The following is a 230,686-nucleotide window of genomic DNA, read 5'->3' as shown; positions in this document are numbered from 1 at the left end:
AGGAAAAAATCTGGCAAAAGGCGCTGACAGACGCTCAACTTTTCGTTCAGTTGGCGAATATTATAGGCAAGCCGCAGACGTATATAGTCGTTTTGGACGTTATAAAGATGCAGCTTCTTTAGCTGAAAAGTATCTTGATAAAGGTTTAATATCGGTTTATTTTCATTCAGACGATCACTGTTCTGATGTAAGCTCAGCTTTTTCTGCTAATTATCTCTCCTTTGTCAGTTCTCCATCTGGTGCAGATATCATAATTAATGTGACTTGTAATAGCCGTTATTACTCCCCTCAACAATCGTATAACATGGAAATAAAACGCGAAAAAGTATTTGATAAATATGTAGAACAGACTGATGCTCAAGGGCATACAACTCAGGTCGAAACTTTTAAAGAAGTGTCTTACAACGAGTCAACCAGAACTTATCGCAATAGCTTAACATTATTGACTGAAATAAGCGTTACAGGACTTATTAATTCAAGTAGCTCATTTACTATAGAAAAATCTTCAGAAAAATATGAGGTTCATTATTGGGGGGGAGATGTACCTTCACATGTACATGACTATAACGAAGGTGTTTTAGAATCTCCACATGAATTAGAACAAAGAGCTAAAAGCGAACAAAGTGCTGAATTAAGATCAATACTTGATAGTATTGCTCAAGATCTTTCATACCTATAAAGGGAAACTTTATGAAAATTAAAAAATTAATGAAAATTATTTTGGCTTCTTTATCAATATTTTTATTAGTTGCTTGTGCGCACCAACGCACATTTCAAGAAGCATACGCTGAAGGAAGTTATATTGAAAGTATCAATTTATTAGCGACAAAAATAGAGAAAAAAAGTGAAGCAAACTTTAAGCAAACTGATGCCGCACAGCTGCGGCAGTTAGTTACCGATGTGATGAATAAATATGAAAATGAATTAGCTAATACCACAAAGAGCAATGATGAACAACGCCAAGAAATATATGAGAAATTATTAGAGCTTAATCAGCGTTTGAGTGATCACTTTTACAGTTCCGAATTAGCATTCTTTTTGGATAAATATCCTAGTGAACGTCTAAAACAAAATATTGCTAACTTTTATACTCAACAAGCAAATGCTATCCCAACTAATTCTGCTGGTGATTATGAAGAAAGAGCAGCGTTATATAAAAAATCTTTAGATAGATATTACGATAAAAATATCGAAAAAGCCTATATTCATGCGGATACTAAATATAGGCAGCTTGCGGCACAAACATTATACAATCTTGCTAAACAGGAAATACGGAGTGGTGATTATAATGCAGCGCTAGCTTGTTTTAGAACTATTAGTGTTATTTATAAGCCATTAGGTCAATACAAAGATACTGAAAAATTAGCTCGTTACTATGAAAAAAAAGCGAGAAACAAAGAAGCGTTTGATTCTTATTCTCAAGGTGAAAAAATAGCTAAAAATGCGACTCGAAGTTATCAATATCGACAAGCAGCAACAAATTATCAACATGCCGCGAATACTTATGCAAAATATGGTAATTATCGAGATTCGGAACAAAAAGCAATAGAATATACCACCAAGGGTCAAATAAGACTATATGTGACAGGTAATACAAATGCATTTTCTAATTTTGTTGAAGATTATTTCAAAAATGATGATGCTATTATATTAGTTAACAACAGTACTGGTAGTGACATTACTATTAATCTTAGTGAAGATGAGCGATATTCTGAAGATGGCGGTTCAGTAACAAATGACACTAAAAAGAATGGTGAAAAAGAATATAATTTACAAACTGAAACATTAGTAAATAATTATAGTTTAAATCTTAGCGTAAATATTTCTGGATTAAGTGGTTATTATGACAGATTTTCAGCTGAAAAAAGTTCAAGACAAGTTAAGTATACCTACACTGGTGATAAACCTAGTTACGAATTTGATAGTACAGACGGTAATTACTATTCTCGTAGTGAATTAAGACAACAAGCAGAAGATGATATAAAATCAAGTCTTAGCAATTACCTTTCTAGGCTTTCTTCAGCAATTCATGAATTATAAATAATAATGAATAAATATAATCCCACTCAGTTATTCTCTAGGTGGGATTTTTATTTTTAAAGATGATTAAATCTCAGTTAAATTTTTAATCAGACAATTATTCAATGCCTAATACCATACGCCCATTTTTGGTGGCAACATTTACCACATTATCTAAATCTGTATAACGACAGCCAGTGACTAATAATTTAAGCTCTTCCCACATATTACCGGTTGAAAAAGGTAACATATAATCACTGACGTTATCAGTCCCAATAGCAACAGGTATCCCGGCGGCAGCAAGTTCATCGACTGGCGTTAATGAATTGCGGGTAGGGCCATGTTCTTCACGGCGCGGGCTATCGATCCAAGCAAATGGGCAAGCAATTACCATCATTTTAGCTTCTTTCATTTTTTGGTAGAGTTTTTGACGATATTCTAAACTATGAGCGGTAATTGAAATACTATGAATAGCCACCACGCGACCATACATACCATGCTCAATGGTTTTATCAGTAAGTTGCTCGGTTTCGATTTCATCTGATGAGTTAAACTGGTCAACATGGACATGTACCATTTTGCCTAATGCTTTACCGGTCTTCATTAACACATCTAAATGTTTTAATCCCATTCCTTCACCATGATCTCGCTCATCTCGACGAGGCAAACCACCAATAATATCCACTAAATCAGCACCTTTATCAAACCAGTATCGGGCTTCTTTATCAATGACTCCTTTAAGAGTTTGATTAACTAATTTAATGATAATGTCACTCTTATAGGTTTCACGCGCTCGCAGCGCACCTCTAATTGCTCGCTCTTCGGCAATCGGATCAATATCAACAAATGAACCCATGGCAGTAACACCTTGTTCTATCATGCGTTCAACCGCCATGCTAAAATGCCGATAATAATCATCTTCAGTCATTGCTGCTTTCACTTTATCAAGCGTGTCCCATTTTTCAATTAAAGTCTGTTTTTGATAGACATCAAAACTATCTACAGTGATAGTAAAAGCACGATCAGCATGCATATGTGAATTAACCCAACCACCATTTTGTTTAATTTTGTTCATCAAATATGCTTTCAAGCTCTGATCTCGACTAGTTGATAACATTTGTTTATTATCGGTCATAATGCGCCTCTAAAATTTGGTTACTATTAAGTTTTAATAAAAAATGGATAAAAAAAATCCCCCAAAAAGGAGGATCAAAATAAACCTGTTAGGATATTTCTTATAGCAATGAAAACACAAGTTGTCATGGAAGTTTACACTTTATTATTTTTCCGAAGTGGGAAAGATTTTAATGGATTCATTGTTAAGATCAAGCATTTTAATTTTAAAAATATTTAAATAAATGAAAAGGTTAAAGTATTATTTTTTAGATTTTTCAAACTAAAAAAAGTCTATTTATACTCTTAAAGAGTAAACTTTTAAATTACATATGCCTAACTTACTATTTAATAATAAGTATAGTGGTCGAAAAAATGAGATTAGCATGGTTATTAAAAGCTGTTTATTCTTAACAGTAGGATTTCAATCATTACAAAACAAGTTTACTTATAAGGGTAGAATATGTCACAACTAAACATTATTGCCACCATTACGATAAAACCAGAGTATCATGAAGCATTTAAACCTATATTTAAACGATTAGTTATCGATAGTCGAGCTGAACATGGTTGTGTTCGCTATGAGTTGAATCAAAGTATTGAGAATCCCAATATTTATATAGTAGTAGAAACATGGCAATCACAGCAGGCGATTGACTTACATAATACAACGCCACATTTTGTTGAATTTGCTAATTTTGCTAAGGAGCAGGTTGATGGATTATCGATTTGTATAGCTAAACAGGTTAATGTCTAAGCGGATAACTAAATACCAACAAAACCACCGATATTTAATCATATCGGTGGCAAATAAGCTTACATTTTGTCAACGGTTTTAATGCCAAGCATATCTAAACCCGTTTTAAGCGTTTTGGCTGTTAATGAGGCCAGTTTCAATCTGCTAACTTTCAAACTTTCATTTTCCGCGGCCAAAATAGGGCAGTGTTCATAAAAACTTGAAAATAGGGTAGCGATATCATACAGATACGCACAAAGAACATGTGGAGTACCTTCTGCGGCAACAGTTGTGATTGTTTCATCAAATTGATTCAAACGAATTGCTAACGCTCGTTCCTTTTCAGTACCTAAATCGATATGACCATCTAGATTTTCTTCATTGATATTTGATTTTTTAAATACTGAAAGTACACGGGTATAGGCATACTGTAAATAAGGTGCTGTATTGCCTTCAAATGACAGCATATTATCCCAATCAAATATATAATCAGTTGTTCTATTTTTGGATAGATCAGCATATTTAACCGCACCAATGGCAACTGCATCAACCACTTGAGCAAGCTCGGCATCAGAAAGATCAGGATTTTTGCTTTTAATTAATGTTGCGGCTCGCTCTGTTGCTTCATCGAGTAAATCATTTAGTTTAACGGTATCACCTGAACGCGTTTTAAATGGTTTACCATCTTTACCTAACATCATACCAAACATATGATGTTCAAGTTTTAAAGATTCTGGGACATATTTTGCTTTATGCACAATCGCCCAAACTTGTTCTAAATGTTGGTGTTGGCGTGAATCGGTATAATATAAAATACGATCCGCGTGTAAGGTTTCATAACGATATTTTGCACAGGCAATATCGGTTGTTGCATAAAGATAACCACCATCTCGTTTTTGGATGATAACACCCATTGGTTCGCCTTCTTTATTTTTATACTCATCTAAGAACACAACGATAGCGCCTTCGCTTTCAACGGCTAATTTTTTCTGTTTAAGATCGGCAACAATGCCCGGTAGCATGCTGTTATAGATACTTTCACCCATGGTATCTTCTAATGAAAGTGTGACATTGAGTCGTTTATATGTGGCAATATTTTGCGTCATGGTAATATCAACCAGTTTTCGCCACATTTCACGGCAATACTCATCACCACCTTGAAGCTTAACGACATAATTACGGGCTTTTTCAGCAAAGACTTCATCTTCGTCATAATGTTTTTTGGCTGCACGATAAAAAGATTCTAGATCCGATAGATCCATATCGTTGGCCTGTTCATTTTGCATTTTTTCAAGGTAAGCGATTAACATACCAAATTGAGTTCCCCAATCACCAACGTGATTAGCTCGAATCACATTGTGACCAAGAAAATTTAAGACTCTAACACTCGCATCACCAATAATAGTTGAGCGTAAATGACCAACATGCATCTCTTTTGCTACGTTTGGTGCTGAGTAATCAACCACAATAGTTTGTGGTTTAGCTGGTAAAGTGATATTCAATTTATCGCTACTTAACGCTACTTCGTTCTGCTCGGCAATCCAACTATTTTTTAAAAAGATATTAATAAAACCCGGTCCAGCTATTTCTACTTTATCGGCAATATCTTCAATATCCAGATGTTGTAATACTTTTTCTGCCAATGCGCGTGGTGGCATAGCCAATTTTTTAGCGGTAGCCATGATACCATTTGCTTGATAATCACCAAATTGAACTTTGGCTGATTGCTTGATTAAAGCATCACAGTTTTTATCTGCACCAGCCATAATCATTGCTTGCGAAACTCGTTGCGTTAATAGTTGTTGAATGTTCACATTGTACCTAATCAATAATCATAAAATGAGGCATATAATACCGACAAACACAACAATTGTCACTGATTGCCTGTAATCTTACCTTGTTTTAATTTGTCTAAATTTGTATTTATCAACCCCTCGCCTGTTTACAATTCTATTTGCTACCACTAAACTACTCATCGTTCTCAACGGGGTGCCCTGAAGGGCTGAGAGTGTCAGAAAAACTGACATAACTCGTCGAACCTGAACTGGATAATACCAGCGGAGGGATTTGAGTTATTATATCTGCTCAAACCTTTTGTCTTTTACACATTACTTTGGAGGCAAAATGTTTCGTAAAAACTTTTTACTATCTGTTATATTTTCATTTTCACTATTTAGTCATCTAGCAAATGCACAACAACCAACTCTAACCGTTTATAGTTACAACTCATTTATGTCACAATGGGGGCCGGGTGAAGCAATTAAAAAAGGCTTCGAAGCGCAATGTAATTGCCAACTTGATGTTGTCACATTAGGGGATGGTGTATCTGTTTTAAATCGAATTCGCCTCGAAGGCGACAAAACAAATGCGGATGTTATTTTAGGATTAGATAACAATCTATTAGCACAAGCCAAGCAAGCGGATATCTTAATTCCGCATCAAATTAGTAAACCCGATAACCTCAATACCGATTGGTGGGATGATAGTTTTATACCTTACGATTTTGGCTATTTCGCTTTTATTTATAATCAAAATAAAATTAAAAATCCTCCTCATTCATTACATGAATTGGTCGAAAACAGAGCTAATTGGAAAATCATTTATCAAGATCCTAGAACCAGCACTCCAGGACTAGGTTTATTGTTTTGGATGAAAAAAGTCTATGGTGACGAGGCGGCAAATGCATGGCAACAAGTGGCTAAACATACAGTCACAGTAACTAAGGGCTGGAGTGAAGCTTATGGTATGTTCCTAAAAGATGAGGCTGATTTGGTATTAAGTTATAGCACATCGCCGATAGCACATATTATTAATGAAAATAATCATAGCTACGCAGCCGCGATTTTTGCTGAAGGTCACTATCGCCAAGTCGAAGTGGCTGGCATCATTAAATATAGCCAAGAAGTCGATTTAGCTCGACAATTTTTACGTTACTTACTAACACCTGAGATACAACGGCAATTTGCTGAAAAAAATGTGATGTATCCAATTATTAAAACCGATCTACCCGATGCCTATAAGCAAATTAATACCATTGATAAATCGCTAGAATTTACACCGGAAGAGATTGAAAAACATCAAAAAGGCTGGATTCGTGAGTGGCAGTCAGCAATAAGTAACTAGTTAAGTATTATTAATGTTAAAATTCAGATCATTATTACCAGGTATCAGTGCTGCTAGTTTAATTTTAATCATATTAAGTTCAGCACTTCTCGCTATCTGGAAATTTGCCTTGCAGTCAGGAAATTTAACCATCTATTTTGATAGTTACATATTGCATATTATATGGATAACTTTTTACCAAGCTGTATTGTCGACGTTATTATCACTAATCGCGGCTATATTAATGGCTAAAGCATTATCTTTAGTCGATTTTAAAGGTAAAAAGTTGTTATTGAAAATAATGCCTATTACCTTTATCTTACCAACACTAGTTGTTGTAACTGGTTTACTATCGGTTTACGGGCGACAAGGTTTATTATCAAATATCTGCCAAATATTACACATACCATTCTCATTTTCAATTTATGGTTTACAAGGCATTTTATTGGCGCATGTATTCCTGAATTTCCCTTATGCCTGCTGCCTATTTTATCAAACCTTACAAAGCGTACCTATTGAACAAAAACACTTAGCTGCGCAATTAAATTTTAGCAATGTAACTTTTTTTAAAATTATTGAATGGCCATTACTTCGTAGACAAATATTACCTATGGCGGCATTAATTTTTATGTTATGTTTTTCAAGTTTTGCTATTGTTTTAGCATTAGGTGGCGGGCCAAAATATACCACGCTTGAAGTTGCTATTTATCAAGCAATTCGTGATTTTGATCTGTTACAAGCAGCATTACTTGCCTGTTTACAATTAGTTTGTTGTATTGCCTTCGTTGGATTAATGCAAAAGATAAACAGAATCGATAAAAAATTAACGCTAAAATTTACTCAAACAGACTACCGTTTACCTCAACCCAAAGGATTAAAAATTGTTAGTTCAGTGCTAGTTTTGATTGGTGGATTATTTATACTGTTACCGATGCTGACCATCCTTTTTCAAGGTATCTATTTCTTTCAATTTTCACTGTTGACCTTCTCATTACAGCAAGCTTTACTTTTTTCAATCATTATTGCAATTGGTTCATCAATTATTGCCATGACACTAGGGTTACTATTACTTTGGACCAACAGTCGACTACTGATAAATAGACAACCGCGATTGAGTAATGGACTATTATTAATTGCATCACTGATTCTAGCCATACCAAGTATGGTATTGGCATCAGGATTATTTTTATTACTATTTGACTATAGTAATAATACCGTTTTTATCTGCTTATTGATGATGGTTTGTAATGGATTGATGGCTTTACCATTTATTACAAAAAATCTTACCGTTCCAATGTATGATATTACTGCTCAATATTGGCGACTTACCCAATCACTGAATATTAATGGTTTAACTCACTTTTATCTAATTGATTTTAGAGGGTTAAGAAGAACAATATTAATGAGCTTTGCATTTGCTGGCATCTTGTCATTGGGCGATTTTGGTGTAATTGCTTTATTTGGTGGGCAGTCAGTCACCACTTTACCTTATTATTTATATCAGCAGATATCGCATTATCAATACAAAGAAAGTATAGTAACAGCAGCAATTTTATTAATTTTATCATTTAGCTTATTGGTTGTTATGGATTATGATCGAACTTCAAAAAACTGAGTATCAATATGATAACTTCAACATGCACTTTGTGCTTAATATTGCTGCTAAAGAAAGAGTAGTGATTGTTGGCCCAAGTGGTGCAGGCAAAAGTACATTACTCAGTTTAATTGCCGGATTTATTTTTCCTCATTCAGGGCAAATTATCCTAAATCATCAAAACGTCACCACAACTTTACCGGGTAAACGGCCGGTATCGATGCTATTCCAAAACAATAATTTATTTAGCCATCTCACTGTCGAACAAAATATAGCGTTAGGTATTAAACCATTATTAAAACTTAGCCGAGCAGAACGGACAATAATTGGTGACATATTAGTGCGTGTCGGATTAGAAGGCTTTAACCAACGTTATCCCGAACAGCTCTCAGGTGGTCAACGGCAACGCGTTGCACTGGCACGCTGTTTAATACAACATCGTCCAATTTTACTCCTTGATGAACCATTTTCTGCCCTTGATCAAGCATTACGTTTTGAAATGCTAGCTCTTGTTAATCAAGTATGTAGCGAATTCAACCTTACTTTAATGATGGTCTCGCATTATTTAGATGATTCTCTTCACCACTTCTCACGTTGCCTTGTTATTGATAATGGAAAAATTATTTTTAATGCAGCACCAAAACAGTTATGGCATTCGGAAAATCAAAAAATTGCCAATTTATTAGGCATTGAAAGTTAGAATTTTAAGTTGAAAAATTTTGCGGAACGGGGTTTTTAAAGCCTAAAATCCCCCTAAATCTTCTTCGAAATTGGTTTTAAGCGAGTAATTAAGCGGTAATATTACATTCACCTTTACAAAAATTAACAATTAAACAGCCAAAATAAGTTGCATGGTTTTTTCCAATCACTATACTTTTATAGCATATTTATATGAATGGATAAATTTTATGTCGGTAGGCATAAAATTGTAAATAAATCATTAATTTAATTGACAGGAATGTCGGATATGTGTTATAATTTAAAACACCAAACACCAAACACCAAACCTATAATTTAACGTTAGTAAAGTTAAGCACGCACGGTCTATTATCTCATTACAATTTATTTTTCCAGCAAATTCGGCAAAATTTTTTAAAATTTCTTGGTTTAGCCTGTTTATCTCGGCCGATGGTTTTCATATTAACCGTGGTTGTTTTACTTTCTATTTCTTTTGCTAATCATGCATTAACCGCTAAAACGATTTATGTTATTCAAGGTTCAGCGCCTTATTTAACCTTCGATGGTGGTAGTACTCGGGTAACAAATACTGAAGCGCTACTCAGGATATCCCTTTCAGATGGAAGAACATTTACTCGGACAACCAATGATTCAAGTTTAGACAATCCTATCGAGTTACCGGTTGCTGGTCAGAGTTTTAATGATATTGGTATGTTGATACCAACTGATAAAAATTTAATCGAATTAAATTCTCTTATTGCATCACCCTATAATTATTGGGGGGATGATGATGGTGATGGTCAGGGGATTAATGGTGTCACTGCTACCGGTGGTTTATATTTAGATATTTTTGATAAAGACGGTTCTCGTGTTGCCCGTAATGAAGTGCTGTCTATTTGTAAAGCGCCATATAAATTAGTCTTATCTAATTTTGAAAGTAGATTAACAACACGTTATGGTGTGCCTAATGAAACTCGTTTTGAGCGAAGGAGTACCACTTATTATATTAATCCTAAGAAAGAATCATCGCCAGTGATTTGTTATGTAATGCCTAACATAAGTGGGTTTGGGTTGGGTGGTATTCCTGCTGACAAATGGTACCGTTATGGGAAGGGTTTTCTACCACAATCATTTACGCCATCGTCTTATGGTTCAAACTTCCCGACTACTGGTGCTAATAATTTGTATTTTGATTTAGTTATTGCCGGCACTAATCAGGCCTTATCTTGGGCTCCGGTTTCTCATGGTGGTATTACGGCGACGATGACCGATTCAACAAGTACCAGCGTTCGAGTCACCCTAACGGGTCCTGTTGCTACACCATCGCAATGGTCTTCAAATAATCCAGGTGAAATCGACAGACTATCTTTACCGCAGGTATTTGAGTTAGTTGGTCGTGATAGCAGTGGTAATGCGGTGGTCAAATATGGATTTGAGTTAAAGCAATGGTTTGTTAATCGTGGTGAAATTTATTATTCCTATCTTAGTACGAAATCTTGGTGTAATAATATTGGATACCGTCTCCCAACGGTCAGTGATTTAACTAATGCGACTTGTGAACCATGGCGGGACTGGCAGACTCAAGATGTGTGTGAAGGTGCAGAAGGTGCAACGCCTTCGTCACCTAATAAGTATTTCCGTCGTCACATTGGTGCAGGATTTTTCACGGAATGGGGGGATATGCGCTATTACGCTAATGCCCACTTCGGATACGCTAATCGCTACTTCGAATACGGCCATTGGACGCAAGATAGTGTGGGTGGTAATCCTTATCGTTTTTTTGTGGTTAACTCGTGGGATGGTACGATATATAACGATTATCCCTTCCCCAATTACGGACTCTGTGTCTATCCTTAACTATTATTTTTTAGTTCTTAGGTATTGAAGTTGAGGATAAAAATAACGTTAGGGCGATAAAAACGATTTTGTGGCGCGACATTGGCAATGTGCTGACAACTGAGTGAGGTTAGCATGGCAAACAGGGATGTTTGCCAAGGCTGTGATTTGTCAGGAACAAATCACAGCCGGTGCGTTAAGAGCGAACGAAGGCGGAAGGCAGTCACATCGTGACCACTTGCGTAGTCGCCGCGGGAGATTGTAAAGAGGGTTCGCGCCAACCCTCTTAACTCGGACGTAATCACCGTATAGAAACAACCACCAAACAACAAAACGTCCGAAACTCAAAGAACTAAAAAATAAAGAACCAAAAAATTTTGAGGAGAGGGGTTTTTGAAACGCTTATTCTACTTTTCTTTCACAAAAAGACAGTAATTAACCATTATTATTTGCTCTTAAGGTTTTGTTAATCTGCTTTTGTTAGTTTAGTGACCATTATTAATTGTGAATAATAGTAGCTATGCAAAAGTTAGATAATTCTGTGAGTTTTAATTGGTGTTCATTGATCTATGTGATGTTATTTTTTTGTTACTTTTCTTGTAGTTTGCAACTCTATATTGCTTTGTCTGGACATGCTAATTTTATTGGCTTACGTGATTCAATTATTTACAGCATGATTTGGCTAGTACCGGTATTATTTTTCCCTCGTTATACCAAAAAAATTGCTACTGTTTATGGCATTATAATTGGGGGATTATCTTTAATTTCTATTGGTTATTTTACCATATATCGACAAGAGTTTTCACAGAGTGTCTTTTTTGTAATGGCCGAGTCGAATTATAACGAATCACATGAATTTATCTCTCAATATTTAAGCATTAAGTTAGTTATAGTATTGCTGATCTATATTTCGCTTGGTTTTTTTCTATGGCTTAAAGTCAAACCTATTTATGTTAAAAATATGACTAAATGGTTAGTGTCGATAATCATTGTTATTTATGCATTAATGCCGCTGTGTATTAGTGTTGTAATAAAAAAAATGTCGTTTGAACAAGCAACTCAGCATTTGCTAACACGTATGGAAACCACGGTTCCGTGGCAATTAATCAATAGTTATTTAGCTTATCGTTCGCAACTTTCAAATATGGAGAATATCTTAAATCATCTGCAAACACTGCCTGAGTTTGAAAATTTAACGGATGATAATGGTGATACACCAAGAACATTAGTGTTAGTGATTGGTGAATCGACCACACGTACTCGGATGGGTATTTATGGCTATGAACGCAATACTACGCCGTTGATTGAACAATTTAAGCAAGATAATCCTGATTTTGTTGTGTTTAATGATGTGGTTTCATCAAGACCTTATACTATTGAAATATTGCAGCAAGCCCTAACTTTGGCAGATGAACAAAATCCAGATTTATATCTTAGCAAACCCTCGCTTATTCACCTTATGAAGCAGGCTGGTTATAAAACGTTTTGGATCACTAATCAACAGACGATGACAAAACGTAATACGATGTTGACTATGTTTTCTAAACAAGCTGATGAACAGTTTTATATGAATAATGATCGTAATCAAAGTTCACGCCAATATGACTCATCGGTATTTGAACCATTTAAAAAAGTATTACAGGATCCTGTTGAAAAGAAATTTATCGTCATTCATTTGTTGGGTACGCATATGAAATATGAATTGCGCTATCCTCAAAGTGCAGAGTATCAGCGTTTTAATGATAGATCGGATTTAGCGTTTAAACTAGATGATGATAAGTTAAAGGTTTATAACAGTTATGATAATGCGATCAACTATAATGATTTTGTAACAACTAAGCTATTTAATTTATTTAAAGATAGTCAAGCAAATGGTTTTATGTTGTATTTTTCTGATCATGGTGAAGATGTTTATCAAACTCCTCCGCATGATGTTTTAGGGCGTAATGAAAAAGCGCCGACTAAGGTGATGTATACCGTTCCATTTATGCTATGGCAGTCACCAAAATGGCTAGCTAGTCATCCCAATAACTATCAGTCCTATGTGAATAGAAAATTCAGTACTCAAGACTTGATTCATACTTGGTCTGATTTAGCTGGGCTTAGTTATAATTCCTATGCTCCAGAAAAAAGTATAGTAAATCCGAAATTTGAACAACCGATTCGGTGGATTGGCGATCCTCATGATAAAAAAGGCTTAACTGATTTTGATAAGTTAACTAAATAATAGTGAGTAATTTGCAGATAAAGTTAAGGTATGGTATTGTATATTTATACAGTTATTTTTAAATGCTATTACACCTATTATGCGAAAAATTATTCATGTCGATATGGATTGTTTTTATGCCGCTGTCGAAATGAGAGACAATCCCCGTTATCGCAATATACCTATTGCGGTAGGGGGTGATCCGCGTAAGCGAGGTGTGGTATCAACTGCAAATTACTTAGCTCGGCAATTTGGTGTTCATAGCGCTATGTCAATGGCACAGGCAGTTAAGCTATGTCCTAATCTTAAAGTTATCCCCGGTCGGCATGCTGTTTATAAAGAAGTTTCTACTCAAATTCAGCAAATCTTTAAACGATATGCTCAAGCTATTGAAACACTCTCCCTTGATGAAGCTTATCTAGATGTGACTGATTGTAAGCTTTTTCACGGCTCTGCCACTTTAATTGCTCAAGATATCCGTCAAGCGATATATAAAGAACTCGAACTCACTGCTTCGGCTGGTGTTGCACCACTTAAGTTCTTAGCTAAAATAGCCTCTGACATGAATAAGCCAAATGGCCAATATGTGATTACACCCGAACAAGTAGGGAGTTTTATTGAGCAGTTACCGCTAAAAAAAATTCCTGGTGTGGGTAAAGTAACTGAGAAAAAGCTAACTGAATTGGGATTGTATACTTGTAAGGATGTGGTCAATTATGACCTAACCAAATTGCTTAATCAGTTTGGTAAGTTTGGTCGAATTTTATATGAACGTTGTCAAGGTATAGATGAACGTGAAGTTTGTAATGACAGACAACGTAAATCCGTAGGCGTAGAGCGTACTTTAGTTGATGATATTCATAGTTGGGATGAGTGTTTAGCTCAATTTGATCCGTTATTTGATGAACTCGAAAAAAGATTAAGCAAAGTTCGTGCTGATTTATCGATTGCAAGGCAAGGGGTCAAATTTAAATTTGATGATTTTCAACTGACAACCCAAGAGCATGTCTGGTCAAAATTGGATAAGGATGATCTGATTGAGCAGGCTTATAAAGTGTGGACAGAAAGACGAAATAATCGAGGTATAAGATTAATTGGTTTTCATGTCACTTTGATTGATCCTCAAGTTGAAAAACAGCTAATTTTTCAATTTTGATTGCTAACTGACGATCAAATAGTTATTTTTTACTATTAGATCATGGTGAGATTTGTTAATGATTAAGGATCTGATTTAATTTTGATAAATCAGATCCTTGATTGTTATGTTGAATAGATAGCTAAATGATTATTTTAAATTTTGACCATTAGTCTTAATTACATTTTTATACCATTCAAATGATTCTTTTTTATAGCGTTTCATGCTGCCGTTACCTTCATTGTCACGATCAACATAAATTACGCCATAACGTTTTTTCATTTCACCAGTAGTGAAAGATACTACGTCGATAATTCCCCATGCTGTATAACCAATCACATCAACACCATCGTAATCCATCGCTTTTTGCATCGCTTTGATATGAGCGCCAAGGTATTCAATACGTGGTTTATCATGAATTTGGTTATCGTGTTCTAGTTCATCTATCGCACCAAAACCATTTTCAACAATGAATAGTGGTAATTGATAACGATCATATAAACGGTTAAGAGTGTAACGTAATCCTTCCGGATCGATTGGCCATCCCCAGTCACTGCTTTTAATGTATGGATTTTCAACCGCATTTGGAAGCGCACCATTGACGATATTGTCACGATGTTCATTTTTAGCATCAGCTTTTACCACTGTTGACATGTAATAACTAAAGCCGATGTAGTCAACTGTTCCTTGTTTTAAACAGGCTAAATCATCTTCAGTGATGTCAAGTTTGTAACCTTCTCGTTCAAACTCTTTTAATGCATAAGCTGGGTAATAACCACGTACATGTACATCAGGGAAGAAGAAGCGTTGATGCATAGCGATTTCTGATGCCATCATATCTTCAGGATTACAAGAATATGGATAGATTGGCACATGCGAAATCATACAACCAATTTCAAAATTAGGATTAATTTTCTTACCAGCAATTACCGCTTTAGCACTTGCTAATAATTCATAGTGTGCTACTTGATAAAGCACTTCTTGTGGATTTTCACCAGGTTTAACTTTTACACCTGAATTAGTCCAAAAGAAGATTGGATTACTAGTATCCATTTGATTATTGATTTCGTTGAATGTCATCCAATATTTGACTTTATTTTTATAGCGCTCAAAACAACTAATTGCGAAACGTTCGAAAAACTCAACCGTTTTACGATTTCTGAATCCACCATAATGACGAGCAATATGTAATGGAATTTCAAAGTGTGAAAGGGTGATAACCGGTTCAATTCCATTAGCAATAAGTTCATCAAACACGTCATCATAAAACTGTAGGCCAGCTTCATTTGGTTCTAACTCATCACCATTAGGAAAGATTCGGGTCCAAGCAATTGAAGTACGTAAACATTTCAAACCTAATTCAGCAAATAATTTAATATCCTCTTTATAATGATGATAAAAATCAATTGCAGTGTGATTTGGATAAAATTTACCAGCTTCGATATCTTGAGTGATTTGTCTTGCAACGCCATGAGCACCAGCGGTCATGACATCAACCACGCTTGGTCCTTTGCCCCCTTCATTCCAGCCGCCTTCAAATTGGTGGGCAGCTAATGCACCACCCCATAAAAATGGTTTTTTAGTCATTTTTGGTTCCTTGTTATTGCTTAATTTCAAATAAGATATCGTCAAGATTTACTTCAGTTTTATCAGTTAGTGTGATCATTTGGAACTGATCAGTATTAACAATAATAATCGGTGTAATTAATGGGTAACCAGCTTGTTTAATTGCTTGCGGATCAAAGCTAATTAGTAAATCACCCGTTTTAACTTGTTGTCCCATACTCACATGGTAACTAAATTCATTGTTAGTCAGATTAACAGTATCAATACCAACGTGAATTAATAATTCTACGCCATTATCTAAAGTTAAACCGATAGCATGTTTTGAACTTTCAAAAACGGCGGTTACTTTACCATTATAAGGTGCATAGACATGGTTCTCAGTTGGTTCTATCGCAATACCTTCACCCATTAATTTTTGAGCAAATGCGGGATCTGGAACTTCACTTAGTGGATATACTTTACCAATCATTGGACTTGTTACATCGATTTCGTCGATAACGATTTTTGGTGTATCGTCTTCAACAGGTATATTATTTGCTTTTGTTTCATTAGTCCCAAAAATTTGTAGAAGTAGGACTGGGCCAAATAACGCAATGGCTGAACCAAGTGCAACACCGATGAACGAACCATAATGTTCTGGATTAATTGCATTAACGATGGTTAATGGTCCAGGTAATGCCGCATAAGTATAGTAGTAAGGTGTAAAGAAGCCAGCAGCAATACCACCAAGTGAACCGCACACACAACCATAGATAAATGGCGTTTTGAAACGTAAGTTAACCCCGTAAATAGCCGGTTCAGTGATACCAAATAGACCAGTGATAAATGCTGATAAAGAGACACCTTTCATTTCTTTAGAACGCGTTTTGATATAGAAGCCTAGTGCAGCACCAACTTGACCGATTACGGCAATAGTTTGGTAAGCTTGGAAAGAGTCTTTACCGTATTGGCTAATATTTTCGATAATCACAGGTGTAATACCCCAATGGACGCCGAAAATAACAAGTACTTGCCAAAATGCGCCAATAATGCCACCGGCAACCCATGGAGCAAGATTAACAATCCAATTATAACCACTAGCAATATAATGTGCAGCACCAGCAGTAAGTGGACCAATCGCAACTAAAGTCAATGGCACCATAATTACTAGACTGATTAATGGCATTAATAGCGGTTTAATAATGCTGTGTAATCTAGGCTCTAAGAAACGCTCTAAATAAGACAGCAACCAAACTAAAAATAGTGGAGGTAATACGGTTGAGCTATAAGTAGTTTCAGACAGTGCTAATCCAAATAGATTAATCTCTTGCCCGGCCTCAATCATGTCTGCCAATTCGGCCCATGTTGGTGAAAGTAGGGCAGCACAGCAAGCAACTGCAATATAGATGTTGCAACGGAAATGCTGTGATGCGGTAATGGCAATAAAAATTGGTAAAAATGCGAATGGAGCCCAAGAAATAAAGTTAAATACTTGGCAAGTACCTGTTGCTTCAAATTCTGGGAAAGCTAGCTTAATTAAAATCAAGATACCTTGTAATATCCCTGCACCAGCTAATACATAAACAAATGGGGCAAAAACGGCTGACATAGTGGCAATAACACGGTTTAAAATGCTACTTTTACTATTTACATCAACTTTATTACCACCTTTAATTAATTGGGTAAAGGCATTATAGACTTTATCTACATTAGTACCGATAACAATCTGAATTTGACCACCTTTTTCAACCACAGTGATAACGCCTGGGAATTTTGCAATATTTTCTTTAGCGTGTTCAGGCGTTTGTTGCGTGACTAAACGCAAGCGAGTGGCACAACGAGCTACGGTAACAATATTATCTTCACCGCCTATCTCGTTTAATATATCAACTGCCAATTTATTATAATCTCTAATTTTAGATGACATTAATTATGCTCCTTTCAACAGGTAAGAGAGCTTATAGTAACCTTAAATTAAAAATTGTTAATGACCAATTTTATTGTTTGTGATCTAGATCCCGTTTTCTCGTAATTTTGATTTAATAATTAATTTACAGGTATAGAATAAAAACTATTTATAACAATAATAAAGAATAACAAATGTTAAAATATCAAGATATAGCGAAAAAAATCCAGCAAGCAATTTATCAGCAAGATTTGCCTAAAGATACGCAATTACCAAATATTGAAGGTTTAATTCAGCAATATCAAGTTAGCCGAACTACTATTATTAAGGCTCTAAATCGTCTTGAAAGACATGGCGTAATTTATCAAATCCAAGGTAGTGGTATCTTTGTTCGACAACCGAAAAAACAAGGTTATCTAAATTTTCTGGAAAGTCATGGTTTTAGTGTTGATCTCAATGATTTACCTGGCTCATCGCAAGTATTTAATGTTGATGTTATTCAACCTAATGCTAAAGTTAAAGAAAACCTTCAGTGTGAAGATGATGAATATGTCTATTATATAAAGCGATTACGTTTGGTTGAAGATAAAGTATACGGTTTTGAACAATCTTATTATCGAAAAAATATAATTTCTTATTTAAATAAAGAAATTGCCGAAAACTCAATCTTTAGTTATGTAAAAGATATTTGTAAGGTCAATATCGGTTTTTCAGATAAATATTTTAAAGCCATAAAATTGGATGAAGATATCGCTCCTTATTTGGGTTTAAAGGCCGGCGATCCCGCTTTATGTGTTGAAGAGATCTTTTATACTTCTTCTGGTGAACCTTTCGATTTTTCACGAATTATCTATCATTACGATAATGCGAAATTCTTTGTTCAAAGTCATTCAAAATAATCAGCAAGATTTCATTTAGTTAATCCAATATTAAGAGACGCTTGATAATGGTTATTTTCTTAATTCAGGCTAGCGAAATGGGCTTAAGTAAATTAATGTCGAAAGATAAGAAAAAATGGTAATTACTTTAATTGAAAAGTTGTCAAATAATTGTAAAAGTTTGCAAATATAAAAAAAGCGTCTTACGACGCTTGGTTATTTAATGCCATATTCAGAACGATAAGCTTCGACTTGGATTACTTGGTCTTTACGTGATGGATCACGATAAAGATATTGGATCAAATCATCTAAAGTGATAATCGAAATTACGTCACAATTATAAGTTTGTTTGATTTCTTGAATAGCGGATAATTCACCTCGACCTTTTTCTTGACGATCAAGACAGATTAATACACCAGCAAGCTTAGATTGATTATCTTCTAAGATTCGCATTGATTCACGAATTGCAGTACCAGCAGTAATTACATCATCAACTAACATGACGCGTTGTTGATAGATCGAACTACCAACTAAATTACCACCTTCACCATGATCTTTAGCTTCTTTACGGTTAAAGCAATAAGGTACATCAACATTGTGGTGCTCGGATAACGCAACAACTGTAGATGAGACAATTGGAATACCTTTGTAGGCAGGACCAAAGATGACATCATATTGTAAATTTGCATCCATTAATGCAGCAGCATAAAAACGACCTAATAACGCCAAATCCTTTCCGGTATTAAATAGTCCTGCATTAAAAAAATAGGGACTTTTCCGCCCTGATTTTAAGGTAAACTCACCAAATTTTAATGCTTGCCTATTTAAAGCAAATTCTATAAATTCACTCTTATATGATTTCATCGATCCTCTCCAATTAATCTTTTAAAGCTTGTTTTTGTGCTTCTATAATGGTTGTAATGCCATTTTTTGCCAGTTCTAATAAAGTTAATAATTCTTCATGACTAAATGGTTCACCTTCGGCAGTACCTTGAACTTCAATGATGCGACCATCATCAGTCATTACCACATTCATATCGGTTTCGGCATTAGAATCTTCAATATATTCTAAGTCGCATACCGCTTCACCATTAACAATGCCTACCGATACGGCAGCCACTAAAGATTTAATTGGGTTTTGCTTGATTTTACCACTTGCTAACATCATGTTTATTGCATCAACTAATGCCACACTAGCACCAGTTATTGATGCTGTTCTAGTGCCTCCATCAGCTTGGATAACATCACAATCTAATGTAATGGTATATTCCCCTAATAATTTTAGGTCAATCATTGCGCGTAATGAACGGGCAATAAGGCGTTGGATTTCCATCGTACGGCCAGTTTGTTTTCCTTTTGCCGCTTCACGTTGGGTTCTTGAATTGGTAGCTCGCGGCAACATACCATATTCAGCAGTTACCCATCCTTGATTTTGACCTTTTAAAAAGCGTGGTACAGATTCTTCAATTGTTGCATTACAAAGTACTTTTGTTTCACCAAACTCGACTAATACAGAACCTTCTGCATGCTTAGTGTAATGACGGGTTATTTTGATTGGGCGGACTTGTTCCGCGGATCGACCAGACGGGCGCATGCAATTCTCCAGCAGTTTTATTTTAAAATTTATCTTTGAACTTATTAAATCATTTAGGAGGACATCAACAAGAAAGCGTTGATGTTTAGCCTAAGCTAAGAGCACATTATACAGAATTTGTGATACAATGCCCAGCAAGTTTTTCATAAATTTAGGACCTATTATGATTTCTAGTATGACCGCATATGCACGAAAAGAGTTGAACCAATCATGGGGTAGTGCTTCTTGGGAGTTACGTTCGGTCAATCAACGCTACCTAGAAACCTATATTCGTTTACCCGAACAGTTTCGCTCTCTTGAACCGATTATTCGTGAACGACTTCGGGCACGATTAACGCGCGGAAAAGTCGAATGTAATTTACGTTTCGAATTAGATCCAGCGGCACAACATCAAGAACTGTCATTAAACATTGAACTGGCTAAACAAATATTAACAGCTGGTGACTGGATAAAACGTGAGTATCAAACGGGACAAATAAATCCGCTTGATGTTTTACGTTGGCCAGGTGTTATGTCAAGCAAAGAACAAAATTTAGATACCATTTCGCAAGAAATTTTGGCTTTACTTGAAACCGCAATTGATGAATTTATCGCCGTTCGGGAGCGTGAAGGTAAAGCGCTTTGTGAATTAATTACTCAGCGCTTACAAGCAATAACCGAAGAAGTTGATAAAATTCGTACTTGGATGCCGCAGATATTAGAATGGCAAAAAGAACGATTAAAAAGTAAGCTTGAAGAAGCTAATATTGATCTGGATAGCTCACGTCTAGAGCAAGAAATTGTTATGGTTGCCCAAAAAATTGATGTCGCTGAAGAACTAGATCGGTTAATGACGCATGTTAACGAAACATATTCGATCTTAAAGAAAAATGAGGCCGTAGGTCGTCGACTCGATTTTATGATGCAAGAATTTAATCGTGAATCAAATACCATTGCTTCAAAATCAATTAATGCTGATGTAACCGCTAGCGCTATCGAACTAAAAGTGTTGATTGAACAAATCCGTGAGCAAGTACAAAATATCGAATAATTTACTTGTTGATGAATCAATATCGCGGTATTTTTGCTGTTATTTTGTCATCGCTATTATGGGGCACAACTGGCACAGCAGCCACTTTTGCCCCTACTTTATCTCCTCTATTTATTGGTTCATTCGCAATGGGTATTGGTGGGATATTGCAATGCGGATTAGCTATTCATAATATTAAGCAAAACCATTCATTATTAACAGCTCATAGCCGTTTTTTAATTGTAGGTGCCTTAGCCGTGGCTATCTATCCTTTGGCATTTTATTCATCTATGCGCTTATCAGGCGTTACTATCGGTACGGTTGTTTCAATAGGATCTGCGCCAATCTTATCAGCTATGATTGAATATACTAGTCCTGATTTTCAAGTAACTAAACAATGGGTTATTGGCGCTTTATTGGGTATTATCGGCATGACTATGTTAGCATTTTCTGAAAATGCCTCGACCACAATTGAATATAATTATGTTGGTTTGGGAATTTTATTAGGACTTATTGCTGGTTTTACTTATGCACTTTACTCATGGTCAGCACGACAATTAATGTTAAAAGGTATTGATAGCAAAGCGGCCATGGGGGCTACTTTTGGTTGTGGCGGTTTATTACTGATTCCGGTAATGCTAATAACGGGAACTACGTTTTTTGCAGCATGGAATAATATTGCAGTTGGCTGTTATATGGCATTAATTCCGATGTTTTTGGGTTATCTATGTTATGGGTATGGATTATCAAAAATATCTGCCAGTTTAGCAACTACCATTAGCCTATTGGAACCCGCGGTAGCCACAATTCTGGCGATATTAATTGTTGGTGAGGATTTATCATTAATCGGTTTGGGGGGGATATTGTTGATTTTTATTTGTCTAGTAATGGTTATCTCGTCAAGCCTAAATAAAAAATTTATCTAATTCAATACATTATTCATCTTTACTTTTTCGCAAGTACCTTTAAAATGACTTCTGTCAAATTAATCATATAGTTCCTATTTTGTGGAAAACTATAAAAATTAACAATTAACATTTTAGGTTAGCTATAAATTAATTTTTTTATTTGTCATTTATTGTTAAGGGAATAAAACAATGAGTTTTACTGTTAGTTATTATCAGTCTTCAAAAAAATATGATCCACTATTAACTATTGGCTATACATTAGCAGGTATTTTGGCCGCAATAATTTTGGGTATCATCTATTCATTTATCTCTTATATTTCACCAATTGTAGTAATTAATATTGCTTTAGTTGGTGGGATGGGGTTTACATTAGCTTATATAACAAATAACCTTGCAAAGTTAGCAAAAGTAAGAAATACCATTGTTCACTTGTGTATGGCTTTTTTTATCTGTCTATTTGCCTATTATTCAAGCGTATGCACATTTGAAATTAACTTTATGTCGCTGGGTCCAAAGAGTTATATTAAGCTGTTTTTCAAACCGTTCACGGTATGTGACCTCATGTTTAATGGTATTCTTCCAATCCACAAAATAATCATCAGTAAAGGTGCAAGTACAGGTTATATTTCTGGTTCCATGTTGAAAATCTTATATTTAATCGAATTTCTTGCCTTTTTCTATCCATTACTTGCTGCATTTAAATTTAACGAATATTTTTGTGAAGATTGTCGAGTTTGGTATAGAAAATTCCGATTTTTCTCGTATAGTAATGAAAATTTAGAATCTAATATTACTAGCCATGTCACTAATAATTATGCTGATGTCTTATTGCAATCAACACTCTATGTTAATGAAAAATTACTTGCAAGCGAAGTCGACAAGTCAACAAAAACTATCGATGTTTTAGAATACCAATATTGTCAATGCCCCCAATGCAAGCAGAATAGTATTTTTAGCATAGAGAAAAAGAAATTAATGAGGAAAAATAAAAAAGAGTTTGATCTAAGAGATGTTAAAAAAGGAATTTTAGTTGAAAATGTCTATATCGATAATGAAACTAATGAATTATTAAAACAAGCTTGTGATCAATTATAATGATTTTACGGGGGCAAGGTGCCCCTTTTTAATGTTTCGGATAATGTCGACTTTTAATTGATCTATGATACCAATATAACGTAGCATAAGTGATACTGGCTGATAAACGGTTAACAGTCGGTGATGATGCCCAAACAAAATCTAAATCGAAAAATAATGATGGAATATAAAGCGTTGGTAGCAAAATTTTAATGGATGAGAAGGAATAATTAATATGAAAAAAATGCTTACAAGTGGTTTATTAATTTTATTTTTTGCATGTTCGGTTAATGCAGCTAAATATGATAATGTACCATATGATGAAGTACTAAAAATTGCCACCGAGCAAAATGATCCAGTTGCACTAAATGAGTTAGGCTATAGATACCTCAATGGGGTAGAAGGTGTTGAAAAAGATACCGTTAAAGCGAGAGAATGGTTTGATAAAGCTATTGCACAAGGCAGTGGAACAGCCGAATCCAATGTAGGTACTATGTATGATAAAGGTGATGGCGTTGAACAAGACTATGCTAAAGCGAAAGAGTGGTATGAAAAAGGTGTTGCAAAAAATGATAAGTATGCGCAATTAAATTTAGGTGGCATGTATAAAGAAGGACGAGGTGTTGAAAAAGATCCATTAAAAGCAAAAGAACTACTTGAAAAATCGGCAGAACAAGGTTTGTCTTATGCTCAATCTTTTTTAGGAGATATGTATTTTTTTGGTCAAGGTATTAAAAAAGATGTAATTAAAGCTCGATACTGGTATGAAAAAGCAGCTGAACAAGGTATACCTGAAGCCCAGTTTAATTTAGCTATCATGTATGAAAATGGCGTGGCTGACCTAAAAAAAGATCACGATAAAGCGATGGATTTATTTGAAAAAGCTTGTGAAGGCGGTGTGGAGCATCCAATTTGTCAATAATTTTTGATTAATTAAAATTTAGTTTTAGTGAGAATTAATTAAACGACAGCTAAATTGAAATTTAAAAGGCGGGCTTAGTCCGCCTTTTTCATTTTTTAGAGTTATAAAATCAATCTTCATTAACTAACTGCTTAATATAAACGAGCTTAAGCTAAACGATGTCTTCTTTTTATCGATTTGAAATACCAATATAACGCGGCATAAGCGATACCGGTTGATAAAAGGTCTGCCGTTGGTGATGCAGCCCAAACGCCATCTAAATCGAAGAATAATGGAAGAATATAAAGCGTTGGTAATAAAATTAAAAGTTGTCTTGAAAGGCTTAACAAAATAGAAATCTTTGCCATTCCGATACATTGGAAAAAACTAGTTGTTACCATTTGAAAGCCGACAAACGCAAATGAAAACGTAGTATAACGTAGTGCAATCGCGGATATTGCCACTAAATCGACATCAGAACTAAACGCTTTAACCAGCACGTCAGGCATAAAGCAACCAAATATAAAACCAACACTAGTAATTACTGTGGCAATTTTAACTGCATAGATAAACGTTTCCTTCACCCGGACATAATTTTTAGAGCCGTAATTATAACCAATAATAGGTTGCATACCTTGATTTACACCAATCACAATCATGATAATCAGTGTAATTAATCGGTTAGCGTTAGAATAACCAGCAATCGCATCATCACTTGAAACATGTGAAATGGGGGCATAACGGGTTAACTGCCAGTTTATAAAAACAACTACCACTGAGGCGGCAACTTGCATAGCAAATGGTGACATGCCAATCGACAAAATCGACTTAATATAAGTAAAATCGAGCCTAAAGTTGCGACGGTATAATTTGATATTACTGTTTTTGCTGATAAAGTGTTGCATCACAAACAGAAAGCTAATAAACATTGAGAGTGTGGTGGCAAAAGCTGCTCCTCTCATTCCCCAACCTAAACCTATAATAAAAATTGGCGCTAAAATAATGTTGGCAATTACGCTAATAAACATAGTCACCATGGCTTTAAACGGATAGCCACTGGCGCGCATCATATTGTTGTAATTAAATGTTAATGTGATAAATATACTGCCCGGTAAAAACACCTCTAAAAACTCACGAGCATAAATATGGTTGGTTGGGCTTGAACCAATAAAGTGTAAAACAGGATCGATAAAATAGAGTAGTAAGGCTAAAGTGATGCCACTAAGTACGGCAGTTAACATGAAAGAAGTTCCTGCTACTTTTTCTGCTTTATCGATTTCACCTCGGCCTAAAAAGATAGATATTCGGCTGGCAGAACCAATACCTACTAGCATGCCAATGCCCGCAGCAAGATTCATTACCGGTAAAATAATACCTGCGCCACTCAGTGCTTCACGACCAATCCAATGGCCAATAAAAATTCCATCAATAATGTTATACAACGTATTCACTGTTGTGCCGATAATAGATGGAAGCGCATATTGCCAAAACAATAAGCTGATTTTTTTATGTTTAAAATCATCATAAATATCGTGTGAGTTTGTCATTTTGATTCACATTGATAAAAGGTTAAAAGTTATATAGAAGTTTTAGAACAAGGATACGTAAAAGTATAAAATTGACAATAAGAATGTTGTTTAGTTTAGCAGAGTTATAAATTGATGATAGCACTTTTTTAGTGCTTTGTTAAAATAGATGCTATTAAATCGTCAAGCTAATTAGGAATCTCCATGAGCGTACAAATAGAAAACGTTGTTTTACATAAATTAATAAGAAAAAGCGATACGGATATCGAATTACAACTTCGTGACTCACTACTCGGTAATGAACAAGCTGTTGCTAACTTGATTGAAGATATTAATAGAATTTACAACAATAAAAGCAAAGCATATGGTTTATTTAATAGTGAAAGTCTTTTTGAACAATCACTTAAAGAGTTACGTTTAGGTAATCAAAATTTTCTTAATTTTAGTCAAGAATCAACCAAACAGTTGCGTAATGAATTAGCCAAATATCCATTTGCAGAAGGTGGTACTGTTATTTTTTGCCACTATCGATACCTTGCCGTTGAATATCTAATTATTGCTGTATTAAATAGTTGCTTAAGCATGTTAGTTAATGAGGAGCTTAATATCTCTGAAACTCAGTATCTTGATATCGATCATGCGGATATTATTGCCCGTATTGATATTACTGAATGGCAAACAGCACCAGAATCAAAACGTTATTTAACTTTCTTAAAAGGTCGAGTAGGGCGAAAAGTATCTGATTTTTTCATGGATTACTTAGGTGCTAGTGAAGGATTAGATGCAAAAGCGCAAAATAAAACTCTTGTTAAAGCGGTAGATGATTACTGTCAAGAGATGCAATTTGATAAACAAGATAAAACCAATGCTCGTGAAAATGTCTATAACTATTGTCAAGCTCAATTACAAGCAGGGGAAGAGATAGAGCTGAAAAATCTGGCTAATGAATTACCAACAAGTGACGAAAATAACTTTATGGAATTTGTAAAAAATAGCGAATATGATTTAGAAGATACATTCCCTGCTGATCGTAGTGCCTTACGTCAATTGAAAAAATTCTCCGGTAGTGGTGGTGGATTAACCCTAAGTTTTAACTCCGATCTATTAGGTGAACGTATTAAATGGGACCCACAAACTGATTCACTCGTTATTAAGGGCGTTCCACCTAATTTACGTGATCAACTTCAACGCAATAGTGGCTCAAACGAATAATTAGGGGAAAAATATGAAATACATTGGTGCACATGTGAGTGCAGCTGGTGGTGTGGATAATGCGCCAATAAATGCTCATCAAATTGGCGCAACAGCCTTCGCTCTATTTACTAAAAATCAACGACAATGGCATGCCAAACCGCTTGAAACTGCAGTGATTGATAGTTTCAAAAAACGTTGTGAACGCTATGGATTCACCAGTAAACAAATTCTACCTCATGATAGTTATCTTATTAACTTAGGTAGCCCTGATAGTGAACAACTTGAAAAATCACGTACCGCGTTTCTGGACGAAATGCAACGTTGTGAACAGTTAGGCTTAACCTTGCTAAACTTTCATCCAGGTAGTCATTTACAAAAAATTTCGGTTGATGAATGTTTATCCCGCATTTCTGAGTCAATCAATATTACCTTAGATAAAACTAAAGATGCCGTTGCGGTTATCGAAAACACTGCTGGACAAGGTTCTAACTTAGGTTATAAATTTGAACATCTTGCGCAAATTATCGATAAAGTAGAAGACAAAAGCCGTGTAGGTGTCTGTATTGATACTTGTCACGCTTTTGCTGCCGGTTATGACTTACGCAGCGAAAAAGCCTGCAAAGAGACCTTTGATGAATTTGAAAAAATTGTCGGTTTTAATTATTTATGTGGTATGCATTTAAACGATGCCAAAAGTGAACTCGCCAGTCATGTTGACCGTCATGACAGCTTAGGTAAAGGTACCATTGGTGAAACCGCATTTAAATTTATTATGCAAGACTCACGGATTGATGAAATACCTCTTATTCTTGAAACGATTAACCCAGATATTTGGGCACAGGAGATTGCTTGGTTAAAAGAACAGGAAAAATAATAAAATGCAAATAAAGAAAATAATACCGATATGTATATTGTTCTTATTAAGTTGTAGCTTTTATGCAATTGGCTATACACGAGAGCAATTAGAGATATTTAAACTTAATCTTGTTGATGGTAGCGAGCCAAAATTCTATTTTGTTAAGTTACTCCAAGGTAGTCATATTGTTATTTATGACAAAGATGGCAATAAAAAACAATCTATTCAACCAATATTTCCTGATAATGAGGATGGTTATAAAAAGGATAAATATCAATTACCTCAAAAATATCGACAAAGTTTTTTGACTGCCAGTGGCATATCCGAAACGGATAACTTATTCGTATATAATTATGAATATAATAAATTGTATAGTTTTCCCATTAGTAAATTGGAGGTATTTGCAATAAAGGATGATTGTTTTCCTACTGATGAAACAAATTATCAATTTGGATTTGCATTAGAGTTGAATCAACTACCTCAAGATTACGATCATAATGATACTTACGATCCTAGTGATACAACATTTGTTTATATTGGAAAGGAAAATCCTTTTGCTCAAGAGCAACTAACTTTATTAAACTGGCAAAAAATTAGCGATAAAGAGGATAAAGAGTATTATTATTTAGCACAAACTCATGGATTACATTACTATTTAGCGACATTAGGGAAAGTGTGGGACCACCTTGAACGAGATTATTACCCTAAAATTGGGATATTAGTGGTTAAGGATAGCAAGAATAGCATCTTATTTAATCATGACTATTTTTCAACGACGATATACAGCACTCTACCTTTAAATGGCAAAGATAAAGATCATGAATACAAAAATCAATGGACGGGAAGATTATTTAAAAATAAACCATTAGTTGTGTTTGGCTTTGTCTCAAAAATGGGTTGCCCAGTGATAAACTTTATTGATTCATCCTTTCCTAGTTATGATATAAGATTACGTTGCGATCTTCGTTTTTATATGTGTAAATGATATGCTCTACAGGGCCAGATATTGATGAATTAATACATAGGGAAGTGAATAAAATGCAAATAAAGAAAATAATATCGATATGTATATTGTTCTTATTAAGTTGTAGCTTTTATGCAATTGGTTATACACGAGAGCAATTAGAGATATTTGAACTTAATCTTGTTGATGATAGCGAGCCAAAATTCTATTTTGTTAAGTTACTCCAAGGTAGCCATATTGTTATTTATGATAAAGATGGCAATAAAAAACAATCTATCCAACCAATATTTCCTGATATAGAGGATGATTATAAAAAAAATAAATATCAATTACCTCAAAAATATCGACAAAGTTTTTTGACTGCAAGTGGCATATCCGAAACGGATAACTTATTCGTATATAATTATGAATATAATAAATTGTATAGTTTTCCCATTAGTAAATTAGAGGTATTTGCAATAAAGAGCGGTTGTGATCCTACTGATGAAACAAATTATCAATTTGGATTTGCATTAGCGTTGAATCAACTACCTCAAGATTACGATCCTAATGATACAACGTTTGTTTATATTGGAAAGGAAAATCCTTTTGCTCAACAGCAACTAACTTTATTAAACTGGCAAAAAATTAACGATAAAGAGTATGATTATTTAGCTCAATCTCATGGATTACATTACTATTTAGCGACATTAGGGAAAGTGTGGGACCCAGATCATTACCTTGAACGAGATAATTACCCTGAAATTGGGATATTAGTGGTTAAGGATGGCAAGAATAACATCTTATTTAATAGTGACTATCTTTCATCGACGATATACATCACTCTACCTTTAAATGGCACAGATAAAGAACATAAATACAAAAAGCAATGGACGAGAAGATTATTTAAAGATAAAGATCATGAATACAAAAATCAATGGACGGGAAGATTATTTAAAAATAAACCATTAGTTGTGTTTGGCTTTGTCTCAGAATTCAACTGCCCGGTGATAGACTTTATTGATTCATCTTTTCCTAGTTATGACATAAGATTACGTTGCGATCTTCGTTTTTATAGTTGTGAATAATATTGATTAAGAACAACTTTTTTAAGGGAATAAGATAAATTATTCTTAAAAATGGCAAAAACGAAGAAGATAAAACGACGATAAAGACGAGCCTATACTGAAGATTTTGAACAACAGATGGTAAGGCGTTATCAACAAGTAAAAACGCGTAATGAATTTGGTTTAGAGTATAAGTTAACGCCACCAATATTATAGCGATGGATAACTTAATGCACCATTAAACGTTCATTTACATTGTCTACATTAAATGATTCAAACTTTAGTGATATTTGGTTTTGATTCGCCTTAATAGCCAGATATTGATGAATTAATACATAAGGAAGTGAATAAAATGCCAATAAAGAAAATAATACCGATATATATATTGTTCTTATTGAGTTGTAGCTTTTATGCAATTGGCAATACACGAGAGCAATTAGAGATATTTGAACTCAATCTTATTGATAATAACGGGCCAAAATTCTATTTTGTATCGGTACTCCGAGGTAGTCATATTGTTATTTATGACAAAGATGGCAATAAAAAACAATCTATTAAACCTATATTTCCTAATATAGAGGATGATTGTAAAAATGATAAACATCAATTACCTCTAAAATATCGACAAAGTTTTTTGACTGCAAGTGGCATATCCGAAACGGATAACTTATTCGTATATAATTATGAATATAATAAATTGTATAGTTTTCCCATTAGTAAATTAGAGGTATTTGCAATAAAGAGCGACTGTTTACCTACTGATGAAACAAATTATCAATTTGGATTTGCATTAGCGTTGAATCAACTACCCCAAGATTACGATCCTAATGATACAACGTTTGTTTATATTGGAAAGGAAAATCCTTTTGCTCAACAGCAACTAACTTTAATAAACTGGCAAAAAATTAGCGACAAAGAGTATAATTATTTAGCTCAAGCTTATGGATTACATTACTATTTAAGGCAATATCCTTCTCACCGCGATGATTATCCTAAATGTGGGAGACTAATGATTATGAATGAGAAGAATAAAATCTTACGTGATGATAACTATGTTTTCAGTTCGTTATACGGTGGTCTACCTTTAAATGGCAAAGATAAAGACCATGAATACAAAAACCAATGGACGGGAAAATTATTTAAAAATAAACCATTAGTCGTGTTTGGCTTTGTCTCAGAAATGGGTTGCCCAGTAATAGACTTTATTGATTCATCTTTTTCTCGTCATGGCATAAATCTACACTGCGATCGTCTTTATATGCGTAAATGATATGCTCTACAGGGCCAGATATTGATGAATTAATACATAAGGAAGTGAATAAAATGCAAATAAAGAAAATAATACCGATATGTATGTTGTTCTTATTAAGTTGTAGCTTTTATGCAATTGGCAATACACGAGAGCAATTAGAGATATTTGAACTTAATCTTGTTGATAATAGCGAGCCAAAATTCTATTTTGTTAAGTTACTCCAAGGTAGTCATATCGTTATTTATGACAAAGATGGCAATAAAAAACAATCTATTCAACCAATATTTCCTGATATAGAGGATGATTATAAAAAAAATAAATATCAATTACCTCAAAAATATCGACAAAGTTTTTTGACTGCAAGTGGCATATCCGAAACGGATAACTTATTCGTATATAATTATGAATATAATAAATTGTATAGTTTTCCCATTAGTAAATTAGAGGTATTTGCAATAAAGGATGATTGTTTTCCTTCTGATGAAACAAATTATCAATTTGGATTTGCATTAGCGTTGAATCAAATACCTCAAGATTACGATCCTAATGATACAACGTTTGTTTATATTGGCAAGGAAAGTCCTTTTGCTCAACAGCAACTAACTTTATTAAACTGGCAAAAAATTAGCGATAAAGAGAATGAAGAGGATAATTATTTAGCACAAGCTCATGGATTACATTACTATTTAAAGCAACATCCTTCTCAACGCGATGATTATCCTAAATGTGGGAGATTAGTGATTAAGAACGAGAAGAATAAAATCTTACGTGATGATACCCATATTTACAGTTCGTTTTATGGCGGTCTACCTTTAAATGGCAAAGATAACGATCATGAATACAAAAAGCAATGGACGGGAAAATTATTTAAAAATAAACCATTAGTCGTTTTTGGCTTTTTCTTTGTAGGGGCGAGAGAGTGCCCAGTGATAGACTTTATTGATTCATCTTTTCCTAGTTATGACATAAGACTACGCTGCGATTCTCGTTTTGTATATTATAGTTGTAAATAATATTAATTAAGAACTACTTTTTTAAGGAATAAGATAAATTATTCTTAAAAATGGCAAAAACGAAGAAAATAAAACGACGATAAAGACGAGCCCATACTGAAGATTTTAATCAACAGATGGTAAGGCGTAATCAACATGTAAAAACGCGTAATGAATTTGGTTTAGAGTATAAGTTAACGCCACCAACATTATAGCGATGGATAACTTAAAGCACCACTACACGTTCATTTACATTGTCTACATTAAATTATTCAAACTTTAGTGATATTTGGTTTTGATTCGCCGTAATGGTCAGATATTGATGAATTAATACATAGGGAAGTGAATAAAATGCAAATAAAGAAAATAATATCGATATGTATATTGTTCTTACTGAGTTGTAGCTTTTATGCAATTGGCAATACACGTGAGCAATTAGAGATATTTGAACTTAATCTTGTTGATAATAGCGAGCCAAAATTCTATTTTGTATCGGTACTCTGGGGCAGTCATATTGTTATTTATGACGAAGATGGTAATAAAAAACAATCTATTCAACCAATATTTCCTGATATAGAAAATGGTTATAAAAAGGAAAAATATCAATTACCTCAAAAATATCGACAAAGTTTTTTGACTGCAAGTGGCATATCCGAAACGGATAACTTATTCGTATATAATTATGAATATAATAAATTGTATAGTTTTCCCATTAGTAAATTAGAGGTATTTGCAATAAAGGATGATTGTTTTCCTACTGATGAAACAAATTATCAATTTGGATTTGCATTAGCGTTGAATCAACTACCCCAAGATTACGATCCTAATGATACAACGTTTGTTTATATTGGCAAGGAAAATCCTTTTGCTCAACAGCAACTAACTTTATTAAACTGGCAAACAATTAGCGACAAAGAGTATAATTATTTAGCTCAAGCTTATGGATTACATTACTATTTAAGGCAATATCCTTCTCACCGCGATGATTATCCTAAATGTGGGAGACTAATGATTATGAATGAGAAGAATAAAATCTTACGTGATGATAACTATGTTTTCAGTTCGTTATACGGTGGTCTACCTTTAAATGGCAAAGATAAAGACCATGAATACAAAAAGCAATGGACGGGAAAATTATTTAAAAATAAACCATTAGTCGTGTTTGGGTTTTTCTCAAGAATGGATTGCCCAGTGATAGACTTTATTGATTCACCTTTTTCTAAATTTGACATAAAGCCACGCTGCGCTCATCGTCTTTATATGTGTAAATGATATGCTCTACAGGGCCAGATTTGGTGAATTAATACATAAGGAAGTGAATAAAATGCAAATAAAGAAAATAATACCGATATGTATGTTGCTCTTATTAAGTTGTAGCTTTTATGCAACTAGCAATACACGAGAGCAATTAGAGATATTTGAACTTAATCTTATTGATAATAACGAGCCAAAATTCTATTTTGTTGAGTTACTCCGAGGTAGTCATATTGTTATTTATGACAAAGATGGCAATAAAAAACAATCTATTAAACCTATATTTCCTAATATAGAGGATGATTGTAAAAATGATAAACATCAATTACCTCAAAAATATCGACAAAGTTTTTTGACTGCCAGTGGCATATCCGAAACGGATAACTTATTCGTATATAATTATGAATATAATAAATTATATAGTTTTCCCATTAGTAAATTGGAGGTATTTGCAATAGGAGGCGATTGTTTACCTACTGATGAAAAATATTATCTATTTGGATTTGCATTAGCATTGAATCAACTACCTCAAGATTACGATCCTAATGATACAACGTTTGTTTATATTGGAAAGGAAAGTCCTTTTGCTCAAGAGCAACTAACTTTATTAAACTGGCAAAAAATTAGGGATAAAGAGGATAATTATTTAGCACAAGCTCATGGATTACATTACAATTTATGGACATTAGGGAAATCTCCTTGGTACCCAGATTATTACCCTAAATGTGCGGGTTTAGTGGTTAAGAATGATAAGAATAAAATCTTACTTGATGAAGTTTTAACTCAGCAATACAGCCTTCTACCTTTAAATGGCAAAGATAAAGATCATGAATACAAAAAACAATGGACGGGAAAATTATTTAAAAATAAACCATTAGTCGTGTTTGGGTGTTTCTCAATAATGGGTTGCCCAGTGATAGACTTCATTGATTCACCTTTTTCTAAATTTGACATAAAGCTACACTGCATAAATAAAAACAACTGGGTTGCCCAGTGATAGACTTTATTGATTCATCTTTTTCTAAATGTGACATAAAGCTACGCTGCGATTCTCGTTTTTATAGTTGTAAATGATATTAATTAAGAACAACTTTTTTAAGAAATAAGATAAATTATTCTTAAAAATGGAAAAAACGAACAAAATAAAACGGCGAAAAAGATGAGCCCATACTTGAGATTTTAAACAATAGATTGTGAGGCGTTATCAACAAGTAAAAACGCGTAATGAATTTGGTTTAGAGTAAAAGTTACCGCCAGCAACATGGGTAAAATTTAATAATAAGTCTCAATAACGTTGAGACTTATAAAGGTAACTATTTAAAATCATTTAAAAATAATTTAATGATGGTATAGACTCCTCAATATTTTTTACAAGTTGTCGGATTTAATAGTTATATTGAAGAAATTGCATTAATATAAGGTTGTTTATTTCATTGCAAAAGATAATAACTGTTTAAAACAATCCTATTAGGCAGTCTTATTATTCAATTCACAAATAAGAGAAATTATTTCTGGCAAAATATCTAAGATTAAGGCTAATTGCTGCATAACCAGCAGATCATTATTGCTTTGGTCATCATTAATTGATAGTGATTCAATATAATCAGCAACCACTTTTTTCAATGGTTGATATTTAGAATCGATTTTTTGGTCACTTAGCATAGTAATGATATAAACCGATACATCATCAAAAATTTCCATAGTATGCGGTGAAATACTTTTATCGCGATGTGCTCCCAAAGTGGATAGATAACTAATTAAGGTGTGATTAAGGGTCAATAATCTAAAACCTTGGTCAATCACATCTTGTTTAACGTGTGGCTCTTTAGTCATTAAGCTGATTAAGGAGGATAAATCTGCATTACTATCATGAGCTGCGCGTCGTGCGACACGGTATTTGGGATCATTAGTTTTACCTGAGACATACTGACTACCTATTACTGCTAAATAGTGGCTATCTTCGTGACAGACTCGATCTAGTAATTTAGGTAAATTCCTAAACTTCCAATCTGGCCAGATAAAACTTACCGCAAACCAAGCAATAAAACAGCCAATTAAGGTAGCTATAATGCGTGAAATAGCAACAGAGATACTGCTTTCACCGATTAAGCTAAAACTGAAAAATACTAATAAGGTAATAAAGGCAGTGGCATAAGCATATTGTGAGTTTTTGAATAGGAAAAATAACCAACCAGTTATAATTATCAATACTAGTTGCGCTTCGATACTTGGAAACAAGTAAGTTAAAGGAATACCGGCAATTATCCCTAAAATAGTACCAAAAACGCGCAATTTTAAGCGATATTTTGTAGTTGAATAGTTTGGTTGGCAAACAAATAAGCTGGTTAAAATAATCCAATAACCATGTGAAAGGTTAGAAAAATATATCACCATATACCCAACAAATAACACAATACTCATACGAATAGCATGGCGAAATAGTGGCGATTTGATGGTTAAGTTTTGCTTAATTTTGGCAAAAATATCATGAAAACGGGTAAGCTCTTCATCAATTAACTGGTTATCTTCTTGGCTTTTCGATAAATGTTGCTCAGTATCGATATGGGCTAATAATAAATCAATAGCGAGCAAATTTTGATATAAATTTTGTAACGATTTAATGAGTAATAAATTAGCGTTAGTTTGTTGTTGATATTCACCTATTGCTTCTTCAAGATAGGTAAAGTAGCGAGCGAACAATGGATCATGTTGGTAAGTTTGATTTAACTTAATTGATAGTGCTAATTTAGCACAAGCTTTAGCTTGTAAATTTAAAATTCTTGCAAAGCGAAATAAAAGATCGCTATGTTTGAAATGGTGACTTAACGCTTTATAATCGCCATGTGATGAACTTGCTCGCTCATGAATATCTTGAGCGACAAAATAGTAACTGAGCATTTTTCTGATATAGGCTTGTCCACGAAAACCTTTAAGTCGATTAAATAATGATCGTTTCGCATCATTAAATACATTAATAACCTGAGTATTACAGGTCGTTAACTCAAAAGTTTGTCGCTTAAAACCATCGGTTTCATCAGGATCGAACATTGCTGCTTTTGCATCAAGATAAAAACTTAATTTCACAAAACAATTGGCTAAAGTTTGTTGTGTAGTGCGAATAGGTTGCACAATTGATTCAATTAGTGAAACAAGGTTATACCAAAGTGCTCCTAACAATAAAAAGCAAGATAGAGTGTAATTATCAGCAAATAAATTATGCCCGAGCATGGTATAAGCTGCAATTAGTAATGAGCCAAAGGCAATAACACCATACCGTTGACCTAACGAACCTAGCATAATAAATAGAAACGTTGAGCTAACTAAGCCAATAATAAACAATAGTGGCGCATCGAACAGAAATTCGACCGAAAATGTCGCAATTGCAAAACAAATTAGTGTTAATAATATATTAATACAACGACTTAATAAGCGAGTATCTATCTCAGTCAAACCTGCTGCGACTACGCCCAATGTGAGAGGGATCACTAATGGTACAGAATCAAAGTACCATGGTACTAGAGTAGATCCAGTCAAACTAACCAGCATACGAATACTAAACAGTAAATTACTGCTATAAAAAACTTTGCGTAAGGATAGGATAAATGAATGCACGTTGTTTAGTGTTTGAGTTGAGTATTCTTAATAATATTAAGAATACTATATTGTTATCATTAGCGAAAGCAAATAAGTATAATGATGATGCTAATTTAAATTAGTGGTTTACTGTTTTAGCTATCTATCTTATTTAAACTAGAAGTAATTTTATATTATCTGTTAATTTAACTGGCTGTAATTATAATCACGGCATAAGCAAATCAGATAGGCTAATAATTTTTTTTTATTATAAATAAATTTAAGAAAACGTTATATTATGCCTTTAAAAATCATTACAGGATGAAATCATGAAGAACTTATTTAAAGTGGTATCGGCGTTAGCATTGTTAAGTTGTGCTTGTCTAAGTGATGCTAAATTACCAGAATCAATCAAAATTGGTTCGGATACATCTTATGCTCCATTTGATTTTATAGATAAAAATGGTGAAATTACTGGTTTTAATATTGAAATTACCAAAGCACTTTGCGAAAAAGCTAATATTAAATGTGAATTTCAATCGACTGATTTTGATGCCTTAATTCCATCTTTATTGTCGCGTAAAATTGATATGATTTCATCGTCATTAATGATGACTGAGAAACGTAAAAAACAGATTGCTTTTTCAGATGAAATTTTTCTTACTAATTCGCGATTAATTACTAAACAAGGTGCTGATTTATTACCGACAGTTGAATCTTTAAAAGGTAAAAGAGTAGGGGTAGAACAAGGTACTTCGCAGGAACATTTTGTTAATGATAAATGGCGTCCCAATGGGGTCATTATTGTAACATATCAAAATCAATTGCAGGTGTTTTCAGATTTAGTTGCTGGTCGTTTAGATGCGGCATTACAAGATGAAGTGACGGGAAGTTATGCGTTTTTAAAACAACCGCAAGGTAAAGATTTTGCTTTTGCCGGGGAAGTTCTAAACGATAAAGGCTATTTTGATGTTGGTGTCGGTTTAGGATTCCGTAAAAAAGATGATGAACTGCGTGAAGCTTTCAATAAAGCACTAGTTGAAATTTTAAATGACGGTACCTATCAAAAAATAAATGACAAATATTTTGACTTTAACGTTTATAGTAATAAAAAATAGTTCATGCAAGGTTATCGTTCTCTAATATTACAAGGTGCCTTGATCACTATTGAATTAGCGATTTTTTCGCTAATTCTTGCCATTATTATTGGCATTATTTGTGCACTCGGTAAATTATCAAAAAGGTCAGTATTACGACTAGCTTGTCAGGCTTATACATCATTGATTCGCGGTGTGCCTGATTTGGTTTTAATGATGTTGATCTTTTTTGGTCTTCAATTTTTATTAAATAACATTACCGATTTTTTTGATGTAGATATGCTGGAAATTGATCCATTTGTGGCAGGCATTATTACGTTAGGTTTTATTTATGGTGCCTATTTTACTGAGACGTTTCGCGGTGCATTTCAAGCTGTTCCCAAAACATTAATTGAAGCTGCAACTGCATTAGGTATGAATAAATGCCACACCTTTATATATGTCAGGTTCCCATTGATGATGCGTTTTGCTTTACCTGGCATTGCTAATAATTGGTTAGTGATTTTAAAAGCCACAGCATTAGTATCGTTATTGGGATTGTTTGACCTTGTAAAAGCCACTAAAACAGCTGGTGAAGCAACATATCAACCGCTATTTTTTGCACTCATAGCTGGCGCTTTTTATCTATTTTTCACCTCTATTTCAAATATTATTCTATGGTGGCTTGAAAAGCATTATTCCACCGGTATCACTAAAGCTAAATTATAAACGAGCAATGTTATGTTAGAAATCCTTCAAGATTATTGGAAAGCACTATTATGGTCAGATGGCTATCATATTACTGGATTAGCAATGACCTTGTGGATCTTGATTTTATCCGTATCTTTAGGTGGATTATTTGCATTAGTGTTAGCGGTTGGCCGTAATTCAAAACATTTTTTTATAAAATGGCCTATTTGGCTATTTACTTATGTTTTTCGTGGTACACCATTGTATGTACAGTTATTAATTATCTACACGGGTATATACACATTAAGTTTTGTTAATCAACATCAATCTTTAAATGATTTTTTTCAAAGTGGGTTAAATTGTACTATTTTAGCTTTTGCTTTAAATACTTGTGCTTATACTACAGAGGTTTTTGCGGGTGCTATTCGCAACGTTCCTAATGGTGAAATTGAAGCAGCTACGGCACTTGGTTTTAATCGTTGCCAATTATATCGATACATTATTTTACCTAGAGCCTTTCGAATTGCATTACCTGCTTATAGTAATGAAGTCATTTTTATGTTGCATTCGACAGCTTTAGCTTTTACGGTGACGGTTCAAGATGTGATGAAAATTGCGCGTGATATCTATGCTGAAACTTATCAACCTTTTCATGCTTTTGGTATTGCGGCGGTGATCTATTTATGTGTGAGTTTTGTTTTAATTTTTGGTTTTAGACAACTTGAAAAACATTACTTGTTTTATATACATGTTGGTGGTTCAAAGACTTGTTAAAATAGTAACAGGCAATATTCAATATTGCCTGAAGTTATATGAATAAAATTAATTAATTAAATTATCAGCAGGAATTCCATTATCATTGCTGTCATGATCTTTTGAACCTGGTAATGCGCGAGTACGATCAATAGGTAAATAACTGCCATTTGTTGTTTCGATTTGACATTCACTCCAAAAGATTGAGTATTTGGTATTTGCATGCATACTTTCGCCACGGAAATAACAACGGGCTGCATTATATAAATCGCCTCGGCAAAGTATAGCAATTAACAACCAAACGCCCACAACCGCCCATGCTACCCATTTCAAATTACGCCATAAGAAAGACCAAAAACCTTTTTTACTGAAATGGCAATAAGCAAAAATTAATAGTATTACGCCAACAAATCCCAATGATTCGTACAACCAAAATAGCCACATATGGTTAACTCCTAAGCAACAGTACTTAGTATTTTATACTATCTTTGAATTTACATCCATGAACCATTACGAATAATACCAACAGCAATTCCTTCAATAGCAAAACTTTGTTGTTCTAAGTCGACATCAATTGGGGCAAATTCAGCATTTTCAGCTAATAATTTTACGTGACGACCTTTTTGCGATAATCTCTTAACAGTTACTTCGTCATCGATTCGCGCAACAACAACTTGACCATTTTTAACATTTTGAGTTTTATGAACAGCAAGCAAATCACCATCTAAAATACCAATATCTTTCATTGACATCCCTTCAACTCTTAATAAAAAATCGGCTTGAGGTTTAAATAAACTTGGCGATACTTGATAATGACTTTCGATATGTTCTTGCGCTAGAATTGGTGATCCAGCTGCGACCTTACCAATGAGTGGTAAACCTTCAAGTTCATTAGTGTCATCAGGTTGTTCTAATAATAAACGAATTCCTCGTGATGAACCGGCAATCATTTCAATAGCACCTTTTTTAGCTAAGGCTTTAAGATGTTCTTCTGCTGCGTTAGCTGAACGAAAGCCTAATTTTTGGGCAATTTCTGCTCGCGTTGGTGGCATCCCGGTGGTTTGAATATTTTCTTTAATTAAATCATAAATTTGTTGTTGGCGTTCGGTTAATGGTCTCATGGCGAATTCCTGTTTTTATATACAGATACATGTGATTATATACAGCTAAAAAAACAAAACAACTGTTTTATCTATTTTTTTTATGAATAGTGGATAAAAATGGTAACTAAAGTTAGATTTTCGATCTAAATCACATAATAGTATTGAAAATTTTCATAAAACTATTTAAAAAAACAATTTTATGCTACAAACAATCTATTTTGCTAATAAAGTAATGCTTAGCGTAAATTTAATGGCTAGTTTAGTAATTTATTGGCATGTATTCTGTTTAATAGTTGTATGATATAATTATTTTCGAAATGGTTATTTATTGGAACTAATGTATGTCTTATATTGTTGCACTTAGTGGTGGCATTGCCAGTGGTAAAAGTACCATTGCTGATCTATTTGCACAATTAGGTGTACCAATTATTGACGCTGATGTAATTGCTCGGCAAGTTGTTGCTGTGGGATCATCTGCATTGACGCAAATTGTAAAACATTTTAGTCAAGAGATCTTGTTAGAAAATGGTGAGTTAGATCGAAGTCAATTAAGAGAAATTATTTTTAATAATGAACATGAACGGTTATGGTTAAACAATTTATTGCACCCGATTATTGCACAAGAAACTCAACAACAGATTGCAAAACAAACAGCTCCTTATATTATTTGGGTGGTACCATTATTAATTGAAAATAATCTACACCAACTAGCTGATCGGGTGTTAATAATTGATACTCCAGAGGCGTTACAACTAGAGCGCTTAATTGATCGTGATAAAATAAGTGAGTCCTTAGCCAAGAGAATGATTGATTCACAAGTTTCATTAAGCGATCGTTTGGCATTTGCAGATGATATTATTATTAATGACGGTAATTTGGTGTCATTAACAATGCAAATATATGATTTAAATAAAAAATATTTGTATAACTCTAAAGTTAAGAATAGCTATGAATAACATTGTTTTTGAACATCCATTAAATGAAAAAATGCGTACTTGGTTACGGCTTGAATTTTTACTTAATCAATTAAATACACACCATCATTTCGAGAAAAATAATGCTTTATTGTTTTTTCATGCTTTATCTGAATTACTCGAAATTATTGAACGAAATGATGTCAAAGGGGATTTGATTAAAGAGATTGAAGCTCAAAAACAAAAATTACTTTCTTGGATTGATATTGACGGTGTTGATAAAGAATTGCTTGGCGAAATGATTAACAAGTATGAACTGTTTTTAACTAAATTTAACTCAAGTTTACGTTTGGGACAACCGTTAAAAGATGATCGATTTATCATGGCAATTCGCCAGCGTTTGATGATTCCAGGTGGATGTTGTAGTTTTGATTTACCATCCTTCCATTTGTGGTTAAATCAACCGCAAGAAAAACGTAATATGCAAGTTGATAAATGGCTGCAGCATATTGCAATACTTGATGAAACGTTAAAAGCATGTTTACAGTTTATTAGGCAACTAGGTGAATTTAAAACTTTTACTTGTACTAATAATTTTTTTCAAGAGACTAATGGTGATGTGAATTTGATTCGAATTCGTGTTGCTTTCGAGAAAAATGTTTACCCTCAAGTTTCCGGTCACATGTCTCGTTATAGTATTCGTTTTTTACCCCTTTATGCTGGCGATAATAGTAATATTGATGCAATTGAATTTGAACTTGCATGTTGTTAGCCCTATTACTTTAAGAGTGTTTAAATGAATAAAAATACTGTTACTATTGTAAAGTGTCCTACCTGTCAAAAAGATGTTGAATGGTCTGAAAAAAGTTTATACCGACCTTTTTGTAGTAAACGTTGTCAATTAATTGACTTAGGTGATTGGGCAACTGAAGAACATCGCATTGCTGATAAAGAACTAAGTGAACAAGATCTTTGGAGTGAAGATGATCTTTCCAATTTAGTGAGTAAACATTAATGAAGATTTTAGGTATTGAAACATCGTGTGATGAAACAGGTATTGCCATTTATGATGACAAGCAAGGGCTTATCGCTAATCAACTCTATTCACAAATAAAATTACACGCCGATTATGGTGGAGTCGTGCCAGAATTGGCCTCTCGTGATCATATTCGTAAAACAGTGCCATTGATACAAGCTGCACTAAAAGAGGCTAATTTGTGTGCAACTGATATTGATGGTGTGGCTTATACCGCAGGCCCAGGTTTGATTGGGGCTTTAATGGTTGGCGCCTCTATTGGACGCTCACTTGCATATGCATGGGACGTACCAGCCGTTGCGGTTCATCATATGGAAGGTCACTTGTTAGCCCCTATGCTAGAAGATAATCCTCCTGAGTTTCCATTTGTGGCTTTGTTAGTATCAGGAGGACATACTCAGTTAATTAAAGTAACTGGTGTTGGTAAATATCAATTACTTGGTGAATCAATTGATGATGCAGCAGGGGAAGCATTTGATAAAACCGCTAAATTGTTAGGACTTGACTATCCTGGTGGTGCGAAATTATCAAAATTAGCTGAACTCGGCGATGCCACACGGTTTCGTTTTCCTCGACCGATGACTGATAGACCTGGTCTAGATTTTAGCTTTTCAGGGCTTAAAACTGCTGCAGCAAATACTATTTATCAACAGAGCCAAGCTCAGGATCTTGACGAACAAACCAGAGCAGATATAGCTAAGGCCTTTGAGGATGCTTTAGTTGATACTTTATTAATAAAGTCACGTCGAGCTTTAGATCAAACTGGTTTTAATCGATTGGTTATTGCCGGAGGAGTGAGTGCCAATAAAACTTTACGTCGCCAACTTGCTGCACTTATGGCCCAACGCAAAGGGCAAGTTTATTTTCCTCGATTAGAATTTTGTACTGATAATGGTGCGATGATAGCCTATGCAGGTATGATTCATCTTAAAGCCTCACAATTTGCCGATCTAGCTATTGAGGTTAAACCAAGATGGCCATTAAGTGAATTAAACGCGAAAGAATAATGTCCTATTTAATTATTTATAAATGGAACATTAGCCGATTTTTATAGTGGGGTAAATTCCCCACTTGTTTTCTTAATATAAGACTTATTGATTATCGTCAGTTGATTTATCTAAAGCTAGTTTTTCGATATTTCGGTTAATATTGAATAGAACACAAATTATTTCATATCCGATGCGGGTAAATACAGTACCACCAACGATAGTTATAATGCCGGTTATTATACCTAGTAGTGCTGAGCCAAAACTATAACTAATAATTAGAAAACTTGAAAAGATGATAGTTAGACCTGAAAATACAATAAGAACTAAACTCATCCAATAAATTACAGTAATGATTTTAGGCGTGAACATTTTGTCAAAAAAGAAAAAGTCTTTAAAAGAAAGTCCACTAGTATCTACTATTTTTTTCATTTTATTTCCTTAATTAAGTTTTATTTATTTTATTGCTTTGACTTTGGTCAAAAAAACGATACATTTAATACCAAATAAATCAATAAAGCAACGTTATTTTTAAAAAGGTTTTTAAAATTTTAATATGAAAACATTTATTCCGGGTAAAGATGCAGCACTTGAAGATTCCATTAACTATTTTCAACAACAATTAGATAAATATGATTTAGCTGTTAATGAAGCCTCTTGGCTTAACCCCGTGCCCAATGTTTGGTCGGTACATATTCAAAATATAAAATGTCCTTTATGTTTTGCTAATGGCAAAGGCTCGAGTAAAAAAGCGGCGCTAGCTTCTGCTTTAGGTGAATATTTTGAGAGACTTTCAACTAACTACTTTTTTTCTGATTTTTATTTAGGTGATAAAGTCGCCAATGGTGAATTTGTTCATTATCCATCGGAAAAATGGTTTGCAATTCCTGATGATAATAGTTTACCCAAAGGTTTATTATCGCAAAAGTTACTTAATTTTTATGATCCTGAACACGAATTAACGGCAACAGATCTAATTGATTTACAGTCTAGTAATAGTGAAAGGGGTATTTGTGCTCTGCCATTTGTACAACAATCAGATGGCAAAACCATTTATGTACCAGTGAACTTAATTGCTAACTTATATGCATCAAATGGAATGTCAGCAGGCAACACACAAAATGAAGCGCGAGTACAAGCTTTATCAGAAATATTTGAACGTTATACCAAAAATAAAATTATTGCTGAAGCTATTAGTCTGCCAACTATTCCCGAAACAGTAATTAATCGTTATCCTGCTGTCTTAGCGGCTATCGAAACGCTTGAAAAGGAAGGTTTCCCTATTTATTGTTTTGATGCATCATTAGCTGGTGAATTTCCAGTGATTTGTGTTGTGCTATTTAACCCTCAAAATGGTACATGTTATGCTTCATTCGGTGCTCATCCTAATTTTGGTGTAGCACTTGAACGAACAGTGACTGAATTACTACAAGGTCGAAGTCTTAAAGATCTTGATGTTTTTTCACCGCCAAGTTTTGATAATGATGATGTAGCAGATCTTAGTAATTTAGAAACGCATTTTATTGATTCTAGTGGCTTAATTTCCTGGGATCTTTTTAATCAAAAATCGGATTATGAGTTTGTTGATTGGAATTTTTCTGGTACAACCGAGCAGGAATTTGCCAACTTGATGGCGATTTTTGAGCGTCATCAAATAGAAGTGTTAATAATGGATTATCAGCATCTTGGGGTTTATGCTTGTCGAATTTTAGCCGTTGGCATGTCAGAAATCTATCCACCAGAGGATCTGTTAATTGCTAATAACAATATGGTGATTCATCTTCGTGATTTGATTTTGTCACTACCATATCAAAAACGTACTAACAAGCAACTACTCGACATTATTGAGCAATTTGATGATGAAGGTTTAGATGATTTTGCTCGAGTTCGTGAATTACTTGGTATTGCAACAGGTAAAGATAATGCATGGTTAACATTGAGAATTGGCGAATTAAAAGCTATGCTGGCGTTAGCGGCACAGGATTTACCGCAAGCTAAATTATGGATAGATTGGACGATTGAAATGAATGAGTCTATCTTTAGTGTAGAACGCAATCACGCTTATCGTTGTTTGCAAACTTTAGTTAATTTCATTATTGAGCGTGGCGCAAACCAATTTGATGATTATCAACCTGCTTTTAATAAAATGTATGGTAGTTCCTGTGTAGCAGAAATGTGGCTTTATGCAACAGCAAAAAAACAATTTTTTGGGCTAACGGATTTAGATCACCCTATTTCAGATAGTGATAGTTTAATGGATCTATTTACCATGCACAAAAAGCTTTTAGATGTATATAATAAATTACATCAAATTATGTAATGAAAAATTTTATTAATTATCAGAAAAAACTAACTATTAATAGTTATTATTGATGGTTACAATAGTTTTTATAAAAAAATTTTAATTAATACTTATCAAATAGGGCTAAATAGAATATTATATTATCGATTCTTAATTAGATCTGTTATTTGATTAAGTTATCAAAAGTTAGATTTACATATCCAAAAGATTTTTGTTGGCATTGTTGTATTATATGAAAGCAGTAAGTTTACTTCCCTTATTGCTTTTTTCTCTCTTAATTAGTGGTAATCAATAGCACAATTACGTTCAAAATCGTTTAGTTAAATTATTTTCAATATTTGTTTTTTTTAAATTACATAATTTATTAAGGATAAATGATGACAATACTTACCGTTGGTTTTGCTTGTTTAGATCTATTGTGTTTTACCTCATCTGGTTTGGAACTGAATGGTTCAATTACTTCCGATAATGTTATTTATTCTGGTGGAGGATCATGTGCTAATACAGCATATTTATTAGCACTATGGGGTGAGGATATATATCATATTGGCCATCTCAACAATGATAATCATGGTAATCAAATTGAGACAGAGCTTGCTAATATTGGCGTTAATACGCGGCAATTTATTTTTTCAGAAAAAATGGTCACGCCATTAGAAGCTATCACCGTTGATGAGCAAAATAATAGCTATACTATTATATCGCATCGCTTGCTACAGCCGCCTAAATTGACAATAGCAGAAAAAAATAAATTAGCTCACTTTATACAAACTGTAAGCGAAAACAAACATGATATAGTTATGTTAGCTGATGGCTATGAAGCAGAATTGAGTGAGTACCTAATCGAGCATTTACCCAAAGTCAAAATGATTATGAATGTAGATAACCTGTCGGCTAATAGTTTGTACTTAGCTCAACAAGCTGATTATCTAATTGTAACAGAACAATTTGCTAGTGCTTTTGTCAAATTAAAAGCTTTCCATGGTAGCGATGAGATTAAAAGTGCATTGAAAAAATTACGCAATTTAACTAACGGTAAAATTATTATTCGTATGAATAAAAAAGATTGCGTATATCTTGATCATCAACAAGTAGTGACAATTTCTGGCTTTAACAAACAAGCTGTTGATGACATTACTGAAAATGATATTTTTCAAGGGGCTTTTGCTTACGGTATTAGTTATGGTTGGCCATTAGAGAAAACGATTTTGTTTGCCAATCTAGCCATAGTAGCAGCCAACAAACAGAAAAGAGGGCGTAGTGCAATGCCTAACTTGGTTGATATTAATCAAGCAGGTAAAGATCTTATTAAAGATTTTAAATACTTTTTTTGATCTATTACTAAAATCATTGATCATCAAAATTGTTTTATTTGAGCGATTTCTTGAATCTCTAAAATTACTTTTCTAAATATTTTTAAGCATTACAAATTTTCTGCTTTCTAATAGGATTTTATAATCAATTATGCTCATTCAATTACGTTTATAAGCTTTAAGCAAAGCGTTTTCATATAAGACCTTTTTATTAATCACTGTTATCGTTTTGATATATTTTTTAAAACAAACTACAATTTTGTTAAACGTCCTTGTTTAACATGTTAACCTGATTCTATTATTAATTCTTTGTAATGTTCTTAACCTTGTCTGGCGAATTCACCTGCTTGCTGGATCAATTCTTCACTAGGAGTAACACCGGTATATAAAATAAATTGCTCAACCGCTTGTAATACGGCGACATCAGCTCCTGAAATAATCGTTTTATTTAATTTTTTGGCAAATTTTATAAGTGGTGTCTCAACGGGTAGGGCGACAACATCAAATATAATATCTGCTTGGTTAATCATTGCTTCACTAAACGATAATTGGTCTGCCTCAATGCCACCTTGCATGCCAATTGGCGTAACATTGATAATTAATTTAGCTTGTTCTGGTGTAATGGTAGATTCATCTTTTTGCCATTGGTAATTATAACGCTTAGCTAAAGCTTCCCCTTTCTGTTGGTTTCTAGCACAGACTATGCCATGTTTAAAACCTGCATCGTAAAATGCTCCAATTACAGCATTAGCCATACCACCACTACCTTTTAAAATAAATGGTGTGTTATTACTGATATGATTAGCTTTAATTAGTTTTTCCACCGCAATATAATCAGTATTGTAGGCCTTCAAATAGTGATCGGTATTAACAATAGTGTTAACCGCTTGAATTGATTGTACTGAAACATCTAATTCATCAATAAATTCGATACATGCTTGTTTATAAGGCATTGAGATAGCACAACCACGAATTGATAATGCTTTAATTCCATAAATAGCATCTTTTAAGTTATTGGTTGTAAAAGCTTTATATAGATAATTTAAATCTAATTTTTCATATAAAAAATTGTGAAAACGAGTACCAAAATTACTTGGTCTTGCTGAAAGTGACATACAAACAATAGTATCTTTGTTGATAATTCTTGCCATTAACCAAAATCCTTGTGATCATATTAACTAATTCTTTATTCTATCATCTTTTTAACTAACGTATATTTGATTATGGTTGCAAACAATACTGGTCCGAAAATAACTCAAGAAAAAGTTACCGTAAAAGTGATGATACACCTATATTGTCACCAAAAACACCATACCCCGAAAAATCAGCTTTGTGACGAGTGTAATGATCTGTTGCAATATGCCATGCAACGTTTAACTATGTGTCGATTTGGCGAACAGAAAACCACCTGTGAACTCTGTCCAAAACATTGCTATCGCAAAGATTACAAACTAAAAATCAAAGAAGTTATGCGCTATGCCGGCCCAAGAATGATGATCCATCATCCAATTATGGCGGTTAAGCATTTGTATAAAAATTTGAAAACTATTTTGAAGGTATTTTAACGAAAGCATTTTTTCACAATTAAAAAAGTTGAGGAGAGGGGTTTTTGGCTTATTTTTATCACTTATTTTTTTGATTTCATCAATGTTGTATTCGTTTTTTCCTATCGATGCAATAATTTTCACTTATTTTAGATGTTTTTTGCAATTTACTCGCAGTTAAACGCTAAAAATGCGAATGATTATCTTTTAAAATACTGTCATTTTCTAAATACAACCTTATTTGATAGGAAGTATGATGTCTGCATTTACGCTTGATCGCCTTTCTCAAGGACGTGGAGCTGTTATTAAACGTCTGTTACCTGACTCTTTACCTTTTCGTCAAAAGCTTTTAGCTATGGGAATGACGCCCGGATGTAAGTTGACTGTGATGCAAATAGCTCCATTAGGTGATCCAATTGAAATTAATTTGCGTGGTTTTCTACTGTGTTTACGCCGTCGTGAAGCGGCGGCAATTGAAGTTGAGGTAGTCGCATGAAAATTGCATTAGTTGGTAATCCTAATTGTGGCAAAACGACATTATTTAATTTGTTAACTGGTTCAAAACAGCGTGTAGGTAATTGGCCAGGGGTAACCGTTGAGCACAAATCTGGTTCGTTTGCTTACCAAAATAAGCTCTATGATATTGTTGATTTACCGGGAACTTACTCTGTTGAGCCAGATCCAATCGGTATTGCTCAAGATGAATTTATTACTCGGCAGTTTCTATTAACTGATAACAATAGCTTGATAGTTAATGTTATTGATGCGACAAATTTACAACGCAGTTTATATTTAACATTTCAGTTAATTGATATGCAAGTACCTATGATAATTGTGCTTAATATGGTTGATGCACTTAAAGCTATGGGAGAAAGATTAAATATCGATAAATTAACCAAAGCTTTAGGTTGTCCGGTTATTGCGATTTCGTCTACGCGAAAAACTGGATTATCAAAATTTTATCAGCAAATTGAAGTTAGCTCATCGAATTTAAAGACTGCGATGCCAACCATTGATACGTTAAGTAGTGATGCACAAGCTGTATTTAATCGATATTTAGCTGAATTGCCTGTAACCAGTCGGATACAACAATTTAATCGTTGGCAGTTAATTGAAGCCTTGCTTAATGGGGCAAATCAATCTTTAGATTTTTTAGAAAACGAAAAGTTAGCTGCTTGTCGTTGTTTATTGTCTATCAATTTCGATAATCAGATTGACGTAGCACTTGCAAGTGCACGTTATGATACGATTGATACGCTTTGCAAGATGGTGATTGATAAGCCTAGAGAAGCCAATATTAATCTTACTGAAAAATTGGATAAATTAGCTTTAGGGCGTTTTACTGGTATTCCATTTTTTTTACTCGCAATGTATAGCATGTTTTTTATTGCGATTAATTTTGGTTCGGTTTTTGTTGATTTCTTTGAAGGAGTATTTAGTACCATTTTTGTTAATGGCTTTGCTTATCTCTTAAATATGCTACATACACCAACTTGGTTAACAGTTATTTTAGCTGATGGGGTCGGCAATGGCATCACTACGGTATCGACCTTTATACCGGTTATTGCGGCGATGTTTTTTGTGCTATCTTTTTTGGAAGATTCAGGTTATTTAGCGCGAGCAGCAATGATTGTTGATCGTTTTATGCGATGCATTGGTTTACCCGGTAAAGCGTTTGTACCTATGTTAATGGGCTTTGGTTGTGGAGTACCAGCAATTATGGCAACAAGGACACTTGATAGTCCGCGTGATCGTATTTTATCAATTTGTTTAATTCCGTTTATGTCTTGCAGTGCTCGATTACCCATTTATGCTTTGTTTGCTGTGATATTTTTTCCTAATCATGCATCGATTATTGTCTTTATGCTCTATTTGCTGGGTATTTTAGTAGCTATGCTAACGGGATTTATATTAAAAAATACTCTGTTACAAGGTGAATTAACGCCATTTATTATGGAAATGCCTGTTTATCGTATTCCGACATTACGGAGTATGTTGAGAATAACTTTTCAACGTTTGAAAAGCTTTGTTTTACGAGCAGGAAAAGCTATTGTCGTCATGGTAACCGTGCTTAGCTTCTTTAATTCCTTAGGAACTGATGGTTCATTTGGGAATGAAAATTCAAATCACTCTGTGTTATCAGTTATGGGGCAAAAAGTTACTCCTGTATTTACACCAATGGGAATTGATAAGCAAAATTGGCCTGCAACAGTAGGTATTTTTACCGGAATCTTTGCTAAAGAGTCAGTTGTGGCAACTTTAAATTCACTTTATTCAATGGATCATCAAACTGAACAACCAGAACATTTTTCTTTTTATGATGGCATCAAGTCAGCGTTAGAAACCATTCCAGATCGTTTTATTGATTTAACTAACTCAATCGCTGATCCGCTAGGTCTATCAAGTATTAATCAAGCTGAAAATAATCTACAAAATGAATTGTCTGTCGACTCGACGACGGTATCGAAAATAAGTAGTTCATTTGTTACATCATCTTCAGCTATTGCTTATCTTATTTTTGTGTTGCTTTATACACCTTGTGCGGCAGCATTAGGCACAATCTATCGTGAAACAGGGCTAAAATGGATGATATTTGTTGCTATTTGGACATTTGTTATAGGTTGGTTGTCAGCAACAATTTATTACCAATTTAGTTTATTAGGCCAATCTTCATGTGCGCCTTATTGGTTGATAGCTATTGGAGGATTTATGACTTTCATTTTTATCGTTATGCGTAAAATGGGACGTTTACCTTGCTTTAATCAATATTACTTACCAAAACCACGATCTCACAACAATCAATCAGCTTGTTGTGAATAAAAATTATTGGTTAATGTTAAATTTAAATATTGAATAATATGTTAATTACCGCAATTCGTGATTATATTCAGTTACAAGGACGAGCTAATCTGCAAGATGTGGCTCGTCACTTTCGCTTATCTAGCAGTGCAGTTGAACCTATGCTGAATTTTTGGGTTAAAAAAGGAGTAATAAAATTAATTAAACGTGATTTATTAACTTGTGCAGGTAAACAGTGTTCAACGTGTATAAGTTGTAATTTAGACGCTTATGCAAGCTATGTATGGATTGAGTAAAATATCGAATACAATCAATTAATGGTTAAAGTTAATTTGATTGTATCAAAAGTATTAATATCTAACCTTTGATAAATTCTTGCCAAATTATTTTAACTTTTTGCTTTTTTTAGAATTGAATTCACTTCTTTATCAGCTATTAAAAATTAAATTATCTTTTATTTACTATTTTTTTGCGACTTATGTCACAAAATTAAATTTATTTGTATCTCAAAATTACAAATGATATTAATATGAACTTATGTTCATTTTGGTGTAAATAAGTAAAAACTATAAAACCGATAACAAGTGATAAAAAGATATCCTTGATTTAAATTCGATCAACAAATTGCTAACTACTGGTTTAGATGATTACATAAATATGAAGAGTCAATTAGTTACATTATTTACCTGTTAATTTTTATGTACTAAAAAGTTAGTTAATGGCTATGAAATATCAATGTTTTTCGTTTTTATCGATAGCTTATTCTGATCAAATTGTAGTTTTATCGGTCTTGTTCATTTTAGCCAAAAAGACCTTAACCGAAACGATGAAACCTTGTCGTTTTATTACTTAATAAATGTTATTATAATTATGTTTAAAAAACATGTAGTAGAGGAAATAGAAGTATGAGTCAATTAGATGAATTCAAAAAATTAACCGTAGTGGTTGCTGATACTGGCGATATCGATTCAATTAAACAGTTTTCTCCTGAAGATGCAACAACTAATCCATCGCTTGTTTTAAAAGCTGCTCAACTTCCTCAATATCGTTATTTAATTGATTCTGCTATTGAAACAGCTAAAAAACTAGGCGGTAGTAAAGCCGAGCAATTGGTTAATGCTTGTGACCAAGTAGCGGTAAATATTGGCGCTGAAATTTTAAAATCTATCCCTGGACGAATCTCGACTGAAGTTGATGCAAGATTATCATTTGATACCCAAGCCTGTATTGAAAAAGCTCGTCGAATTGTTGAACTTTATAAACAAAAAGGCATTGATAAATCAAAAATTCTGATTAAAATTGCTTCCACATGGGAAGGTATTAAAGCTGCTGAAGTTTTAGAAAAAGAAGGTATTAACTGTAATTTAACTTTACTGTTTTCCTTTGCTCAAGCGCGAGCTTGTGCCGAGATTAATGCCTTTTTAATTTCGCCATTTGTTGGTCGTATTTATGATTGGTATCAAGCTAAGAAACCTATTGATCCTTATATTGCTGATCAAGACCCTGGTGTAGTTTCAGTACGTAATATCTATAACTACTATAAACAACATGGTTATAAGACTATTGTTATGGGGGCTAGTTTTAGACAAGTTGATCAAATCTTAGCATTAGCTGGCTGTGATCGTTTAACTATTTCCCCTAATTTATTATCTGAGATGCAAAAATCAAATGCCCCAGTTGTGCGTAAATTAGATCCAAATCAAACCTTAGTTGAGCGTCCAGCATTAATGACTGAAGCTGAGTTTAGATGGCAGCATAACAGTGATGCTATGGCTGTTGAAAAATTGGCTGAAGGCATCCGTGCATTTGCTGTCGATCAGGGTAAACTAGAAGATATGATCGGTGCGCTACTTTAATTAAAAGAATAGGGGAAATATATTCCCCTTTTTTGTTTTGGTACGAAAGCGTTTTATCTGTCTGCTGTTTGTAGACAATCAATGAATATTTAAAATATATTTTTGGAGAATATTAACATGAATGTAACCACACTATCCCACCGCGAACTAGCCAATGCGATAAGAGCATTAAGCATGGATGGCGTGCAAAAAGCAAAATCAGGCCATCCTGGTGCGCCGATGGGGATGGCCGATATGGCTGAAGTCCTTTGGCGAGGATTTTTAAAACACAATCCTACTAATCCTAATTGGGCTGATCGGGATCGATTTGTATTATCAAATGGTCATGCATCAATGTTAATTTATAGCTTGTTACATTTGACTGGATATAACGTAACCATTGATGACATAAAAAACTTTCGTCAATTAAATGCTAAAACCGCAGGTCATCCAGAATTTGGACATCTTTCAGGCATTGAAACAACAACAGGTCCTTTAGGGCAAGGAATTGCCAATGCTGTCGGTATGGCTATTGCTGAAAGAACATTAGCTGCTCAATTTAACAAACCAGCACATACTATTGTTGATCACCATACCTATGTATTTATGGGTGATGGTTGTATGATGGAAGGGATTTCTCATGAAGTATGTTCATTAGCGGGTACACTTAAATTAGGCAAATTAATTGCTTTTTATGATGATAATGGTATTTCAATTGATGGTGAAATTGAAGGTTGGTTTACCGATGATACCGCTAAACGTTTTGAAGCATATGGTTGGCATGTGATCCGAGGTATTGATGGCCATGATGCTAAGGCATTAGCTGAAGCTATTGAGCAAGCACAAGCTGTAACTGATAAACCATCATTATTAATGTGTAAAACTGTTATTGGTTTTGGTTCTCCAAACAAAGCAGGAAGTCATGATTGTCATGGCGCACCACTTGGTGATGCTGAAATAGAAGCAACGCGTAAAGCTTTAGGTTGGTCATATCCTGCATTTGAAATTCCAAAAGATTATTATGAGGCATGGGATGCAAAAGCTACTGGTAAACAACGTGAAGATGAGTGGAATGCTCGCTTTGATGCATATGCAAAAGCTTACCCAGAATTAGCAAAAGAATTCAAACGTCGTATGAATGGTGATTTACCAACTAATTGGCAACAGGTTGCTAAAGATTTTGTTAATAAGCTACAAGCAAATCCGGCAACAATTGCTACCCGCAAAGCCTCACAAAATGCCATTGAAGCTTTTGCGCCAGTGTTAACTGAATTTTTAGGTGGTTCAGCTGATTTAGCACCAAGTAATTTAACTATGTGGTCAGGCTCTAAAGAGATTTTAGCTAATCCAGATGGTAACTACATTCATTATGGTGTACGTGAATTTGGTATGTCTGCAATCATGAATGGTATTGCTTTACATGGCGGTTTTATTCCTTATGGTGCAACTTTCTTAATGTTTATGGAATATGCGCGTAACGCAGTTCGTATGGCCGCTTTAATGAAAATTCGCTCTTTATTTGTCTACACGCATGACTCAATTGGCTTAGGAGAAGATGGTCCAACTCACCAACCTGTTGAACAGATGGCAAGCTTACGTGTTACTCCAAATGTTAGTACTTGGCGTCCTTGTGACCAAGTTGAATCAGCTATTGCTTGGCAATATGCCGTTGAACGTAAAGATGGTCCAACTGCGTTAATTTTCTCAAGACAAAATCTTAAACAACAAGAACGCACTGAACAACAATTAGCCAATGTTTATCGTGGTGGCTATATTTTAAATGATTGCAGTGGCACTCCTGAACTGATTTTAATTGCCACTGGTTCTGAAGTCGAACTAGCTGTTGAGGCTTATCATAAACTTACCGAAGCTGGTAAAAAAGTACGTGTTGTTTCAATGCCATCAACCGATGCATTTGATAAACAAGACCAAGCTTATAAAGAATCAGTATTACCATCTTCAGTTACTGCACGAGTCGCTATTGAGGCAGGTATTAGTGACTATTGGTATAAATATGTTGGTCTAAATGGTAAGATTATTGGTATGACAAGCTTTGGTGAGTCAGGACCAGCAGATCAACTGTTTGCTAAATTCGGCTTTACTGTTGAGAATGTCCTAAAACAGGCCAATAGTTTATTAAAATAATAAATTTATTTAAATAGTAAAAAGCCACCTTATGGTGGCTTTTTTTAATCTAATTAAATTATCTAGAAGCGCGTTTTAATATTATTTCTGTTGGTTGTTTTTGTAGATAAACCATTCTGGCAATTAACAGAAAAGCAGCAACAGCAAGCCCTGATATAATCCCTATCCAAAATCCTGCGGCACCAATTGGTTCCATCACTAGATCAGTTAAGCCTAATATGTAACCAACTGGTAAACCAACAACCCAATAAGACAGTAAAGTAATAAAAAAGATGCTCTTAGTATCTTTATAGCCACGTAATACATTACTTGCGACTACTTGTAAATAATCTGATGCTTGATAGATGGCAAGTAAAATAATCAGTTGTAGACAGATGGTTATTACATCGATCTCATGAGTAAATATGGTTATTATTGGTGATCTAAAAATGACCAGAATTAATGCGACGATTACCGCTATCATGAAGGATATCGCTAAACTTATATAAGCAGTTTGCTTGGCTAGAATTGGTTTATTTTTACCCAATAAGTAACCGACACGAATACTGGTCGCCACGCCAAGAGATAATGGAATTGCAAATGTTAAACTACTAATAGTAAAGATAATTTGATGAGCCGCCACAGTTATTTGTCCGAGAGGAGCAATAAGTAAGGCAACTACAGCAAACAAGCTCATTTCAAAAAAGTAAGCAAGAGCTAAAGGTGTTCCTAACAGCACTATCTTTTTAATGATGGAAAAATCAACAAGCTTTGTTAATGGCGTTTTACGAATATCACGTTGGCTAGCAGTAGTTAAGGTATATATACGGATTAAACCAAACATTAACCAGAAAATTATTGCTGCAGTAATACCACAACCGACACCACCAAAAGCAGGTAAGCCTAATTTGCCATAAATTAAAATATAGTTAATTGGAATATTAGCAAGTAAGGCAATGAATATTATTACCATGGCGGGTTTTGTGTTAGATAAACCTTCACATTGATTGCGGTAAACTAAAAATAGTAGAAATGCTGGTACTCCCCACATAATTGCACGTAAAAATGAAACGGCAACTTCAATCATGTCTGGATCAATCGGATTATCAGCGGAACTTCTTAAGCTAATTATTTTATCTGAATGATATAAAATTAACATTATGATTACTGATAAAATTAATGCAATCACCACACCTTGCCGTGTATGATCGGCAACTTGCTCACGTTTAGCTGCACCATTTAAGTTTGATATAATGGGAGTTAATACAGTCAATAGACCTTGACCAAATAATACTGTGGGTAACCAAATTGATACCGCTATAGCGACACCTGATAAGGCTGTTTTACTGTAATTTCCAGCCATAATTGTATCAACAAACGTTATTGCTGTTTGTGATATTTGAGCAATCATGACAGGGATAGCTAAGGTAATTAAATTTTTAATTTCATTTCGATAATGTAAGTTCATTGATTATATTTACTGTTGTACAGTTCCCCATAAATCGTATTCATCTGAATGTTCAATATTGACCTTAACAATATCGCCAACTTTAACCGTTTTTTCTTCATTTAGATAGACTACACCATCTATTTCCGGTGCATCAGCCATACTTCGTCCAATTGCACCTTCATCATCCACTTCATCGATAAGCACGGATAATGTTTTACCAATTTTGTTTTGTAGCTTACGGGTTGAAATTGTTTGTTGCAATTGCATAAACCGATGGAATCGTTCTTGTTTTATATGCTCCGGTATTTGATTGGCTAATTGATTAGCCGCAGCGCCTTCTACTGGACTATAAGGGAAACAACCGACACGATCTAATTGTGCTTGAGATAGAAAATCGAGTAGTAATTCAAAATCTTGTTCAGTTTCGCCTGGATAACCGACAATAAAAGTTGAACGTAGAGTGATTTCAGGACAAATATCTCGCCACTTATGAATTCTTTCAAGTGTTCTTTCAATGGTTCCCGGTCGTTTCATTGATTTTAATACAGTTGGGCTAGCATGTTGTAATGGTACATCCAAATAAGGTAAGATTTTGCCATCCGCCATTAAAGGAATTAAATTATCCACACTAGGGTAAGGATACATATAATGTAGTCGTACCCAAATACCAAGGCTAGATAATTGTTCACAAAGGGTATGAATATCGGTTTTTAACGGCATACCATTCCAAAAATTGGTCCGGTTTTTTATATCAATACCATAAGCTGATGTATCTTGGGCAATAACCAATAATTCTTTCACCCCACCATCAACCAAACGCTTTGCTTCATCAAGCACATTACCGATTGGGCGACTGATCATTTCGCCACGTAATGAAGGAATAATACAGAATGAACAACTATGGTTGCAGCCTTCCGAGATTTTCAAATAAGCATAATGTTTTGGTGTTAGTTTTACCCCTTGTTCGGGTACTAAACTAGTAAATGGATTATAGGTAGGTTTAGGTGCATATTTATTAACATGCTCAAGTACAGCCTCATAACTGTGAGGTCCTGATATTTCAAGCACTTTAGGATGTACATCACGAATTTGATCTTCTTTAGCGCCAAGACAACCAGTCACAATGACTTTTCCATTTTCATTTAGCGCTTCGCCAATGGCTTCTAATGATTCTTGTACCGCGCTATCAATAAAGCCACAGGTGTTAACAATAACTAAATCTGCATTATCGTAGCTAGGTACAACTTGATAACCCTGAGTACGTAATTCAGTTAAAATTCGCTCAGAGTCAACTAAATTTTTAGGACAACCAAGGCTCACAAATCCGATAGTAGGGGATGATGTATTCATAATATTTATAGTAATTTAAAATTTATTGAGGTATTTATCGAGAATTTAAAAATTTGCCAATTTAGATTATGACAACAGGCGAGCATTTTAACATATTTAACTTGAACCAAATAAAAATTTTTAGCGCAGTTATCATCTATAAAAATATAATTTCTTATGGCATGTATGTAACATGCTATTTATTGCAAATAATTTGAAGTTTATATTTTAATTATTTGTAATAGGTAATATCGATAAACCTTATTCGACGGATCACTAATATTAATACCCTTTGCATCTATTTTTTTCCTTTCAACAGAGCTAATAATTTATATAAAGTAAAATTAGGTAATGTTATAGGAGGGTTAGGTAATTCATATATGGTCAAATCATTTTTTTCAATTATTTCTTTTGCTTTATATTTTGAAACAATGTCCGATATTGATGCACCCCATGTTAAACCTAGCGGAGCATCACGTTCATGCGTGAATCATAAAAGGAAATAATACTGCAATTAACAATAGTTTTTTTCTTAATGTTTATTCTCCTTACATTCAATTGGCGTGTAATAGTAAACAATAAAAAACACTTATCAATCATTTGATGGGGGGAATATTCTGAGGAAGGACAAGGTAAATCTGTTAATCAAAAAGCCCTTATAATGATAAGGGCTTTTGTGAAAGGAAGTTAATTTATTATAAAAAATCAATTTATTTTAATACATTAATTACTTCATCGATTTGACGATCTAAACTTTCAGCACCGCCACCAGATAAATACCAAAGGTCTGGTGTTAAATAAATAACTTCAGTTTTACTTTTTGCTAATACTTTTGTATTGAAGAAATCATTTTTCATCGCAGACAGGCCAATTGCTTTACTACGGTCTACAACATAAATAATATCTGGTTTAACTTTACTGATGTAATTATTATCAATAAAGGTTGGTTTTGGTTTACCAATACCGTTGGTCGGTTGTGGTGCTAATGGTACCGCACGTTTTACTTTTAACACATCATGAATTAATGCGGCACTAGAGCTTGCATTGATAAGGATCATTTTACCGTCATTATGAATAGCAACAATTGCTTTTTTATTACTTGCTTGAGCAACAGATTGTGCATTGCTAACTTTGGCATCTAGTGATTGAATTAGATTGTTCGCTGTTTCTTCAGTACCAGTAATATTTGCTAATATATTGATATGATTTTTGGTTGATTCAAGGTAGTTTTTGGCATCAACACTTAAATTAATTACTGGAGCAATTTTAGTGAATTCTTCCGTATGCCTTGCTTGTCTGCCGTCAATGATAATTAATTGCGGTTTAGCTTGTTTGATTGCATCAATATTTGGTTCTTTCATATTACCTGTATCAGTAATAGTCGTATTTTTATATTGTTGAAGATAAGCCGGAAGAACAGAAAGCGGTGTTGCTGTTACAATTGATCCTTTACCTAAAGCATCTAATGTATCTAAGGCTCCATAATTCATCACAACAACTTTATTTGGTGATTTAGGCACAACAACTGATTGTTTATTATCTGGATTTACTGTAATTGACGATTGACAACCAGTCAAACCTAACATTAACGCTGCTAAGCTACTTAATAATAGTTTTTTCTTAGTATTCATAATTAGTTCCTATATGTATGATGCAAATGATAACTATTATTGTTTAAAGGATTATGATTGTCTAGTAATAAATAATTTTTCGTAAGGATATTGATAATTATTCTCATATAGTATATTGTTACTCGCGGATTGCTTTGCAAAATATCAATATAATTAATAGGGTTATAACAATGAATACGAAGTTTAAGTTGGCTACACATGTCTTAAATACAAGTATTTTATTATCATTATCAGGTTTAGCGATGGCGGCTGATGATAAAAATACTGATACTATGGTGGTGACAGCATCAGGATTTTCTCAACAAATTAAGGAAGCTCCAGCAACAATTTCGGTGATCACGCCGGAAGAAATTAGCAAAAAGCCTTATCGTGATGTCACCGATGCTCTTAAGGATATTCCAGGTGTCACCATAACAGGCGGAGGTGATTCAACTGATATTAGTATTCGTGGTATGGACGCCAAATATACCTTATTATTAATTGATGGTAAAAAAGTTAGTACGCGTGAAACTAGACCAAATAGTGATAATTCTGGTTTCGAACAAGGCTGGTTACCTCCGCTAACTGCTATTGAACGTATTGAAGTTGTTCGTGGACCTATGTCTTCTTTATATGGTTCAGATGCTATGGGTGGGGTAGTCAATATCATTACTAAAAAAGTGTCCAACAAATGGCACAGTGGTTTACGAGTTGAATCAGTTATGCCTTATCGCTCTGATGAAAAAAATAGCTATGTAGGTAGTTTTTCAACGACTGGACCAATTATTGACGATATTCTCGGTATTCAATTATATGGCCAATACACAAATCGTCATGAAGATGAGTTTTTAAATGGTCATTCTGGACAGAAATTACGCAGCTTGAATGGTAAATTATCACTTAATGCTACTGATAACCAAAAATTTGATCTTGATTTTGGTCGTTCGTTACAAAATAGTACTTCAATCAGAGGTAAAACAAGAGAAAAATCAAGAGATAATGATTATAAGCGTGATAATGCTAGAAATTCTTTTGCGCTAACTCATAATGGTTTATTTGATGAACTATCGACGACTTCGTTTATTGCTTATGAAGAAAACAATAATCCAGAAAGAAAAATGAAAATTCGTAATACCGATGTAGATTCTCGAGTGACGATTCCTTTTAGTATTAATATGCTAACGATAGGGGGTAAATATAATTACCAAGAGCTTCATGATAAAGGTAATGAACTTACTAGTGATATTACTAAAATTGATCGCTGGAATTATGCATTGTTTGCGGAAGATGAAATAAGTATTTTCGATAACTGGAGCATAACAGCTGGTTTACGTTATAACAAAGATGAAAACTATGGTAGCAACTGGAATCCAAGAGTCTATAGTGTCTGGAATATTGATGATAATTTTACCCTGAAAGGCGGTTACTCAACCGGTTATGCAACGCCAAAATTGCGTCAAGTTGTTTCAGACTGGGGACAAGTAACAGGTGGGGGATATTGGGACGGTGTAGTTGTTGGTAATCCTGATTTAAAACCTGAAAAATCAGATAATTTTGAAATTGGTCTAGGATATAACAATGATTACGGTATTGATGCTTCTGCAACAGCTTTTTATACTAAATACAAAGATAAGATTCAATCTTACTCTATTTGTGATAATAAAAATATCAAAGAGAAAACATGTTCTTATAAAAACTTTAGTAAAAAATTTCATTTTATTCAGGGTTTAGAAAATGTTGATAAAGCAGATCTTAAAGGTTTAGAACTATCATTTAAAACACCATTGTTTACTGATTTCTTGCTAAGTTCTAACTATTCTTGGACTAAAACAGAACAAAAAACTGGTAAAAATAAAGGTAAACCTTTAAATCGTACTCCTAAGCAAAAATTCAATACCCAGCTTGATTGGAATTTAACCCAACAATTGGATTTATGGACTAAAGTTGCTTATTACGGAGTGGAATCGACCACGAATCGTAGTGGTAAAAAAATTGAATATCCTAGTTATACCTTCTGGGATGTGGGTACATCTTTCCAAATAAATCAAAATGCTAAGATTTATGGCGGTGTTTATAACTTGTTTGACAAAGAAGTGACGAATGATGACTTCGGTAAAACCTTAGAAGGTCGTCGCTATTTTGTTGGTACTGAAATTAATTTCTAATTAGTGTTCATCATCAAAAAATGTAATTATAAATATTGAGTGGTTGTTAATACAGCCACTTTTTTTATTTAATTAATAAACTATATATTAACATTTTAATTTATTAGTTATGATTGAGAATTACTTCACAAAAGGATTTTAAATAAGCATATGCCGAAATATGTCTATACGATTCTACTAGTTCTTGTATCTCTGCTAACCCGTTTGCCAGTATATGCTGTTATAGTATTAACTCGAATTAACTATGAAGATGGTTTCGACCCGTATGCAGCTATACTTGCAGTAGTTTCGCTTTTTGTTTTATGGCAAGTGTTTAAAATATGGTCAACATGGAAGGTTAAGCAATGGGAAAAAAAGAACAGCAACAGAAGCTGCAAAAGAAAGCTGAAAGAGATCGATTATTTGCTGAGTCAAGAGCAAGAATGCGCTTAAAAAAACAATTAACTAAACAAAAATCACGAAAGAAAAAAACACCAGAAAAGTAATATCCGCTCTTAGTCGGTATTTATTCAGTTCAGCTAATTTTTTTCATGATTAAAAATTTGAGGAAAGGGGTTTTTAGCTTAATATAAATTGAAATTTCTTCATAATTATCATAAACAACCAATCATGTATATTTGTTCCATTCTTATCAAACTTAATAAAATATCATTTTTTATCTTATTGAATTATTTATTGGTCTTAATCCATGGCATGCTAGACGATTTTGTAATATATTATCTATCATAGTGCAAGAAGTTACTACAGTGTTGAAAGGCAAACTTGATGGTTGTATTTGAAGATAAACAAGAGTCGGAATTACTTACAGAAATTGCAGTTGCATACTATGAGTATGAACAAACTCAAGAAGAAATCGCTCAGCGATTTGGTCTTTCACGCATTAAAGTTGGTCGTTTGCTAAAAAAGGCTAGAGCAGAAGGAATCGTTGAAATAAGTGTTAAATATCATCCAATATTTAGTTCGCGTATTGAACAGCAATTTGTTAATCATTTTGGTATTAAACGAGCTTTAATTGCTTTAGATCATCAAGATGAAGAGGAGCAACGTAGACAAGTTGCTGCACTGGTATCAAATTATCTGTCTAGTACTTTAAAAAATGGTATGACCGTTGCGGTGGGACAAGGGCGTAATGTTGCTGCTATTGCCAGCCATGTTGGTGTGTTTCCTGAAAAACAGTGTAAATTTATTTGTGGTATCGGTGGTACTCAGCGTGTTGGTGAAATTATTGATGCTGACCACATTAGTCGAAGTTTAGCCAGAAAATTTAGTGCAACTAGTGAGACTTTATACGCGCCAGCTTATGTAGAAAATCGTGAACTTAAACGTGCATTTATCCAGAATCGAGTTATTAAAGATACATTAGAAAGAGCGGCTAAAGCTGATATTGCTTTAGTAGGTATTGGTGATATGAATGAAAACTGTTATATGGTGCAGTTGGGCTGGTTTACTCCGCAAGAAGTGACCTATGCAACATTAAACCAAGGTGTGATTGGTGATATTGCTGGATATGGTTTTTTTGATATCAATGGTAATCCGGTCGATACAACCATGAATGATCGAGTGATTGGTTTAAGTATTGAAGAATTACGTAATATTCCATGTGTTATTGCTATTGCTTCGGAAAATACTAAAGCAACCGCAATTTTAGGTGCACTACGGTCGGGCGTAATTGATATCATTGCGACAAGTGCTTCAAATGCCAGAACTATATTAAGTTTACAACAAAACAAAATCTAATTTAGCCAATAAGCTATTTGTATACACATTACAAATAGCCTTGATTAATCTAAATCGAATTTAATTATAATAATCGCTTAATAATTCTATCCACTCTGATGCGGCTTAAACGTTTGATTAATTTATGTACCTGTTTTGGATAGAATTGGCTTGCTTGAATTTGTTGGAAATGGGTGACTAGTGCTGTTTTTTCACGAATAGTTGTGAGTTCTTGTTTAATCTGTTGTTGTAATTCATGTTTAGGATCATGAACAAGTATGGCATTTTCCAGATCTAAACGCCAAGCTCTTGGATTAAGATTATTACCTGTAATCATCATCCACTCATCATCTACCCAAATCCCTTTTAAGTGATAAGTTTGATCAGCATCTTTCCATAATCGAATGATTAACTGTTTCTTATCAATATAATTTTGTAACCGTTCAACAAAACGTCTTAAGTTTATTTCATACAAATAAGGTAATCCACCCGAGATATTAAAAGGTTGGTCTTCAGGAATATAAAAGTCATTAGCTACTTTATCACCAATAATGATTTCAACTTGTTTACCTTTTCTTAATAGACGAATGATGTCACGCACTAATATATTAGGTAAGTTGAAATAAGGTGTACAAAATGTGATTTTTTGTTCAGTCGTGTTTATTAGATGGTGAATAATTTTATTCAGCTGATTATTTCGGCCAAGACCTACAATTGGTGCTACTGATAAAGTTTCGTTATCACTATTTCCCGTATATTGATAATTAACATCCATAAGATGTTGGCGTAGTTGTTTAATTTCTGACTTAATTTGTTTACGGGTTTTATGTTCACTAACATCTAACCGTTGCACACCATCAAGTGGCAGAAAATTATCATTAACATAATTCACCATTGTATCCGCTAAAACTTTATTAGTGATAAAGTGATATCGATCATAACGGTATTTATCGAGTTTATATAAATAAACATTATTAATGCTAGCACCACTATAGATTACACTGTCATCAATTATGAATCCTTTTAAGTGTAATACACCTAAAACTTCTCGACGATTAACTGGCACACCATAAACCGGAATATCAACAGATGGATGTTGTTGTTTCAAATCATAATAGTAACGCGCATTCGTTTTGGTTTTATCTTCACCAATTCGACCCCGTTGAGCACGATGCCAATCAACAAAAATTTTGATGTCTAAGTTTGGTTGGTGGGTTTTAGCTTGATAAAGCGCATCAAGAATCTCGCGACCAGCTTCATCTTGTTCTAAATAAAGGGCAACAATATAGATACGATGTTGAGCTTTTTTTATCTGTTCAAGCAATGCAACTCTATAGGTTTTAGGATCATAAACAATCTGATATTGTTCAGCTTTCTGTTGAAGCTTGGCTAATTCGTTTAAATGTTTTTGATGATTATATTTTATAAAGGGTATTCGCATGTTCTAAATATCATTAAAACTGACACAAAGTGTAGAATACCACAATTTATGTCAGAAAATAATACTCCTATTATTTAGGGGTAATCTATAATTAAATTGATCGGTTAACTAACTCTATTATATACCTAAATATGCTTTAAGCTTGTTCATTAACCCATTGTTGAATAATTTTATAGCTTAAGGCTAAGACTACTGGGCCGATGAATAAACCCATAATTCCGAAGGCTAGAATTCCGCCAATTACCCCAAATAAGATAAGTAAGAAGGGGAGATCGGCGCCTTTCTTTATCAAATATGCTCGCATTACACTATCAAGGGTGGTCAAAATGATAGCCACAACAATTAAAACTATGCCTGATATAATATGCCCATCCCAAAATTGCCAAATGATACAACCTAACATGACAATAACAGGTCCAATTTGAGCAACGCAACAGATAAATAATATTAACGTTAAAATGCCTGGAAATGGCATTTTGGTAAAGATAAAACTCATTCCGCCAATTAATGCTAATGTAATAGCAGTGACAACTACACCTAATGCTACCGCTCGTATTGATTGACCCGCTAAGGTAACTGTTGTAGTGCCATATTGTTTAGATAAACGATTCGCCAAAACATAAACATATTTAGTGATACTTTCTCCCTTAAGGAACAGTAATAAACTAAAAATGATCATGACACCGGCATGAAAAATAAAAACGCCAATATTGGTTACTTGCTCTAAAAGCCAGCCAATCATGATGCCAATATAAGGTTGAATATCGGATATTAATTGTGAACCATCTGTTTTGATAAGCTCAAGCCATTTTTGGTGAAATTCTTCACCAAACATCGGAATATTGACCAACCAATCGAGGGTAGGTAATTCTCTATGCGATAACGTTCTAACCCATTCGACCAGATAATGACCATTTTGAGCAACACTACTAATTATTAAGATAAAAGGAATAACACAGACAAAGGCTAAAATTATCGCCATGACTAATAAAGATAACCAACGTTTATTAAAGAGTTTTTTTTGGATTTTGATCATTAATGGCCAAGTTGCAATAACCACCATTACCGCCCAAAAAAAGCCAAATAAAAATACTTCGACTACTCGATAAGTTAAAACAATTAGTAAGCCTATCAAAAGTAAATTAAGAATTAATTTTAATAAATCATCAGTTTTTTTTTCTGCTGGCATTTTTATCTCATATTCATTAATCTAGATAATGTTATTATACGCATTATGTTCTAAAAAGCATACGTTGACGTATTAAGTTAGACAATTTTATTGGAGAAATAATAATGAAAAAATTAGTGTTACTAACATTGATGGGTGTGGCATTATCTGCTTGCGCAAATACGCAAAAAACACCACAAGTCGTGCAAAAATTAAATCAAATCGCGCCATATCCTGATGCTAAAATAGGCGCTACTCGTTATGTGATTCATCTTCCAACTTTAAAAGATGAAACTAATGCTAAAGTAGAAATATTTGTTGGTAAAAATATGAACGTTGATTGTAATGTGAATCATTTAGCAGGAGTAATTAAAGAAAAGGAACTTAAAGGTTGGGGATATTCTTATTACGAAGTTGATGAAGTAAAAGGTAATATTTCAACTATGATGGCTTGCCCTGACAGTGCCAGCAAAAATCAATTTGTGACCATCAATCATAATTTAGGTTTATTAAATTATAACAGTCAATTGCCATTGGTATTTTATGTACCAAATGATGTGACCGTTAAATATCGAATTTGGCAACCTGATTTAAAAGTTCTGCAAGCCAACGCCGAATAAAAAAAGTAAATTAATTGTTAATAGCTCGCTAATAAAGGGTTGATTGATTAAAATCTAGTCACTCAGCCCACAATCTTAGAATATTTGACTTTTTAAGTGGACATCTGAAAAAAAAAAGGTATTTTATCCCTCGTAATGCAAGGTTAGCTCTACATGTTCATTAATTATATTAATGATTTGTGATTGCCTGATTACCTCGGTTTCACCATATTATTTAATGAGTAATAATGGTAAAATTTGGGGGTCCGTTGTATTTAACAATGGGCTTGTGTCTAACATGTAATATCCCTAACTAGAGGAGAAGTGGTGAGCATGTTTACTCAACGTAAAACAATTCTTTCAATCATCGCTGGTGTATCACTAGCACTATCTCAATCTGCTATAGCAAAAGACCGTGTCGTGCATTTTTATAATTGGGCAGGTCAAATTGGTAATAGCACAATCACTGATTTTGAAAAATCAACTGGTATTAAACTAGTTTATGATGTGTATGATTCCAATGAAGCGCTTGAAGGTAAATTAATGGCCGGTCATTCTGGTTTTGATGTGGTTTCACCTTCAGATAGTTTTTTAGCTAGACAGATTAAAGCTGATATTTATCTACCGTTAGATAAAAGTAAATTGCCTAATTGGAAAAATCTTGATCCTAATTTAATGAAATTAATGGCTAACCATGATCCAGATAATAAGTATGCAATCCCATATGTATGGATGACTACTGGTATTGGTTATAACATTGATAAAGTTAAAGAACGTCTTGGAGAGGATGCTCCTGTTGACAGTTGGGATTTAGTTTTCAAACCTGAAAATATGGAAAAACTTAAAGATTGTGGTGTGGCATTCTTAGATGCCCCAACTGAAATCTTAGCAAGTGCTCTTCAATATTTAGGTAAAGATCCAAATAGTACTGATGCAAAAGATTATACTGGCGCAGCTTACGAATTGTTGGAAAAAGTAAGACCAAATATCCGTTATTTCCATTCATCTCAATATATTACTGATTTAGCTAATGGTGATATTTGTGTGATTTTAGGTTGGTCAGGTGATATTTTACAATCCCGTGATAGAGCTAACGAAGCTAAAAATGGTGTGCATGTTGGATATCAAATTCCGAAAGAAGGTGCATTAGTATTCTTTGATACTTTTGCTATTCCAAAAGATTCTGCAAATCCTGATGAGGCTCATGAGTTTTTGAACTTTGTTATGAAACCTGAAATTGCAGCTCAAGTTACTAATGATGTTAATTTCGCTAGCGCTAATAAAGTTGCAAATGATCAGTTTGTTAAGCCAGAAGTGAAAAATGATCCAGCGGTTTATCCAAAACCAGAAGTGATGGAAAAATTATTCACTTTAACGGTAAAAGAACCGAAACTTGAACGTGTGATCACTCGTACATGGACAAAATTGAAAACGGGTAAATAACCGTTTGAAAATGTCAACTAATTGACTTATACATTCTAGACGGGAGGGTTTTAAATCTTTCCGTCTCGTTTTTTTTGGCTTGTTGTTATGAGGAAAAAAGCGTGAACGATAAAACAACAAATCAGGTACAGCCTAAAAAAAAGATGATAACTCCATTATTGGAGATCAAAAATTTAACCAAAGTTTTTAATGATGATTATTATGCCGTTGATGATGTCAATTTAACCATTTATACCGGAGAGATTTTTGCCTTATTAGGAGCTTCTGGTAGTGGTAAATCAACATTATTGCGGATGCTTGCCGGTTTTGAACAACCGACTTCTGGACAAATTATTTTAGATGGGAAAGATTTATCACAAGTACCACCTTATAATCGTCCGATTAATATGATGTTTCAATCGTATGCTCTTTTTCCTCACATGACGGTTGAGCAAAATATTGCCTTTGGATTAAAACAAGATAAATTAGATAAAAATGAAATTAAACATCGTGTTGAAGAGATGTTGGCGCTTGTGCATATGGAACAGTTTGGCAAACGTAAACCTCATCAACTTTCAGGTGGTCAAAGACAACGCGTTGCTTTAGCTCGAAGTTTAGCTAAAAGACCAAAATTACTACTGTTAGATGAACCAATGGGCGCATTGGACAAGCAACTTCGTGACCGAATGCAACTTGAAGTGGTTAGCATCTTAGAACAAGTTGGTGCAACCTGCGTAATGGTTACCCATGATCAAGAAGAAGCCATGACTATGGCTGGGCGTATTGCGATTATGAACAAAGGCCAATTTGTGCAAATAGGTGAGCCTGAAGAAATCTATGAACATCCAAATAGCCGTTATAGTGCAGAATTTATTGGTTCTGTAAATGTTTTTGACGGTATTTTACAAGAGACCTTAGAAGATGGATTAATTATCAGTTGTCCGATGATTAAACACCCATTAAAAGTCGATTACGATTCACCGGCGGTTGAAGGTGTGCCAATTCAAGTCGCATTACGACCGGAAAAAATTAAACTTTGTGATGAAATTCCAGCCGATGGTTACAACGTTGCCACGGGTGAAGTAGTTGAAATTGCCTATTTAGGCGATCTGTCGATTTATCACGTTAAATTACAAAGTGGACAAATTATTATTGCTCAACTACAAAACGAACATCGTTATCGTAAAGGAATGCCAACTTGGGGTGATATTGTCAACTTAAGTTGGGAAATTGATAGCTGTGTTGTGCTGACCGAATAAACACAAGAGGACAAATTGATGCGATCCATTTTATGGGGTTTGTTGTTAAATGCCTTAGTGTTACTTGGTGTTTATGTACGTTTTGTAACCATCAATGCATTTGACAATCTGTTTTTAGATGCGTTATTTACGTCAATGGTATTAAGTTTATTAGTATCATGTGTTGGCGCATATTTGGCACATTATAAACCATCTAAATTTGCTTATCGGTTGATTATAGCCGGCAGTATTTTATATATACCTGCTGGATTAGGTTTAGTGGCGATCTATTATGCTTATCGTAAGTTGCGACTACAACGTGATGATTCTGATTTGATGACACTCTATGGCCGTCTATTAGTAATAGCTATTCCATATTGTTGGATGTTGTTGCTATTTTTATTACCGTTTTTGATTGTATTTCGAATCAGTTTTTCCGAAGTAGCGATAGCTGTGCCACCTTATACTGAACTGTTTAGCTATGAAGATGGCTTAGTTAATATTGTTTTAAATTTGGGTAATTATTTTAATCTACTTGAAGATACAATCTACCTAGATTCTTATTTACAATCATTAAAAGTTGCAGCAATTTCAACGTTGTTATGTATTTTAATTGGTTACCCATTAGCATGGGCTATTTCGCAATGTAAACCATCAACCAGAAATATTTTATTACTATTAATCATATTGCCATCATGGACTTCGTTTCTAATTCGGGTTTATGCTTGGATTGGGATTTTAAATCCTAATGGTCTATTAAATAATTTCTTAATGTGGTTAGGGGTTATAGATCAGCCATTAATCATAATGAAAACTTACTTAGCTGTTTATATCGGTATTGTCTATTCTTATTTACCATTTGTGGTATTACCAATTTATACCTCATTAAGTAAAGTAGACACAACGCTGATTGAAGCGGCGTTAGATCTTGGTTGTAAACCAATTAAAACCTTCTTCAAAATTATTGTACCGCTAACCAAAAATGGCGTTATCGCCGGAGGCATGTTGGTATTTATTCCTGCAGTAGGTGAATATGTTATTCCTGAATTATTAGGTCCTTCTGATGGTCTAATGATTGGTACCCAATTATGGGCTGAATTCTTTAATAATCACGATTGGCCAGCTGCATCAGCAGTGGCAACAGTGATGTTATTGATATTAATTGTACCTATCTACTACTTTAATAAGTTCCAGAACCGAGAAATGGGAGGTAAATAAATGAATAATTTACCATTAGTCATGCGCTCAGCATTGATTGTTTTTATTGCTGCATTATTCGGTTCAATAGTGTTATCGGTTTTGATCTCTGCATCAGGATTTGCGCTATTAGGTAGTGCTAGCTTGTATGTCGGATGCTTGCTATTTAGCCTTATCTTAACAACTATTGTAACAATTGCGTTGTTAGTGAGATGTTTAAAAGGATTAATTCTATTAGTAGTTTTTTCCTTTTTATATATCCCTATGGTCATTTTAATTGTTTATTCGTTCAATAGTTCAAGGCTGGTAACGGTATGGGCAGAATTTTCAACCAAATGGTATGTTGAGTTAATACATAATGACACTTTACTCAAAGCAGTAGGATTGAGTTTGACTATCGCGGCAGGTGCAGCCTCATTAGCGATTGTACTGGGTACTTTAGCTGCTTTTACTCTCATTCGGTTTAGACGATTCCGTGGCTCTAACCTGTTCTCGTTTATGACTACGGCACCGTTAGTTATGCCTGATGTCATTACTGGTTTAGCCTTATTACTGCTATTTGTCGGAATGGGACAAGCGCTCGGTTGGCCAAAAGAACGCGGTGCATTGACTATTTGGATGGCGCATGCAACATTCTGTACTGCATATGTGACAGTTGTTATCAGTGCCAGATTGCGAGAGTTAGATAAGTCAATCGAAGAAGCGGCTTTAGATCTTGGTGCGAATCCATTGAAGGTATTTTTCATAATTACTTTACCAATGATTGCACCAGCGCTGGTTTCTGGTTGGTTATTGGCATTTACTCTATCACTTGATGATGTGGTTATTGCTAATTTTGTTACCGGACCGGGTGCAATGACATTACCGAAACTAGTATTTTCTAAGGTTCGTTTAGGTGTCGATCCACAAGTTAATGCCTTAGCAACAATTATTTTACTAATTGTTGGTATTATCGGTTTTATGTCATGGCTTTGGATGCGTCGCGCCGAAAAACGACATTTAAGAGAAATTCGCATGCGTTAATCTGATTATTAATTATTGCCGCTTTTGCGGCAATTTTTTTATCCTTATAAAATATACGTGTTTTTTTAGCCGTTTTATATTATAGTGTGCGCAGTCAGGTTACTGACAAAATTCTCAGGGCGGGGCGCAATTCCCCACCGGTGGTATAGCCCACGAGCGCTTAGTAAAATTCTATTTTATTAAGGACAGCAGATTTGGTGAGATTCCAAAGCCGACAGTTAAAGTCTGGATGAAAGAGAGTAGCTTATCTTTTCTATATTTGCGCTATAGCAAAATCACTATGGTCAAGCACTTGCCCTGATTCTGGTATTTAATATATTTATCACTTAGTAACTTTATAATAATTAAGGATAAATATAATTAGTTTAATAAAACAGGATAGGTATCTACCATGAATCAGTTTAATTTAAATGAATTTGGCACATCAATCGAACGAGTAAACAAAGCAATTGCTTCAATCAAAGCTGGATCTGGGGTGTTAGTTTTGGATGATGAAGATCGTGAAAACGAAGGTGACATTATCTGGGCAGCGCAAACTATTACCACTCAGCAAATGGCATTAACTATTCGTCATGGCAGCGGTATAGTTTGTTTATGTATGCCACAATCTTATTGTGATAAATTAGGATTGCCGATGATGGTGGCAAATAATACTAGTAAAAATCACACTGCTTTTACTATTTCTATCGAAGCGGCAAAAGGCGTTACGACAGGGGTATCAGCAGCTGATAGAGTAACGACTATCAAAGCAGCGGTAGCGGATGATGCAAAACCAACAGATTTAAATCATCCTGGTCATGTTTTCCCACTAGTTGCCAAAGAGGGTGGTGTATTAAATCGTCGAGGGCACACTGAGGCGTCGGTTGATTTAGTAACATTAGCTGGATTTAAACCTGCAGCAGTAATTTGTGAAATAACTAATGATGATGGATCAATGGCAAGAGCGCCACAAGTTGTTGCGTTTGCAAAACAGCATCAGCTACCGGTAGTCACCATTGAAGATATAGTGGCTTATCGTAAATTATTATAATGTTTTTAATAATCCGCCGAAGTAATCGGCGGATTTTTTTGTTTAACCTAAAACCTTCAAAGCACAAGTTTTAGTAATTTTTACACCATTTTCTAATGCTGATGTATCAAAAGTCATATCAGGATGATGTAAACCTGGTGTTAAATCGACACCTAAGCCCCAAAAACCAGATTTTACATCTCTTTCGCGTGGATAATTGAAGAAATCTTCGCCACCAGGTGTGAAAATAGGATCTTTCAATCCCTCTTTTCCGAGTACATCGGTAATAGATTCAGCGATGATTTTAGTTACTTCATCATCTATTTCTGCTGCTGGGATTTCTTTCGATACTTTGATATCAGCTTTAGCACCGATAGATGCCACACTTAATTCAATCGCTTTAAGCGTTTTGGCTTTTAATTCATCCATAGCAGGGTTGGTTGGTGCGCGTAAATCCCAACAAACATAAGCCTCAGAAGGAATAGCATTTGTTACACCTGCATCACATATACAACGTGTTGCTTTGACGCTATATGTTAAACTAGGAGCTAAATGAATGGTATTCACGGCTTGAATCGCCATAGTTGCCGCATCTAAAGCGTTAACGCCTAAATGAGGTCTTGCCCCATGAGCTGGTATACCATGAATATTGACTTCAACTGTGGTTGAAGCCGAATAGAACATAGCGGCTGATGCAAAGCCTTTAGGGCATTCTTCTTTAGGGCGAACATGTAAACCGATGATCATATCAACATCGTCAATTGCACCACCCTCAATCATCGCTAATGCACCAGAACCTAACTCTTCGGCAGGTTGAAAAATCAATTTTAGTTTGCCTTTTTTGATATTTCCTTCTTTGATGAGCTCTTGTGCTGCAGTCAATAACATCGATGAATGCCCATCGTGACCACAAGTGTGTCTGGCGCAATGTTGGCCATCAATTATGTGTCCTAAGGCATCCATATCCGCACGTAATGCCAGTACAGGACCTGATTTTCCACTATCATATTCTGCAACAATACCCGTAGTATTATTTATATTACGGGTTACTTTGTAGCCAGCTTCTTCTAGTTTACTTGCTATATAGTTTGATGTTTTAACTTCTTCAAATCCTAGCTCAGGAATTTGATGCAAATAGTGGTAGTGTTCGAGTACGTTCGACATAGATATCTCCTTTATCACACAATAAATCGCATAATGATCATAGCTATTAACGCATTAACAATACTATTAACCATTAATAGTGGCCAATATTTTTTAGGCACATCGGCAACACCAAGTAGACGGCCCATATATTGTAATTGTGAGCCCATTAAGAAAATAGCTGGTGCTAATATAGTGATATCAGTACCAGTGAGAATAGCACCACTAATTAAATTTACTGCAACACCCGTTCCAGCCGAGGCTGATAACCAAGCTGTCAATAAAACGGTAATCGCTTCACCTGGTAAGCCAAATAGTCCCATAACCGGGGCAAATGCTTCACCAATTAATTGCATTAAGCCAAGTCTTTTTAGGATTTCGGTAATAACAAATGCCATAATGATATTTGGCATTAAATTATTAATGGCAATATTAAAGCCCTTACGAGCACCAATGACAAAAATGTCTAATGGATTGTTAGTCTGTTTTTGATTGCTTGAATTACTCATTGATAAAATCCTTTTTATAAACTGAATTTAACACAAGGCGGACTAAAATTGCACCGACAAATTTCAATACAATCATAATGAAAAGTGGCGTAAATATTGCGACAGACATCGAAGCGAATAGTGCTGAACCAATCGAAAAATAGTTATTTATTAACCCGGCTCCAGAATATTGCCATGCACTAATAATGACCAGATCTTTTTTAGTGATCTGTTTTTCATCGTATAATTCTTTGGTTAACACTGCACCAGCATCAGTACTTTGTAAATCAGTAATTAATGCCAAACCTGTTTTACCCGGGACACCTAAGATAGGTTTAAGTAATGGTGTTAATAATTTGTGAGCAGCACGGATGGTACCATAATGGGTAAAGATTTCTAATACGCCTAATGCAAGCATAACGGTTGGGATTAATGACAGAGCGAAAATAAAGCCTGCTCTGGCGCTAACTCCACCCTCTCCAACGAAGGTATTTTTCTCTGGATGGAGCATTGTGCCAAACTTACCACTTAAACTGGTAAAATCAAATGCCCCCAACCAAGCTTTTCCATCTACATTATAAAATAGTCCGGAAAAGAACAGTATGGCCACAATAAGTGACACATAAGCCTTTATGCCGACTTTAAATTCATCGTCCGATTTTTTTGACATTGTCTATTCCTTTTAATTTATCTGACTTATTCTTTGATAAAAGTATTAAATAAGTTGTATTTAAAGTACTTAAATTATTTTGCTTTCGAAAAGAATTAAAGCACTAAGCGAAGTATTCTATATTGATTTAATTGAAAAAAAACCCCTTTCCTCAAAATATTTTATAAATTAATTTATATTAGTATATCCAATGAGAATTGATAATTTAATTAGTAACAAACTATCAAAATTAAGATTTGCAAATGTAGTTATTGTTATTTTTGGTTTTAATTAATAATAACAAGAACGGTGAGATAAAGATTTCAAGATGCTTTATGATTAATAAGAAAGTTATTTAAAAGCATTGAATTATCAATAATTATAGGCTTGCCATTTTTTTTCCATCGTTATAAAATTATCAATATAGGCTAAAAAAGATAACGAAATATTGTAAAAACTATTTCAATAGTTATCCTATAATTTATATAAGGTTGAATTGTTTCTCTGCATAAACATCATAATCTTTAGGTGGCAAGCCTTCTAGTTTGCGAACCGTCTTTTGTTTTCATTAAGCACATTAATGAAAAGACAAAATTAAGCAATATAAATTAAAAATAAAAAATAACGAGGTCGTTATGAACAGCAGGAATAAAGAGTGGGCATTTGTTGTTCTCACCTGCTTTTTTGAATTGTGTTGGGTATTTGGTTTCACTACAGCAAGTCAGTGGTGGCATTGGGTTATTATCATTCTGGTGATCATTGTTGATTTTACCTTTTTAACAAGTGCATGTAAGACTATTCCTACGGGGACCGTATATGCAATATTTTCTGGTGTTGGTGCGATTGGTTCACTAGTTATAGATATGTTTTTATTCGGTAAAGAAATCAAACCTATTGAAATATTTTTTGTTGCATTAATTATTATTGGCGTTGTGCAACTTAAACGAGCAGATAGCTAATTAACTGAAATTTGGATTATGATATGGGATGGTTATTTATTTTAACTGCTGCAATATTTGAAGTTATTGGTGCAATAGGCCTTAAGCTTTATTCACAACAAAAAAATCTATTGCGATTAACACTATATTGGGGCGGTTTTTTTGTTTCGTTTTCATTATTTTATTTTTCATTAAAGTATCTGGATTTAAGTATAGTTTATCCAGTATGGGTAGGACTAGGTACTTCAGGTGCTGTATTAGCTAATATGTTTATTTTCAAAGAACCGAAAAATTTTACTCGAATATTCGGTCTTACTGTAATTATTATTGGTATTATAGGTTTGCATTTCACGATGTGATAAAAATTAATTTATTTTTTTAAATCAATTTGTTATGTCATTTCTATTTTAGAGTATTTGCATTAAAATCTAAACTTCTGTACAATAATCAACACTTCTTTAGTGGGTTGTTAGCTCAGTCGGTAGAGCAGTTGACTCTTAATCAATTGGTCGCGGGTTCGATCCCCTCACAACCCACCATTCTTTTTTTTAACCTCATATTCAATTGTTAAAAATCCCTTTTAGAATAAGACTTTATACTATAAGCACTACTTACATTTAATTGCGTCAAATTGCATATGCATTTGTATACGTTTTTGTATACGCTAACAATATTCATATAAACGTATACAAATACGGCGGGAAGACTTACGGCAACTAACAAATTGACAGATATAAAAAATATGAAGCAAGTGATGGTAATAGTTTATCTATATTAGTAAAAAAAATGACACAAAAATTTGACGGTTTAGATATTTAAGACACGATACAAAAAAAGACTAATCAGCTAAGCTTGGTGAAATATCCTTACATTTCTCCAGCTTTTGCAAGAGAAATAAGAGATGAATTTAAAACATTAGTGTTAGGTGGTGTAGATCCCGCAAAATTTGAAAGAAGGATTTAATATAGATAGTTTGATTAATAAACAAATAGCTTTAAAAGAATTACAAAAATATAAACATAATTTTATGACAAATAAAAATTGCGTTATGTCATGTATTAAAATTGAAGAAATTGAGTTGTTTTGAACTAATAATTTAGATAAATATATCATTGCAAATAAAGTTTTATTCACAAAAGATAATTCATCTAAAAAAACTAGATTTGAAAATATGTTATAAATAAAAAAGAGAGTTAAAACTCTCTTTTTTTATTATTATTGTTAAGATTTTTTCCTCCTGAGATACTATGTCTAGTATATAACAATCGATTTTGCAGATCAATAAATTATGATATAATAGACACAAACTATCGCAAATTATATGACCGATCGTTCAAATCTTTCAAAAAAATATAAAAAAGTAACAACTTATAAATAATAAGTGTAAAAAGTGATTTTATATATGTGGAATAATTATTTATAAACATTTCAATAATTATATTTTTCTAGTGTGGGGCATTAATAACATAAAGACTTTGTGCTGAAATAGAACCCAAAAAAGTAATTAAATCCGTAATAATGAATGTCCCTAATATTTTTTATGCATCAAATAATAACCATGTAGTTAACAAAATATAACACTATAACAACATATAAATAATGCATAGATTATTAATAATAATTTTTATTGATGTGGTTGGTATCATAAAATAAACATTTCTTTTAAATAACTAGTTGTTTTTGATATAGGATTTTTTACATTATGATGGGTGATGAAGTTAATTAAAATTGTTTAATGTTATGCAGCAAGTTATATGTAGTTATTTTAGTGTTTGATAAATCCATTAATATAAATTTGTTACCTTACTAAAACACTTACCTCACAATCCAATATTTAAAACCATTAAAATAAATCATTAATCCTTACTTTTTGACTATAAAATCTTAAAATATATTAAGTGCGTTAAAATGATAGTCTTTTTTCGTTTATTTATTAATGCCTCGAATCCTACTCATTTATACGCATTTAATAAATCTTTATATGAATTAGCCTCCAGTGAGTCATAATTTTTAACTGATAGCACTATGATTGTCTTCAAAATTTTTTTACTGACTGTTTCTGCGATCTATTTATAAGATAAATGATTTCGGTTGGCATAAATTGCGATTGATACGTGATTTAGAGTCATTCTTGAGATGTAGTTGGAAAATTAAAATCTTTCAAAATTGTATATTTCCTATGATTCAGGAATCAGTCAGAACAGTCGAATTGATAATATTTTGCAGGTCAATTTGATGAGATTTTAATAAATTTATCGCAGTTTACATGTCTAGACTATAATTACATGATTCTAACAATATGATAACAAAAGCATATTGGGAAAACTTTCTAAAATGACATCGGTGGTTATGCCTTAATCTTCAAAAATAAAGGGTATTATAAAAAAAGAGGGTTATCCCTCTTTTTATTTGTGATCTGACATATAGTATTGTCATAGAAATTTATTAAAATTTTTAAGGTAAAAGATAAAAAGCTATCAAAATCCACCTTTAATCGGTTTATTTATAATGCAGTGTTCATAATTATGTTTGCTTTAAAAACTGAATATAGCTTTTTTCTATTACTGATGATACTTACTTACATTAATAAATCTATAAATAATACCATCACTACAAACTGATGTTGTATAATCTTTTCCTGACATCATTTCCTTTTTAATTTGCTCATTATCATTTTTATCACAGTTTTCTAGTACTCGGTAAAGTAACCCCGAATAACTTAAGTTTTCTATGTTTCGTGGCAAATCTATATTTGAATCAAAATCACTTAATTCGACTTTCATTTTAGCGAAATCAAAAGTTATAGTATTTTTTTCACCACAACCAGTTAGAGTAAAATTTAAAAAAATAATAAAGATAAATGTAATTATTTTATTCATTATTCAATTCCTTTATTTAGCATTAATTCTTTTCGAGGTAATATCGTTTTTACACACTTAAGTAGTATACTTACCATCGGTATTTAACTTTCTAGTAATTACGGAAAAATTTTGATTGTAATTGTTATTGGTTTATTTTGTCTCCTATATCACTTAAACCAGCCACGTTAGTGGAACAGAATGAAAAAAACATAAATACTAAAAAATATCATTTTTCGCATTTTATTGTCCTATCCCTATTTTATGGTTTATTTGAGTGGTTTTCCCTTCTTTTATTTTAGTTTTAATCGTTTGATATGTTTAATTTTCTAATGAGGTTTGACCACTTTCAGTTCTAAATCCACAGCCTGATAATAAAAATCCAGCTAATATAATGTTAATTAATAATTTATTCATTTCGTTTCCTTATTTTTAAGGCATAAACGAAGCTATGATGCCATCAATAATGACTAACTAAAAATTGCAAATAATTTCAGCAATTTTTCAGTATATAATACTGTTTTAGCAAATTTTAGTTTCTCTTTTCTGTTTGTTAAAAATATGATTATTTAAGGTTATTTTATAAATAACATTACCATGATATTAATTACTATTGAGAAAATTCCAGCAATCAATGATAGCCCACACATCATTGAACCGTGTTTGGTATAAGTTCCTCCTTTAAGCATTGCGAAAATACTCATAAAAACAGCAATAATAGCTAGAAAAGCACCAATACCCCCAAACATCATGTAACTTATGATGCTGAAAAAAAGTGCTCCTGCAGCAATCATGGCTCCAGTTTTTGCTTTTTGCTTTCTTAGTTCTGCTTGTAAATCTTTTTGTGCTTCTCTGTTGTAAAATTCTTTTTGTAATGTTTCAAGATCTTTATCTTGTTTATTCTGTTCCATTTCCTACTCCATAAATTTATTTAAAATTTTAAGTTAATAAAAAGTTATAAAATTATAATATGATCGGTTTCACAGATCAATAAAATATATTACAATAGTTTTTATCTATCATAAATTATGTAACTGATCGTTGAAATCTTTTTATTTTTCTAATATGGAATACGTCAGAATGAAAAAATAAAAAACATAATTTCAATAGTAAGTATTTTGTATTCTTATATTTTTTATCTTTTTAATGTCTGTTAGTCGAGGTGGATTATTAAATCGGTACAATTATGGAGAGATTAATCATAAAATAATTAGGTAGATCTATTTTACGGATTCAATCTTGTTATCGTATAAATAAAAGCATTTTTAATAACAGATAGCTTGAAAATAATAAATCACATCGAAAAAAGGTTATTAACCTTATTAGAGTAAAAAACATTAGACTTGTAAAAACTAAAAAGGCACTGCTAAACCACTAAATTTTAGGTATAATAACTTAGTCATATAGAAATAACTGACTTTTTGTATTTATTTTTGTAAATAGTGGCAAATTGCTATTCATATTAATTAGTTATTAATAGTTATTGTAAAGCCACCGTTTAACGCATGTAATATTTCATAAATTATTAACGATTTAGCTCGCTTAATTATCTCAATTGTTCACAAAATATATCATTATAAGTCTATATTCTATTTATAAAAATTTAACCAATTTGAGAGTAAAACTATGAACGCATATCTGCTACTTTTCGGTGCAATTATCTGTGAAGTGATTGCAACATCTTCACTCAAATTATCTAATGGATTTACTAATCTTACTTTTTCAATAATTACCATAGTTGGTTATAGTGCTTCTTTCTATATTTTATCTTTAGCTTTAAAAACGATACCTGTCGGTATTGCTTATGCGATTTGGTCGGGAATAGGAATTATCATTATTAGTTTAATCGCTTGGATTTTTTTAAAACAATCATTGGATCTTGCTGCGTTGATTGGTATGGGATTTATTATTTTTGGAGTGGTAATTATTAATCTTTTTTCAAATATTTCAGGGCATTGAGATTGGTTTAAACCCTAATCATAAAAACTATTATTAAATTTGGAGTTTTTATTAAAATAAAAAAACCGGAGTAAAACTCCGGTAAAAGTTAGAAGAAAGGTATGTAAAAATATCAACTTTGAATAAAATTAGATTTCACTTGCGTGTTGTTTTAAGTAGCTAGCAACACCATTTGGATTTGCTTGCATACCTTGCTTACCTTTAGTCCATTGAGCAGGACAAACTTCACCATGTTCTTCATGGAATTGGAATGCATCAACAATACGTAGCATTTCATCTACGTTACGTCCAATTGGAAGATCATTGATAGTTTCATGACGAACAACGCCTGATTTATCAATAAAGAATGAAGCACGAAGTGCAACGCCTGCTTCAGGATGTTCAACACCGTAAGCTTGCATAATGCTATGTTTGATATCAGCAACGATCGGGAATTTTACTTCGCCAATACCACCTTTATCTTGTGGAGTATTGCGCCATGCATTATGGACATATTCGGAATCCATTGAAACACCAATAACTTCTACACCACGTTTTTTGAATTCTTCAAGACGGTGATCAAAAGCAATGATTTCTGATGGACATACAAAAGTAAAATCCATAGGCCAAAAGAATACTACTGCATATTTACCTTTGATATGTTCGGCTAAATTAAAATTATTTACTATTTCACCAGAACCAAGCACTGCAGATGAAGTAAAGTCTGGTGCCTTACGAGTTACTAATGTCATAAAAAGTCTCCTTGTGTAACTGAATTTGTAATTTATTTGCGGTGAATTATAGCAGTATATATCAATACGCCAAGTTGTTATCAGCGATTGATTTCATAAGTTTAAACTATGATAAACAAATTATTATTCGGTTTTAATTATCATTTTCTTTGGTTTACCCTTGTTTTTAGTATCTCGATGACGCTGTTTTACTTTTTTCTTTTTCGTATCTTCTTGTTTTTTAGCTACACTTTTTTGTTTAGCTTTTTGTGATTGTTTCTTTTTAGTCACTGGTTTTGGTGCTTTGGTTTTTGGTCGTAATTCATCAATGGTTCTTAATTTAATCGGTTCACGTATATAACGTTCAATTTTTAGTAATAACTCATTATCGTGAGCTTCAACTAACATTATTGCAGTACCTTTTTTTCCAGCACGAGCTGTACGGCCAATGCGATGTAAGTAAACATCGGCGGTTTTAGGTGCATCGAAATTGATGACATGGCTTATATCGTCAATATCTATTCCTCTAGCGGCAACATCTGTTGCAACCAACACCTTAACTATGTCATTACTAATTCTTTTGATTGCTTCATTTCTTTTGGCTTGAACCATTTCGCCTTCTAGATAACAACTTTGAATACCTGCTTGATGAAGTAATGTTACTAATTCATGCACTCTTTCCCGTTTACGAACAAATACAATCGTTTTTTTCACTTCATCTTGTTTCAATAAATACGTTAATAATGCAACTTTATGGGCAAAATCATCAGCGCGATAATAAAATTGCAGAATTTTTTTTCGTTCTTTTCGCGAAGGATCGGCATTGATTTCAACTGGTTCTTCAAGAATACGATTAGCAAAGCTATGTAATCCGTCACCTTCAAGCGTAGCTGAAAATAATAACGTCTGTTTGCGCCAACGGGTTTCAGCAGAGATAGTTTCTACATCCTGAGCAAATCCCATATCTAACATACGGTCTGCTTCGTCCAATATTAACATTTCAACTGCACGACAATCGAAGTTTTCCTCTTTAATATACTGTAATAATCGACCAGTAGTGGCTATGACAATATCTTGATTTTTACTAAATACTTCAGCATGGTTCATATAAGCAACTCCACCAGTAATCGTAGCGATACTTAGGTGAGTTGACTGCGTAAGTAATTTTGCTTGCTCAGCTATTTGGATTGCGAGTTCTCGAGTAGGGGTTAGTATCAAAACTCGTGGGGGTCCTGGTTTTCGACGAGGAAAATCAAGTAAATGTTGTACCGCTGGAATCAAAAAAGCTAAGGTTTTACCGGTTCCGGTTGGCGCCGATCCTAAAACATCCTTACCATCTAATGCTACAGGTATAGTTTGTGCTTGGATTACCGTTGGTGTATTAATATTTTGTGCTTGTAGATTGTCAATTAGGATATCATCTAACTGTAAATCGGAAAAAGTTTGTGTAGTCATAATGCTCTTTTATCTATCATTTTGTCCCACATTATAACGGCAATCGCTATAACTACAATCTTTATCGACACGCAACTGATTTAGCTTTAAACAAGCATAAAACTGGTTTTGACGACAAATGCGGTAGATAATAAAGTCGTTACTCGCTTATAACCTTATCATAGGTTAGGGATTATGATAGAATTAAACACTTTATAAGATAGCGAGTACTATTCACACTTTATCTAAATTGATGATCGAATTATAAATATGACAGAATCTTTTTCTAACGACAAATATAACCAGCAGTTACAAAATAAAATAACCAATTTAAAAATATTATTATCTGATTTTTCATTACCCGATTTACAGGTTTTCTCTTCACCAATTAGTCACTATCGTATGCGAGCTGAATTTAGAATTTGGCACAACGGTGAGGAGCTTTATCATATTATGTATGATAAAAAAACTAAAAAAAGAGTAAGAATTGATAGTTTTCCAATTGCATCACAATTAATTAATCGTGCCATGCAAACAATTTTACCGTTACTTCAATATAATGATAAGTTGCGCCATCAACTTTTTCAGATTGATTATTTTTCCACGTTGAGCGGCCAGTTATTAATAACACTCTTATATCATAAAAAATTAGATGACCAATGGATAGTAGAAGCTGAGCGTTTAAAACAACAATTAGCTGAGCAGGGTATTATTGCCAATTTGGTAGGTCGAGCTAGTAATCAAAAAATTGCGGTAAATGTTGATTATGTCGATGAGGTTTTACCCATATTTGATAAGAACTTTAGTTATCGACAAGTAGAAAACAGTTTTACTCAACCTAATGCTGCTATCAACATTAAAATGTTGGAGTGGGCAATATCGGTTACTAAAGATTCTAAAGGTGATCTTCTAGAATTTTATTGTGGTAACGGTAATTTTTCGATTGCCTTGGCACAAAATTTTCGTAAGGTGTTAGCGACCGAGATTGCCAAAGCTTCGGTCTATTCAGCGCAACATAATATCAAAATCAATAATATTGATAACTTAATTATTGCCAGATTATCGGCCGAAGAATTTACCAGTGCAATTAAAAAAGAACGACAATTTAATCGATTGCAGGGCATTAATTTAGATGATTATCAATGTCAAACCGTATTAGTCGATCCACCAAGAGCAGGATTAGATGATAATACGCTTGAGATTATCCAAAGTTATCAAAGAATTATCTATATTTCTTGTAATCCGAGTACGTTAAAAAATAATTTAGAACAACTTACCAAAACGCATCATATTGAACATTTTGCCATGTTCGATCAATTTCCTTATACCGATCATATTGAAACTGGTATTGTTTTTCGTAAAAACTAATATCAACCATATTCAATTACGGTTAAATTTGCTAAAATAAAATTAGTTTTATAGTGAATTAGCCGTAATCCATAAATAAATTTACGTCAGTAAGTATTAAAGGCAAAAAAAAACCCTAGATCAACTAGGGCTGCATTAAATTGCAAGGAATGGATGAAAGGAAATAAAACAATGAAACAATACTGTCTAGCCTCATGAATCATTGTGGCGATACTATAACAAATCAAAACCGACTGATTAATGACGCTTAGGTTACAAAATAGTCATTAAATTGTCATGATGTCATTTCCCTTTTTCATATATCCTATTACTGCATTATGCAATTTCGATAACCTGATAGAACATTAAGGAATATTCAATATGAAATTGTTAGTTGTTGAAGATGAACAAAAAACAGGTGAATATCTACGCCAAGGATTAGTTGAGTCAGGATTTATTGTAGATCTCACAGATAATGGCTTAGATGGCTATCATCGCGCAATGACTGAAGATTATGATTTAATTATTCTAGATGTAATGCTCCCTGATATTGTTGGTTGGAAAATAGTTCAGTCTTTACGTGAAGCAGGTAAAGACACGCAAATTATTCTTTTAACTGCAATGGGAAGTGTTGAAGATAAAGTTAAAGGGCTCAATTTAGGCGCTGATGATTATTTAGTTAAACCATTTTCTTTTGCCGAACTATTAGCAAGAGTTAAGTCATTATTAAGACGAAATGTACCACAAGTTAATAATTATCAATTAAGTATCGCAGATCTTGTTATGGACTTACCTAAACGAACCGTAACCAGAGGTGATAAAAGAATTGATTTAACCAATAAAGAGTTTTTATTACTGGAATATTTTTTACGTTATCCTGGTGAAGTGCTCCCTAGATCACTCATCGCTTCCCAAGTATGGGATATGAATTTTGACAGTGATACCAATGTTATTGATGTAGCAATTAGGCGTTTGCGGAACAAGATCGATGCTGATTTTGAACCAAAATTGATTCATACGGTCCGAGGAATGGGATATAAATTAGATGTATTGGATGAAGAAAACTAACATCATATCATTTCGTATACCACTTATTGTATGCCTACTGACATGTGGGCTACTTTATTGTTTTAGCTATCTTATTGAACATACTTTTGAAAAAATTTCGATTCAACAAAATGTCACAGAACTGAATTCTGTCATCACCTCAATCGAGCGTGAGCTTACCTATTATTCGCCCGATGAAAACCGTGATGAATTTTTTCAAAATCTTTTACTTATTTTAACCGGTCATCATCACTTATTTGTTTATATTATTGATGATTCAGGAAAAATTGTCTATCGTACCCGAGGGCCAAATCTATCTATTGCTTTATCTCAAGAAGATTTTGATCGTTTAATTACTGAAAATAGTACTGCAATTTGGAATATTGATAAATCGTCTTATCGTATCGGAGCCTCTAGAGTACTGTTGGAGGAAGGTCGCCAATATACGACGATAGTTGCAGTAGCGCGTGATTTACAACTAGAATTTATTAAGCGATTGAGAAATGGTTTAGGTTTACTTATTGTTATTTCTTGTGTTTTGGCTTTAATAGGGTCATTAATTTCAATATATTTTACGCAAAAACCGATCAATCGTTTAATTAAAAAGATTGAAGGCATTAATATGAAAAGTTTAAATTATCGTATTTCAACCAAATCAGTACCGGTGAAATATGTTAGTTTGGTTAAAGCTTTTAATAATATGCTTCATCGAATGGAAGATGTTTTTGATCGGCAACGCAATTTTACTGCTGATATCGCTCATGAAATGCGCACGCCAATTACTAATTTAACCACACAAACGCAAATAGTATTGAATAATGCGAGGTCAACCGATGAATATCGAGAAATTTTATATTCTAATTTAGAAGAGTATGAAAAAATGTCTCAGATGATTTCTGATATGTTGTTTTTGGCTCAAGCAGATAATCATCAATTGGTTCCTAACCTTATCGATATTGATTTGCACTCCATGATCAGTTTGATGTGTGAATATTTTGAACCTCTAGCGGATGAAAAAAATATTACTTTTGATATCGAAGGTAGTTGTTCTCATATTGAAGGCGATAAAATGATGTTAGGACGAGCGATAAGTAATATCTTATCCAATGCCATTCGTTATACCCCTACAAATAAGACAATCAAAATTAGCTTGAGTCAAGTGAATCAAAAACGAATTCAAATTATTATTGCAAACCCAGGTAAAAAGATTGAAAGTCGCCATTTACCACATCTTTTTGATCGTTTCTATCGAGTCGATGAATCTCGGCATCGTAATGGTAAAGATAGCTCAGGAACAGGGATTGGTTTAGCAATCGTTAAATCTATTATCGACACGCATAAAGGTCATATTCATGTCGAATCTGATGATTTATCAACTCGATTTATTATCAAACTTCCTACCGTTATTTAACGTCAAAATCACTTATTAGTAGATTAGCTGCCGCATAGGCAGCTTTTTCTCGTAATTCAGCAGGTACTTGTTGATTATCAACTATCTCATTGAGAACTATCATTACCGCGCCCAACGCATCATCAATATAACCTAAATCATTACTACCAATTTGTGCATATTTTTCCCGAATTAGCTCACTATATTTGTTCATTTTACTATCCTACTGATTAAAATAATTTAAATATGATTTAAATAAATGTTATTAACTGTTGATAAATTTCATCAGCAGTTATGGATTGCATCGTTTTATCTGTGGAAATGATGCTATGCTGGTTTTTGCCATATCCGCCAATAAGTTTCGGATCGGTATTGCCAAATAAAGTAATATTAGGTCTATCCAATGCTGCTGTTAAGTGGCTTAGTCCTGTATCGACGGATACTACAGCTTTGGCACCAGCAATAACTGTTGCAATTTCATTAAGAGATAATTTAGGTAATACTTCAACATGTTTGAACCCTTGAGCTAAACGTAATGCACGTTCTTGTTCATGTGGAGCTCCCCATGGAAGTTTAACTTTTAGACCAGTAGGTTCAATTAGCTTAATTAAATTACGCCATGCCGATTCAGTCCAATGTTTTTCATCACGGGTAGTTGCATGTAGGAAAATCAAATATTTTTGGTTATCAGGTGGTAATGATGTTAAAAAATGATCAGCAATAGCATAGTCACCAATCGAATCTGGTTGTGAGTAGCTAAGGCTTTTAGCAAATAACATACGGACACGTTCAATGGCATGCATCTGTTTAGGAACATGATGTTTTACGTCATAAAACCAACTTGCAATTGGTTCTTTTATGCTTTGGCGATCCAAACCATGTTTGATACCTTTCGCTTTACGAGTGATTAAAAATGCACTTTTAATTAGCCCTTGAGCATCAATAATGCAATCATACTGTTGACGCTGTAAGTGTTCTATAAATTGATGGCGTTCTTGACGGATATTCTTAGCGAACCAGTTTTTTCGCCAACGTCTAATTGCAACCGGAATGACGTCATTTACTGCAAAATGCCAACTGGGAATTTGACAAAAGTTTTCTTCAACAACCCAATCAAATGTTATATCAGGTATGCAGTTAGCTGCATCAGTTAAAGCAGGTAAAGTATGCAATACATCACCCATAGATGAAGTTTTAACAATTAACACGCGCATAATTAACAGCTCTTTTCACAGCGAACGATAAGATTCATTAATGTTTCAAATACTAAATCTGGTTTTATATCAATAAGGCTTTGATGATATCCTTGTTCTGCATCACCTTTACGAACGCGATGATAGCCAGTGATTAAACGGATCACTTCAGCTTTATCGGAAAGTGGCGGGGTAAAATCAGGACTACTTGGCCCATAAAGTGCCACTAAAGGTTTATCAAGCGCTGCTGCAACATGCATTAACCCAGAATCATTTGTGACTATGGCCTTACATGCAGAAATCACATTGATTGCCTGGTCTAATTTTGTTTGACCAGCCAGATTGATACATTGATCACCATGTACCATTTTGGCAATAATTTGTTCGCCAACCGGCTTATCTTTTTCTGAACCAAAGATAATAATTTTAGCATGCTGTTTTACGATTAAATCAGCTAACGCGGCATAGTGATAATCAGGCCAACGTTTGGCTGGACCAAATTCAGCACCAGGACAGAAACCGATTAAAGGCACGTCACTAGGAATATTAAACGTTGCTAATGCTTGATCTACTTCATCTTTTTCAACACTAAGCTTTGGCCACAAAATTGGTTGAGGCAGATCTTTAGCTGAATGAATATCTTGTTTAGGGTAGGCGAGAGCGACATAGCGTTCTACCATTAATGGAAAGGCTTGTTTATCCAGCACTCTTAAATCATTTAATAAGCCATAACGCATCTCACCTTTCCAACCTGTACGTTTAGCAATTTTAGCAAAAAAAGGAATAAGTGCCGATTTAAATGAATTAGGTAAGATGATTGCTTGGTCGTATTGATTATTGCGTAATTCCTTTCCTAACTGATAACGTTTGCTTAAAGCAAACTCACCATGGCTAATAGGCATAGCAATTGATTGATTTACTTCAGGCATTTTATCTAATAAAGCTCGGCACCAAGTTGGTGCCATCACATCAATTTCAATAGATGGATCTAATTGTTTTAATGTGCGATATAAGCTTTGTGACATCATCATGTCACCAACCCATGAAGGACCAATAATCAACGTTTTCATTGCGGTTCCTTTATTGTTGGTTTAACCATTGCATATATTCAGTTGTTCCTTGAGACACTGTTTTAAACTCAATTGGACAACCTGTTTTTCTGAATTTAGTCAGATCAGCTTGAGTAAAGCTTTGATAGCGTCCTTTTAAGTGTTCAGGGAATGGAATATAATCGATTTCGCCTTTGTGATGATAGTCTAATACTGCATCAGCGACCGATTGGAATGATTCAGCACGACCAGTTCCACAATTAAAAATGCCAGAAACTTTGTTTTTCCAGAACCATAAATTAACTTCAACCACATCGCCAACGTAAATGAAATCACGTTTAAAATTATCACTGCCAGCAAATAATTTAGGCTTTTCTCCTTTAATTATTTGTTCATTCAAGTGGTAAGCAACGCTAGCCATGCTACCTTTATGGTTTTCACGAGGTCCATAGACATTGAAATAACGAAAACCACAAATTTGTGAACTTGCATTAGGTAAAATTTCTCGTACGTACTGGTCGAATAAAAACTTTGAATAACCATATACATTCAAAGGTTTTTCATAAACTCTATCTTCAATAAAATTGTCACTACGTCCTCCATAAGTTGCGGCGGAAGAAGCGTATAAAAAAGGAATATCAAAATCTAAACAATAATGCAGCAAATCTTTTGAATAGTTGTAATTATTTTCCATCATAAATTTGCCATCCCATTCAGTAGTAGATGAACAAGCTCCTTGATGAAAAATAACTTCAATATCCAGATTTTCACCGGAGACTATTGCTGAAATAAACTCATCTTTATCCATATAATCAGCAATATCTAAATCTGCTAAGTTGGCAAATTTAGTACCATCGGTTAAATCGTCTACTACTAAAATATCTTTTCGGCCTAACTCATTCAAACCTTTTACAATATTACTTCCAATAAAACCTGCACCGCCAGTAACAACTATCATAATGACACCTTTAACTAATAAAATTAATGGCACTATAATAACGATTTATTGGCAAATTTTCGAGTGCTCTTTTAGTTATCTTAATTTTGTTTGTTGTTACTTGATGATCATAAAATTTGATTTAGTGATATATATCTGTGATATGAATCATGCCAATAAATTGTTTTTTATTACCAATCACAGGTAAAACGGTTATTGGTCTAGGTTTATGTTGTTCCATTTTATGTAAAGCCTCAGATACATATTGGCTATGTTCAATAGTTATTGGTGTGGTTATCATTAACTCAGAAACTTGAATATCTAACAGATTAGAGTGATATTGTAATTGTCTACGAATATCCCCATCGGTAATTATGCCAAGTAATACATTGTTCTTATCAACTATCGCAACAGCTCCTATCCCCGAATTCGTCATAGCAAAAATAGCGTCAGAAATAGATTCTTCTGCAGTAATAGCAACATTTCTACTATGTTTTTCAACTAACTGTTGCACTGTCATTAAACGTATTTGGCCTAGATTTCCGCCTGGATGATAAAAAGCAAAATCTTGTGAGCTAAATTTCTTTGCATGCATCACTGATATTGCCAGTGCATCACTTAAGGCTAATTCTACCGTTGTACTTGTTGTTGGTGCTAAATTGAGAGGGCATGCTTCTTGGTCTACATGGGCATCTAAATTGTAGGTTGCAAAGCGAGCTAAGGTTGATAATGGATTACCACAAATTGAGATTAACGGAATATTAATTTGTTTTATTGTCGGTAAAATATTCACAATTTCGGCTGTTTCTCCACTGTTTGAGAGGGCAATAATGGTGTCATCTTTAGTAATGCAACCTAAATCACCGTGAATAGCTTCGGCTGGATGTAGATAAAAAGATGGAGTACCTGTGCTCATAAATGTAGCGGAAAGTTTACGAGCAATATAACCAGGTTTTCCCATTCCTGTCACGATAACTCTTCCTTTGGTATGCAAAATTAATTCTACAGCATGGAAAAAAGTTTCATTAATTGAGTTAACAATTTCTTCTATTGCAGCAGCCTCTTGTTTTAGAACTTGTTTGGCTAGTTGTAACGTTTCATTTTTGCATACTTGAAAATCTTCTGATTTTGTTGCCATATCCAAATTATCCTTATTTATAAATTAAATTAACTCTGATGAAGCTTGCATTAGTAGATATAGAAATTGTATGCATAAAACTGAAGATAATTTTATTGATTCACAAAAAACTAACTAAGAAAAAGTGAAAGTTTGATTCAGATCACATTTGTTAAACCCGGTTGTGAAAGTGTTAAAAGATTAACATTTTGTTGATTATTTTATTACTACAATGACGCCAACTTAATTGGGAAACTCGCTATGAAACAAGAACTACCAAGATATAAAAGAATTTTAGAGTACTTAGATGAATATGATGTTGCCAACATCAATTTACTATCTAATTTATTTTCCGTTTCTCATATGAGCATCAGACGGGACTTAAAACTTTTACAAGAAAAAGGATTAATAAAAGTATCGTATGGAGGTGAAATAAAAAGAAGTTTTTTAAATGGTACCCCCCTTTATGACATCAAACAGAATCGATTTTCTGAAGGGAAGAAAAGAGTAGGGAAAATAGCGGTAAGTTTATTACAACCAGGGATGGTAATTTTTATTGATGCAGGAACGACGATGCGTGAATTTGCCTTGAATATCAATGTTCCAATTACAGTAATTACTTTAGATTTACATGTGGCCTTGGAGTTATCTTCTCGGCCAGAAGTGAATACGATTATTTGTCCTGGTGAAATACAAACTACAAATGCCTCAGCTTATAACACTCAAGCCATGAAGTATCTTTCAGAACAGGTTATTGATTTAGCCTTTATTGGTGCGGATGGTTTTAATCTAGAAGATGGTGCATTGACCACAACACAGATTAAAGCTGACTGTAAATGGATGGCATTATCTAGATCTATTCAATCGGTTCTTTTGGTTGATAGCAGTAAATTGGGGCTTAGATGTCGTTTTAAAATCTGCGATTTAAATCGATTTAATTATCTTATAACTGAAAAACAATTTCCTAGTAATTTTGAAAAACAATTAATAAAACAGGACATTAAATATATTTATTAACTGATGTAACTAATATTTAGTTAATTTTGGTAGATGTATAAAAGTTCATTTAGTGAGCTTAATTTTTGAGAGGAAGCAAAAATATGAAAGTTGCCGTTGTAGCTGATGATTTGACAGGTGCTAATGCTACCTGTGCTTTATTAAGCAAAAAAGGGTTTAATGCAATTACATGTTTAGAAAAATTTAATGAAGATCTTTCTAGATTTGATGTGATTTCGTTTGCAACTGATTCACGTTCAATACCTTATAAAGAAGCGTATTCACGGGTTGTCGATTGCATAAGCCAGTTTAGTAAATATCAACCTTTAATTAGTAAACGTATAGACTCAACGTTGCGAGGTAATCTAGGGGCAGAAGTTGATGCGGTTATTGACAATGACCCTAATCTTATGGCTTTGGTTGTACCTGTGTATCCATCTAGTGATCGAATTTGTGTTGGCGGTTCTTTATTAGTTAATGGTGTGCCATTACAGAATACAGCAATGCGTAATGATCCTAAAAATCCGATGACGGAGTCTTCAATTTTAGAATTATTTCGTTGCCAATCTCGATATCCAGTCTCACATATTGCTCTCAAGGATGTTTTAGAAGGCAAAGATAGAATTGAGCAGCGTTTAAAACAAATATATCAACAAGGTGGTCGTATTGTCATATTTGATGCTACTACGGATACCGACATTAGTGTGATAGCGCAAGCAGCAAATAATGTTAATTTGCCTGTTTTTTGTGTTGATCCGGGACCATTTACAGCCCAATTTGCTGATCTACGTTATTCATCAGAACGAAAGATGGCCAACAAAGTGTTTGTCGCAATAGGCAGTGTGTCTGATCTTACTCAAAGACAAATAAGAAAATTGAAATATGACCGAAAAGTTTGGTTAGAAACGATATTGGTTGATGAATTGATAGAAATTTCTAAAGATATCAAGAAAGCTAAACCAATTGTAGATAAATTACTGAAAAAAGTTGAGCAATTTGATGTGATCGGCATTGATACCGTTGAAATGCCTGAGCATGTTTGTGATTTAGCTAAGTTAGCAGCTAACAATAATATGAGTATGAGTGAAATTAGTAATACCTTGAATCAAGCTATTGCCGAAATAACAGCTCAAGTTTTATTCCATCCGGAATCTATTATCAGAGGCATTTATACCAGTGGAGGGGATGTCACGGTAAATGTGGTAAATCGATTAGGAAGTAGTGGTTTTTTACTTAAAGATGAAGTTGAACCATTGACGGTTTATGGACACCTTGTCGGCGGAAAATGTGATGGTTATTCGATAGTAACTAAAGGTGGCTTTGTCGGTAATGATAATACTTTAGTTCATTGTATCGACTATTTGAGTACCAAGATTTCATCACATGAAAGCTTGAAGCATTAATACCTTATAACTAGCTCAACTTAGATAAAACAGCATAAGTTGAGCAAATTTTGAATAATTTTAAAGGAGTAATAAATGAAACGTCGTTGTTTAATCGGAGTACCTATGGGCGATCCGGCTGGTATAGGCCCTGAAATTGTTGTGAAAAGTATTGCAGCACCAGAAACATATGAATATGGATGTGTACTGGTAACTGGTGATAAAAAGGTGTTAGCTGATGCGTGTAAGTTTTCAAAAGTTAACTTACAGATTAATGAAATTACCGATCTAACTCAAATACAAGATAAACCTAACGTATTGAATCTTATTCAGTGTGGCGAATTAAATTATGATACGTTTAAAATTGGCCAAATTGAAGGGCAATGCGGTCAAGCTGCATTCAACTATATTAAAGTTATCACAGAGCTTGCTATGGAAAAAAAACTTGATGCCATTGCAACAACACCTATCAATAAAGAATCCCTTAAAGCTGGTAATGTTAACTATATTGGTCATACCGAGATATTAGCAGATCTTACTGGTAGTCAAGACCCACTTACTATGTTTCAAGTTCGAGATTTAAGAGTGTTTTTCTTAACTCGTCATTTAGCATTGGTTAAAGCCATTGAATCATTAACACCAGAAAGAGTCTGTGATTATGCTATTCGTTGTAACGATGCATTGGTTAAATTAGGGATCAATAAACCGAGAATGACGGTTGCCGGTATTAATCCACATTGCGGAGAACATGGTCTTTTTGGTCATGAGGATGATGATGTCTTATTACCCGGTATTGAAATGGCTCGTAAACAAGGAATTGATATTAATGGTCCTAAACCAGCTGATAGTGTTTTCCATTTTGCTATGGGTGGTGGCTATGATGCTGTTTTATCTCCGTATCATGACCAAGGTCATATTGCAACGAAAATGGTTGATTTTCATCGTACCATTTCTATCACTAATGGAATGCCGATTCTTCGTACATCTGTTGACCATGGGACAGCAAATGATATTGCCGGAAAAGGAATCGCTAATCCAGTGAGTTTGATTGAGGCTATACGTTTAGCTGCGCTATACGCACCAAATTTTAAACGTTAATAAGTAGCTATTATTACTTATAACAATTTATTTTTCGGTAATGATTTCGTCATTATCGAAGGAGGGTTTGCATATGTCTAAAAAAGAAAATAATAATAAATCACTTTATCCTTATGTCTTATTAAATGGCATTATTTTAGTGGTTGTCGGATTAATTGTTTTTTATCTAGGAAGTTTACATAGTATTGAGAAGAGCAGCTGGCGAATGGTTGCCGGCTTACTCGTTGCAATTACTTTGTTACTATTTATGATTTTAAAGACAAGAATTCAGGCATTTCCTGCATTGATTATATCCGCTTTAATTACTGGCTCACTGGGTGGTATGCCTGGTGAATTTATGATCGCAACGATTAGTAAAGGCTTTGGTAATACGCTCGGTAACATAGGGATCGTTATTGGTTTTGGCGTTATGATGGGGTCAGTTTTGCAGATGAGTGGTGCAGCACAAAAAATGGCTCAAGTTTTTATTAACCTTTTAGGAAAAGGCAGGGAAGAGTTAGCATTAGTCATTATCGGTTTATTAGTGAGTTTAGCTGTATTTTGTGATTCAGCATTTATCGTTCTATTACCATTAGTGAAAGCAATTTCACGTAGTACAGGTAAATCTGTGGTCGGACTTGGTTCAACATTGGCTATGGGGCTTGTTATTAGCCACAGTATGATTCCACCAGCGGTAGGACCATTTGGTGTAGTTTCACAATTTGGTATTGGCCTTGGTGAATATATGCTATGGGCAATGGTTGTTGCTATACCTATTACTATTGCTGGATTTATTTATACTCGCCATGTTGGTCGTAGTATTTATCAAATTCCAACGGAGGATGGTGAGAATTTTACCCGTGAACGTCTAACAGTTACTTCGCAAAATTTAGAAGATGATCAACAATTACCTAGTGCATTAGCATCTTTTGCACCAATTGTAACTCCGATTATTTTGATATTAACCGCTACTTTAGTAAATGAAATGAAATGGGATAGTTCGATTGCCATTATGTTAAAAACAATTGGACACCCAATTGTAGCTGTGGGCATTGGATTATTAATTGCTATCATGGCATTAACTAACTCATTTCCTCGAAAAGATGTTGTGCATCAAATGGAAAATTCAATTCGCTCTGCTGGTATTATACTGCTGGTTATTGGCGGTGGTGGCGCATTAGGAATGGTATTACGTGACTCAGGAACAGGTCAAATTATTGCTGAATATATTGTTAAAATTGGTGTGCCTGGTATTTTGTTACCATTGACGATTTCAACTTTGATTCGCTTAATTCAAGGTTCTGGTGTCGTTGCCATGATTACCGCAGCGAGTATTACTGCACCAATGATTGGCACCTTAGGTGTAAATCCAATTATGGCCGGGTTAGGGTGCTCAATTGGTTCTTTTATGTTTTCTCACTTCAATGATGCTTATTTTTGGGTAGTTAATCGTTCATTAGGGGTAACAGAAGTTAAAGAACAAATTAAAGTTTGGAGTATTACTTCAACGGTATTATGGGCCGCAGGAACAGTGACATTATTAATTGTTAATGCCATTTTCTTCTAAGAAAATAGGGGAGTGTAAAGAAATATACTTCCCCTATTATTTTCTATAAATTAGTTATTATTAATTTTTGCGGTAACTAAAATATACCTTGCCAAACTGAGATAGGGTTCAGTTTGGCAAAACTGTTTTTCAATTTCTAATAATTGTTCAAAATGTGTTTCGGCTTTTGACTTATTGGTTAAATAGTCATGGAATATCCTAATTCCTGTTTTATTGGTGATCTCAAAATTTTGTTGGTTCAACCATTGATATACTTGATTTGGATCGCGGGGATAATCAGGTGATAAGGTTTTCTTTTTGCGTTTGGCCAGTCCCGATTGAGTGTAACCAAAATTACCTAAAGTTACTGTTTTAAATAATAGCCCGTGGTAGTTATAAAACATTAAAGATAAATAGCCATCTTGTTTAAGATGTTTCTTTAAAGATTGGATTATTTGGATTGGCTCAGCTACCCATTCTAAAACAGCATGACAAATCACAATATCAAATTGCGTTTTAATGAATTGTTCGAGATCTTGAATAGAGCAATGAATAAAATTTAAGCTTAGATTTTCTTTATCGGCTTGCTTTTTTGCTAATTCGAGCATTTGCTCAGAAATATCACAAACAGTAATATTATGGCCTAATCTTGCTAATCGACAAGCAATCTGACCTTGTCCACCGCCTGCATCTAAAATAATTAATGGTTTATTTGTTGGATACTTAGCTAATATATTTTCTAGCTCTTGCCAAACGATAGCTTCGCGAATCTTACCTTTGTTTGTTCCATAAATATTTTTAGCGAATTTATGGCTGATATCATCAAAATTACGATCGATTTTAGTCATAGTAGATAATTATTATTTTAATAATTTTTTATTTAATTTAGTCGCTTCTAAATTAATTTGGGCAATTTTTTCTGACATCAGTTGATAGCACTCTTCCATTAATATTCTAGCATCTTCTTTACGTAGATTCTTAGTTTCAATTGGCGGAAGCATTTCAACGATCATATGACCATTATTAAGGCGGTTAAGTTTTATATTATTGGTATCTGATACGCAAATCGGCACAATAGGAACGCCAGCGGCTATAGCAGCTTTAAAGGCACCAGTTTTAAATGGTAATAATCCGCGTCCACGACTACGAGTACCTTCCGGAAACATCCAAATTGATATTTCACGTTTTTTTATCTCTTTAACGACGAAATTAATGGTATCTCGGGCTTTTGATTTATTGTTACGGTCAATTAAAATATTGCCGGTAAGGTAATAAAGTTGCCCAAAGAAAGGGATCAGTGCCAGACTTTTTTTGCCGACAGTGACGGTTTTCGGTTGTACAATATCAGCGGCCACAACCATATCATAATTATTTTGGTGATTGGCGATAAATACACAGCTACCTAGTTTTTCAATTTCAGGATATTTACGAGTATCAACTTTTACCCCTAATATTGGTTTAAAGAAAAAACTAAAAAGATGGGCAAATCTAGCCACATTTTTGGGATTGCGAGGATTGAATAAACAAAAAATAACGCCTAGTACACAAGTTATAATACCAATGAATAACACACTGATTAAGCGAAAAAGAAAAACCATAATTTACCTCATAAGTTAACTTAGCGTATTATATACGTAATCTATATGAATATACAGTTTGTTAAATATCGCTTTAAAGGATGTTTATGCACGAATCAACTATCATTTGGAATGATAATCAAATTCCAATTTCCCGTTACTTTGATGATGTTTATTTTAATACTGACGGTGCAGTAGATGAAACTCGTTATGTCTTTATTGAAGGGAATTGTTTATATGACAGATTTTTACAACATCAGCAAGAGACGTTTACTATTGGTGAAACTGGTTTTGGTTCTGGTTTAAGTTTTTTAATTACTTGGCAAACGTTTAAACAATTTAGACGAAAAAATCCAAATAGTAATTTGAAAAAATTAAATTTTTTTAGTGTTGAAAAATATCCTTTATCTGCCAGCGAAATGTCAAAAATTCATAATAAAGTTATTAATCACAATGATGCATTATGGCCACTAGCTAAGCAATTACAAGATTCTTTAAAAGGATCTGATGTTGATAGCTTAGAAGAAGTGAATTTATTGATATGCTATGACGATATAAGCTGCTATGCCGATTTCTTAGTTCAACAAAATAGTTTTAATGATGCATGGTTTTTTGATGGTTTTTCGCCAGCCAAAAATCCAGATATGTGGAATGAATCCCTATTTAAACATTGTTATCAATTAACAAGAGAAAAAGGAACCTTTGCAACATTTACTGCAGCAGGTTTTGTCCGACGTAATTTAATCAATGCTGGATTTAATGTCGAAAAACGTAAAGGATTTGGTAAAAAACGTGAAATGCTAATCGGCCAAAAAATCTAAATTAGTTCGCCAATTTAATTTTTGGCGAACTAATAAGAATTAACTAATATTAATTAAACTCGAATTGGTAGATTAGATCTAATGTTTGCGCAATACCAGAAGCTGCTTCAACATATAAATTTGGCAATAAACGATAGCGCAAGGTAAATGTCGCTAGTGAGTCGAATATACCTACACCATATTTTAATTGTAAATGAGGTAATATATAACCACTTACTACCACTTTTGAATTATTACCTGCCCCTTGAGTGTCTAAAGAAAGATTCTTAATGCCAAATGCATTACCAATATCACCGATGAATTGTCCTGTTTTGGCGGTTCCAACACCAACTAAAAAGGCGGTCATCATATCATTATCGCTTTGATCAGAACTATCAAGACCTTGACCTCGAATTAGGTAAGAGAGCGCTTCTTGTTGTGACATAGCTGGATCAGAGAAAATCTCAATTTTAGGATCTGTTGATGATCCCTTAACTCGAATACCAGCAGTAATATTACTGTTATCCATGGAATCAGGATTACGAATGGCTTCTATATCTAACATAGCTTGGTCCGTTGGACCAGAAAAAGTGATAATGCCTTTATTAATGATTAAGTCTTGACCATAAGCATGAAATCGACCGTTAGGAATTAATATTTCACCATGTAAATCTAGTCCTTTATTTGTCTGTGTCGCAATGAGTTTACCTTTTAATGAGGCTTGCAAACCAAAAGCATCTACCGTGACTTTATCACCGATATTGATTTCAATATGGCTATTAATTTTCATGCCAAATTTTTGAGCTTGAATCTGTTTGTGGTTTCGATCCAACATGACTTCATCAGGTGACACGTCAATACTTGATGGTGGAAGTGAATCAACGGTGATTTTGCCTTTAGGTATTGAAACTTTACCAAGAATTGTCAGTTCATCTTGTGTTGCTTCTATTTTAATATCTGGAATGACTGACATGACAATCATTGGCGGTACAGAGACATCCATGGCTGAACCATTAACATTTAATGTTGCTTGCCATTTTTCTAAATTATTCCAGCTAGCTTGACCATTAATATTAATGTTTCCTGATTTAGTGGCCAAAATTCCTTTCATTGTCGAAGTTTTGCCATTGAATTTAATATCAACCATAGCAGATTTGATATCGATTGGTAATTGGTTAGATTTTATGTCGCTATGTTTTAAATTGATACCGCCGGTTAAGCTAGGATCCATTAATGAACCAGAAAATTTAACCATTCCATTGATGGCGCCATTAGCATATTCATCTTTACTCAATAGCGGATTAATAATTGCTAGGGCTAAATTATCAATATTGAGTTGACCACTTAAATCTTTTTTTCCAGTTGGATCATTTATGGATAGATCGCCATTTATTTTGCCTAATTTATTTAAACCAAAACGCCAACTTAATTTAGCCTGCTGTTCATTAAAGTCAGCATTGATATTAAACAGATCAAATGGAATTGGTAAAGCTTGATTACTTATCATCTGTTTAATATAAACTCTATTGCTGGTTATATTGGCTTTAATACTCGGAATTTTGCTAGTATCATCGAATTTAATATCTGCTTTGCCATTAATAAAACCATCAATTTTAGTTTCACCATCATTGGGAATAGGTAATTTGGCAAGATCAATATCTTTTAATGTAATAGATGTCTGGTTATTGTTAGCTATTGATAATGATTTATCTAAACAGATACTAGAATTATTGCTACGCCAACAATGTGCCCCTATAGTTGGAACCTGGCTAGTTAAATCATATGATAGAGAAATAGGTTTAGCTAATTGCCAACGATTATTATTAGCTAATGTAAGTAAACTATGCGGTATACTTGCGGTCCAATTATTATGTTGTTTATCTAATTGTCCATTTAATGTTGTTGCCATCGATAATGGATTACCTTCAAAATTTATATTTAAAGAGTGACGAGCTTCATTGCCTGATAGTTCAATATTAGCTTTTTTAATACTTTGGTTAGCGATATCGATATTTTGACCAATTAGCTTCAATTGTCCACTAAGTTGATCTGTGTATTGGATTTTGCCTGATAGATTGGCTTTCGCGATTGAAATATTTTCATAAGTTAAGTTGCCGATATTGATATTACTTTCGATAACTGGTGAAGTTTTACTACCTGTCATCTTGACATTACCAATAATTGTGCCACTTAGATTATCAACCAATAATGATAAAGTCGTTAAATTAAGTTGGCTATTTAAATTTCCTTTATCCGTTGAACCATTAATATTTAATTGATTTTTACCCCAAAGTAGAGATAAATTTTTTGCTGATAGCGTACGATTAGAATCAACAAATAGGTCACCATTAGCTGAAAAATTAGCTTGCTTAATGTTACCTTTCAACTGTATCTCAGGAATATTTAATTGCCATAAATCACCTTCGAGCATACCCGAAGTTTTTAGTTGGCCGGCTAAGCGAATAGGGAAGGTTGGTAACTCTTTAATAATATCGACATTATTAAGGTTAATACTCGCATCCCATTTAAGTGCAGTTTGCCAATCTAGTTGGCCAGTAAGATTAATATCGCCTTGCGGAAACTTGATATTGGCATGGTCGAAAGAGGCAGATTGGTTGGTCCCAGCACCAACAATATCAACAGACGTATCAGGTAAGCCATCTCCCTTAATCAAACCTTTAGCTAGCATATTATATTTTTGCGCATTACCATTTAAGCTTATAGCAAAATTATCTAACTGATATTGTGGATCTCCTTCAATTGGCCATTGAATATGTTTACCGTCTAATTTTGTTATTAAAGGCAAATATTTCTCAATAAAATTGATTTGTCCATCAATGGTAATTTGATTCAGACCAGCAATATTAGTATAAGTAAATAATTTACCTAATAAGTTTCCTGAAAACTGTCCATTAAGATGATTTTTTTCTGTATCGACCTTAACTGAAGCTAAAATAGGCCAATTATCGCCAAGTGTAATTTCACCAGATAAATAGGCATGTCCATTGACATAAGGCGTTGTTGCATTAGTGTCCACATGTTTGACCATAATATGATTATTAATCATCTCGGTTTTTATATTCACTTGGTTAAAATGATAATCTTGCCCAGCTATATGTAATAACCAATTATTTCCGCTTAAACTTGTGACATTAATATCGAGTGGAATACTAACCTGTGGTAGTGAATTTATTAAAGGTTGATTAAATAGTTGCTTAATTTTTTGATCAAGTGCTAAATCATCTTCAAATTTGTTGTTAGAGTTTTTTGCAGGGTGATCTGCAAATATTGCCTGTAAATCCATAGCAACAGCCGGGAATACATAGATTTTTTCGTTGACCCAGTTAGCTTTTCCTGTAAAGTTTGACATACCAAATTGCATATCATTAACTTTTACATTGACATCGGAAATATGGGTTTGTTTTAACTCAATAGGTAATGGCGTTTTAATTATTCGTCGTTTTTCTGATGTTGGTTCATCAGGTGAAAGTTGCAATTCATTAGTATTGATTACAACATTAACTCCATCAGCATCAAATTGTTTAACACAAATTTTTGTTTGTATTAAACATAAACCAGACAATTTGAATGTTGCATCTTTTACCTGTACATTGACACCAGGTAGTTCAAGTAACAACCCTTTAATATGTAAATCATGGAATGTACCTTCAACTTGGGCTATTTTTAATTCAGGTAAAAATTTATTAAGAACATAGGTAGTTAGCTTTACACCTAAAGATGTGTAAATCATTAAGATTGTAAAAGTGATAAGGAAAACAAAAATGGAAAGCACTACAATGCTGCGTTTTTTCCATTTACGTATTCGTTTTATTTTTTCAACCTTTTTTGCTCTTATTGGATTTTTTGCCATTTTATAATTCGCTTCCTAAACCAATATATAGATGTATTGAGCCTTTATCTTTTCTATTTAGTGGTGTTGCTAAATCAAATTTAATTGGACCGACAGGTGAAGCCCATCGAATACCCAAGCCGGTACCAGTATAAAATTTAGCTGTATCGACTTTATCTATTGCTTCACCAGTATCAACAAAAGCAGCACCCCACCAAGAGCCAGTTAAGTTATATTGATATTCGGCTGAGCCTGTGATCATTTTTGAAGCACCTTTAAGCTTACCTTTTTTATCTTTAGGTGAAATAGATTGATAACTGTATCCTCGAATACTGCGATCGCCACCAGCAAAAAATCTAAAAGAAGGCGGCACTCGATCAAAGTTACTAGCTTGGATAATGCCAAAATTACCTCTGGCTATAAAACGATGTGATTGTTTTATTGAACGAATCCAAGTTTGTTGAGCTTGAAAACGGACTAAATTAATATCAGAGCCTAACGATTCCGCTGCCCCTTCAACTGAATAACGTTGAGAATCACCCCACATCGATAATAGCTTACCGTCATTACGAATACGTGAAATACTTAGTGATGGATAGTATAAAAAGGTCTTGAACTTTGCATCCCCTTGAGTAAAGTCATCACGCAACATATTAAAACCAAGAGCAGTTTGCCAACCATCAAAATTATCCCAATTACGCAAAGCACCTAAAGTATACGAACGTGAATAAGTATCGTTATTATCAATTTTTTTATAACCACCTTGAATGGTATAATACTGTTCAATAGGCGATTTTTTTAAAGGTATTTTGTAGCTCATTGTAATAATTTGCTCTGGTGATGAGAGCGATAAACTACTTTGAAAACTATGTCCTTTACTATTGATCCAAGGTTTATTCCAGCCAATTTTGCCATGCACGCCATTATCTGTTGAAAAACCTAAACCCAGATCCATAGCATTTTTTTTACGAGGAGTGGTAACAACATCAATTGGTAGAGCTTTATCTGCAGTTAGATGTGGAAAATCTGGTGTAACAACTACAGAATTAAACCAGTTTGTCGAACTTAGTCGTCGATTTAATAATGACAACTGTTCAGCCGAATATTCATCACCTTCTTTAAAAGGTACGATATTGGCAAGATAATCTTGACGAATTTTAGCCTCAGGAAATTTAACCATACTAAACTTATAGCGTTTACCAGTATCAAAATCGATATTCCAAAATGCTTGATGGTCGTATTTAGATACGGCTAATTGATGGGTTGGCATTACTGCATCAAAATAGCCTTTTTTTAATGACAAGCTTTCTAAGCCTTTTTTAAATGCTTCATAAGTGCCGTGATTTAAAATTTCACCAATTTTAGGTAGTTGTTTAGCTAGTAACTCTTGAAAATCTTTATCTTGTTTACCTTCGCCATTGATATTGATATTTAATTGTTTAATTCTAACCGGTTCACCAGGCGATATTTTAACAACGAGGACTTTAGGATCACTTTCGTCATAATTGAAAGTAGGAGAATAATAACCTAATGCTCGAAGTGCTTTTTGTGCTTCACTTTCAAAATATCGCTTAAAATTAGGCGAATTATTAATTTTATCTGATGTGATTAACGAAATGCGTGCATCGACATTTTCCGCAAGTTCTCCCGATAATCCTTTAATTGATAACTTCATATCAGCATAACTTGATGCAGTCGTTACCATTAAAAGTACGCATAATGAGCGAGAAAATCGTGACACATACACCTCGATAAAGTTTAGGATTCAAGTAATTTTACATGTCCAATATATGGTAAATGGCGATAATGCTGAGCATAATCTATACCATAACCTACTACAAACTCGTCAGGAATTGAAAAACCGATATATTTTACTGGTACGGCAACTTCACGGCGTGAAGGTTTATCTAATAATGTACAAATCTCTATACTACGTGGATGACGTAGTTTTAAAATAGCCATTACCTTGCTAAGAGTATTGCCGGTATCAATAATATCTTCAACAATCAGCACATCTTTGTCACGAATATCTTCGTCTAAATCTTTTAAAATTTTGACATCTCTATTACTTACCACTGCATTGCCATAACTTGAGGCAGTCATAAAATCGACTTCGTGACCAACACTAATTGCTCGGCTTAGATCAGCCATAAAGATAAAAGAACCTCTTAACAAACCAACTAAAATAAGCTCATTTTGACTGCCTGCATAATCTTTACTTATCTGTTGACCTATTTCTTTTACCCGCTTTTGGATATCTTTGGCAGATATCATGGTTTCTAATGTATGTTTTTTCATTAATAATGCTCAGTATATATCTTAAAAAATCAGAACAGATTTTAGCAATTTTCACAGGTAAAAAGAATAACTAAGCAAATTTTTTATCAAAAATTAAAAAATGATTTATAGAATGCATTTTTAAATATTAAGTCAATCGTTAACTGTACTATGACAAGAGTGTTTATTTTGTTTTATTTCTAAACGCCGTTTTTTGAAAAAGTTGCTTAACATTGAGCTACATTCACTAGCTAAAACACCACTAGTTATTTGGGCAAAATGATTAATGCCCGTTCTGGAAAGAATATTGATATAAGAACCAGCTGCACCGGTTTTATAATCACTAGCACCATACACTACACGCTTGATTCGACTATGTATAATAGCACCAGCACACATAATACAAGGTTCAAGAGTAACATACAATGTTGTATTGACTAAACGGTAGTTGTGTAAAAATTGACCTGCTTGTTCAATTGCCATGATTTCTGCATGAGCAGTTGGGTTATGTTTAATAATTGATTGATTAAAACCTTCACCAATAAGTTGTCCGTTTTCATCAACAATTACTGCGCCGACTGGAATTTCTCCTATAGATTCAGCGCATTTAGCTAATTCTAATGCATGACGCATCCAAATTTCATCTGTCATGCTTTAACATTATAAATTATTTAGATTAAGTACATCACGCATATCATAAAGTCCAACTGGTTGCTTAGCAAGCCATAATGCTGCACGTACTGCTCCATTAGCAAATGTCATTCGGCTTGAAGCTTTATGACTAATTTCAACTCGTTCTCCGACATCAGCAAAAATTGCGGTATGTTCACCGACAATATCACCAGCTCGAATAGTGGCAAAACCAATTGCCCCTTTTGGTCTTTCTCCGGTATGGCCTTCTCGGCAATAAACTGCACGCTCGTTTAAGTCACAACCAAGTGCATCGGCAATAGCTTCACCCATCGCAAGTGCGGTACCTGATGGGGCATCAACTTTATGACGATGATGAGCTTCGATAATTTCGATGTCAGTATAATCCCCCATAATTTGGGTGGCTTTTTCAAGTAATTTAAGTACTAAGTTAACACCAACGCTAAAGTTTGCGGCAAATACAATTGCAATTTGTTGTGCGGCATTAGCAATTGCCTGTTTACCAGCTTCATCAAAGCCTGTTGTGCCGATTATCATCATTTTCTTATTTTCGACACAAAAAGTTAAATGTGCTAGGGTTCCTTCTGGACGAGTAAAATCAATTAATACATCAAACTGATCTTTTGCTTTTAGTAGATTATCGGTGACTTTTACACCACAAAGACCAATTCCGGCAAGCTCACCAGCATCACTACCTATCAATGATGATCCTTCTCTTTCGAATGCAGCGCCTAAAGTCACTCCTTCAATTTGAGATACCGCTTGAATGAGTTGACGACCCATTTTACCTCCAGCGCCAGCAATAGCGATGCGAATCATATTTGTTGACATATAACTTTCCTTACATTATTACCTAATACACATAAACAAATATTATAGCGGAAAACTATTAAGTTATATACCGACTAAAAAGCAAAATGTTATACTTTGCTAGTGATTTTTTATAATAAATATAGGATACCTTATGCGTTGTAAATGGTATTTTGGATGGAACATTGTGATTGCAGCAGCGTTGTTAACGCTGCTATCTAGCGGATTACGGATGAGTATGGGGGTATTCTTTTTACCTATCGCCAACGACCTACAGTTTAGTCGTAGTACTTTATCGAGTATTATTGCTATTGGTATGCTATTTTCTGGAATCGCGATGCCAATAGCCGGTTATTTAGTTAGCAAATATGGAACACGCTTTGTATTATTATTAGGTTCACTAATTATTATTATTTCGTCTGTTTGGGCCGCTAATATAACTGATTATTGGAATTTTTTATTATCCTTTGGTATAGCGTTATCTTTTGGTACCTCGTTTGTTGGTTCGGTAAGTTTTACGCCGATTGTTGTTCGTTGGTTTAGCAAACATCGTGGCTTGGCTTTATTTATCTTATCAAGTGGTAGTATGGCTGGCATTGCGGTTATGCTACCTGTATTTGCTTATTTTATTCCGCTTTATGGATGGCAAACTACATTAATAGCATTTTCACTATTTTTTATGTTGTTAGCTTTACCGATAGCGCTTTTTATTATGAAAGATAAGCAAAGTGATATAGATACAACTGAAAATAGTCAAAATATAAGATCAGAAATGACGTTAACTCAGGTATTAAAAACTCGACCGTTTTGGTTGCTTAGTTTTGGATTATTTACTTGTGGATTTAGTATGAATTTACTTGGCACTCACGGTGTCCCTATGTTAATGGATCATGGTTTTGATTCAATAACCAGTTCTTCTGCACTAGGCTTAATTGGTTTGGTGGCAATATTTAGTACATTAGTACTCGGCTATATTTCAGATCTTGTGCCACGAAAGTTTGTTTTAGCTATGATCTATTTTGTTCGAGGGATAGGATTTATAGCATTAGTTATTGCAGCAACGCAATGGCAACTCTATACCATAGCCTTAATAGGTGGATTAGTTTGGGCTGGTGCTTTATCTTTATCAAGTGCCATTTCTGCTGATATCTATGGTGTAAAAATTGTTGGTTTACTTTCTGGTTTAACTTACCTTGGTCACCAAATTGGTGCGATGATTGGTTCGTGGTTAGGAGGGTGGGCATATGACACATGGCATAACCACTTTATTGCCTTTGGCACAGCTAGCGCTCTATTGTTGTTAGCTGCACTATGTACCTGCTTATTACCTAAAATTTACAATAGTTAATTCTGACAATAATGGACGCAAGGGCGTCCATATTTTTTTATAGAACTTTTAATAATTCAACATCGAAAATTAAAGTACTATATGGGGGGATTGACGCGCCAGCACCTTGAGATCCATAAGCTAATTCTTGAGGAATATATAATCGCCATTTTGAGCCTTCTGGCATTAATTGTAACGCTTCAACCCAGCCTCGAATAACACCATTAACAGGGAATTCAGCTGGTTGACCTCGTTCAACAGAGCTATCAAATACAGTACCATCAATTAGCTGTCCAGTATAATGAACTTGCACTCGGTCAGTTGCTTTTGGATATGCACCAGTACCTTGTTTAAGTACTTCGTATTGTAAACCTGATTCAGTTGATTTTATGTTATCTTTTTTAAGATTTTCAGTTAAAAAGTCTTTTCCTGCTTGGGCAATTTTTTCTGCTTGTTTTGCTTTTTCTTTAGAAGCTTGTTCATGAACGTGGCGAAGAGCATCATGCAATTCTTGTAAAGGTAAAGCTGGTTGGTTACCACTTAATACATCTTCCATAGCTAATTTTAATGCATTAAGTTCTAAATTGCTTAATCCTGACTCTTTTAATTGTTGGCCAATTTGTAATCCAATTGCGTAACTTGCTTTTTGCTCAATGGTATCTAATTTCATTTTTTACCCGTCATTTGTTGATATAAAGTTGCTTATTATAGTGCATTACGATTAAAGATAAGAAGAAAAATATCAGCTCTTGTTAATTATCATCAAGATAACAATGCTTTTAAGTATAAATTTATAGAAGAATTTATTATTTTTTCTAGCGCTTAGTTAAAATATCAGCGATAATATATTATATTGTATTTTTGAATGGATGATTTTAAATGCCGTTTCGTAAATCTATTTCGCTTGCTATTGTGGCCGGTATGTTACTAACTGGTTGTTCTCTTGTTGATCGTTGGGTTTATCGACCTGATATCAATCAAGGTAATTATGTAACAAAAGATGCAATAGAATTATTACAAGTTGGTCAAAGCAAAGAACAGGTGGTGTTTATTATGGGATCACCAATGTTAACCTCTTCTTTTGGGGGTAATGTTTGGTATTATGTTTTCCGCCAACAGCCACAACATGGTAATGTAAGTCAGATTACTTATGCCGTTTATTTTGATGAGATGGGCATAGTGAAAGATATTAAAACCTCTACATTAGAAGGTTCTTTATCATTAGAAGAAATGAACCAACAAGAAATTTCAGATCCTATTGAAATAAAATCAGAAGACGATAATGATCATTTACCTACTCAACAATCGTCTGAAGTTTCATCAGAAGGTGAATCAGAATAAAATTCAAAAAAAACCTCGTTATAATAACGAGGTTTTTTATATCTATGTTTAATCAATATTAAATTCGATTAAATCGGTCTATTAGTAGTGACCACCAATAGAAGAAATAAGAGCTACTATAAGAATCATATAAATAATGAAAAATACAATTGAACAAATAAAAGCAATTAAAGAAAACTTCCAATAGCCATGTAAATTTTCAATAGCTTCAATAAGATTTCGTTCATTATCAAAATTTGCAGCCATACTAAATGTGCTGCCTGATTTGAATAGTTTTACGCCAGCTAAAATTACCGGAATACCGACGATAGCAGATATGATCCCTAAACAAGATAAGGCGCCGATAATTATCATTATAACTCCATAGATTTGTTGCATTATTGCTATAAATCTCATCTGTTTTTTTAATAATTCAGTTGAAGTAATGGTAATACTTTTCGGTTGGTTAAAATCCATATTTATTCCCTATATTATATATTGTTGTACTATTAAAAAATGGCAGATAGAATAACATTTTATTTTTTTATGTCGAGGCTAATTTGCAAAAAAAATCTATATTAAATCGTTTTTCTATAGCACCCATGCTCGATTGGACTGATAAACATTGTCGTTATTTTCATCGTATATTGACCAAACAAACCTTACTCTATACCGAAATGGTCACTACCGGCGCAATTTTGTATGGTAAAGGCGATTATTTAGCTTTTAATAGCCAAGAACATCCTTTAAGTTTACAACTGGGTGGAAGTGATCCTATTGTATTGGCTGAATGTGCAAAATTAGCTGAAGAACGAGGATATGATGAAATTAATCTTAATGTCGGTTGTCCTTCTGATCGTGTACAAAACGGCATGTTTGGTGCCTGTTTAATGGCAAAAGCTGATTTAGTTGCAAATTGTATTTATGCCATGCAAAATGCTGTCAGTATTCCTGTAACGGTAAAAACACGTATTGGTATTGATAATCAAGATAGTTATGGCTTTTTATGTGAATTTATTGAAAAAGTCATGCCTCATACGGAAACATTTATTGTACATGCTCGTAAAGCTTGGCTTTCCGGACTCAGCCCAAAAGAAAATCGCGAAGTGCCACCACTTGATTATGAGCGAGTTTATCAATTAAAACGTGATTATCCTCATCTAACTATCGCCATAAATGGCGGAATTAAAACCATTGATGAAATCAAACAACATTTAACTTTTGTCGATGGTGTTATGGTTGGTCGTGAAGCTTATCAAAATCCTATTTTACTGACGCAAATTGATCAACAAATCTTTGGTTCTGATGTTCCAAGTCCTGATCCAATAGCGGCAATACAAGCACTTTATCCTTATATTGAAACCCAGTTAACTCAAGGCGCTCAACTCAATCATATTATGCGTCATACCTTAGGTATCTTTAACGGTAGAAAAGGGGCTAAACAGTGGCGACGCTATTTGAGTGAAAACGCCCATAAAAAAGGGGCAGGAATAGAAGTTGTTGAACAGGCATTAACTTTTATTCAATAGCAACAAATGTTATGAAATGTTTCGAAGCATGGCTGGATTGCGCATGCTTGATAGTTCAGTATATACTAGCGAACAATTTTACTTAGGGTTCTCTTTTGTGCGTTTAAATTCAAGTCAACAACAAGCTGTCGAATATGTTTCAGGGCCTTGTCTGGTACTAGCTGGTGCAGGTTCAGGTAAAACTCGAGTAATTATTAATAAAATCGCTTATTTAATTCGGGTAAAAGAATATTTGCCTCGACATATTGTTGCTGTGACTTTTACTAATAAAGCTGCTAGGGAAATGAAAGAACGCATAGCCCAATCCTTGAGTAAACCAGAGGCAAGAGGGCTAAAAATTTCAACCTTCCATACCTTAGGATTAGATATTGTACGCCGAGAATATAAACATCTTGGTATTAAAGCTAATTTTTCACTATTTGATGATCATGATCAATTCGCTTTGCTCAAAGAGCTTACCCAGCAATGGTTAGATGGTGATAAAGATCTTATTAATCAGTTACGTTCAACTATTTCAAATTGGAAGAATGATATTGTTGATTCAACCATTGCAATGGCGAGAGCGCAGACGAATAAAGAAAAGCTATTTGCTCACTGTTATCAACTTTATGAAAAGCAACTTAAAGCATGTAGCATATTAGATTTTGACGATCTTATTTTATTACCGACATTGCTGTTAAAAACTAATGATGAAGTTAGAGAAAAATGGCAAAACCGTATTCGTTATCTATTAATCGATGAATATCAAGATACCAATACCAGTCAATATGAATTTATTAAATTATTGGTAGGTAGCCGAGCTAAATTTACGGTTGTCGGCGATGATGATCAATCAATTTACTCCTGGCGTGGTGCTCGTCCGAAAAATTTAGTTTTACTCAAGCAGGACTTCCCTAAACTAGAAGTGATTAAGTTAGAACAAAATTACCGATCATCAGGAAGAATATTAAAAGTTGCTAATATTTTAATAGAAAATAATCCTCATATCTTTGAAAAGAAATTATTTTCCGAACTCGGTTATGGAGAACATCTAAAAGTCATTTCAGCCGATAATGAAGAACATGAAGCGGAAAAAGTGGTTAACGACTTAATCGGACATCGATTTGCTAATAATAGCCAATATGGTCAATATGCCATTTTGTATCGAGGTAATCATCAATCTCGTTTAATTGAAAAAATGCTAATGCAATATCGAATTCCTTATCGAATTTCCGGAGGAACATCCTTCTTTGCCCGAATTGAAATCAAAGATTTAATGGCTTATCTCCGTTTATTAACCAATCCTGACGATGATAATGCATTTATTCGTATTATTAATACCCCAAGACGTGAAATTGGACCAGTAACTATCCAAAAATTGGGAGAGTGGGCAAATCATCGCGGCGTTAGCTTATATCAAGCTAGTCATGATATGGGATTAACGGAATTACTTTCTGGTAAACGAATGGAAACATTACATTCCTTTATTCACTGGTTTGATTCATTGATTGAAAAATCACATCTAGAGCCGATGGCTGCCATTCATGAACTCTTACATGGTATTCATTATGAAAGTTGGATTTACGAAACTTCATCTTCGCCAACTGCTGGGCAAATGCGCATGCGTAATGTAGAACAGTTGGTGAGCTGGTTAAATGATATGTTACAGGGTGATGATATCGATGAGGGATTAACTTTAGAGCAGGCTGTAGCTAGATTTACCTTGCGTGATATGTTAGAGCGTAATGAAACAGAAGAAGAACTGGATCAAGTACAATTAATGACGTTACATGCCTCTAAGGGGCTTGAGTTTCCTTATGTATATTTAATCGGCATGTCCGAAGGGTTATTGCCACATCAAACCAGTATAGATGAAGACAATATTGAAGAAGAACGACGGCTAGCGTATGTAGGAATCACTCGAGCACAACGGGAATTAACTTTTTCATTTAGTCGACAGAGAAAACAATTTGGTGAAACAGTTTATGTAGAACCTAGCCGTTTTTTACTTGAACTTCCTCAAGACGATTTAGCATGGCAAGATCAGCGCCATGAATTATCACCTGAGAAAAAGATGCAACAAGGGCAAAGTCGTTTAGCTATGTTAAAAGCACAAATAGCCAATGCTAAATAAAAGACCAATATTTCAATTGAGATAAGAAGACAGCCATCGAACTGCTATCATAGTTTATTATTAAATCCGACCAATCAGCAATAATATAAAAAAATTGAGGAAAGGGGTTTTTTAGGCTTAAAAATAAATAAATTTTTATTTATTTTTAACAAAATACCCGATTTTTCATTAGAAAAATTTTGAACATATCAATTATGTCATTAAATTGATGATATTTTGACTATATAATCTAATAATCCATTAAAAAGCATTGACGGATCAAAATAGCTTTATATAATACTCTGCGTTATATCAATTCTGCTACTCCATGTCTCCTTAGCTCAGCTGGATAGAGCAACGGCCTTCTAAGCCGTAGGTCACAGGTTCGAATCCTGTAGGGGACGCCATTAAAATCTATGATAACTAATCGTTTACCGTCGCTAAGCTTAACTGCTGATTATCCTTGCTTTAATTCTGTGACCTCATTTTAAAATTTTACTTAATTATTTAGGGTTTTAATAAAGGTTTTTTGTATTATCTTTAATGCTTTATTATTATTTAATTTCTTTTGGTGAATTAGCTATTTTGATATTAATTTAGAGTAAGACAATTATAATTTTCGATCTGTTTTATATAGTGATTTATTTGCAATATCCATTTTGAATATGCTTTTAAATTTTCCTAACAATGATAGAATCTATGACATACAGAGATAAAACAATTTAAAAAGGAATTAAATATGGCGTTAAATGGCTGGGGAGTGTTTTTACTTACTTTGATTATTTATTGGTGGGTTTATTTCGCTGTTTTAGTTGTTGGTATATTTCTTTTATTCTCATCTCATAAATTTTTAAGAATTACTGGGATATTTTTTATAATTGTTCCTATATGTTGTTATCTCTTCATGTTTCTCTTCCTTATTTTTGCACCTAGGTTTTCAGTTGGTTAAAAAGAGCGTAACATAACCAAAATTATAATAATTAATTGGTTTATTGTTGAAAAAATTAATCAATAGTCATATCAGTTATTCTAATAAAATAACCCGCAAAAGCGGGTTATTTTTTATTCTGTGATTATTTGATTTTAGAAATCAATATCTAAACCTAGTTGGAAAGTACGGCCTGGAGCAGTAAACATATCTAGGTATTTATGATCTGATGTACTATATAATTTATTATTACTTAGATAATCCCAATATTTTTGATCGGTAAGATTGTAGATGCCACCATTTAGCTTCACATTTTTGGTGATATTGATATAACCTGTTAAATCAACAATACCATGACCAGCGATTCTAAAGTAATCATCTTTAGATTTATCAATTGGTTTACCATCATTACCATAAGTTTCACGAGATGTTGCTTCGGCCTTTTTGCCTTTTTGGAAGGTTGCAGTAATCGCTACACCGTAAAACTTGTTTGGATCGTCCCATGCTAAGCCGATAGTGCTTTTCATTGGTGCAATGGAATCCATCTCAATATATTTATCACCTAAATAACTCGATTTTGATTTGCCTTGGTTATAACCAATTGCGAATCTGGCGCTCAAACCATTAACCGGTTCAATCCATTTTCCGATATTGAATTCACTGCTTAGTTCAGCACCATAAATATAAGCCTTATTACGGTTTTCAGATTGATAAACAATACGGTTACCAATGCCAACGAAGTCTTTTTTATAGCGAGTATAAGCTATAAAGTTTTTATATTTATTATAAAAAGCTGATGATGAAAGTGTCACACCCGATACAGGTTGTCCTTTTAAACCTAATTCAAAGTTGTCACTGGTTTCAGTTTTAAGATTTGAATCGCCTACTAATACATACATGTTGCTATGCGCTAAATAAGAGCCATAAAGTTGGTTCTGATTTGGCATTTGTGCTGCACGCTTATATTGCAAATAGGCAGTGAAATCAGGGGTAATGTCATACATAAATGCCATCGAAGGTAATACTTTAAAATCACTATTACCATTGTATTGTTTACCTAATTGACTACTACTTATTTTTGATAATGACATATTTTCAAGGTTACGCGGTTTAGTATTTTGGTAAACAGCTCTGACACCAGGAACTAAATAAAAATTATTACTGTCATTAATATTAAAGCTTATCCGATCTTCGAAGAAGCCACCAAGTTGATAACTACGGCTATCGGCTTGTGGTTTACTGTAATCGCCATCAGGGAATACTCTAGTATTTGGTGATTTAGCTGATGAAAAGAATGGTGATTCATCTTCACTCCATTTACCATTTAAACCAGCACTAATGCGTTGGTTATCATAACTTTTGATTAAAGTCGTAATAAAGTTATAAGCCTTGGTATTGTAGTTCGTTTGGGTATTAAAATTACCTTTAGTTTTATGACGGAGGTCGGTATTGTCATAAACATTAGTACGTTGATAATTCAATTGTGTGGTTAAACTATCAATCCAACTGATATTTGTCGGTTTCCATTGATCTTTAATTGCAAGATTGAAACGATTATTTTTGCTTCTTTGTTTATCAAATGATTCAACCTTTTTACCATATCTATCCCAAGTATCATAATGAGAATTTTTGGTTTTATTATTGTAATCAATAGTGGTGTTGATTAAATGTTCATCCGTCATTTGCCAACCAAAACCAGCTAAGATTGAATTAGAGTGCCAATTTTCTGGATAACTATCGATTGAATCACCATAGTTACGAGTTTGTTGACCATCGCGTCGACTTAATACCAAAATACCATTTAGATACTCATCACCACCAGCCATGGTTAAACCTTGGTGATAACTTCGGTCGGCACTGTCATAGTTGTTTTGGAAACCGAAATAGCTGGTTTTTCCCGGATAGAGGTAATAACTTGCGGTTTTAGTTTGAAATGATACTGAACCACCTAAAGCATTGTTAGCGTTACTAACCGAAGTTGCACCTGATTGGATATCAACTTTATTGTACATATAAGTATCAATATAATCTCGGCCAATACCATAAGATCCAAATCCAGCTCGACCTACTGAATTAACTCGACCTTGGGCAATTGGTAATGGCATACCATCGATATCAATTGAAACACGGTTAGCATCTAACCCACGAATGTTATAACCGGTAAATCCACCACGGTCCCAACTACTTTTACCACTACCTGAGCCAGAAATGCTACCAGAAGCAGATATCAGCGGTTGATAACGCATAATGGTACCAAAGTTAGTCCCTCCATCACGGCGAATATCTTGCTCCGAAATTTCGGTATTTGTTCCGGGTTTTTTTGTTGCTTCATGAGCGGTAACGGTAATAGTATCAATATCGTTTTGATCATTATGTTTATCAGCAGCAATAGCAGGTAACGCCAATGTTAAACCTAATGCTAATGAGCTGGTATTTTTTAAATATTTAAACTTCAACATGTTAGTCCTTTCAAATCAGATACACTAAATAACAAAATGCACATCTATTACTTTAATTAATAAAAATATTATTAAACTTTTTAAAATAACTTATTGCGGATAAAAACTTTGGAAAAGTATTTTTGCCGCTTCATCAACCCTTGGACCAATGCCAAATAAGTAGCTATCATCAATAATAGTAATTCGATTATTTTTAAACGCTGCCGTTTCAGTAATACCCGGAATCGTATTAACTTTATCTAGTCCGCCTAGTTGATCAATTGAATGTTTATTCAATATGATAACTTCTGGATTTAGGGTAATTAATGATTCAGTTGTATAACTTTTAAAGCTATTATGATTTGCAAGATTTTCACCACCAGCAATAGTAATTAATGCATCAATAGTTGTGTTTTTCCCTGCAACTGAGTTATTTCCGCCCATGCTCATTAAAGCTAAAACCTTAGTTTTTTGTGCATGTGTAGCAACTTTCGCTTCAATGTCAGCAATATTCGTCTTAATTCTCTCGATGAGAGCTTGTCCTTCTTTTTGTTTATCTAACTTAACTGCAATTTTATTAATATTTTCATAAAGTAAATCAATCGTTCCAGGTATACGTTTCAAAGCTAAAACGTCTACTTTTGATTGATTAACTTGCTCAATAATATTTTCAGGTTCAACATCACTTAATGTGATAAACAGCGATGGTTTTAACGATAAAATGCCTTCAATGTTTAATAATTTCCAATAACCAATTTGTGGCAATTGTTTCACTTGTTCAGGAAAACTACTCGTTTTATCGACACCGATAACTTGATCTCCAGCGCCAAGGGCAAACACAATTTCAGTAAGAGCACCGCCAGCAATAACGATTCTTTGATTAGCTGAACTGAAATTAATTAGGCTGTTAATGCTGAAAATCAGCAAAAATAACACAAATTTTTCCGTAAACTTTTTCTTCATTACTTATTTACCTACCATGGCTTAAAAATTAGACTGGATAATATAGTGAAAATGAGAACCATTATCAACATAAAATCTGTAAGGATTTACAGCAGAAGAGCAAAAAAAAGCCAAATTTAAGAATAAAAATAAACTTTTTTTTAAATAAATAATAAATTTATAATCAATAAATTATAAACATAAAATTGAAAATTTTTTTTCAAATATTTCTAATTATTAGTTAAATAACTAACAATATACTGCTATAAAAGCAGATTAAGTACCCATTTGATAATAATTTATAATGAATTTTAATTGTTATTTTTTCTCTGAAAAAAACTATTTTTAACAACTCCAGCAATTATTTGTGGAATGATTATTTGTTTTTAGATTAAAAATCAATATCTAAACCTAGTTGGAAAGTCCAACTAGGAGCAGTAAACATATCTGGATATTTATGATCTGATGTAATATATAATTTATTATTACTTAAAAAGTAATAATGAAAAAAAACATTGATAAATGAGAATAATTATTATTTAATTCAGCAAGATTATTTTTATGAATGGATGTTATGAAATCATTTGATGTAAGTACCTATTACGCTTTAAATTCGGTTTTACCTTTTAAAGATCGTTGGGCTGTGATGCCATTACAAGCAAGTTTACCTGTTCCGCCTCAAGAATTAGAGCAACAATGGAATAACCTACAAAATTCAAATTTAGCTGGCAAAAAAAGGCTAATTTATTTACATATTCCTTTTTGCGACATTCATTGTCAGTTTTGTGGTTTTTATCAAAATCCATTACGTAAGTTTGATACCAAAACTTATATAGACTATTTGCTACAAGAAATATCTTTAGAAATCAATAGTAAAGCAATGCAGTCAGCCCCAATTCATGCTATCTATTTTGGTGGTGGAACACCTTCTGCATTGGCGTCTGGACAATTAGCACGAGTAATTAGTTATTTTAAACAACATGCCCCTTTAGCGCCTGATTGTGAGATTACCATAGAAGGGCGAATTTCTGATTTTGATGATGAAAAAATTGATAGTTATATTGAGTCAGGGGCTAATCGTTTTTCGATAGGTATACAAACATTCAATACTCAAATTAGACAAAAATTAGGACGTCTGTCATCGGAAAAAGAGATTATTCAACGTTTCGAAAATATTGCTTCTCGAGATAGTGTTGCTCTCGTTTGTGATTTGATGTTTGGATTACCTAACCAAACAACCGCTACTTGGCAAAGAGATTTAGAAATTGCTGATCAACTTCCGCTTGATGGCGTTGATCTTTACTCTTTAAATCTTTTACCAACGACTCCTTTAGCGAAAGGAGTTGAAAATAGAAGAATTGAATTACCATCGGTTATTGATAAGTGTGGTTTTTACCATAAAGGTGCTGAATATTTAGCTAAACAAGGTTGGACTCATTTAACTAATGCGCATTGGGCAAAAACCAGTCGCGAACGAAATTTATATAATTTTCTGATAAAACAAGGCTCGCATTTTTTTGGATTTGGTTCTTGTGCTGGTGGTAAATTAAATGGTCAATCCTATATGATCCATCGAGATTTGAGTCAATATTATGCTTTATTAGACCAAGGTAAAAAACCGTTGATGATGTTAACCGGTAAACCTTTAGTTGGGGACTGGTTGCACAAATTACAAGCTGGTATAGAAAAAGGGCGCATAGATTTAACGCAACTAACCAATCAAGCTGAGCTCTTTGATCCACTTATCAAACAATGGCATGAAGTCGGTTTGCTGCAAAATGAAGATCGTTGTTTACGATTAACTTTATCAGGCCGTTTTTGGTCGAGTAATATAGTTCAAGCATTGCAGCAATTGTTATTGCAACTTAATAATCCAGAACATATCGAATTACAACAGAAGATGGCTCAAGCCAGACAAGCCATGCAACAAGGTAATGGTATGCCTAAAGCTCATTCTCATATGCAAAACATCCATTTAAAAAATAAATAATTAAGGAAAATTACTATGGTAGATAAACCAACTGTTTTAAATAATCTTGCAACTTATATGCAATCAAACCCAGAAGAATTATTAGAAAAATTAGCACAAGATTATAAAGTGACACTTACACAAGTAATCCAAGCAATACCTGATGTTAAAATTGTTGATGGTAGCAATTTTGATATGATTTGGGAGGAGGTAACAACTTGGGGTGACGTATTATTTTTAATTCATACCGGAGATATTATTGCCGAGATTTCAGGAGAACTGCCTTCAGGAACGCATAGCCAAAAATACTTTAATTTACGTCATCAAAAAGGTTTGAGTGGTCATATTAAAGCGGAACATTGTCTACATATTGCATTTATCGAACGAAAATTTATGAAAATGTCGACCGCATCAATAATTTTCCTCAATCATTTAGGCCAATCAATGTTTAAAATTTTTGTTGGTCGTGATGAACAACATCAATTAAAAGCAGATCAACTTGAAAAATTTAGAGCGTTAGCAGAAAAAATTAATTAATTTGAAGAATAATAACATGAAAACAGTAATTATTTTTGGTGTTAGCGCCAAGTTAGGAACTGGTTATCAAGTATCGCAATTAATCAAACAATGCCATCCTCAGTGGCGTTGTATTGTACTAGTTCGAGATGCTGACTTTGCTAAACAATTAGCGAAACAAGGTATTGAAACTCATGTTGGTGATGCAACCAATAAAGAACTAGTTAAAAAGATCTGTCTGCAAGCAGGGCCTGAAGCTATTATTATTTCAACGCTAGGTGGTGAAACGGGGAATTATATTGCTCAACGTATTATCATCGATTGTGCTGAACAAGCTGGTGTTAAACAGATGCTTTTAGTCACTTCACTTGGTTGTGGCGACTCATGGCCAACACTATCCCTACGTGCTAAACAAGCTTTTGGTAATGCGGTGCGCGAAAAATCCTTGGCTGAAGTTTGGTTACAAACGAGTACCTTGAATTATGTGATCTTAAGACCCGGCGGTTTACGCGATGGTGAATTAACCAATAATGGTCAATGCTATTTTGCTCAAGAAGTTCACGGTTTCGTATATCGTAAAGAATTAGCCAAAATAATCATGGATAAAATAGCAAATCAACAATTTGATAATCGTGCATATAGTGTTGTTGACCCAAGCCTTACGGTAAATTATTAATTAAATTTATGAGGTTAATCGGTGCGCAAATCTAGTCCACAAATATTGTTATTGGGATTATTCGCTTTATTGTTAATCTTAATAATCTATTCAGCAAACTCGGGAGCATTAAAATTATCATTTATACAACTAATGAATATGTCATTTGATGATCCTTTATGGAATATCTGGTGCAATATTCGTCTACCAAGAATTATTTTAGCGATAATTGTTGGTATGGCATTAGCAAGTGCAGGTGCTGTGATGCAAGGATTATTCAGAAATCCTTTAGCTGATCCTGGCTTACTAGGTATTAGTAGTGGGGCGAGTCTAATGGTCGGTATAACAATTTTATTTCCTGCTGTTTTCCCGCCAATTATGATGCTTTACGGCAAAATGGTTGCCGCATTTGCTGGTAGCTTATTTATTTGTGCACTTATTTACCTTTATAGTCTTAATGAACAATGTAATCTAGCTAAAATGATTTTACTTGGCGTTGCTATTAATGCCATCATTGGGGCAGTAATGGGCGGCTTGAGTTATATCAGCGATGAATCACAACTAAGACAAATTTCTTTATGGTCAATGGGCCATTTAGGTAAAGGTTCATGGGATCTGGTGATTGTGTCGTTATCGTTAATTTTTCCAGCATTATTGTGCTTAATCAAATTGGTTCATCAGCTTAACATATTACAATTAGGTGATGAAGATGCCCATTATTTAGGCATTAATGTTGAACGTACGAAACGCTATCTGTTATTGCTTTGTGCTGTGTTAATTGGTGCATCAGTTGCAGTAAGTGGCATTATTGCTTTTGTTGGTCTAGTGGTTCCACATATGATTCGTTTGCAAATTGGAGCAAATCATAAATGGTTAATTCCTGGTTCTGCGTTAGGAGGTGCATGTTTACTTCTGTTAGCAGATACCTTAGCTAGAACATTAGTTGCCCCGACAGAAATTCCTGTTGGTCTCTTAACTAGCCTAATTGGTGGTCCATATTTTCTTTGGCTTATTCTGAGACATAAATAACGCATGGAGATTTATTGTGTTAACCGCTAAAAATTTAACCTTTGGTTATGGCAGTCGGATGATCATTAATGATGTATCTTTATCAATAAATGCGGGTGAAATTGTTATTATTATTGGTCCTAATGGTGCTGGTAAATCAACCTTGTTACGCCTATTAACTGGTTATCAAAAACCATCTTCTGGTGAATGCTATTTACTCGACCGTCCTTTGTCCCAATGGTCGCAAAAACAATTGGCTAAAACTAGAACCGTGATGCTACAACAAAGCCAACTTACTTTTCCATTCAAGGTAAAAGAAGTTATTGCTATGGGGCGAGCACCTTATGGTAAAGTCCATTTTAATGAAGCAATTGATGAAGTTATGTCACAAACAGATTGTTTGCAATTTGCTGAACGTGATTATCGAGGATTATCTGGCGGAGAACAACAAAGGGTACAATTAGCAAGAGTTTTAGCGCAATTATGGCAACCGCAACCTAGTGAAAAATTATTATTTTTAGATGAGCCAACATCAGCTCTCGACCTCTATCATCAACAACATACCTTACGATTATTAAAGCAATTAGCAGTTAAACAAAAATTGGCAGTTTGTTGTGTTTTACATGATCTCAATCTAGCAGCCTTATATGCGGATAAAATAATTTTGCTTAATAAAGGTAAAATTGTTGAACAAGGCACCCCTTCACAAGTATTGACGGTAGAAAATATTCAACGCTGGTATGGGGTTGATTTGGGTATTTTTGCTCATCCTAGCGAATCATCAATACCGCAAATTTATTTAAATCCTTAATAGTAAAAAATATCAATAGTAAAAAATATCGATTATTAATCATTCGCTGCATTTTAGCGCAAAATCAGTATATAATTAAGCAAACTTAATAAATGGGGCTGATGATGACTAACGAAAATAGCGATAACTCTATTCTGGTTTCAGATCTACTTGCAGCACAACCTGTTTTTAGTTGCCAATTGGATGGTAAAGGAAAAGCAAATCCTTTGAATGATGGATCTAAAGCTTCTATTAAGCAACCATATTGGATACATCTGGATTTTGCTAAAAGTGAAACTATTAATTGGATTAATCAAACAAATTTAATACCTGATCTTGTTAAAAATGAGTTGATTAAAGCTAATCAATTTCCAAAGGAGATCCGCTGTGATTCAGGTATTTTAGTGGTCTTGAAAGGGGTAAACTTTACTCCAAATGAACTACCTGATCCTATTGTTACTTTTCGTTTTTATATTACCGATAATTTGATCATTTCAACCAGACATCAAAAAATAGATGCAATCGTTAAATTAAAAGAAAATTTAGAAAAAGGTATTGGCCCTGTTGATGTTGCCGATTGGCTGATACAGCTTTCAGAATTAATATGTGATCAAGTGAATTTATCTTTTGATGGTGTTCACAATAAGATAATAAAATTAGAAGATTTATTACTAAATCAGCGGATTTTTTCCCATAAAGAGATCGGCAGAGTGCGCAAACAACTTTTCATACTGCGTCGTCTACTTTCGCCACAGCGTGATATTTTTGTAAAAATTTCCACCGAAAGAATATCTTGGATTGATGACAACGATCGTCAACGGCTTCATGATATCTCTAATCAACAAAATCATTATGTTTCTGAAATTGATAGTTGCCTAATCAGGATTGGTTCAGTTATGGAACAAATAAATAGTATTTTAGCTGAATCGACTAATAAGCGTATCTATTTAATGTCACTATTTACCATTATTTTTACGCCAATTACATTTATAACAAGTTTACTTGGGGTTAATTTGGCCGGTATTCCTTTTAATGAAAAAGAGTGGTCTTTCATTGGCTTAATCGTACTATTAATTGTGATTAGCATAGTATCTGTTTTATGGCTTAAGCTAAAAAAATGGTGGTAAAGGCATTAACTTTTAAAATAAATATAACTAAAATATGATAAATATTCATGAGATTAGGAGTAAACAGAATATCAAATCGTTATTTGCAAGCGTACCACAATCACTTTTAATCGCCGATAGGCAAAGCGATCCACGCAATGCTTATACAGATAACGCATTACAAGCTAATTCGATAGCAATCAATATTGGTTGCTTGTTTTTTTAGTTGTTAAACCGAAACCTGAACAGATTAGTTATATTTCACCAAGATATTCTAAGGATGATACTAACATTGTTTCAATTAAAATTTATGATTAATAATAATTATTATGCAATCTAATCAATCTTTTCGCTTATTTATTGCCGAAAAGCCCAGCTTAGCTAGGGCTATTGCTGATGTTTTGCCGAAACCTCATCAAAAAGGGAATGGATTTATAAAAGCCAGTAATGGTGATGTTGTTAGTTGGTGTATTGGCCATTTACTAGAACAAGCCACGCCTGAAGTATATGATGAACGGTATAAAAAATGGGCACTTGATGATTTGCCTATAGTACCTGATAAATGGATATTGATGCCTAAAAGTAGTACTGAAAAGCAATTCAATATTTTAGTGGATTTGATTAAATCTGCAGATCAGATTGTTCATGCTGGTGACCCAGATCGCGAAGGGCAGTTATTGGTGGACGAAGTACTAAACTATTGTCAGCTAACACCAGAAAAACGTAAAACTATTCAGCGTTGCTTGATTAGTGATTTAAATGCCAGTGCTGTTGAAAAGTCACTTGAACAGTTACGTAGTAACCAAGACTTTATTCCTTTGTCTACTTCGGCATTAGCTCGAGCGAGGGCTGATTGGCTGTATGGCATGAATATGAGCCGAGTTTGTACTCTGGTCGGTCAACGTAATGGTTATCGAGGCGTTTTATCTATTGGCCGAGTTCAAACTCCTATTTTAGGCTTAGTCGTTAGACGTGATTTAGAGATAACGCAATTTGTTCCTAAACCATTCTATGAAGTATTTGCTATATTACAAACCAAACATAACGAAATATTTAAAGCCAAATGGCAACCAAGTGAAGCTTGTGCACCTTATCAGGATGAAGAAGGTCGTGTCTTGGTTAAACGGTTGGCTGAAAATGTTTGCCAACGAATAAAAGATCAGTCGGGCATTATTGATAAAGTTAGTAACAAAAAGAAAGAATTAGCGCCACCAATGCCGTTTAATTTATCGGCTCTACAAATTGAAATGGCAAAAAGGAATGGTTTAAGTGCGCAAGAAGTGCTTGATATCTGCCAATCTTTATATGAAAAACATAAATTAATTACTTATCCTCGTTCCGATTGTCGTTTTTTACCAGAAGAGCATTTAAAACAGATTAATGGTGTAAAAGCTGCCATCGAAAACAATTGTTCAGAACTGCAAACTGCGATTAATGATGCTGATTTCACTTTACGTTCTAAAGCGTGGAATGATAAAAAAGTTGAAGCACACCATGCCATTATTCCAACTTTACGTAAAACCAAAATAGATAATTTATCGACTAACGAGAAAGCAGTATATCAAGTGATAGCAACACAATATTTGGCACAATTTTATCCTGTTTATAAATATGCCGAATTACAAATAGATGTTGATATTGGTGGTGGTAAGTTCACTTCTAAAGCCAATCAAATGTTAGATGAAGGTTGGAAAGTTTTATTTAGAAGTAAGAATTATCAAGCCGATAGTGATAAAGATAGTGACGAGAACAATGGTTTATTAACCAAACTAGTTAAAAAAGGCGAATTAGTACAATGTATTGATACAGAGTTACTCAGTAAAGAAACACAACCGCCACGACCTTTTACCGATGCAACTTTACTTTCAGCAATGACGGGTATAGCAAGATTTGTTAAAGACCCTGAGATAAAAAAAATCTTACGTGAAACTGATGGCTTGGGCACTGAAGCGACACGAGCAGGAATAATTGAACTTTTATTCAAACGACAATTTTTGACCAGACAAGGTAAATCAATACGTTCAACACCAATTGGTCAGAATTTAATTCTATCATTACCCGAAAGTGTTTCAATGCCAGATATGACAGCGCATTGGGAGTTACAACTAGAAGAAATTAGTAAAAAGGAGTTTAGCTATCAGCAGTTTATGTATCAATTAAATTCATCTTTGCTGAGTCTGGTTGAACAACTAAAACATTCACGATTGAAAATTCAATCTGCATCCCCAAATATGAAAAAAGGATAATCGATAATATCGCAATTATTGATTATCCTTTTAATTGATAAATCAAAACAATTTTAGTTACTCTGTTGATTCTTCATTTACAACTTCTTGTGAAACGATAGACTCATTTAGTTCCTGATTTTCAGCAAGTATATTCGTAAATTCTTGATTTGCTCTGTTTAAAAAGTCACTATCCTTCAAAATTAATCGATAAGTATTTAATCTTTTTAATGGTCCTTTAGCAAATTGACTAACTATAAAAATCATAATGAAAATTGTTAATAGAGAAATAATCACATTAATAATCCAAGCTGATTTAAAGATAGTATGCAAATTGGTTATTAACATAATAAATGTAAACAGACAAACAGCGGCACTTAAAATTACCTCTTTAATTAAAAAAGGTTTTAGTAGCGTAATTCGATTTTGTTCGATAGCAAAATATTGAGTGAATTGATTTAATTGTGATAGTTCAATAATGTTATGTTTATCAGCATTAACCAATGAGATAGCAATTCTCTCTTTGTTAATATTACCTGATTTATAGAAGCAGACTTTTTCCCAAATTAGTTTCTTCTTAATGTTATTTAAATAATCTTTTTGATAATTTGGTTGTGGTGTTTTTTCTAAAATATCTGCATATTTAATAATGTTGTCAAAGTAGTTTTTTGGCGTGTTTTTTTTATAAATAAAGCCAACAAAAGAGAGTGTAAAAATAAGAAATAAATTAAACCAATTATCTTGTAATAGTTGTGTAAGATCCATTCAGATTAACCAATGTTGATGACAATTGGGCAATTGTAACTGATATTATATAAAACAGGTATTAATTCTATACAATATTTTCTAATAACGGCATTATTAGTGCTGTTTTTAGGCAGTTATAAGTCTAATTTTACATATTATGTTGACTTCTCAAATTTAAAAGCGTATAAAGTGCTCGCCTTTGAGCTTTTCTTACTTTTTTAATTATAAGGTGGTTAAAAATGATGGTTAAGAAAAGTTGAAATACAAAGTGATGAGTTCAATTTACAGGAGAAATATGGACACTCAATCGGGTCACCCCAACATGTGGGGAGATAAATTAAAACACATCATTATCGGTTAATGAACCTGTCTAAATAGTAATTTTTTCAGTTCACGAGCCGAAATTGATAAAAACGGTAACGGTGAACGATATGCAATTTTCTACACGCTATCACACAAACTCAAAACATCATTGTGCTCATAAAGTACTTTTACGAGTATTGTATCTTACTGATAAACATTTAGAGCCACCTAGTTGTATCTAATTCTTAATTAAATTTATTTTTCAATAATTTTATTTCGTGCCAAGCATTAGCTTTATTGGCTACTTATTGCTTTGCATTTAAATTTTGGTCAATTAAAACTTATTAATGCCTTGTTATGTTTAACTAAGGGATAGGTTTCTTTTGTCTAAAAAATATAGATAGGTACCAACTATGATTAAAAACAAATTTAAAGTAAAGACAGAAAATACTTTAACTATAAAAGCACTTGAGGAAGCGCAAAACAGTCTAGATAACATTTTATCTAAATTTCAATCAAGCCTTTCTGGTTTAACCCAAGAAAATGCCAAATCAAGATTGGAACAATATGGTAAAAATGAAGTAGCTCGGGAAAAAGTTCCTTCGGCTTTTGTTCAGTTGTTACTAGCATTCAAAAATCCATTTATTTTTGTCTTGTTGACATTAGCTATAGTTAGTTTTGTGACTGACTATTGGTTACCACTACAAAGTGGTGAAGAGACTGATCTAACAGGCATTATTATCATTTTAACCATGGTAACATTAAGTGGCTTACTCCGTTTTTGGCAGGAGTTTCGCTCAAATAGAGCTGCTGAGGCACTCAAATCGATGATTCGAACCACAGCTACAGTTCTACGTCGGCCAAATAAAAATATGCCAGCTGAACATATCGAAGTGCCTCTAAGTGATATTGTCCCCGGTGATATTGTATTGTTATCTGCCGGCGATATGATTCCAGCGGATATTCGTTTAATCGAATCAAGAGATCTATTTGTCAGCCAAGCAGTATTAACCGGTGAATCAATTCCAGTTGAGAAATACGATACTTTAGGTGCGGTATCGCAAAAAACAACTGAAGAGATCAATCCGGCCGATATTGATAAAGATAATGTTCTTGATGTCAATAATATCTGTTTTATGGGTACCAATGTAGTTAGTGGCACTGCAAAAGCGATTGTTGTTGCTACCGGTGCAGATACGCATTTTGGCTCGTTAGCAAAATCTATTGTAGGTTCCAGAGCTGAAACTTCCTTCGATCGGGGCGTAAATAGCGTGAGTTGGTTATTGATTCGCTTCATGTTAGTAATGGTTCCAATTGTATTATTGATAAATGGTTTTACTAAAGGTGATTGGGGCGAAGCGGTATTATTTGCCTTAGCAGTGGCGGTTGGTTTAACGCCTGAAATGTTACCGATGATTGTTAGCGCCAACCTAGCCAAAGGTGCGGTAGGAATGGCAAAACGCAAAGTGGTGGTTAAAAGGTTAAACGCAATACAAAATTTTGGTGCGATGGATATTTTATGTACTGATAAAACCGGTACCTTAACCCAAGATAAAATTATTTTAGAACATCACTTAGACATTAACGGCCAAGTTGATCCAGCTGTGTTACAACTGGCGTGGCTCAATAGTTACTATCAAAGCGGAATGAAAAACTTGATGGATAAAGCAATCATCCGTTTTGCTGAAGAAAAAACCAGTGTTAAAAAAGTCGGCGTTGGTCTTTATCGTAAGATAGATGAATTACCGTTTGATTTTGTTCGTCGTCGTTTATCTGTAGTTGTGCAAGGCAATGATGATAATCACTTAATGATCTGTAAAGGTGCAGTTGAAGAAATGCTATCTATTTCGGATTTCGTTTATGAAAATGGTGAATATTTACCGTTGGATGAAAATCGCAAACAAGCATTAATTGAACTGGCTCATAATTATAATAAAGACGGTTTTAGAGTATTAGCTGTTGGTGTCAAAGAGATTTCAGCAGAACAAACTAAAACGCAATACAATGTCCAAGATGAGAAAGCATTGGCTATTCGTGGTTTCTTAACCTTCTTAGATCCACCAAAAGAGAGTGCTTATGAGGCTATTTCAGCATTAAGTGAACATGGTGTCGCGGTTAAAGTTTTAACTGGTGACAACGAAATTATCACTATTAAAGTGTGTCGTGAAGTTGGCTTAGAGCCTGGTATTCCTTTATTAGGTACTGAAATTGAAACAATGGATGATGCAGAGCTAAAAGTAGAAATTGAACAACGTACTATTTTTGCTAAGTTAACTCCGTTACAAAAATCTCGCATAATTCGATTATTACAAGATAACGGTCATACAGTTGGTTTTTTAGGCGATGGTATTAATGATGCTCCAGCGTTACGCGATGCCGATGTTGGTATTTCGGTGGATACCGCAACGGATATAGCTAAAGAATCAGCCGATATTATTTTGCTGGAAAAAAGTTTAATGGTATTAGAAGAGGGGGTAATATGTGGTCGTGAAACCTTTGGTAATATCATGAAATACCTTAATATGACGGCAAGTTCTAATTTTGGTAATATCTTCTCTGTATTAGTGGCAAGCGCGTTTTTACCGTTTTTACCAATGCTTGCGATTCATTTGCTTATCCAAAATTTATTATATGATATTTCACAACTATCATTACCTTGGGATAAAATGGATGAAGAGTTTTTACAAAAACCACGTAAATGGGATGCACCAAATATTGGACGCTTTATGATCTGGATCGGCCCAACCTCTTCCATTTTTGACATAACAACTTATGCATTAATGTGGTTTGTCTTTGGTGCTAATAGTGTAGCAGCTGAATCGCTGTTCCATTCAGGTTGGTTTATCGAAGGATTGTTATCCCAAACCTTAGTGGTACATATGCTAAGAACACAAAAAATTCCATTTATTCAAAGCACAGCAGCATTCCCAGTGATTGTTATGACAATGCTAATAATGGCGGTAGGAATTTATATTCCATTCTCACCAATTGGCAGCTTAATTGGTCTACAACCATTACCATGGTCCTATTTCCCATGGTTGGTTGCAACATTATTGAGTTACTGTGTTGTTGCCCAAATAATGAAAAAGATTTACATCAAACGCTTTGGACAATGGTTCTAAAATAATAATCTTGATGTAAGTTATGCTTACATCATTAACTAAAAAATGTATAAATATCGAACTATTATGTTATAGTAATGACATCATTGAAAAAGCGATTAAATATTATTATTAATAAACTAATATTTATACATTTAATCAGCATCTTTAAAATATTTTAAGGAGCATTCATTTAACAATAACAACAAGAGGAGTGAAAAATGAAAACCCCACACAAAAATTTAATTACACTAATCAAAAACCGTAAATTGAAAAAAGCCCAAGAACAAGTAAATAAACAATAACCGGTAGATTGGTGAAAAAAAATAAATTGAGATAAACCCCATAATTTGGGGTTTTTTTATAGCTTAAAGTAGAATTAATCAAGATTATTATTTTGAAATATCAGGCTGTTGCTTTTTTCAAAACTTCATAAATTTGGTCTTTTAATTTTAATTTTTGCTTTTTCAAACTTTCAATTGTTTCAGATGTATCAACGGCAATACCCGCTTCAATATTTTTAATTTTTTGGTCAAGTTGATTGTGTTCTTCAAATAGTTTTTGAAAATGTAAATCAGTGTTTTTTAACTTAGAGATTAAATCACGATATTCTGGAAACATACTGCCCCCTTACAAGATGAGTTAAAATAATAACAATAGCAGTTATTACTATTTCAGCTTACAATATTCTTGATTGTTTTAATAGCAATTTTTGAACGGGAGATGTTTATGAGTGAAAAGATCGTTATTGCAAAAAGTGAAGGTAATGATTTATACATCCTTGCATCGTTGGCAAATCGCCATGGTTTAATAACTGGTGCGACAGGTACCGGTAAAACTGTAACCCTACAAAAGATAGCAGAAAATTTTTCGCAAATTGGTGTACCGGTTTTTCTTGCTGATGTTAAAGGTGACTTGACTGGCTTAGGAGAAAAAGGGGTACTATCTGACAAATTACAATCACGATTGGCAAATATAGGCGTAACTGATTGGCGCCCTGATTCATCACCTTTAGCGTTATGGGATGTTTTTGCTGAAAAAGGGATCCCAGTTCGTAGTACGGTTTCCGATATTGGTCCTATTTTATTGGCTAGATTATTAAATTTGAATGATGTTCAATCAGGCGTTTTACAACTTGTATTTAAAATAGCGGATGATAACGGTCTGTTATTGCTTGATTTTAAAGATTTACGCACCTTAATACAGTTTATTGGTGATAATACTAAAAAATTTACCACGCAATATGGCAATATTAGTGCCTCATCAATCGGTGCAATACAACGAGGATTATTATCTCTTGAACAGCAAGGTGCCGAATTCTTCTTAGGCGAACCTATGTTAGATATTAACGATTTACTACAAGTTAATGAACAAGGTCGTGGCATTATCAATATTTTATCAGCAGATAAACTCTATAATTCGCCTAAACTATATTCAGTATTTTTATTATGGTTGTTATCTGAATTGTTTGAGCATTTACCGGAAGTTGGCGATCTTGATAAACCGAAACTGGTATTCTTTTTTGATGAAGCTCATTTATTATTTAATGATATTTCTCCAGCTTTATTAGAAAAAATCGAACAAGTTGTTCGTCTTATTCGCTCTAAAGGTGTTGGTATCTATTTTGCTACACAAAGTCCAACCGATATTCCTGAAACTATTCTTGGCCAACTAGGTAATCGCGTTCAACACGCATTACGAGCTTTTACACCTAAGGATCAAAAAGCGGTTAAAGTAGCAGCGCAAACCATGCGTGCCAATCCAAACTTTGATACAGAAAAAGCGATAATGGAGCTTGGAGTTGGTGAGGCATTAATTTCATTTTTAGATGAAAAAGGGCGTCCTAATGTAGTACAAAGAGGGATGGTGATTGCCCCAGAATCAAAAATGGGAACCATGGCTTTAGAAGATCAATTAGCAATAATTCATCAATCTCGCTTTTATTCTAAATATTCAAACACTATAGATCGTGAATCAGCTTTTGAAAAACTTAAACAAGGTTTCACGATTAATAGCGAAAATAACCAAAATCCTGTAGAGATAAATTCAGAGCAGAATCAATCAAATAACGACCAACATGGTGGTGTAATGGACTTTCTTGGATCACTTATTTTTGGTTGGAAAGGCGCTAAGGGCGGGCAACATGATGGTGTCGTGCAAAGTGTAGCTAAAAGTGCCACTAGACAAGTCATTAATCAAATAGGCAGGCAAATTACTCGAGGAATATTGGGTGGTTTTAAAAAGTAAACTTAATTAACAACAAATAAACTAATAAAACAATAAGGAGTTATAGATGTTAAAATTGTTTATTGAATGGTACAAAAAACGCTTTAGCGATCCTCATGTGGTATCGTTACTGTTTGTTATCATTGTGTTATTTTTTATCATCTATTTCTTCAACAAAATTTTACTGCCTATCTTAATTGCTATTGTTCTATCTTATTTACTTGATAGACCGGTTAATTATTTACAACGCAAAAAGGTTCCTCATACATTAGCCGTCGTGATTGTACTGTTACTATTTATGTTTGTCGGATTAACCGCCATTATGATTTTATTACCTTTAATTTGGCAACAAAGTGTTAGCTTAATCACTAATATTCCTAATATGTTGAATTTTGCAAATAAATTTATTACATCTTTACCAGAACACTATCCTGAATTAATTGATGTTGGTCTATTCGATTCAATAATTCAGAGTATAACCAGTAGAGTTGTGCAAACAGGCAATTCACTATTACAGTTTTCAATTAGTTCTTTATTTAGTTTAGTATCAGTCGCCATTAATGCAGTATTAGTGCCAATTATTATGTTCTTCTTATTGAAAGATAAAGCGAAAATATGGGGTTACTGTTCTAAGGCATTACCGAAGAATCGTACCATATTAAATAAAGTCGCCTCTGAAATGGATATGCAAATTTCCAATTATATAGTCGGTAATGTTTTACATATTGTTATATTAAGTATCTGTGTTTATATCCCATTTTGGTATTTTGGTTTAGATTATGGCTTATTATTAGCTGTTTTAGTTGGACTTTCCGTACTGATCCCTTATATTGGTATTATTATCTCTAGTATTCCGGTGGTGTTAATCGCACTCTTTCAATGGGGCTTCACGGCACAATTTGGTTATTTAATTTTCTTCTATATTCTAATTCAAGCCCTTGATGGTAATTTATTAGTTCCATATCTATTTTCTGAAAAACTCAATCTTCATCCATTGGTGATTATTGTTGCTGTCATTATATTTGGTGGCCTATGGGGATTTTGGGGGGTATTTTTTGCCATACCGCTTGCGACATTAGTTAAAGCCATTATTAATGCATGGCCAAATCTTGAAGAGATAAATAATATAAAAAGCGAAAAAAAAGCCGATTAATTAAATAATCGGCTTTAGTTAAAAATTAACAATGGTTTTTAAGATAATCTAAAACCACGGTATGATGATTGGCGGTTTTGAAATCATCGAAAACTTTTTCGATCTTGCCATCTTTACCAATCAAGAAACTTATGCGATGAATTCCGTCATAAGTTTTCCCCATAAATTCTTTTTCACCCCAAACGCCAAAAGCGTCACAAGTTTTATGATCTTCATCGGAAAGTAGGGTAAAATTTAATAATTCTTTATCAACAAAACGTGATAATTTTTCTGGTTTATCTGTACTAATACCAATAACAACTACATTATATTTTTTAAAATCGTCAGCACTATCACGTAAATTACACGCTTGTACTGTACAACCTGGTGTCATAGCTTTTGGGTAAAAATAGAGCAAAATTCGCTGACCTTCAAAATCATTGGAACTTACTAGTTCACCATCTTGGTCAGGTAGAGAAAATTGAGGTGCTTCTTCACCTTCTTTTATCGGATTAACCATAAATTTATTACCTATGTTTTAGTTTAAAATTTTAATCGCTATGGGTATAAATTACTTTATTTTATCAACTTAACTTAAATTTTTAAAAAAATGACTAGCTACATCAATCGTATGATTGATTTCTTTATCTGTGTGCCTAAGTGACATGAAACCTGCTTCGAAAGCGGATGGTGCAAAATAAACACCTTCAGCGAGCATATGATGATAGAATTTTTTGAATAATTCAATATCACAATTCATAACATCTTTATAACTGCTCACTTCTACAGCATTTGTAAAGAAAAAACCAAACATAGCTCCGGCATGATTGACAATAAAAGGAACATTAAAACGTTTTGCAGCAGATAACAGGCCATTAACTAAGTAAGAAGTTTTCTCTTCTAATTCCTGATAAATACCAACATCCATTAATTTTTTCAAAGTAGTATAACCGGCAGCCATTGCAACTGGATTACCAGAAAGTGTACCTGCCTGATAAATTGGGCCAGTTGGTGCTAATTTTTGCATTATTTCCGAACGACCACCAAAAGCACCGACCGGCATTCCGCCTCCAATGATTTTACCTAAACAAGTTAAATCAGGAACAACGTCATAGTATTCTTGAGCACCACCTAAAGCAACTCTGAAGCCTGTCATTACTTCATCAATAATGAGTAATGCACCATAATTGTCGCATAAGCTTCTTAGTCCTTGTAAGAATGACTTTTTAGCGGGAACACAGTTCATATTACCTGCAACAGGCTCAATGATAATCGCGGCTATCTGATCCGGAAACTGCTCAAATTGTTTTTTTACCGATTCTAAATCGTTATAATCGCAAACTAAAGTGTTTTTAACAAAATCTTCAGGAACACCCGGTGAAGTAGGGTGACCAAAAGTTAGTGCTCCTGAACCAGCCTTAACTAATAAATAATCCGCATGACCATGATAACAGCCCTCAAATTTAATAATTTTGTCACGGCCGGTATAACCTCGAGCAAGGCGAATAGCACTCATGGTTGCTTCAGTACCTGAATTTACCATACGCAACATCTCAATAGATGGCATCAGCTCTGTCACCAGATTAGCCATTTTAGTTTCAATCTCAGTTGGTGCACCATAACTTAATCCATTACGTACCGCATTAATAACAGCATCGGCAACATCAGGGTCATTATGACCTAAAATCATCGGCCCCCACGATAAAACATAATCAACATAAGCTTTTTGATCAACATCATAAATATAAGCACCATCAGCCCTTTCGATAAATAATGGCGTACCACCAACGCCATTAAAGGCTCGTACAGGTGAGTTAACGCCACCAGGCATAAAAGCTAATGCTTCACGGTAAAGTTTTTCAGATTTAAATGTATGCATAATCGAGATTATCTCTATAGGTAAGGTAGTGGTATTTATTCACAAAATTAAGTTAAATTCAAGCTAGCTAACGCAAATTTATCTAATCGACGTTTTCGCTTTGTATTTTCTTTTTTCAAGGGTATATAATATAACAGTAATAAAAGTAGGAGAATAAAATGAGCGATGCGTTACCAATTAACTTTACTGATGCGGCAGCAAATAAAGTTAAATCTCTAGTAACAGAAGAAGAAAATCCGAATCTAAAATTGAGAGTCTATATAACTGGTGGTGGTTGTAGTGGCTTTCAGTATGGTTTCACATTTGATGAAAAAGTAAATGAAGACGATCTCGCTATTGAAAAAAATGGTGTGTCTTTGATTATCGACCCAATGAGCCTGCAATATTTAGTTGGTGGTACCATAGATTATATTGAAGGTTTACAAGGTTCACGGTTTGTCGTTGATAATCCGAATGCAACTACTACTTGTGGTTGTGGTTCTTCTTTTAGTGTTTAATCTAAGTCAGATTATTAATCAAAATTTTGATTTTTAATCCTAGAAAAACTGAATTTTAAGGGAATTGATTAAAAATTCCCTTAAATGTGACAAACATTGAGCAATTAGACAATTATTTTAAATTTTCTATTGACGTAAAAATTAAGATCGGTAAAATGCACAGCATCCAAAACGCAGTTACCTTTCGGAACAAAGTTTTGCGCCCGGGTGGTGAAATCGGTAGACACAAGGGATTTAAAATCCCTCGGCCTTTTTGGCCGTGCGAGTTCAAGTCTCGCCCCGGGCACCATTTAAAACACTTCTTATGCGGGAATAGCTCAGTTGGTAGAGCGCAACCTTGCCAAGGTTGAGGTCGCGAGTTCGAACCTCGTTTCCCGCTCCAATTTCAAATATCAAAAGATTCAATAATAAAGAAATAATCCGATTATTTTATCTAATATTTTCCTTTAAAAGATTATTGAAATATTATTAATTCTATAATATTGGAATGAATAGCTTCGATTCTACAATCATATTGGACTAGTAATTCTCAATTTTTGCTTATATTTAAACATAAAAAGTTCTCTAACAAGGCGATTCTATTATTTTAATATCGTCTATGAACGTTAATTATTCTGCAATTAATCTTCTCTAAGTTCTAGATGAACAATCAATATCAAGCTCAATCCAAACAAATTTAACTAACTTGACCTTTTGTTTGTAGCAATAAAATTCTTCGTCATTATCTCCGATTATCTATTTTTTATTTTTACGAGTCACATTTTGTTTTTTATTTGTTTTTTCTCAACAAAAAGTAATCCCAATAATCATTGTCTAATATCAAGGCCTTCGTATAATCAAATTGAAATGGATTTTGTAAAAGGAGAAAACCTTTGTTAACTAAACTTATCAAAGCTTCTTATATTCAACTTGATATTGAAGCTAGTAGCTTTGAGGAAGCAATAGAATTAGCGATGTCACCATTAGTTATTGATGAAGCTGTTACGACAGATTACGTCGATAAAGTTATCTCTATATTAAGAGAAATTGGTCCTTATATTGTCATTACCAAAAATATTGCTATTCCTCATGCTCCATCAGATTCTGGCGCTAAAAAACTTGCTATAGGATTTACAAGACTGAAGAACGCTATCGTTTCAGGAAATTCAGCCAATGACCCAGTCAAGTTTTTGTTCAGCTTAAGTTCACCAACGGGAGATGATCATTTATCCGCATTATCAGAATTAGCATCTTTGTTTAGTGATGAGAAATTTTTGGCTTTTATACAAGATGTGAAAAAACCGCACGATTTTATAGATTTTTTAGAAAACTTTGAAAGGAGTATAGAAAATGATTAAAGCATTAGTTGCCTGCCGTGCAGGAGTTGGGTCAAGTTTAATGTTAAAAATTAAATTGAATGAAGTCATCAAAGAAAATGCCTTTCCAATTGCCCTTGAACACTCTTCATTAGATGGTGTTCCTGGATTTAATGGTAAATATATCATTACGTTACCTGACGTTGCCGAAGATTTAGAAAAGAAGAATCTTCCACAACGTATTATCGGAATCAAAAATATTATGGATAAAAATGAAATAAAAGAAAAATTAGAGCTTGCTCTTAAAGAAGATGGATTAATTTAATTGAGAAGAGGTCTAAAATGGATTTTATAATTAGTTTTCTTAGCACTCCAGCTGTTTTACTCGGCGTAGTTGCGTTTGTTGGCTTATTAGCCCAAAAGAAACAGTTGGTAGAAGTTTTTACTGGCACATTTAAAACAACCATTGGTTTTTTAATTTTTAGTGCTGGTGGAGCTCTTATGACAGGTGCTCTACAAAATTTTAATAAATTATTTCAAGAAGGTTTCCATATTGTTGGTATCGTTGCATCACCAGAAGCAGCTGCTGGTATGGCGCAAACAGAATATGCTTTAGTGACTTCTGTTACGCTAATATTGGGTTTTGCAATGAATTTAGTTTTTGCCAGAATCACACCATTTAAAAATATTTTCTTTACCACTGGCCATAGTCTATTCTTTGCTTGTGTTTTATCACTAATCCTAAAATCTTATGGTTTATCTAATACTGCAGCCATTTTAATTGGTGGAACGATTTTAGGTTTCGCTTCAAGTGCATTGCCACAATTATGTCAACCATTCATGCGAAGAATTACTGGCAGTGATGTGCAAGCAATCGGTCATTTTAATATGTTCGGATATGCACTTTCTGGTTTATTAGGTAAGATATTTAGCAAATATAGCGACAAAACAACAGAAGATATTCATTTCCCTAAATGGTTATCTTTCTTCCGTGATTTTTTAATGGGCGTTGCAGTTGTTATGCTCGTCTTGTTCTATATTTCGGCATTTAAAGCTGGTGAAACCTTTACTCAAGGATTAGCTGGTAAAGTACATTGGTTAGTATTTCCTTTCATTCAAGCATTTACTTTTACTGCAGGAATGTCAATTTTAATGACTGGTGTAAGAATGTTCTTAGCAGAAATCACCTCTGCATTCGTCTCTATTTCTGAAAAATTCATTCCAAACTCACGTCCTGCGTTGGATGTCCCAACTGTATTTCCTTTTGCGCCAACTGCTGTAATTATCGGTTTCCTTTGTTCTTATGCTGCTGGTTTAGTTGGTGTAACCATAATGGTTGCATTGGATTTTCCAGTTGTCATTATTCCTGCTGCTCATATCTGTTTCTTCTCTGGTGGTACCGCAGGTGTATTTGGTAATTCAACAGGTGGCTGGCGTGGCGCTATGTTAGGTTCTTTTGTGGTTGGACTCTTGTTAGCCTTTTTACCTACCGTTTTATATCCGATATTTGGCAATATGGGAATAGAAGGCTCAACCTTCCCAAATATTGACTACAACGTTGTGGGTATTTTATTGGAAAAAATACTTCATTTCACCATGTAATGTATGAGGGTTTGATTAAAGATGATTTGAAAAGTAATCATCTTTTTCAAACCATTGCGTAAGTAGAGGAATTGTATGTTAGAAAAATATATTGATTGTATCAAATCGGAATTGTCAGAATATATTAAATATATTGGTGAAGAAAATTTAAATAAAGCAAAGGATTTAATTATCAGCAAAAAAAATGAAGGCAGTCGGGTACATGTCACAGGAATCGGTAAACCTTCTTATGTTGCTCATTATATTGCTTCGTTATTCTCATCAATAGGAATACCTGCTTATTTTTTAGATGGAACTGAAACTATTCATGGTTCGGCAGGACAAGTTTTACCTGATGATATCGTGATTGCGATTTCCAATAGTGGTGAAACTGAAGAGTTAAAAAAAGCAATTTGTACTTTGCAAAAACTAGGTACAAAAATTATCGGTGTTGCTGGGAATAACAATTCTTGGTTAGCACAGCATTGTGACATATTTTTATTTGCTGGAGTAAAACAAGAAGGGGACAACTTAAATAAACCTCCTCGAATATCAATACTTGCTGAAGTCATTATTTTGCAGTGTTTATCAATAAAACTTCAAGAATCCGTAGGTCTAACCGAAAATATGTATTATCAATGGCATCCAGGTGGCAGTTTAGGTGCTTCTATAAGAGGAGGAAAAGTATGTTAAATGGAATTATAACTGCAATGGTTACACCATTCGAATCCTCTGGAAATATTGATATTAAAGCAACAGAAATTTTAATTGAAAAATTAATTGCAAATGGTGTTCAAGGTATTTTCGTATTAGGAACCAATGGCGAATTTCATGTTATAGAAAATGATATGAAAATTAAATTTGCTAAAAAAGTTGTAGAAATAGTGGCTAAAAGAGTTCCGGTTTATGCTGGCGCTGGTGGTAATTCTACTGACGAAGTCATTAAACTGGGTAAACAAATGATAGCTGTCGGGGTGGATGCGTTATCGGTAATTACGCCGTACTTTGTTTCATTAAAAGAAAATGAATTATATAATCATTATCAAATGATTGCCGAAAACCTTGCTATTCCAATAGTGCTTTATAATATACCTAAAAATACCGGAATTAATTTATCCTTTGAGCTAGTTTCTAAACTGTCTAAAATCAGTAATATCATTGGTATAAAAGATAGTAGTGGTGATATTAATAATATTGCTGGCTATATAGATAATACATCTCGAGATGAGTTTTCGGTTCTTTCTGGTTCTGACTCCCTTATTCTTAAAGCATTGAAAATAGGTGCTACTGGTGCTATTTCAGCTACATCTAATTTACTAACCACCAACAATGTTGAAATATATAAGCAATTTATTGCCGGTAATTTAGATAAAGCTGAACAATGGCAACAATCTCTTGAAGAATTTCGCCGGATTTTAAAATATGCTTCCATTCCCTCTGTTCTTAAACAAAGTTTATCTTTATCTGGTATAGATGTTGGCGTACCTCGATTACCTGTCTTACCTGTCACGAATCCAAATGATAACCAAGACATAGTCAATACGATAAAGAACTATTATCACTTATAAATAGAGCGGGGGAATTATCATGTTTAAAACCAATATACTTACTCGGTTAGAACAAAGTAAATTTTTAGTGATAGCTAGAGTTGAAACATTCAAAAGAGCACAAGAAATCATTGAGGGTATTTTAGCCGGTGGTATTGATTGTGTAGAAATTAGTTACACAAACAATAATGCTGGGCAAATAATTCAGCAACTTAACCAAGAATACGGTGACAAAATTTTAGTTGGCGCAGGGACAGTTCTGGATAGTGAAACCGCCCGATTAGCAATTCTTGCTGGCGCCAAATTTATCATAGCACCTAATTATAGTGAAGCAGTATGTAAAATATGCAATCGTTATCAAATACCCTATATGTCTGGTTGTACCACCATGACAGAAATTGTCACGGCTTTAGAGAATGGTGCGGCTATGATCAAAGCTTTTCCTATTTCAAATTATTATGGTAAATCTTTAGTTAATATCATTAAAACACCGATGCCTTATGTGCCTATTATGTCTTCGGGTGGCGTTACGTTAGAAAATGTTGATGATTGGCTAAATACGGATATTGAGTGTATTGGTATTGGTTCCTTATTAACTAAAGGATCGGTTGAGGAAATAAGTAAAAATGCAATTAGCCTTGCAAATGCATTAAAGAAATATAAGGAAAAACATCCGTGATATTACTAATAAATTATGTAATTCATTGATATTTTTAGTAAGGAAGAAGGTATGATTGACTTAAATTCAAAGAAAATTATCCTCACTTTGATTGAAAAATCTTGTGATCAGGAGTATTTATTGAATTTATTGAATATAACTAAACGACAATTACATTATTCAATTTTAAAAATTAATGCATACCTCTCTTCAAATGAACAAAGTGTGGTTGTTCAAAATGCTCTGTATTACTCTTTGCCTGATAAAAGTAAAGCGTTTCTAATTAAGAATTTAATTAACGGAAAAATTGGCAAAAATTATATTTTTTCAACAGAGGAAAGACAAAAATATATTTTTTTAATGTTGCTCTATCATGTAAATACTTATCTTTCTTCATTACATTTTTTATCAGCATTAAATATTAGTAAAACAACTTTAAATAATGATATCAAACAACTAGAACTTTTATTAAGTTCCGAAGACATTTTAATCACTTATACTAGAGAAAAAGGTTATTCGTTAGTTGGAGATGAATTATCGATCCGTAATTTTTTTCTCAGAAATTTACTCAAAGATTTATCCAATAATTTAGATGATACATTCCTATATGATCTTTTCTTAAACCAAGAGAAGGTTGACTACCTTGATATCAAAAACGATATCAATGAAATTATGCTAAAAAATGAAATTTTATTAGGTGAAAAGCGGAAAAAAGAATTTATCTATACAGTGATATTCCTATTGCCAAGAATGACTAAAAAGCTGGAATATATTCCTGTTATTTCAATGCCAAATAAAATCATAATAAAGTTGAAAGAGTATCATATATCATCAGAATTGCTGAAATTATATAAAATAGATGATAACAGTTATGAAGTGCAATACTTAACTTCTCTACTACTGGGCAATTCGGTTGGGAATCGTGATATAAAGACTGTTGATCAGGAGCTGATTTTAAATATTGTACAAATTATTCTATCGAGATTTGAGCAGCTTTTAGGCATAAAATTTGATAACAATGATGATATTTCGAAAAAACTCTATAGCCATTTTAGACCCGCGTATTACCGAATACTTTTTCGTTTGCCAATCATTAATCCAATTTTAGATAAAGTAAAAGAAGAATTTAATAAACTATTTTTGATTGTAAAAGAAACCTTAAAAGTTATCTATCCTATCATTAATAATGATATTCCAGATGATGAAATATCTTTTTTAACCATCTATTTTGCGGCAATTCTCGACGAAAATAAAATATCAACTAATCAGCAAATCGTTGCCGTAATTATTTGTCAAAATGGTATTGGCAGTTCTTCAATTGTCTATAATAGATTAAAGTTTCTTTTCCCTGATTTTCTATTTTTAGGGCCAATGGAAACAGCAGAAGCCTTAGAGCTGACCAATTTTTTCGATATAATCTTTAGTACTGTAAATAATTTGGTTTTTTATAACCAAAATAAACCGTTTTTTATCGTATCGCCAATCATGTCCGATGAAGAAGAGTATTTATTGCTGGAGCGCGTTTATTCGCAAATTAACTCTTATTTGACCTATCCAAAAATAACTGACTTGCTCGATATTTTTAAAAAATACGGTACAATTTCTAATGAAAATGGTATCAAAAAAGCGCTTTATCAGTATTTTTATAAAACAGATAAAAATACCACCATAGAAAATCAAAGTTTAGGCATTCGCCATTTGATCCAAGAAGATTTGATTCAAATAAATGTCTCTGCTAATGATTGGCAAAGTGCCTTATTTACAGCTGCATTGCCATTATTACAAAAGAACTATATCAACCGTAGTTACATAGAGAAAATTATTGAAAATGTTAATTCAAATAGAACCAGTTTTTTGATAACCAAAAATGTCTCTCTTGCTCATGCTAAACCAGAAGATGGTGTTAACTCGCTGTCGTTAAGTATAACAGTATTAAAAAAACCAATTATTTTTAAGAATGATAAAATTCCTACGCAATATATTTTTACTTTAGCAGCAGTTAATAAGACCAGCCATATCAACGCAATGTCAGAGATTGTTGCTTTGCTTGAAATGCCCGATTTTTATGAAATATTAAACACTGCAACTCAAGCAAAGGAGATCCTGACATTTATAAAATCTCGATTTCCTTAAATAATTCGAAAAAAGTATGCATGATAAGCATACTTTCTATAAGGACTCTAGTAAGTCACGATTATTGGTGTACAAAAAGTCCTACTTTGAGTTAAAACTTCCTTTGTTATATTACGCAAAATTTGACGTATCAGTGGCTCAACCCCTTAAACGATGACTATCTGGATCATTAGCAACAAACATATAACCAAAATCGAGCATTTGTTACTCAAATCGGAGACGGAGACGATTTTTATGTTATGGTCGATGATGTCAATTATTATAGATCGTTAATTTACGATTATTTATCAGACATACATCAACCCTATTTAATTAAGCATGATGATACAACTTTTTTTTATAAACAAAAAAATGGTGAATTACGACAAATACAAAATAACAATTCGAATTCGTTTTGGTGGGCGTTGTTATATAATCATGAAAATAGAAATTACCGAATTGTTGATCTTATTGATTTTAAAGAAGAGTATGAAAAATTCATGATTAACAATTAATTTAGAATATGCTATAAAAACAGTTAAATAAGGACATATCAAGATGATATTGGATAATTAGGATTTATTTATGAGAATATTAGGTTACAGTTTTTCTCTTTTAGCAACAGTAATATCATTAACTGGTTGTATTTATGGGGATATAGATAAAAGACAGCGAGACTTTATAACTATTGAGGCGGCCAGATATTGTGAAGCTAATCATTATTCATATTGTGAAATTTATGCACAATGTTATAGAGATTTTTTAGAGCAAATGCCAGCAATGACAGATTCTTTATCAGCGTTTTGGGGTATGTCTAGAGATTATCTTGATGATAAAGAAGCCCCAAAAGAAATGGATAATATTTACGCTCAAATAAAAGATAATGAAAAAAAAGGTAGAGAAGATTTAAGTTTAGATTATAGTTATCTATTATTTCCGCATAATAGATGTTCATCGATTATTAATGCTAAACAGTATGATATTAGTAATTATCAAGAAGCGATCGATAAAGGGATAAAAAGCTATAAACTCTATAATGAATAAAATGTTTTAGGATTTTCTCAATAGAGCCCGGAAAGTAATAGATATAAATTAAATTATAAAATTATACATATTTGTTGGCTAATAAAAATTAGGGAAATAACTGTTTTCATCCTTTGGGCAAAGAATGAAAATTTAAACGGAGATTAAAATGAATATATTAAGGTGTAAAATTGTTATTCTAGCACCATTGTTATTACTTAGTGCATGTAGTTCAAATTATGAAAAGTTAGAGGAAAAAGCTGGAATTGAGATTAAGGATAAATTGACTAAATCTTGTCAGGCTAGCAATTATTCTTACTGTGAAATCTATAGCAAATGCTATATCAATATTTTCAATCAATTAAATCATGACGCACAATATACACTTAGCTTACTATTAAATGTAACGTCTGAATCGGAACAAAACAAATTCAATACCCAGAAAAATCCGATGGATATCATCTATTCTAAATTAAAAGATAGTGAAGAAAAGAATGATAAATATTCTATTTTCAATTATAGCGCTATGTTATACCCCCATAATAAATGCTCATCCATAATTAATGCCCAATCATATAACATTAGTCGTCATCAGAATATCATTGATAGGTTGTTATATGAGAAAAAAAGTTTAATCATTACTAAAGAAAAATTAAATATATAATTTTTTAACATTGTGAATCAATGGTTCCATTTGATTATGTACCGAAAAATTCATATTCCTCTACTCTTTAATCAAAGAACAAAGGTCGTATGATACATGATAATAGTTAATACAAGTAACATCAGTTGTTCATCATGGCGTCTTATCTCAGTCTGAAAATAGGACTTTAGGAATAATGTGACAAGTTCAAGCAATCACTTAATTTTTGCTTGATCGTTATAAAGTTCAATTTAAGTTTGATAAAAATATATATTAACTTAATTTATTTAGGAGGAGTAATGATTAATGACGATATAATTTACCCTGGATATGAATATAAACGTAAGAAAGATAATAATATTATCCTTCCCTCTATTGAAGAACAAAGAGGTAAACACACAACTGAGTGTAAAAAACTTTGGTTGTTTTTATTGGGGGCATCTGACGACTGGGGACAACCATTATTAAAAAAGTATTTGCACCTTATGAAAAAGCTTATGGTCGCGGTAATAATCGTCGTCAAGATATAGCTTATTCCGAGTCTGATGTAGAGCATGTTCCATCATTAATGCAAAAATGGGCTAAAGCAAATCAAAAAATAGTACTTGTGGGACACGGTTGGAGAGGATATTCAGCAATTAGGCTAGCAGAAAATAAAGAAAATTCCAATATACCTATTAAATTATTAGTTACTTTAGATCCAGTTTCTTTGCGTAAAAATGGTAATCAATCTGAACCAAAGACTGTTGAACGCTGGGTTAATGTGTATGTTGATTATAATCTTGCTGACTGGAGTGTGCCGAATATAATTGCACGCGCTGGGGGTAAATGGGGAGTGTGTTATAAAGCTGATAAAAATGTTGCAATTAATTCGTTAATAAAAGACACTGGACACGGAGATGCAAATTATATGTTTTACAATACAGGAGTTGCAAATGAAGTTCTTAAATTATAATTTTTATATTTCTACAATATTATATATCTGGTAGTATTTATAGTGATCTAGATAAAAGAAAGAGAGACTTTATAACTATTGGGGCGGTCAGATATTGTGAAGCTAATCATTATTCATATTGTGAAATTTATGCACAATGTTATAGAGATTTTTTAGAGCAAATGCCAGCAAGAGCATATTCTTTATCAGCGTTTTGGGGTATGTCTAGAGATTATCTTGATGATAAAGAAGCCCCAAAAGAAATGGATAATATTTACGCTCAAATAAAAGATAATGAAAAAAAAGGTAGAGAAGATTTAAGTTTAGATTATAGTTATCTATTATTTCCGCATAATAGATGTTCATCGATTATTAATGCTAAACAGTATGATATTAGTAATTATCAAGAAGCGATCGATAAAGGGATAAAAAGCTATAAACTCTATAATGAATAAAATGTTTTAGGATTTTCTCAATAGAGCCCGGAAAGTAATAGATATAAATTAAATTATAAAATTATACATATTTGTTGGCTAATAAAAATATGCAAAATAACTGCTTGCATCCTTTGAATAAGGTTCGTTTTCTATAATCAATAATTATTCGATATTATTTAGCTCAATTATTGATAATATTTTCAGTAGATTCTAATTTATTATTCACATTCATCATTACTTGAATAGCTATAAAATTGAGTATGTTTACCTATTAGTTACAAAGAAGACTGGTAATTAAAGCAAAACTATCATTAATCATCGCATCATAAAGTGTTTTATCATCTTTGTAGACAACACTAATATTAAGTAATCCTTCTAATATTACCATTAATTGGTTCGTTAAAGTTATATGTTGTGGTGTTTGAGGGAGTTGTTGACTAATGAGTTGACGAATAAATTCTTTATGTTCAATTGCTAGTTGCTTGATAGCCTGATCATGATGAAGCTCTTCGTTTGCTCTTATAAATAAACAGCCATTAAAATTATCTTGCTTAAACCAAGTTAGGTGCCATTTGAATATCTGAATGATTGCATCATTTTGGTCGAGATCTTTAATCGCCGTGCTAAGATCTTGTTGAAAGCGCAAATTCCTTATCTTCAAAACCTCAAAAATTAAGTTATCTTTATTACCAAAATGTTTATATAGCGTTGTTTTAGAGCAACCTGATTGGTCTCGTATCTCATCAACTCCGACATTAGCAAACCCTTTTTGGTAAAAGAGTTGTTCGGCGGTATCCGCTATTAATTTAGGTGTTTTTTTCATTTTTGATCCAAAGAGTTTGATATATGAACAGATCTGTACTAATATAAAAGTGTACAGAGTTGTTCATTTTTGGTGTTGTACATATATTTTACTCATTTAATAGGATAAAAGAATAATGAAATCATTTTTTTTCAGCAAGGAAAAGTTACCGGCAAAGCCTAAAAATATTGAATTATTGCAAAGCTTAATTGGTGGTTTTGTCTCTATATTGTGTCTTATTGGCTTAAGCCATTTAACTGGTTACACTTATATCATGGCGCCATTTGGGGCTAGTTGTGTGATATTGTTTGCCGTATCTCAGTCGCCATTAGCGCAACCAAGAAATGTTATCTTTGGCCATTTGATATCGGCTTTTGTTGGGCTAGTTTTTCTTAAACTATTCGGTAACGATATAATTGTTGCTGCGTCAGCCGTGGGGGTTGCAATTGTTGCAATGCAATATTTTCGAGCGGTGCATCCACCAGCCGGTGCTAATCCATTGGTTATTTTATTGACTGCGGACAATATCGATTATGATTTTACTTTTCTTTTATTTCCGGTGTTGTCTGGCGCAGTAATATTAGTTGCTATTGCTTATATAATTAATAATCTTTTCAACAAAACTCATTGGCCAATTTATTGGTTGGCACTGTTCAGTAGTAAAAAAGAGTCTTAATCTATTGTTAGTGAACAGAAGGCTACTCAAATTTAAACAACTTAGTTTGTTGATCTAAGTAGGTAAGTAAATCTGGCATGCGATGTTTGCCTGCCATTGATTTAATGTCCTGTGCGGCTTTAGTTAACTCTATTCCTAATGACGTGACATATAAAGGTTTATTACTTTGGCCGCGAGTCACTTCTATCACATATTGGCTATTATCAGCAAAGGACTTTTTAGCAACACCAATAATCGGTATCTTTTTATCAAGAGTTTGATATAGATGACCACCTAAACCAAGCTTACCGTCATTTAAATGAACATAACCGTCAACAATAATCGCATCAATTGTATTGAGATCGACCTGAGACAATAACGCTAATATGCATGGTAATTCACGTTGATAAAATTGGCCTGATTGATATGGGGCAACATTTGATTGGTAATCAGTGATAACGGATTTTATCTCCTTAATACTATCAGTAAATTGCTCAAACAAAATACCGACCGTTTTCGCTTTATCATCTAAATAGTAAACATCTATTGCAAGTATCATTTTTTTAAATTCCTTTTTAGAGTAGAATAGCACTGCTCTCACATATATCTCTCTATTAAAAAACAATTAGTCGTTAATTTCAAATAAATAAAAATTTAGTTCCTGATACATCTTGTTAACTATTATTTATCCAATTACGCCAAAAACATTGGTCGCTTAAATTGGATCGACACTAGGAGGTTAGTAATGTATTTACTCGAAATGGCACCAAAATTTTTAGTTGCACTTATTATTTTACTGATTTACGTTAAATTATCTGGTAAAAGCCAAATAGCGCCGATGTCGCAATTAGATCAAGTTGGTAGCATGGTTATTGGTGCGTTGGTAGGGGGAACGTTACTCAATGCTAATGTTTCAGCGTGGGAATCAGCTGGCGCCGTGGCAATTTGGGCAGGACTGCTTATTTTAGTTCGATTCATCAAATCTAAAAACTCAAAATTACGCGATGCCATCGACGGTGAGCCAATACAACTAGTTAAAAATGGTCATCTACTCTCTGAAAATTTTATTAAAGCAAATCTACCGGTTAGAGATTTCGAAACGTTGGTTAATATTCAAGGAATTTGTGCTTTTAGTGAATTAAAACAAGTTTGGTACGAATTAAATGGATCACTAACCATTATCAAAAAAGGTGACAAAGATATCGCGGTATTGGTGATTGAAAATGGAGCTATTAGCCAAGACAATCTTGAACAATTACATAAAAGTGAAACTTGGCTTAAGCATGAAATTAAAAAACAAGGATATAAAGATATCAAAGATATTTTTTGTGCTGAATGGTTTGATGATAAATTATTAGTTTATCCCTATGATGAAGTGCGTAAAGCTGAACATGATAATAAAAAATAATTAATAACAGTAAACAATAATAAAGGGAGGGACCATTCTCTCCCTCCCATCAACAGATAGATTATCGAAGTTGACTATCTTTACTGCCACGACGGTTATATAAGATTGCCGACTTAGCCAATTGCTTATCCATTTCTTGTTGGCAATTAACACAGTATTGTACGCCAGGCAAAGCAAGTTGTCTTGCTTTTGCAATAGCATCACCACATTCAACACAAAACTCGGCACTTGGCTTATCGTGTTTTAGTTGGCGTCTGGCAAGTTCAATAGCATCAATAATTGTGCTTTCAATTTGTTGGTTAACTGCATCATCAGATGCCCAGCCACTAGCCATTATTTCACCTCCTAAACAATTACATTCGATTATTAATATGGTGATTATTTGACCAGTTTCAAGTAATATAACCGCATAGCTAGCAAGCAAAAGTAAGTGTTGTGTTTTAAAATAAAGATCATTTCTATTAATATCATTTAATTGGAGGTTTTTATGCAACAATATGAACAAGCAACATTTGCCGGTGGTTGTTTTTGGTGTATGGTAAAACCTTTCGACAAATATGAAGGAGTGATTAGTGTGATTTCTGGGTATACCGGAGGCCACACGGTAAATCCCACTTATCAACAAGTTTGCCAAGGCAATACTGGCCATACTGAAGCGGTACAGATAACCTTTGACCCAACTATGATCAGCTATAAAAAATTACTCGACATTTTTTGGCAACAAATAGATCCAACTGATTCACAAGGACAGTTTGCTGATCGGGGAGATTCTTATCGACCTGTAATTTTTTATCATAATAAATTTCAACAGCAGCAAGCAATCGCATCTAAACAAGCATTAGAAGAAAGTAAACGATTTAATCATCCAATTAATGTTGCTATAGAGCCGGCAACAACGTTTTATCCAGCTGAAGATTACCACCAAGATTACTATAAAAAACAACCCGAACATTACAATCGTTATTATCGCTTATCTGGACGAGCCAATTTTATTGCTGACAATTGGCAAGATAAGCCAGCAACAAAAAGTGAGTAAGCAATGCAAAGTTATCCGCAGTATAGCAATAAACAAAAATGGATCCATTGGTCATCAGCTTTGTTGATCGTGATTGTCACTTTACTGCTTTTAGCTAAAGTGACAATGTCGAATATTTTAGGTGGTATGCCAATTGTTTATTTATTGCATAAATCTTTGGGTGTTGTTGTTTGGCTATTAACGGTATGGCGAATAGTAGTAATTCGAGACCAAGGTGTACCAGATGTTTTACCTAAAGAGCAAAAACTACAACGGATATTGTCAAAATCTACTCAAGGATTTATTTATCTATTACTGCTTATTGTGCCGCTATCTGGTTATTTGATGAGTGGCCGAGATTTAAATGTCTTTGGTCTAATATCTGTTCCGGCTATAGCTATGCCAAATTCAATACATCAAATGTTTCATTCAATGCATCTAATCACTGCTTACGCTTTAGCAATATTGGTTATTATTCATATATTAGGTGCGTTGTATCATTATTTTTGGCTTAAAGATAAAGTACTACAATCAATGTTGAGCAGTAACGATTAACATAAATTTAAAATTGCTAATATTAATAGCATCTATAACGTAACGTGAGGCAGATAAATCATGAATAAATCAATGAAAGATAAGGCTATAGCAGCATTAACACCTATGCAATATCATGTTACTCAACAAAATGGCACTGAGCCCCCATTTGACAACCAATACAATGCCAACCATCGGGAAGGTATCTATGTTGATATTGTCTCAGGGGAACCTCTATTCACGTCATTAGATAAGTTTGATTCTGGCTGTGGTTGGCCCAGTTTTTCTAAACCGATTAATCAGCAACAAATTATAGAAAAAGAAGATAACAGTCACGGCATGAACCGGATAGAAGTGCGTTCATCAGAGGCTGACTCCCATCTTGGTCATGTATTCACTGATGGCCCTGCAGCGTTAGGTGGATTACGTTATTGTATTAATTCTGCTGCATTGAAATTTATCCCAAAAGAAGAACTTGAAACGCTGGGTTATGGTGAATATTTAAGGTTATTTAACTAAATTAATTTAATGAATCTCTACTTAAAATTAACAAATATATGAGTAGATTTTTCTATATTTGTTGAGAACGTTTTATTTGATTGATATGAAAGATAATATTGGCATATCTCAGATCATCGTATATGCCAATAACATTTTTAATAAGCAATGATAATTTTCATAAATAAGCTAATTTTTGCGCTTAAATAAAATATAGCTAATTAATAAAAATACTAAGCTGGTTAGCATTGAACCTACAATAGGATAGATCCCCATTACAATACTGACTTGAGCAAAAAGATTATCGGCAATATAGAAAATAAATCCAAAACTAATACCAATAATCATTCTAACACCCATCGAAACACTACGTAATGGGCCAAAAATGAAAGATAAAGCCAAAAGTAACATCACCGCTACTGACACAGGCTTAATCAGTTTTTTCCAAAACAATAGGTCATAATATTTGGTATCTTGCCCAGAATCTTTTAAATACTGCGAATATTGGTATAAACCAGATGCAGATAAAGAGTCTGGATCAAAGGCGACAATACTTAATTTATCGGGAGTAATATTGGTTTTCCATTGCATTGTTAACGAATTGATACTCGTTATTTGGTCGGGATTGGTTAAGTCATTTTTTTCAATTTCTGACAGAGTCCAAACATCATTTTCAAAGACACCTCTGTTAGCATGGGTGATAGAAAGAAGTTTATTTTTATCTACGCTATAAATATCAATATTAGATATTGAACTGTCATTATCAACATGACCAATATAGACATAGTCATTACCATCTTTAGCCCATAAACTACCTTGCCGAGCTAATAATGAATTACCATAAAGTCTTTCTGAACGCATATTGCGAGCCGTTTGCTCACTAATTGGTGCAACCCATTCGCCAATGGCCATAGTTAAAATAACTAAAGGTAAGGCTGTTTTCATGACGGCTAAAGCAATTTTAAAGCGACTAAAGCCCGATGTCTCCATGACAATTAGCTCACTGCGTGAGGCTAATATGCCTAAACCGATTAAACCTCCTAATAGAGCCGCCATAGGAAAAAATACTTCCAAATCTTTTGGCACCATAAGTAGAGAATAAAAACCAACGGAAAATGCATCATAATCTTCTTTTATTTTTCTGAGTTGATCTATAAAACGAATAATACCGGAAAGACTAATTAACAAAAATAAGCAAATTCCAATAGTATTTAAAATAGTTTTACCAATATAACGGTCTAAAATCGAAAACATCGTTTTCCCCTTATAATGCACTATATTTTAAACGAAGTTTACGCATAAATAAGTTATCCCAACAATTTAAGATTAAAGCTAGAATAAAATAACCCATATTAATGAGATAAAACCACAAAGCAGGATCTAGTCGGCCTTTGCCGGCATTAGCTCTAATCGAACTGGAAAGTAAAAAATAGACTAGATAAAGTAATAGTGCTGGTAAAATCTGTGCCAGTCTACCTTGCCTAGGATTTGAAACACTTAATGGGATGACTAAAAAAGCCATTAAAGGAACCGAAATAATTAGCGTTAAGCGCCAATAAAATTCTGCTCGGGTTTTCGCACTAGGATTCTGCAGTAATTCAAATAACCCTAATTGTTGCACATCAGCTTTATCATCATCAACATTTGTATCTAACTCTTTAGGTTTTATGATCCCCAAATAGTTATGAAAATTTGATATACGAAAATCTTTTAGCTGGGCAGTACCTTCATAACGATTAGCATCTTCAAGGGTAATAATTTGATTACCATCGGCATCTTCTGCTGTTTTTCCTTTGTTGGCAATAATAATAGAAGGGCGCTGATTATTTCTAGGATTGATCTGGGCAATAAATACATTGTCTAACTTGTTGTTATCGACATTGCCAATATAAATGACAGAATTGCCATCCGGTGTTTGTTGAAATTGTCCTGCGAGTAGGCCGGCTAAACTTGGATTAATTTTTGCATTCTCAACTAATTGATCTTGTTTTACGCTTGACCAAGGGCCAAACCAAAGACTATTAAGTGCTGTTAACGTACATGTCATTACACAAAGTAAAAATACGACTTGATAGTTAAGTCTCTTTTTTACACCACAAGCATGCATCGCGACCATCTCACTATCAGAATAAAGTCGGCCAAAGGTAACAAGCACACCTAAAAAAAGACTTAACGGCAAGATAAGGTCAGCCATATTTGATACACCTAACACTAATAATGGCATAATCAAATCTCGAGGAATGCTACCATCGATTGCGCTGGATAAAATTTTTATTAATTTTTGAGAAAAGAAAATCAGCAATAAAATAAAAAGTATTGCCCCTTGAGTTTTCATTGTCTCCTTAATTAAATATCGGCGAATTATCACGTTTTTACCTATCTATCCGTCTTATCAAATCCGACTATTATAATCCGATTTGCGCTATTTCGTTATCTTTTTGTTGCTATCGTTTAATGAACCGATAAAATGTTACTATTCACATTCAATATCTAACAAGAGAACCCTATGCAATACGCAATCAAAAATAGCCTTGTTATAACTAAACAAAAAGAAGAATGTTTAGTTATTACTGTCCAATCAGGCAAAACACAATCTAATTTAATCAAAGAGATAGATAACGTAAATAATGGTTTGATTAGCCAATTGATAAAATCAGGTGATATTAGTGGTGAGTTAGGTAAAACTACATTTTTATATTCATTGGCCAATGCTACCAAACAAAAAATATTAGTTGTAGGATGTGGTGAAGCGAAAAGTTTTGATTTAAATGCCGCTAAAAAAGTAATTCAAGCTACAATTAAAGAGCTAACTACCAAAAAAGTTAAAAATATTTGTTGGGATATTCTAACTCTCAATCCAGCTATAAGTGGTGAAATCGCTAAGCAATTACCACAAATTACCAGCGAATTAACCTACAGTTTTGACCAATTCAAATCAACAAAATCAAAACAACCGAGCCTACAAAAATTGACACTACTTTATGGCGACAAAAAGACAATCAACCAAGTTGAAGGCCAATTATCGCAAGGGCAAATTATTGCCAAAGCTATTAGTAGCACAAAAAATATAGCTAACATGCCATCGAATGTCTGTAATGCTAAATACTTAGCTGAACAGGGTAAAAGTTTAGGTCAACAACATACTAATTTAAAAGTCACCTGTTTTGGCGAAAAAGAATTAGCAAAACTCAACATGAATGCTTATTTAGCTGTAGGGCGAGGATCTGCTAATGAATCAATTATGACGGTGATTGAATACCATGGCACTAAAGATAAAAAGGCCCAGCCTTATGTCTTAGTTGGTAAAGGATTAACCTTCGATTCAGGCGGTATATCTATTAAACCTTCTGCTGGTATGGACGAAATGAAGTATGATATGTGTGGTGCAGCAACCGTATTTGGCGTAATGCAAGCAGTAGCCGAGCTCAAATTGCCAATCAATGTCGTCGGTGTAATGGCTGGTTGTGAAAATATGCCCGATGGTAATGCTTATCGCCCAGGTGATATTTTAACGACCATGTCAGGTATTACTGTAGAAGTAATTAACACTGATGCTGAAGGCCGTTTAGTCTTATGTGATACCTTAACATATGTTGAACGCTTCAAACCAAAAGCTGTCATTGATATTGCGACATTAACCGGTGCTTGTATTGTGGCTCTTGGTCATCATTACACAGGGGTAATGGGTAACAATCCACAATTGGTGGAACAACTTGTTAACTCATCAAATAAAGCCGGTGATAAAGCATGGTCTTTACCAATAGATAGTGACTTCCAAGAACAAATCAAATCGACTTGCGCTGATATTGTTAATGCTGGTGGTCGAGATGGCGGTACAATTACTGCTGCTTGTTTCTTATCTCGCTTTACTGAAAAATATCAATGGGCCCATCTTGATATTGCCGGTACAGCTTGGAAATCAGGAGCCAACAAAGGTGCGACAGGCCGACCGGTTGCCATGTTAATTCAATACTTACTTGATCAAAAATAAGTAGATAAACATCATGAAAAAAGTGATTTTCTATTTACTAGAAAACCCAACCCCAGCTAATGATGCTGGGGTATTATTTCAAGAAAAATTAGCCTGCGAAAAAATTGTTGAAGCATGGCACAGCAAACAGCGTGTGCTGGTTGCTTGCCAAGATCAAGCGCAAGCTGAGCGAATTGATGAATATTTATGGCAACTTGATAGCGATGATTTTGTTCCACATAACCTTGCTGGTGAAGGGTTAAAAGGTGGATCGCCAGTTGAAATCTGCTGGCCACAAAAGCGTAGTAGTGGTGCACGACATTTATTAATAAACCTACAACAACAATTTCCCGAATTTGCCGGTGTTTATCGTGATATTATCGATTTTGTTCCTGTCGACGACCAACAAAAATCGTTAGCTAGGGAAAGATATAAAGCTTATAAAGAAGCAGGTTTTAATCTCAAAACTATTCCAATTACATGTCGATGACCCAAGTGCCAAAAATTGACTTTAACCAACTAGTTTATAGAAATATGATACAGCTAGTTTTTAAAGTAAATTCAGGATAAATACTGCGATTATTTTCAAAAAAAAATTTGAGGAGAGGGGTTTTTGAAACGCAAAATACCTTCTAAAAACGACTATAAAATTGTCAAAATCAAAAGCCTAATCTGCAAATTATTAATGTTAAAAATAGTGATTTTTAAAGAGGGGGGGAATAGAGGGGCTATTATTTCTAATAAACAGCAAATAACCGATGCTGTTTTCGAGTTATCAGTGTTCTTCTTTACAAAAGTTAACAATTAAACCGTCAAAAAAAGTTGCATGGTTTTTTGCAATCACTATACTTTTATAGCATATTTATACGAATGGACAAATTTCATGCCGTTAGGCTTAAAATTTTAAATAAATCATAAAATTGGATTGACAAGGATATCTGATATGGATTATAATTTTCAACACGCAACACGCAACACGCAACCTGCCCAACCTATAATTTCACCTTTCTAAAGTTAAGCTCATACCGTTTATTATTTCAGCAATTTCCGAAAGTTCCGCAAAATTTTTCAAAATTTCTTGGTTTAGTCTTTTTATCTCGGCCGATGGTTTTGGTTTTAACCGTAGTTATTTTACAATCTATCTCTTTTACTAATTATGCATTAACCACTAAAACGACCAATATTATTTATGGCTCAGCACCTTATTTAACCTTTGATGGTGGTCGTACCCGGATAACAAATACCGAAGCGCTACTCGGGATATCCCTTTCTGATGGTAGAAGATTTACTCCGACAACCAATAATTCAGAAAGAAATCCTATCGAGTTACCTGTTGTTGGTCAGAGTTTTAATGATATTGGTATGTTAGTACCAACGGATACTGATTCTATTGCATTAAGCTCACTTATTGGCACACCGTATAATTATTGGGGTGATGATGATGGCGATGGCGATGGTCAGGGCGTTAATGGTATTACAGCTACCGGTCGTTTAAATTTATCGATTGTTGATAAATTTAATCAACCTGTTGCCCGTAATGAAGTACTGACTATTTGTTCCGATAAAGCTCCTTATAAACTAACCTTATCTAATACTAACGGTAGATTAAAAACACGTTATGGTGTGCCTAATGAAAGTTATTTTACGGCAGGTAATGTCACTTATTATATTAAACCTAAGGGAACGGCAGCGATTTGTTTTGCAAGACCTAATTTAAAATATGGCGGTAACAGGGGCATTGACGAAGTAAGAGATGAACGTAATTTTGCTGGTCCTGCTAACATATGGAACCGTGATAAGGGTTTTCTAACAAAATCATTTACGCCATCGTCTTATGGTTCAAACTTCCCGACTACTGGTGCTAATAATTTGTATTTTGATTTAGATATTGTTGGTAATAATCAGGCCTTATCTTGGGCTCCGGTTTCTCATGCTGGTATTACGGCGACGATGACCAATTCAACAAGTACCCGCGTTCGAGTCACCCTAACAGGTCCTGTTGCTACACCATCGCAATGGCAATCAGAAAATCCAGGTAGAATCGACAAACCATCTTTACCGCAGGTATTTGAGTTAGTCGGTCGTGATAGTCATGGTAATGCGGTGGTCAAATATGGATTTAAGTTACAAAAGTGGTTTGTTAATCGTGGTAAAGGTAGGTACGATTATTCTAGTATATCATCTTGGTGTAATAATATTGGATATCGTCTCCCAGAGGTCAAGGATTTAACTAATGCGACTTGTCGAACAGGTTCATGGGAAACAGGTGCATGGGGTTGTCAAGGTAAAGCTGAATTAGTAGGGGCAAAGCCTTCATCACCTGTTAATAGTTACATGCGTCACATTGGTGCAGGATTTTTCTCGGAATGGGGGAATATGAACGATTACACTGGTTCCAACTTCAACTTTGATTACTATATGAATTACTATTTGACGAGTGATAAGACGAATGATAGTAAATATCCCTTTTTTGGGATTAGCTGGGACATGGGTAGTGCGAATTACGATATTTTGACGATGCTCGTCGGAGTCTGTACCTATCCTTAGCTATTATTTCTTAGTTCTTAGGTATTGAAGCTAAGGATAAGAAAAATAGTGTTAGGGCGATAAAAAGCGATTTTGGGCGCGACATTCGCAACGTGCTGACAACTGAGAGAGGTTAGCATGACAAACAGGGATGTTTGCCAAGGCGGTGCTTTGTCAGGAACAAATCACAGCCGGTGCGTTAAGAGCGAACGAAGGCGGAAGGCAGTCACGTAGTGACCACTTGCGTGGTCGCCGCGGGAGATGGTAAAGAGGGTTGGCGCCAACCCTCTTAACTTGAACGTATTCACCGTATAGAACTAGTCACCAAACAACAAAACGTCCGAAACTCAAACAACCAAAAAAATTGAGGAACGGGGTTTTTGAAGCCTATAAATCCCCCTAAAGTTTCTCCTAAATTAGTTTTAAGGGCGTAATTAAGACATAATATTACATTAAACTTTACAAAAATTAACAATTTAACCGCCAAAATAAGTTGCATGGTTTTTTCCAATCACTATACTTTTATAGCATATTTATATGAATGGATAAATTTTATGCCTAACGGCATAAAATTGTAAATAAATCATCAATTTAGTTGACAGGAATGTCGAATATGTATTATAATGTACAACACCAAACACCAAACACCAAACCTGCCCAACCTATAATTTAATTTCAGCTAATTACCTCAATTCAAGTTTACTTTTTCACGATAGTCTATATTTTCACAGAAAATCCAAGTTAATATCTAATCTTAGTCCATATCAATTTAGCCAAAGAGCAGAAAAAACAAACCAATGTTTAGTTCAGCTTTCTCATTGTAGAAATTTCACCGCCAATACAATCCGTTGTATTTTGTCTGTGACAAATTCTTCATTATTATCCGTTTGTTTACCTCTGGTTAAAACGTTTATTTATATTTTATTTATTTTATGCTTTTTAGGTGTCAGTCAAAAAAGCCAAGCACTCACAGCGCATAGTATAAATGTCATTATTGGTAATAAACCAAGAGTTGTCGATATTGAAAGTGCATCGAAAAAGCATGGTTTTACTGTTAATGATGTTTTATATAGTTCATATACCAATAACTTAAGTGACACACAAATCAATCAGTTTGATAGTAATTTAACAATTAAGGACTTCATTATTAAAGACTATTCAATAAATGATTTAGATGTGACGGCTAACTATGATGATACCGATGGTGATGCCATTCGCAGTAATACGCCGTTCACCGTAGAAAAAACAACCTATACTTGGTTTGATAATAAAGGGATAAAAATCGAAAATAATGAAAAAATAATTGGCTGTGGTAGTGGCATTTCCATGCCGTTAACTTTAACTATTACAACTAAAGTTAAAACCTATTCCGAATATGGTATTCCTAATGAAAGCGAATATGTTGATATCACTCAAAAATATAAAATTATGGCTAAACCTGACATTTGTTATGCCAAACCTTATGGAATGATACTGTATCCACAATATGTTTGGGGAAGTGTTCGACCTGTACCATATAAAGGAGGTCTTGATTGTCTTTTATCTGGTTATGCTGATAATGAATTTGAATCATCACTTTTAGATGACAGTAAACATTGGATTAATGGTTGGAATAAAGATAGCAATCGAGTAAGAGATAGCTATTGTGGTGGCGGTTATAATGCTAAGGTTTTCGATCCTAATAATGGTTTTAAAGTAACGGCGGTACCGCACTTTCCAACAACTGGTTTTCCAGGCGCAAAATTTCAATTAGTCATGACTGGTCATCAAGATGATTTTGAATATACTTTGTCGGCGACGCCAAATGATAGTGTTATGGTTGATAAACAAGGTTATGTTATGTTGGTTAAAAAACCGATAGGTCCTGTCACAATAACTGCAAAATTTAAACATGATCGACAAGTTCCTGAACAAAATTATACTTTTAATTTAACCGGTATATGGGCGGTACCATATGGAAATGACTATTATACTTATCAGCAAACGGTTAATTTATGTGGTGGAGAAGCGAATATTCCCTCAAGGGCTGAAATGTCAAATTCTCCAAATGCACCAATGTCATGGACAGAATGGCCACTTGAATGGGATGCTTTTACTCGTACTATAGGACAAGGGCTTTTGAGTGAATGGGGTATGACAATTAAGAATACTTACCCTGATTCAAACTGGTTTAGTGGATTTTTGTTATTTTATTCTCGAGATAAATATATTGTTTCAGCTAGTGATTCAGACTATTTTTTGGATAGATTTACTATTGATGCTTGGATTGGTCAGATTAAAATTATCAAAAAATCAAGATACTTACATGCAGTTTGTAAACAATAAAAAAGTCTATTAATGAATATTGTTAATTAAATGAAGATATATTGGCATCCGCCAATCGAAATAGTACTTGCTACTCTCGCCAATTAAGTTATCGAAATAATGGACAATGGAACAGTGGAATTAATGGTGAATGGGTGGCATGGTTAATGACTGGAATGCGATAACGTAATATTTACTTCAGTGCTCAGGCTATCTGGGTAGTGATTGGGATCCTTATTATTACTTAACCGTTAGTCTATATTGCTTAGTCTTTCTGGTTAAAAATTGAATCTACATCAAATTAGGCTATAATGCCACTTTGCTTAAATTTTGTTATTAATGATGAATATTGGTTTTATCGGTGCAGGTAAAGTGGGTTGTACTTTGGCTAAATATTTTAGTCTTTTTGGTCTGCAAATTACTGGTTTTTATAGTCGTGATTATCAACAAACACAAGCGGCAAGTGAATTTACTGGTAGCAAAGCATATTTAACTTTATCTTGCTTAGTTGAGGATTGTGATTGTCTATTTTTGACTGTGCCGGATAGTCAAATTAGCTCAGTTTGGCAAGTGGTTAGTCGATTGCCGATTGAGAATAAATTAGTTGGTCATTGCAGTGGTTTGCTGACATCGCAGTTATTTACTGTCGATCATATTGTTCATCCTTTGGCCTTTTCGCTACATCCTTTATCGGCAATTTATGATCGTTTTACCTGCTACAAGGAGATGGCTAAGGTATCTTTCACTTTAGAAGCCAATAATCCCCTAGCATTAGCTAAATTACAACAGATGTTGTCACCTTTGGTTAATGCGATAGCAATATTATCGGCAGAACATAAAGCGCTTTATCATGCGGCTTGCGTTATGCTAAGTAATCATGTTATCGCCTTAGCGCAAGTTGGCAGTGATATGTTGGCACAGTGTGGTTTAGATCCCCATTTTTGCCAACAAGCGTGGCATGATCTATTTTTAGCGAATGCCAAAAATATTTGTAATGTTGGTACTATAAATGCATTAACTGGTCCGGTTGAACGCAATGATGCAAATACTATAAAACAACATTTACTCAATTTACCTGCTGATATAAAACCTTTATATCAACAATTATCGACAGTATTAGTTAATCTTAGTCGGCAAAAACATCCTAATAGGGACTATCATCAATTAGAACTGGAGCTGTTACCTTGAAAAATACAATTCTAACTTTACAACAACGCAAACAAAATCAACAAAAGATCACCATGTTAACTGCTTATGACTACACAACGGCAAAACTGATGGACGATAGCGGTGTAGATTGTTTATTAGTTGGTGATTCATTAGGAATGGTGATGCTAGGCTATGAAAGCACGGTTTCTGTCACCATGGAAGATATGATCCATCACTCTAAAGCAGTGGCAAAGGGCGTTAAAAACGCATTAGTTGTGACGGATTTACCGTTTATGTCTTACCATGCTTCTGTTTATGATGCTGTACATAATGCTGGTCGTTTGATTCAAGAAGGCAATGCACAGGTTGTAAAACTAGAAGGTGGGCGAGCATTTTGTGAACATATTAAGATGATCACTCAAGCATCGATTCCGGTTATTGCCCATATTGGTCTGATGCCACAATCAGTATTAGCATTAGGCGGTTACAAAGTACAAGGTAGAGATTACCAAGCGGCTAAAGATATTATTTTGGATGCATTAGCGGTTGAACAAGCTGGTGCTGCAGCTATTTTACTCGAATGTGTACCTGCTGATTTAGCTAAATTTATCACTGAACTTGTTAGCATACCAACGATCGGTATTGGTGCTGGTCATGGTTGTGATGGTCAAGTGTTAGTTTATCAAGATATGTTGTCAATGTATGATGGCGTATCATCTAAATTTGTTAAATCTTTTGCGCCAATCGGTGATCAAATGAAGCAAGCATTTGCCGATTATTGCCAAGAGGTAAAACAGCAACAATACCCAGCATTAATACATGAGTTTGCCATTGACGGTGAGATTATGACTCAACTCAAATCTGAATTTTCAAAATAGCCAGAAAGGATAATAATTGTGAAAGTTGTAACAACAATTGATGAAGTTCGTCAGCAGGTTAAATCGTGGCGTAAAAACGGTGCTAGTATTGGTTTAGTGCCAACTATGGGGTATCTGCATGAAGGTCATCAGAGCTTAATGGCTGCGGCTAAACAAGATAATCAAAAAGTGATTGTTACCATTTTTGTCAATCCAATGCAGTTTGGCCCGAAAGAAGACTTAGCCAGTTATCCACGTGACTTAGAGCGTGACAAAAACGCCTGCCAACAAATGGGAGTTGATCTGATTTTTTGTCCATCAGCCAGTGAAATGTATGATGCCAATTTTAATAGCTATGTGAATGTTAATGACCTAACTGATGCGCTTTGCGGCAAAAAGCGACCCGGCCATTTTAAAGGCGTTTGTACTGTGGTTACTAAGTTATTTAATATCACGCAACCTGATCGAGCCTATTTTGGTCAAAAAGATGCGCAACAACTAGCGGTTATTCAGCGTATGGTAAGTGATCTTAATATTGATATCGAAATTATCGGTTGCCCAATTGTGCGTGAAAGTGATGGACTAGCTAAAAGTTCTCGCAATAGCTATTTATCGCAACAAGAACGCTTAGCTGCTATCTGTTTGTATCAATCAATCGAGTGTGCCCAACAACTGATTCAAGCCGGTGAAAAATCGGTACAAACCATCTTAACCGCAATGCAGAATATTATAAATGCTCAGCCGTTAGCTAAAATTGATTATATTGAATTTGTTGATTATGCAACATTAACCGCGGTTGATCGTTTAAATCAAGATAGTTTATGTGCTTTGGCGGTTTATATTGGTAAAACCAGATTGATTGATAACTTTATCTATCATCATTAGTATTTACCATTCTAATCGTTCATAACGTTAAGACCACTTGCCAACAAGTGGTTTTTTTATGCTAATTTCATTGTTATCTGATTTAAATTTGATTTAATCAAACACTTTATTCGTCTAGTAATTTATTGTTATATCATTTTACGGTAGAATAACCACATTTTTATGCCTTGAATTAGGATTGATGCCTTTATTATGAAAAATACGACTTATAATCCACAAGAAATCGAACAACCTATCTATCAACATTGGGAAGAAAGTGGTTACTTTAAGCCTAATGGTGACAAATCTCAACCAAGTTATTGTATTGCTATTCCACCACCAAATGTAACTGGTAGTTTGCATATGGGACATGCTTTCCAACAAACTATTATGGATGCGCTAATTCGTTATCATCGTATGCAAGGCAATAACACGCTATGGCAATCAGGTAGTGACCATGCCGGTATTGCAACGCAAATGGTGGTAGAACGTAAAATTGCTGCTGAAGAAAACAAAACTCGCCATGATTATGGTCGTGAGGCGTTTATTGAAAAAATTTGGCAATGGAAAGCTGAATCAGGTGGTAGCATCACTAAACAGATGCGACGTTTAGGTGATTCGGTTGATTGGGATCGTGAACGCTTTACTATGGATGAAGGTCTTTCTAACGCGGTTAAAGAAGTTTTTGTAAGACTTTATCAAGAAGACCTAATTTATCGTGGTAAACGCTTAGTTAATTGGGATCCAAAATTACGTACCGCAATTTCTGATCTTGAAGTAGAGAATCGTGAAGTAAAAGGTTCAATGTGGCATTTGCGCTATCCATTAGCGGATGGTGTTAAAACTGCAGAAGGCAAAGATTATCTAGTTGTCGCTACAACTCGTCCTGAAACATTATTTGGTGATACCGGTGTTGCCGTTAATCCAGAAGATCCTCGTTATAAAGATTTGATTGGTAAATTTGTCATATTACCATTTGTTAATCGCCGAATTCCGATTGTTGGCGATGAACATGCGGATATGACAAAAGGTACTGGCTGTGTAAAAATTACCCCTGCGCATGACTTTAATGACTATGAAGTAGGGCGTCGTCATCAATTACCGATGATTAACATCTTAACTTTTGATGGTGATATTCGTGCTCAAGCTGAAGTGTTTGATACTAATGGAGAGCCAAGTACTGCACACGCAACCGATATTCCGGCACAATTCCAAAATTTAGAACGCTTTGCGGCGCGTAAATTAGTTGTTGCGCAGTGTGAAGCTCAAGATATTTTAGAAAAAATCGAACCGCATGACTTAACTATCCCTTATGGCGATCGTGGTGGTGTGGTAATCGAACCTATGTTAACCGATCAATGGTATGTGAGAGCTAAAGTATTAGCGGAACCGGCTATTGCGGCGGTAAAAAATGGTGATATCCAATTTGTGCCTAAACAGTATGAAAATATGTATTTTTCATGGATGAATGATATTCAAGATTGGTGTATTTCGCGACAATTATGGTGGGGACACCGAATTCCAGCTTGGTATGATAATCAAGGCAACGTCTATGTTGGTCGTGATGAGGCTGAAGTTCGCCGTGAAAATAATCTGGCAGCAGATATCGAATTGTCTCAAGATGACGATGTCCTTGATACATGGTTCTCATCAGCACTATGGACATTTTCAACTTTAGGTTGGCCAGAAAACACTGATGATTTAGCTACTTTCCATCCAACAAATGTGCTAGTGACAGGTTTTGATATTATCTTCTTCTGGGTTGCTCGAATGATTATGATGACCATGCATTTCATTAAAGATGAACATGGTAAACCACAAGTACCATTTAAAACGGTATATGTGACCGGGCTAATTCGTGATGAAGAAGGGCAAAAAATGTCGAAATCTAAAGGTAATGTTATCGATCCTTTAGATATGATTGATGGTATTTCACTTGCCGATTTATTAGAAAAACGTACCGGTAATATGATGCAGCCACAATTAGCGGAAAAAATTGCCAAACGTACAGAAAAACAGTTCCCAAATGGTATTGAAGCGCATGGTACTGATGCCTTACGTTTTACTTTAGCGGCGCTGGCATCAACTGGTCGTGATATCAATTGGGATTTAAAACGTTTAGAAGGTTATCGTAACTTCTGTAATAAACTATGGAATGCTAGCCGTTATGTATTGATGAATACCCAAGATCACGATTGTGGTTTTAAAGGTGGGGAGTTAGATTATTCATTAGCGGATAAATGGATCTTAGCGGAATTTAACCAAACTGTGAAAACCTATCGAGAAGCATTCGATACTTACCGTTTTGATTTAGCTGCTAATATCTTATATGAATTCACTTGGAATCAGTTCTGTGACTGGTATTTAGAGTTAACTAAATCAGTATTGGCAAATGGTGAACAGAATCAGCAGCGTGCTGCTCGTCACACTTTAGTCACGGTACTTGAAGCCTTATTACGTTTGGCGCATCCAATCATTCCATTTATTACTGAAGCTATTTGGCAAAGTGTCAAACCACTAATGGCAATCAAAGCGGATACCATTATGTTACAACCAATGCCAGCATTTGATAGCCAATTAGTTGATGATAAAGCGGTTGCCGATATCAATTGGATTAAAGACGCTGTCATTGCGGTTCGTAATATCCGTGCTGAAATGAATATCGCACCAAGCAAACCATTACAGCTATTGATTAGAAAAGCATCACCAGCGGTTCATCGCGTAATTAGTGACAATGTCACCTTTATCGAATCATTAGCAAGATTATCAGAAATTGTCTTGTTAGATGAGGGGGAAGCAGGGCCATTATCAGTCACTAAATTGGTTGATGGCGCTGAACTCCTTATCCCAATGGCTGGGCTTATTAATAAAGAAGATGAGCTAGCTAGACTAGAAAAAGAGATCGCTCGTATTGATGGTGAAATTGCGCGTATTGATAATAAATTATCTAATGCTAGCTTTGTCGATAAAGCCCCCGCAGCTGTTGTTGCCAAAGAGAAAGAAAAACAACAAGGCTATATTGCTGATAAAACCAAATTGCAAGAGCAGTATGCAGCCATAAAAAGTCTTTAACAACTTGAATAAAAACCCTCTCATATGAGAGGGTTTTTTATCTAATTAAACCGTTAACTAATCTTGAAGTAATCAAAATGACAATGACCAATGGCATTATCTGCTTCGGTTGTGGCAAAAATTCCTACTTTAGCCCCCACCCATTTACCTTTTCCAGCTGCGAAGCTAGGATTAATTAACATCCAGTCTGTCTTATGATCTTTATAGTAAAATTGACAGATACCATTCAAACCAACTTCGACTTTAAGTTGGCAATGCTGTGAAGATAATTGACCGACAATTTGTTGATATTCGTCAACTTGACCTGAATCTTTCATCCAGCCATATCGATAATATAGCTTATACTGGCCATTATCATAACCGACCATAATTGCTGCATAACGTTCACCATAAACGATTAAACCGCCCAAATCACCTGTTTGCTTAGCATTCAATGTAAGTTGAGTTTGCGCCGTGAATTGCCATGCTGAAAATTTTTGCAGCAATAAGTTAGCTGCAAAATAGAGTGTACGCTGTTTATTATCAATAGGTAATGGATAACAACTTAAGTTTAATCCTTGATCACTTGCTATTAGCCAATCAGGATTAGGATTTGCTTGCCATTGCCACTGTAAACCAAATTTACCATGCTGGAAATCGTCACTGGTTTGGATTTTATACTCTTCTGAGTGATGGAGCACAGTTGGTTTTTTATATGATAATACCGGTTGTCCAGTGGAATCATTATTGATACTCTCACCAATGCGAGGCCAATCATCATCACCCCAATACATAGGCTGTAAATGAACAATACGGCCATATAAATGGGCATCTTGAAAGTGTACAAACCAGCACTCATTGTTGTCCAATTCGACCCATCCACCTTGATGAGGGCCGTTAATTGTCGTATTGCCTTGAAATAGCACATTGCGTGCAGTCCAAGGACCCGTTAAATTACGGCTACGTAACACCGATTGCCAACCATTTTCAACACCGCCAGCTGGTGCAAAAATGTAATACCAACCATTGCGCTTATAAAGTTTTGGTCCTTCAAGTGTCGGTAAATCGGCAGTGCCATCGTAAATAATTTGACCTTCGCCGATTAATTTTGACCCATCATTAGCCATTTCAAATAGCTGCAACTTATGTTTTACACCACAACGACTTTGTGCAAAGGCATGCACTAACCATGCTCGACCATCATCATCCCAAAATGGGCAAGGATCAATCCAACCGAGTGCTGGTTGTAAGCAGTGTGGTTTGCTCCATTTACCCCAAGGATCAGAGGTATTAGACATAAAAATACCTTCGTCAGGAGTACTAAAAAACACCCAAAGTTTTTCATTATGATAGCGAATCGATGGCGCCCAAACTCCTTTACCGGGTTGGACTGCATCATAACCGGGTAAGTCAAGGGCATCAAAAACATGATTGATAATCTGCCAATTTACCAAGTCTTTTGAGTGGAGGATCGGTAATGCTGGCATATGGTTAAAGCTAGATGAAACCATAAAGAAATCATCATTTACTTTGACAATATCCGGATCGGAATAATCACCGCAGATTATAGGATTGTGATAATAATCTAAACTCATATAATTTACCTTTAATTGTAACTATTACTTATCGACATACTATCTTAGTCATGACTATCTTTATTTTGTTGTCTAGCCAGTAAATCACTTTGAATTTTTGCCATCATTTTGTCATCTAATTTATAAAAACGCATTAACCACCAAAGCAATAAATAGGAAAATGCTGGTCCAATAGTTAAAAGACCAATAATGCCCATTGTGGCTAATGGGGTTTGTTCATTTACACCTGCTTGATAGCCTAATAAACCTAAACAGATGCCGACTAAAGCACCAGCGATTGCCATACCGAGTTTTAAGGCAAATAAATTACCTGAGAAAGATAGACCAGTTGCTCGGCGTCCAAATTTCCATTCACCATAATCAGCCGCATTGGCCATCATATTCCATTTAAATGGTTGATACATGGAGTGGAAAAAGCCAATTAAAAAATAGAGTGGGAAAATAACCGCTAACCACACCGGTGGAACAAAAAACATCACCACACCAATAACAAATAACGTTAAATTAATATTTTTAAATAATTGAATAGCAGTAAAACGTTTAGCAAAATAACCAGCAGCCATCGCGCCTAATATAGTACCAACCACCGATGTTGACACAAAGGCTGATTTCATCGCTGTACCTGCTGCTGAGCTAACGCCACCCATCATCAAGTAAGTTGCATAGTAAAGCGTTGCTGAACTACGCATAACGCCAGCCATACTTGAAAAGAAGGTAATAAGCGCCACAATACACCACTGATCATTGCCTAATAAGCATTTTAAATCTTTTTTAACACTGACATTTTTATCTTCAATTGGTACTACTCTTTCTTCAGTGGTTGCAAAACAGAACACTAACATACCAATCGCAATAACGCCCATAACCGCCATGGTTAACTGAAATCCGAGTTGCTTATTTTCTTTTCCTAACCAATCGACTAAGAATAATGTACCTATTGATACCATAAGCCCTGATGCCGATGAAATAGTAAACCGATAGGATTGAGCGGATAGGCGATCTTTCTCATCACGAGCAATAACACCGCCAAGAGCACAATAAGGAATATTAATAAATGTATAACAAAGCATTAATAATGCATAGGTAACGTATGCGTATAAAAGTTTACCTGAATAACCAAAATCTGGTGTTGTATAAGTCATAACAGCCAGTACCGCATAAGGAATCGCAAACCAGATCAACCATGGTCTAAATCGTCCCCATCTTGTTTTAGTACGATCGGCAACCATACCTGTAATCGGATCGATAATAGCATCAAAAATTCGCGTAGCAAGGAACATTATGCCAACCGCAGCAGCAGAAAGGCCATAAATATCAGTATAAAAATAGGTCAAAAACATCGTCACCGAGGAATAGACAATACCACAGGCTGCATCGCCCATCCCAAAGCCAATTTTTTCCATGACTGATAATTTTTTATTATTATCCATCATAAACTCCTTTTAGTTATCAAAATATGATTTGCATAAAACTGTCATTATTTAATTATCGGTTGCGTTAACAACTTATTGAAAAAATAACAATAAATAGAGTTTATAAAATTCATTTTCAAAACAGTATTATGATTTTGCATACCTTAATTACGTTATATGGTTAATGTGATAGATATCACAAATCTATAGCACCATTTTTGACATAGATAATGCATTAAGAATTGATATTTGACGGGCTTTAACGGCAAGAGTAGCTGAATTGTGGATGTGTATTTTGATAATATAGATTAATTATCGAAAAGTATTAAGATGTTATAACTAACGTTAGCGATTTATTGGATGGATTTTGGCTTTAAAAACCCCGTTCCTCAATTTTTGGTTGTTTAAGATTCGGACGTTTTGTTGTTTTGTAGCTAGTTTGCTGGTTAGTTTTATATAGCGATTACGTTTGAGTAAAGAGGGTTGATGCGAACCCTCTTTACCATCTCCCGCGGCGACCACGCAAGTGGTCACGATGTGACTGCCTTTCGCCTTCGTTCGCTGGTAACGCACCGGCTGTGATTTGTTTCTGACAAAATACAACCTTGTCAAACATCCATGTTTGTCATGCTAACCTCACTCAGTTGTCAGCACATTGCTAATGTCGCTAAATTAAATACACCAAACTTATTTGCCAAAATAGAATTTTATTATTAGCGCTAACCGATTTTTTGATGACGCCATAGCCATTTACCACTAATAAGTCGATAATAAAAGAAAATACTTCTAATAATCCAATCTAAGAACATACCGAACCAAACCCCAATCACCCCAAAGCCAAAATAAACGCCAAAAATATAACCCACAACAATCCGACACATCCACATACTACCAATAGCGACCCACATGGTATAACTGGCATCTTTCGCACCTTTAAAACCGTATGGTAAAACAAAGGATGATGCCCAAAAAGGCGTAAATAAGGCATTAAACCAAAGTAAATGTTTGGAAATCTCGATGACTTCCTGATCATTAGTGTAAAGCGAACTTAATAAACCTGCGAAAGGGATCGATAAAAAAGCTAAAAAACAGAGTAACAAACTGGTTAGATGAAAAATAAATTTAAGCTGCCTTGTTGGTTGATAAATTTGCCCCATACCAATACGTTTACCAACAATAATTGTCGATGTTGCACCGAGTGTACCGCCTGGCAAATTAAGTAATCCAGCAATTGAAAACGCAATAAAATTAGCGGCTATAGTTGAGGTGCCCATACCGGCAACGAAGGTTTGCGTGAGCAATTTTCCGATATTAAACATTACCGATTCCACACTAGCAGGAATGCCGATACTTAAAATATCAATCAAAATTTTACCATTAAACGAATGAAAATAACTACGGAGAGGAATAAATAACGCTCGACTTGGTTTTATGGTTAAGACTAATAAAATAAAAAACATGCCACAATAACGTGAGATTGTTAAGCCAATACCCGCACCAATAAAACCTAATCCTTGCCAACCCAAAGCGCCGTAAATAAGCACATAACTGATCGTCAAGTTTAAAATATTCATGATAATGTTTAAGTACATTGGTAATTTGGTATTGCCGGCACCACGTAATGCACCACAACCAACTAAAATAAAGGCAAGAGTAGGGTAACCTAAAACGGTTAATCTTAGAAAGGTAAGTGTTAATTCCTTTACTTCTGGATCGGCCTTACCGGCAATAATTTCGACAATCCAATATCCTGAGAACTCGACAAACAAAAACAGTAAAATCGAAATTATAACTAATAATGTAATCGACTGCCTTGCTGCGACCACGGCTTTTTTACGATTGTGTCGTCCCAAGCTAAACGCCACCACCACTGATGTCCCTAGTGCAACCGCCATAAAGAAGGACATTATAATCATATTAAAGCTTTCCGCCAGACCGACGGCAGCCATCTCGGCCTTACCAATCCAACTCACTAAAAACGTACTGAAAATACCCATCAAAATGACTGACAAATTCTCAATCAAAATTGGCATTGCTAAAGGATAAATTTCGCGCCAGAACAGCACATTATTTGAACGTCGTTTTTTATAAAGTTGAAGATTCTTCAATCGACTAACAAGTTGAAAATCCAATTTCAGGCCTAAAAATTTATTTAGAAAATTTAGTATATTATAACGCCTTTATTTGCTAAAAATGAAATTAAGTTTTATAAAAAACTCAACATTAATAATTAGCACTACCAATAAAATATATCGCCATATCAAAGTCTACAAATTACAAAAAAATTTGAGGAAAGGGGTTTTTAAAGCCTAAAAATCCCGCCAATAAATCGCTAAGGTTAGTTATAACATCAGCTATTACTAATAATAAACGTTTATTTTTAGAAATTAGTTTAGTGCTTCCTATTTAGCGACATTCGCAATGTGCTGACAACTGAGTGAGGTTAGCATGGCAAACAGGGATGTTTGGCAAGGTGCGTTAAGAGCTAACGAAGGCGGAAGGCAGTCACATCGTGACCACTTGCGTGGTCGCCGCGGGAGATTGTAAAGAGGGTTGGCGCCAACCCTCTTAACTCGGACGTAATCACCGCATAGAAATAACCGCAAAACAACAAACGTCCGAAACTCAAACAACCAAAAAATTTTGAGGAGAGGGGTTTTTGAAACTTAAATTCCTACTTATTGCTAACCCTTTTTTTTGACTTAAAATAAAATATTTAAAAATCAATATATTAAAAAATAGCTCAAAAAAAAGGGTTTTTATTGGCAAAAATAGACTTTGCCTTTTTGCCAACTGCATTTATAGTATATTGGATTCTAGTTTACTGCCGTGTAGGTAGCCAAAAATATCAGCTGATTATCTCACTGTTGCTAACATTAGTTTACTGCCGTGTAGGTAGCCAAAAATTATACGGCAGTGCAGTTAAGTATAGAGTAATTGTTTACTGCCGTGTAGGTAGCCAAAAATTACAGCTTTAGCTTGAGCATTACAAGAAACGTGTTTACTGCCGTGTAGGTAGCCAAAAATTAATAGCAATAAAATTACCGGTATTAACATAAGTTTACTGCCGTGTAGGTAGCCAAAAATGTATAGGTAGATTTAAATTTTAAGTCATTACAGTTTACTGCCGTGTAGGTAGCCAAAAATTCAAACAAACCACCTTCGGGTGGTTTTTTATTGCACAAATCTTTTAAATAACATACCATTGCAAGAAAATATCAAGATTAAGGAGATGATATGAAGAAGATTGTGTTGTGTTTGTTATTTGTCCCTTTTTTTGTTTTTTGCGATTCAGTAAAAATCGGTGATTGGGTGGTTGATAATCAAGAAGATCCTATTACTGATCAAAAATCAGTTAGAATATTCATATTTGATAGCACAAAATCTAAGAGCGATAGTGCTGCGTTTTTATTTAATTGCAACTCAGTTAATCTCACATCGTTTGTTATAAATGATTTGCCAAAAGAAAGTGAGAGAGGCGATTCAACAAAAATCATATTAAGAGTGGACAAAAATACTCCAATTGAAATGAATTGGACTAAGGGAGAGCTAGGATATGAATATTCTGATATTAATGAAGTTAGCGATTTGATAAAAAATGGGAAAAAGTTAATCATTAGAGCCAATTATGGAAAAACTAAGGATTTTATTTTCTCTCTAGTTGGTTTTGCAAAATCTTATGAAGAATTGAAAAAAAATTGCCCTGCAAACTAATTAAAGCGAAGTTCTATAATCAATTGAGCAAACCACCTTCGGGTGGTTTTTTATTGCTCCGAATCAATAAATAAAATACTATTACAAAAAAACTCAAAGATTAAGGGAATGGTATGAAGAAGATTATGTTGTGTTTGTTGTTATTTCCACTTTTTGTATTTGCCAAAGAAATTAAGTATAAGGAATGAAGTGTTAAAATCGACACTGATCCAATAACAGATAAAAAAGATCCTTCTATACTTGCTATTGATATGACGAAAACAAAGGCTATTGATAGTGCTGCTCTTCTATTCAATTATAAGGGAGTAGGTCTTATACCTTTATCAAAAAACTGGAAAGACAATCAAGACGGTGCTATTAAAGTCATTTTTAGAGTAGATAAAGAAAAGCCAATTGAAATGGAATGGGTATTGTATGAAGGCGACGTAACCGCAAAAAGAGAAGATTTTATGAATGAAGCACTTCAAAATGGTAAAAAGCTCGTCGTAAGGGCTGGTTCTAAATTTACAAGAGATTTTACTTTTTCTCTACTAGGTTACAAAAAAGCTTATGAACATCTCGAAAAAGAATGTGCAAATTGAAGTACCCATAACTTTAAGTTCATCACAAAAAACTCTAAGAGGTTTTATTGTGTCAAAAAGTAAATAATTATTTAAAATAATCAAAACTAATTCAACCGCCTAATGGCGGTTTTTTTATGCCTGTCATTCGACCACTCAGCAGATGAAGTAACCAAACTTTTACAAAGAGCTAAAATTATCATTGATGTACAAAAAAGCAACGATAAGCTACGTAAAAATTGTAGGTAAGGATTATTTTAAAGATGATTATGAGAATGGAAATTTGTCTCAATATTGAGTGACCTTGTTTGTTGATTATGAAGCTAAAAATGATTTTGGTGTTGATTTAAAAAACACTTCAATATGTTATTTTTATTCTATTTTAATAAGAAATGATTATTTTATCTTCCCAGATTTTGATAAAATGGCGATCTCAAATAAAATATATAGTTATATTGATTTAATGACATCAATAGAACATTTTCATTCTTCTTTATTTGATATTGGAAAAATAAGTATTGTCGATAAAATATCGTACCAGATTGATAAAAATAATTTCCTCTATTATGAGAATGATTGAATTAATAACTTTTATTGCACTTGGCTAACAAATTTTATACTATCTATCAAAATTATTTATAGGAGAATGGGGTGAAAAAATTATTATTATTAACGTGTTTAGGTTTTGTTTTCTCTGGTTGTAGTGTTCATCATCAATTTAATGATAGGTTGTCTTATCAATCATTAAAGCAAATAAAATCAGAGATACATATTACTAAAAAACAAAGCTTGGATATTACATGGATTCCTAGTGATTTTACGTCACGAATTGATATACAAGGGGCCTCAGGATTTGTTGGTGGTGGGACTCGTACTAGAATTCCGATTGGAATAGGTCTTTCATCAAGAATTGAAGAAGCAATTAGCACGTACGCAGATTTAAATTCTGGCGGTAGAAAGTTAACATTAATAGTTAATAATGCTAAAACAAAATTCACTTATGGAGTAACGAATATTGATAGTGCGAGCGTAATTTTAAATGTAACATTTGAATTATCAGGCAATAGATGGACTAAAGAATTTTCTACTAAACAGAATGATAGCGGAGTAAAAGATGCAAAAGTTACTTCGGTTATTGAGTATGCGTGGGATCAGATAGCTTTAGACGTGGCTAGAGAAATAGCTACACACTTATAATCAAACCCTCTAAAAGGGTTTTATAACATGTTCCCTATATGCATAGTGATAAACCGGATCCGATATTATTGAGAAATAAAACCAATCCGAGTTCCCTATACATAAAGGGATAAAAATAAAAAAATATTACAAACTGCCTAAGTGTTAGTTTAGAAAGTTAGCGGTGATAATGATATCGTCTGTGACTAGTTCACCGCCGCATAGTTAGTCAAAAAATTCTGTTGAAACACTTTATTAAAAATGTCTAACTCATGATTTAGGCATTTGTCACTTTTTGACTGCTGCAAAATGGTGAAATTGGCATTTAAAAATTTGAGGAAAAGGGTTTTTAATAACCGCAAATTTAGCGAAAAAATTAAATGTTAATTCGGAAAAACAAAATTGTAACTTAAACTTGAACGCTTAAGCAGATCGCTATATTATACGCGCGTTAAAATTCATCAATCAGTCTGATACTGAAAGAGTCCCAATGTTAATTAATGCCAAAGATATTCTCGAAAAATTAAATCCACATAATAAAGTAAATTATGATTCAGTTTTGCAAGAGGTGATTGCTGATTGGCAGTTAGCATCAGCGCGACCAAAGTTACTAATTCATAGTTGCTGTGCCCCGTGTAGTACTTATGTACTGGAGTATTTGGCACAGTATGCCGATATTACGATTTATTTTGCTAATTCCAATATTCACCCGCGCGTGGAATATGAATATCGCAGTAAGGTTCAGCAGAAGTTTATTGCCGACTTTAATCAAAAAACCAATAACCATGTACAGTTTTTAGAAGCCCCGTATCAACCAGCAGAATTTATTAAGAAGGTTGAGCATCTACGTGATGCTCCAGAAGGCGGTGAACGTTGTCATCTTTGTTATAAGATGCGCTTAGATTTGGCAGCGATTAAAGCACAAGAGTTAGGTTTTGATTATTTCGCTAGTGCTTTAACGCTAAGTCCGAAAAAGAATAGTCAAAAAATTAACCAACTTGGTTTTGAAATTCAAGAGCTTTTTTCGGTAAATTATTTACCTTCTGATTTTAAGAAGAATAACGGTTATAAGCGTTCTATCGAACTTTGTAAGGAGTACGATGTTTATCGTCAATGTTATTGCGGTTGTATTTTTGCTGCAAAAGCACAAGGGATCGATTTAAAGAATGTTATAGCTACGGCTAAGCAAGGTTTGGCGCAGGATTAGCGCCAATAAGATTTATTTTCTTTAGTTTCTGCTAGTTAAAAAATATCCAAAAATGTCATTTTTCAAACAAATAGATTAAAAATTAGAAAGATTTCGCTATAATAATCCCATAATAAAAATATAGTTATTTAGTAATATTTGTGACCCTATTATAGGTTAAGTCTAATTTTGCAAATGTGAGTTTGTTTATGTCAAAAATGTATAGACTTGGATTGGATGTTGGTTCTACTACTGCAAAATGTGTCGTGCTTGATGAGCAAGATAATTTTGTTTATACCAATTATGTTCGCCATAATACCCATATTGTTCCTACAGTTTTATCACTATTAGATGAAATTAAACAGCAATTGGGTGAAGAGATTGTATTATCGGTCAAGGTGACTGGTTCTGCTGGGATGGGGATTTCGGAAAAAGCCGATATCGCCTTTATTCAAGAGGTAGTTGCCGCATCGGAAGTGGTGCAGCGCAAATATCCAGAGGTTAGAACGTTAATTGATATTGGCGGGGAAGATAGTAAGATGATCTTCTTTTTTCCTGATCGTCCGCCTGATATTCGAATGAATGGTAGTTGTGCTGGAGGCACAGGGGCATTTATCGATCAGATGGCGACCTTGCTTAATACCCCAGTGCAGGAGTTTGATCTGCTGGCAACTCAACATGATAAAGTCTATCCGATTGCTTCACGTTGTGGTGTATTTGCTAAGACTGATGTGCAAAATTTAATTAGTCGTAATGTCTCCAAAGAAAATATTGCTTATTCTGTATTACATGCGGTTTGTATTCAATTGGTTAATACCTTAGCCCGTGGTTATGATATTGTTCCCAAAGTAATGTTGATTGGCGGACCGTTTTCGTTTATTCCTACGTTAGGCAAGGCCGCGTTAGAGACACTAAAGTTAAATGAAGATCAGATAGTTACCACCGAACATCCTACTTTGTTGTCAGCTTGGGGCGCAGCGATTCATGCTATTGAACGTAGTCAACTTACACTCACTGAATTTATTGATAGATTAAATGCCTCAACCAAGATTCAAGTCAATCAGTCTTTTAGGTTAAAACCGCTCTTTAATCAAGCTTTGTCTTTTGATGATTGGCAACAAAAACGCAAATATATTCAAATCCCTCGTCTAGCTTTAACTGCTTATCAAAAGCAGAAAGCGTATTTGGGAATTGATAGTGGTTCAACTACCACTAAAATTACCTTAATTAGTGAGGATGACGAGCTACTTTTTACTTATTATGCACCGAATAATGGCCACTCAATTACCGCATTAATTAAAGGTTTAACGGTATTAAAAGATGAGATTGCGGCATCAGGTAAAGAGATTATTATTGCTCGCACTGGCGTTACTGGTTATGGTGAGGAACTGCTAAAAGCCGCTTTTGCCATCGATGATGGTTTAGTCGAAACAATGGCGCATTTTGCTGCCGCTAAACATATTGAGCCTAAGGTCAGTTTTATCATGGATATTGGTGGCCAAGATATGAAAGCCATCTTTATTGCTAATGGCGTGGTAAATCATATTGAGTTAAACGAAGCATGTTCTTCTGGCTGTGGTTCATTTATTGAGACTTTCGCCAAATCCCTTAATTCCAATACCATCGATTTTGCTGACGCAGCGTGTAAGTCCAATAATCCTTGTGATTTGGGTACCCGTTGCACGGTTTTTATGAACTCAAAAGTGAAACAAGCACTGCGTGAAAACGCCACTATGGGCGATATTTCAGCGGGTCTAGCTTTTTCGGTGATTAAAAATGCCATTCATAAAGTACTGAAATTACATGATATGCGCAAATTGGGCGATCATATTGTGGTGCAAGGCGGGACGTTTAAAAATCCTGCGGTGTTTCGTGCCCTAGAGCAGTTAACCGGCGCACAGATTGCCAGTTCGAATATTCCTGAACTGATGGGGGCTTATGGTGCGGCGTTAGTGGCAAAAAATCATTATGCACAACAACAAACTCCTTCGCAATTTATTGGATTGGATAATTTACATAAAGCTGAAGATAATAAAGCGAAACCATCACGCTGTAAGGGGTGTGAAAATAAATGCGATATTATGATTTATCGTTTTGCTAATGGTCAGCGTTATTATTCTGGTAATAAATGTGAACGCTTTTTGAGTAATAATCAATATCAAGATAAAAATGCATTTAATATGTTTGATTATAAAAATACGTTGTTATTTGATCGAACCAATATCCATAATGCTCAAGCTAAGCTTAATGTCGGTATTCCTCGGGTTTTAGGACAATACGAAAACTTCCCATTCTGGCACACGTTGTTAACTAATAGTGGTATTAATGTAACGTTATCACCATACTCGACGCATGAGATTTATGAAAAGGGCGCCGGTACAGTAATGTCGGATAGTATCTGTTTTCCTGCCAAATTAGTTCATGGGCATATTATGGAGTTGATCGAGCAAAAGGTTGATCGTATTTTTATGCCGATGGTGGTGTTTGAATCTGATCAGTTTACTAATGCAGTTAATAGCTATAACTGTCCAATTGTGAGTAGCTATGCAGAGGTGGTGAATAGTGCTATCAATCCTAGTCAAAAATATGATGTGCCACTGGATTATCCAGTAATCAATTTTAGTAATCAAAAATTGTTGAAAAAGGGCTGTATTAATTATTTAACTTCGCTTGGTATTGCAGAAAAGATAGCTAATCAAGCATTTTCTGATGCATTAGCGGCTCAAGCTGAATATAAGAAATCGCTGTATAATAAAGCGGTTGAAGTACTAAATAATGCTAAACAAACGGGGCGTTATGTATTTATTTTGGCAGGTCGTCCTTATCATAGTGATAGTTTAATTAATCATAAAACACCAGAGATTTTAAATGCGCTTGGTTGCGATGTAATAACCGAAGATTCAGTGTTAGGTGCGATCAGTCAATTATCGCCCGAACTACAAATTTGCTCACAATGGAGTTATCCAAATCGCTTATATGCAGCAGCTAGTTTTGTTGCTGAACAACCAAAAAATATTCAGTTTGTACAACTTAATTCGTTTGGTTGTGGGCCTGATGCGATTGTTACCGATGAGTGTAAGGCGATTTTAGAGTCGAAAGGTAAGACATGTACAATAATTCGAGTCGATGAGATCACCGCAACTGGTTCGGTGCGATTGCGTTTACGTTCGATTATTGAGTCAATCCGTATGAATCACCAACAACCGTTAAAAGTTGTTGAGCGTAAAAAGACGGCTATTTTTGCTAAACAAGATAAACAGAGAAGGACTATTTTAGCACCTTATATCTCCGATTTTTATTCACCATTATTACCACCGATTTTTGAGTTGTCAGGTTATAAACTTGAAACCTTGCCAAAACCAGATAAAAGTTCGGTTGAGTGGGGTCTTAAATATTGTAATAACGAGATATGCTATCCAGCGACCATTATTGTTGGTGATATTATTAAAGCGCTTAATTCGGGTAAATATCAACGTGATGAAGTGGCTATAGGCATTACTCAAACGGGTGGACAGTGTCGAGCGAGTAGTTATCTTTCTTTGATTAAGAAAGCAATGATTAGTAATGGTTTCGAAGATATTCCTATCGTGTCGCTCAGTACCGGTAATATTAATGAAATTGAGCAACCAGGTTTTAGAATTAATTGGCTTAAAACTTTACCAACGACGTTTTTTGCGATGTTATTTACTGATTCGATTTCGAAGATGTTTTACTCGATTGCGCCTAGAGCCAAATTTAAGCAACAAGCTAACCAAGCGAAAGATCTTTATATTAGAAAATTACAACAACTTATCAATCAACATAAAGGCAAAAAGGCGATCTTTGCGCTGTTGAAAGAGGCGGTCGATCATTTTAATCAAATCGAGACATTGAATAAAGATTGCCCACAAATTGGTATTGTTGGTGAAATTTATGTTAAATATAACAGTTTTGGTAATCAACATAGTGTTGATTGGCTAGTCGATCAGGGTATTGAACCTGTTATTCCGCCAATGATTGAATTTTTTGCGCAATGTTTTGTTAACTATGATAGTAATGTCGATAATTATATTGTTAACAAAAGTTTTGTCGCTTATTTTGTGCACTTTTTTGAAAAGGTGGCACAAAAGTATATTGATAAAACTAATCAGATTTTATCTGGCTTTAAACATTATCAACCATTTCATAATATTCGTGATATGGCGAAAAAAGCAGAGGAAATTTTGAATTTGGCCAATCAATATGGCGAGGGTTGGTTAATTCCTGCAGGAATTATGACCTTTGCTGAGCATGGCATCAATAATGTTATTAGTTTGCAACCGTTTGGCTGTATTGCTAATCATGTTGTTTCTAAAGGGGTTGAGAAGCGGATGCGCGATCTTAATCCAAAACTGAATCTGCTCTATTTGGATTTTGATGATGGTGCAGGTGAGGTCAATGTACTTAACCGTTTGCATTTTATGGTAAGTTCATTAAAGTATGCTCAACTACAACGAATTGTATAATTACCTATTAAGGGACGATCTGTGTTTTCTATTTATCAATTAAAATCTCGCTTTCAAGCATTGCTTCGTCCTTATGTGAATTCGCTTTATTATTCACGAATAACTGCTAATCAAGTTACGTTAGCTGCTTGTGCTGGGTCGATATTGATTGCTTTATTAGTTGGCTTTTTTGCCGATCATCAATGGCTATTTTTGTTAATACCCATATGGATGTTTATCCGGATGGCTCTTAATGCTATTGATGGTATGTTAGCCAGAGAATTTCGTCAGAAATCCAATTTAGGTGCCTATTTAAATGAGATTTGTGATGTGATTTCCGATTGTGCTCTGCTGTTAATCTTTACTCAAATAAATCAAGTTAATACCAATTTAATGATATTAGTGATCTTATTATCATTTCTAACCGAATACGCGGGTGTACTCGGTGTGATGATTGGTAGCTCGCGACGTTATGATGGACCTATGGGGAAAAGTGATCGAGCTTTAGCTTTTAGCCTAATTAGTTTAGGAATTGCAACCTATCTATTGCCTCTTAAATGGCTAAATGTTCTATTGTGGTTTATCTCCTTTTTGCTACTAATTACGGTGATTAATAGAGTGAGAAAAGGATTGCAAGAAGCGAAAAATAATAAGGAATAATTAATGCGCGAACAGCAGCAAAACACATTTATTAGTCATGATGGCTGTCAATTATTTTATCGTTATTGGCCAGCAGTCGATAGTGATACGAAAACAGCTTCAAAAGCAATTGTACTTTTTCATCGTGGCCATGAACATTCTGGACGAATTGCCCATTTAGCCGAAGAGCTGGAATTGCCTGATTTCCATATTTTTGCTTGGGATGCGCGAGGAAATGGCCAATCAGAAGGTGAACGTGGTGATGCCCCTAATTTTGCTACGTTAATCAAAGATGCCAACTGTTTTATAGAGCATATCATTAAAGAATATGCAATTGATATGCAAGATATTGCTATTATCGCTCAAAGTGTTGGCGCGGTAATTGCCAGCGCTTGGGTGCATGATTATGTGCCAAATATTCGTGCATTAGTATTAGGTTCACCAGCATTTAGCGTTAAATTATATGTGCCATTAGCGGTGCCTGGACTTAAGTTGTTATATAACTTGAAAGGCAATTTCTTTGTAAATAGTTATGTCAAACCGAATTTACTAACCCATGATGGCAGTCGAGCAGACTCTTTTAATAAAGATCCTTTAATTACTAAACCTATTTCGGTGAGATTACTACTTGATTTGTATGCGGTAGCGGATCGAATTGTTAAGGATGCCAATGCTATCACTGTCCCTACACAGTTATTAGTTTCTGGTTGTGATTTTGTGGTGCGACGCAAACCACAACAAGCGTTTTATGATAATTTAGGAACCAATCAAAAAGAGTTTCATATCCTCCCAAAATTTTATCATGATACCTTTGGTGAGAAAGATCGTTATATGGCAATTGATAGAGCAAGGCGATTTATTCAAGGCTGTTTTGCGAATCAACCCGATGTTCCAACGTTAACCAATGCCGATCGGGTCGGTTATACTCGATCTGAATCCGATAAGTTAGCTTTACCGCCTTCTGGTTGGCTTAAACCATGGTATTGGAAGTTAGTTAAAGCGACCTTGAAATATGCTAGTAATTTGTCGGATGGAATTAAGTTAGGCTTTGAAACCGGTTTTGACTCCGGTAGTACACTTGATTATGTTTATCGAAATGAACCGTCTGGAACATCTAAACTAGGGCGTTTTTTTGATTATCTCTATTTGCAATCTATTGGTTGGCGAGGGATTCGGCAACGAAAAATTCATCTTGAACAACTCTTAAAGCAAGCTATTGAACAGTTACAACAACAATCTACTGAAGTAAATATTGTTGATATAGCCGCAGGGCATGGTCGATATATTTTAGAAACCATTAGTCAAATCGCTAATAAACCTAATTCGGTGTTGTTGCGGGATTATAGTGATATTAATATCCGTGATGGCCAAGCACTAATTGCGCAACAAGGGTTAAGTGATATTGTCCGTTTTGAAAAAGGCGATGCCTTTAGTCGTGAAGAGCTTTCACAATTATCACCTAAACCTAATTTAGCGGTAGTATCAGGACTGTATGAATTATTTGGTGATAATCAACTGTTACAGCAATCTTTAGCTGGCTTGGCTGATGTAATACCACAAGGTGGCTATTTACTTTACACCAATCAACCTTGGCATCCGCAATTAGAATTTATTGCCAGAGCGTTAACTTCACATCGACAAGGACAACCGTGGATTATGCGACGACGAACTCAACTTGAGATGGATCAGTTAGTTGCCGAAGCAGGATTTAGTAAAGTAACCATGTTGGTCGATCAGTGGGGCATTTTTACGGTATCTGTCGCTCAGAGAAATTCGCATTGATTATGCCAAAACTAATTAACCGTCTAAATGTTTATAAATGTTTGTGGTTAGCCGGTTTATCAGTATTCTTTTTTGCCAGTTATAATTTTGCTAACTGGTTAACTTCGCAACGTCAAGATGTGCCAAGTCTATTTTTTAGTTGGGAATATTCTATTCCACTTTGGTCATGGACGATAATTCCTTATTGGTCTATCGATCTGATGTATGGATTAGCTATTCTGTTAACATCTTCTTGGCAATCACTTAAAAATCTTGGTTTACGGCTGTTAACGGCACAAGTGATTTGTATCATCTGTTTTCTAATTTTTCCGCTTAAGTTCTATTTTGAACGGCCTGCTTTGGATGGCTTTTTTGGCTTGATGTTTGATATTTTAATGGGATTTGATAAGCCGTTTAATCAAGCACCATCATTACATATCACGTTATTAGTGATTTTGTGGCAATTTTATGCGCAATATTTTCGAGGATTATGGCGTTATATATTACATTTTTGGTGTTTGTTAATTGCACTTTCGGTTTTAACCACTTGGCAGCATCATTTTTTCGATATTCCAACTGGATTATGGGTAGGCTGTTTTTCTATTTGGTTATGGCCAGATAATATGACGACGCCATTAAAACATCGACCATTAACTAAAAATTATACTTGGGCGATGTTCTATTTTTGTTTATGCCTACTGTCACTCACTGTAGCTATTTACTTTTCTGGCTGGGCACTCTGGTTGTTATGGTTGGCTGGTGCCTGGTTATTGATTGCTGCTAATTATTTATTGTTTGGCGCATCTGGTTTGCAAAAACAGCAAAATGGTCATTTTAAGTTAGCCGTTTATCTGCTCTATTTGCCATTTTTTGCTATTATGTGGCTCAATTCACGGTTATGGACAATTAAACATCCAACTGATGATTTGATTATTGATGAAGTCTATTTAGGTCGCATTCCATCCTCAAAATCGCTAAATCAAAATCATTTTATATCGGTTGTCGATCTTTGTGCCGAGTTGCCAATTGGATGTTTTGACGGTAACTATAAGCTTATTCCGGTTTTAGATATGACGCCCTTATCACAACAAGAGTGTCAGCAGGCTGCACAAGCTATCGAATATTATCGGCAGCAGGGTAAATTATTAGTCTGTTGTGCTTTAGGTTATTCGAGGAGTGCAACTGCAGTTATTGCATGGTTATTGTGGACTAAAAGAGCTAACACTCTGCAACAGGCGATAGCTATAGTAAAAGAACAGCGAAATTCAATTGTGATTTCTCGCCAGCAACAACTGATTTTATCCAATTGGTTGGCTAACTTTAAAGATGAGACAGCGATATGTTGAGTAGTAATAATAGTTGGCAAAATAGTGTAACTAAAGTAGATTTAGTAACGTTTTGTTGTTTTTTATCGATAAGTAAACAGATTGATCTTTTTTCGATGCTATTATCGCTATTAGTTGTTTTTGTTGCCTTGCTAAGTTCTTGGGCAATACCATTAACCATTATTTGTTTGATGATCTTTATTCTCGGTTTAATAAGTAAGTATTATGCAATAAGGATAGATTTTGATAGAAAATTGTTTGTATATTTATCTGAGCATGTTGATCATTTGCCAGAAGAGCTGTTAGCTATGGATAAAGCATTAGTCAATTTGCAATTAATCAAATCTCACCAATCATCAAGAACGGTCACTGAACGCCAAAAAGGGATTTTATCCTTGTTTAAAAAGCAGATAATTCTATTTTTATTACAAAATTGTTTAATCGTTTTTATGGTGATTAATGCTATTATCACAAGTTAATAGATTAATACCACAGCAATACAAGGAGCGCTGAGATGTCCCATTTCCAACATGATACGCTATTATTATTTTTGGGCATCGGCTTGTTTTTGTTAGTGGCAACAATTATTGGTCAATTGTTAAAATATCGTCTTACATCACCTAATAGTGTTATTGATAATTTAAATACTCGCATCAATGCGTGGTGGGTAATGGTTGCCATTATTGGTGTCGCGTTTTGGTTTGGACAACTGGCAGTAATTTTTTTGTTTTTTGTTATTTCAGCTTTGGCATTGCGAGAGTTTCTTATTTTAACTCCTATCAATCGCTATGACTATTTCGCCCTAATCTTTGCTTTTGCTGTTGCTTTACCCGTGCAATATATTTTGGTTGCCTTAGCATGGTATGGTCTATTCAGTATCTTTATTCCAGTTTATGCTTTCTTGTTTTTGGCGATATTTGCCACAATAACTGGTTCAACCACTAATTTTTTGGCGAGAATAGCCGATGTGCAATGGGGATTGATGATTACGGTTTATTGTATTTCGTGTGTACCGGCGTTATTAGTGTTGGATATCGAAAATTACCAAGGGCGTAATCTATTACTCATTGCTTATTTAGTGTTAATCGTTCAGTTATCTGACGTGTTGCAGTACGTATTTGGCAAATTGTTTGGTAAGCATAAAATTAGCCCAAATGTTTCACCATCAAAGACGATTGAAGGTTTTATTGGTGGCGTTTTATCTGCTAGTTTTATTGGTGCCTGTATGTGTTGGATCACTCCGTTTACTTTTATACAATCAGGACTTATTTCTTTAATGATCACTTTGTTAGGATTTATGGGTGGTCTAGTTATGTCGGCTATTAAACGTGATCGCGGGGTAAAAGATTGGGGCAAACTAATAGGTGGTCACGGTGGAATACTTGATCGTTTTGATTCTATTTGCTTTGCCGCGCCGATATTTTTTCATATCGTAAGGTATTTTTGGTTAGTATAGTTTTTTATGTGATGAAAAATTATATTAAAACTGAAATATAATCAAATAATTTCAAAAATTGATGCTAAAAAAGAGCAAAAAAAGTTAATTTATGATATAAATACATGCATTGTATTAACGTTATATATATGTAAGGACTATAATATGTTAAAAGAGCAAATGGTAGTAAAAAATGCAACTGGTTTACATGCACGACCAGTAACAACTCTGGTTAAATTAGCTGGCCGTTATAAATCATCAATTGAACTTGTTTATAACGATAAAACCATTAAATTAAAAAGCATGATGGGTTTACTTGGTGCTGGCGTTAAAGGTGGTTCAACTGTTGAAATCATTTGTGATGGTGAAGATGAACAAGCAGCAATGGATGAAATCCGTGAATTATTTGCTACAGGCTTTGGTGAATAATTTTAAGCGATTTTAATTTAGCTTATTTTATTTACTGAGAAATGAAAATTCCGTCGACCTTGGTCGACGGAATTGTTTTAAAAGGGCATCAACTAAATACTTTTAAGTAGACCTAATAGATTACTAATCTTTGATGATTGAATCCAATTCTGTATGATCAATAGAAGGTAGTGATTTGGTAAAACATCGAGTTAGATAAAGTAAATAACAAAATCCAATTACTAACCAAATTAAACCTACCGTCATCGCTGTCGCTTCAAGACTGGTCCATAGCCATAACGAAAGTGATACGCCAATTGCTGGCATTAATCCATATTTTAAAAGCATTGGTACTGTTTTTTTCGTACCACTTAGGTAGCTTTTGATTACACATAGGTTAACGAAGGTAAAGGCTACTAAGGCGCCAAAACTGATCATCGAAACGACTAAGCTTAAATCAAGTACCAAAGAGAGTAGGGAAAAACAGGAAACAAAAATAATTGATAAATAAGGTGTTCGAAAACGTGGATGAATTTTATAGAAGATCTGTTTTGGTAACACACCTTCACGTCCCATCGCATAAAAGATTCGTGACACACTAGTTTGTGCAGTCATTGTAGAGGCAAATACACCTGTCAAATAAGCGGTTTGGAAGAAATTATACATAAAATCATTTCCGTATTTGCCAAGTATATTGGTTAGATGACTTATGCTATCAACTCTACGCATTACATCTAAACTGGCGGTATCTTTATTATCAATAAAATCTGTCCATTGTGGGTAAGCTAAATGCGCACAATATGAGACAATTAAAAATATACAACCAGCAATCAATACGGTGCCGATAATTGCTCTTGGTAAGGTTTTTTTCGCATCATTGGATTCTTCTGCTAATGTTGCGATGGCATCAAAACCTAAGAAGGCAAGACATAATATGGCAGCTCCAGAAAATAAACCACTAAAATCATCGGTTGTGACTGATATTGGTTTTAACATTGTTTCTGGTGTTAAATGAACATTTGTCAATGTTAAAATAATAAACAATACGATGAATAATGCTTGAAAGAAGTTCAAAGTAATATTGGCCCAATTAATTAACTTGATTCCAAGGTAATTTAATACACTTACACCTATAATCGATGCCAATACATATACATAAGCCGGAATACTATCATAGAGTTCATGTAGATAGATCCCTAAAACCAAGTAATTTAATATTGGTAAAAATAGGTAATCAAGAATTTGTGCCCAACCAACTAGGAAACCTGCTTTTCCACCAAAAGTTCGTTGTACATAGGTATAAGCCGAACCAGCAATAGGTAGTTTATTTGCCATTCGGCAATAACTTAATGCTGTGAAAAAGATCATGGCAAGGGTGATGATATAGGCTATAGGTAAGTGTCCATTACTGACAACGGTAACTTCCCCATAAGTGGTAAAGATCCCTAAAGGAACCATATAAGCTAAACCAAATGCAATCAATGCAGGTGTGGTTAAAACTCGTTTCATTTTTATTGCGGACATGATTTAATTTGCTCCTCTGTCCCAAAAAACAATAAAAAACTACTAAGTATAGTTTTGCCTTTTTACCCGCTTAAAGCGGCAGGGAATTCTCCCACATTATTATAATTATGCAAGCTAATTTTTAGTAAAGATCATAAGTCCGCATAATTTGTGAGCTTTTCCTAAATAAAAATTCAAAACAATAGGCTCAATAGTGTATTACAAGGTTGGATTGGCAAATTTATTAGTTGATTAGTTAATTATCCGATTTTATATAAAAAAATTATATTTTTACCTAAAAATCATGTATAAAGATTGTACGGAGTAAAGTGATTAATTAGGAGGATATATTATGGAACCAATTCCTGTTTTACCTGTTGAATTAACAAGTGATGTTATTACGAATAAGTCATCGGTGATTAAATTGATGGCTGAAAAAAGTGAAGTTTATTTAACGGATGTAAATAAATTTTCTGCTGATGTTATGCAACATGAGCAAGAGATGGAAACTGATGTTTTGCCCAATATTGCATTACCGCATTCTAAAAGTGATGCAGTGAAAACACCTTTTATTGTCGTGGCGAAATATAATCAAGGTATAGTCTGGAATAATGCCAATAAAGTTAAGTTAGTGGTGCTGATCGGCGCACCAAAAAATGCTAATAAAGAGCATTTGACTATTATTGCCAAATTGGCGGCTAACTTGGCTGATGACGATTTTATTGAACTTCTATTAAATAGTGATATTCAAATAGTAGCAGAAAAAATCCGAGGTTTATATGAGTAAAGAATCCTTAAAAAATAAAAAGATTGTCGCTATATGTGCTTGTACTGCTGGTATGGCGCACACCTATATTGCTAAACAAAAAATTGAAAATGAAGCTAAAAAGCGTGGCTGGGATTGTAAAGTTGAAACCCAAGGTGCAGCTGGAATTGATAATATATTGACTGAGCAAGATCTGAAAAGTGCTGATGTAATTTTATTAGCGACAGATATTTCAATCGATAATGCTGAACGGCTCGAGCCTTTTAAAAATGTGATTAAGGTTAGCACTGGTGAAGCGGTTAAAAATACAGCTAGTATTTTTAATAATGCCGAAGCCTTATCATCCAAAAAAGAAGTGAAGGAGAGTATTGGTAAAGAGATATTTAGATCGTTAAATACTGGTATTAGTAAATTTTTACCTGTCATCATTGCTTCCGGTATTCTTTTTTCAATTGTGTTAATGACTGGGCATGTGAGTGGTGACACCATTCTACCAAGTAATCAATTCTTTGCCGATTTGCAACAAGTGGCTTTTTACGGCTTTGCAATGATGGTACCAGTGCTTGCGGCGTATATGGCTTACTCTATTGGTGGTAATGCAGCCTTGGCACCAGCGTTTATTATGGGCTATGTAGTAAATAATCCAATTGGCAGTAATCATGTATCTACCGGTTTTATTGGTGCAATGATTTTTGGTGTCCTTATTGGTTATTTTGTTAAATGGTTCAAAACTGTTAAGGTCCATCCGGTTATTGCTTCGGTTATGCCTGTGATGATCATTCCAACTGTGACATTATTGATCATGGCACCTATCTATATTTATGGTTTGTCATATCCGCTCGATTGGTTTGTAAAAGCAATGGTGGAAACCTTAAAAGGTATGTCAGAAGTTAACGCGGCATTTTTAGGTATAGGAATCGGTGTGCTGGCTGCACTTGATATGGGTGGACCTTGTAGTAAAGCAGCCACGGCCTTTACGTTAGCCGCTATGGCGGAAGGTGTTTATGGTCCTAATGGTGTGTTCCGTATGTGCTGTGCTATTCCTCCTTTAGGATTAGCAATATCCTCTTTACTGGTATCACGTTCTAAATACACCAAAGAAGAAAAAGAGTTTGGTATTACTGCGTTCTTTTTATCGTTAGCTGGTATTACCGAAGGCGCGATACCATTCGCTGCTAAAGATCCTAAACGAGTTATTCTTGCTATCGTTGTAGGTACAGCCGTTGCGGGTATGTTAGGTATGATTAATGGTATTGATTCTTTAGTTGCATTTGGTGGTTTAGTTGCACTTGGTGGTGTAACCAAAGGTGCAATGTGGTATGTGATTGATATGTTTATCGGAGCGTTTATTATTGCTGCGATTTTACACTTTACTCGAAAACCAGCAGTTGAAGATGATGTTGTTGTTGATGCTGACTAGTAATAAAAAACTACCCCGAACCATTGGCGGGGTAGTGAATTTGTTTAAGGTTTATTAGGCTTGTTGATAAACCGTTTTGCCACCAACAATTGTGGTTAGTACTTTGACGTTTTGTATATCTGTTGCCGGGATGGTAAAAGGATTACGATCTAAAATAATTACATCAGCAAACTTACCTTTCTCAATAGATCCGATATAGTCATCTTGTTTTAAAACATAAGCAGCACCAATTGTCGCACAGCGTAGTACTTCAAGAGCCGTTAAATTACGATCACTGTTTAAACGTGGATGTTCTGCATCAATCTGTCTAGTCATAGCTATTTGGAAATCATACCATTCATTAAGCGGATCAATTGGCCAATCACTACCAAAAGCACAAGTTACTCCAGCATCAATATATTGGCCATGGGCTTCTAAACCATTATAACGTTCAGCACCAAACAGAGTTTGGTATTGTTCAACCATTGCCGAACTACAGCCAGCCCATTGGAATGAGAATACCACACTGGCTTTTAATTGTTTATAACGGTCAAATTGATGCATCGCACTAAGTTCATTATGAGCCGTGCTTGGTCGAATATCCGCATTGGGTAGTGCTTTACGCATTTTTTCAATCGCATTAAGCACCACTTCAATGGCGCCTTCGCCAACGGTGTGCATGTGAGGATGAAAGCCTGCCCTTGATGATTCTAAAATTAATGCATCAAGCATTTCTATCGAATAATAGAGGTCACCATAGCGATCTTTTTCATTTTCTAATTGATAAGGTTGTAATAAACGAGCGGTCATTAGTGGCGCTTGCATTACACCATCGACAAATAATTTGGTATGAGATACTTTAATTCCTGGTTTTGGTTGCCAGTTTTGGTCATTATAACGTTCAGCAAATTGTTTAACACGATCAATAACAGCTGGGATATCTTCAATGCTACCAACATCATCAGGTGGTAATTCTCGAGCACCAAATAATCGGATTGACAGTTGATCTTGTTGTTGTAATTTTAGAAATGCATCGGCTTGGGTTTCTGTTATCCGCGCATCCATTACCGCTGTTACACCTTGCTTATTTAATTCTTCTTGTGTTAATTTAGCAATGTTTACTGCTTGTTCGTCAGTAAGTTTGGAAATACTGTCAAATGCACGCATTGCAGGGGCATCTTCTAATATACCGTTTAAATCACCATCCTCAGTACGCCCAATTTTGCCATCAGATGGTTCAGGTGTATTTCGATCAAGGCCAAATTTTTCTAAAGCAATGCTGTTGGCAACTAGGGTATGACAGTCATTTGAAAATAGAATGATAGGACGCTGAGTATTAAGTTTATCTAGATCGAATCGAGTAATATCTGTACCAATTGGTAAAACTTCTTGGCGTAACCAGCCTCGAACTTGTAACCAACTATTACTATTGTGAACGGAATCATTGTCTAAATATTGTTGAATGATGGCTAATGTATCATCTACAGTTAAACTTTGGTAATTTAGATTACATGAGGATAATTGCATGCCGCCCCAAAATGTATGTAAGTGGGCATCAATAATCCCTGGCATCATGGTTTTACCTTGTAGATCATAGATTACCGTATAATTATCAACATATTGACTGTTATTTATCTCTTGCGTGCTGCCGGTTGCCATAATATAGCCATTTTGAATTGCAATCGCTTCACAAACCGTATCGTGTTGGTCAGCAGTGTAGATGTAACCATTAATATAAATAACATCGGCTTTTGCCATTATTTTTGATTCCTTAAAAAAGATCTAAAGTTAAGGGTGAACGATAGCAGATTTATAAAAAATTTGTCAAATGCAATAATTTTCTTTATTGTGTGTCAAGATTATGTTACAACTAACATATTTAGTTACAGCGTCACAAGGTGAACCGATGAAATACCAGCAGTTAGAAAACCTTGAATGCGGTTGGAAGTGGCACTATTTAGTAAAAAGACATTTGGAAGGGGAGCTTATCACTCGTTATATTGAGAAGAGTGCAGCAGAGCAAGCCGTAAATGAATTATTGTTATTGGAACACAAACCAACTGCGGTTATTGATTGGATTAAGCAGCATTTAAATCCAGATTTAGATAATCGCATGAAGCAAACCATTCGAGCACGACGAAAACGACATTTTAATGCCGAACAGCAAAATACACGTAAAAAGTCTATTGATTTGGAATTTCTTGTCTGGCAACGATTGGCTAATTTAGCTAAACGCCGAGGATGTACGTTGTCACAAACAATTACACAACTAATTGAAGATGCTGAGCAAAAAGAACAATATGCTAGTAAAGTATCGACAATTAAAGATGATTTACTGTCATTACTTGATGTCAATATAGACGGTAAATAACTTAAACTACAGGATAAATAGGTTTAATTATGGGAAAATCCCTTGTTATTGTGGAATCACCAGCCAAAGCAAAAACGATTAATAAATATCTTGGCAAAGATTTCGTAGTTAAATCAAGTGTCGGACATATTCGCGATCTGCCAGTGAGTGGTAGTAGTCAACGCACTGAAAAAACAAGTAAAGATAAAGCCGAGAAAAAAGTTAAACGATCAGAAAAACAAGTGTTAGTCGATCGTATGAGCGTTGATCCTTACAATGGCTGGCAAGCGCATTATGAAATTTTACCTGGCAAAGAACGAGTGGTTGCCGAACTTAAAAAGTTAGCCAAAGATGCCGATATGATTTATCTCGCAACCGACTTGGATAGAGAAGGGGAAGCTATCGCGTGGCATCTAAAAGATGTTATTGGTGGTGATGATAATAAGTACCGGCGCGTCGTATTTAACGAGATCACCAAAACGGCGATTAAAAATGCTTTTAATCATCCAGCTATGTTGGATATGGATCGCGTTAATGCTCAACAAGCAAGACGATTTATGGATCGTGTGGTTGGCTTTATGCTATCACCACTACTTTGGAAAAAAGTTGCGCGTGGCTTATCAGCTGGTCGTGTTCAATCAGTTGCGGTGCGTCTAGTGGTTGAACGTGAGCGAGAAATTCATGCATTTATTCCTGAAGAGTACTGGGATCTTTATGCTGATTTAAAAACCGCTCATCAAGAGCAATTAACTATGCAAGTAACGCATTATAAAAATGATGCGTTTGAACCTAAGGATCGTGTTGCTATTGATATTGCTCTGGATGAATTGAATAAAAGCCAATATCAAGTTACTAATATTGAAGAAAAACCGACTAAAAGCAACCCAACTGCGCCGTTTATTACTTCAACTTTGCAACAAGCGGCAAGTACTCGTTTAGGTTTTGGTGTTAAAAAGACGATGATGTTAGCACAACGCCTATATGAAGCTGGTTATATTACTTATATGCGTACTGACTCGACTAATTTGAGTCAGGATGCGTTAACTATGGTTCGGGACTACATTGGACAAAACTTCGGCGAAAAGTATTTGCCTAAATCCGCTAACGTTTATAGCAGTAAGAAAAATTCGCAAGAGGCGCATGAGGCAATTCGTCCATCGGACGTGAACATTCTAGCGGATAGCCTTGGCGATGTTGAGGTAGATGCGGCTAAATTATATCAATTAATTTGGCGTCAATTTGTGGCTTGCCAAATGACATCAGCCGAATACAACTCAACAACTATTACAGTTAAAGCGGGTGATTTTACCTTAAAAGCTAAAGGTCGAACCTTACGTTTCGATGGTTGGACAAAAGTGCAACCACAATTAACTAAAAATAATGAAGATAAGCTGTTGCCGGCAGTATCTATGCAAGATATGTTGGAATTAATTGGCTTAGATCCTAATCAACACTTTACTAAGCCTCCTGCGCGTTATAACGAAGCGTCATTAGTTAAGGAACTTGAAAAACGGGAGATTGGTCGTCCTTCTACTTATGCAACGATTATCTCAACTATTCAAGATCGTGGTTATGTACGATTAGATAATCGTCGTTTTTATGCGGAAAAAATTGGCGAAATTGTCACAGATCGTTTAAGTGAAAATTTCAATGACTTAATGAGTTACGATTTTACTGCTCGCATGGAGCATGCCCTTGATGAAATTGCCAATAAAAAGCAAGAATGGCGTGAAGTTTTAGATCAATTTTTTGATGATTTCAGCCAACATTTAACAATTGCAGAACAAGATCCTGATCGTGGTGGCATGCAATTAAATCCACTCGTTTTAACGCCGGAAATTAAATGCCCTAATTGTGGCCGTGAAATGGGTATTAAAACTGCCGGCACTGGTGTATTTTTAGCGTGTTCGGGTTATGCATTACCTCCTAAAGAGCGTTGTAAGCAAACAATTAATTTAATTCCAGAATATGAAACCTTGAATATCTTGGAAGAGGCAGAGACAGCCGAAACTGACGCGTTGAGAGCACTTAAGCGTTGTCCTAAATGTCATACGGCTATGGACAGTTATTTGCTTGATAATGAGCGTAAATTACATATTTGTGGTAATAATCCAATCTGTGATGGTTCGTTGGTTGAAAAAGGCACATTTAAGGTAAAAAGCTATGAAGGTCCAATTATTGAATGTGAAAAATGTGGATCAGAAATGCATCTTAAATCAGGCCGTTTTGGACTTTATATGGGATGTACCAATCAAGATTGTAAAAACACTCGTAAGATCTTAAAAAATGGTGATGTAGCGCCACCTAAAGAAGATCCTGTTGATCTGCCTGAGTTAAAATGTACTAAGTCAGATGCACATTTTGTATTACGTGATGGTGCTTCAGGTATCTTTTTAGCTGCACATAATTTTCCGAAATCAAGAGAAACTCGTGCACCACTAATTGAAGAACTACAACGTTTTAAAGATCGTTTACCGGAAAAATTTATTTATTTAACGCAAGCGCCGAGTCAAGATCCAGAAGGTAATCCAGCTATTGTGCGATTTAGCCGTAAAAGTAAACAGCAGTATGTTACTTCGGAAGTCAATGGCAAATCGACTGGCTGGGTAATGCAATACGTTGATGGTAAGTGGGTTAATAGTAAAAAATAGGTAAGAACACCTGATGATTTTATTTAAAATCGCTTAGGTTTAGGAATCGTTTTAGTATAAAAAGCTGTTTTTTGTTTGTGCTAAAGTGTGAAAGGAATTACCTTACGATTTCCCTCTTTTTAACTTTTTGAATAGTTTTAAAAAGAGGGAAAGGTATATGGTTAAAGGAGCCTTTGTCATGAAGTTGCAACAACTGCGTTATATTGTTGAGGTCGTCAATAACGATCTAAATGTGTCTCTTACCTCTGAAAAACTCTATACCTCTCAGCCTGGGATCAGTAAGCAGATCAAATTGTTGGAAGACGAGCTCAATGTACAAATCTTTACCCGTGTAGGTAAACATCTTTCAGAAGTTACGCCAGTTGGTGAGAAGATTATTGCTTTAGCTAGAGAGATTTTAACTAAATCGCAAGATATTAAAATTATTGCTAAAGAATTTAGCCAGCCTAATCAAGGTTCATTAACCATTACAACAACCTATACTCAAGCTCGTTATACTTTACCAATTGTTATTCAGCAATTCATGCAACAGTATCCTAGTATAACACTTCATATGGAGCAAGGGTCATCGCCACAATGTCTCTTACAAGCGCAAACAGGGCAGGCTGATTTTGCTATCGTTACTGATTTATCTGAACTCAGCGATGATATGATTGCTATACCTTGCTATCATTGGAACCAAGCGGTGATTGTAATGAAAGATCATCCATTAGCTAAAAGTAGTTTAATTACTATCGAAGAATTGTCTAAATATCCTTTAGTCAGTTATGACTTTTCTAATGATGGGTCTGATTTGAATCAAGCTTTTATTAAAGCCAATCAAATTCCTAATATTGTTTTTAGTACCACTGATGCGGAACTGATTAAGACTTATGTTAAGTTAGGGGTAGGTGTTGGCATTGTCGCAAAAATGGCGGTTAACGAAAGATCTGATAGTGATTTTGTGGTACTTAATGCTGGGCATATATTTCCATATAGTACTACTTATATTGCCTTTGCTCGTTCGCTATTTCTACGCAATTATATGTATGATTTTATTAATCAGTTTTCAGCACATTTAAATAGGCAAACAGTTGATAGACTTATCTTATGTGAAAATAATGTGGCAGTACAGGCTATGTTTAATGGGATCAAGTTACCTGTTAGGTAGTAGGAAAATCTTTTGCTTATAAATTTTAAACACCAAGCACAATAGATTGTGCTTGGTGACTAATGTTATTTATGTCTAGCTTTTAAAATACCGATCACATCTTGTAGAGTAAGGTTTTGATCTTGCAGTAAAACGAGTAAGTGATAAATTAAATCGGCTGATTCATTTTTTAACTCTTCTTTGTCGTGTACTGTAGCTGCAAGTGCAGTTTCAACACCTTCTTCTCCCACTTTTTGGGCAATACGCTTGGTACCATCATGGTAGAGTTTTGCCGTATAAGATGATTTAGGATCAGCATTTTTACGAGCACCAAGTAATTGTTCTAGATCGTATAAAAAGCCCCATTCAGTTTGGTTATTGTTAAAACAGCTATTTGTTCCAGTATGGCAAGTAGGGCCAATTGGATTAACTAAAATCAGTAGGGTATCATTATCACAATCGGTCGAGATACTTACCACATTTAAAAAGTTACCTGATGTCTCACCTTTGGTCCATAAGCGTTGTTTGGTACGCGAATAGAAGGTTACTTTGCCACTCGTTTGTGTCTGAGTTAATGCCTCTTGATTCATATAGCCAAGCATCAGTACTTCACCAGAAACATAGTGTTGTATGATAACCGGCATTAAATTATCAACTTTTTGCCAATCAAGCTGTTTAAGGTCTATTTGCATTTGGGAATGTTGAGTTAACATAATCGGATTTCTACTCCATGTTGAGCTAAATATTGTTTAAGTTCACCAATATTAATTATTTGTTTGTGAAAGACGGAAGCCGCTAATGCACCATCAACATTGGCTTCTTGAAAAGCTTGCAAAAAATGCTCCATAGTACCAGCTCCGCCAGATGCAATCAGTGGTACATGGCAAACTTCTCGAATTGTTTTTAGTTGTTTTAGATCGTAACCATTACGGACACCGTCTTGATTCATCATGTTTAGGACTATTTCACCGGCACCGCGTTTTTGTACTTCTTGCACCCAATCAAGCGTATTCCATTTGGTTGCCACTGTGCGTTTTTCATCGCCAGTGAATTGATAAACGTGGTAACTATCTGAATCTTTATCATACCAAGTATCAATCCCCACAACGATACACTGCACCCCGTAACAATCGGCTAATTCAGTAATTAAGCCCGGATTAGCTAAAGCAGGGGAATTAATTGAAATTTTATCAGCACCATAAGTTAAGATTTGTCCTGCATCTTCAACCGTTTTTATACCGCCAGCGACACAAAAGGGGATATCTATTACTTCAGCAACTTTTGCTACCCAACTTTTGTCTACTACCCGACCGTCGGATGAGGCCGTAATATCATAGAATACCAATTCGTCGGCCCCTTCTTCGGCATAGCGTTTGGCTAATGGTACAATATCACCAATGATTTCATGATTACGAAATTGTACTCCTTTTACAACTTGCCCATTACGAACGTCCAAACAAGGTATTATCCTTTTTGCCAACATGCAATTGCCTCCTGAACTGTAAATTTGCCTTCTAATAATGCTCTACCAACAATAACGCCGGCAACACCGCTCTCTTGTAACGCTTTAACATCGTCCAATTGTCCAATTCCGCCAGAAGCTTGCAACGCAATTTGGGGATATTTTTGGCTGATCTCTTGATATAGTTTTACATTAGAGCCACTTAGCGTTCCATCTTTGGAAATATCTGTACATAGTACATGTTTCAAGCCATAGGGTAGATAATCATCAATAACTTGTTCCAAGGTTTGTTTAGAATCTTCTTGCCAACCATGAATAGCGACGTTTTTGTTACCTTGTTGGTCAATACGAACATCTAAGGCTAACACTAACGATTCAGGGCCATAATTATCAAACCATTTTTTTACCAAATCAGACTGTTTAATAGCGGTAGAGCCAATAACTACGCGGGTGGCACCTGCGGATAATAATGCTTTAACATCTTCTTCGGTACGAATTCCACCACCAATTTGTACTGGAACTTGTACACCATTAATCAGGGATTTTATCAATGAGATTTGTCGAGCTTGCGGATCTTTAGCGCCAGTTAAATCAACTAGATGTAATAGTTTCGCACCTTGCTTTTGATAATCTTGTAGGCGAATTAAAGGATCCTTGCCATAATCGCGTTTTTGCTCATAATCGCCTTGATGTAATCGAACCACAGTACCATCAATTAAATCAAGAGCAGGAATAATAATAGGGTAAACTGCCATTTTTACATCTCCAAAAAGTTCTTGAGCAATTTTGCACCGGCTGAGCCAGAACGCTCGGGATGAAATTGCACACCGTAAAAGTTGTCTTTTTGTACGGCAGCGGTAAAGCTTTCGCCGTAATTGGTTTCTGCGATAGTTGATGAGCATAATGGTAAGGCGTATCCATGTACAAAGTAAAAGTAAGCACCATCAGGAATATCTCTAAATAGATGATGTCCGGCTTTTGGGTTGACTTGATTCCAGCCCATATGTGGTAGTGGTAATCCACAATCAGGAATTTGCACTACTTTTTCGTGAATAATACCTAAGGTATCGACATGACCTTCATTGCTATAATCAGCTAAAAGTTGCATACCAAGGCAGATACCTAACACCGGTTGAGTGCAGACTTTGATAAGCTTAATTAAATTACGTTCTTCTAATTTTTGCATTGCAGCTGACGCTGATCCCACTCCAGGTAACAAGAGTTTGTCAGATTCAAGCACAGTATCAGGATCAAGGCTAATGATTGGATTATAGCCTAATCTCTGTATTGCATATTTGACTGAGGAAAGATTAGCACAGCCAGTATCTAGAATGACAATTTTCATCTATAACACTCCTTTCGAGCTAGGTAATCTGTCACTTTCAATTTTAATCGCTTGTTTAAGCGTACGCGCGAAAGCTTTAAATAAACTTTCGATTCGGTGATGGTCGTTGTCGCCAGTTGTTGCAATATGTAAAGTAATTGCCATAGTATAACTTAGAGAATAGAAGAAATGTTCAACCATTTGTGTACTCATATCACCAACTTTCGGATCACTGAATTGCGCCGAAAACTTGAGGTAAGGCCGACCTGAAATATCCATTGCACATTTCGCTAAACACTCATCCATTGGAATAACTGATGCATAACGAGTGATACCTCGTTTATCGCCAAGTGCTTTTTTTAGTGCTTCGCCTAAAGCAAGACCTGTATCTTCTATGGTGTGATGATCATCAACATGAAGATCGCCTGTAACTTGAATATTGAGTTTAATACCTCCGTGAGTGGCGATCTGATCTAACATATGATCAAAAAAGCCAATACCGGTATTGATTTGACTACCACCTTGTCTATCTAACCAAACTTCAACTAAAATTTTGGTTTCTTTGGTATTTCGTTCAACTTTAGCATAACGATCTGCTGTGGTTAAACGTTGGGCTATTTCATTCCAATTAAGTGATTCTGGATTATATTGTAATCCGTTTATTTGCATATTTTCAGCAAGTTGCATATCTGTGACCCTGTCACCGATAACGTAACTATTTTGTTTATCTAACTTACCACTAGTTAAATAAGGTAGAACTAAAGTGATTTTCGGCTTACGACATTCACAATTATCTTGAGGAAAATGAGGGCAGATCAGTACATCTTCAAAGTTAACACCTTGAGATTCGAATATTTGCATCATTAAATTATGCGGTCCATCAAAATCAGCTTGCGGATAACTACTGGTTCCTAATCCATCTTGATTGGTCACCATCACTAATTTGTAACCAGCTGCTTGTAGTTTTAGTAGCGCCGGGATCACATTAGGTTCAAATGCAAGTTTTGCAAAACTATCAACTTGAAAATCGATAGGCGGTTCAACTATCAATGTTCCATCACGGTCGATAAATAAATATTTTTGTAACATACTTGCTCCTATTTTATCGCTTTGAGTGCGGTTATTACTGCTTCACATTCTGCTTGTGTACCAATCGAAATTCGCACAAAACCATCTTGGCCAATTGATTTGCTTTGATCACGCAAAATAATGCCTTTATTCCATAGTTTGCTAAATACCTCTTTATTACTTTGAAATTTAACGCATAAATAATTTGATTCACTAGGATAAACTTTTTCGACAATTGGTAAAGCAGTAAGTTGTTTAGCAAACTTCTCTTTTTGATTATTTAGATTGATGACATGCAATCTCATCGTTTCGATACCTTCTTTACTCAATGCCTGAGTGGCAATGTCCGCTACAGGGGTAGCGAGAGGGTATGGAGCGATGACTTTCTGTAAAGCATCTATTACTGGTTTATTTGCTAAAGTGAAGCCACAACGTAGTCCTGCTAGCGCAAAAGCTTTCGATAAAGTTCGTAAAATAACTAGGTGAGGATAATTTGCAAGCCAGCTCACAACGGTTGAATTTGGAGAAAACTCAATATAAGCTTCATCAATAATTACTAAAGCGCGATTTTCGGCTAATTTAAGTAAAGTTTTAATATCATCTTGGTCTATCAAATTACCTGTTGGATTATTAGGTGAACATACATAGATCAATTTAACATTGTCTAGATTTTGTTTAATTCGGTCTAAATCAAGTTGCCAATTAGATTTAGTCGGGACGGTTTTGGTTTTTATACCTAGTGTTTCGGCACTGACTTGATACATACCATAAGTTGGTGGGCAGTAAAGCACTGTATCGGTTTCTGGCTCACAAAAAGCCCGCATTAACAGCTCTATCGCTTCATCGGCCCCCCGACTGACAATCACTTGCTCTGGGGTGACGCCAGCATATTGCGCATAACGATTAATTACTTGTTCGGGTTGTGCTTCAGGATAGCGGTTTAAGTTTTGTTCAGTTAACTGGAAATTGGGTGCAACTGGGTATTCATTGGCATTTAGCCATACATCACCATTACCACCTATACGTCTAGCTGATTGATATGGCGTCAATTTTTGTACGTTTTTTCTGACTAATTGATTAATGTCCATTTTATTCACCTATTTTTCAGAATCTGAGTTAAGTTTAGCTAAACGAATAGTTACGGCATTTTTGTGGGCGGTAAGTTGCTCAGCTTGAGCCATTAGCTCAACAGCATTACCGATTGCTTTTAACCCTTCAGCAGTTAATTTTTGTACTGTCATACGTTTTTGAAAATCGGCTAAGCCAAGGCTCGAGTAAGTAGCGGTATAACCATAAGTAGGTAAAACGTGATTAGTACCCGAAGCATAGTCACCTGCTGATTCCGGTGACCAATCACCTAAAAATATCGAGCCAGCGCTATTAATTTTATCAACTAATTCATCAGCATTTTGCGTTTGAATAATTAAATGCTCCGGTCCATAGCGATTACTGATATTCACACATTCTTCTAAATCTTTAGTAACAATAAGTCGGCTCTCTTGTAACGCTTTTTCAGCAATTCCTTGACGTGAAAGTTGAGCAAGTTGCTTATCAACTTCGATTGAGACTGCTTGGGCGATCTTCTCATCTGGTGTAAGTAGTACAACCTGTGAATCGGGGCCATGTTCAGCTTGAGAAAGTAGATCAGCGGCAATAAATGCTGGATTAGCAAAACTGTCAGCAATCACCAAGACTTCTGATGGGCCGGCTGGCATATCTATTGCTGCGCCATCCAATCGTTGGCTAACTTGGCGTTTCGCTTCGGTAACATAAGCATTACCGGGACCAAATATTTTATCGACTTTAGGAACTGATTGAGTACCTAATGCCATTGCTGCAATCGCTTGTGCGCCACCCAATTGATAAATTTCTGTTACACCGCAAAGTTCTGCCGCATATAAAATCTCGTCAGCAATTGGTGGCGGTGAGCATAAAATCACTTTACGACAACCGGCAATTTTAGCTGGAATGGCTAACATTAATACGGTTGATAGCAACGGAGCCGAACCACCCGGTATATACAGACCTACCGAATCAATTGGTCTATTGACTGACTGACATTTGATGCCAGGCATCGTTTCCACTGTTATAGTTTGTCTAACTTGTGCTTGGTGGAATTTTTCGATGTTACTTACAGCTAATTGCATTGCCTGTTTTAATTCTGGTTTAACACGGCTAGTTGCTGTTTTTATCTCGTCTTTAGTTAATTTGATTTGCTTAATTTGTACTTTATCAAATTTATTACTTAATTCTTTTAGAGCTTCATCGCCATTTTGTTTTACTTGCGTCAAAATATCTTTAACCGCTTGGCTAATAGTATCAGAAGCAGCTATAGCAGGACGAGTTAGTAATTCTGCTTGTTTTTCTTTAGAACATTGTTGCCAATATGATAGTTTCATTTAATTACTCCATCATTTTTTCAATTGGTAATACAAGGATTGAACTTGCACCTAATGCTTTTAGTTTTTCCATGGTTTCCCAGAATAATGATTCAGTACTCACCATATGTAGTGCTACCCGATTTTGTTCGCCAGTTAATGGTAAAATGGTTGGATTTTCTGCACCTGGTAATAGTGATACGACTTGATCTAAAACGGCTGTTGGCGCGTGCAGCATAATGTATTTGGATTCACGAGCTTGAATTACCCCTTGAATACGGGTCATCACTTTGTCGATTAACGCCTGTTTGGTGGCAGACATTTCACCTTCACGTTGAATTAAACAAGCTTTCGATTTATAAATAACTTCAATTTCTTGTAGACCATTAGCTTCAAGTGTGGCTCCACTGGATACTAAATCACAAATTACATCAGCAAGGCCAGCTCGTGGTGCAACTTCTACAGAACCATTAAGTAGACAGGTTTTAAAATTGACATTGTATTGTGAAAGGTAACGGCGGAGTAGGTGAGGATAAGTGGTTGCAATGCGTAAATTATTTAAACATTCTGGTCCGCTATAAACAAAATCACGAGGAGCAGCAATTGATAAGCGACAGCCACCAAAATCAAGGCGACGTAAGGTTTTATATTGTGGGTTTTCACCTTCGGCTTGTCTATCAAGAACTTCTTCTTCTAACACATTCTCACCGACAATACCAATATCGACAACACCATCAATAACTAGTCCAGGAATATCGTCATCGCGAACGCGTAAAATATCAATTGGCATATTTTCGGCAAAAGCAATTAAGCGTTGTTCTTGCAAATTGATTTTTATGCCACATTGAGCCAATAATTTTTTCGACTCATCGCTTAAACGTCCCGACTTTTGCATTGCTATACGTAAACGTGAATTATCCAACATATTCTTCTCCAACTTGTTTAAATAAATTTATAAACCACAAATAAAAAACCCTCGGAAGACTGATCTTCCGAGGGTTCTCTAAATGCTTTTGCGATATCACCGGAAGACCTTTTGTCTTCCAGCACCAATCGCCCGAAGACTATTCAGGAATGATGGTGATGATGATGTTTAGTAACGAAAACACAAAAACAATTCATAAAAAATAAAACCTTTAAATTTAACTGTTGTACAAAATATAATATAAATGACTAACTAGCAACTTAATTTTGTCGATTTATTAAAAAAATATAAAAAATTCAAATTTTTTTATTATTTGTTTTGTCTTAATTCATTCCGTGATCTTGAATTTAACGGTAATATTATTTCATCGTCAGATGTTCATAATAGCTTTATGTCGGCATTGATGCGATTTGCAACAGTAATGAATATTGAATCATTCATTGAAACAAATTAATAAGTTAAAATACTTTTTCTTAATTTTTGAGGATTAATAAAAAATCCTCATTTTTTGACATAAATATTTATCCGTGATAATCATAACTGAAAGGAATTTTGTTATAGCTAGTTTTATAAATTGGATTTTATATGGATCATCCTGCTAATCATATCGATAGTTACATTTTTGTTTGGTTTTTCATGCTACCATTTTTTTATGGTATTTATACGTTTTCGTTAATATTTGTTTTTGTCCGGATGCATTGGATTATCAAAGCAATTTTTACAATTCCAATGGTTGTTTGGTTAATATTTTGCTTTATGCATACCAATCTTATTATTTTTCTATTTACGTTAACCGGTATGGTTTTTCCAATAATACTTCGACTATGCCAATTACAAGCAAAAAAATCTTATGGTATAAAACGTAAATTCGCTTCAATATTTAGTTATGTATTATTACCATTATTTTGTACTTTCTTTTGGCCTGCCTATTTAATAGCTCCTATAGTTGTAGAATTTGTAGAAAGTAGACCCAGTAGTGAATGTAGAGAAAATGGACGTTTAGTTGAATTGTCTAAAGATACTATTCTGCGAGTTTATCCTAATTCCAAATATTCACCATTTTGGATTAAAAAATTACATGATTCTACTTCTGTAAATAATTCTGAAAAAGATTTTTGTGAGCAGTTTTCCCATACTCAAGCCTATCAAATTGACAAAATCAGTGAAATTAGAATTAATTCAGGGAATTTATGCATTCATCCAACATCTAAAGCAATAATCGCTTATTGCAGTAATATAAAAAATGAACTTTTAAAATTGGATAGTTTAGACATCGAATTTGTGAAAAAAAATAAAGATGAAGTTAGTGGTATTCGGCTTAAATCATTTCAGAAAAGATTAGAAAATATAAAGGAGATAAAGAGAAATAGAAATTCAGAAGATTGGTATGGAGATTGGTATGGAGATTGGCTTGAGACAAAACAATTCAATAATGGCATAGAATTACATAGATTTTATAAACATGAAAACACACTAATCATTCCTCAAGTAGATTGGTTGCCACCGCAAACAGAAGCTTTAGAAATTAATTGCTACCGTAAAAGTGTTTTAAGGTGTACTTATAATTATGAGTATAATCAAGATTGGAATGTATCAGTTTTCTATATATTCAATATTGGCGATAGTATCGAAAATGAAAATGACGATGATGATAATGATAATATGCCAATTTATGATCAAGCTTTCATTAATATGAATTTAGAAGGCGCACAAAAAGCTCATCAAATAGTTGAAGATTTCATTGAAGGTCTAAGTGTGAAATGAATTAATATTATAATTTTTAAGTCATAGTAAATATCAAAATAGGAATAAGAAAACTTGAATGCTGCATTATTTTATAGAAAATTTGGAAGACCAGAACAAGTATTAACATTCGATTAAATCATGGATATTATAATATTTTATTAATTAATAGGATTTAAATATTTATGCCATTTACCCAAGTCGCAAATTATTACCACTTAGAACTGGATGTTTGATTGATTTTTTAATTATTAAATTAAAAAATTTACAATGATGAAAAATGATAAATAAAATATTTACTTAATATAGGCAAGTAGATATTATTGCTAAAGTTTTATAGCGTCAATTACTATAAAATGCACTAAATTTGATTTAATTTAAAATAGTTGTCATAAGGAATATTAAATGGGTATATTTTCTCGTTTTTTTGGTAAAAAAACAGAATCAAAACAGATGGATAATTCGATTGTCCCAAATCCTGATATTGAAAATGCCGTTAGCTTAAGTGTTGTTTTTAGCGGTGTGCTTAATATTAATAACGATGAATTATTAGCAAAACTTAAATCGATTAATCCGATCATAAAAGATATTCGATATGAAACACCGTTCGGACAACTTGAAGAAGGTATGTCTATTTTAGTAAGTTGGGGTAAACATGTTATTAGAATAGTTGGTCTCAATGCGCCTTATCCTAAAGCTGTATTAGAAGCATGTGTTACTCCTGCTAGTTATAGTCAAGAAATAAAACAACAAGTTTATGAAAGTGATAGTCATTTATTATTATATTATGTTGGCTATGAACAAGATGTATTAGAGCAGTACTTAGCTTTAACTCGTTTAGTAGCATGCTTTGAACAATTTAATGCGTTAGCAGTAATTAATGAAGATGCTCATACTTCATTACCAGTTAACTTTATTAATTCACTAGCTTCGGAAAAAGATGGTTTATCCACTTTAGGGGAATGTTTGCCTTTATTGTTTTGTGGTTTTGTTAAATATGAAATAGAAAATATTAAAGGGATTTGGATGCGCACTTATGGCGCTAATAAATTTGGTTTACCTAATTTTGCAGCATTAGCCAATAGTTATGAGGAAAGTGAGTATTATTTTGATATGTTTAGTAACATTTTAAATTATCTGCGACAAAGTCAAGCGACAATGAATCCTGGTGATACGATGGAAATGGGTGATAATCGTATGATGTCATTACGAGCGCCTCAAGATGATGAATATTTCTTAAAAGATCAAGGTGATCTTTTAGTAATTGAAATTAATAATTAATTTTAACTATGCAATTTTTAGGAAAGGTAATAAATAATTGGCGCTACCTTTCCTAAATATTTAGCATCTTATTGTTGAGTTATTTGTGGATATTTTTTACCTGCTAAAACACTAAATCGACCAGTCCCTAATAATGCCAAACTAAAAGCAGTTAATGACATAAAAGCTGGATACTCCCAACCACCACCTGGATTAGTAAATGACCAACCATTACCCCAATGTACAATAGTTATTATTGCTAATTGAAAGAAAGCAATTAGCGCTATGGCACGGGTTAAAATACCGAGTAACAATAGTGCACCACCACCAATTTCAAAAATGATAACGATATAAGAAAAAAAACCAGGAAAGCCAAGAGTATGAAAATACTCTGCGGTACCTTCTGGGGTTAGAACAAGTAGTTTGGTAAAACCATGGGCCAAAAACATCATACCTAAAGCAATTCGTAATACAAATGCAGCTACATCAGTTTGATATTCTCTCATTTTGTGTTTCCTATATTAAGTTAGCAAAATAACAATAATGAAACTCATAAAAATTTCTTACAAACGTTATTACTTTTTTAAAACATAGGATACTGCAGTTATGATTGTCTCACAGTTAACAATCAATAGTAAAGTAGTAGACAATTATCATCAATTTTTATCACTGAAAATTAAGATGGTATAAGTATAATTTGCTTAGGTTGGAGAATAGAAAAAATAGCAGTGCGACGAATAGTCGCACCGTTATTGCTTACTTATTGTTGGTGTCGAATAGCTTTAAATCTTTCTGTCGTCTGAGTTAATGCTGTTTCTGTTGGCAAACGTTCCATTGAACTTGCGCCATAAAAACCATTACAATCAGGACAATTTTGTAAAATATATTCTGCATCTTCAGGGGATGAAATAGGTCCGCCATGGCAAAGTATGATAATATCTGGACGAATTGCTTTAGCTGCTTTGGCCCATTGATTGATTAAAGGAACACAATCAGCAAGTTTCAATGCAGTTTGGGCGCCAATGCTACCACCAGTGGTTAAGCCCATATGTGGAACCAAAATATCCGCACCTGCTTTGGTCATGTCAATAGCATCTTGTTCACTAAATACATATGGTGTAGTTAGTAGATCTTTCTCATGTGCTTTGCGAATCATCTCAACTTCTAACGCATAGCCCATGCCTGTTTCTTCAAGATTAGCTCTAAAATTACCATCAATTAAACCAACAGTAGGGAAGTTTTGTACGCCAGCAAATCCGGTAGCTTTGATTTGATCTAAAAACTGATCGAATTGGCAGAAGGGGTCGGTGCCATTAACACCAGCTAACACAGGGGTATGTTTTACAACCGGTAATACTTCTTTTGCCATATCCATAACAATTTCATTGGCATTACCATAAGCTAATAAGCCTGCTAGTGATCCACGACCTGCCATACGATAACGACCAGAATTGTAGATTACAATCAAATCAATACCACCAGCTTCTTCACATTTTGCCGATAATCCTGTACCAGCTCCTCCACCGATGATTGGTTGACCTTTAGCAATCATATCATGGAATTTTTTTAATAATTGAGCACGTTTACTACTCATAATTTTCTCCATTACTTTATTTAATTATATTTTTAAATTCGTTAATAACTAAATTACAAAATTCTGGTGAATTAATATGATGCGAGGTTTTTATTAACCGTCGTTTTTCAGTTTGAATAAAGACTTTTTCAAACTCATCTATGAAAGCTTGATCCGCTTGCGGTGACCAAAAATCCCCATTTTCAATATCAAGTGCAGAAAAACCACTTTCAGGAATAATAAAAACTACTTCGCCTTGACATTTATTTAGTTTAGTAGCGATCCAATTTGCCATGATTTTATTTTCTTCAGGCGTGGTTCGCATTAAAGTAACTTGTGGATTATGAGGATAAAACAGACGATCTCGATATTTTTCTGGAATAGTATCTGGACTACCGAAATTAACCATATCAAGGGCGCCACATGATCCAATATATGGAACTTGACTTCTTGCGATGGCTTCAAATCGGTCATCATCACAAGCAAGTACTCCATCAAATAGATGATCACAAACTTCAGTGGTTGTAATATCAAGTACACCTTTTAATAAATGGCTATCAGCTAATTTTTCCATTGCTTTACCGCCACTACCCGTTGCATGAAAAACTAAACAATCATATTTATCATTTAATTTTGCTGAAAGCGATTGAACACACGGGGTTGTAACTCCGAACATGGTTAATCCAATTGCTGGTTTATCTTCGACTTGTTCTTGTGTTTTAAATAACACTGAACCTGCGATGGAATTAGCTGCGTTGGCGAGTACCTTCCTTGATATAACATTTACGCCAGCAATATCTGTAACCGAATAGAGCATCGCAATATCACTTGCACCGATATACCCAGATATATCACCTGAGGCCATGGTTGAAACCATCAACTTTGGTACGCCAATAGGCAGTGCTTGCATAGCTGGAGTGATTAATGCGGTACCACCCGAGCCACCTAAACCGAGGATAGCGTCAACATCATTTTGCGCTATTAAAAATTGTTTAAATGCATTAGCCATTGCAACGATAGCCTTTCCTCTATCGGTGGCAAAAACCGCTTTTTCACCCTCGGGATGATATTTAGCAACAGTACTGGCGCTAATATCAGCAATGTGATTAAAAGAATGCGGTTGCTTAGTGGAGATATCAACTATTTTACTTGCAACATTTCTTTTACTAAGTAAATGTTTGACGTAAACAATCTCTTCTCCTTTTGTGTCTAGTGTCGCGACTAAGTAAACCATATTATGCGATGCCATTTATTTCTCCTTAACAGATAAAATAGAACTCGATACTTCTTACTCAACTATCAGCGATTACTACTTTGATAATTATAAGCTAAAAATGAGACATTAGTCTCATTTTTTTTAAATTTTTTTTTAAATTTTTTTAATATTATAGTTATGTTAAAAAAGTTGTATAATTTACAAAAGTTTACTAGTTGGCAATAAATAACAATATGAATATAAATAGCTTAATGAATTCTAAGAAATATTCTGGGGCCAAAAAAAGAACTTACGATCGTCTTATCGAAACTGCGATTGAGGCTTTAGAGCAGGGTAAAGATATATCTATTACTGAATTATCAGATAGAACAGGTATTTCTAGAGCTACTGCTTATCGCTATTTTCCGACTAAAACCGATTTAATATCAGCGGCTGTTGAACAATCACTTAGTCCAATATTCTTATGGCAATCAGATAGAGAAAATGTCGAAGATCGGATATATGATTTTTTAGCTTTTGCTTTGCCGCAAATGTTAAAACATGAAGGAACATTACGTGCAGCTTTAAGCCTCTCTTTAAAACAATGGGCAGATGAACGGTCACAAATAACGGAAAAGACTAAAAAACTTGTGCGAGGTAATCGTAAGGAAATTCTTACCAATTTATTACAGCCACTCAGAGCTCAATTTTCTGATGAGCTTTTTGATAAAGTTATCTACTCAATTTCAATCATATATGGTTCTGAAATATTCATGGTGTTAAAAGATATTTGGAACTTTGAGAGTGAGCAAGTGATAGATCTTTCACAATGGATTGTTAAAGCTATCATCAATCAAGCTAAACAAGAAGCGCAAGATGAATCGATGACCGAATCTTGATTGCTCTGAGTTCGATTAACAATTTTTTTCACTCATTTAACTTACAATTCCAACTAGCCGTTTAACTTGATTCAACAACTTTTATAAAAGTTCACTTATATTTTGCTAGAGTAAACAATTTAGCTTATTCGGTGATTTAACATTAATGATAGTAGTATAAATAAAAAAGACACTACCACATTAGATAGTGTCTTTTTATAACAACGGCTGTTAATAAAAAATAATTAAATTGTATGCCAAACACTATTTTTATTTGAAAGGTTAATTTTCAAATTAATGGTATTGAATAGCTGGCTGACTTTGTTCATCGTGAACTAAGAATAAACATGTATCGCTAGTTAATACGGCCTGTTGTAAACGTTGTTTGTCCTGCTCATTAAGATCGTTAATACAAGCAACCACATAACTACAGGTTTTACTTTGTAATGCCTTTTCTATAGTCGAGACTAAATTATTATTAGTTAAGTTAGCCAAATGTACGACTTTTTGTTTATCAAGCCCGGCAATATTTAGCCATGAACGTTTTAACATTGGACGATCTGATAGCCATAATTGCCATTTTTTTTCTTTATTGAATGAACGTAATAAAGGTCTCTGCTGTTGCAACACTTGTTGAAAAGGTGTTTCAAAATTTATAGCCATAAGTTGTGGTGATGAATGTTCAATAAGCATAATAACCTCTATACTGTTTACTTATACAGTGTATATTAATACAGTATTTTGCGGTTGTAAATACTATTTATGCTCATTTTTTAGATTATTATGTAGTAATATATCTTCATGAGCGAAAATATTGATAAGTCAAAACACCTAAAAAGGTCATCAATACTGAACCTGCGACATGAATCGCGATGGTAGTTAATCCCCAACCAAAACGTCCTTCCTGAAGAAAATTAACAATCTCAGCTGAAAAGGTGGAAAAAGTCGATAATCCACCACAAAAACCAGTAATTATTAACAATCGCCATTCAGGGGATAGGGGGGTGTGATTAAAAAAGGCAATGGCTAAACCGATAATATAACCAGCAATTAAATTAGCAACTAAGGTTCCTAATGGAATAGTAAAAGCAATCACATTTAACTTTAACGATAAAAACCAGCGCAATAAGCCTCCAGCAACTGAACCGACCGAGATAGCTAAAATAAGTTTTAACATAAATGGAAAACCTTTAAATCATTAATTAACCATGATCATATCAGTAGACTAATAAAATGGGTATCTTTTTACAGAGTAAATTATTTCATTTATCAGGCAGGTTAACCAAAATCATTTGATTGTAATCATTATTATTTTTTTATCGTTTGCGCTAAAATAGCTGATAATCATGATGAATAATAAAGGTTATAATAATGTTTACTGGAATCGTTCAAGGTGTTGGTCAAATTATTGATATCATCGATCAAGATAAATTACGTACTTATAAGGTAAAATTACCAGCAAAATTAACACAACATATCGAAATCGGTGCATCCATTGCTAACGATGGATGTTGTTTAACCGTGACCGATTTTCAAGATGATTGGGTTACTTTTGATATTATGCAAGAAACGTTAGCCTTAACAACTCTCGGCAGTAAAAAGTTAAATGATTTGGTTAATATTGAGCGTAGTGCAAAATACGGTGATGAAATTGGTGGCCATGTAATGTCCGGACATGTATCTTGTCGAGCCACCATTATTGACATCCAAAAAACAGCAACTAATTGTCAAATGACGTTAGCTATACCAGAAAGATTTATAAAATATGTTTTATTCAAAGGTTTTATTGGTATAGATGGTGCAAGTTTAACGGTAGGAGAAGTAAAAGATAATCAATTTAATATCCATCTAATTCCTGAAACATTAGCGATTACCACTCTAGATAGTAAAAAAATTGGTGATGAAGTAAATATTGAAATTGACTCACAAACTCAAGCTATCGTTGATACGGTAGAAAGGGTATTAGCAACAAAAAAATAAAGTTAAGCTAATTTGTACCTAAATTGGCTGATAGTGTACTGATTGTTCGTTAATAATGGTTTATTGTTAAACATTCATATGTTAATAAAAAAGGAAACAACATGTTTATAGCAAAACACTTTAAACCATTATTATTAAGCTTGGCGATGCTTGCACCTTTGATTGTTTAGCCGATCAATTAAAATTAATCATTCCAGAATTAGCTAAAGATAGATTTACTAGTAAATTTATTGCCAATCAATTTGGTTGTATTGGCGATAACATCTCACCGCAAATTGAATGGCTGAATATTCCAACTAATGCTAAAAGTTTAGTATTGACCATGTATGATCCTGATGCACCGACGGGATGCGGTTGGTGGCATTGGCAGGTGGTAAATATTCCTCTGTAAAGCTAACATATCGCCCCAATCAGTTTGGTTATACCCATTATTTCAAAAAACGTTTTGGTCTTTAGCCTAAGATGTTACGTTCTGCATAAGTTTCTATTTCAATATCTACCTATTATTGATTATCTACATTATTACAACAAATACCCCATCTTAAGCTTGATATTCAGTCAATCCCATCATTTTACATTGATTAAGATCACATTCTATTCCAGATTAATCTGGAAAAAAATGTAATCGTCTTATTTATTTAACTAACTATACTTTAAATCATCAAGTTATGAATGTATTGCAACAACAATTAGAAAAAGGAGTTGAGTAATGGAAAGACAAATCAAATTACTTAAACTACTTTTTAGCCAATCGGAATTTAAACCGGCTGCTTTTTTTAGTTCAAAATTATCTATTTCAACTAAAACGGTATATTACGATATTGAAAAACTAAATGAACAGTTAATAACGGTACCGAATACGGATATTCGAATCGAAAAGTCTCCCCGTAAAGGGCTAATGCTAGTAGGTGAAAAAACCGATATTGAGCCGATTATTAGCTATTTAGAACAAAAAAATAGTCATAGCTATTTCAATCAAAAATCACGACGCTTAAGTCCTGAATACCGTCGATTAGATATCGTCAAACGCTGTTTACTTAAAAGTGAATCAGTATCACTGGAACAATTATCGGATGATTATTTAGTCAGTAAAACATCGTTACACAAAGATATTGAATTTATTAATCGAGCTCTTGAACAAGAAAATATTCTATTAAATGTCACTCATAAAGGAATTTATGTTGACGGTAATGAAAATCAAATTCAACGAGCGATTAAACATTTCTTATCTTTGTATATTCATAAACAAGATGATTATTATCTCAATCAATTGATGAAATCATTTATTGGCGATGACTCTTTTGAACAGATAACTCAGTTATTATTTGAACGTTTTGAATCGGTAGTCGTACAATCTTCGGAACATTATTTATCTTCATTACTGATATCTATCACCATTCAGCTAAAAAGATTGTGTTTAGGTTATTCAATTCCGGAAGAGAGTGATTTCTTATTTAATCATATCCGATATATGCAATCTTATTTGATTGCCTCGGAATTGGCTAAAACGTTAGAGTTAACTTTTAATGTGACGTTTTCTACCAATGATATTAAATACCTAAGTAAATTGTTTTTTGCTCATCGTATTATTGATGAAAATGTCATTGTTGATGATAGTTTTTATGAGCAAATTATTCGTAGGATCATCAAAAAAATAGGCGATATTGAAAGTGTCGATCTCTCTGGTGATGGAAAATTATTTCACTCATTATTGTCGCATTTTCCACCGATGATTACTCGGTTGCAAAAGCAAATTCGTATTATTAATCCAATATTAGATGAAATAAAACAGGAATATTCGAAATTATTTAGTGTGTTATGGTATGCACTTTCAGACTTAGAACGTAAATTTGATATTCATTTAAATGATCATGAAATTTCATTTTTATTGATTCATTTCCAGATAGCCTTAGATAAAGCCGCTGATGCCAATAACATCGTTATTATATGTCAATATGGATGTTCATCATCAAATTTAATCTTAAATAAAGTCCGCAAATTTTTGCCATCTAAAGATAATATTGAAGTGTATTCTGTGGCTAAACTGAATTCGACTAAGCTTAGTAATGTCGACTTGATCATCACCACTCTTGATATCAAAAATATTAATAAACCGATGGTCAAAATATCATCTTTGTTGAACAAACAAGACTATCAAAATATTATTCAAGCTTACGCTAACTATGTCTTGAATAAACAATCCGATTTTTCAGACAAAGGTAATTATTACCCATCTACCGCCAAATTTGTCAATGCGGATTTAATTGAATTAAATGTTGATATTCAACATAAAAGTGACTGCCTTAATTTGCTGATAAGTAAGTTAGAAGATAAAGGCTTAGTGACTAAAAACTATCGTGACTCAGTTTTATATCGAGAAGAAATCGGCGACACTTCAATTGAAAACGGTATTGCTTTACCGCATGGCTCGCCAATGTTTGTTATTAAATCGAGTATCTCAATTATGACCTTAAAACGACCAATAAAATGGGGCATGATTGATGTCAGTATTATTATTATGGTTAGTCTTTCCGAAGATAATATCAATAGCATTAATGACGTTTTTACCGAAATTTATGAAATTGTTTCAAATAAACAAGCAATTTCATCCTTAAAAAATCTTATAAATTTTAAACAACTTAAACAATTTTTGGATAATCAAAGAGGAATCAAGAATGTACTTTGATCAACATTTATGCCTATTTAACATTGAGGCAAAAACCAAAGAAGAGATCTTAACCACAATGGCACAAATGTTATTGTCACATGGCATTGTTAAACAAGATTATTTAACAGGTATTTTAGAAAGAGAACAGCAATACCCTACAGGTTTATTAGTTAATTCGATTGGTTTTGCAATTCCCCACACCGATTCCTCAAAAGTGAATCAATCACAAATTTGTTTTGCATCGCTAAAACATCCGGTGATTTTTTCCGGTATGACCGATGATAAAGAGCAAATACCGGTCAAATTTATTTTCATGTTAGCAATGAAGCAAGCACATGAACAAGTTGAGAATTTACAAAATTTAATCGGCTTATTTCAAAATGAGGAGCAAATAAAATTATTAGAACAATGTCAATCAACTAACGAATTTATCTCTATTTTAAATAGCGCTGGTGTTAAATAGGATGGATTATTTTTATTAAGGAGTTACAAATGGATAGTGTCATTAATATTTTTCAATGGCTAATAAATTTAGGTGGGGTCGTTTTTTTACCTATCATCATTTTTATTATCGCCTTGTTTTTCAGAGTTAGCTTTTCCAAAGCGATAATGTCTGGTATTACCGTCGGTATTGGTATTGTCGGTCTTGGTTTAGTTATTGGTTTATTATCAGATACGTTAGGTGTTGCGATTCAAAAAATGGGTGAGCAATATGGAACGTCATTAAGCATCATGGATATTGGTTGTGGTGTAGGTGGTCCGTTAGCATTCTCAACTACATTGGGATTATTACTCATTCCTGCTTCATTAATTATCAACTTTTTATTTATTTCACTCGGTTGGACTAGAACTTTAAATGTCGATATTTGGAACTTCTGGTTTGCAATTTTCCTCGGCTTAGTAGCTTATTCTGTAACTGGTGAATATTGGGTTGGTATTATTGGTTGTATCACTGCAGTAATGTTGCAATGGTTTTTGGCTGATCTTTTACAAAAACCAATTAGTTCATTCTTTGGATACCCGGGTATTGCCGTTACTCACCTTATGGCATTATCAGGTGCAATTGTTGCAATACCATTAAATTGGATATTTGACCGTATTCCAGGGCTAAACAAATTAAATGCTGATTCAGAAACATTAACCAAACGATTTGGGATTTTCGGTGATACAGTGGTAATTGGTTTAATCATCGGTATTGTTGTTGGTATCTTAGCTAATTACGATGTTCCACAAATTGGTAAATTAGCAATTTCAACTGCTGCAATCATGAAAATTATGCCGAAAATGGTGGCTATGTTTATGGAAGGTTTACTTCCTGTTGCTGATGCTGCTCGTGAATTTACCAGTAAAAAACTCAATGGCAAACAAGTTAACATCGGTATGGATGCTGCGTTAACTGTTGGTCATCCTGCGGTAATGGCAACTGCGTTAATTATGGTGCCAGTTTCATTATTATTAGCCTTAATTTTACCGGGTAATAAAGTGCTACCTTTTGGTGATTTAGCTTTCTATGCCTTTGGCATCTGTTTAATGGTACCGTTTTTCAAAGGTAATATTATTCGTTCAATTTTAGGTGGCACCATCTATTTGGTCGTCTGCTTATATATGGCAACATGGCTTGCTCCAGTTATTACTGATGTATTCCATTTGGCTAATTACGATGTAGGTACTGCTGGTATTGTTACTGTCATTTTATGTGGATTATGGCCAGTAACCTTATTCGTACTATTGTTAACCCATCTTGGTTTTATTGGTTTAATTGGTTTGGCGCTGGTCATTCTTTGCTTGCTTATCTATATCAACAAAATCAAAAAAATTGAAATGTATTAAAAGGAAATAATCATATGAAGAATTTACTTATCATGTGTGGTGCAGGGCATGCAACTTCAACTATCGCAGTAAGCAAAGTGAATAAATGGCTCAGTGATGAAAAATTAACAGATCAGGTAAAAATCTATCAATCTAAGATTGCTGATGAACTTAATAAGATTGACTCTTATGATGTAGTTGTAAGTACAACGATTGTACCTGATTCAATTAAAGCGAAAGTGATTAATGGATTACCACTACTTACTGGTGTTGGATTAAATGAATTTTTTGCTGAATTGAAAAAGCGTTTAGCTATTTAAATTCAACTTTAAGTTTTGATAATGATTGCCTCATTTATTTTGTGAAGCTTAACCACAAATTAGATGGGGCTATAACAAGGAATAAACTATTATGAATATTATTCATCATGCCATTGAAATTAACACAGTTGCAGGTAGACATTCATACCACGATATTACCGAGCAATTAAAACAGTTTGTAAAGCAATCCAATATCCAAAATGGTCAATTAACTATAGCTACTAGCCATACAACATGTTCACTTTTTTTTGAAGAATGCATGCACGATACCAATTTTTTTGGTGATGAATTTCTGCAAGTGGATATCAACAATACATTAGAAAAAATTGCTCCACGGATGACCAGCGAAAATCAATATAACTCACCAGGTCCGAAGCATGTTGAATTTGGTTTAAGTCTTAGTGATCCTAATTATCCAGCTGAAAAATGGGTTATGTTAAATACCGATGCTCATATCAAATCATCACTGTTTGGTCATTTTTCAATTGTATTAATTATTAAAGATGGTCAACCGTTATTAGGGCAGTTAGGACGAATTTATTTTGTCGATTGGGATGCACTACGTGAAAGGAAACGTAATGTTAATTTTATGCTGATGGGTTGTTAATAAAAGGAGATAATTATGATACTGTCTCCATCACTATTTAATTCTGATCTTTATCAGATCAAAGAAACTCTAGAAAATCTACAAACTTTAGGTATTCGCCAACTACATATTGATGTAATGGATAATCATTATGTACCAAATCTAGGCTTTAACGCTAGCTTTGTTAAAAATCTAAAAGCGCATACTGATTTTATTTTAGATTGCCATCTAATGGTTGAAAGACCTGAATTAGCTATAGTTGATTTTATCGATGCTAAAGCTGATATTATTACCTTTCATTATGAAGCGACAGCGCATCATTCATATATTATTAATAAAATCAAAAATAGTAATATTAAAGTCGGTATAGCCATAAACCCTTGTACACCAGTTGAAAATCTGAAGCTCTTATTACCTCAGGTCGATCAGGTTTTAGTTATGACCGTCAATCCAGGCCAAAAAAATGAAAGTTTTTTACCTTTTACCTTACAAAAAATAGAACAATTAAAAAGTTTAAAGCAAATCGGTAATTACCATTACGATATTCAGGTTGATGGCAATATTAACGATCAAAACATATCGTCATGTGTTGCGGCTGGCGCCAACAGTATCGTATCGGGTGGATTTATCTTTAACAATAATCCGCTCGAAAGCAATATAGAAAGATTAAAAGCGGCAATCAAATAGGGAAATAATAATGGATACTAAAGATGTATTATCAAAAATATTAACTGAAATATCAGCACAAGTAAGCTCCATCAATGAGGAACAACTTAGCCAATTTAAAAATGCCATTATTGCAGCAAAACACATCTTTCTTGCTGGGACAGGCCGCTCTGGATTAATGATTGGGGCATTTGCTAATCGATTAATGCATTTGGGCTTGAATGTTAGTTTGATAACTGAAATTAGTAAACCAAAAGCAAATGTCGGTGATTTATTAATTTTAGGATCGAGTTCCGGTGAAACCAAAAGCTTAATTGCTTATGCTAATCAAGCAAAAGCACTTGGCGTTAAAATAATATTATTTACTACCAATGGTAACTCTAGCTTAGCTAAGTTAGCGGATAATATTGTGGCGATTCCAATAAAAGTGCTTGAACTAAATCAACCCATGGGCAGTACGTTTGAACAACTATCATTACTCACTTATGACAGCATTGTTTACAGTCTAATGACAGAATTGCAACAGACACCAGAATTAATGAAAAATCGCCATGCTAATATTGAATAGAGTACAAACTAAACTAACAAAGTTGAGATAAAATTCTACTTATTATAGTAATTCCGATGCTCGATGGGACCGATGAATACTATGTTATTAAATGTGGCTGAAAAAATTTTGAGGAAAGCACTTTTTTGAAGCAAAAAAATTGAGGAGAGGGGTTTTTTAGGTTATAAAACTCATAATTATATAAAAAAACACCGTTAATTAATCTTATCGATTTAATTAGCGGTGCTGATTTATTGGTCTAAAGCTATAAATGTAAACTATCGATTATACTTAATTAGCTGCTTTTAAATAGTGAGCAATTTGTGCAATATCATTTGGAGTTGTTTGACAGCAGCCACCAATCAATTTGGCCCCTAACTTGATCCAAACTGGCAATTGATTATCAAAGGTACAATTATGTTGATGATCTTGGTGCCATTGTTTAGTGGTTGGATCATATTGCTCGCCTGAATTAGGATAAACAATTAAGGGTTTCGCCGTGAGTGTTTGTAATTCAGTTAATGCCTGAGAGACCTTTTCTAAGGCAATGCAATTAATACCGATACTAACTACCTGATCAATCTGATTTAGATAATCAATCACTTCGACAAGTGGAGTTCCATCACTAAGGTGATTGGCATCTTTTAACGTTAACGAAAACCATGCTGTCATTGTTGGATATTGTTGTAGTAGTTTAGCTAACGCTGTTATTTCAACAAAATTGGGTAGGGTTTCACAAGCTAAAATATCAACTTTTGCATCTATAAGTGCTTGCATTCTGGCCTGATGAAAATCGATAAATTCATTTTCACTGAGTTGATAATTGCCTGTATATTCTGAACCGTCTGCCAAATAGGCTCCATAAGGCCCCACCGAACCAGCGATAACTAATAACTTATCTGACTTAATTTGATCTAGATATTGCTGCTTGGCTTGTTGAGCTAGCGTTACACTTTGTTTAATCAAATTTATTGATTCGGCAAGTGATATCCCTTTTTGGGCAAAACCTAATGGTGTCGCTTGATAACTAGCGGTAATAGCACAATCTGCCCCTGCGTTAAAATAATCAAAATGAACTTGTCTAATAAGATCGGGTTGTTCAATTAATACTTTAGCTGACCATAAGCTATCATTAAGATCACAACCACGGCGCTGTAGCTCACTTGCTAAAGCACCGTCAATAATTACGTAGTTATTTTGGTTTAATAACTGCGATATAGGATTTTCTTTTGACATTATCGATTTACTCGTTGTTGATAAGCTCGGGTAATATGATAGGCGATATAGCAAACCACTACAAATGGAATACCACAATAAAGGGCAATCCGTTGTTCAGGATCGAAAGCCAGTCCAATACAAGCAATTAAACATAATATAAACCCTAAAATAGGCACTAATGGATAAAGAGGTGCTTTATATTTTAGAGATTGTATTTCAGCGGTAGATAATTGTTTTCTAAAAAAGTAATGTGAGGCACAAATACTTAACCAAACAGCAACGACGGCAAATCCTGAAATTGCCGTTAAGCCTACAAACACAGTATCTGGCGCAATAACACTGGAAAACAGTGCTAATAAACCACCAATCATACTAACCGCAATAGCAGTAGTTGGAATACCTTTTGGATTTAATTTACCAAAGCATTTTGGTAATGTACCCTGATTAGATAGCGACCACAACATACGACCAGAAGCATATAATCCAGAGTTAGCTGCGGATAAAATGGCAGTTAAGATAACAAAATTCATAATGTCAGCAGCATAAGGTATACCGATACTTTCAAATACTTCGACAAATGGACTTTTAATAACTCCTGCTTGTTCCATTGGTAGCAGGGCAGCTAACACAAAAATGGTACCAACAAAAAAGATAATCAATCTTAGAATAGTGGTTTTAATCGCTAAGGGAATGGTTTTTTCTGGTTGATGGGTTTCGCCAGCGGCTATACCGATAAGTTCTGTCCCTGAAAATGCAAAATTCACTGATACCATGGTCATAACAATCGGAATAATACCATTAGGAAACCAGCCATGTTCAGTAATATTATGCAAAAATGGCGCAGGTAGGTTATTTTTCATTGGAATAAACCCAAAGATAGCCGCACTACCAGCGATGATAAATACAATAATGGTAATCACTTTAATAATGGAAAACCAAAATTCACTTTCGGCAAAAAATTGTGCGGTAATAATATTTAATAAGAAAATGACTACACAAAAAACTAAGCACCAAATCCAAACTGATACTTGTGGGAACCAATATTGCATACATAAACCGGCAGCAGTAAAACTTGATCCTAATGCTACAGTCCAGGTTAACCAATAAAGCCAAGCAACCGTATAGCCCGTTGCAGGACTAATAAATTTTGATGCATAAGTATGAAATGCGCCCGTTTCAGGCATCGCGACAGCCAGCTCACCCAAGCAAAGCATAACTAAATAGACAACAATTGCACCAATTAAATAAGCAATAATTGCACCGATAGCACCAGCAGTAGCAATGATATAACCAGTATTAAAAAATAATCCAGTTCCTATAACACCACCTAGTGATAACATGATTAAGTGGCGAGTCTTCATTGATCGTTTAAATTGATTTTCAGGCACGGCAGAAGAGTTTTTGTTCATATAAGTTTTGGCTCATTAAATTGTGTTTTAAATGGTATTCCGCCTGATGATAGGCGGAATTTTTTAGATTAGAAGTTTAAATTGTTTAGAAATTCTTGTTTGCTAATTTTATTGCCATTGATAGTCACTTGATCGTTTGATTTTAAGTAATCAAGTTCGCTAAATATACCAGAGGTATTACCTTTTTTAAAGGTGACTAATGGCGAAGTACTCAGTGCCATTTGTGCCATTAATTGTAAATTATTGTTTGTTTTTTGCAGCTGATTGTCGGTTATTTGTTCTGACTCAGGAGCTTCTATTTGTGACATAAATCTTGCCATTACAGCAAATGGTGCTTCAAGATTTATTGAAAGTTGGTTAATTTTGTCAATGTCTCTATCATAAATTGTCATTTGGTTAAGGTTAGCAATATCAACTAATGCACTAAAGTTGAAATCACCAGAAGCATTGTGCCAATGAAATTTTTTAATGTCTATTTTAGTATTGGTGATGTTTGAGTTATTAGCTGAATCTAATAACCAAGATATTTGCGTATAATCGTCTAAAAATGATTTATCTAACCCTTGAACATTAAGTTCAAGAGTACCATTTCCCATTTGTTGCTTGCCGTAATTAAAGGCATCAATTGCAATATCCATATTACCTTCAAGGCCAGTTGTTTTATTGGCAAGTTTATAGTCCATTACAAAATTTTTAAGCACAATTGTTGGTTTGTTGGTATTAGTCTTTAAATTAATAAATAAATCATCAACTCTATTTTGTGCTTCGAAGAAATAATTTTGATAATCAATTTTATTAATAACTTTTAAATTTTTTAGTTGAATCTCATCACCATCGTGTCTTTTATAATTTAAATTATCAATAAATATTGAAAAAGAAGGTTTTTCATAGTCTAGGTTGCTAGACACCTCATAATTTATTTGGCCTAGTTCGAGCTTACCTTCAAGAAATTGGAAAATAAGATCTTCATCACTCAAAACAATCGGTTGGGTGGTCATATTAAAGGTTAGATTATTAGAATAAGACAAATTGATATGCCCATTTACAAATGACCGGTTACCAGCAAGTTTCCATAAAATTGGGTTAGATTTTTCTGTACCTTGATACTCAAGCCACGCCATTTGTGGCGAAAAAGTACCTTGTTTTAAGGCTGCTAGTGGGAATGGGCCATGATGAATAATGATATCATCCTCGTATAGTGTAATAGGATCGAATGCATCATCTGGCTGAGCTATAATTTTTATATGTGTTTTAGTTGAAAAAATACCTTTTTCATCATTAGAATGGGTGATTTGTACTTCAACATCATTCTGTAAATTATTAACTTGTTTTGTTATGTTTTTTAATGTGTTATCTAACTCAGCTTCAATTACATTGCCTGTATGCCAAGCTATACCAACATAACCAAGGCCTAATATTGCAATAACGCCAATTGCCAGTGTACTTTTCTTCATGTTTACTCTCTTACCTTCTATTTTCTTTAAATTATTTATAAAATATATTTCATTAAAATATGATTTAGTTATTTAGTTAAATTATGACTAAGCTAGTTTAAAATAGACTAAGCATATCATCTTTGTTAAAAATATCACCATTAACGTTAGCTTGGCCACTGTTGTTAGGGATATCAATATTAGTAAATATTCCTTGCTCGTCACCTTTATTATATTTGAATAGTGGTGAATTATTTAATATCTGTTGGTATAGATTTTTAACGATTTGTTTCGATTCGTTAAGTTGTTGTTCAGTTAGTTCATTATTTTCTGGATGATGAAATTGAGCATAGCTACGGGCTAAGACTTTAAGTGGTGCATCAATATTTAATTTAAAACTATTGATTCTATTTAAATTGTCATCGTCTAACATGGTGTTATCAAAATTGTTGATAGTCGTTATGCCACTAATATTGATATCACCATCAAGATTGTGCCAATTTAGTTGTTTAAGTTCAATTTTACTGTGAATAGGTTGATTATCTGTAGCATCTCCATTTATGAATGCATCACCAAACAGTGCTTTATCTATACCTTGATAATCTATATCTATATTTGCATTACCTAAGTTCTGTTGTCCATATAAGATTGAGTCAACACTGCAAGTGAACGAGCCATTAAGAACGCGAGTATCACTTAAATCGATTTTTTGCTTAATAGATAGTTTGTCTAATTCAGTAGAGGGTAGTTGTTCATCTGATTCAGCCATTAAGCTGAATTTATCAAGATTAGTATTTAAAGTTATATTTTGATTAACGTAATCAATAATCCCATTTGCTTTTAAATTTTCAATTAAAAAGGTATTGTTATCAGGTTTGTCATAGTCATATTCATAATTGAAGTAAATATCTTTTAAATTAGTTTTTAAAGAATCTAAATTTAAATTATAACGAATCATATTTGACTGTTTTTCGCCATCAAGATCAATGTGAAGCTTATCTAATGTAATATATTGAACTGATTTTTTAGTGTGAAATCTATCTAAATTTAGTGTTATTGAAGGGATAGCCGAATCAATATTACTAATAAATGTGAAATTACCATTGCCTAATTCGGATTCGAATTTAATATGATTATCTGTTTCTCTATGATGAATTATTTTCCTGCTGAAAAGTTTTATAATTATATTATTACTATAATCTAAACTAATATAACCAGTAATAAAGGGGCGATTACCATTAGTCTTCCATAATAATGGATTAGATTCTTCGCTAGTTTCATATCCCACCCAAGCCATTTGCGGTGAAAATATGCCTTGTTTTAAGGCTGCGATTGGTAATGGACCATGATGGATTGTGAAATCTTTATCAGCTAGCGTTAAAACATCAGCAAAACTGCCATCTTTGGAAGATAGGGTCATATTAATATGAGTTTTGGTTGAAAATAGATGTTTTTCATCATTAGAATGGCTGATGTTGATTTTAAACACATTTTGACTATTGTTAAATTGCTCAGTAACTTGCATTAATGATTTATCAAGATTGCTTTCAATTAGGTTTCCTGTATGCCAGGCAATACCGACATAACTTAAACCTAATATAGCGATAACGCCAACAGCCAGTGTCGTCTTTTTCATTTTTACTCTTTATATTCTGTTATATTTTTAGCTATTTTTCTTGATGCTCTGCAAAATCAGCTAATAAATTTTTAATATAATCAATGCGATCAACTCGCTGTAGATCAGATTTAAGCAATTTTAATCGATTTGTTCCTTCTAGGCGATAATTTTTTGGCGATTTTTGAATCGTTTCGATTAAATAATCTATCGCAATTTTGTTGTTAGAGCCAAATTCTATAAAGCCGCCTTTTTCACCATATTCGATTTTTGTAATGCCCAATTTACTTGCTTGATAGCGGATTTTAGTCGTTTCTAATAAAAATAGCACTGGGTCGGGTAATTGACCAAAACGATCTCGCATTTCAACTTGTATATCGGTAAGTTCATCTAGGTTTTCAATACTAGCAATTCGTTTATATAGTGATAATCTGGTATTAACGTCAGGGATAAAATCATCTGGAATCAGTGTTGGTAAACGTAATTCAACTTCAGTTTGTTGATTATTAAGTAGTGATTCGAGGGTAGGCTCTTTGCCTTCTTTAAGTGATTTAACCGCATCATCAAGTAATTCAATGTATAAATTAAAACCTATTGTTTCAATTTGACCACTTTGATCACTACCAAGTAATTCACCGGCACCTCGTATTTCAAGATCATGGGTGGCTAAGGCAAATCCAGCACCTAAATCTTCTAAAGTAGCAATAGCGTCAAGGCGTTTTTTAGCATCTTTAGTTAATAATTTTGGATGTGGTGTCAATAAATAAGCATAGGCTTGATGATACGAACGCCCAACTCGACCTCGCAATTGATGTAATTGTGCAAGACCAAATTTATCAGCACGATCGATAATAATCGTATTGGCATTAGGAATATCGATTCCTGTTTCGACAATAGTTGTACATACTAATAAATTGAATCGTTGGTGATGAAAATCATTCATAACTCGCTCAAGATCACGTTCATGCATCTGACCATGGCCTATAGCAACACGAGCTTCAGGTACCAATTCCGTTAGTTTTTCTGCCACTTTTTCAATATCCGAGACATCATTGTGTAGATAATAAATCTGACCACCACGGAGAATTTCCCGTAGAATGGCTTCACGAATGACTAAATCATCAGATTCTCGAACAAAGGTTTTTACAGCTAATCGACGCGCAGGTGGTGTGGCAATAATTGATAGATCACGCATACCACTCATTGCCATATTTAGGGTACGTGGAATAGGGGTGGCGGTCAAAGTGAGTATATCGATATTGGCGCGCATTGCTTTGATTCGTTCTTTTTGACGAACACCAAAGCGATGTTCTTCATCAACAATCAATAAGCCTAAATCTTGCCATTTTACATCTTCTTGTAATAATTTATGGGTACCGATGACAATATCGATTTTACCTTCAGCAAGTTCTTGAATAATGGCTTGCTGCTGTTTAGCGGTTTTAAAGCGAGACAAACTTTCGATACGGATTGGCCAATTGGCAAATCTATCACAAAAACTCTCATAATGTTGCTGAGCCAGTAATGTGGTCGGAACTAATACGGCGGTCTGTTTATGGTTAATCACTGCTAAAAATGCGGCACGAATAGCCACTTCGGTTTTACCAAAACCAACATCACCACAGACTAATCGATCCATTGCGTAAGGTGAACACATATCACCAATAACTGCGCCAATGGCATTTTGTTGATCGTCGGTTTCTTGATATGGAAAAGCTTGGCAAAACAGCTCATATTGTTCACGATCTTGTTTAAATTCAAAGCCGGGCTTGCTTTCTCGTTCAGCATAAATATCAAGTAATTCAGCGGCAACATCTCGTACTTTTTCGGCAGCCTTTTGTCGTGCCTTACTCCATGTATCCGTTCCTAATTTATTTAGTGGAGCATTATCTTCATCGCCACCTGAATAACGGCTAATTAAATTTAGTGATGAAACCGGTACATAGAGTTTAGTTTCATTCGCATAGAGCAAGATAAGATACTCGGCTGTTATACCACCGGTCTCTAATGTTGTTAAACCAGCATAACGACCTACACCATGTTCTAAATGTACCACTGGTTTGCCAGGGGTTAATTCGGCTAAGCTACGAATTAAACTATCGATATTGATCGCCTGTTTGCTCTCTTTTTTTCGCCGAATAACCCTACGACCTAATAATTCATTTTCAGTGATAAAAGCGAAATTTTGTTGTTGATTGATAAAACCTTGTTCACTGGCACCGATCATTAAAAAATAGCGATTTTCGGTATTGGCTAATTCATCAAGCTGAGAGATAGTTGTCGGGTGTATTCGTATTCTGCCTAAGATCTCTTGTAAGGCATCTTTACGGCCTTCCGATTCAACTGAAAAAATGATTTTACCATGGAAATCTTGAGTAAATTGCTGAAAATGTAAATAAGGTTGTTTTTGCTGAATTTGGATCGCAATCTCTGGCAATAAACTAAAAGGTAAATTAATACTTCTGTTCGATTCACTAATTTCAGTATGTGATATTGTGATTCGAGGGTATTGTTTAAAATGAGCAAAGATTTCATCGGTTTTTGTCCAAATTACCGTTGGTGTTAACAGTGGTCGCATTGGATCGACTTTGCGACTCTCATAACGTTGCGTAATATCTTGCCAATATTTATTAGCAAATTGTTCAATATTGGCTGTGTTAATGATCAACGTATTGGATAAAAAGTAAGAAAATAGTGGCGTGAGTGGCTCGTTAAAAAATAGTGCCTGCCAATATTCGATACCTGTAGGTAAAATATTTTTACTGACTTGTTGATAGATACTTTCAGGATCAAGTCTTACCTCAAATTGTTCTCGCCATTGACTACGAAACAGTTCGATGGATGCTTTATCAAATGGAAACTCATGGGCTGGAAGAAGTTGAATTTCATTAATTTCATCCAGTGTTCGCTGGCTTTCAACATCAAAAGTGCGAATACTATCTATTTCGTCATCAAAAAAATCGATGCGATATGGTTTTTCACTGCCCATTGGAAAGATATCAAATAGTGCACCTCGAGTTGCATATTCGCCATGTTCCATGACTTGACTTACTGAACGATAACCGGCATTTTCAAGTTGTAACCGCAGATTTTCACGGCTTATAGCTAAGCCTTTCTTCATCATAAATACATGCCCACCTAAGTAGTTTTGTGGACATACTTTTTGCATAAGAGTATTAATTGGTAGGATTAAGGCACCCTTAGTTAAATGACCAAGTTGATAAAGACAAGATAGCCGCTCGGAAACAATATCTTGATGCGGTGAAAAACTATCATAAGGTAGTGTTTCCCAATCGGGAAAAAAAATCGATGGAAAAGTTGAAAATTGTTTCAACTCTTCATGAAGCCGAGTTGTTTGTTGCATGTCATCTGTAACAATCACTACTAAACCATTGTGTGCATCAATAGCCTGTGCACAAAATTGGGATAGGGAAGAACCTACAAGTTGACCGACTTGTTTTACTTCACCTGATTTTTTAGGAATGATGTTAGAAATATTGTATGTTTTTGACATGTTAGAATAATAGATAATTGCGACAAAGTTAGCCTAAGATTATAACGTAATTATATGGTTGTTTTCTATAACTGTTTAATCCTGTATGATAAGCAGTTAAAATTTAACTGGTTAAACTTAATTGAAAACTTTAGGTACTTTATAACTATTATGTCAAAAATATTTCGTCCATTAGTATTTTATATAGGTTTACGCTATGTATACGGGCAAAAAACCGATGGGTTTGGTCGCTTTGTTTCTTGGCTATCTATGATTGGCATCATGCTCGGTTCTATCGGTTTGATTGTGGTTTTGTCGGTAATGAATGGATTGGAAGATCAGATGCAAAATAGTATCTTGAAGTTTTTTCCTCAAGCGCAAATTACTTCAAAAACCGGAAGAATCGATACAACAGTCATTCATTCTAAACAATTTGAAAATATCCCAGGCGTTGAACGAATTACGCCAATAATTACCGGTGATGTGGTACTACAAAGTCAACAAAGTATTACGGTTAGTACCTTAATGGGTATCACCGCAGAGGATCATGATCCAATAGAAAATTATGTTTATACAGGTTCAATCGATTCATTACAAGCGGGTAGCTATAATGTGATACTGGGACAGACATTGGCTAATCAACTTGGTGTATTGGTTGGTGACAAAATTCGCTTAATGGTTACTGATGCTAGCCAGATTACGCCAGTTGGACGCATTCCATCACAACGTTTGTTTACTATAAGTGGTTTATTTTCGGTCAATCATGATATTAACCAAGCGTTAATCTATATCAATCAATCTGATGCCAAAAATTTATTACGTTATCCAGCGAATAATATTAGTGGTTGGCGATTATTTTTAACACATCCACTGGACATCTCATCAGTAACTAATCGTTCGTTACCCGATGATTTAGTTTTTACTGACTGGCGAGCTAAACGTGGTGAATTGTTTCAAGCAATTAAGATGGAAAAAAATGTAATGGGCTTATTAATTAGTTTGATTGTAATTGTGGCAGCTTTCAACATTATTACTTCATTAAGTTTGTTGGTTATGGAAAAACAAGGCGAAGTCGCGATTTTAAAAACGCAAGGCTTGTCACGTTTTAAAATTATGCTGATTTTTATTATTCAAGGTGCTAGTTCTGGTGTCATTGGTACTTTACTTGGTAGTGCTATAGGACTGTTACTGGCTTCATATCTTAATGAATTGATGTCAGTGCTTGGATTATCCTTTGCTGGTATTGAATTACCTAGTTTGGTTGAGCCTTCACAGATAGTATTTATTATTTTCGGATTACTTATGTTATCACTAATTTCAACACTTTATCCTGCCTACCGTGCAGCCAATATTCAACCAGCGGAGGCTTTACGTTATGAGTAATTTACAACCACTTCTTTCGGCTAAAAATCTTTATAAAACCTATAAAGAAGGCAAAATGGTCACTGAAGTACTAAAAAATGTTTCATTTGATATTTATCCGCAATCATTACTCGCTATTATTGGTAGCTCAGGATCTGGAAAGAGTACCTTATTGCATTTATTGGGTGGATTAGACAAACCAACTTCAGGTGAAATTATATTTAAATCACAACAACTTAATCAGTTATCAGAACAAGAAAAAGCACATTTACGTAATCAAGAAATTGGTTTTGTGTATCAGTTTCACCATCTACTTCCAGACTTTACTGCATTGGAAAATGTGGCGATGCCGTTATTAATTGCTGGTACCTCACCAAGTGAGGCTAAAAAACGCGCTATGGCAATGCTAGAGTCGGTAAATTTAGTTAAACGAGCTAATCACCGTCCTGCAGAATTATCTGGAGGTGAACGTCAACGAGTGGCAATAGGCAGGGCATTGATAAATAATCCGGCTTTAGTGATGGCCGATGAACCTACTGGTAACTTAGATAAATCAACCGCTGATGCCATTTTTGATCTGTTAATCAAACTTAACCGTGAACACGGCACAGCGTTTTTAGTCGTAACTCATGATTTAGTTTTAGCGAACAAACTTGATCAACAGTTGATTATGAGTGATGGTCAGTTATCTGCCAGTAATTCTGTTAATTAAGGGTGAATGGATAATTAAACATGAATTTATCATTAATTACAGCCATTAAATTTCGTAAAGGTCGCCGTAAAAGTGGCATGGTTTCATTGATATCAATTATTTCAACTTTGAGCATTGCTATCGGTATTGCCGCATTGATTATTGGTTTAAGCGCCATGAATGGTTTTGAACGAGAACTCAACGATAGGGTGTTATCGGTAGTACCACACGGCCAAATTTATTCACAATATGGCAATTTAGATAATTGGCAACAGGTACAAACCGAGTTACAAGAAAATAAAAATATATTATCGGTGACGCCTTACGTTAGCTTTACCGGATTGATTGAAAATGGCAGTAAGCTTGGTGCCGTTGAAGTACAAGGACTTGATCCTGAACAGGAACAGAAAATTAGTTCTTTACCTAGCTATGTACTTAATAATAGATGGCAAGATTTTAAAGCTGATAGCCAACAAATCATTTTAGGTGCCGGATTAGCTAAATCGTTAGCAGTTAATGAAGGGCAGTGGGTTACTTTACTTATTCCTGTATCAAACAATCCTGAGCAACTTAAGCCTCCTCGTCGTGTTCGTTTGCAAGTACACGGTATTTTAGATCTAAGTGGTACGTTAAGTAACAATGTTGCATTATTACCATTAGCTGATTCACAAAAGTTACTTGCTATTGGTGACAGTGTCACGGGGTTAATGCTTAATGTTGATAATGTCTATCAAGCTAGTGCTATTATTGGCCATGCAATATTGAATCTGGAAGAAGATCTTAGTTTTAACAGTTGGGAACATACCTTTGGCTTCATGTATCGTGATATTCAAATGATTAGACAAATTATGTATTTAGCGATGATTGTGGTTATTGGTGTGGCTTGTTTTAATATTGTGTCGACGCTGGTTATTGCGGTAAAAGATAAACAACGTGATATTGCTATTCTAAAAACACTCGGGGCGACTAATCGTCTAATAAAACGCATTTTTATTTGGTATGGTGTGCTTTCTGGATTAATTGGTAGTGTGATTGGTGTATTGCTTGGATCTATTTTGGCATGGCAACTTTCCAATATTATGGCAGCGGTTGAATCAATAATGGGGCACAAATTTTTAAACAGCAATATCTATTTTGTTGATTTTTTACCATCAGAAATTCATCTTTTGGATGTCATCTTGGTATTTATTACGGCTATGTTACTAAGTTTGATTGCCAGCTATTATCCAGCGCAAAGAGCTTGTAAAATCGATCCGGCCAGAGTGTTAAGTAGTTATTAATTTACAATTAAACAGAATATAAACAAGGCGCAATATCTGATTTGCGCCTTATTTTTAATAATATTGATAGCCACTTATCAATTGATAATGCTGATAGCCCCAATATAAAAGTAAAGATGAAACTATTAATATCGTGATAATTAATAGTGTGCAGATCTGTTTTCGATTGCGGAATTTTTCTAAACAAACACTAATTAATCCGCCTAAAATAAGCCCTGTGATTGCTCCACCAATATGCGCCATATTATCAATAGAAGGTAGCAACCCTAAACCAAAGGTCAGTAATAAACTGACTACGATTGATTTGATAGGCATCTCTTGTAAGTCAGTACGATTAATTAAGCTATAAGCAAGTAATGCGGTAATAATCCCTAAAATTGCACCTGATGCGCCACAACTAATGACATTATAATTAATAGTGGCAACATCACTGGCTAAACTACCAAATAATCCTGATAATAGATAAATGCCAATAAATGCTAATGGTGGTATCAAGCGTTCTAGAATAGTGCCAATACTCCACAATGCTAGCATATTCATGGCAAGATGAGTTAAGCTAACATGCATAAAAATATTAGTAAATAAGCGCCAATATTGCCCAGAAAAAGTTAATTGAGCAATATCAGCACCCCAATCAATCAGGAATCTATTCTGACTGAATGTTGAGAATCCCCGCTCATCAAGTAGTCGAGAAATAAAAAAACAGGCAATATTAAGCAATATCAAAATACTGGTAATTTTTGCTTGATTATAGATCGGCTGAACATATTTTAGGATAGACATATATTATGGTTTCCTTTTGAAAAACTGACATTAAATTTGATGATTAGTTTAATCAAATCGCTTACCTAAAATAATCAAGTCACGTTTAACACCATCAAGTTCAGCAATTTTAGGCAGTAATGCCCATTGTCGATAATGCATTTTTTCGAATAATTTAATACTTGGAATATTATGGCCAAAAACATAGCTCAATATAGCATCAATACCCGCTTGTTTGGCAAAAGCTTCAATCTGTGCCACCGTGGTTTGGCCAATTTTCTTACCTCGGAAATCTTGATGAAGATATAGACTGATTTCAACTGTTTTATCATAAGCTGGACGACCATAAAAAGATGACAAACTGACCCAGCCACAAGGTTGATTCTGATATTTTATTAACCAAAGCGGACGTTTTTGCGGATTATGTTGCTCAAACCAAGCAACGCGACTTTCGACTGAAACAGGTTGTAAGTCGGCGGTAATTTGACGGCTAGCAATGGTTGAATTATAAACATCAACAATAAAAGGTAAATCATCTAAAGTGGCATTAACATAAGTAATCATAGGAATAAAAGAGTTATGGTTAATTGTGCTTCATTGTAATGGCTTTGCTATTAGCAAGCAATATTTGTTAAAGTTGCTTGAATCATAAGTAATTATAAAATCGGAACAATAACTCACTCAAAAAAGCTGTTTCGCAACATTTTTATTATTGCTTAATATATTGCTTAACAAATGTTTACATAAAAAAATATTACATATCATCAATTTTAGATTAATATTCTATGTGCATTTTTTGTGATTTTAGTTTGATGGATTATTAAACTTACAAATGTAATGTTTAATACTTATCTTATTGTTTTATAGTAAATTAAATGTAAATTTCAGCAAGGATTACTGAAAATATGTTAAAATATGGTCTTAATCGGGCATCGGGCATCGGGCATCGGGCATCGGGCATCGGGCATCGGGCATCGGGCATCGGGCATCGGGCATCGGGCATCGGGCATCGGGCATC

General features: G+C 34.3%; 201 protein-coding genes, 4 tRNA genes, 3 pseudogenes, 1 CRISPR repeat array, 2 riboswitches and 1 other annotated feature (1 of these 212 running past the window's edge). Of the genes and pseudogenes, 134 read left to right on the top strand and 74 right to left on the bottom strand.

What is annotated here, in order from left to right; all coding sequences use genetic code 11:
* Both H3U96_RS02485 and H3U96_RS02480 read left to right on the top strand, forming a co-directional pair.
* Positions 1-679: the 3' end of a hypothetical protein gene (locus H3U96_RS02485; protein WP_198195463.1), read on the top strand. The gene continues 716 nt to the left of window position 1, outside the view; 679 of the gene's 1,395 nt are visible here — the last part of the coding sequence; the start codon falls outside the window, past its left edge; it ends in the stop codon at positions 677-679.
* An 11-nt stretch (positions 680-690) separates the two neighbouring features.
* Complete coding sequence (locus H3U96_RS02480; RefSeq protein ID WP_198195461.1) at positions 691-2,040, top strand: hypothetical protein; 1,350 nt, start codon at positions 691-693, stop codon at positions 2,038-2,040.
* 97 nt (positions 2,041-2,137) lie between these two features.
* Here the strand turns inward: H3U96_RS02480 and H3U96_RS02475 are convergent, their stop codons facing one another.
* A complete protein-coding gene (locus H3U96_RS02475; protein WP_198195459.1) occupies positions 2,138-3,154 on the bottom strand; it encodes an amidohydrolase family protein in 1,017 nt (338 codons plus the stop codon).
* A 441-nt stretch (positions 3,155-3,595) separates the two neighbouring features.
* Between H3U96_RS02475 and H3U96_RS02470 the strand changes: the two genes are divergently transcribed.
* On the top strand, positions 3,596-3,889 hold the full coding sequence (locus H3U96_RS02470; protein WP_198195451.1) for a putative quinol monooxygenase: 294 nt from the start codon (positions 3,596-3,598) through the stop codon (positions 3,887-3,889).
* A 59-nt stretch (positions 3,890-3,948) separates the two neighbouring features.
* Here the strand turns inward: H3U96_RS02470 and argS are convergent, their stop codons facing one another.
* Entirely contained in the window at positions 3,949-5,682 is a 1,734-nt protein-coding gene (gene argS, locus H3U96_RS02465; RefSeq protein WP_198195449.1) for an arginine--tRNA ligase, read from the bottom strand.
* Positions 5,683-5,843: 161 nt separating this feature from the next.
* Positions 5,844-5,952, top strand: a riboswitch (TPP riboswitch).
* A gap of 40 nt (positions 5,953-5,992) precedes the next feature.
* Here argS and thiB point away from each other — a divergent pair.
* From thiB to dinB, 6 genes are all read left to right on the top strand, one after another.
* Entirely contained in the window at positions 5,993-6,991 is a 999-nt protein-coding gene (gene thiB, locus H3U96_RS02460) for a thiamine ABC transporter substrate binding subunit (protein ID WP_198195447.1), read from the top strand.
* A 13-nt stretch (positions 6,992-7,004) separates the two neighbouring features.
* Positions 7,005-8,585: a thiamine/thiamine pyrophosphate ABC transporter permease gene (gene thiP / locus H3U96_RS02455; protein ID WP_198195445.1), complete on the top strand. Its 1,581-nt coding sequence runs from the start codon at positions 7,005-7,007 to the stop codon at positions 8,583-8,585.
* Positions 8,563-9,264, top strand: coding sequence for a thiamine ABC transporter ATP-binding protein ThiQ (thiQ, locus tag H3U96_RS02450; protein ID WP_086320183.1), 702 nt, complete (start codon positions 8,563-8,565; stop codon positions 9,262-9,264). The genes thiP and thiQ overlap by 23 nt, the downstream gene beginning before the upstream one ends.
* 428 nt (positions 9,265-9,692) lie before the next feature.
* Positions 9,693-11,099, top strand: coding sequence for a hypothetical protein (locus H3U96_RS02445; protein ID WP_198195443.1), 1,407 nt, complete (start codon positions 9,693-9,695; stop codon positions 11,097-11,099).
* A gap of 499 nt (positions 11,100-11,598) precedes the next feature.
* Positions 11,599-13,305: a phosphoethanolamine transferase CptA gene (gene cptA, locus H3U96_RS02440; protein ID WP_086361042.1), complete on the top strand. Its 1,707-nt coding sequence runs from the start codon at positions 11,599-11,601 to the stop codon at positions 13,303-13,305.
* A gap of 79 nt (positions 13,306-13,384) precedes the next feature.
* A complete protein-coding gene (dinB, locus tag H3U96_RS02435; RefSeq protein ID WP_198195440.1) occupies positions 13,385-14,440 on the top strand; it encodes a DNA polymerase IV in 1,056 nt (351 codons plus the stop codon).
* A gap of 129 nt (positions 14,441-14,569) precedes the next feature.
* Here the strand turns inward: dinB and H3U96_RS02430 are convergent, their stop codons facing one another.
* Entirely contained in the window at positions 14,570-16,006 is a 1,437-nt protein-coding gene (locus H3U96_RS02430) for a 6-phospho-beta-glucosidase (protein WP_086361041.1), read from the bottom strand.
* A 13-nt stretch (positions 16,007-16,019) separates the two neighbouring features.
* The gene (locus H3U96_RS02425; protein WP_198195434.1) at positions 16,020-17,891 is read right to left on the bottom strand and encodes a beta-glucoside-specific PTS transporter subunit IIABC; all 1,872 of its coding nucleotides are present in this window, start codon (positions 17,889-17,891) and stop codon (positions 16,020-16,022) included.
* A 173-nt stretch (positions 17,892-18,064) separates the two neighbouring features.
* Between H3U96_RS02425 and H3U96_RS02420 the strand changes: the two genes are divergently transcribed.
* Positions 18,065-18,769: a GntR family transcriptional regulator gene (locus tag H3U96_RS02420; RefSeq protein WP_065579224.1), complete on the top strand. Its 705-nt coding sequence runs from the start codon at positions 18,065-18,067 to the stop codon at positions 18,767-18,769.
* Positions 18,770-18,964: 195 nt separating this feature from the next.
* Here the strand turns inward: H3U96_RS02420 and pyrE are convergent, their stop codons facing one another.
* Positions 18,965-19,612 carry an orotate phosphoribosyltransferase gene (pyrE, locus tag H3U96_RS02415; protein WP_065651870.1) on the bottom strand — a complete coding sequence of 216 codons (648 nt, stop codon included), beginning with the start codon at positions 19,610-19,612 and terminating at the stop codon, positions 18,965-18,967.
* Between the two features lie 13 nt (positions 19,613-19,625).
* A complete protein-coding gene (rph, locus tag H3U96_RS02410; protein ID WP_065579222.1) occupies positions 19,626-20,342 on the bottom strand; it encodes a ribonuclease PH in 717 nt (238 codons plus the stop codon).
* Between the two features lie 163 nt (positions 20,343-20,505).
* On the opposite strand from rph, the gene H3U96_RS02405 reads away from it, so the two are divergent.
* The 4 genes from H3U96_RS02405 (at position 20,506) to H3U96_RS02390 (ending at position 24,255) form a co-directional block, all read left to right on the top strand.
* Positions 20,506-21,372, top strand: a complete 867-nt coding sequence (locus H3U96_RS02405) for a YicC/YloC family endoribonuclease (RefSeq protein ID WP_065613248.1) — start codon at positions 20,506-20,508, stop codon at positions 21,370-21,372.
* An 11-nt stretch (positions 21,373-21,383) separates the two neighbouring features.
* Positions 21,384-22,277: a DMT family transporter gene (locus H3U96_RS02400; protein WP_086361040.1), complete on the top strand. Its 894-nt coding sequence runs from the start codon at positions 21,384-21,386 to the stop codon at positions 22,275-22,277.
* Positions 22,278-22,448: 171 nt separating this feature from the next.
* On the top strand, positions 22,449-23,354 hold the full coding sequence (locus tag H3U96_RS02395) for a hypothetical protein (RefSeq protein WP_065579219.1): 906 nt from the start codon (positions 22,449-22,451) through the stop codon (positions 23,352-23,354).
* A 214-nt stretch (positions 23,355-23,568) separates the two neighbouring features.
* Complete coding sequence (locus H3U96_RS02390) at positions 23,569-24,255, top strand: tetratricopeptide repeat protein (RefSeq protein WP_086361039.1); 687 nt, start codon at positions 23,569-23,571, stop codon at positions 24,253-24,255.
* Positions 24,256-24,401: 146 nt separating this feature from the next.
* Here the strand turns inward: H3U96_RS02390 and H3U96_RS02385 are convergent, their stop codons facing one another.
* On the bottom strand, positions 24,402-25,781 hold the full coding sequence (locus tag H3U96_RS02385; RefSeq protein WP_065579217.1) for an MATE family efflux transporter: 1,380 nt from the start codon (positions 25,779-25,781) through the stop codon (positions 24,402-24,404).
* Between the two features lie 183 nt (positions 25,782-25,964).
* Here H3U96_RS02385 and yejK point away from each other — a divergent pair, with 183 nt between their 5' ends.
* From yejK to H3U96_RS02345, 8 genes are all read left to right on the top strand, one after another.
* On the top strand, positions 25,965-26,972 hold the full coding sequence (gene yejK / locus H3U96_RS02380; RefSeq protein ID WP_065579216.1) for a nucleoid-associated protein YejK: 1,008 nt from the start codon (positions 25,965-25,967) through the stop codon (positions 26,970-26,972).
* A gap of 13 nt (positions 26,973-26,985) precedes the next feature.
* On the top strand, positions 26,986-27,828 hold the full coding sequence (nfo, locus tag H3U96_RS02375) for a deoxyribonuclease IV (protein WP_065579215.1): 843 nt from the start codon (positions 26,986-26,988) through the stop codon (positions 27,826-27,828).
* Positions 27,829-27,832: 4 nt separating this feature from the next.
* Complete coding sequence (locus H3U96_RS02370; RefSeq protein ID WP_065579214.1) at positions 27,833-28,795, top strand: hypothetical protein; 963 nt, start codon at positions 27,833-27,835, stop codon at positions 28,793-28,795.
* A gap of 53 nt (positions 28,796-28,848) precedes the next feature.
* The gene (locus H3U96_RS02365; protein WP_131798852.1) at positions 28,849-29,841 is read left to right on the top strand and encodes a hypothetical protein; all 993 of its coding nucleotides are present in this window, start codon (positions 28,849-28,851) and stop codon (positions 29,839-29,841) included.
* 331 nt (positions 29,842-30,172) lie between these two features.
* Positions 30,173-31,090: a hypothetical protein gene (locus H3U96_RS02360; RefSeq protein WP_065579212.1), complete on the top strand. Its 918-nt coding sequence runs from the start codon at positions 30,173-30,175 to the stop codon at positions 31,088-31,090.
* A gap of 53 nt (positions 31,091-31,143) precedes the next feature.
* Positions 31,144-32,085, top strand: coding sequence for a hypothetical protein (locus tag H3U96_RS02355; RefSeq protein WP_198195432.1), 942 nt, complete (start codon positions 31,144-31,146; stop codon positions 32,083-32,085).
* Between the two features lie 330 nt (positions 32,086-32,415).
* Entirely contained in the window at positions 32,416-33,336 is a 921-nt protein-coding gene (locus tag H3U96_RS02350) for a hypothetical protein (protein WP_086356880.1), read from the top strand.
* Positions 33,337-33,388: 52 nt separating this feature from the next.
* The gene (locus H3U96_RS02345; protein ID WP_198195430.1) at positions 33,389-34,315 is read left to right on the top strand and encodes a hypothetical protein; all 927 of its coding nucleotides are present in this window, start codon (positions 33,389-33,391) and stop codon (positions 34,313-34,315) included.
* Positions 34,316-34,785: 470 nt separating this feature from the next.
* On the opposite strand, the gene yccS is transcribed toward H3U96_RS02345, so the two are convergent.
* Positions 34,786-36,930 (bottom strand): YccS family putative transporter, encoded by a 2,145-nt coding sequence (gene yccS / locus H3U96_RS02340; protein ID WP_086361127.1) that lies wholly within the window; start codon positions 36,928-36,930, stop codon positions 34,786-34,788.
* A 290-nt stretch (positions 36,931-37,220) separates the two neighbouring features.
* On the opposite strand from yccS, the gene H3U96_RS02335 reads away from it, so the two are divergent.
* From H3U96_RS02335 to H3U96_RS02325, 3 genes are read left to right on the top strand one after another with little or no spacing between them, the layout of a single operon-like run.
* Positions 37,221-38,009: a lysine/arginine/ornithine ABC transporter substrate-binding protein gene (locus H3U96_RS02335; RefSeq protein WP_086361126.1), complete on the top strand. Its 789-nt coding sequence runs from the start codon at positions 37,221-37,223 to the stop codon at positions 38,007-38,009.
* Positions 38,010-38,012: 3 nt separating this feature from the next.
* Positions 38,013-38,696 carry an ABC transporter permease gene (locus tag H3U96_RS02330; protein ID WP_065579206.1) on the top strand — a complete coding sequence of 228 codons (684 nt, stop codon included), beginning with the start codon at positions 38,013-38,015 and terminating at the stop codon, positions 38,694-38,696.
* 12 nt (positions 38,697-38,708) lie between these two features.
* The gene (locus H3U96_RS02325) at positions 38,709-39,431 is read left to right on the top strand and encodes an ABC transporter permease (RefSeq protein ID WP_065651879.1); all 723 of its coding nucleotides are present in this window, start codon (positions 38,709-38,711) and stop codon (positions 39,429-39,431) included.
* Positions 39,432-39,479: 48 nt separating this feature from the next.
* On the opposite strand, the gene H3U96_RS02320 is transcribed toward H3U96_RS02325, so the two are convergent.
* A complete protein-coding gene (locus H3U96_RS02320; RefSeq protein ID WP_065579204.1) occupies positions 39,480-39,854 on the bottom strand; it encodes a hypothetical protein in 375 nt (124 codons plus the stop codon).
* A 50-nt stretch (positions 39,855-39,904) separates the two neighbouring features.
* The gene (gene lexA, locus H3U96_RS02315; protein WP_065651880.1) at positions 39,905-40,531 is read right to left on the bottom strand and encodes a transcriptional repressor LexA; all 627 of its coding nucleotides are present in this window, start codon (positions 40,529-40,531) and stop codon (positions 39,905-39,907) included.
* A gap of 323 nt (positions 40,532-40,854) precedes the next feature.
* On the opposite strand from lexA, the gene coaE reads away from it, so the two are divergent.
* The 4 genes from coaE to tsaD are packed head-to-tail and all read left to right on the top strand — an operon-like array spanning position 40,855 to position 43,470.
* Positions 40,855-41,469 (top strand): dephospho-CoA kinase, encoded by a 615-nt coding sequence (gene coaE, locus H3U96_RS02310; RefSeq protein WP_198195426.1) that lies wholly within the window; start codon positions 40,855-40,857, stop codon positions 41,467-41,469.
* Positions 41,462-42,199 (top strand): cell division protein ZapD, encoded by a 738-nt coding sequence (gene zapD / locus H3U96_RS02305; RefSeq protein WP_065651882.1) that lies wholly within the window; start codon positions 41,462-41,464, stop codon positions 42,197-42,199. Before coaE ends, zapD begins: the two co-directional genes overlap by 8 nt.
* A 24-nt stretch (positions 42,200-42,223) precedes the next feature.
* Positions 42,224-42,442, top strand: a complete 219-nt coding sequence (yacG, locus tag H3U96_RS02300; RefSeq protein WP_065579200.1) for a DNA gyrase inhibitor YacG — start codon at positions 42,224-42,226, stop codon at positions 42,440-42,442.
* A complete protein-coding gene (gene tsaD, locus H3U96_RS02295; RefSeq protein ID WP_198195424.1) occupies positions 42,442-43,470 on the top strand; it encodes a tRNA (adenosine(37)-N6)-threonylcarbamoyltransferase complex transferase subunit TsaD in 1,029 nt (342 codons plus the stop codon). The genes yacG and tsaD overlap by 1 nt, the downstream gene beginning before the upstream one ends.
* Before the next feature lie 84 nt (positions 43,471-43,554).
* On the opposite strand, the gene H3U96_RS02290 is transcribed toward tsaD, so the two are convergent.
* Positions 43,555-43,881 carry a DUF4282 domain-containing protein gene (locus H3U96_RS02290; protein WP_198195422.1) on the bottom strand — a complete coding sequence of 109 codons (327 nt, stop codon included), beginning with the start codon at positions 43,879-43,881 and terminating at the stop codon, positions 43,555-43,557.
* A gap of 124 nt (positions 43,882-44,005) precedes the next feature.
* Here H3U96_RS02290 and ycaO point away from each other — a divergent pair, with 124 nt between their 5' ends.
* Together ycaO and H3U96_RS02280 are read left to right on the top strand one after the other, a co-directional pair.
* Positions 44,006-45,769, top strand: a complete 1,764-nt coding sequence (gene ycaO / locus H3U96_RS02285; protein ID WP_198195421.1) for a 30S ribosomal protein S12 methylthiotransferase accessory factor YcaO — start codon at positions 44,006-44,008, stop codon at positions 45,767-45,769.
* A gap of 359 nt (positions 45,770-46,128) precedes the next feature.
* Positions 46,129-47,085, top strand: coding sequence for a carbohydrate kinase family protein (locus H3U96_RS02280; RefSeq protein ID WP_198195420.1), 957 nt, complete (start codon positions 46,129-46,131; stop codon positions 47,083-47,085).
* A 299-nt stretch (positions 47,086-47,384) separates the two neighbouring features.
* On the opposite strand, the gene H3U96_RS02275 is transcribed toward H3U96_RS02280, so the two are convergent.
* Positions 47,385-48,215, bottom strand: coding sequence for a shikimate 5-dehydrogenase (locus tag H3U96_RS02275; RefSeq protein ID WP_086356889.1), 831 nt, complete (start codon positions 48,213-48,215; stop codon positions 47,385-47,387).
* 72 nt (positions 48,216-48,287) lie between these two features.
* Here H3U96_RS02275 and H3U96_RS02270 point away from each other — a divergent pair, with 72 nt between their 5' ends.
* The 7 genes from H3U96_RS02270 to tkt all read left to right on the top strand — a co-directional run bounded on the left by H3U96_RS02270 (position 48,288) and on the right by tkt (position 55,387).
* A complete protein-coding gene (locus H3U96_RS02270; RefSeq protein WP_086356890.1) occupies positions 48,288-48,629 on the top strand; it encodes a nitrous oxide-stimulated promoter family protein in 342 nt (113 codons plus the stop codon).
* Positions 48,630-48,864: 235 nt separating this feature from the next.
* Positions 48,865-49,104 (top strand): FeoA family protein, encoded by a 240-nt coding sequence (locus H3U96_RS02265; RefSeq protein WP_198195419.1) that lies wholly within the window; start codon positions 48,865-48,867, stop codon positions 49,102-49,104.
* A complete protein-coding gene (gene feoB, locus H3U96_RS02260) occupies positions 49,101-51,428 on the top strand; it encodes a Fe(2+) transporter permease subunit FeoB (protein WP_198195418.1) in 2,328 nt (775 codons plus the stop codon). The genes H3U96_RS02265 and feoB overlap by 4 nt, the downstream gene beginning before the upstream one ends.
* A 38-nt stretch (positions 51,429-51,466) precedes the next feature.
* Positions 51,467-51,703, top strand: coding sequence for a FeoC-like transcriptional regulator (locus H3U96_RS02255; protein ID WP_065651889.1), 237 nt, complete (start codon positions 51,467-51,469; stop codon positions 51,701-51,703).
* 422 nt (positions 51,704-52,125) lie between these two features.
* The gene (locus H3U96_RS11300; protein ID WP_255545796.1) at positions 52,126-52,260 is read left to right on the top strand and encodes a hypothetical protein; all 135 of its coding nucleotides are present in this window, start codon (positions 52,126-52,128) and stop codon (positions 52,258-52,260) included.
* A 52-nt stretch (positions 52,261-52,312) separates the two neighbouring features.
* Positions 52,313-53,263: a transaldolase gene (gene tal, locus H3U96_RS02250; RefSeq protein WP_086356893.1), complete on the top strand. Its 951-nt coding sequence runs from the start codon at positions 52,313-52,315 to the stop codon at positions 53,261-53,263.
* A gap of 117 nt (positions 53,264-53,380) precedes the next feature.
* Positions 53,381-55,387 (top strand): transketolase, encoded by a 2,007-nt coding sequence (tkt, locus tag H3U96_RS02245; protein ID WP_198195417.1) that lies wholly within the window; start codon positions 53,381-53,383, stop codon positions 55,385-55,387.
* A gap of 58 nt (positions 55,388-55,445) precedes the next feature.
* Here the strand turns inward: tkt and H3U96_RS02240 are convergent, their stop codons facing one another.
* The 3 genes from H3U96_RS02240 to H3U96_RS02230 form a co-directional block, all read right to left on the bottom strand.
* A complete protein-coding gene (locus H3U96_RS02240; RefSeq protein ID WP_086361019.1) occupies positions 55,446-56,834 on the bottom strand; it encodes an MATE family efflux transporter in 1,389 nt (462 codons plus the stop codon).
* 9 nt (positions 56,835-56,843) lie between these two features.
* Complete coding sequence (gene rimO / locus H3U96_RS02235; RefSeq protein WP_198195416.1) at positions 56,844-58,166, bottom strand: 30S ribosomal protein S12 methylthiotransferase RimO; 1,323 nt, start codon at positions 58,164-58,166, stop codon at positions 56,844-56,846.
* Positions 58,167-58,855: 689 nt separating this feature from the next.
* Positions 58,856-59,776: an ABC transporter substrate-binding protein gene (locus H3U96_RS02230; protein WP_086361018.1), complete on the bottom strand. Its 921-nt coding sequence runs from the start codon at positions 59,774-59,776 to the stop codon at positions 58,856-58,858.
* Positions 59,777-59,946: 170 nt separating this feature from the next.
* Here H3U96_RS02230 and H3U96_RS02225 point away from each other — a divergent pair, with 170 nt between their 5' ends.
* The 3 genes from H3U96_RS02225 (at position 59,947) to H3U96_RS02215 (ending at position 63,657) form a co-directional block, all read left to right on the top strand.
* On the top strand, positions 59,947-61,920 hold the full coding sequence (locus H3U96_RS02225) for a TonB-dependent receptor domain-containing protein (RefSeq protein WP_198195415.1): 1,974 nt from the start codon (positions 59,947-59,949) through the stop codon (positions 61,918-61,920).
* Positions 61,921-62,264: 344 nt separating this feature from the next.
* Complete coding sequence (locus H3U96_RS02220; protein WP_198195414.1) at positions 62,265-62,405, top strand: hypothetical protein; 141 nt, start codon at positions 62,265-62,267, stop codon at positions 62,403-62,405.
* A gap of 280 nt (positions 62,406-62,685) precedes the next feature.
* Positions 62,686-63,657, top strand: coding sequence for a sugar-binding transcriptional regulator (locus H3U96_RS02215; protein ID WP_065579183.1), 972 nt, complete (start codon positions 62,686-62,688; stop codon positions 63,655-63,657).
* A 64-nt stretch (positions 63,658-63,721) separates the two neighbouring features.
* On the opposite strand, the gene pssA is transcribed toward H3U96_RS02215, so the two are convergent.
* Complete coding sequence (gene pssA, locus H3U96_RS02210; protein WP_198195413.1) at positions 63,722-65,077, bottom strand: CDP-diacylglycerol--serine O-phosphatidyltransferase; 1,356 nt, start codon at positions 65,075-65,077, stop codon at positions 63,722-63,724.
* 136 nt (positions 65,078-65,213) lie between these two features.
* Positions 65,214-66,266 (bottom strand): AI-2E family transporter YdiK, encoded by a 1,053-nt coding sequence (gene ydiK, locus H3U96_RS02205; RefSeq protein ID WP_198192563.1) that lies wholly within the window; start codon positions 66,264-66,266, stop codon positions 65,214-65,216.
* 104 nt (positions 66,267-66,370) lie between these two features.
* On the opposite strand from ydiK, the gene eco reads away from it, so the two are divergent.
* The 6 genes and pseudogenes from eco to ribB all read left to right on the top strand — a co-directional run bounded on the left by eco (position 66,371) and on the right by ribB (position 72,754).
* Entirely contained in the window at positions 66,371-66,865 is a 495-nt protein-coding gene (gene eco / locus H3U96_RS02200) for a serine protease inhibitor ecotin (RefSeq protein WP_198195412.1), read from the top strand.
* Positions 66,866-67,177: 312 nt separating this feature from the next.
* Complete coding sequence (locus H3U96_RS02195; RefSeq protein ID WP_034902512.1) at positions 67,178-68,287, top strand: extracellular solute-binding protein; 1,110 nt, start codon at positions 67,178-67,180, stop codon at positions 68,285-68,287.
* Between the two features lie 101 nt (positions 68,288-68,388).
* Complete coding sequence (gene potG / locus H3U96_RS02190; RefSeq protein WP_034902514.1) at positions 68,389-69,525, top strand: putrescine ABC transporter ATP-binding subunit PotG; 1,137 nt, start codon at positions 68,389-68,391, stop codon at positions 69,523-69,525.
* A gap of 324 nt (positions 69,526-69,849) precedes the next feature.
* A pseudogene (potH, locus tag H3U96_RS02185) lies at positions 69,850-70,722 on the top strand (putrescine ABC transporter permease PotH); the annotation flags it as partial.
* 243 nt (positions 70,723-70,965) lie between these two features.
* Positions 70,966-71,724 (top strand): ABC transporter permease subunit, encoded by a 759-nt coding sequence (locus H3U96_RS02180; protein WP_082205211.1) that lies wholly within the window; start codon positions 70,966-70,968, stop codon positions 71,722-71,724.
* A 106-nt stretch (positions 71,725-71,830) separates the two neighbouring features.
* Positions 71,831-71,969: riboswitch (FMN riboswitch) on the top strand.
* 146 nt (positions 71,970-72,115) lie between these two features.
* Entirely contained in the window at positions 72,116-72,754 is a 639-nt protein-coding gene (ribB, locus tag H3U96_RS02175) for a 3,4-dihydroxy-2-butanone-4-phosphate synthase (protein ID WP_065613188.1), read from the top strand.
* A gap of 42 nt (positions 72,755-72,796) precedes the next feature.
* On the opposite strand, the gene H3U96_RS02170 is transcribed toward ribB, so the two are convergent.
* The 3 genes from H3U96_RS02170 to H3U96_RS02160 are packed head-to-tail and all read right to left on the bottom strand — an operon-like array spanning position 72,797 to position 75,034.
* Entirely contained in the window at positions 72,797-73,897 is a 1,101-nt protein-coding gene (locus H3U96_RS02170; protein WP_065579177.1) for a M20 peptidase aminoacylase family protein, read from the bottom strand.
* Between the two features lie 14 nt (positions 73,898-73,911).
* Positions 73,912-74,385: a YjiG family protein gene (locus tag H3U96_RS02165; RefSeq protein WP_034902524.1), complete on the bottom strand. Its 474-nt coding sequence runs from the start codon at positions 74,383-74,385 to the stop codon at positions 73,912-73,914.
* Positions 74,378-75,034 (bottom strand): nucleoside recognition domain-containing protein, encoded by a 657-nt coding sequence (locus H3U96_RS02160; protein ID WP_198195411.1) that lies wholly within the window; start codon positions 75,032-75,034, stop codon positions 74,378-74,380. Before H3U96_RS02160 ends, H3U96_RS02165 begins: the two co-directional genes overlap by 8 nt.
* 614 nt (positions 75,035-75,648) lie before the next feature.
* Here H3U96_RS02160 and H3U96_RS02155 point away from each other — a divergent pair.
* From H3U96_RS02155 to H3U96_RS02145, 3 genes are all read left to right on the top strand, one after another.
* Positions 75,649-75,972 (top strand): multidrug efflux SMR transporter, encoded by a 324-nt coding sequence (locus H3U96_RS02155; RefSeq protein WP_086356903.1) that lies wholly within the window; start codon positions 75,649-75,651, stop codon positions 75,970-75,972.
* A gap of 23 nt (positions 75,973-75,995) precedes the next feature.
* Positions 75,996-76,310 carry a multidrug efflux SMR transporter gene (locus H3U96_RS02150; protein WP_086356904.1) on the top strand — a complete coding sequence of 105 codons (315 nt, stop codon included), beginning with the start codon at positions 75,996-75,998 and terminating at the stop codon, positions 76,308-76,310.
* A gap of 104 nt (positions 76,311-76,414) precedes the next feature.
* Positions 76,415-76,490 (top strand) — tRNA-Lys (locus tag H3U96_RS02145).
* Positions 76,491-78,512: 2,022 nt separating this feature from the next.
* Here H3U96_RS02145 and H3U96_RS02140 read toward each other — a convergent pair.
* Both H3U96_RS02140 and H3U96_RS02135 read right to left on the bottom strand, forming a co-directional pair.
* Positions 78,513-78,830 carry a hypothetical protein gene (locus H3U96_RS02140; RefSeq protein WP_065613183.1) on the bottom strand — a complete coding sequence of 106 codons (318 nt, stop codon included), beginning with the start codon at positions 78,828-78,830 and terminating at the stop codon, positions 78,513-78,515.
* Between the two features lie 554 nt (positions 78,831-79,384).
* Positions 79,385-79,720 carry a hypothetical protein gene (locus H3U96_RS02135; RefSeq protein ID WP_065613180.1) on the bottom strand — a complete coding sequence of 112 codons (336 nt, stop codon included), beginning with the start codon at positions 79,718-79,720 and terminating at the stop codon, positions 79,385-79,387.
* Positions 79,721-80,426: 706 nt separating this feature from the next.
* Between H3U96_RS02135 and H3U96_RS02130 the strand changes: the two are divergent.
* A pseudogene (locus H3U96_RS02130) lies at positions 80,427-80,768 on the top strand (multidrug efflux SMR transporter); the annotation flags it as partial.
* A gap of 128 nt (positions 80,769-80,896) precedes the next feature.
* Here H3U96_RS02130 and H3U96_RS02125 read toward each other — a convergent pair.
* Together H3U96_RS02125 and srmB are read right to left on the bottom strand one after the other, a co-directional pair.
* Positions 80,897-81,499, bottom strand: a complete 603-nt coding sequence (locus H3U96_RS02125; RefSeq protein WP_034902551.1) for a peroxiredoxin C — start codon at positions 81,497-81,499, stop codon at positions 80,897-80,899.
* 123 nt (positions 81,500-81,622) lie between these two features.
* Positions 81,623-82,933: an ATP-dependent RNA helicase SrmB gene (srmB, locus tag H3U96_RS02120; RefSeq protein WP_198195410.1), complete on the bottom strand. Its 1,311-nt coding sequence runs from the start codon at positions 82,931-82,933 to the stop codon at positions 81,623-81,625.
* 249 nt (positions 82,934-83,182) lie between these two features.
* On the opposite strand from srmB, the gene trmA reads away from it, so the two are divergent.
* From trmA to H3U96_RS02105, 3 genes are all read left to right on the top strand, one after another.
* The gene (gene trmA / locus H3U96_RS02115) at positions 83,183-84,280 is read left to right on the top strand and encodes a tRNA (uridine(54)-C5)-methyltransferase TrmA (protein WP_198195409.1); all 1,098 of its coding nucleotides are present in this window, start codon (positions 83,183-83,185) and stop codon (positions 84,278-84,280) included.
* A 360-nt stretch (positions 84,281-84,640) separates the two neighbouring features.
* Positions 84,641-85,327, top strand: a complete 687-nt coding sequence (locus H3U96_RS02110; RefSeq protein WP_034902561.1) for a heavy metal response regulator transcription factor — start codon at positions 84,641-84,643, stop codon at positions 85,325-85,327.
* Complete coding sequence (locus tag H3U96_RS02105) at positions 85,314-86,717, top strand: heavy metal sensor histidine kinase (protein ID WP_165596306.1); 1,404 nt, start codon at positions 85,314-85,316, stop codon at positions 86,715-86,717. Before H3U96_RS02110 ends, H3U96_RS02105 begins: the two co-directional genes overlap by 14 nt.
* On the opposite strand, the gene H3U96_RS02100 is transcribed toward H3U96_RS02105, so the two are convergent.
* The 5 genes from H3U96_RS02100 to H3U96_RS02080 all read right to left on the bottom strand — a co-directional run bounded on the left by H3U96_RS02100 (position 86,710) and on the right by H3U96_RS02080 (position 91,013).
* Positions 86,710-86,910, bottom strand: coding sequence for a YaeP family protein (locus H3U96_RS02100; RefSeq protein WP_198195408.1), 201 nt, complete (start codon positions 86,908-86,910; stop codon positions 86,710-86,712). The genes H3U96_RS02105 and H3U96_RS02100 overlap by 8 nt on opposite strands.
* Before the next feature lie 37 nt (positions 86,911-86,947).
* A complete protein-coding gene (rfaC, locus tag H3U96_RS02095) occupies positions 86,948-87,910 on the bottom strand; it encodes a lipopolysaccharide heptosyltransferase RfaC (protein WP_086356907.1) in 963 nt (320 codons plus the stop codon).
* A gap of 2 nt (positions 87,911-87,912) precedes the next feature.
* On the bottom strand, positions 87,913-88,959 hold the full coding sequence (gene rfaF, locus H3U96_RS02090; RefSeq protein WP_086356908.1) for an ADP-heptose--LPS heptosyltransferase RfaF: 1,047 nt from the start codon (positions 88,957-88,959) through the stop codon (positions 87,913-87,915).
* 10 nt (positions 88,960-88,969) lie between these two features.
* A complete protein-coding gene (gene rfaD / locus H3U96_RS02085) occupies positions 88,970-89,896 on the bottom strand; it encodes an ADP-glyceromanno-heptose 6-epimerase (RefSeq protein WP_086320175.1) in 927 nt (308 codons plus the stop codon).
* 121 nt (positions 89,897-90,017) lie between these two features.
* Positions 90,018-91,013: an SIS domain-containing protein gene (locus tag H3U96_RS02080; RefSeq protein WP_086356909.1), complete on the bottom strand. Its 996-nt coding sequence runs from the start codon at positions 91,011-91,013 to the stop codon at positions 90,018-90,020.
* A gap of 240 nt (positions 91,014-91,253) precedes the next feature.
* Here H3U96_RS02080 and H3U96_RS02075 point away from each other — a divergent pair, with 240 nt between their 5' ends.
* The 4 genes from H3U96_RS02075 (at position 91,254) to H3U96_RS02060 (ending at position 96,014) form a co-directional block, all read left to right on the top strand.
* On the top strand, positions 91,254-92,009 hold the full coding sequence (locus H3U96_RS02075; protein ID WP_065579162.1) for a DeoR/GlpR family DNA-binding transcription regulator: 756 nt from the start codon (positions 91,254-91,256) through the stop codon (positions 92,007-92,009).
* Positions 92,010-92,092: 83 nt separating this feature from the next.
* Positions 92,093-93,391: a four-carbon acid sugar kinase family protein gene (locus H3U96_RS02070; RefSeq protein ID WP_065651907.1), complete on the top strand. Its 1,299-nt coding sequence runs from the start codon at positions 92,093-92,095 to the stop codon at positions 93,389-93,391.
* A 75-nt stretch (positions 93,392-93,466) separates the two neighbouring features.
* Positions 93,467-94,468: a 4-hydroxythreonine-4-phosphate dehydrogenase PdxA gene (gene pdxA, locus H3U96_RS02065; protein WP_065579160.1), complete on the top strand. Its 1,002-nt coding sequence runs from the start codon at positions 93,467-93,469 to the stop codon at positions 94,466-94,468.
* Positions 94,469-94,673: 205 nt separating this feature from the next.
* Positions 94,674-96,014 carry a GntP family permease gene (locus tag H3U96_RS02060; protein WP_065651964.1) on the top strand — a complete coding sequence of 447 codons (1,341 nt, stop codon included), beginning with the start codon at positions 94,674-94,676 and terminating at the stop codon, positions 96,012-96,014.
* Between the two features lie 50 nt (positions 96,015-96,064).
* On the opposite strand, the gene cmoM is transcribed toward H3U96_RS02060, so the two are convergent.
* Together cmoM and H3U96_RS02050 are read right to left on the bottom strand one after the other, a co-directional pair.
* Positions 96,065-96,841 carry a tRNA uridine 5-oxyacetic acid(34) methyltransferase CmoM gene (cmoM, locus tag H3U96_RS02055; RefSeq protein ID WP_198195407.1) on the bottom strand — a complete coding sequence of 259 codons (777 nt, stop codon included), beginning with the start codon at positions 96,839-96,841 and terminating at the stop codon, positions 96,065-96,067.
* A 12-nt stretch (positions 96,842-96,853) separates the two neighbouring features.
* Positions 96,854-97,591: a 1-acylglycerol-3-phosphate O-acyltransferase gene (locus tag H3U96_RS02050; protein WP_086356913.1), complete on the bottom strand. Its 738-nt coding sequence runs from the start codon at positions 97,589-97,591 to the stop codon at positions 96,854-96,856.
* Positions 97,592-97,677: 86 nt separating this feature from the next.
* Here H3U96_RS02050 and mnmD point away from each other — a divergent pair, with 86 nt between their 5' ends.
* Positions 97,678-98,391 (top strand): tRNA (5-methylaminomethyl-2-thiouridine)(34)-methyltransferase MnmD, encoded by a 714-nt coding sequence (gene mnmD / locus H3U96_RS02045; protein WP_198195406.1) that lies wholly within the window; start codon positions 97,678-97,680, stop codon positions 98,389-98,391.
* Positions 98,392-98,440: 49 nt separating this feature from the next.
* Here mnmD and H3U96_RS02040 read toward each other — a convergent pair whose 3' ends face one another.
* The 5 genes from H3U96_RS02040 to dapB all read right to left on the bottom strand — a co-directional run bounded on the left by H3U96_RS02040 (position 98,441) and on the right by dapB (position 105,979).
* Positions 98,441-102,241: a translocation/assembly module TamB domain-containing protein gene (locus H3U96_RS02040; RefSeq protein ID WP_198195405.1), complete on the bottom strand. Its 3,801-nt coding sequence runs from the start codon at positions 102,239-102,241 to the stop codon at positions 98,441-98,443.
* A 1-nt stretch (position 102,242) separates the two neighbouring features.
* On the bottom strand, positions 102,243-103,925 hold the full coding sequence (locus H3U96_RS02035; protein WP_174564998.1) for an autotransporter assembly complex family protein: 1,683 nt from the start codon (positions 103,923-103,925) through the stop codon (positions 102,243-102,245).
* Positions 103,926-103,978: 53 nt separating this feature from the next.
* Positions 103,979-104,518, bottom strand: coding sequence for a hypoxanthine phosphoribosyltransferase (gene hpt, locus H3U96_RS02030; protein ID WP_198195404.1), 540 nt, complete (start codon positions 104,516-104,518; stop codon positions 103,979-103,981).
* Positions 104,519-104,650: 132 nt separating this feature from the next.
* Entirely contained in the window at positions 104,651-105,148 is a 498-nt protein-coding gene (tadA, locus tag H3U96_RS02025; protein ID WP_065651915.1) for a tRNA adenosine(34) deaminase TadA, read from the bottom strand.
* Between the two features lie 9 nt (positions 105,149-105,157).
* Positions 105,158-105,979, bottom strand: coding sequence for a 4-hydroxy-tetrahydrodipicolinate reductase (gene dapB, locus H3U96_RS02020; RefSeq protein ID WP_065651916.1), 822 nt, complete (start codon positions 105,977-105,979; stop codon positions 105,158-105,160).
* A gap of 133 nt (positions 105,980-106,112) precedes the next feature.
* On the opposite strand from dapB, the gene H3U96_RS02015 reads away from it, so the two are divergent.
* Entirely contained in the window at positions 106,113-107,306 is a 1,194-nt protein-coding gene (locus tag H3U96_RS02015; RefSeq protein ID WP_198195403.1) for an MFS transporter, read from the top strand.
* A 37-nt stretch (positions 107,307-107,343) separates the two neighbouring features.
* On the opposite strand, the gene H3U96_RS02010 is transcribed toward H3U96_RS02015, so the two are convergent.
* Positions 107,344-107,955, bottom strand: coding sequence for an FKBP-type peptidyl-prolyl cis-trans isomerase (locus tag H3U96_RS02010; RefSeq protein ID WP_065651917.1), 612 nt, complete (start codon positions 107,953-107,955; stop codon positions 107,344-107,346).
* 209 nt (positions 107,956-108,164) lie between these two features.
* Here H3U96_RS02010 and bamE point away from each other — a divergent pair, with 209 nt between their 5' ends.
* The gene (gene bamE / locus H3U96_RS02005) at positions 108,165-108,626 is read left to right on the top strand and encodes an outer membrane protein assembly factor BamE (RefSeq protein ID WP_065579149.1); all 462 of its coding nucleotides are present in this window, start codon (positions 108,165-108,167) and stop codon (positions 108,624-108,626) included.
* 81 nt (positions 108,627-108,707) lie between these two features.
* Here the strand turns inward: bamE and H3U96_RS02000 are convergent, their stop codons facing one another.
* Positions 108,708-109,082: a DUF5362 family protein gene (locus H3U96_RS02000; protein ID WP_065579148.1), complete on the bottom strand. Its 375-nt coding sequence runs from the start codon at positions 109,080-109,082 to the stop codon at positions 108,708-108,710.
* Positions 109,083-109,207: 125 nt separating this feature from the next.
* Here H3U96_RS02000 and dusA point away from each other — a divergent pair, with 125 nt between their 5' ends.
* From dusA to H3U96_RS01985, 3 genes are all read left to right on the top strand, one after another.
* A complete protein-coding gene (dusA, locus tag H3U96_RS01995) occupies positions 109,208-110,134 on the top strand; it encodes a tRNA dihydrouridine(20/20a) synthase DusA (RefSeq protein ID WP_198195662.1) in 927 nt (308 codons plus the stop codon).
* Between the two features lie 97 nt (positions 110,135-110,231).
* Complete coding sequence (rep, locus tag H3U96_RS01990; RefSeq protein WP_198195660.1) at positions 110,232-112,247, top strand: DNA helicase Rep; 2,016 nt, start codon at positions 110,232-110,234, stop codon at positions 112,245-112,247.
* 309 nt (positions 112,248-112,556) lie between these two features.
* Positions 112,557-112,633: transfer RNA gene (locus H3U96_RS01985), tRNA-Arg, on the top strand.
* Positions 112,634-113,309: 676 nt separating this feature from the next.
* On the opposite strand, the gene H3U96_RS01980 is transcribed toward H3U96_RS01985, so the two are convergent.
* Together H3U96_RS01980 and H3U96_RS01975 are read right to left on the bottom strand one after the other, a co-directional pair.
* On the bottom strand, positions 113,310-115,613 hold the full coding sequence (locus H3U96_RS01980) for a TonB-dependent receptor domain-containing protein (protein WP_198195402.1): 2,304 nt from the start codon (positions 115,611-115,613) through the stop codon (positions 113,310-113,312).
* Positions 115,614-115,703: 90 nt separating this feature from the next.
* Entirely contained in the window at positions 115,704-116,555 is an 852-nt protein-coding gene (locus tag H3U96_RS01975; protein WP_198195401.1) for a hemin ABC transporter substrate-binding protein, read from the bottom strand.
* A 553-nt stretch (positions 116,556-117,108) separates the two neighbouring features.
* Between H3U96_RS01975 and hutW the strand changes: the two are divergent.
* The 7 genes and pseudogenes from hutW to H3U96_RS01940 form a co-directional block, all read left to right on the top strand.
* Positions 117,109-118,413 (top strand): annotated as a pseudogene (gene hutW / locus H3U96_RS01970) (heme anaerobic degradation radical SAM methyltransferase ChuW/HutW); the annotation flags it as partial.
* A gap of 126 nt (positions 118,414-118,539) precedes the next feature.
* Positions 118,540-119,040: a heme utilization cystosolic carrier protein HutX gene (gene hutX / locus H3U96_RS01965; RefSeq protein WP_198195399.1), complete on the top strand. Its 501-nt coding sequence runs from the start codon at positions 118,540-118,542 to the stop codon at positions 119,038-119,040.
* A 16-nt stretch (positions 119,041-119,056) separates the two neighbouring features.
* The gene (locus tag H3U96_RS01960) at positions 119,057-119,695 is read left to right on the top strand and encodes an NAD(P)H-binding protein (RefSeq protein ID WP_198192713.1); all 639 of its coding nucleotides are present in this window, start codon (positions 119,057-119,059) and stop codon (positions 119,693-119,695) included.
* 21 nt (positions 119,696-119,716) lie between these two features.
* Complete coding sequence (locus H3U96_RS01955) at positions 119,717-120,703, top strand: FecCD family ABC transporter permease (protein WP_370545619.1); 987 nt, start codon at positions 119,717-119,719, stop codon at positions 120,701-120,703.
* A gap of 13 nt (positions 120,704-120,716) precedes the next feature.
* Positions 120,717-121,493, top strand: a complete 777-nt coding sequence (locus H3U96_RS01950) for a heme ABC transporter ATP-binding protein (protein ID WP_370545627.1) — start codon at positions 120,717-120,719, stop codon at positions 121,491-121,493.
* 104 nt (positions 121,494-121,597) lie between these two features.
* Positions 121,598-122,599, top strand: a complete 1,002-nt coding sequence (gene zntB / locus H3U96_RS01945; protein ID WP_065578048.1) for a zinc transporter ZntB — start codon at positions 121,598-121,600, stop codon at positions 122,597-122,599.
* Between the two features lie 308 nt (positions 122,600-122,907).
* On the top strand, positions 122,908-124,824 hold the full coding sequence (locus tag H3U96_RS01940; protein WP_198195396.1) for a DNA topoisomerase III: 1,917 nt from the start codon (positions 122,908-122,910) through the stop codon (positions 124,822-124,824).
* 57 nt (positions 124,825-124,881) lie between these two features.
* Here H3U96_RS01940 and H3U96_RS01935 read toward each other — a convergent pair whose 3' ends face one another.
* Complete coding sequence (locus H3U96_RS01935) at positions 124,882-125,568, bottom strand: hypothetical protein (protein ID WP_065578050.1); 687 nt, start codon at positions 125,566-125,568, stop codon at positions 124,882-124,884.
* Positions 125,569-126,266: 698 nt separating this feature from the next.
* Between H3U96_RS01935 and mgtA the strand changes: the two genes are divergently transcribed.
* Positions 126,267-128,975 (top strand): magnesium-translocating P-type ATPase, encoded by a 2,709-nt coding sequence (mgtA, locus tag H3U96_RS01930; protein ID WP_086319956.1) that lies wholly within the window; start codon positions 126,267-126,269, stop codon positions 128,973-128,975.
* Between the two features lie 384 nt (positions 128,976-129,359).
* Here the strand turns inward: mgtA and H3U96_RS01925 are convergent, their stop codons facing one another.
* Positions 129,360-129,575: a YdcH family protein gene (locus H3U96_RS01925; RefSeq protein WP_034903410.1), complete on the bottom strand. Its 216-nt coding sequence runs from the start codon at positions 129,573-129,575 to the stop codon at positions 129,360-129,362.
* A 108-nt stretch (positions 129,576-129,683) separates the two neighbouring features.
* On the opposite strand from H3U96_RS01925, the gene H3U96_RS01920 reads away from it, so the two are divergent.
* Both H3U96_RS01920 and H3U96_RS01915 read left to right on the top strand, forming a co-directional pair.
* Entirely contained in the window at positions 129,684-131,201 is a 1,518-nt protein-coding gene (locus tag H3U96_RS01920) for a helicase HerA-like C-terminal domain-containing protein (protein ID WP_198195395.1), read from the top strand.
* Positions 131,202-131,247: 46 nt separating this feature from the next.
* Complete coding sequence (locus tag H3U96_RS01915) at positions 131,248-132,333, top strand: AI-2E family transporter (RefSeq protein ID WP_034903404.1); 1,086 nt, start codon at positions 131,248-131,250, stop codon at positions 132,331-132,333.
* A gap of 25 nt (positions 132,334-132,358) precedes the next feature.
* On the opposite strand, the gene bcp is transcribed toward H3U96_RS01915, so the two are convergent.
* A complete protein-coding gene (bcp, locus tag H3U96_RS01910) occupies positions 132,359-132,832 on the bottom strand; it encodes a thioredoxin-dependent thiol peroxidase (RefSeq protein ID WP_065578054.1) in 474 nt (157 codons plus the stop codon).
* 69 nt (positions 132,833-132,901) lie between these two features.
* Entirely contained in the window at positions 132,902-134,191 is a 1,290-nt protein-coding gene (gene hemL, locus H3U96_RS01905) for a glutamate-1-semialdehyde 2,1-aminomutase (protein WP_198195394.1), read from the bottom strand.
* Between the two features lie 158 nt (positions 134,192-134,349).
* Here hemL and erpA point away from each other — a divergent pair, with 158 nt between their 5' ends.
* The 15 genes from erpA (at position 134,350) to H3U96_RS01830 (ending at position 144,936) form a co-directional block, all read left to right on the top strand.
* Positions 134,350-134,688, top strand: coding sequence for an iron-sulfur cluster insertion protein ErpA (gene erpA / locus H3U96_RS01900; RefSeq protein ID WP_034903395.1), 339 nt, complete (start codon positions 134,350-134,352; stop codon positions 134,686-134,688).
* 201 nt (positions 134,689-134,889) lie between these two features.
* Positions 134,890-134,977: transfer RNA gene (locus H3U96_RS01895), tRNA-Leu, on the top strand.
* A gap of 17 nt (positions 134,978-134,994) precedes the next feature.
* A tRNA-Gly gene (locus tag H3U96_RS01890) sits at positions 134,995-135,070 on the top strand.
* 490 nt (positions 135,071-135,560) lie between these two features.
* Complete coding sequence (locus H3U96_RS01885; RefSeq protein WP_065578056.1) at positions 135,561-136,025, top strand: PTS sugar transporter subunit IIA; 465 nt, start codon at positions 135,561-135,563, stop codon at positions 136,023-136,025.
* On the top strand, positions 136,018-136,308 hold the full coding sequence (locus H3U96_RS01880; RefSeq protein ID WP_065578057.1) for a PTS sugar transporter subunit IIB: 291 nt from the start codon (positions 136,018-136,020) through the stop codon (positions 136,306-136,308). The genes H3U96_RS01885 and H3U96_RS01880 overlap by 8 nt, the downstream gene beginning before the upstream one ends.
* Before the next feature lie 17 nt (positions 136,309-136,325).
* A complete protein-coding gene (locus H3U96_RS01875) occupies positions 136,326-137,585 on the top strand; it encodes a PTS ascorbate transporter subunit IIC (RefSeq protein ID WP_086366104.1) in 1,260 nt (419 codons plus the stop codon).
* 75 nt (positions 137,586-137,660) lie between these two features.
* The gene (locus tag H3U96_RS01870; RefSeq protein WP_065578059.1) at positions 137,661-138,257 is read left to right on the top strand and encodes an SIS domain-containing protein; all 597 of its coding nucleotides are present in this window, start codon (positions 137,661-137,663) and stop codon (positions 138,255-138,257) included.
* A complete protein-coding gene (dapA, locus tag H3U96_RS01865; RefSeq protein WP_198195393.1) occupies positions 138,251-139,132 on the top strand; it encodes a 4-hydroxy-tetrahydrodipicolinate synthase in 882 nt (293 codons plus the stop codon). The genes H3U96_RS01870 and dapA overlap by 7 nt, the downstream gene beginning before the upstream one ends.
* Positions 139,133-139,151: 19 nt before the next feature.
* Complete coding sequence (locus H3U96_RS01860) at positions 139,152-139,790, top strand: ketohydroxyglutarate aldolase (protein ID WP_198195392.1); 639 nt, start codon at positions 139,152-139,154, stop codon at positions 139,788-139,790.
* A gap of 51 nt (positions 139,791-139,841) precedes the next feature.
* Positions 139,842-141,902, top strand: a complete 2,061-nt coding sequence (locus H3U96_RS01855; RefSeq protein WP_198195391.1) for a BglG family transcription antiterminator — start codon at positions 139,842-139,844, stop codon at positions 141,900-141,902.
* Between the two features lie 564 nt (positions 141,903-142,466).
* Positions 142,467-142,925, top strand: a complete 459-nt coding sequence (locus tag H3U96_RS01850; RefSeq protein WP_065578063.1) for a hypothetical protein — start codon at positions 142,467-142,469, stop codon at positions 142,923-142,925.
* Between the two features lie 148 nt (positions 142,926-143,073).
* The gene (locus H3U96_RS01845; RefSeq protein ID WP_198195390.1) at positions 143,074-143,568 is read left to right on the top strand and encodes a hypothetical protein; all 495 of its coding nucleotides are present in this window, start codon (positions 143,074-143,076) and stop codon (positions 143,566-143,568) included.
* Positions 143,569-143,846: 278 nt separating this feature from the next.
* The gene (locus H3U96_RS01840) at positions 143,847-144,077 is read left to right on the top strand and encodes a hypothetical protein (RefSeq protein ID WP_198195389.1); all 231 of its coding nucleotides are present in this window, start codon (positions 143,847-143,849) and stop codon (positions 144,075-144,077) included.
* A gap of 38 nt (positions 144,078-144,115) precedes the next feature.
* Positions 144,116-144,502, top strand: a complete 387-nt coding sequence (locus H3U96_RS01835; RefSeq protein ID WP_086361302.1) for a hypothetical protein — start codon at positions 144,116-144,118, stop codon at positions 144,500-144,502.
* 161 nt (positions 144,503-144,663) lie between these two features.
* Positions 144,664-144,936: a hypothetical protein gene (locus H3U96_RS01830; RefSeq protein ID WP_198195388.1), complete on the top strand. Its 273-nt coding sequence runs from the start codon at positions 144,664-144,666 to the stop codon at positions 144,934-144,936.
* Positions 144,937-145,189: 253 nt separating this feature from the next.
* Here H3U96_RS01830 and H3U96_RS01825 read toward each other — a convergent pair whose 3' ends face one another.
* Positions 145,190-145,741 (bottom strand): TetR/AcrR family transcriptional regulator, encoded by a 552-nt coding sequence (locus tag H3U96_RS01825; protein WP_065651939.1) that lies wholly within the window; start codon positions 145,739-145,741, stop codon positions 145,190-145,192.
* A gap of 115 nt (positions 145,742-145,856) precedes the next feature.
* Between H3U96_RS01825 and H3U96_RS01820 the strand changes: the two genes are divergently transcribed.
* Positions 145,857-146,396: an HPP family protein gene (locus H3U96_RS01820; RefSeq protein WP_198195387.1), complete on the top strand. Its 540-nt coding sequence runs from the start codon at positions 145,857-145,859 to the stop codon at positions 146,394-146,396.
* A gap of 22 nt (positions 146,397-146,418) precedes the next feature.
* On the opposite strand, the gene H3U96_RS01815 is transcribed toward H3U96_RS01820, so the two are convergent.
* Positions 146,419-146,967 carry an endonuclease V gene (locus H3U96_RS01815; RefSeq protein ID WP_370545626.1) on the bottom strand — a complete coding sequence of 183 codons (549 nt, stop codon included), beginning with the start codon at positions 146,965-146,967 and terminating at the stop codon, positions 146,419-146,421.
* Positions 146,968-147,120: 153 nt separating this feature from the next.
* On the opposite strand from H3U96_RS01815, the gene H3U96_RS01810 reads away from it, so the two are divergent.
* Entirely contained in the window at positions 147,121-147,783 is a 663-nt protein-coding gene (locus tag H3U96_RS01810; protein ID WP_065613095.1) for a DUF421 domain-containing protein, read from the top strand.
* 61 nt (positions 147,784-147,844) lie between these two features.
* Here H3U96_RS01810 and H3U96_RS01805 read toward each other — a convergent pair whose 3' ends face one another.
* Entirely contained in the window at positions 147,845-148,117 is a 273-nt protein-coding gene (locus tag H3U96_RS01805; RefSeq protein ID WP_065578069.1) for a DksA/TraR family C4-type zinc finger protein, read from the bottom strand.
* Between the two features lie 153 nt (positions 148,118-148,270).
* Between H3U96_RS01805 and msrA the strand changes: the two genes are divergently transcribed.
* The 3 genes from msrA (at position 148,271) to msrB (ending at position 149,851) form a co-directional block, all read left to right on the top strand.
* On the top strand, positions 148,271-148,819 hold the full coding sequence (gene msrA, locus H3U96_RS01800; protein ID WP_065578070.1) for a peptide-methionine (S)-S-oxide reductase MsrA: 549 nt from the start codon (positions 148,271-148,273) through the stop codon (positions 148,817-148,819).
* Between the two features lie 3 nt (positions 148,820-148,822).
* Positions 148,823-149,353, top strand: coding sequence for a cytochrome b (locus H3U96_RS01795; RefSeq protein WP_086360448.1), 531 nt, complete (start codon positions 148,823-148,825; stop codon positions 149,351-149,353).
* A 72-nt stretch (positions 149,354-149,425) separates the two neighbouring features.
* Positions 149,426-149,851: a peptide-methionine (R)-S-oxide reductase MsrB gene (gene msrB / locus H3U96_RS01790; RefSeq protein ID WP_370545625.1), complete on the top strand. Its 426-nt coding sequence runs from the start codon at positions 149,426-149,428 to the stop codon at positions 149,849-149,851.
* Positions 149,852-150,019: 168 nt separating this feature from the next.
* On the opposite strand, the gene lptG is transcribed toward msrB, so the two are convergent.
* Both lptG and lptF read right to left on the bottom strand, forming a co-directional pair.
* Positions 150,020-151,084: an LPS export ABC transporter permease LptG gene (gene lptG / locus H3U96_RS01785; protein ID WP_086360450.1), complete on the bottom strand. Its 1,065-nt coding sequence runs from the start codon at positions 151,082-151,084 to the stop codon at positions 150,020-150,022.
* A gap of 10 nt (positions 151,085-151,094) precedes the next feature.
* Positions 151,095-152,198, bottom strand: coding sequence for an LPS export ABC transporter permease LptF (lptF, locus tag H3U96_RS01780; RefSeq protein ID WP_034903211.1), 1,104 nt, complete (start codon positions 152,196-152,198; stop codon positions 151,095-151,097).
* Between the two features lie 138 nt (positions 152,199-152,336).
* On the opposite strand from lptF, the gene H3U96_RS01775 reads away from it, so the two are divergent.
* The 9 genes from H3U96_RS01775 to H3U96_RS01740 all read left to right on the top strand — a co-directional run bounded on the left by H3U96_RS01775 (position 152,337) and on the right by H3U96_RS01740 (position 164,572).
* Entirely contained in the window at positions 152,337-153,821 is a 1,485-nt protein-coding gene (locus H3U96_RS01775) for a leucyl aminopeptidase (RefSeq protein ID WP_198195386.1), read from the top strand.
* A 13-nt stretch (positions 153,822-153,834) separates the two neighbouring features.
* Entirely contained in the window at positions 153,835-154,290 is a 456-nt protein-coding gene (locus H3U96_RS01770; protein WP_086319978.1) for a DNA polymerase III subunit chi, read from the top strand.
* 620 nt (positions 154,291-154,910) lie between these two features.
* The gene (locus H3U96_RS01765; protein ID WP_198195385.1) at positions 154,911-156,347 is read left to right on the top strand and encodes a hypothetical protein; all 1,437 of its coding nucleotides are present in this window, start codon (positions 154,911-154,913) and stop codon (positions 156,345-156,347) included.
* 840 nt (positions 156,348-157,187) lie between these two features.
* A complete protein-coding gene (locus H3U96_RS01760) occupies positions 157,188-158,651 on the top strand; it encodes a hypothetical protein (RefSeq protein WP_198195384.1) in 1,464 nt (487 codons plus the stop codon).
* 41 nt (positions 158,652-158,692) lie between these two features.
* On the top strand, positions 158,693-158,815 hold the full coding sequence (locus tag H3U96_RS11295) for a hypothetical protein (RefSeq protein WP_255545795.1): 123 nt from the start codon (positions 158,693-158,695) through the stop codon (positions 158,813-158,815).
* A 154-nt stretch (positions 158,816-158,969) separates the two neighbouring features.
* Positions 158,970-159,818, top strand: coding sequence for a Rossmann-like and DUF2520 domain-containing protein (locus H3U96_RS01755; RefSeq protein WP_198195383.1), 849 nt, complete (start codon positions 158,970-158,972; stop codon positions 159,816-159,818).
* On the top strand, positions 159,815-160,657 hold the full coding sequence (gene panB, locus H3U96_RS01750; protein ID WP_198195382.1) for a 3-methyl-2-oxobutanoate hydroxymethyltransferase: 843 nt from the start codon (positions 159,815-159,817) through the stop codon (positions 160,655-160,657). The genes H3U96_RS01755 and panB overlap by 4 nt, the downstream gene beginning before the upstream one ends.
* Before the next feature lie 18 nt (positions 160,658-160,675).
* Positions 160,676-161,521, top strand: coding sequence for a pantoate--beta-alanine ligase (panC, locus tag H3U96_RS01745; protein WP_198195381.1), 846 nt, complete (start codon positions 160,676-160,678; stop codon positions 161,519-161,521).
* Positions 161,522-161,713: 192 nt separating this feature from the next.
* Entirely contained in the window at positions 161,714-164,572 is a 2,859-nt protein-coding gene (locus tag H3U96_RS01740; protein ID WP_198195380.1) for a valine--tRNA ligase, read from the top strand.
* A gap of 53 nt (positions 164,573-164,625) precedes the next feature.
* Here H3U96_RS01740 and H3U96_RS01735 read toward each other — a convergent pair whose 3' ends face one another.
* The 3 genes from H3U96_RS01735 to H3U96_RS01725 all read right to left on the bottom strand — a co-directional run bounded on the left by H3U96_RS01735 (position 164,626) and on the right by H3U96_RS01725 (position 169,690).
* Positions 164,626-166,146 carry a glycoside hydrolase 43 family protein gene (locus H3U96_RS01735; protein WP_086360463.1) on the bottom strand — a complete coding sequence of 507 codons (1,521 nt, stop codon included), beginning with the start codon at positions 166,144-166,146 and terminating at the stop codon, positions 164,626-164,628.
* A 44-nt stretch (positions 166,147-166,190) separates the two neighbouring features.
* Positions 166,191-167,576, bottom strand: coding sequence for a glycoside-pentoside-hexuronide (GPH):cation symporter (locus H3U96_RS01730; protein ID WP_065578519.1), 1,386 nt, complete (start codon positions 167,574-167,576; stop codon positions 166,191-166,193).
* 701 nt (positions 167,577-168,277) lie between these two features.
* Positions 168,278-169,690 carry an EmmdR/YeeO family multidrug/toxin efflux MATE transporter gene (locus H3U96_RS01725; protein WP_232347709.1) on the bottom strand — a complete coding sequence of 471 codons (1,413 nt, stop codon included), beginning with the start codon at positions 169,688-169,690 and terminating at the stop codon, positions 168,278-168,280.
* A gap of 687 nt (positions 169,691-170,377) precedes the next feature.
* A CRISPR array of direct repeats spans positions 170,378-170,705; the repeat unit is 28 nt; unit sequence GTTTACTGCCGTGTAGGTAGCCAAAAAT.
* A gap of 90 nt (positions 170,706-170,795) precedes the next feature.
* On the opposite strand from H3U96_RS01725, the gene H3U96_RS01720 reads away from it, so the two are divergent.
* The 11 genes from H3U96_RS01720 (at position 170,796) to H3U96_RS01670 (ending at position 184,246) form a co-directional block, all read left to right on the top strand.
* Positions 170,796-171,272, top strand: a complete 477-nt coding sequence (locus H3U96_RS01720) for a hypothetical protein (RefSeq protein ID WP_086360465.1) — start codon at positions 170,796-170,798, stop codon at positions 171,270-171,272.
* A gap of 251 nt (positions 171,273-171,523) precedes the next feature.
* A complete protein-coding gene (locus H3U96_RS01715) occupies positions 171,524-171,853 on the top strand; it encodes a hypothetical protein (protein ID WP_086360466.1) in 330 nt (109 codons plus the stop codon).
* 630 nt (positions 171,854-172,483) lie between these two features.
* Complete coding sequence (locus tag H3U96_RS01710) at positions 172,484-173,029, top strand: hypothetical protein (RefSeq protein WP_065578649.1); 546 nt, start codon at positions 172,484-172,486, stop codon at positions 173,027-173,029.
* A 469-nt stretch (positions 173,030-173,498) separates the two neighbouring features.
* On the top strand, positions 173,499-174,215 hold the full coding sequence (locus H3U96_RS01705) for an epoxyqueuosine reductase QueH (RefSeq protein WP_065613062.1): 717 nt from the start codon (positions 173,499-173,501) through the stop codon (positions 174,213-174,215).
* Positions 174,216-174,403: 188 nt separating this feature from the next.
* A complete protein-coding gene (locus H3U96_RS01700; RefSeq protein ID WP_198195378.1) occupies positions 174,404-178,678 on the top strand; it encodes an acyl-CoA dehydratase activase-related protein in 4,275 nt (1,424 codons plus the stop codon).
* Positions 178,679-178,699: 21 nt separating this feature from the next.
* Entirely contained in the window at positions 178,700-179,317 is a 618-nt protein-coding gene (locus tag H3U96_RS01695; protein WP_198195377.1) for a CDP-alcohol phosphatidyltransferase family protein, read from the top strand.
* 3 nt (positions 179,318-179,320) lie between these two features.
* Positions 179,321-181,078: a bifunctional alpha/beta hydrolase/class I SAM-dependent methyltransferase gene (locus H3U96_RS01690; protein ID WP_198195376.1), complete on the top strand. Its 1,758-nt coding sequence runs from the start codon at positions 179,321-179,323 to the stop codon at positions 181,076-181,078.
* A 2-nt stretch (positions 181,079-181,080) separates the two neighbouring features.
* The gene (locus H3U96_RS01685; protein ID WP_198195375.1) at positions 181,081-182,403 is read left to right on the top strand and encodes a phosphatase PAP2/dual specificity phosphatase family protein; all 1,323 of its coding nucleotides are present in this window, start codon (positions 181,081-181,083) and stop codon (positions 182,401-182,403) included.
* Positions 182,397-182,861, top strand: coding sequence for a hypothetical protein (locus tag H3U96_RS01680; RefSeq protein WP_198195374.1), 465 nt, complete (start codon positions 182,397-182,399; stop codon positions 182,859-182,861). The genes H3U96_RS01685 and H3U96_RS01680 overlap by 7 nt, the downstream gene beginning before the upstream one ends.
* Positions 182,862-182,896: 35 nt before the next feature.
* Positions 182,897-183,838: a phosphatidate cytidylyltransferase gene (locus tag H3U96_RS01675; RefSeq protein WP_198195373.1), complete on the top strand. Its 942-nt coding sequence runs from the start codon at positions 182,897-182,899 to the stop codon at positions 183,836-183,838.
* 144 nt (positions 183,839-183,982) lie between these two features.
* Positions 183,983-184,246, top strand: a complete 264-nt coding sequence (locus H3U96_RS01670) for an HPr family phosphocarrier protein (RefSeq protein ID WP_065578657.1) — start codon at positions 183,983-183,985, stop codon at positions 184,244-184,246.
* 123 nt (positions 184,247-184,369) lie between these two features.
* Here the strand turns inward: H3U96_RS01670 and H3U96_RS01665 are convergent, their stop codons facing one another.
* Positions 184,370-185,749 (bottom strand): APC family permease, encoded by a 1,380-nt coding sequence (locus H3U96_RS01665; protein ID WP_198195372.1) that lies wholly within the window; start codon positions 185,747-185,749, stop codon positions 184,370-184,372.
* 331 nt (positions 185,750-186,080) lie between these two features.
* On the opposite strand from H3U96_RS01665, the gene H3U96_RS01660 reads away from it, so the two are divergent.
* Both H3U96_RS01660 and H3U96_RS01655 read left to right on the top strand, forming a co-directional pair.
* A complete protein-coding gene (locus H3U96_RS01660) occupies positions 186,081-186,515 on the top strand; it encodes a PTS sugar transporter subunit IIA (RefSeq protein WP_198195371.1) in 435 nt (144 codons plus the stop codon).
* Positions 186,508-187,914, top strand: a complete 1,407-nt coding sequence (locus tag H3U96_RS01655) for a PTS fructose transporter subunit IIC (RefSeq protein ID WP_065613047.1) — start codon at positions 186,508-186,510, stop codon at positions 187,912-187,914. The genes H3U96_RS01660 and H3U96_RS01655 overlap by 8 nt, the downstream gene beginning before the upstream one ends.
* Before the next feature lie 54 nt (positions 187,915-187,968).
* On the opposite strand, the gene H3U96_RS01650 is transcribed toward H3U96_RS01655, so the two are convergent.
* Positions 187,969-189,651: an amidohydrolase gene (locus H3U96_RS01650; protein ID WP_198195370.1), complete on the bottom strand. Its 1,683-nt coding sequence runs from the start codon at positions 189,649-189,651 to the stop codon at positions 187,969-187,971.
* Positions 189,652-189,799: 148 nt separating this feature from the next.
* Between H3U96_RS01650 and matP the strand changes: the two genes are divergently transcribed.
* The 3 genes from matP to cysB all read left to right on the top strand — a co-directional run bounded on the left by matP (position 189,800) and on the right by cysB (position 194,044).
* Positions 189,800-190,264, top strand: coding sequence for a macrodomain Ter protein MatP (gene matP, locus H3U96_RS01645; RefSeq protein WP_065651254.1), 465 nt, complete (start codon positions 189,800-189,802; stop codon positions 190,262-190,264).
* A 29-nt stretch (positions 190,265-190,293) separates the two neighbouring features.
* On the top strand, positions 190,294-192,894 hold the full coding sequence (topA, locus tag H3U96_RS01640; protein ID WP_198195369.1) for a type I DNA topoisomerase: 2,601 nt from the start codon (positions 190,294-190,296) through the stop codon (positions 192,892-192,894).
* 178 nt (positions 192,895-193,072) lie between these two features.
* Entirely contained in the window at positions 193,073-194,044 is a 972-nt protein-coding gene (cysB, locus tag H3U96_RS01635) for an HTH-type transcriptional regulator CysB (protein WP_198195368.1), read from the top strand.
* A 65-nt stretch (positions 194,045-194,109) separates the two neighbouring features.
* Here the strand turns inward: cysB and hisIE are convergent, their stop codons facing one another.
* Genes hisIE through hisG form a run of 8 tightly spaced genes read right to left on the bottom strand, consistent with a single transcriptional unit; the run spans position 194,110 to position 201,180 of the window.
* On the bottom strand, positions 194,110-194,736 hold the full coding sequence (hisIE, locus tag H3U96_RS01630; protein ID WP_198195367.1) for a bifunctional phosphoribosyl-AMP cyclohydrolase/phosphoribosyl-ATP diphosphatase HisIE: 627 nt from the start codon (positions 194,734-194,736) through the stop codon (positions 194,110-194,112).
* The gene (gene hisF, locus H3U96_RS01625; protein ID WP_198195366.1) at positions 194,730-195,506 is read right to left on the bottom strand and encodes an imidazole glycerol phosphate synthase subunit HisF; all 777 of its coding nucleotides are present in this window, start codon (positions 195,504-195,506) and stop codon (positions 194,730-194,732) included. The genes hisIE and hisF overlap by 7 nt, the downstream gene beginning before the upstream one ends.
* A complete protein-coding gene (hisA, locus tag H3U96_RS01620) occupies positions 195,488-196,225 on the bottom strand; it encodes a 1-(5-phosphoribosyl)-5-[(5-phosphoribosylamino)methylideneamino]imidazole-4-carboxamide isomerase (protein WP_198195654.1) in 738 nt (245 codons plus the stop codon). The genes hisF and hisA overlap by 19 nt, the downstream gene beginning before the upstream one ends.
* A 17-nt stretch (positions 196,226-196,242) precedes the next feature.
* Entirely contained in the window at positions 196,243-196,830 is a 588-nt protein-coding gene (hisH, locus tag H3U96_RS01615) for an imidazole glycerol phosphate synthase subunit HisH (protein WP_198195365.1), read from the bottom strand.
* Positions 196,831-197,898: a bifunctional histidinol-phosphatase/imidazoleglycerol-phosphate dehydratase HisB gene (gene hisB / locus H3U96_RS01610; RefSeq protein WP_198195364.1), complete on the bottom strand. Its 1,068-nt coding sequence runs from the start codon at positions 197,896-197,898 to the stop codon at positions 196,831-196,833. It lies immediately after the preceding gene.
* Positions 197,899-197,906: 8 nt separating this feature from the next.
* Entirely contained in the window at positions 197,907-198,965 is a 1,059-nt protein-coding gene (hisC, locus tag H3U96_RS01605; protein ID WP_086362090.1) for a histidinol-phosphate transaminase, read from the bottom strand.
* A gap of 9 nt (positions 198,966-198,974) precedes the next feature.
* Positions 198,975-200,276 carry a histidinol dehydrogenase gene (gene hisD / locus H3U96_RS01600; RefSeq protein ID WP_198195362.1) on the bottom strand — a complete coding sequence of 434 codons (1,302 nt, stop codon included), beginning with the start codon at positions 200,274-200,276 and terminating at the stop codon, positions 198,975-198,977.
* A gap of 4 nt (positions 200,277-200,280) precedes the next feature.
* The gene (hisG, locus tag H3U96_RS01595) at positions 200,281-201,180 is read right to left on the bottom strand and encodes an ATP phosphoribosyltransferase (RefSeq protein WP_065578671.1); all 900 of its coding nucleotides are present in this window, start codon (positions 201,178-201,180) and stop codon (positions 200,281-200,283) included.
* A gap of 39 nt (positions 201,181-201,219) precedes the next feature.
* Positions 201,220-201,345: a sequence feature (His leader region), on the bottom strand.
* A gap of 420 nt (positions 201,346-201,765) precedes the next feature.
* Between hisG and H3U96_RS01590 the strand changes: the two genes are divergently transcribed.
* Complete coding sequence (locus tag H3U96_RS01590) at positions 201,766-202,944, top strand: hypothetical protein (protein ID WP_198195361.1); 1,179 nt, start codon at positions 201,766-201,768, stop codon at positions 202,942-202,944.
* 384 nt (positions 202,945-203,328) lie between these two features.
* On the top strand, positions 203,329-204,204 hold the full coding sequence (locus H3U96_RS01585) for a DUF4261 domain-containing protein (protein WP_198195360.1): 876 nt from the start codon (positions 203,329-203,331) through the stop codon (positions 204,202-204,204).
* Positions 204,205-204,272: 68 nt separating this feature from the next.
* On the opposite strand, the gene H3U96_RS01580 is transcribed toward H3U96_RS01585, so the two are convergent.
* From H3U96_RS01580 to H3U96_RS01570, 3 genes are all read right to left on the bottom strand, one after another.
* Positions 204,273-204,689, bottom strand: coding sequence for a DoxX family protein (locus tag H3U96_RS01580; RefSeq protein WP_086365305.1), 417 nt, complete (start codon positions 204,687-204,689; stop codon positions 204,273-204,275).
* A 254-nt stretch (positions 204,690-204,943) separates the two neighbouring features.
* The gene (locus H3U96_RS01575) at positions 204,944-205,777 is read right to left on the bottom strand and encodes a phosphoenolpyruvate hydrolase family protein (protein WP_065578675.1); all 834 of its coding nucleotides are present in this window, start codon (positions 205,775-205,777) and stop codon (positions 204,944-204,946) included.
* A gap of 16 nt (positions 205,778-205,793) precedes the next feature.
* Entirely contained in the window at positions 205,794-207,005 is a 1,212-nt protein-coding gene (locus H3U96_RS01570; protein ID WP_198195359.1) for a Tm-1-like ATP-binding domain-containing protein, read from the bottom strand.
* A 218-nt stretch (positions 207,006-207,223) separates the two neighbouring features.
* Between H3U96_RS01570 and H3U96_RS01565 the strand changes: the two genes are divergently transcribed.
* The gene (locus tag H3U96_RS01565; protein ID WP_198195358.1) at positions 207,224-207,850 is read left to right on the top strand and encodes a TetR/AcrR family transcriptional regulator; all 627 of its coding nucleotides are present in this window, start codon (positions 207,224-207,226) and stop codon (positions 207,848-207,850) included.
* A 273-nt stretch (positions 207,851-208,123) separates the two neighbouring features.
* Here the strand turns inward: H3U96_RS01565 and H3U96_RS01560 are convergent, their stop codons facing one another.
* Together H3U96_RS01560 and crcB are read right to left on the bottom strand one after the other, a co-directional pair.
* Positions 208,124-208,522, bottom strand: coding sequence for a cell division inhibitor SulA (locus H3U96_RS01560; RefSeq protein WP_065578678.1), 399 nt, complete (start codon positions 208,520-208,522; stop codon positions 208,124-208,126).
* Between the two features lie 106 nt (positions 208,523-208,628).
* On the bottom strand, positions 208,629-209,006 hold the full coding sequence (gene crcB, locus H3U96_RS01555; protein WP_086357257.1) for a fluoride efflux transporter CrcB: 378 nt from the start codon (positions 209,004-209,006) through the stop codon (positions 208,629-208,631).
* A gap of 194 nt (positions 209,007-209,200) precedes the next feature.
* Between crcB and H3U96_RS01550 the strand changes: the two genes are divergently transcribed.
* The 9 genes from H3U96_RS01550 (at position 209,201) to hxlB (ending at position 216,426) form a co-directional block, all read left to right on the top strand.
* Positions 209,201-209,809 (top strand): riboflavin synthase, encoded by a 609-nt coding sequence (locus H3U96_RS01550; RefSeq protein WP_065613026.1) that lies wholly within the window; start codon positions 209,201-209,203, stop codon positions 209,807-209,809.
* 127 nt (positions 209,810-209,936) lie between these two features.
* Complete coding sequence (locus H3U96_RS11380; protein WP_370545624.1) at positions 209,937-210,200, top strand: YbhB/YbcL family Raf kinase inhibitor-like protein; 264 nt, start codon at positions 209,937-209,939, stop codon at positions 210,198-210,200.
* Positions 210,201-210,518: 318 nt separating this feature from the next.
* The gene (locus tag H3U96_RS01540) at positions 210,519-212,495 is read left to right on the top strand and encodes a transcription antiterminator (protein WP_065578682.1); all 1,977 of its coding nucleotides are present in this window, start codon (positions 210,519-210,521) and stop codon (positions 212,493-212,495) included.
* Entirely contained in the window at positions 212,485-212,940 is a 456-nt protein-coding gene (locus H3U96_RS01535) for a PTS sugar transporter subunit IIA (protein WP_034901957.1), read from the top strand. Before H3U96_RS01540 ends, H3U96_RS01535 begins: the two co-directional genes overlap by 11 nt.
* A 29-nt stretch (positions 212,941-212,969) precedes the next feature.
* A complete protein-coding gene (locus H3U96_RS01530; RefSeq protein ID WP_034883654.1) occupies positions 212,970-214,307 on the top strand; it encodes a PTS galactitol transporter subunit IIC in 1,338 nt (445 codons plus the stop codon).
* Between the two features lie 14 nt (positions 214,308-214,321).
* Positions 214,322-214,606 carry a PTS sugar transporter subunit IIB gene (locus H3U96_RS01525; RefSeq protein WP_034901958.1) on the top strand — a complete coding sequence of 95 codons (285 nt, stop codon included), beginning with the start codon at positions 214,322-214,324 and terminating at the stop codon, positions 214,604-214,606.
* A gap of 91 nt (positions 214,607-214,697) precedes the next feature.
* Positions 214,698-215,213: a YjbQ family protein gene (locus H3U96_RS01520; protein ID WP_034901959.1), complete on the top strand. Its 516-nt coding sequence runs from the start codon at positions 214,698-214,700 to the stop codon at positions 215,211-215,213.
* 15 nt (positions 215,214-215,228) lie between these two features.
* Positions 215,229-215,879, top strand: coding sequence for a ribulose-phosphate 3-epimerase (rpe, locus tag H3U96_RS01515; RefSeq protein WP_065651067.1), 651 nt, complete (start codon positions 215,229-215,231; stop codon positions 215,877-215,879).
* Between the two features lie 10 nt (positions 215,880-215,889).
* On the top strand, positions 215,890-216,426 hold the full coding sequence (gene hxlB / locus H3U96_RS01510) for a 6-phospho-3-hexuloisomerase (protein ID WP_086360713.1): 537 nt from the start codon (positions 215,890-215,892) through the stop codon (positions 216,424-216,426).
* Positions 216,427-216,696: 270 nt separating this feature from the next.
* On the opposite strand, the gene mmuM is transcribed toward hxlB, so the two are convergent.
* The 5 genes from mmuM to mfd all read right to left on the bottom strand — a co-directional run bounded on the left by mmuM (position 216,697) and on the right by mfd (position 225,594).
* On the bottom strand, positions 216,697-217,641 hold the full coding sequence (gene mmuM, locus H3U96_RS01505) for a homocysteine S-methyltransferase (protein ID WP_086360712.1): 945 nt from the start codon (positions 217,639-217,641) through the stop codon (positions 216,697-216,699).
* Positions 217,641-219,032 carry an S-methylmethionine permease gene (mmuP, locus tag H3U96_RS01500; RefSeq protein WP_086360711.1) on the bottom strand — a complete coding sequence of 464 codons (1,392 nt, stop codon included), beginning with the start codon at positions 219,030-219,032 and terminating at the stop codon, positions 217,641-217,643. Before mmuP ends, mmuM begins: the two co-directional genes overlap by 1 nt.
* Before the next feature lie 68 nt (positions 219,033-219,100).
* Positions 219,101-220,486 carry a YdgA family protein gene (locus tag H3U96_RS01495; protein WP_198195357.1) on the bottom strand — a complete coding sequence of 462 codons (1,386 nt, stop codon included), beginning with the start codon at positions 220,484-220,486 and terminating at the stop codon, positions 219,101-219,103.
* A 97-nt stretch (positions 220,487-220,583) separates the two neighbouring features.
* Positions 220,584-222,101, bottom strand: coding sequence for a DUF945 family protein (locus H3U96_RS01490; protein WP_198195356.1), 1,518 nt, complete (start codon positions 222,099-222,101; stop codon positions 220,584-220,586).
* A gap of 31 nt (positions 222,102-222,132) precedes the next feature.
* Entirely contained in the window at positions 222,133-225,594 is a 3,462-nt protein-coding gene (gene mfd / locus H3U96_RS01485) for a transcription-repair coupling factor (RefSeq protein ID WP_198195355.1), read from the bottom strand.
* A 159-nt stretch (positions 225,595-225,753) separates the two neighbouring features.
* Between mfd and lolC the strand changes: the two genes are divergently transcribed.
* From lolC to lolE, 3 genes are read left to right on the top strand one after another with little or no spacing between them, the layout of a single operon-like run.
* Positions 225,754-226,956, top strand: a complete 1,203-nt coding sequence (lolC, locus tag H3U96_RS01480; RefSeq protein ID WP_110453577.1) for a lipoprotein-releasing ABC transporter permease subunit LolC — start codon at positions 225,754-225,756, stop codon at positions 226,954-226,956.
* Complete coding sequence (gene lolD / locus H3U96_RS01475) at positions 226,949-227,647, top strand: lipoprotein-releasing ABC transporter ATP-binding protein LolD (protein ID WP_198195354.1); 699 nt, start codon at positions 226,949-226,951, stop codon at positions 227,645-227,647. Before lolC ends, lolD begins: the two co-directional genes overlap by 8 nt.
* Before the next feature lie 20 nt (positions 227,648-227,667).
* Positions 227,668-228,906: a lipoprotein-releasing ABC transporter permease subunit LolE gene (lolE, locus tag H3U96_RS01470; protein WP_198195353.1), complete on the top strand. Its 1,239-nt coding sequence runs from the start codon at positions 227,668-227,670 to the stop codon at positions 228,904-228,906.
* A 54-nt stretch (positions 228,907-228,960) separates the two neighbouring features.
* On the opposite strand, the gene H3U96_RS01465 is transcribed toward lolE, so the two are convergent.
* Together H3U96_RS01465 and H3U96_RS01460 are read right to left on the bottom strand one after the other, a co-directional pair.
* Positions 228,961-229,689, bottom strand: coding sequence for a rhomboid family intramembrane serine protease (locus tag H3U96_RS01465; protein ID WP_198195352.1), 729 nt, complete (start codon positions 229,687-229,689; stop codon positions 228,961-228,963).
* A 48-nt stretch (positions 229,690-229,737) separates the two neighbouring features.
* The gene (locus H3U96_RS01460) at positions 229,738-230,232 is read right to left on the bottom strand and encodes a GNAT family N-acetyltransferase (protein ID WP_198195351.1); all 495 of its coding nucleotides are present in this window, start codon (positions 230,230-230,232) and stop codon (positions 229,738-229,740) included.
* Positions 230,233-230,686 lie beyond the last annotated feature (454 nt).

This window comes from Gilliamella sp. M0364, from assembly GCF_016100565.1.
Taxonomy (GTDB): Bacteria; Pseudomonadota; Gammaproteobacteria; order Enterobacterales; family Orbaceae; genus Gilliamella; species Gilliamella apis.
The sequence above is the reverse complement of the archived record's forward strand: the minus strand, read 5'-3'. Positions and strand labels throughout refer to the sequence as shown.

Coding starts and splice junctions, on each gene's coding strand:
- H3U96_RS02480 (WP_198195461.1), top strand. CDS start 691: ATGAAAATTAAAAAATTAATGAAAATTATTTTGGCTTCTTTATCAATA.
- H3U96_RS02475 (WP_198195459.1), bottom strand. CDS start 3,154: ATGACCGATAATAAACAAATGTTATCAACTAGTCGAGATCAGAGCTTG.
- H3U96_RS02470 (WP_198195451.1), top strand. CDS start 3,596: ATGTCACAACTAAACATTATTGCCACCATTACGATAAAACCAGAGTAT.
- thiB (WP_198195447.1), top strand. CDS start 5,993: ATGTTTCGTAAAAACTTTTTACTATCTGTTATATTTTCATTTTCACTA.
- thiP (WP_198195445.1), top strand. CDS start 7,005: ATGTTAAAATTCAGATCATTATTACCAGGTATCAGTGCTGCTAGTTTA.
- thiQ (WP_086320183.1), top strand. CDS start 8,563: ATGATCGAACTTCAAAAAACTGAGTATCAATATGATAACTTCAACATG.
- H3U96_RS02445 (WP_198195443.1), top strand. CDS start 9,693: ATGGTTTTCATATTAACCGTGGTTGTTTTACTTTCTATTTCTTTTGCT.
- cptA (WP_086361042.1), top strand. CDS start 11,599: ATGCAAAAGTTAGATAATTCTGTGAGTTTTAATTGGTGTTCATTGATC.
- dinB (WP_198195440.1), top strand. CDS start 13,385: ATGCGAAAAATTATTCATGTCGATATGGATTGTTTTTATGCCGCTGTC.
- H3U96_RS02430 (WP_086361041.1), bottom strand. CDS start 16,006: ATGACTAAAAAACCATTTTTATGGGGTGGTGCATTAGCTGCCCACCAA.
- H3U96_RS02425 (WP_198195434.1), bottom strand. CDS start 17,891: ATGTCATCTAAAATTAGAGATTATAATAAATTGGCAGTTGATATATTA.
- H3U96_RS02420 (WP_065579224.1), top strand. CDS start 18,065: ATGTTAAAATATCAAGATATAGCGAAAAAAATCCAGCAAGCAATTTAT.
- pyrE (WP_065651870.1), bottom strand. CDS start 19,612: ATGAAATCATATAAGAGTGAATTTATAGAATTTGCTTTAAATAGGCAA.
- rph (WP_065579222.1), bottom strand. CDS start 20,342: ATGCGCCCGTCTGGTCGATCCGCGGAACAAGTCCGCCCAATCAAAATA.
- H3U96_RS02405 (WP_065613248.1), top strand. CDS start 20,506: ATGATTTCTAGTATGACCGCATATGCACGAAAAGAGTTGAACCAATCA.
- H3U96_RS02400 (WP_086361040.1), top strand. CDS start 21,384: ATGAATCAATATCGCGGTATTTTTGCTGTTATTTTGTCATCGCTATTA.
- H3U96_RS02395 (WP_065579219.1), top strand. CDS start 22,449: ATGAGTTTTACTGTTAGTTATTATCAGTCTTCAAAAAAATATGATCCA.
- H3U96_RS02390 (WP_086361039.1), top strand. CDS start 23,569: ATGAAAAAAATGCTTACAAGTGGTTTATTAATTTTATTTTTTGCATGT.
- H3U96_RS02385 (WP_065579217.1), bottom strand. CDS start 25,781: ATGACAAACTCACACGATATTTATGATGATTTTAAACATAAAAAAATC.
- yejK (WP_065579216.1), top strand. CDS start 25,965: ATGAGCGTACAAATAGAAAACGTTGTTTTACATAAATTAATAAGAAAA.
- nfo (WP_065579215.1), top strand. CDS start 26,986: ATGAAATACATTGGTGCACATGTGAGTGCAGCTGGTGGTGTGGATAAT.
- H3U96_RS02370 (WP_065579214.1), top strand. CDS start 27,833: ATGCAAATAAAGAAAATAATACCGATATGTATATTGTTCTTATTAAGT.
- H3U96_RS02365 (WP_131798852.1), top strand. CDS start 28,849: ATGCAAATAAAGAAAATAATATCGATATGTATATTGTTCTTATTAAGT.
- H3U96_RS02360 (WP_065579212.1), top strand. CDS start 30,173: ATGCCAATAAAGAAAATAATACCGATATATATATTGTTCTTATTGAGT.
- H3U96_RS02355 (WP_198195432.1), top strand. CDS start 31,144: ATGCAAATAAAGAAAATAATACCGATATGTATGTTGTTCTTATTAAGT.
- H3U96_RS02350 (WP_086356880.1), top strand. CDS start 32,416: ATGCAAATAAAGAAAATAATATCGATATGTATATTGTTCTTACTGAGT.
- H3U96_RS02345 (WP_198195430.1), top strand. CDS start 33,389: ATGCAAATAAAGAAAATAATACCGATATGTATGTTGCTCTTATTAAGT.
- H3U96_RS02335 (WP_086361126.1), top strand. CDS start 37,221: ATGAAGAACTTATTTAAAGTGGTATCGGCGTTAGCATTGTTAAGTTGT.
- H3U96_RS02330 (WP_065579206.1), top strand. CDS start 38,013: ATGCAAGGTTATCGTTCTCTAATATTACAAGGTGCCTTGATCACTATT.
- H3U96_RS02325 (WP_065651879.1), top strand. CDS start 38,709: ATGTTAGAAATCCTTCAAGATTATTGGAAAGCACTATTATGGTCAGAT.
- H3U96_RS02320 (WP_065579204.1), bottom strand. CDS start 39,854: ATGTGGCTATTTTGGTTGTACGAATCATTGGGATTTGTTGGCGTAATA.
- lexA (WP_065651880.1), bottom strand. CDS start 40,531: ATGAGACCATTAACCGAACGCCAACAACAAATTTATGATTTAATTAAA.
- coaE (WP_198195426.1), top strand. CDS start 40,855: ATGTCTTATATTGTTGCACTTAGTGGTGGCATTGCCAGTGGTAAAAGT.
- zapD (WP_065651882.1), top strand. CDS start 41,462: ATGAATAACATTGTTTTTGAACATCCATTAAATGAAAAAATGCGTACT.
- yacG (WP_065579200.1), top strand. CDS start 42,224: ATGAATAAAAATACTGTTACTATTGTAAAGTGTCCTACCTGTCAAAAA.
- tsaD (WP_198195424.1), top strand. CDS start 42,442: ATGAAGATTTTAGGTATTGAAACATCGTGTGATGAAACAGGTATTGCC.
- H3U96_RS02290 (WP_198195422.1), bottom strand. CDS start 43,881: ATGAAAAAAATAGTAGATACTAGTGGACTTTCTTTTAAAGACTTTTTC.
- ycaO (WP_198195421.1), top strand. CDS start 44,006: ATGAAAACATTTATTCCGGGTAAAGATGCAGCACTTGAAGATTCCATT.
- H3U96_RS02280 (WP_198195420.1), top strand. CDS start 46,129: ATGACAATACTTACCGTTGGTTTTGCTTGTTTAGATCTATTGTGTTTT.
- H3U96_RS02275 (WP_086356889.1), bottom strand. CDS start 48,215: ATGGCAAGAATTATCAACAAAGATACTATTGTTTGTATGTCACTTTCA.
- H3U96_RS02270 (WP_086356890.1), top strand. CDS start 48,288: ATGGTTGCAAACAATACTGGTCCGAAAATAACTCAAGAAAAAGTTACC.
- H3U96_RS02265 (WP_198195419.1), top strand. CDS start 48,865: ATGTCTGCATTTACGCTTGATCGCCTTTCTCAAGGACGTGGAGCTGTT.
- feoB (WP_198195418.1), top strand. CDS start 49,101: ATGAAAATTGCATTAGTTGGTAATCCTAATTGTGGCAAAACGACATTA.
- H3U96_RS02255 (WP_065651889.1), top strand. CDS start 51,467: ATGTTAATTACCGCAATTCGTGATTATATTCAGTTACAAGGACGAGCT.
- H3U96_RS11300 (WP_255545796.1), top strand. CDS start 52,126: ATGGCTATGAAATATCAATGTTTTTCGTTTTTATCGATAGCTTATTCT.
- tal (WP_086356893.1), top strand. CDS start 52,313: ATGAGTCAATTAGATGAATTCAAAAAATTAACCGTAGTGGTTGCTGAT.
- tkt (WP_198195417.1), top strand. CDS start 53,381: ATGAATGTAACCACACTATCCCACCGCGAACTAGCCAATGCGATAAGA.
- H3U96_RS02240 (WP_086361019.1), bottom strand. CDS start 56,834: ATGAACTTACATTATCGAAATGAAATTAAAAATTTAATTACCTTAGCT.
- rimO (WP_198195416.1), bottom strand. CDS start 58,166: ATGAATACATCATCCCCTACTATCGGATTTGTGAGCCTTGGTTGTCCT.
- H3U96_RS02230 (WP_086361018.1), bottom strand. CDS start 59,776: ATGAATACTAAGAAAAAACTATTATTAAGTAGCTTAGCAGCGTTAATG.
- H3U96_RS02225 (WP_198195415.1), top strand. CDS start 59,947: ATGAATACGAAGTTTAAGTTGGCTACACATGTCTTAAATACAAGTATT.
- H3U96_RS02220 (WP_198195414.1), top strand. CDS start 62,265: ATGGGAAAAAAAGAACAGCAACAGAAGCTGCAAAAGAAAGCTGAAAGA.
- H3U96_RS02215 (WP_065579183.1), top strand. CDS start 62,686: ATGGTTGTATTTGAAGATAAACAAGAGTCGGAATTACTTACAGAAATT.
- pssA (WP_198195413.1), bottom strand. CDS start 65,077: ATGCGAATACCCTTTATAAAATATAATCATCAAAAACATTTAAACGAA.
- ydiK (WP_198192563.1), bottom strand. CDS start 66,266: ATGCCAGCAGAAAAAAAAACTGATGATTTATTAAAATTAATTCTTAAT.
- eco (WP_198195412.1), top strand. CDS start 66,371: ATGAAAAAATTAGTGTTACTAACATTGATGGGTGTGGCATTATCTGCT.
- H3U96_RS02195 (WP_034902512.1), top strand. CDS start 67,178: ATGTTTACTCAACGTAAAACAATTCTTTCAATCATCGCTGGTGTATCA.
- H3U96_RS02180 (WP_082205211.1), top strand. CDS start 70,966: ATGGTCATTTTAATTGTTTATTCGTTCAATAGTTCAAGGCTGGTAACG.
- ribB (WP_065613188.1), top strand. CDS start 72,116: ATGAATCAGTTTAATTTAAATGAATTTGGCACATCAATCGAACGAGTA.
- H3U96_RS02170 (WP_065579177.1), bottom strand. CDS start 73,897: ATGTCGAACGTACTCGAACACTACCACTATTTGCATCAAATTCCTGAG.
- H3U96_RS02165 (WP_034902524.1), bottom strand. CDS start 74,385: ATGAGTAATTCAAGCAATCAAAAACAGACTAACAATCCATTAGACATT.
- H3U96_RS02160 (WP_198195411.1), bottom strand. CDS start 75,034: ATGTCAAAAAAATCGGACGATGAATTTAAAGTCGGCATAAAGGCTTAT.
- H3U96_RS02155 (WP_086356903.1), top strand. CDS start 75,649: ATGAACAGCAGGAATAAAGAGTGGGCATTTGTTGTTCTCACCTGCTTT.
- H3U96_RS02150 (WP_086356904.1), top strand. CDS start 75,996: ATGGGATGGTTATTTATTTTAACTGCTGCAATATTTGAAGTTATTGGT.
- H3U96_RS02140 (WP_065613183.1), bottom strand. CDS start 78,830: ATGAATAAAATAATTACATTTATCTTTATTATTTTTTTAAATTTTACT.
- H3U96_RS02135 (WP_065613180.1), bottom strand. CDS start 79,720: ATGGAACAGAATAAACAAGATAAAGATCTTGAAACATTACAAAAAGAA.
- H3U96_RS02125 (WP_034902551.1), bottom strand. CDS start 81,499: ATGACATTAGTAACTCGTAAGGCACCAGACTTTACTTCATCTGCAGTG.
- srmB (WP_198195410.1), bottom strand. CDS start 82,933: ATGACTACACAAACTTTTTCCGATTTACAGTTAGATGATATCCTAATT.
- trmA (WP_198195409.1), top strand. CDS start 83,183: ATGACAGAATCTTTTTCTAACGACAAATATAACCAGCAGTTACAAAAT.
- H3U96_RS02110 (WP_034902561.1), top strand. CDS start 84,641: ATGAAATTGTTAGTTGTTGAAGATGAACAAAAAACAGGTGAATATCTA.
- H3U96_RS02105 (WP_165596306.1), top strand. CDS start 85,314: ATGAAGAAAACTAACATCATATCATTTCGTATACCACTTATTGTATGC.
- H3U96_RS02100 (WP_198195408.1), bottom strand. CDS start 86,910: ATGAACAAATATAGTGAGCTAATTCGGGAAAAATATGCACAAATTGGT.
- rfaC (WP_086356907.1), bottom strand. CDS start 87,910: ATGCGCGTGTTAATTGTTAAAACTTCATCTATGGGTGATGTATTGCAT.
- rfaF (WP_086356908.1), bottom strand. CDS start 88,959: ATGAAAACGTTGATTATTGGTCCTTCATGGGTTGGTGACATGATGATG.
- rfaD (WP_086320175.1), bottom strand. CDS start 89,896: ATGATAGTTGTTACTGGCGGTGCAGGTTTTATTGGAAGTAATATTGTA.
- H3U96_RS02080 (WP_086356909.1), bottom strand. CDS start 91,013: ATGGCAACAAAATCAGAAGATTTTCAAGTATGCAAAAATGAAACGTTA.
- H3U96_RS02075 (WP_065579162.1), top strand. CDS start 91,254: ATGAAACAAGAACTACCAAGATATAAAAGAATTTTAGAGTACTTAGAT.
- H3U96_RS02070 (WP_065651907.1), top strand. CDS start 92,093: ATGAAAGTTGCCGTTGTAGCTGATGATTTGACAGGTGCTAATGCTACC.
- pdxA (WP_065579160.1), top strand. CDS start 93,467: ATGAAACGTCGTTGTTTAATCGGAGTACCTATGGGCGATCCGGCTGGT.
- H3U96_RS02060 (WP_065651964.1), top strand. CDS start 94,674: ATGGTTGCCGGCTTACTCGTTGCAATTACTTTGTTACTATTTATGATT.
- cmoM (WP_198195407.1), bottom strand. CDS start 96,841: ATGACTAAAATCGATCGTAATTTTGATGATATCAGCCATAAATTCGCT.
- H3U96_RS02050 (WP_086356913.1), bottom strand. CDS start 97,591: ATGGTTTTTCTTTTTCGCTTAATCAGTGTGTTATTCATTGGTATTATA.
- mnmD (WP_198195406.1), top strand. CDS start 97,678: ATGCACGAATCAACTATCATTTGGAATGATAATCAAATTCCAATTTCC.
- H3U96_RS02040 (WP_198195405.1), bottom strand. CDS start 102,241: ATGGCAAAAAATCCAATAAGAGCAAAAAAGGTTGAAAAAATAAAACGA.
- H3U96_RS02035 (WP_174564998.1), bottom strand. CDS start 103,925: ATGGTAACGACTGCATCAAGTTATGCTGATATGAAGTTATCAATTAAA.
- hpt (WP_198195404.1), bottom strand. CDS start 104,518: ATGAAAAAACATACATTAGAAACCATGATATCTGCCAAAGATATCCAA.
- tadA (WP_065651915.1), bottom strand. CDS start 105,148: ATGACAGATGAAATTTGGATGCGTCATGCATTAGAATTAGCTAAATGC.
- dapB (WP_065651916.1), bottom strand. CDS start 105,979: ATGTCAACAAATATGATTCGCATCGCTATTGCTGGCGCTGGAGGTAAA.
- H3U96_RS02015 (WP_198195403.1), top strand. CDS start 106,113: ATGCGTTGTAAATGGTATTTTGGATGGAACATTGTGATTGCAGCAGCG.
- H3U96_RS02010 (WP_065651917.1), bottom strand. CDS start 107,955: ATGAAATTAGATACCATTGAGCAAAAAGCAAGTTACGCAATTGGATTA.
- bamE (WP_065579149.1), top strand. CDS start 108,165: ATGCCGTTTCGTAAATCTATTTCGCTTGCTATTGTGGCCGGTATGTTA.
- H3U96_RS02000 (WP_065579148.1), bottom strand. CDS start 109,082: ATGGATTTTAACCAACCGAAAAGTATTACCATTACTTCAACTGAATTA.
- dusA (WP_198195662.1), top strand. CDS start 109,208: ATGCTCGATTGGACTGATAAACATTGTCGTTATTTTCATCGTATATTG.
- H3U96_RS01980 (WP_198195402.1), bottom strand. CDS start 115,613: ATGTTGAAGTTTAAATATTTAAAAAATACCAGCTCATTAGCATTAGGT.
- H3U96_RS01975 (WP_198195401.1), bottom strand. CDS start 116,555: ATGAAGAAAAAGTTTACGGAAAAATTTGTGTTATTTTTGCTGATTTTC.
- hutX (WP_198195399.1), top strand. CDS start 118,540: ATGGTAGATAAACCAACTGTTTTAAATAATCTTGCAACTTATATGCAA.
- H3U96_RS01960 (WP_198192713.1), top strand. CDS start 119,057: ATGAAAACAGTAATTATTTTTGGTGTTAGCGCCAAGTTAGGAACTGGT.
- zntB (WP_065578048.1), top strand. CDS start 121,598: ATGACTAACGAAAATAGCGATAACTCTATTCTGGTTTCAGATCTACTT.
- H3U96_RS01940 (WP_198195396.1), top strand. CDS start 122,908: ATGCAATCTAATCAATCTTTTCGCTTATTTATTGCCGAAAAGCCCAGC.
- H3U96_RS01935 (WP_065578050.1), bottom strand. CDS start 125,568: ATGGATCTTACACAACTATTACAAGATAATTGGTTTAATTTATTTCTT.
- mgtA (WP_086319956.1), top strand. CDS start 126,267: ATGATTAAAAACAAATTTAAAGTAAAGACAGAAAATACTTTAACTATA.
- H3U96_RS01925 (WP_034903410.1), bottom strand. CDS start 129,575: ATGTTTCCAGAATATCGTGATTTAATCTCTAAGTTAAAAAACACTGAT.
- H3U96_RS01920 (WP_198195395.1), top strand. CDS start 129,684: ATGAGTGAAAAGATCGTTATTGCAAAAAGTGAAGGTAATGATTTATAC.
- H3U96_RS01915 (WP_034903404.1), top strand. CDS start 131,248: ATGTTAAAATTGTTTATTGAATGGTACAAAAAACGCTTTAGCGATCCT.
- bcp (WP_065578054.1), bottom strand. CDS start 132,832: ATGGTTAATCCGATAAAAGAAGGTGAAGAAGCACCTCAATTTTCTCTA.
- hemL (WP_198195394.1), bottom strand. CDS start 134,191: ATGCATACATTTAAATCTGAAAAACTTTACCGTGAAGCATTAGCTTTT.
- erpA (WP_034903395.1), top strand. CDS start 134,350: ATGAGCGATGCGTTACCAATTAACTTTACTGATGCGGCAGCAAATAAA.
- H3U96_RS01880 (WP_065578057.1), top strand. CDS start 136,018: ATGATTAAAGCATTAGTTGCCTGCCGTGCAGGAGTTGGGTCAAGTTTA.
- H3U96_RS01875 (WP_086366104.1), top strand. CDS start 136,326: ATGGATTTTATAATTAGTTTTCTTAGCACTCCAGCTGTTTTACTCGGC.
- H3U96_RS01870 (WP_065578059.1), top strand. CDS start 137,661: ATGTTAGAAAAATATATTGATTGTATCAAATCGGAATTGTCAGAATAT.
- dapA (WP_198195393.1), top strand. CDS start 138,251: ATGTTAAATGGAATTATAACTGCAATGGTTACACCATTCGAATCCTCT.
- H3U96_RS01860 (WP_198195392.1), top strand. CDS start 139,152: ATGTTTAAAACCAATATACTTACTCGGTTAGAACAAAGTAAATTTTTA.
- H3U96_RS01855 (WP_198195391.1), top strand. CDS start 139,842: ATGATTGACTTAAATTCAAAGAAAATTATCCTCACTTTGATTGAAAAA.
- H3U96_RS01850 (WP_065578063.1), top strand. CDS start 142,467: ATGAGAATATTAGGTTACAGTTTTTCTCTTTTAGCAACAGTAATATCA.
- H3U96_RS01845 (WP_198195390.1), top strand. CDS start 143,074: ATGAATATATTAAGGTGTAAAATTGTTATTCTAGCACCATTGTTATTA.
- H3U96_RS01840 (WP_198195389.1), top strand. CDS start 143,847: ATGATTAATGACGATATAATTTACCCTGGATATGAATATAAACGTAAG.
- H3U96_RS01835 (WP_086361302.1), top strand. CDS start 144,116: ATGCAAAAATGGGCTAAAGCAAATCAAAAAATAGTACTTGTGGGACAC.
- H3U96_RS01830 (WP_198195388.1), top strand. CDS start 144,664: ATGCCAGCAAGAGCATATTCTTTATCAGCGTTTTGGGGTATGTCTAGA.
- H3U96_RS01825 (WP_065651939.1), bottom strand. CDS start 145,741: ATGAAAAAAACACCTAAATTAATAGCGGATACCGCCGAACAACTCTTT.
- H3U96_RS01820 (WP_198195387.1), top strand. CDS start 145,857: ATGAAATCATTTTTTTTCAGCAAGGAAAAGTTACCGGCAAAGCCTAAA.
- H3U96_RS01810 (WP_065613095.1), top strand. CDS start 147,121: ATGTATTTACTCGAAATGGCACCAAAATTTTTAGTTGCACTTATTATT.
- H3U96_RS01805 (WP_065578069.1), bottom strand. CDS start 148,117: ATGGCTAGTGGCTGGGCATCTGATGATGCAGTTAACCAACAAATTGAA.
- msrA (WP_065578070.1), top strand. CDS start 148,271: ATGCAACAATATGAACAAGCAACATTTGCCGGTGGTTGTTTTTGGTGT.
- H3U96_RS01795 (WP_086360448.1), top strand. CDS start 148,823: ATGCAAAGTTATCCGCAGTATAGCAATAAACAAAAATGGATCCATTGG.
- msrB (WP_370545625.1), top strand. CDS start 149,426: ATGAAAGATAAGGCTATAGCAGCATTAACACCTATGCAATATCATGTT.
- lptG (WP_086360450.1), bottom strand. CDS start 151,084: ATGTTTTCGATTTTAGACCGTTATATTGGTAAAACTATTTTAAATACT.
- H3U96_RS01775 (WP_198195386.1), top strand. CDS start 152,337: ATGCAATACGCAATCAAAAATAGCCTTGTTATAACTAAACAAAAAGAA.
- H3U96_RS01770 (WP_086319978.1), top strand. CDS start 153,835: ATGAAAAAAGTGATTTTCTATTTACTAGAAAACCCAACCCCAGCTAAT.
- H3U96_RS01755 (WP_198195383.1), top strand. CDS start 158,970: ATGATGAATATTGGTTTTATCGGTGCAGGTAAAGTGGGTTGTACTTTG.
- H3U96_RS01740 (WP_198195380.1), top strand. CDS start 161,714: ATGAAAAATACGACTTATAATCCACAAGAAATCGAACAACCTATCTAT.
- H3U96_RS01735 (WP_086360463.1), bottom strand. CDS start 166,146: ATGAGTTTAGATTATTATCACAATCCTATAATCTGCGGTGATTATTCC.
- H3U96_RS01730 (WP_065578519.1), bottom strand. CDS start 167,576: ATGGATAATAATAAAAAATTATCAGTCATGGAAAAAATTGGCTTTGGG.
- H3U96_RS01720 (WP_086360465.1), top strand. CDS start 170,796: ATGAAGAAGATTGTGTTGTGTTTGTTATTTGTCCCTTTTTTTGTTTTT.
- H3U96_RS01715 (WP_086360466.1), top strand. CDS start 171,524: ATGACGAAAACAAAGGCTATTGATAGTGCTGCTCTTCTATTCAATTAT.
- H3U96_RS01705 (WP_065613062.1), top strand. CDS start 173,499: ATGTTAATTAATGCCAAAGATATTCTCGAAAAATTAAATCCACATAAT.
- H3U96_RS01700 (WP_198195378.1), top strand. CDS start 174,404: ATGTCAAAAATGTATAGACTTGGATTGGATGTTGGTTCTACTACTGCA.
- H3U96_RS01690 (WP_198195376.1), top strand. CDS start 179,321: ATGCGCGAACAGCAGCAAAACACATTTATTAGTCATGATGGCTGTCAA.
- H3U96_RS01685 (WP_198195375.1), top strand. CDS start 181,081: ATGCCAAAACTAATTAACCGTCTAAATGTTTATAAATGTTTGTGGTTA.
- H3U96_RS01680 (WP_198195374.1), top strand. CDS start 182,397: ATGTTGAGTAGTAATAATAGTTGGCAAAATAGTGTAACTAAAGTAGAT.
- H3U96_RS01675 (WP_198195373.1), top strand. CDS start 182,897: ATGTCCCATTTCCAACATGATACGCTATTATTATTTTTGGGCATCGGC.
- H3U96_RS01670 (WP_065578657.1), top strand. CDS start 183,983: ATGTTAAAAGAGCAAATGGTAGTAAAAAATGCAACTGGTTTACATGCA.
- H3U96_RS01665 (WP_198195372.1), bottom strand. CDS start 185,749: ATGTCCGCAATAAAAATGAAACGAGTTTTAACCACACCTGCATTGATT.
- H3U96_RS01660 (WP_198195371.1), top strand. CDS start 186,081: ATGGAACCAATTCCTGTTTTACCTGTTGAATTAACAAGTGATGTTATT.
- H3U96_RS01655 (WP_065613047.1), top strand. CDS start 186,508: ATGAGTAAAGAATCCTTAAAAAATAAAAAGATTGTCGCTATATGTGCT.
- H3U96_RS01650 (WP_198195370.1), bottom strand. CDS start 189,651: ATGGCAAAAGCCGATGTTATTTATATTAATGGTTACATCTACACTGCT.
- matP (WP_065651254.1), top strand. CDS start 189,800: ATGAAATACCAGCAGTTAGAAAACCTTGAATGCGGTTGGAAGTGGCAC.
- topA (WP_198195369.1), top strand. CDS start 190,294: ATGGGAAAATCCCTTGTTATTGTGGAATCACCAGCCAAAGCAAAAACG.
- cysB (WP_198195368.1), top strand. CDS start 193,073: ATGAAGTTGCAACAACTGCGTTATATTGTTGAGGTCGTCAATAACGAT.
- hisIE (WP_198195367.1), bottom strand. CDS start 194,736: ATGTTAACTCAACATTCCCAAATGCAAATAGACCTTAAACAGCTTGAT.
- hisF (WP_198195366.1), bottom strand. CDS start 195,506: ATGTTGGCAAAAAGGATAATACCTTGTTTGGACGTTCGTAATGGGCAA.
- hisH (WP_198195365.1), bottom strand. CDS start 196,830: ATGAAAATTGTCATTCTAGATACTGGCTGTGCTAATCTTTCCTCAGTC.
- hisB (WP_198195364.1), bottom strand. CDS start 197,898: ATGTTACAAAAATATTTATTTATCGACCGTGATGGAACATTGATAGTT.
- hisC (WP_086362090.1), bottom strand. CDS start 198,965: ATGGACATTAATCAATTAGTCAGAAAAAACGTACAAAAATTGACGCCA.
- hisD (WP_198195362.1), bottom strand. CDS start 200,276: ATGAAACTATCATATTGGCAACAATGTTCTAAAGAAAAACAAGCAGAA.
- hisG (WP_065578671.1), bottom strand. CDS start 201,180: ATGTTGGATAATTCACGTTTACGTATAGCAATGCAAAAGTCGGGACGT.
- H3U96_RS01590 (WP_198195361.1), top strand. CDS start 201,766: ATGGATCATCCTGCTAATCATATCGATAGTTACATTTTTGTTTGGTTT.
- H3U96_RS01585 (WP_198195360.1), top strand. CDS start 203,329: ATGGGTATATTTTCTCGTTTTTTTGGTAAAAAAACAGAATCAAAACAG.
- H3U96_RS01580 (WP_086365305.1), bottom strand. CDS start 204,689: ATGAGAGAATATCAAACTGATGTAGCTGCATTTGTATTACGAATTGCT.
- H3U96_RS01575 (WP_065578675.1), bottom strand. CDS start 205,777: ATGAGTAGTAAACGTGCTCAATTATTAAAAAAATTCCATGATATGATT.
- H3U96_RS01570 (WP_198195359.1), bottom strand. CDS start 207,005: ATGGCATCGCATAATATGGTTTACTTAGTCGCGACACTAGACACAAAA.
- H3U96_RS01565 (WP_198195358.1), top strand. CDS start 207,224: ATGAATTCTAAGAAATATTCTGGGGCCAAAAAAAGAACTTACGATCGT.
- H3U96_RS01560 (WP_065578678.1), bottom strand. CDS start 208,522: ATGCTTATTGAACATTCATCACCACAACTTATGGCTATAAATTTTGAA.
- crcB (WP_086357257.1), bottom strand. CDS start 209,006: ATGTTAAAACTTATTTTAGCTATCTCGGTCGGTTCAGTTGCTGGAGGC.
- H3U96_RS01550 (WP_065613026.1), top strand. CDS start 209,201: ATGTTTACTGGAATCGTTCAAGGTGTTGGTCAAATTATTGATATCATC.
- H3U96_RS01540 (WP_065578682.1), top strand. CDS start 210,519: ATGGAAAGACAAATCAAATTACTTAAACTACTTTTTAGCCAATCGGAA.
- H3U96_RS01535 (WP_034901957.1), top strand. CDS start 212,485: ATGTACTTTGATCAACATTTATGCCTATTTAACATTGAGGCAAAAACC.
- H3U96_RS01530 (WP_034883654.1), top strand. CDS start 212,970: ATGGATAGTGTCATTAATATTTTTCAATGGCTAATAAATTTAGGTGGG.
- H3U96_RS01525 (WP_034901958.1), top strand. CDS start 214,322: ATGAAGAATTTACTTATCATGTGTGGTGCAGGGCATGCAACTTCAACT.
- H3U96_RS01520 (WP_034901959.1), top strand. CDS start 214,698: ATGAATATTATTCATCATGCCATTGAAATTAACACAGTTGCAGGTAGA.
- rpe (WP_065651067.1), top strand. CDS start 215,229: ATGATACTGTCTCCATCACTATTTAATTCTGATCTTTATCAGATCAAA.
- hxlB (WP_086360713.1), top strand. CDS start 215,890: ATGGATACTAAAGATGTATTATCAAAAATATTAACTGAAATATCAGCA.
- mmuM (WP_086360712.1), bottom strand. CDS start 217,641: ATGTCAAAAGAAAATCCTATATCGCAGTTATTAAACCAAAATAACTAC.
- mmuP (WP_086360711.1), bottom strand. CDS start 219,032: ATGAACAAAAACTCTTCTGCCGTGCCTGAAAATCAATTTAAACGATCA.
- H3U96_RS01495 (WP_198195357.1), bottom strand. CDS start 220,486: ATGAAGAAAAGTACACTGGCAATTGGCGTTATTGCAATATTAGGCCTT.
- H3U96_RS01490 (WP_198195356.1), bottom strand. CDS start 222,101: ATGAAAAAGACGACACTGGCTGTTGGCGTTATCGCTATATTAGGTTTA.
- mfd (WP_198195355.1), bottom strand. CDS start 225,594: ATGTCAAAAACATACAATATTTCTAACATCATTCCTAAAAAATCAGGT.
- lolD (WP_198195354.1), top strand. CDS start 226,949: ATGAGTAATTTACAACCACTTCTTTCGGCTAAAAATCTTTATAAAACC.
- lolE (WP_198195353.1), top strand. CDS start 227,668: ATGAATTTATCATTAATTACAGCCATTAAATTTCGTAAAGGTCGCCGT.
- H3U96_RS01465 (WP_198195352.1), bottom strand. CDS start 229,689: ATGTCTATCCTAAAATATGTTCAGCCGATCTATAATCAAGCAAAAATT.
- H3U96_RS01460 (WP_198195351.1), bottom strand. CDS start 230,232: ATGATTACTTATGTTAATGCCACTTTAGATGATTTACCTTTTATTGTT.